Annotated in this window: 207 protein-coding genes, 1 tRNA gene and 1 pseudogene (1 of these 209 running past the window's edge); 87 read left to right on the forward strand and 122 right to left on the reverse strand. The window is 64.1% G+C overall.

What is annotated here, in order from left to right:
• The first annotated feature begins 26 nt into the window (after window positions 1-26).
• From JG746_RS10425 to JG746_RS10455, 7 genes are all read left to right on the forward strand, one after another.
• Window positions 27-686 (forward strand): helix-turn-helix domain-containing protein, encoded by a 660-nt coding sequence (locus JG746_RS10425; RefSeq protein WP_202358053.1) that lies wholly within the window; start codon window positions 27-29, stop codon window positions 684-686.
• 40 nt (window positions 687-726) lie between these two features.
• Entirely contained in the window at window positions 727-1803 is a 1077-nt protein-coding gene (locus tag JG746_RS10430) for an extracellular solute-binding protein (RefSeq protein ID WP_202358054.1), read from the forward strand.
• Window positions 1804-1825: 22 nt separating this feature from the next.
• Window positions 1826-2698 carry an ABC transporter permease gene (locus JG746_RS10435; RefSeq protein ID WP_202358055.1) on the forward strand — a complete coding sequence of 291 codons (873 nt, stop codon included), beginning with the start codon at window positions 1826-1828 and terminating at the stop codon, window positions 2696-2698.
• Window positions 2698-3495 (forward strand): ABC transporter permease, encoded by a 798-nt coding sequence (locus tag JG746_RS10440; RefSeq protein ID WP_202358056.1) that lies wholly within the window; start codon window positions 2698-2700, stop codon window positions 3493-3495. The genes JG746_RS10435 and JG746_RS10440 overlap by 1 nt, the downstream gene beginning before the upstream one ends.
• Window positions 3492-4607, forward strand: coding sequence for an ABC transporter ATP-binding protein (locus JG746_RS10445; RefSeq protein WP_202358057.1), 1116 nt, complete (start codon window positions 3492-3494; stop codon window positions 4605-4607). Before JG746_RS10440 ends, JG746_RS10445 begins: the two co-directional genes overlap by 4 nt.
• A gap of 80 nt (window positions 4608-4687) precedes the next feature.
• Window positions 4688-6073 carry an NAD(P)/FAD-dependent oxidoreductase gene (locus JG746_RS10450; RefSeq protein ID WP_202358058.1) on the forward strand — a complete coding sequence of 462 codons (1386 nt, stop codon included), beginning with the start codon at window positions 4688-4690 and terminating at the stop codon, window positions 6071-6073.
• A 95-nt stretch (window positions 6074-6168) separates the two neighbouring features.
• Window positions 6169-6537, forward strand: a complete 369-nt coding sequence (locus JG746_RS10455; protein WP_202358059.1) for a cupin domain-containing protein — start codon at window positions 6169-6171, stop codon at window positions 6535-6537.
• Window positions 6538-6561: 24 nt separating this feature from the next.
• On the opposite strand, the gene JG746_RS10460 is transcribed toward JG746_RS10455, so the two are convergent.
• From JG746_RS10460 to JG746_RS10610, 31 genes are all read right to left on the reverse strand, one after another.
• A complete protein-coding gene (locus tag JG746_RS10460) occupies window positions 6562-8205 on the reverse strand; it encodes an MFS transporter (RefSeq protein WP_202358060.1) in 1644 nt (547 codons plus the stop codon).
• 276 nt (window positions 8206-8481) lie between these two features.
• Window positions 8482-8748, reverse strand: coding sequence for a flagellar biosynthesis protein FliQ (gene fliQ, locus JG746_RS10465; RefSeq protein ID WP_023770466.1), 267 nt, complete (start codon window positions 8746-8748; stop codon window positions 8482-8484).
• Window positions 8749-8761: 13 nt separating this feature from the next.
• The gene (flgD, locus tag JG746_RS10470) at window positions 8762-9169 is read right to left on the reverse strand and encodes a flagellar hook assembly protein FlgD (protein ID WP_202358061.1); all 408 of its coding nucleotides are present in this window, start codon (window positions 9167-9169) and stop codon (window positions 8762-8764) included.
• Window positions 9169-9612, reverse strand: a complete 444-nt coding sequence (gene flbT / locus JG746_RS10475; RefSeq protein WP_202358062.1) for a flagellar biosynthesis repressor FlbT — start codon at window positions 9610-9612, stop codon at window positions 9169-9171. Before flbT ends, flgD begins: the two co-directional genes overlap by 1 nt.
• Complete coding sequence (gene flaF, locus JG746_RS10480; RefSeq protein WP_010911295.1) at window positions 9609-9956, reverse strand: flagellar biosynthesis regulator FlaF; 348 nt, start codon at window positions 9954-9956, stop codon at window positions 9609-9611. The genes flbT and flaF overlap by 4 nt, the downstream gene beginning before the upstream one ends.
• A gap of 29 nt (window positions 9957-9985) precedes the next feature.
• Complete coding sequence (locus JG746_RS10485; RefSeq protein WP_202358063.1) at window positions 9986-11029, reverse strand: flagellar hook-associated family protein; 1044 nt, start codon at window positions 11027-11029, stop codon at window positions 9986-9988.
• Between the two features lie 3 nt (window positions 11030-11032).
• On the reverse strand, window positions 11033-12487 hold the full coding sequence (gene flgK / locus JG746_RS10490; protein WP_202358064.1) for a flagellar hook-associated protein FlgK: 1455 nt from the start codon (window positions 12485-12487) through the stop codon (window positions 11033-11035).
• Between the two features lie 27 nt (window positions 12488-12514).
• On the reverse strand, window positions 12515-13771 hold the full coding sequence (locus JG746_RS10495; RefSeq protein WP_202358065.1) for a flagellar hook protein FlgE: 1257 nt from the start codon (window positions 13769-13771) through the stop codon (window positions 12515-12517).
• A gap of 79 nt (window positions 13772-13850) precedes the next feature.
• Window positions 13851-14519 (reverse strand): response regulator transcription factor, encoded by a 669-nt coding sequence (locus JG746_RS10500; protein WP_010911291.1) that lies wholly within the window; start codon window positions 14517-14519, stop codon window positions 13851-13853.
• A gap of 223 nt (window positions 14520-14742) precedes the next feature.
• Window positions 14743-15330, reverse strand: coding sequence for a transglycosylase SLT domain-containing protein (locus JG746_RS10505; protein WP_202358066.1), 588 nt, complete (start codon window positions 15328-15330; stop codon window positions 14743-14745).
• Entirely contained in the window at window positions 15260-16633 is a 1374-nt protein-coding gene (gene fliK / locus JG746_RS10510; RefSeq protein ID WP_202358067.1) for a flagellar hook-length control protein FliK, read from the reverse strand. The genes JG746_RS10505 and fliK overlap by 71 nt, the downstream gene beginning before the upstream one ends.
• The gene (locus tag JG746_RS10515) at window positions 16630-18000 is read right to left on the reverse strand and encodes a chemotaxis protein MotC (RefSeq protein WP_202358068.1); all 1371 of its coding nucleotides are present in this window, start codon (window positions 17998-18000) and stop codon (window positions 16630-16632) included. Before JG746_RS10515 ends, fliK begins: the two co-directional genes overlap by 4 nt.
• Window positions 17997-19403, reverse strand: coding sequence for a MotB family protein (locus JG746_RS10520; protein ID WP_202358069.1), 1407 nt, complete (start codon window positions 19401-19403; stop codon window positions 17997-17999). Before JG746_RS10520 ends, JG746_RS10515 begins: the two co-directional genes overlap by 4 nt.
• Window positions 19400-20020, reverse strand: a complete 621-nt coding sequence (locus JG746_RS10525) for a hypothetical protein (protein ID WP_202358070.1) — start codon at window positions 20018-20020, stop codon at window positions 19400-19402. Before JG746_RS10525 ends, JG746_RS10520 begins: the two co-directional genes overlap by 4 nt.
• A 3-nt stretch (window positions 20021-20023) precedes the next feature.
• On the reverse strand, window positions 20024-21673 hold the full coding sequence (gene fliF, locus JG746_RS10530; protein ID WP_202358071.1) for a flagellar basal-body MS-ring/collar protein FliF: 1650 nt from the start codon (window positions 21671-21673) through the stop codon (window positions 20024-20026).
• Between the two features lie 131 nt (window positions 21674-21804).
• A complete protein-coding gene (locus tag JG746_RS10535) occupies window positions 21805-22875 on the reverse strand; it encodes a flagellin N-terminal helical domain-containing protein (RefSeq protein WP_202358072.1) in 1071 nt (356 codons plus the stop codon).
• A gap of 276 nt (window positions 22876-23151) precedes the next feature.
• Window positions 23152-24144, reverse strand: a complete 993-nt coding sequence (locus tag JG746_RS10540) for a flagellin N-terminal helical domain-containing protein (RefSeq protein ID WP_202358073.1) — start codon at window positions 24142-24144, stop codon at window positions 23152-23154.
• A 245-nt stretch (window positions 24145-24389) separates the two neighbouring features.
• A complete protein-coding gene (fliP, locus tag JG746_RS10545; protein WP_202358074.1) occupies window positions 24390-25121 on the reverse strand; it encodes a flagellar type III secretion system pore protein FliP in 732 nt (243 codons plus the stop codon).
• A complete protein-coding gene (locus tag JG746_RS10550; RefSeq protein ID WP_202358075.1) occupies window positions 25118-25612 on the reverse strand; it encodes a flagellar basal body-associated FliL family protein in 495 nt (164 codons plus the stop codon). The genes fliP and JG746_RS10550 overlap by 4 nt, the downstream gene beginning before the upstream one ends.
• Before the next feature lie 20 nt (window positions 25613-25632).
• Window positions 25633-26340, reverse strand: coding sequence for a flagellar basal body L-ring protein FlgH (gene flgH / locus JG746_RS10555; protein WP_202358076.1), 708 nt, complete (start codon window positions 26338-26340; stop codon window positions 25633-25635).
• Complete coding sequence (locus JG746_RS10560) at window positions 26337-26924, reverse strand: MotE family protein (RefSeq protein WP_202358077.1); 588 nt, start codon at window positions 26922-26924, stop codon at window positions 26337-26339. The genes flgH and JG746_RS10560 overlap by 4 nt, the downstream gene beginning before the upstream one ends.
• Window positions 26925-26927: 3 nt before the next feature.
• Window positions 26928-28169 (reverse strand): flagellar basal body P-ring protein FlgI, encoded by a 1242-nt coding sequence (locus JG746_RS10565; protein WP_202358078.1) that lies wholly within the window; start codon window positions 28167-28169, stop codon window positions 26928-26930.
• On the reverse strand, window positions 28166-28690 hold the full coding sequence (gene flgA, locus JG746_RS10570; protein WP_202358079.1) for a flagellar basal body P-ring formation chaperone FlgA: 525 nt from the start codon (window positions 28688-28690) through the stop codon (window positions 28166-28168). Before flgA ends, JG746_RS10565 begins: the two co-directional genes overlap by 4 nt.
• Before the next feature lie 6 nt (window positions 28691-28696).
• The gene (gene flgG, locus JG746_RS10575) at window positions 28697-29485 is read right to left on the reverse strand and encodes a flagellar basal-body rod protein FlgG (protein WP_202358080.1); all 789 of its coding nucleotides are present in this window, start codon (window positions 29483-29485) and stop codon (window positions 28697-28699) included.
• 11 nt (window positions 29486-29496) lie between these two features.
• Window positions 29497-29820, reverse strand: a complete 324-nt coding sequence (locus JG746_RS10580; protein ID WP_202358081.1) for a flagellar hook-basal body complex protein FliE — start codon at window positions 29818-29820, stop codon at window positions 29497-29499.
• Complete coding sequence (flgC, locus tag JG746_RS10585) at window positions 29817-30233, reverse strand: flagellar basal body rod protein FlgC (RefSeq protein WP_027060084.1); 417 nt, start codon at window positions 30231-30233, stop codon at window positions 29817-29819. The genes JG746_RS10580 and flgC overlap by 4 nt, the downstream gene beginning before the upstream one ends.
• Before the next feature lie 2 nt (window positions 30234-30235).
• Window positions 30236-30616 (reverse strand): flagellar basal body rod protein FlgB, encoded by a 381-nt coding sequence (gene flgB / locus JG746_RS10590; protein WP_202358082.1) that lies wholly within the window; start codon window positions 30614-30616, stop codon window positions 30236-30238.
• 65 nt (window positions 30617-30681) lie between these two features.
• On the reverse strand, window positions 30682-31515 hold the full coding sequence (locus tag JG746_RS10595; RefSeq protein WP_202358083.1) for a hypothetical protein: 834 nt from the start codon (window positions 31513-31515) through the stop codon (window positions 30682-30684).
• Entirely contained in the window at window positions 31496-32896 is a 1401-nt protein-coding gene (gene fliI / locus JG746_RS10600; RefSeq protein WP_202358084.1) for a flagellar protein export ATPase FliI, read from the reverse strand. Before fliI ends, JG746_RS10595 begins: the two co-directional genes overlap by 20 nt.
• A gap of 1 nt (window position 32897) precedes the next feature.
• Window positions 32898-33623 carry a flagellar basal-body rod protein FlgF gene (gene flgF / locus JG746_RS10605; protein ID WP_202358085.1) on the reverse strand — a complete coding sequence of 242 codons (726 nt, stop codon included), beginning with the start codon at window positions 33621-33623 and terminating at the stop codon, window positions 32898-32900.
• A gap of 2 nt (window positions 33624-33625) precedes the next feature.
• A complete protein-coding gene (locus JG746_RS10610; protein ID WP_202359312.1) occupies window positions 33626-34747 on the reverse strand; it encodes a DUF1217 domain-containing protein in 1122 nt (373 codons plus the stop codon).
• 162 nt (window positions 34748-34909) lie between these two features.
• Here JG746_RS10610 and motA point away from each other — a divergent pair, with 162 nt between their 5' ends.
• The 6 genes from motA to JG746_RS10640 are packed head-to-tail and all read left to right on the forward strand — an operon-like array spanning window position 34910 to window position 39746.
• On the forward strand, window positions 34910-35785 hold the full coding sequence (gene motA / locus JG746_RS10615; RefSeq protein ID WP_202358086.1) for a flagellar motor stator protein MotA: 876 nt from the start codon (window positions 34910-34912) through the stop codon (window positions 35783-35785).
• A 32-nt stretch (window positions 35786-35817) separates the two neighbouring features.
• A complete protein-coding gene (locus JG746_RS10620) occupies window positions 35818-36765 on the forward strand; it encodes a FliM/FliN family flagellar motor switch protein (protein WP_202359313.1) in 948 nt (315 codons plus the stop codon).
• 17 nt (window positions 36766-36782) lie between these two features.
• Window positions 36783-37172 (forward strand): flagellar motor switch protein FliN, encoded by a 390-nt coding sequence (gene fliN / locus JG746_RS10625; protein WP_202358087.1) that lies wholly within the window; start codon window positions 36783-36785, stop codon window positions 37170-37172.
• A gap of 46 nt (window positions 37173-37218) precedes the next feature.
• Window positions 37219-38229, forward strand: coding sequence for a flagellar motor switch protein FliG (locus JG746_RS10630; protein ID WP_202358088.1), 1011 nt, complete (start codon window positions 37219-37221; stop codon window positions 38227-38229).
• Window positions 38230-38232: 3 nt separating this feature from the next.
• Window positions 38233-39315 carry a flagellar biosynthesis protein FlhB gene (flhB, locus tag JG746_RS10635; protein ID WP_202358089.1) on the forward strand — a complete coding sequence of 361 codons (1083 nt, stop codon included), beginning with the start codon at window positions 38233-38235 and terminating at the stop codon, window positions 39313-39315.
• A complete protein-coding gene (locus JG746_RS10640) occupies window positions 39312-39746 on the forward strand; it encodes a hypothetical protein (protein ID WP_032931512.1) in 435 nt (144 codons plus the stop codon). The genes flhB and JG746_RS10640 overlap by 4 nt, the downstream gene beginning before the upstream one ends.
• Before the next feature lie 23 nt (window positions 39747-39769).
• On the opposite strand, the gene JG746_RS10645 is transcribed toward JG746_RS10640, so the two are convergent.
• Both JG746_RS10645 and JG746_RS10650 read right to left on the reverse strand, forming a co-directional pair.
• A complete protein-coding gene (locus JG746_RS10645) occupies window positions 39770-40540 on the reverse strand; it encodes a helix-turn-helix transcriptional regulator (RefSeq protein WP_202358090.1) in 771 nt (256 codons plus the stop codon).
• Window positions 40537-41247, reverse strand: coding sequence for a helix-turn-helix transcriptional regulator (locus JG746_RS10650; RefSeq protein WP_202358091.1), 711 nt, complete (start codon window positions 41245-41247; stop codon window positions 40537-40539). The genes JG746_RS10645 and JG746_RS10650 overlap by 4 nt, the downstream gene beginning before the upstream one ends.
• Before the next feature lie 505 nt (window positions 41248-41752).
• Between JG746_RS10650 and JG746_RS10655 the strand changes: the two genes are divergently transcribed.
• Window positions 41753-42946, forward strand: a complete 1194-nt coding sequence (locus tag JG746_RS10655) for a TMEM43 family protein (protein WP_244730731.1) — start codon at window positions 41753-41755, stop codon at window positions 42944-42946.
• Window positions 42947-43019: 73 nt separating this feature from the next.
• Here JG746_RS10655 and JG746_RS10660 read toward each other — a convergent pair whose 3' ends face one another.
• Window positions 43020-44051: a histone deacetylase family protein gene (locus JG746_RS10660; RefSeq protein ID WP_202358093.1), complete on the reverse strand. Its 1032-nt coding sequence runs from the start codon at window positions 44049-44051 to the stop codon at window positions 43020-43022.
• A 23-nt stretch (window positions 44052-44074) separates the two neighbouring features.
• A complete protein-coding gene (locus tag JG746_RS10665; RefSeq protein WP_202358094.1) occupies window positions 44075-44728 on the reverse strand; it encodes a TetR/AcrR family transcriptional regulator in 654 nt (217 codons plus the stop codon).
• Between the two features lie 259 nt (window positions 44729-44987).
• Between JG746_RS10665 and JG746_RS10670 the strand changes: the two genes are divergently transcribed.
• The 8 genes from JG746_RS10670 (at window position 44988) to JG746_RS10705 (ending at window position 55601) form a co-directional block, all read left to right on the forward strand.
• On the forward strand, window positions 44988-46667 hold the full coding sequence (locus JG746_RS10670; RefSeq protein WP_202358095.1) for an amidohydrolase: 1680 nt from the start codon (window positions 44988-44990) through the stop codon (window positions 46665-46667).
• Window positions 46668-46806: 139 nt separating this feature from the next.
• Window positions 46807-47901, forward strand: coding sequence for an ABC transporter ATP-binding protein (locus JG746_RS10675; protein WP_202358096.1), 1095 nt, complete (start codon window positions 46807-46809; stop codon window positions 47899-47901).
• Window positions 47901-48821 (forward strand): ABC transporter permease, encoded by a 921-nt coding sequence (locus JG746_RS10680; protein WP_202358097.1) that lies wholly within the window; start codon window positions 47901-47903, stop codon window positions 48819-48821. Before JG746_RS10675 ends, JG746_RS10680 begins: the two co-directional genes overlap by 1 nt.
• Complete coding sequence (locus tag JG746_RS10685; RefSeq protein ID WP_202358098.1) at window positions 48814-49614, forward strand: ABC transporter permease; 801 nt, start codon at window positions 48814-48816, stop codon at window positions 49612-49614. The genes JG746_RS10680 and JG746_RS10685 overlap by 8 nt, the downstream gene beginning before the upstream one ends.
• Window positions 49615-49637: 23 nt before the next feature.
• Window positions 49638-50672, forward strand: a complete 1035-nt coding sequence (locus JG746_RS10690; protein WP_202358099.1) for an ABC transporter substrate-binding protein — start codon at window positions 49638-49640, stop codon at window positions 50670-50672.
• A 64-nt stretch (window positions 50673-50736) separates the two neighbouring features.
• Window positions 50737-51933 (forward strand): serine hydrolase domain-containing protein, encoded by a 1197-nt coding sequence (locus JG746_RS10695; protein ID WP_202358100.1) that lies wholly within the window; start codon window positions 50737-50739, stop codon window positions 51931-51933.
• 33 nt (window positions 51934-51966) lie between these two features.
• Window positions 51967-53148, forward strand: a complete 1182-nt coding sequence (locus tag JG746_RS10700; protein ID WP_202358101.1) for a serine hydrolase domain-containing protein — start codon at window positions 51967-51969, stop codon at window positions 53146-53148.
• Window positions 53149-53276: 128 nt separating this feature from the next.
• Window positions 53277-55601: a Tex family protein gene (locus JG746_RS10705; RefSeq protein WP_202358102.1), complete on the forward strand. Its 2325-nt coding sequence runs from the start codon at window positions 53277-53279 to the stop codon at window positions 55599-55601.
• Here the strand turns inward: JG746_RS10705 and JG746_RS10710 are convergent, their stop codons facing one another.
• Window positions 55602-56513, reverse strand: coding sequence for a LysR family transcriptional regulator (locus JG746_RS10710; RefSeq protein ID WP_202358103.1), 912 nt, complete (start codon window positions 56511-56513; stop codon window positions 55602-55604).
• Between the two features lie 102 nt (window positions 56514-56615).
• Between JG746_RS10710 and JG746_RS10715 the strand changes: the two genes are divergently transcribed.
• The 9 genes from JG746_RS10715 to amaB all read left to right on the forward strand — a co-directional run bounded on the left by JG746_RS10715 (window position 56616) and on the right by amaB (window position 70581).
• Window positions 56616-57812, forward strand: coding sequence for an acyl-CoA dehydrogenase (locus tag JG746_RS10715; protein WP_202358104.1), 1197 nt, complete (start codon window positions 56616-56618; stop codon window positions 57810-57812).
• A gap of 255 nt (window positions 57813-58067) precedes the next feature.
• Complete coding sequence (locus JG746_RS10720) at window positions 58068-61427, forward strand: transglutaminase family protein (protein WP_202358105.1); 3360 nt, start codon at window positions 58068-58070, stop codon at window positions 61425-61427.
• A 6-nt stretch (window positions 61428-61433) separates the two neighbouring features.
• Window positions 61434-63845: a circularly permuted type 2 ATP-grasp protein gene (locus JG746_RS10725; protein ID WP_202358106.1), complete on the forward strand. Its 2412-nt coding sequence runs from the start codon at window positions 61434-61436 to the stop codon at window positions 63843-63845.
• Between the two features lie 130 nt (window positions 63846-63975).
• A complete protein-coding gene (locus JG746_RS10730) occupies window positions 63976-64860 on the forward strand; it encodes a transglutaminase family protein (protein WP_202358107.1) in 885 nt (294 codons plus the stop codon).
• 146 nt (window positions 64861-65006) lie between these two features.
• On the forward strand, window positions 65007-65945 hold the full coding sequence (locus JG746_RS10735) for a glycosyltransferase family 2 protein (RefSeq protein WP_202358108.1): 939 nt from the start codon (window positions 65007-65009) through the stop codon (window positions 65943-65945).
• A 105-nt stretch (window positions 65946-66050) separates the two neighbouring features.
• A complete protein-coding gene (locus JG746_RS10740) occupies window positions 66051-67142 on the forward strand; it encodes a DNA topoisomerase IB (protein ID WP_202358109.1) in 1092 nt (363 codons plus the stop codon).
• A 98-nt stretch (window positions 67143-67240) separates the two neighbouring features.
• The gene (locus JG746_RS10745; protein WP_127275602.1) at window positions 67241-67615 is read left to right on the forward strand and encodes a YciI family protein; all 375 of its coding nucleotides are present in this window, start codon (window positions 67241-67243) and stop codon (window positions 67613-67615) included.
• A complete protein-coding gene (locus JG746_RS10750; protein WP_202358110.1) occupies window positions 67612-68886 on the forward strand; it encodes an RNA polymerase sigma factor in 1275 nt (424 codons plus the stop codon). The genes JG746_RS10745 and JG746_RS10750 overlap by 4 nt, the downstream gene beginning before the upstream one ends.
• 180 nt (window positions 68887-69066) lie before the next feature.
• A complete protein-coding gene (amaB, locus tag JG746_RS10755; RefSeq protein WP_446721195.1) occupies window positions 69067-70581 on the forward strand; it encodes an L-piperidine-6-carboxylate dehydrogenase in 1515 nt (504 codons plus the stop codon).
• 91 nt (window positions 70582-70672) lie between these two features.
• On the opposite strand, the gene JG746_RS10760 is transcribed toward amaB, so the two are convergent.
• Both JG746_RS10760 and JG746_RS10765 read right to left on the reverse strand, forming a co-directional pair.
• The gene (locus tag JG746_RS10760) at window positions 70673-71539 is read right to left on the reverse strand and encodes a hypothetical protein (RefSeq protein ID WP_202358111.1); all 867 of its coding nucleotides are present in this window, start codon (window positions 71537-71539) and stop codon (window positions 70673-70675) included.
• Window positions 71540-71774: 235 nt separating this feature from the next.
• Window positions 71775-72602, reverse strand: coding sequence for a hypothetical protein (locus JG746_RS10765; RefSeq protein ID WP_244730732.1), 828 nt, complete (start codon window positions 72600-72602; stop codon window positions 71775-71777).
• 409 nt (window positions 72603-73011) lie between these two features.
• On the opposite strand from JG746_RS10765, the gene JG746_RS10770 reads away from it, so the two are divergent.
• Genes JG746_RS10770 through JG746_RS10780 form a run of 3 tightly spaced genes read left to right on the forward strand, consistent with a single transcriptional unit; the run spans window position 73012 to window position 87896 of the window.
• Window positions 73012-74802, forward strand: a complete 1791-nt coding sequence (locus JG746_RS10770; RefSeq protein WP_244730733.1) for a ShlB/FhaC/HecB family hemolysin secretion/activation protein — start codon at window positions 73012-73014, stop codon at window positions 74800-74802.
• Window positions 74803-74811: 9 nt separating this feature from the next.
• Window positions 74812-82197 carry an MBG domain-containing protein gene (locus JG746_RS10775; protein ID WP_202358113.1) on the forward strand — a complete coding sequence of 2462 codons (7386 nt, stop codon included), beginning with the start codon at window positions 74812-74814 and terminating at the stop codon, window positions 82195-82197.
• 17 nt (window positions 82198-82214) lie between these two features.
• Window positions 82215-87896 (forward strand): MBG domain-containing protein, encoded by a 5682-nt coding sequence (locus JG746_RS10780; RefSeq protein ID WP_202358114.1) that lies wholly within the window; start codon window positions 82215-82217, stop codon window positions 87894-87896.
• A gap of 18 nt (window positions 87897-87914) precedes the next feature.
• Here JG746_RS10780 and JG746_RS10785 read toward each other — a convergent pair whose 3' ends face one another.
• From JG746_RS10785 to JG746_RS10850, 14 genes are all read right to left on the reverse strand, one after another.
• Window positions 87915-91199: an efflux RND transporter permease subunit gene (locus JG746_RS10785; protein ID WP_202358115.1), complete on the reverse strand. Its 3285-nt coding sequence runs from the start codon at window positions 91197-91199 to the stop codon at window positions 87915-87917.
• Window positions 91196-94330 (reverse strand): MdtB/MuxB family multidrug efflux RND transporter permease subunit, encoded by a 3135-nt coding sequence (locus tag JG746_RS10790; protein ID WP_202358116.1) that lies wholly within the window; start codon window positions 94328-94330, stop codon window positions 91196-91198. The genes JG746_RS10785 and JG746_RS10790 overlap by 4 nt, the downstream gene beginning before the upstream one ends.
• Window positions 94327-95739, reverse strand: coding sequence for an efflux RND transporter periplasmic adaptor subunit (locus JG746_RS10795; RefSeq protein WP_202358117.1), 1413 nt, complete (start codon window positions 95737-95739; stop codon window positions 94327-94329). Before JG746_RS10795 ends, JG746_RS10790 begins: the two co-directional genes overlap by 4 nt.
• Window positions 95740-95855: 116 nt before the next feature.
• On the reverse strand, window positions 95856-98534 hold the full coding sequence (locus JG746_RS10800) for a nitrate reductase (protein WP_202358118.1): 2679 nt from the start codon (window positions 98532-98534) through the stop codon (window positions 95856-95858).
• A 2-nt stretch (window positions 98535-98536) separates the two neighbouring features.
• The gene (nirD, locus tag JG746_RS10805) at window positions 98537-98866 is read right to left on the reverse strand and encodes a nitrite reductase small subunit NirD (protein WP_096449738.1); all 330 of its coding nucleotides are present in this window, start codon (window positions 98864-98866) and stop codon (window positions 98537-98539) included.
• A 5-nt stretch (window positions 98867-98871) separates the two neighbouring features.
• Complete coding sequence (gene nirB / locus JG746_RS10810) at window positions 98872-101322, reverse strand: nitrite reductase large subunit NirB (protein ID WP_202358119.1); 2451 nt, start codon at window positions 101320-101322, stop codon at window positions 98872-98874.
• Between the two features lie 4 nt (window positions 101323-101326).
• A complete protein-coding gene (locus tag JG746_RS10815) occupies window positions 101327-102124 on the reverse strand; it encodes an ABC transporter ATP-binding protein (protein WP_202358120.1) in 798 nt (265 codons plus the stop codon).
• A gap of 10 nt (window positions 102125-102134) precedes the next feature.
• Window positions 102135-103025 carry a nitrate ABC transporter permease gene (ntrB, locus tag JG746_RS10820; RefSeq protein WP_202358121.1) on the reverse strand — a complete coding sequence of 297 codons (891 nt, stop codon included), beginning with the start codon at window positions 103023-103025 and terminating at the stop codon, window positions 102135-102137.
• Window positions 103026-103132: 107 nt separating this feature from the next.
• Window positions 103133-104461 (reverse strand): CmpA/NrtA family ABC transporter substrate-binding protein, encoded by a 1329-nt coding sequence (locus JG746_RS10825; protein WP_244730734.1) that lies wholly within the window; start codon window positions 104459-104461, stop codon window positions 103133-103135.
• A gap of 327 nt (window positions 104462-104788) precedes the next feature.
• A complete protein-coding gene (locus JG746_RS10830) occupies window positions 104789-106027 on the reverse strand; it encodes a CmpA/NrtA family ABC transporter substrate-binding protein (protein WP_202358122.1) in 1239 nt (412 codons plus the stop codon).
• On the reverse strand, window positions 106024-106626 hold the full coding sequence (locus JG746_RS10835; RefSeq protein WP_027045429.1) for an ANTAR domain-containing response regulator: 603 nt from the start codon (window positions 106624-106626) through the stop codon (window positions 106024-106026). Before JG746_RS10835 ends, JG746_RS10830 begins: the two co-directional genes overlap by 4 nt.
• 153 nt (window positions 106627-106779) lie before the next feature.
• Window positions 106780-107109, reverse strand: a complete 330-nt coding sequence (locus tag JG746_RS10840; RefSeq protein ID WP_202358123.1) for a hypothetical protein — start codon at window positions 107107-107109, stop codon at window positions 106780-106782.
• 101 nt (window positions 107110-107210) lie between these two features.
• The gene (locus JG746_RS10845) at window positions 107211-107951 is read right to left on the reverse strand and encodes an endonuclease/exonuclease/phosphatase family protein (RefSeq protein WP_244730735.1); all 741 of its coding nucleotides are present in this window, start codon (window positions 107949-107951) and stop codon (window positions 107211-107213) included.
• A 174-nt stretch (window positions 107952-108125) separates the two neighbouring features.
• A complete protein-coding gene (locus JG746_RS10850) occupies window positions 108126-109589 on the reverse strand; it encodes a phospholipase D-like domain-containing protein (protein ID WP_202358125.1) in 1464 nt (487 codons plus the stop codon).
• Between the two features lie 315 nt (window positions 109590-109904).
• On the opposite strand from JG746_RS10850, the gene JG746_RS10855 reads away from it, so the two are divergent.
• The 8 genes from JG746_RS10855 (at window position 109905) to JG746_RS10890 (ending at window position 120114) form a co-directional block, all read left to right on the forward strand.
• Complete coding sequence (locus tag JG746_RS10855; RefSeq protein WP_202358126.1) at window positions 109905-110099, forward strand: hypothetical protein; 195 nt, start codon at window positions 109905-109907, stop codon at window positions 110097-110099.
• A 313-nt stretch (window positions 110100-110412) separates the two neighbouring features.
• Window positions 110413-111324, forward strand: a complete 912-nt coding sequence (locus JG746_RS10860) for an AraC family transcriptional regulator (RefSeq protein ID WP_202358127.1) — start codon at window positions 110413-110415, stop codon at window positions 111322-111324.
• 175 nt (window positions 111325-111499) lie between these two features.
• Window positions 111500-111937: a helix-turn-helix domain-containing protein gene (locus JG746_RS10865; RefSeq protein ID WP_244730737.1), complete on the forward strand. Its 438-nt coding sequence runs from the start codon at window positions 111500-111502 to the stop codon at window positions 111935-111937.
• A 199-nt stretch (window positions 111938-112136) separates the two neighbouring features.
• Window positions 112137-117833, forward strand: coding sequence for a calcium-binding protein (locus JG746_RS10870; protein WP_202358128.1), 5697 nt, complete (start codon window positions 112137-112139; stop codon window positions 117831-117833).
• A 7-nt stretch (window positions 117834-117840) separates the two neighbouring features.
• Window positions 117841-118401, forward strand: coding sequence for an invasion associated locus B family protein (locus tag JG746_RS10875; RefSeq protein WP_202358129.1), 561 nt, complete (start codon window positions 117841-117843; stop codon window positions 118399-118401).
• Between the two features lie 13 nt (window positions 118402-118414).
• On the forward strand, window positions 118415-119083 hold the full coding sequence (locus tag JG746_RS10880; RefSeq protein WP_202358130.1) for a hypothetical protein: 669 nt from the start codon (window positions 118415-118417) through the stop codon (window positions 119081-119083).
• A 36-nt stretch (window positions 119084-119119) separates the two neighbouring features.
• Window positions 119120-119581, forward strand: a complete 462-nt coding sequence (locus JG746_RS10885; protein WP_202358131.1) for a DUF4189 domain-containing protein — start codon at window positions 119120-119122, stop codon at window positions 119579-119581.
• A complete protein-coding gene (locus JG746_RS10890; RefSeq protein WP_202358132.1) occupies window positions 119566-120114 on the forward strand; it encodes an invasion associated locus B family protein in 549 nt (182 codons plus the stop codon). Before JG746_RS10885 ends, JG746_RS10890 begins: the two co-directional genes overlap by 16 nt.
• Before the next feature lie 145 nt (window positions 120115-120259).
• Here JG746_RS10890 and JG746_RS10895 read toward each other — a convergent pair.
• Window positions 120260-120433: pseudogene (locus JG746_RS10895) on the reverse strand (HlyD family type I secretion periplasmic adaptor subunit); the annotation flags it as partial.
• A 439-nt stretch (window positions 120434-120872) separates the two neighbouring features.
• Between JG746_RS10895 and JG746_RS10900 the strand changes: the two are divergent.
• Entirely contained in the window at window positions 120873-121220 is a 348-nt protein-coding gene (locus JG746_RS10900; RefSeq protein ID WP_244730739.1) for a hypothetical protein, read from the forward strand.
• Between the two features lie 214 nt (window positions 121221-121434).
• Here the strand turns inward: JG746_RS10900 and JG746_RS10905 are convergent.
• A tRNA-Met gene (locus tag JG746_RS10905) sits at window positions 121435-121511 on the reverse strand.
• 241 nt (window positions 121512-121752) lie between these two features.
• On the opposite strand from JG746_RS10905, the gene JG746_RS10910 reads away from it, so the two are divergent.
• Window positions 121753-122718 carry a Gfo/Idh/MocA family protein gene (locus JG746_RS10910; protein ID WP_202358133.1) on the forward strand — a complete coding sequence of 322 codons (966 nt, stop codon included), beginning with the start codon at window positions 121753-121755 and terminating at the stop codon, window positions 122716-122718.
• 15 nt (window positions 122719-122733) lie between these two features.
• Here the strand turns inward: JG746_RS10910 and mnmA are convergent, their stop codons facing one another.
• On the reverse strand, window positions 122734-123924 hold the full coding sequence (mnmA, locus tag JG746_RS10915; protein WP_202358134.1) for a tRNA 2-thiouridine(34) synthase MnmA: 1191 nt from the start codon (window positions 123922-123924) through the stop codon (window positions 122734-122736).
• A 287-nt stretch (window positions 123925-124211) separates the two neighbouring features.
• Here mnmA and sciP point away from each other — a divergent pair, with 287 nt between their 5' ends.
• Window positions 124212-124487 carry a CtrA inhibitor SciP gene (gene sciP / locus JG746_RS10920; RefSeq protein ID WP_006203587.1) on the forward strand — a complete coding sequence of 92 codons (276 nt, stop codon included), beginning with the start codon at window positions 124212-124214 and terminating at the stop codon, window positions 124485-124487.
• Window positions 124488-124556: 69 nt separating this feature from the next.
• On the opposite strand, the gene JG746_RS10925 is transcribed toward sciP, so the two are convergent.
• Window positions 124557-125483 (reverse strand): NADP-dependent oxidoreductase, encoded by a 927-nt coding sequence (locus JG746_RS10925; protein WP_202358135.1) that lies wholly within the window; start codon window positions 125481-125483, stop codon window positions 124557-124559.
• Window positions 125484-125572: 89 nt separating this feature from the next.
• Between JG746_RS10925 and JG746_RS10930 the strand changes: the two genes are divergently transcribed.
• Entirely contained in the window at window positions 125573-125971 is a 399-nt protein-coding gene (locus JG746_RS10930) for a winged helix-turn-helix transcriptional regulator (protein WP_202358136.1), read from the forward strand.
• 86 nt (window positions 125972-126057) lie between these two features.
• On the opposite strand, the gene JG746_RS10935 is transcribed toward JG746_RS10930, so the two are convergent.
• On the reverse strand, window positions 126058-126435 hold the full coding sequence (locus JG746_RS10935; protein ID WP_202358137.1) for a flagellar export protein FliJ: 378 nt from the start codon (window positions 126433-126435) through the stop codon (window positions 126058-126060).
• A 451-nt stretch (window positions 126436-126886) separates the two neighbouring features.
• On the opposite strand from JG746_RS10935, the gene ctrA reads away from it, so the two are divergent.
• Complete coding sequence (ctrA, locus tag JG746_RS10940; protein WP_006203583.1) at window positions 126887-127582, forward strand: response regulator transcription factor CtrA; 696 nt, start codon at window positions 126887-126889, stop codon at window positions 127580-127582.
• A 99-nt stretch (window positions 127583-127681) separates the two neighbouring features.
• On the opposite strand, the gene JG746_RS10945 is transcribed toward ctrA, so the two are convergent.
• The gene (locus JG746_RS10945) at window positions 127682-128050 is read right to left on the reverse strand and encodes a response regulator (protein WP_019860755.1); all 369 of its coding nucleotides are present in this window, start codon (window positions 128048-128050) and stop codon (window positions 127682-127684) included.
• A 225-nt stretch (window positions 128051-128275) separates the two neighbouring features.
• Entirely contained in the window at window positions 128276-128905 is a 630-nt protein-coding gene (chpT, locus tag JG746_RS10950) for a histidine phosphotransferase ChpT (RefSeq protein ID WP_019860754.1), read from the reverse strand.
• Between the two features lie 389 nt (window positions 128906-129294).
• Here chpT and JG746_RS10955 point away from each other — a divergent pair, with 389 nt between their 5' ends.
• Together JG746_RS10955 and JG746_RS10960 are read left to right on the forward strand one after the other, a co-directional pair.
• Entirely contained in the window at window positions 129295-129831 is a 537-nt protein-coding gene (locus JG746_RS10955) for a DUF1134 domain-containing protein (protein WP_244277619.1), read from the forward strand.
• Between the two features lie 160 nt (window positions 129832-129991).
• Window positions 129992-131143 (forward strand): hypothetical protein, encoded by a 1152-nt coding sequence (locus tag JG746_RS10960; RefSeq protein WP_202358139.1) that lies wholly within the window; start codon window positions 129992-129994, stop codon window positions 131141-131143.
• Between the two features lie 22 nt (window positions 131144-131165).
• On the opposite strand, the gene JG746_RS10965 is transcribed toward JG746_RS10960, so the two are convergent.
• The 5 genes from JG746_RS10965 to JG746_RS10985 form a co-directional block, all read right to left on the reverse strand.
• A complete protein-coding gene (locus JG746_RS10965; protein WP_202358140.1) occupies window positions 131166-131963 on the reverse strand; it encodes a TrmH family RNA methyltransferase in 798 nt (265 codons plus the stop codon).
• 103 nt (window positions 131964-132066) lie between these two features.
• Complete coding sequence (locus JG746_RS10970; RefSeq protein WP_027047319.1) at window positions 132067-132411, reverse strand: ArsR/SmtB family transcription factor; 345 nt, start codon at window positions 132409-132411, stop codon at window positions 132067-132069.
• Between the two features lie 155 nt (window positions 132412-132566).
• Entirely contained in the window at window positions 132567-133346 is a 780-nt protein-coding gene (locus tag JG746_RS10975) for a HugZ family pyridoxamine 5'-phosphate oxidase (RefSeq protein ID WP_202358141.1), read from the reverse strand.
• 116 nt (window positions 133347-133462) lie between these two features.
• A complete protein-coding gene (locus JG746_RS10980) occupies window positions 133463-134224 on the reverse strand; it encodes a 3-hydroxyacyl-CoA dehydrogenase (protein WP_202358142.1) in 762 nt (253 codons plus the stop codon).
• Window positions 134225-134353: 129 nt separating this feature from the next.
• Window positions 134354-134878, reverse strand: coding sequence for a GNAT family N-acetyltransferase (locus JG746_RS10985; RefSeq protein ID WP_202358143.1), 525 nt, complete (start codon window positions 134876-134878; stop codon window positions 134354-134356).
• A gap of 272 nt (window positions 134879-135150) precedes the next feature.
• Between JG746_RS10985 and JG746_RS10990 the strand changes: the two genes are divergently transcribed.
• Window positions 135151-136134, forward strand: a complete 984-nt coding sequence (locus JG746_RS10990; protein ID WP_202358144.1) for a glutathione S-transferase family protein — start codon at window positions 135151-135153, stop codon at window positions 136132-136134.
• Window positions 136135-136147: 13 nt separating this feature from the next.
• On the opposite strand, the gene JG746_RS10995 is transcribed toward JG746_RS10990, so the two are convergent.
• Together JG746_RS10995 and JG746_RS11000 are read right to left on the reverse strand one after the other, a co-directional pair.
• The gene (locus tag JG746_RS10995; RefSeq protein WP_202358145.1) at window positions 136148-136627 is read right to left on the reverse strand and encodes an ABZJ_00895 family protein; all 480 of its coding nucleotides are present in this window, start codon (window positions 136625-136627) and stop codon (window positions 136148-136150) included.
• Window positions 136628-136693: 66 nt separating this feature from the next.
• Window positions 136694-137188, reverse strand: coding sequence for an NUDIX domain-containing protein (locus JG746_RS11000; protein WP_202358146.1), 495 nt, complete (start codon window positions 137186-137188; stop codon window positions 136694-136696).
• A gap of 65 nt (window positions 137189-137253) precedes the next feature.
• On the opposite strand from JG746_RS11000, the gene JG746_RS11005 reads away from it, so the two are divergent.
• The gene (locus JG746_RS11005) at window positions 137254-138183 is read left to right on the forward strand and encodes a metallophosphoesterase family protein (protein ID WP_202359319.1); all 930 of its coding nucleotides are present in this window, start codon (window positions 137254-137256) and stop codon (window positions 138181-138183) included.
• Here the strand turns inward: JG746_RS11005 and JG746_RS11010 are convergent.
• The 4 genes from JG746_RS11010 to leuA form a co-directional block, all read right to left on the reverse strand.
• Complete coding sequence (locus JG746_RS11010) at window positions 138167-138781, reverse strand: hypothetical protein (protein ID WP_202358147.1); 615 nt, start codon at window positions 138779-138781, stop codon at window positions 138167-138169. The two genes, JG746_RS11005 and JG746_RS11010, sit on opposite strands and share 17 nt — an antisense overlap.
• A gap of 194 nt (window positions 138782-138975) precedes the next feature.
• The gene (locus JG746_RS11015; protein WP_202358148.1) at window positions 138976-139779 is read right to left on the reverse strand and encodes an alpha/beta fold hydrolase; all 804 of its coding nucleotides are present in this window, start codon (window positions 139777-139779) and stop codon (window positions 138976-138978) included.
• 222 nt (window positions 139780-140001) lie between these two features.
• Window positions 140002-141777: a tetratricopeptide repeat protein gene (locus JG746_RS11020; RefSeq protein ID WP_202358149.1), complete on the reverse strand. Its 1776-nt coding sequence runs from the start codon at window positions 141775-141777 to the stop codon at window positions 140002-140004.
• Between the two features lie 251 nt (window positions 141778-142028).
• Window positions 142029-143774, reverse strand: coding sequence for a 2-isopropylmalate synthase (gene leuA, locus JG746_RS11025; RefSeq protein ID WP_202358150.1), 1746 nt, complete (start codon window positions 143772-143774; stop codon window positions 142029-142031).
• A 428-nt stretch (window positions 143775-144202) separates the two neighbouring features.
• Between leuA and JG746_RS11030 the strand changes: the two genes are divergently transcribed.
• Genes JG746_RS11030 through JG746_RS11040 form a run of 3 tightly spaced genes read left to right on the forward strand, consistent with a single transcriptional unit; the run spans window position 144203 to window position 146464 of the window.
• The gene (locus tag JG746_RS11030) at window positions 144203-145369 is read left to right on the forward strand and encodes an ATP-grasp domain-containing protein (protein ID WP_202358151.1); all 1167 of its coding nucleotides are present in this window, start codon (window positions 144203-144205) and stop codon (window positions 145367-145369) included.
• Window positions 145370-145373: 4 nt separating this feature from the next.
• Window positions 145374-146150 (forward strand): esterase family protein, encoded by a 777-nt coding sequence (locus tag JG746_RS11035; RefSeq protein WP_202358152.1) that lies wholly within the window; start codon window positions 145374-145376, stop codon window positions 146148-146150.
• Window positions 146150-146464, forward strand: coding sequence for a nuclear transport factor 2 family protein (locus JG746_RS11040; RefSeq protein ID WP_202358153.1), 315 nt, complete (start codon window positions 146150-146152; stop codon window positions 146462-146464). The genes JG746_RS11035 and JG746_RS11040 overlap by 1 nt, the downstream gene beginning before the upstream one ends.
• Window positions 146465-146474: 10 nt before the next feature.
• Here the strand turns inward: JG746_RS11040 and JG746_RS11045 are convergent, their stop codons facing one another.
• Window positions 146475-148007, reverse strand: a complete 1533-nt coding sequence (locus tag JG746_RS11045) for an MFS transporter (protein WP_202358154.1) — start codon at window positions 148005-148007, stop codon at window positions 146475-146477.
• A 146-nt stretch (window positions 148008-148153) separates the two neighbouring features.
• On the opposite strand from JG746_RS11045, the gene JG746_RS11050 reads away from it, so the two are divergent.
• Window positions 148154-149095 (forward strand): LysR family transcriptional regulator, encoded by a 942-nt coding sequence (locus tag JG746_RS11050; RefSeq protein ID WP_244730742.1) that lies wholly within the window; start codon window positions 148154-148156, stop codon window positions 149093-149095.
• On the opposite strand, the gene JG746_RS11055 is transcribed toward JG746_RS11050, so the two are convergent.
• Window positions 149085-150182: an AbrB family transcriptional regulator gene (locus JG746_RS11055; RefSeq protein ID WP_202358156.1), complete on the reverse strand. Its 1098-nt coding sequence runs from the start codon at window positions 150180-150182 to the stop codon at window positions 149085-149087. The genes JG746_RS11050 and JG746_RS11055 overlap by 11 nt on opposite strands.
• A 180-nt stretch (window positions 150183-150362) precedes the next feature.
• Here JG746_RS11055 and JG746_RS11060 point away from each other — a divergent pair, with 180 nt between their 5' ends.
• Entirely contained in the window at window positions 150363-150608 is a 246-nt protein-coding gene (locus JG746_RS11060) for a type II toxin-antitoxin system ParD family antitoxin (RefSeq protein ID WP_202358157.1), read from the forward strand.
• 17 nt (window positions 150609-150625) lie between these two features.
• Window positions 150626-150943, forward strand: coding sequence for a type II toxin-antitoxin system RelE/ParE family toxin (locus JG746_RS11065; protein ID WP_244730744.1), 318 nt, complete (start codon window positions 150626-150628; stop codon window positions 150941-150943).
• Window positions 150944-151025: 82 nt separating this feature from the next.
• Here the strand turns inward: JG746_RS11065 and JG746_RS11070 are convergent, their stop codons facing one another.
• The 3 genes from JG746_RS11070 to JG746_RS11080 all read right to left on the reverse strand — a co-directional run bounded on the left by JG746_RS11070 (window position 151026) and on the right by JG746_RS11080 (window position 152681).
• Window positions 151026-151334, reverse strand: coding sequence for a putative quinol monooxygenase (locus tag JG746_RS11070; protein WP_202358158.1), 309 nt, complete (start codon window positions 151332-151334; stop codon window positions 151026-151028).
• Window positions 151335-151398: 64 nt separating this feature from the next.
• A complete protein-coding gene (locus tag JG746_RS11075) occupies window positions 151399-152181 on the reverse strand; it encodes an SDR family NAD(P)-dependent oxidoreductase (RefSeq protein ID WP_202358159.1) in 783 nt (260 codons plus the stop codon).
• A gap of 62 nt (window positions 152182-152243) precedes the next feature.
• Window positions 152244-152681, reverse strand: a complete 438-nt coding sequence (locus tag JG746_RS11080) for a DsrE family protein (RefSeq protein ID WP_202358160.1) — start codon at window positions 152679-152681, stop codon at window positions 152244-152246.
• Between the two features lie 96 nt (window positions 152682-152777).
• On the opposite strand from JG746_RS11080, the gene JG746_RS11085 reads away from it, so the two are divergent.
• Entirely contained in the window at window positions 152778-153881 is a 1104-nt protein-coding gene (locus JG746_RS11085; protein ID WP_202358161.1) for a hypothetical protein, read from the forward strand.
• 157 nt (window positions 153882-154038) lie between these two features.
• Here the strand turns inward: JG746_RS11085 and JG746_RS11090 are convergent, their stop codons facing one another.
• The 3 genes from JG746_RS11090 to JG746_RS11100 all read right to left on the reverse strand — a co-directional run bounded on the left by JG746_RS11090 (window position 154039) and on the right by JG746_RS11100 (window position 157433).
• Complete coding sequence (locus JG746_RS11090; RefSeq protein WP_274609325.1) at window positions 154039-154986, reverse strand: cation diffusion facilitator family transporter; 948 nt, start codon at window positions 154984-154986, stop codon at window positions 154039-154041.
• 5 nt (window positions 154987-154991) lie between these two features.
• Complete coding sequence (locus JG746_RS11095) at window positions 154992-157181, reverse strand: anthranilate synthase (RefSeq protein ID WP_202358162.1); 2190 nt, start codon at window positions 157179-157181, stop codon at window positions 154992-154994.
• Between the two features lie 96 nt (window positions 157182-157277).
• The gene (locus JG746_RS11100; protein WP_202358163.1) at window positions 157278-157433 is read right to left on the reverse strand and encodes a hypothetical protein; all 156 of its coding nucleotides are present in this window, start codon (window positions 157431-157433) and stop codon (window positions 157278-157280) included.
• Between the two features lie 69 nt (window positions 157434-157502).
• Between JG746_RS11100 and JG746_RS11105 the strand changes: the two genes are divergently transcribed.
• Window positions 157503-158273 carry an isocitrate lyase/PEP mutase family protein gene (locus JG746_RS11105; protein ID WP_202358164.1) on the forward strand — a complete coding sequence of 257 codons (771 nt, stop codon included), beginning with the start codon at window positions 157503-157505 and terminating at the stop codon, window positions 158271-158273.
• Between the two features lies 1 nt (window position 158274).
• On the opposite strand, the gene JG746_RS11110 is transcribed toward JG746_RS11105, so the two are convergent.
• The 3 genes from JG746_RS11110 to JG746_RS11120 form a co-directional block, all read right to left on the reverse strand.
• Window positions 158275-159330 (reverse strand): succinylglutamate desuccinylase/aspartoacylase family protein, encoded by a 1056-nt coding sequence (locus tag JG746_RS11110; RefSeq protein ID WP_202358165.1) that lies wholly within the window; start codon window positions 159328-159330, stop codon window positions 158275-158277.
• Between the two features lie 109 nt (window positions 159331-159439).
• Window positions 159440-160615, reverse strand: a complete 1176-nt coding sequence (locus tag JG746_RS11115) for an MFS transporter (RefSeq protein ID WP_202358166.1) — start codon at window positions 160613-160615, stop codon at window positions 159440-159442.
• Between the two features lie 163 nt (window positions 160616-160778).
• A complete protein-coding gene (locus tag JG746_RS11120; protein WP_202358167.1) occupies window positions 160779-163145 on the reverse strand; it encodes a membrane-bound PQQ-dependent dehydrogenase, glucose/quinate/shikimate family in 2367 nt (788 codons plus the stop codon).
• A 173-nt stretch (window positions 163146-163318) separates the two neighbouring features.
• Between JG746_RS11120 and JG746_RS11125 the strand changes: the two genes are divergently transcribed.
• On the forward strand, window positions 163319-163771 hold the full coding sequence (locus JG746_RS11125) for a MarR family winged helix-turn-helix transcriptional regulator (RefSeq protein WP_202358168.1): 453 nt from the start codon (window positions 163319-163321) through the stop codon (window positions 163769-163771).
• Between the two features lie 3 nt (window positions 163772-163774).
• Here the strand turns inward: JG746_RS11125 and JG746_RS11130 are convergent, their stop codons facing one another.
• The gene (locus JG746_RS11130; protein ID WP_202358169.1) at window positions 163775-165151 is read right to left on the reverse strand and encodes an FAD-containing oxidoreductase; all 1377 of its coding nucleotides are present in this window, start codon (window positions 165149-165151) and stop codon (window positions 163775-163777) included.
• The gene (locus JG746_RS11135) at window positions 165148-165609 is read right to left on the reverse strand and encodes a DUF4126 domain-containing protein (protein ID WP_202358170.1); all 462 of its coding nucleotides are present in this window, start codon (window positions 165607-165609) and stop codon (window positions 165148-165150) included. The genes JG746_RS11130 and JG746_RS11135 overlap by 4 nt, the downstream gene beginning before the upstream one ends.
• A 139-nt stretch (window positions 165610-165748) precedes the next feature.
• Here JG746_RS11135 and JG746_RS11140 point away from each other — a divergent pair, with 139 nt between their 5' ends.
• Window positions 165749-166306: a sugar O-acetyltransferase gene (locus JG746_RS11140; protein ID WP_202358171.1), complete on the forward strand. Its 558-nt coding sequence runs from the start codon at window positions 165749-165751 to the stop codon at window positions 166304-166306.
• Window positions 166307-166322: 16 nt separating this feature from the next.
• Here JG746_RS11140 and JG746_RS11145 read toward each other — a convergent pair whose 3' ends face one another.
• Window positions 166323-167309: a GlxA family transcriptional regulator gene (locus JG746_RS11145; protein WP_202358172.1), complete on the reverse strand. Its 987-nt coding sequence runs from the start codon at window positions 167307-167309 to the stop codon at window positions 166323-166325.
• 127 nt (window positions 167310-167436) lie between these two features.
• Here JG746_RS11145 and JG746_RS11150 point away from each other — a divergent pair, with 127 nt between their 5' ends.
• Entirely contained in the window at window positions 167437-168081 is a 645-nt protein-coding gene (locus JG746_RS11150; protein WP_202358173.1) for a cysteine hydrolase family protein, read from the forward strand.
• A gap of 70 nt (window positions 168082-168151) precedes the next feature.
• Here JG746_RS11150 and JG746_RS11155 read toward each other — a convergent pair whose 3' ends face one another.
• The 9 genes from JG746_RS11155 to JG746_RS11195 all read right to left on the reverse strand — a co-directional run bounded on the left by JG746_RS11155 (window position 168152) and on the right by JG746_RS11195 (window position 179342).
• A complete protein-coding gene (locus JG746_RS11155; protein WP_202358174.1) occupies window positions 168152-169831 on the reverse strand; it encodes a formate--tetrahydrofolate ligase in 1680 nt (559 codons plus the stop codon).
• A gap of 394 nt (window positions 169832-170225) precedes the next feature.
• The gene (locus JG746_RS11160) at window positions 170226-171350 is read right to left on the reverse strand and encodes a DUF2333 family protein (RefSeq protein ID WP_202358175.1); all 1125 of its coding nucleotides are present in this window, start codon (window positions 171348-171350) and stop codon (window positions 170226-170228) included.
• 162 nt (window positions 171351-171512) lie between these two features.
• Window positions 171513-172814 (reverse strand): DUF6638 family protein, encoded by a 1302-nt coding sequence (locus JG746_RS11165; protein ID WP_202358176.1) that lies wholly within the window; start codon window positions 172812-172814, stop codon window positions 171513-171515.
• A 109-nt stretch (window positions 172815-172923) separates the two neighbouring features.
• Entirely contained in the window at window positions 172924-173340 is a 417-nt protein-coding gene (locus JG746_RS11170) for an endonuclease domain-containing protein (RefSeq protein ID WP_202358177.1), read from the reverse strand.
• 116 nt (window positions 173341-173456) lie between these two features.
• A complete protein-coding gene (locus JG746_RS11175; protein ID WP_202358178.1) occupies window positions 173457-175367 on the reverse strand; it encodes an AAA family ATPase in 1911 nt (636 codons plus the stop codon).
• A 24-nt stretch (window positions 175368-175391) separates the two neighbouring features.
• On the reverse strand, window positions 175392-176537 hold the full coding sequence (locus JG746_RS11180; RefSeq protein ID WP_202358179.1) for a hypothetical protein: 1146 nt from the start codon (window positions 176535-176537) through the stop codon (window positions 175392-175394).
• Window positions 176538-176577: 40 nt separating this feature from the next.
• A complete protein-coding gene (locus JG746_RS11185; protein WP_202358180.1) occupies window positions 176578-177666 on the reverse strand; it encodes a hypothetical protein in 1089 nt (362 codons plus the stop codon).
• 308 nt (window positions 177667-177974) lie between these two features.
• Complete coding sequence (locus JG746_RS11190) at window positions 177975-178364, reverse strand: c-type cytochrome (protein ID WP_202358181.1); 390 nt, start codon at window positions 178362-178364, stop codon at window positions 177975-177977.
• A gap of 120 nt (window positions 178365-178484) precedes the next feature.
• On the reverse strand, window positions 178485-179342 hold the full coding sequence (locus JG746_RS11195) for a LysR substrate-binding domain-containing protein (protein WP_202358182.1): 858 nt from the start codon (window positions 179340-179342) through the stop codon (window positions 178485-178487).
• A gap of 99 nt (window positions 179343-179441) precedes the next feature.
• Here JG746_RS11195 and JG746_RS11200 point away from each other — a divergent pair, with 99 nt between their 5' ends.
• Window positions 179442-180338, forward strand: coding sequence for a DMT family transporter (locus JG746_RS11200; protein WP_202358183.1), 897 nt, complete (start codon window positions 179442-179444; stop codon window positions 180336-180338).
• 22 nt (window positions 180339-180360) lie between these two features.
• Here the strand turns inward: JG746_RS11200 and JG746_RS11205 are convergent, their stop codons facing one another.
• A complete protein-coding gene (locus JG746_RS11205; protein ID WP_202358184.1) occupies window positions 180361-180972 on the reverse strand; it encodes a thymidine kinase in 612 nt (203 codons plus the stop codon).
• A 9-nt stretch (window positions 180973-180981) separates the two neighbouring features.
• Entirely contained in the window at window positions 180982-181206 is a 225-nt protein-coding gene (locus tag JG746_RS11210) for a hypothetical protein (protein WP_202358185.1), read from the reverse strand.
• Here JG746_RS11210 and JG746_RS11215 point away from each other — a divergent pair.
• From JG746_RS11215 to choV, 3 genes are all read left to right on the forward strand, one after another.
• Complete coding sequence (locus JG746_RS11215; RefSeq protein ID WP_202358186.1) at window positions 181205-182140, forward strand: choline ABC transporter substrate-binding protein; 936 nt, start codon at window positions 181205-181207, stop codon at window positions 182138-182140. The two genes, JG746_RS11210 and JG746_RS11215, sit on opposite strands and share 2 nt — an antisense overlap.
• 133 nt (window positions 182141-182273) lie before the next feature.
• Window positions 182274-183128 carry a choline ABC transporter permease subunit gene (gene choW / locus JG746_RS11220; protein WP_202358187.1) on the forward strand — a complete coding sequence of 285 codons (855 nt, stop codon included), beginning with the start codon at window positions 182274-182276 and terminating at the stop codon, window positions 183126-183128.
• A complete protein-coding gene (gene choV, locus JG746_RS11225; RefSeq protein ID WP_202358188.1) occupies window positions 183125-184306 on the forward strand; it encodes a choline ABC transporter ATP-binding protein in 1182 nt (393 codons plus the stop codon). Before choW ends, choV begins: the two co-directional genes overlap by 4 nt.
• 3 nt (window positions 184307-184309) lie before the next feature.
• Here the strand turns inward: choV and JG746_RS11230 are convergent, their stop codons facing one another.
• Window positions 184310-185716, reverse strand: a complete 1407-nt coding sequence (locus JG746_RS11230; RefSeq protein ID WP_202358189.1) for an ATP-binding protein — start codon at window positions 185714-185716, stop codon at window positions 184310-184312.
• Window positions 185713-186429 (reverse strand): response regulator, encoded by a 717-nt coding sequence (locus tag JG746_RS11235; protein ID WP_202358190.1) that lies wholly within the window; start codon window positions 186427-186429, stop codon window positions 185713-185715. Before JG746_RS11235 ends, JG746_RS11230 begins: the two co-directional genes overlap by 4 nt.
• Before the next feature lie 346 nt (window positions 186430-186775).
• Between JG746_RS11235 and JG746_RS11240 the strand changes: the two genes are divergently transcribed.
• From JG746_RS11240 to clpS, 4 genes are all read left to right on the forward strand, one after another.
• Window positions 186776-187075: a hypothetical protein gene (locus JG746_RS11240; protein ID WP_019860700.1), complete on the forward strand. Its 300-nt coding sequence runs from the start codon at window positions 186776-186778 to the stop codon at window positions 187073-187075.
• Between the two features lie 37 nt (window positions 187076-187112).
• On the forward strand, window positions 187113-187367 hold the full coding sequence (locus JG746_RS11245; RefSeq protein WP_202358191.1) for a hypothetical protein: 255 nt from the start codon (window positions 187113-187115) through the stop codon (window positions 187365-187367).
• Between the two features lie 162 nt (window positions 187368-187529).
• The gene (locus JG746_RS11250) at window positions 187530-187844 is read left to right on the forward strand and encodes a hypothetical protein (protein ID WP_202358192.1); all 315 of its coding nucleotides are present in this window, start codon (window positions 187530-187532) and stop codon (window positions 187842-187844) included.
• Window positions 187845-187982: 138 nt separating this feature from the next.
• A complete protein-coding gene (gene clpS, locus JG746_RS11255; RefSeq protein WP_010911143.1) occupies window positions 187983-188288 on the forward strand; it encodes an ATP-dependent Clp protease adapter ClpS in 306 nt (101 codons plus the stop codon).
• A 237-nt stretch (window positions 188289-188525) separates the two neighbouring features.
• Here the strand turns inward: clpS and JG746_RS11260 are convergent, their stop codons facing one another.
• Genes JG746_RS11260 through JG746_RS11275 form a run of 4 tightly spaced genes read right to left on the reverse strand, consistent with a single transcriptional unit; the run spans window position 188526 to window position 195480 of the window.
• Entirely contained in the window at window positions 188526-190604 is a 2079-nt protein-coding gene (locus JG746_RS11260) for a hypothetical protein (protein ID WP_202358193.1), read from the reverse strand.
• A gap of 60 nt (window positions 190605-190664) precedes the next feature.
• A complete protein-coding gene (locus JG746_RS11265) occupies window positions 190665-193484 on the reverse strand; it encodes a DUF4159 domain-containing protein (RefSeq protein WP_202358194.1) in 2820 nt (939 codons plus the stop codon).
• On the reverse strand, window positions 193481-194476 hold the full coding sequence (locus JG746_RS11270; protein WP_202358195.1) for a DUF58 domain-containing protein: 996 nt from the start codon (window positions 194474-194476) through the stop codon (window positions 193481-193483). The genes JG746_RS11265 and JG746_RS11270 overlap by 4 nt, the downstream gene beginning before the upstream one ends.
• Window positions 194476-195480 (reverse strand): AAA family ATPase, encoded by a 1005-nt coding sequence (locus JG746_RS11275; RefSeq protein ID WP_202358196.1) that lies wholly within the window; start codon window positions 195478-195480, stop codon window positions 194476-194478. Before JG746_RS11275 ends, JG746_RS11270 begins: the two co-directional genes overlap by 1 nt.
• 141 nt (window positions 195481-195621) lie before the next feature.
• Here JG746_RS11275 and JG746_RS11280 point away from each other — a divergent pair, with 141 nt between their 5' ends.
• Genes JG746_RS11280 through JG746_RS11290 form a run of 3 tightly spaced genes read left to right on the forward strand, consistent with a single transcriptional unit; the run spans window position 195622 to window position 198142 of the window.
• The gene (locus JG746_RS11280) at window positions 195622-196251 is read left to right on the forward strand and encodes a DUF1285 domain-containing protein (protein ID WP_202359321.1); all 630 of its coding nucleotides are present in this window, start codon (window positions 195622-195624) and stop codon (window positions 196249-196251) included.
• The gene (locus JG746_RS11285; protein ID WP_202358197.1) at window positions 196251-196883 is read left to right on the forward strand and encodes a CoA pyrophosphatase; all 633 of its coding nucleotides are present in this window, start codon (window positions 196251-196253) and stop codon (window positions 196881-196883) included. Before JG746_RS11280 ends, JG746_RS11285 begins: the two co-directional genes overlap by 1 nt.
• A complete protein-coding gene (locus JG746_RS11290) occupies window positions 196880-198142 on the forward strand; it encodes a CCA tRNA nucleotidyltransferase (RefSeq protein WP_202358198.1) in 1263 nt (420 codons plus the stop codon). Before JG746_RS11285 ends, JG746_RS11290 begins: the two co-directional genes overlap by 4 nt.
• 67 nt (window positions 198143-198209) lie before the next feature.
• On the opposite strand, the gene JG746_RS11295 is transcribed toward JG746_RS11290, so the two are convergent.
• From JG746_RS11295 to hemF, 4 genes are all read right to left on the reverse strand, one after another.
• Window positions 198210-199190, reverse strand: coding sequence for a S8 family serine peptidase (locus tag JG746_RS11295; protein ID WP_202358199.1), 981 nt, complete (start codon window positions 199188-199190; stop codon window positions 198210-198212).
• Window positions 199191-199277: 87 nt separating this feature from the next.
• On the reverse strand, window positions 199278-199856 hold the full coding sequence (locus tag JG746_RS11300; protein WP_202358200.1) for a hypothetical protein: 579 nt from the start codon (window positions 199854-199856) through the stop codon (window positions 199278-199280).
• A gap of 259 nt (window positions 199857-200115) precedes the next feature.
• Window positions 200116-200301 (reverse strand): DUF1059 domain-containing protein, encoded by a 186-nt coding sequence (locus JG746_RS11305; RefSeq protein WP_027047304.1) that lies wholly within the window; start codon window positions 200299-200301, stop codon window positions 200116-200118.
• Between the two features lie 192 nt (window positions 200302-200493).
• Window positions 200494-201408, reverse strand: coding sequence for an oxygen-dependent coproporphyrinogen oxidase (gene hemF, locus JG746_RS11310; RefSeq protein ID WP_202358201.1), 915 nt, complete (start codon window positions 201406-201408; stop codon window positions 200494-200496).
• A 164-nt stretch (window positions 201409-201572) separates the two neighbouring features.
• Here hemF and JG746_RS11315 point away from each other — a divergent pair, with 164 nt between their 5' ends.
• Entirely contained in the window at window positions 201573-201830 is a 258-nt protein-coding gene (locus JG746_RS11315) for a hypothetical protein (RefSeq protein WP_027030665.1), read from the forward strand.
• A gap of 93 nt (window positions 201831-201923) precedes the next feature.
• Here JG746_RS11315 and soxR read toward each other — a convergent pair whose 3' ends face one another.
• Complete coding sequence (gene soxR / locus JG746_RS11320; RefSeq protein ID WP_202358202.1) at window positions 201924-202394, reverse strand: redox-sensitive transcriptional activator SoxR; 471 nt, start codon at window positions 202392-202394, stop codon at window positions 201924-201926.
• Between the two features lie 155 nt (window positions 202395-202549).
• Complete coding sequence (locus JG746_RS11325) at window positions 202550-203008, reverse strand: tRNA (cytidine(34)-2'-O)-methyltransferase (RefSeq protein ID WP_202358203.1); 459 nt, start codon at window positions 203006-203008, stop codon at window positions 202550-202552.
• Window positions 203009-203292: 284 nt separating this feature from the next.
• Between JG746_RS11325 and JG746_RS11330 the strand changes: the two genes are divergently transcribed.
• The 5 genes from JG746_RS11330 to JG746_RS11350 are packed head-to-tail and all read left to right on the forward strand — an operon-like array spanning window position 203293 to window position 208438.
• On the forward strand, window positions 203293-203844 hold the full coding sequence (locus tag JG746_RS11330; RefSeq protein WP_202358204.1) for a hypothetical protein: 552 nt from the start codon (window positions 203293-203295) through the stop codon (window positions 203842-203844).
• 28 nt (window positions 203845-203872) lie between these two features.
• Window positions 203873-205759 carry an ABC transporter ATP-binding protein gene (locus tag JG746_RS11335; protein WP_202358205.1) on the forward strand — a complete coding sequence of 629 codons (1887 nt, stop codon included), beginning with the start codon at window positions 203873-203875 and terminating at the stop codon, window positions 205757-205759.
• 10 nt (window positions 205760-205769) lie between these two features.
• Complete coding sequence (locus tag JG746_RS11340) at window positions 205770-207653, forward strand: ABC transporter ATP-binding protein (protein WP_202358206.1); 1884 nt, start codon at window positions 205770-205772, stop codon at window positions 207651-207653.
• Between the two features lie 4 nt (window positions 207654-207657).
• The gene (locus JG746_RS11345; RefSeq protein WP_202358207.1) at window positions 207658-208125 is read left to right on the forward strand and encodes a GNAT family N-acetyltransferase; all 468 of its coding nucleotides are present in this window, start codon (window positions 207658-207660) and stop codon (window positions 208123-208125) included.
• A gap of 1 nt (window position 208126) precedes the next feature.
• On the forward strand, window positions 208127-208438 hold the full coding sequence (locus JG746_RS11350) for a DUF6665 family protein (protein ID WP_202358208.1): 312 nt from the start codon (window positions 208127-208129) through the stop codon (window positions 208436-208438).
• Between the two features lie 81 nt (window positions 208439-208519).
• Here the strand turns inward: JG746_RS11350 and JG746_RS11355 are convergent, their stop codons facing one another.
• Window positions 208520-208864, reverse strand: coding sequence for a cupin domain-containing protein (locus JG746_RS11355; RefSeq protein ID WP_202358209.1), 345 nt, complete (start codon window positions 208862-208864; stop codon window positions 208520-208522).
• A 315-nt stretch (window positions 208865-209179) separates the two neighbouring features.
• Between JG746_RS11355 and petA the strand changes: the two genes are divergently transcribed.
• The 6 genes from petA (at window position 209180) to JG746_RS11385 (ending at window position 214798) form a co-directional block, all read left to right on the forward strand.
• Window positions 209180-209740: a ubiquinol-cytochrome c reductase iron-sulfur subunit gene (gene petA, locus JG746_RS11360; RefSeq protein WP_010911121.1), complete on the forward strand. Its 561-nt coding sequence runs from the start codon at window positions 209180-209182 to the stop codon at window positions 209738-209740.
• Window positions 209741-209756: 16 nt separating this feature from the next.
• Entirely contained in the window at window positions 209757-211058 is a 1302-nt protein-coding gene (locus JG746_RS11365) for a cytochrome b (RefSeq protein WP_202358210.1), read from the forward strand.
• Between the two features lie 27 nt (window positions 211059-211085).
• A complete protein-coding gene (locus JG746_RS11370) occupies window positions 211086-211943 on the forward strand; it encodes a cytochrome c1 (RefSeq protein WP_202358211.1) in 858 nt (285 codons plus the stop codon).
• A 127-nt stretch (window positions 211944-212070) separates the two neighbouring features.
• Complete coding sequence (locus JG746_RS11375; RefSeq protein ID WP_202358212.1) at window positions 212071-212766, forward strand: acid phosphatase; 696 nt, start codon at window positions 212071-212073, stop codon at window positions 212764-212766.
• Between the two features lie 173 nt (window positions 212767-212939).
• Window positions 212940-214085, forward strand: a complete 1146-nt coding sequence (locus tag JG746_RS11380) for an alpha-hydroxy acid oxidase (protein ID WP_202358213.1) — start codon at window positions 212940-212942, stop codon at window positions 214083-214085.
• Window positions 214086-214252: 167 nt separating this feature from the next.
• Window positions 214253-214798, forward strand: a complete 546-nt coding sequence (locus JG746_RS11385) for an adenine phosphoribosyltransferase (RefSeq protein ID WP_202358214.1) — start codon at window positions 214253-214255, stop codon at window positions 214796-214798.
• A gap of 111 nt (window positions 214799-214909) precedes the next feature.
• Here JG746_RS11385 and JG746_RS11390 read toward each other — a convergent pair whose 3' ends face one another.
• The 9 genes from JG746_RS11390 to JG746_RS11430 all read right to left on the reverse strand — a co-directional run bounded on the left by JG746_RS11390 (window position 214910) and on the right by JG746_RS11430 (window position 222295).
• Window positions 214910-215383, reverse strand: a complete 474-nt coding sequence (locus JG746_RS11390; RefSeq protein ID WP_202358215.1) for a MaoC family dehydratase — start codon at window positions 215381-215383, stop codon at window positions 214910-214912.
• Window positions 215380-215850 carry a MaoC family dehydratase gene (locus JG746_RS11395; protein ID WP_202358216.1) on the reverse strand — a complete coding sequence of 157 codons (471 nt, stop codon included), beginning with the start codon at window positions 215848-215850 and terminating at the stop codon, window positions 215380-215382. Before JG746_RS11395 ends, JG746_RS11390 begins: the two co-directional genes overlap by 4 nt.
• A 102-nt stretch (window positions 215851-215952) precedes the next feature.
• Window positions 215953-216927 carry a magnesium/cobalt transporter CorA gene (corA, locus tag JG746_RS11400; protein WP_202358217.1) on the reverse strand — a complete coding sequence of 325 codons (975 nt, stop codon included), beginning with the start codon at window positions 216925-216927 and terminating at the stop codon, window positions 215953-215955.
• 153 nt (window positions 216928-217080) lie between these two features.
• Entirely contained in the window at window positions 217081-217872 is a 792-nt protein-coding gene (locus tag JG746_RS11405) for an APH(3')-II family aminoglycoside O-phosphotransferase (RefSeq protein WP_202358218.1), read from the reverse strand.
• Window positions 217873-217890: 18 nt separating this feature from the next.
• Window positions 217891-218994, reverse strand: a complete 1104-nt coding sequence (ychF, locus tag JG746_RS11410) for a redox-regulated ATPase YchF (protein ID WP_202358219.1) — start codon at window positions 218992-218994, stop codon at window positions 217891-217893.
• A 95-nt stretch (window positions 218995-219089) separates the two neighbouring features.
• Window positions 219090-219812 (reverse strand): aminoacyl-tRNA hydrolase, encoded by a 723-nt coding sequence (pth, locus tag JG746_RS11415; protein ID WP_202358220.1) that lies wholly within the window; start codon window positions 219810-219812, stop codon window positions 219090-219092.
• A gap of 23 nt (window positions 219813-219835) precedes the next feature.
• Window positions 219836-220477: a 50S ribosomal protein L25/general stress protein Ctc gene (locus tag JG746_RS11420; protein ID WP_096449327.1), complete on the reverse strand. Its 642-nt coding sequence runs from the start codon at window positions 220475-220477 to the stop codon at window positions 219836-219838.
• A gap of 260 nt (window positions 220478-220737) precedes the next feature.
• Window positions 220738-221688 carry a hypothetical protein gene (locus JG746_RS11425; RefSeq protein WP_244730746.1) on the reverse strand — a complete coding sequence of 317 codons (951 nt, stop codon included), beginning with the start codon at window positions 221686-221688 and terminating at the stop codon, window positions 220738-220740.
• Between the two features lie 178 nt (window positions 221689-221866).
• A complete protein-coding gene (locus tag JG746_RS11430) occupies window positions 221867-222295 on the reverse strand; it encodes a MarR family winged helix-turn-helix transcriptional regulator (protein ID WP_202358221.1) in 429 nt (142 codons plus the stop codon).
• A 148-nt stretch (window positions 222296-222443) separates the two neighbouring features.
• On the opposite strand from JG746_RS11430, the gene JG746_RS11435 reads away from it, so the two are divergent.
• Window positions 222444-223301 carry an alpha/beta fold hydrolase gene (locus JG746_RS11435; RefSeq protein ID WP_202358222.1) on the forward strand — a complete coding sequence of 286 codons (858 nt, stop codon included), beginning with the start codon at window positions 222444-222446 and terminating at the stop codon, window positions 223299-223301.
• A gap of 72 nt (window positions 223302-223373) precedes the next feature.
• On the opposite strand, the gene JG746_RS11440 is transcribed toward JG746_RS11435, so the two are convergent.
• Window positions 223374-224615, reverse strand: a complete 1242-nt coding sequence (locus JG746_RS11440; protein ID WP_202358223.1) for an MFS transporter — start codon at window positions 224613-224615, stop codon at window positions 223374-223376.
• A gap of 151 nt (window positions 224616-224766) precedes the next feature.
• On the opposite strand from JG746_RS11440, the gene JG746_RS11445 reads away from it, so the two are divergent.
• Window positions 224767-225648, forward strand: coding sequence for an AraC family transcriptional regulator (locus JG746_RS11445; protein WP_202358224.1), 882 nt, complete (start codon window positions 224767-224769; stop codon window positions 225646-225648).
• Between the two features lie 124 nt (window positions 225649-225772).
• Here JG746_RS11445 and JG746_RS11450 read toward each other — a convergent pair whose 3' ends face one another.
• The 4 genes from JG746_RS11450 to JG746_RS11465 all read right to left on the reverse strand — a co-directional run.
• Complete coding sequence (locus JG746_RS11450; RefSeq protein ID WP_202358225.1) at window positions 225773-226750, reverse strand: Bug family tripartite tricarboxylate transporter substrate binding protein; 978 nt, start codon at window positions 226748-226750, stop codon at window positions 225773-225775.
• A 107-nt stretch (window positions 226751-226857) separates the two neighbouring features.
• Entirely contained in the window at window positions 226858-227793 is a 936-nt protein-coding gene (locus JG746_RS11455) for a ribose-phosphate pyrophosphokinase (protein WP_019860650.1), read from the reverse strand.
• 168 nt (window positions 227794-227961) lie between these two features.
• Window positions 227962-228573 carry a hypothetical protein gene (locus tag JG746_RS11460; RefSeq protein WP_202358226.1) on the reverse strand — a complete coding sequence of 204 codons (612 nt, stop codon included), beginning with the start codon at window positions 228571-228573 and terminating at the stop codon, window positions 227962-227964.
• Between the two features lie 43 nt (window positions 228574-228616).
• A protein-coding gene (locus tag JG746_RS11465) for a M24 family metallopeptidase (protein ID WP_202358227.1) crosses the window boundary here: on the reverse strand, window positions 228617-228731 show its final stretch. Its footprint extends 1037 nt past the window's final position; only the last 115 of its 1152 coding nucleotides appear in the window; the start codon falls outside the window, past its right edge; its stop codon occupies window positions 228617-228619.

Consider the following 228731-nt stretch of genomic DNA (forward strand, 5'->3'; position numbering starts at 1 on the left):
AGCGTTAAGTGCGGTGAGGAGACGGCATGAGCAAGGGGTCGGACAAGGCTTCGGTGAAGACGGGCGACGCACCGGCCGCGACGCATGCTCATCAGGTGCTCGGCATGCGCCTCAAGAGCCTTCGCCTTGCCCGCAGGCTGTCGTTACGGGAGCTGGCGGAGGCGACCGGGACGAGCGCCAGTTTTATCAGCCAGCTTGAACGCGGCCTGACCGGGGCCAGCACCGCCTCGCTCAACCAGATGGCTTCGGCGCTCGGCGTCAGCGTCGCCATGCTGTTCGAGGAAAGCACAGCGCAAGACCATGGCGTTCTGAGGCGAAGCGAGCGGCCGAGCCTGCCGCCCAGCGACGGCTGCCGCAAGATGCTTCTGTCGCGCCCGCCGCTGAGCGACATGGAAGTCTATGTCGGGGAATTCGACATTGGCGGTTCGACCGGACCCGATCGCTACACCCATGGCGACGCGCACGAGATGCTCGTCGTGCTGCGCGGGGTCGTTGAGGTCTCGCTCGGCGAGGCGCGCCACGTGCTCGAGGAGGGTGACAGCATCGAATACACGACCTCGACGCCGCATCGCTCAGAAAACATCGGCAGTGGCCGAGCCGAAGTGATGTGGATCATCGCGCCGCCGACCTCGGTGCGCGCCGAACTCGATCAATACACGGCCTGGAAACCGCTCGCTGCCAGGTAGGTCCTATCCAAACGCGGGCATGAATGGGAGAGTTGGTGTGATGTTTAAGTCGAGATTTGCAGGCCTTGGCGCCATTCTGGCGCTTGGCGTTGTGGCTGGCGCGGCCTTCGCGCAGGAGAAGCCGGTGGCGGGCGATGTCAAGGAAGGCTCGCTCAAGGGCAAGACCCTGACGCTCGTCTCCTATGGCGGCATCTACCAGGACGGCCAGGCGGCGGCGCTGAAGGAATTCGTCGACAAGTCCGGCGTCAAGTTGCTCAATGACGGCCCGACCGAGATCGCCAAGCTGCAGGCGCAGGTCGAGTCCGGCAATGTCACCTGGGACGTCGTCGACACCGACGACCTGCCGCCATACGTCTATTGCGGCAAGCTGTTCCAGAAGCTCGATCTGACGAAGCTCGACGTCTCGAAAATCCCGGAAGGCCAGGTCGGCGAATGCTCGGTGCCGGCGATGAACTACGGCGTCGTGCTGATGTACAACAAGGAGAAATACAAGGACAATCCGCCCAAGAGCTGGGCCGACTTCTTCGATACGGCTAAATTCCCGGGTGTGCGCGGCATCGACGGCTCCGGCAGCCCGACGGGCGGTCTGCTCGAGCAGGCGTTCAAGGTTGCCGGCGGCGACCCGAAGGCGATGACGGTGGCCGATATCGACAAGGCCATCGATGTGGTCCGCAAGCTCGGCCCCGATACCATCTTCTGGAAGACCGGTGCTGAATCGCAGCAGCTCGCCGAATCCGGCGAGGCCGACATGCTGATGATGTGGACCGGCCGCGCCATGACCGCGGTCAAGAACGGCGCCAAATATGCGCCCGCCTGGCAGGATTGGCTGGTGGTGATGGACCAGATGACGATCCCCGTCGGCGTCAAGGATACGGACGCATCCTACGCGCTGCTCAACGCCTATCTCGGCAAGCAGTCGCAGGAAATCCTGGCGGAGAAGACCTCCTACACGCCGATCAACAGCGACGCGAAGCCCAAGGTCGACGATTCCGTCGCCGCCTTCCTGACCAACACGCCGGATCGCCAGAAACAGGGCTACAAGCAGAACTTCAAGTTCTGGGTCCCGAACTTCGCGGTGGCGCAGGAGAAGTGGTCGGCGCTGATGGCCGGCAACTGAACTGGCGAACGAGAGGTAGATCGTGAGCGCGTCCGAGCTTCCGACCCAACCCGCCGCCGATGTGCGGCCGGGACGGGCATGGCGGCCGTTCGCGCTCACGGCGCCGGCGCTGATCCTGCTCGTCGCGGTGATCGGCTATCCGCTGTTCACCATCGTGGTGCGCAGCCTGTCGGAGCCGGAATGGGGCGTGCAGAACTATGTCTGGTTCTTCGGCGCGCCCATCAATCTCACGGTGCTGCAGCGCACTTTCACCATCTCGGCCTGGGTGACGATCGTCTGCGTGATCTGCGCATATCCTTACGCCTATCTGATGACCGCCGTCGGGCCCCGCGTGCGGCTCGCCCTGGTGCTGTGCGTGCTTATCCCGTTCTGGGTGAGCGGGGTGGTGCGCACGCTCTCCTGGGTGATCCTGCTGCAGGATTCAGGCGTCATCAATTCGCTGCTGAGGTCGGCCGGCTTTGACGGCATAAGGCTGATCCGTACCCAGACCGGCGTGGTGATCGGCATGGCGCAGGTGCTTCTGCCCTTCATGATCCTGCCGCTCTATTCGGTGATGAAGGGCATCGACCTCAGGCTGATGCGGGCCGCGCAAAGCCTGGGCGCACGACCTTCACGCGCGTTCTTTACCGTCTACCTGCCGCTGTCGCTGCCCGGCGTCTATGCCGGCGCGATCATCGTGTTCATTCTGGCGCTGGGCTTCTACATCACGCCGGCTTTGCTTGGCGGGCCGCGCTCGACCATGCTGTCGACGCTGGTGCAGACGCAGGTGCTCAGCCTGCTGCAATGGGGCCGCGGCGGCGCCATGGGCGTGGTGCTGCTCGTCACCACGTTCGTGCTTCTGGCGCTCGCGGCACCCGTGATGCGCTCGCGGTACCGGGAAGCGGGGAGACGCTGATGGAGATCAAGCCGCTCACCCGCGTGATCCTCGGCCTCGTCTGCCTGCTGGTGGCGATATGGCTGGTGGCGCCGACGCTGGTCGTCGTGCCGATGTCGTTCAACGAGAACAAGTCGCTGGCCTTTCCGCCGCAAGGTGTCTCCTGGCAGTGGTACCAGAACTTCTTCACCAATCCGGACTGGTCATCGAGCTTCCTCAACTCGCTCAAGGTCGCCTCGGTGGTGGCGGTGCTGGCGACGGTGCTCGGCACGCTCGCGGCCTTCGGCCTCGACCGCATGAAGGCCGGGCCGGCCAATCTGCTGCGCATGCTGATGCTGACGCCGATGGTGGTGCCGGGTGTGGTGCTGGCCATCGGCATCTACGCCGTCTATCTCGACACCCATCTCGTCGGCACGCTGCTGGGCTTCGTGCTTGCCCACACCATCCTGGCACTTCCCTTCGTGCTGATCGCGGTCTCGGCCAGCCTCGAAGTGTTCGACAGGCGCCTCGAGACGGCGGCGGCGAGCCTCGGCGCCGGAGCGCTGACAGCGTTCCGCACGGTGACGCTGCCGCTGATCCTGCCTGGCATCCTGTCCGGCCTGCTCTTCGCCTTCGCCACCTCCTTCGACGAGATCGTCGTGTCGCTGTTCATCACCAACCCCTATCTCAAGACCTTGCCCGTGCAGATATTCTCCTCCATCACCCGCGACGCCGACCCGACCGTTGCCGCCGTCGGCACGATCCTGCTTTTGGCCACAACGATCCTGATCGGCGGCGGCATGCTTCTTCTTGGTCGCGAGCGGAAAGGACGCCAATGAAGCAGGCACAGGAGAGCAAGGGCGCGGCGATCGATCTCGAATCGATCAGCAAGGCCTATGGCGGCTTCAAGGCGCTGGACGGCGTGTCGTTGCGCATCGAGCCCGGCGAGTTCATGACGCTGCTCGGCCCGAGCGGCTCCGGCAAGACCACGACGCTGAATGTCGTGGCCGGCTTCACCGACGTGACCAGCGGCAAGCTGCTGGTCGGCGGCAAGAACGTCGTCGGCGTGCCGGCGCACAAGCGTAACATCGGCGTCGTCTTCCAGCATTACGCGCTGTTCCCGCATATGAGCGTCGGCCGCAACGTCGCCTATCCGCTGACGCTTCGCGGCGTCGACCAGGCAGAGCGAAAGGCGCGCGTGGCAAGGGCGCTCGACATGGTCAAGATGGGCGACTTCGCGCATCGCTATCCCAGCGAACTGTCGGGCGGCCAGCAGCAGCGCGTGGCGCTGGCCCGCGCCATCGTCTTCGACCCGCCTCTGTTGCTGATGGACGAGCCGCTCGGCGCGCTCGACAAGAAGCTGCGCGAATGGCTGCAGCTCGAGATCAAGCGCATCCATCGCGAGCTCGGCACCACCTTCGTCTATGTGACGCACGACCAGGAAGAGGCGCTGGTTCTGTCGGATCGCATCGCCGTGTTCAATCACGGGCGGATCGAGCAGGTCGGCACCGGCCGCGAGCTCTACGATGAACCGGCGACGCTGTTTGTCGGCCGCTTCATCGGCGATTCCACCGTGCTGCGCGGAGAGGCGCGAAGCGACGGCGCGAGCACGGCGCTGACGATCGCCGGCGAGACGGTGACGGCGCCGCGGCGGATCGTCGGCGAAGCCAGCCCGGTCATGCTGCTGCGTCCCGAAAAGCTCGCCATCCGCCGTCCTGGCCAGAGCGCTGCAGGCACCACCAACCGGTTGCCGGGGACGATCGCGGAAGCCATCTATCTCGGCTCGGGATCGAAATATGAGGTCCGGCTCGCCGACGGCTCCACGGCGATCGTGCGCTCGCCCCTGACCGGCGAGAGCTTTGGCCTTGGCGACAAGGTGGAGCTTTGCTTCGACGGTACCGATGCCAAGCTTCTGGCCGATGACAGCTCGGCCGACGCGACGCTGACCTGATCATCTTTTTGTTTTAACGCAATTCCGGACGGAAAACCGCTCCACACTTTTCCTGGAATTGCTCTACCGGAAGTCATTCCATGCAAGCCAAGCGCAACGGCGACATATCGTTCTGGTATGCGGATCTGGGAGGGGTGCCCGCGCCACGGCCACCCTTGCCCGGCGATATCGAGGCCGATGTCGCGATCGTCGGCGCCGGCTATACCGGCCTGTGGACCGCCTATTATCTGAAGAAGGCCAGGCCCTCGCTGCGCGTCGCGCTGATCGAGCGTGAGTTTGCCGGTTTCGGCGCTTCGGGCCGCAATGGCGGCTGGCTGTCGGGGGGGTTCTCCTGGTCGCGCGAAAAATATCTCAAGACCTCGACCCGGCAAGGTGTCAGCGCCATGCAGGCGGCGATGGCGGGCTGCGTCGACGAGGTGATCCGGGTGGCGGGCGCGGAGGGCATCGATGCCGATATCCGCCGCGTCGACAATCTGACGGTGGCCACCAACCCAGCGCAGCTCGAACGCGCGCGTGAGGAGTGCGAAACGATCCGCGCCTGGGACGTCGATCCGGGCCGCGTCGAGATGCTGGATCAGGCGGCGACGCGGGCACGCATCAACATCCGCAATGTCATGGGCGGCTTCGTCGTCCACGGCCAGGCGCGGGTGCAGCCGGCCAAGCTGGTGCGCGGGCTTGCCGCCGCCGTCGAGCGGCTGGGCGTGCCGATCTACGAACAGACGACGGTGACGGCCATCGCCAAGGGCAGCGTGACCACCGACCGCGGCACGGTGCGGGCTGAAACCATCATCCGTGCGACGGAGGGTTTCACGGCCGGCATTCCGGGCGAGGAGCGGACCTGGCTGGCGCTCAACAGCGCGCAGATCGTCACCGAGCCGCTGTCGGAGGCGCTCTGGCGCCAGATCGGGTGGGAAGGGCATGAACTTCTCGGCAACGCCGCCCACGCCTATTGCTATGCCCAGCGCACGCGCGAGGGGCGCATCACCATGGGTGGGCGCGGCGTGCCCTATCGCTACGGCTCGCGCACCGACGTCAACGGCCAGACACAGCAGGCCACGATCGACCAGCTGCATCAAATCCTGACGACGCTGCTACCGCAGACGGCGAACTGCCGCATCGAGCATGCCTGGTGCGGGGTGCTCGGCGTGCCGCGCGACTGGTGCACGACCGTCGGCCTCGATCCCGCGACCCGTATCGGCTGGGCTGGCGGCTATGTCGGGCTTGGCGTGTCGAGCTCCAACCTTTCCGGGCGCACGCTGGCCGACCTGATCCTCGGCCAGGAGACAGAGCTGACGAAGCTGCCCTGGGTCAACCGCAAGGTCAGGCCGTGGGAGCCGGAACCGTTCCGCTGGCTCGGCGTGCATTCGATGTACCAGCTTTATCGCATCGCCGACGGGCGCGAGGCGGCTGGGCTTGCGCATACGTCCAAACTGGCCGCGCTCGCCGACAGCATTACCGGCCACTGAAGCGGTTCAGCGTTCGCTGAGCCGCTCCAGCAATTTGTCTTTACGCAATTCCGGACGGAAAACCGCTGGACACTTTTCCTGGAATTGCTTTGTTCATGGAGACCAGTTTGATCGACCTTTCGACCTTCCACGATCTCGCCAAGGCTGACATCGGCGCGTTCTCACCCAAACCCACTTCCGTCGAGGGAGATCAGGTCGAGGCCGTGCGCTCGCTTTTCCAGTCGCCGGACGGGACCGTCGATATCGGCATATGGGAATGCACGCCCGGCCGCTTCACCGCCGACCGCACGGGTTCGTCGGAGATATGCCATATCATTTCGGGGCGGGTGGAGGTGAGCCGCGCCGATGGAGAGGCGCGCGAACTGGGGCCTGGCGACCTTCTCGTGCTGCCGCAGGGATGGAAGGGCGAATGGCGCATCCGGGAGACCACGCGCAAGCTCTACATGATCCAATCGGCCGGCTGATCGACTGATATCAGCCAGACATGGTCAGTGCTCGATCGGCCCCTTGGCCATCACCAGCGCTGTGCCGGCGGTGGTTGGACGCTCGATGACGCGACGCACGCGCGGCGGCTCGTCGCCGCTGTGCAGCGCGCGAAGGCGCTCGCCGACCATGGCGTCGGCATGGGTGATGCGGCCATTGTGCCTGACATATTCGAGCCAGGTCGGCGTGTGGTAGTGCTCGATCCATATCATGGGATTTTCGAGATCGCGCGCCAGCGTCCAGTTGCGGGCGCCGTCGCGGCGGCGGATGCGGCCGCGTTCGGCCATGGTGGCGAGGAATTCCGCCTCGTCCTCGTGGCGGATGATGTATTCGATCATGATGGCGATCGGACCGCTGCGCGGCTTCAAGTCGAGCGCGAGATGCGGTTCCTTGAAGCGGTTGAGCGGGTCGAGGTTCAGCACCTGCTGCTGTGGCAGCGGCAGCACAAGGCCGATCGCGCCCCCGGCCAGCATGGCGATGGCGGCGGCGATCAGCGCGGTCTCGGCGCCGCGCGCATCGGCGACGACGCCCCAGATCCAGCTGCCCAGCGCGATGCCGCCGAAGGTCGCGGTCTGGTAGACCGACAGCACCCGGCCGACCACCCAGCGCGGCGTCGCCATCTGCACGGTGACGTTGAAGTGCGAGAGCGCGATCACCCAGCAGGCGCCGCCGACCAGCAGGCCGAGCGATGTCTGCCAGGCTTGATGGCTGAGCGCCGCATTGAAGGCGCAGACAGCGAAGCCGGCGAAGGCACAGCGCACCATCGTCTCGCTGGAGAGCAACTGCCGCAGCCGCACGCTGATCAGCGCGCCGCCGACGGCGCCGATGCCGAAGGAGCCGAGCATGATGCCGTAGGTCAAGGCATCGCCCTTGACGACGTCGCGCGCGACCAGCGGCAAGAGCGCCAGGACGGCGCCGGCGCTGAAACCGAAGGCCGCGCCCCTGACCAGCACCTTGCCGATATTGGGCGACATGGCGACATAGCGCAGGCCGGCGCCCATGGCCGCCCCCAGCGACTCGCGCGGCAAGGTCGACACAGGCACGTCAGGCTTCCAGCGCGCCATCACGATGATGAGGCCGATATAGCTCACGGCGTTCGCCGCGAAGGCGGCCGCGGCGCCGGCGGCCGCAACGATGATGCCGCCGATCGCCGGACCGACGCTGCGTGTCAGGTTGAAGCCCATGGAGTTCAGCGCAACGGCGGCGGGCACCTTGTTGCGCGGAACCATGTCGCCGACGGACGCCTGCCAGGACGGGCTGTTGAGCGCCGTGCCGCTGTCGATCAGGAAGGTGAAGGCAAGCAGTGTCCAGGGGGTGATCAGGCCATACCAGGTGAACAGGGTCAGAAGCAGCGAAACGACCAGCATGAAGGTCTGCGCGACCAGCATCACCTTGCGCCGGTCGAAGCTGTCGGCGATGGCCCCGGCGACAAGCGCGAACAGCATGATCGGCAGAGTGGTCGAGGCCTGGACCAGGGCGACCTGGTAGGGCGAGGTGGCGATTGTCGTCATCATCCAGGCGGCGCCGACGCCCTGGATCAGGCCACCGAAATTGGAAACCAGACTTGCGGCCCAGACGGCCCGGAAAATACCATGCCGGAATGGCGCCAGCGCCGAAACGCCCTCGCTATCCGGTTTCTCGTCAATCATGGATGGGTTCCTGCCACGACGTGCTGATCCTTGCGGCGATCGGTTTCCCCGCATCGTTTGCCGAAACTATGGCATCGCGCCGCAAAGGGCGAACCTGATGCGCGCAAGATCATGGTCCAACAAGGGGATAGAGGAGGGCCAGCTTTTGCTTGCGAGAGGGCCGGGCTCCTCCGCACGCAGCATGGCTTGCATGATCGCGGTGAAATTGGCCGATAGCTGCAGCCGTTCTGGCGAGCCGTGTCGTTCTGAAGCGGAATGTGCCTTTCCGCGACTTTCTCAGAACCCGTTCTGGATGCGCTCGAAGATCACGTTGGTGAAGGCCGATATCTGGCCGCCGATGAACGGACCCGTGAGCGCCACCACCAGCATGATGGCGACGATCTTCGGCACGAAGGTCAGGGTGATTTCCTGGATCTGCGTCAGCGCCTGAATGAGGGCGATGCCGATGCCGACCGCCATGGCGACCAGCACCACCGGAGCGGACGCTGTCAGCACCGTCCACACCGCGTACTGGACGATGTCGAGGGCGTCGGCCTCATTCATGCGCGCGGTTGGCCTAGCTTGCCGGCTTGATCGACACGCCTGGGCCGACGGGGACTTTGGTGCCGTCCTGCAGCACCGCGATCAGTCCGCTGCTGGCGAGCGTCACCGAAGCCACTATTCCGGTGGTCTTGCCGTCGGCCGACGTGATCGAGCGGCCGATGATCGCATCGGCCTGCGACAGCGCCGAGGACTGCATGATCTGGTCGAGCTTGGTGTTGCTCTGCACCGATTGCTCGACCTGCGAGAAGGTGGCGAGCTGGGCGACGTATTGCGTCGAATCCATCGGCTTGGTCGGATCCTGGTTCTTCATCTCGGCGATCAGAAGCTTCAGGAAGGACTGGTAGTCGACCGCTGTCTTGGAGGTCGGCTTGGTGGTCGAATTGGCGCCAACCGGTATCGTCGTCGTCATGTCCACGGTCATCAGCAGCGTGCTCCCACAGCCAGCGGGCGCGAGGCGCCCGGAACATCGTCATTGCCGCCAAGCGCGCGGCGTTCGAGAGGATAAAGCGAACGGATCGCCTTCAGGGCTTCGTAGATGTGATCCTCGCCGACCATGCGGTCGATCTGCTTCAGCGCGCTGCAGATCTCGGCATCCTCGAAACTGGCGATGAGCAACGGCAGCGAGCGGCGGAACATCTCGCGGGCGTCATCGGCGCCAGCCGGGTTGATCAGCATGACCTGCACGATGAAATAGAGCTGCCTGAGCGGCGTCGATGCCTGGTCTGCCTGGATCACATGGCTTTCGAGCAGGAACTGCACGTCGTTCATCAGTTCGATGGTGACCTTGCGGTCGACGCGGATGACGGCGCCGTTGATGTAGATCTTCTCGTTGGGCTTCAGCGATATCTTCAGCGTGTTGGTCATTGAATGCCGTCGCGGATGATCTGGGACACTTCGATCAGCCCTTCGAAATTGTTGGTGCGGCCCTGGCGGATGTCCTCCGCCTCGCGCAGCAGCCACAGGCCGATGGAAATCAGGTTGGCACGCAATTCCTTGGGAAGCGCGTTGTCGCTGGAGCCAAGATCCTCGACGAAGATTGTCCAGACGCGGTTGGTGAAATTCAGCGCCTCGATCGCCTCCATCGAATCCTGGCCGGCCGCGGCCGCCGCCGACAGCATGTCGATCGAGCGGGTCAGGAGTTCGCGCTCACGGTCCTTGGCGTCCGAGACGGAGGTGCTTTGGACGTCGGCGTAGGAGAATTGATACATCGTCGGCTCTACCGTTCCGCTGGAAGTTGTCAGGTCAGGTACTTCAACAGGCTGAGCTGCTGCAGGCGCGCTGTCAGAGCAAAGGATGTCTCGATATGCTGTGTCAAATCCGCGACTTTGGTCGCGGCCGTGGCCGGGTCGACGGCTTCGAGATCGAGGATATGGCGTTCGAACAGATCGATCTGCGTCTTCATGCGGTCGCTGGCATCGGAGACGCGCTTCTGCACGATGCCGGTCTCCGACTGGACCTGGGCGATGCCGCTCAGCGCCTCGCCGACCAGCGTCTGCGAGTGGCTGACGATGCTGTCCTTGGCCGCCCGGCTGATGTTGGTGGACATCAGGCTGGAGACCATTGCCGCGGCCATGGCGAGCTTCCTGATGCCGTCGCTATTGGCGCTGGTCGAGGTCTCGGTGGTTTCGTTGAGCGCGATGCGGCTGACGATCTGCTGGTCGGTGGCGTTGGACATGTTGGTCTGCCAGCCGGTGCCGAGGAATTGCGGCGCAACGTAGTTGTTGATGAAATCGTCCATCTGGGCGCCGGTGATGTTCGCCGCGGCCGGATCGCTGGGCGTGAAGCCGAATTTGGCGACGAAGGAGGCGTCGAAGGCGGCCTTGGCCGGTGAACCGGCGGCCGTGAAATCGTTGATCGGCTTAACGTCGGTGTTGGTGCCGGCAAACAGATATTCGCCGTTGACGCTGGTGTTGAGAATCGAAGTAAGCTGCTGGATGGTCGTCTGGCCGGTCGACTGGGTCAGGCTGTTGGAGTTGTCGCCCGACGACGCGGTGGTCAGGGCGGACAGGAAGGTCTGCGCCACGCCGGAGAGCTGGCCGAGCGACGTCTGCGTCGACGCAAGCCTTGCGGTGACCAGCCCGTTCGAATCGACGATCACGTTCAGCCGGTCGAGGTCGCGCGAGAAGGTGACGGACTGGGCGGCGCGTCCGCCCAGTGCCAGGCCGACATCGGCGACCCTGCCGGTCGAGGATTCTTTCGTGGCTTTGACGAGTTCGGCCTGCATGCGCATCTGTTGATAGCGCATGGCGTTGGTGAGGGCGGCCGAAGAGACTGAAGTCATGGATTATCCCACCGCGTTCAAAAGGGCCGCCAGCATGTCGTCGACGGTCTTCATCATCCTGGCTGATGCCTGATAGGTATGTTCGAGGTCGAGCATCAGCGACATTTCCTGGTCGACATTGACGCCGGTCGCGTTGGATAGCGCTTCGGAGCTGCGCTGTGCCAGCGCTTCCTTTGCGTCGGCGGCGGTCGAAGCCTGCTGGCGCATGCCCTGGAGCCAGCCGATCGAATTGGCGGCGTAGTTGGAAACGCTGGACGTTGCCGAAATGCCGGCGGCGGGGTCGAAGGTCATCGGCTGGTCGAGCCGGTCGCCATAGGCAACCAGGAGGCTGGAATAGGAAGCGCCGCCTGTGGTGTTGGCGACATAGGCCGCACCGTTGGCGCCGCCGTCGCGCAGCAATGTCGGATTGCCGCCGGTGCTCGGATTCATCGCCGCATTGATGCTGATCGTGCCGGCCAGGCCATTGATCAGCGTGCCCGCGGCCGGTACCGCCGGCGCGCCGGACCAGGTGAACAGGCCAGCGGCGTTGGGCATCGAGGGCGCGGTCTCGGCAAAGGCCGTGATCAGCCCGCGCGCGGTCTCGTCGAGCTGGCTCTGCATGGTCGAGGCGACGCCGTCACGCAGCTGCAGCAGGCCGGCAAGCTTGCCGCTGGCGGTGGTGTTGCCGCCGCTTCCCGCCGAGACCGGCACATTGTCGATATAGATGGTGTTGCCGGGGGCTCCGGCTGCATAGCCGGCCGATGGCGTGAAGCTCACCGTGCGCGGTATGGTCTCGAACAGCGTGGTGCCGTCACCCGTGGTGATGACCATGTCGTTGTCGCCGCGTGTGAAGGTCGATATCGGAACATAGTCCGCGATCTTCTTCAGCAGCGCGTCGCGCTGGTCGAGCGCGTCGGAAACATCGGTGCCGGAACGGGTTCCGGAAATGACCGCCTGATTGGCGTCCTGGAACTGGCCGAGCAGCGAGTTGAGGTCCTTGACCGCCGTGTCGATCTGGCCGTCGGTCTGGGTACGGAAATCCTGAATGGCCTTGGAGCCTTCATTCAGCGAGCGCACGACCTGCTTGGCCGCGTCGATGACGCTGGAGCCAAGGTTCTGGTTGGACGGCGAGGTGGCGTAGAGCTGCAGCGCCTGCTGCAGATTGGCGATTGCCGTCGAGGGCGAGGAGGCGTTGTCGACGCCATTGACCGAAACGTCCAGCTGATCCATGCCGCTGTAGAGCGCGTTCTGGCCGCTATAGGCCGACAAGGCACTGAGATTCTGCCTGAAGAGCAGGTCGTTGGTGACGCGCTGGATATCAACCGAACGCGCGCCGGGCGCCGTGCTGGTGACGACGGCGATGCGGCGCGTGTAGTCCGGATTGGAGGCGTCCGAGACGTTGCGCGTGACAACGCTGGTCTGACGCGCGGTACTCATAAGCGCCGATTGGGCGATGCTCAATGCGGAAGATAACGACATGCTGGTCTTTCACGGGCCTTGCCCGGTTTATCTCTTCAGGTTGACAAGGACGTCCATCAGATCGGAACCGGTCTGGAAGACTTTCGAGTTGGCGGTGTAGCTGCGCTGCGCCGCGATCATGTCGGTCAATTCCTCGGCGATATCGACGTTGGAATTTTCGAGTGCGCCGGAGATGATCGAGCCGGCCTTGCCTTCATTGGCAAAGCCGACACGGATCGCGCCAGACTCGGTGCCTTGCGCGTAGACGTTGCCGGGCAGGGCCTTGAGCTGGTCCGGACTTTGCACATCGGCCAGTGGAATCTTGTAGAGCGCCTTGGTGGAGCCGTCCTTGTACTGGGCGTAGATGGTGCCGTCCTTGCTGATCTGAATCTTGTCGATGGTGCTGGGCGCGTTGCCGTTGACCTGGGCGTCGGAAACCGTGAAGCCCGTGCCGAGCTGCGTCAGCTTCGATAGATCGAGATTGAGGCTCGCGCCGCCCGGCACGGTAAATGAAACGCTGGTGGGCGTACCGGTGAGCTTGCCGGTCGTGGTGTCGAAGGTCAGGTTGGCCGTGCCGAGTGCGCCGCCGGTGTAGGGGAACGATGTTCCCGGCGTCGCCTTCGACTGATCGAAAACCGCCACCTGCCAGGTGCCGGCACCGGTGTTGGTGAAATAGACGTCGAGCAGTTTCTTGTTGCCGAGGTTGTCATAGGCGACCATCGACGACTTCGAGGTGTACTGCGCGGTGGCGGCGTTGGCGCCGGGCAGGTTGGCGGCGACGACGGGCGTCGCACCTGCCGGCAGATTACCGCTGAAACTGCCCAGGGTGCTTGGGGTCGCGGTCAATCCCTGGTCGGAAATGACGACCGGCTCCAGGCCTTCGAAGCCGTTCACTGTCGCCGCCGGAGTACCATTGGCGTAGCTGTAGGCCATCAGCTGGAAGCCGGCCGCGTTGACCAGCCTGCCCTGTGCATCGGGAACGAAGGCGCCGGCGCGGGTCAGGAAAGGCGTGCCGCTCGGATCCTGGACGACGAAGAAGCCATCGCCGCTGACAGCAAGGTCGGAGACAGAGGTCGTGTATTGCAGCACGCCCGGATCGCTGACAGCCTGCCGGATCGTGGTGGTGACGCCGCCGGAGTTATAGGCGCCGCCCGTCGAGGGCATGATCAGGGTCGAGAACTCGGCCGAGGACCGCTTGTAGCCGGTGGTGTCGGAGTTCGCGATGTTGTCGGCGGTTGTCGACAGGCGGTTGGCCTGGGCGTTCATGCCGGAAACGCCGGTCCGCATCATTCCGTAGAGGCTCATCGAGATGTCTCCGCAATATCCATGCCACTGGCGGCGAGGCTAAGCGTCCTGTCTTGCGCGAGGCTGGCGCGGCGCGGCATCAGAAGACGAGCCGGTAGCCGAGGAAGCGTTTGGAATCGATCGGGTCGGTGCCCAGCTTCTCGCGCAGCTTCTTGCGCAATTTGCTGATGTGGCTCTCCACCACGTTCTCCTCGACCTCTTCGTCGAAGATGCCGTAGATGGCGTTGAAGACCTGGGTCTTGGTGACGCGCCGGCCACGGTTGCTCGCCAGATATTCGAGGATGCGGCGTTCGCGGCGCGGCAAGGGCAGCGGCTGCCCGTCGATCTCAGGGTCGCGGCCGTCCATGAAGATGCGCATGGCGCCGATCTCGGTGTAGGCGACATCCTCATGGGCGCGACGGCGGATGGCGGTGATGCGGGCCAGGATCTCTCTGATGTGGACGGGCTTGCGGATGACATCGTCAACGCCGCTCTCGAACAACCGCAGCGTGTTTTCCAGGGAATGTTGCTCGCTGAGCGCAATGACCGGAGCGCCGGTGCGGTCGCGGATCTGGCGCGGAGAGATGGCGCCGTCGCGGCAGTCGCCGATCAGGAAGGCCCGCACCGACCGCAGGTCGGTGTCGGCGGCCGAGTTGACCCACTCGCCGAATTCACCCGGCGCGAAGCCCGCGCAGGCAACGCCCTCGCGATCAAAAAGTGAATTGTATCCCTCAGTTACGAGCTCTCGCTCGTCAACGATCACGATCATCGGCCCCGCCTCCGAATCAGCACATCTGCCCCGTGGGGAAAGGCGTAACCGTTGGCGGGAATCATGAACAACCGTCATTTCTTGTAACTAGTTTCTTGGGAGTCTGGAATCGCACCGGTTGCATTAGCGTGCAGCCAGATATGCTTGCGGCGGGAAGTTCTGAGCAAGTTCAAAACGGCAACCCGAAGCAGCGCGGTCGGCGTATTAGAAGCAGAAAATACGCTTACGGGTTGCAGAAGGCGCGGGCGTTGGTTGTCCATTTGCCGAAACCGGTGGCAACCATGTTGGCGATCACCCTGCACACATAGACCTTCTGCGCCGGGTCGTTGTCGGGGCCGGCATGGTAGCGGGCGACGGCCATCGACCAGGTCTCGTGGCGGGCATGGAGACTGGCCAGGAAACGCGCCGCGTAGTCGACGTTCTGGCGCGGGTCGAGCATGTCCTCGACGCTGCGGAAATGCGAGGAATGATAGTGGTGGTTGATCTGCATGCAGCCGAGATCGATCAGCGTCTTGCCCTCGCGCTGCGCGTTGGCGAAGGTGGCAAGAGCTTCGGCACGGCTCCTTGGGAAGATTGCTTTTCCTTCTATATTCAATGCGTTAGGCTGAAGGCTGCCTTTCTTGCCCGTCTCGGTCAGGCCGACGGCATAGAGGATGCCGGCGGGCACGCCGTAGCGGTCGGCGGCGCGCAGGATCTCGGGCTCGCAGGGATTGGTGGCGGCGAGGGCGGCGTTGGCGAGGCTAGATAAACATATCGCCGCCAGCGCGCTCGCGAGATGGCGAAGCGGCGCGGCCGTGGGCTTGCGCGTCATCATGATTACCCCTTGCGGACTGCTGGCCTGGTTGCTGGCCGCCGGCTCCATTGTTGCCGCCGCCGGAGTTTCCGGGCTGAAAGGCGGACTGGTCGCGGCCAGGCGCGGCAGTGAGCGAGGCGGTTGCATCCGTCCGGGTTGCAGCCGGAACGGCCACTGACGGTTGCATGATGGTGACCTTATCAACCTCGAAACCCAGCCCGCGCAGCGACTTGACGATAGCCTCGCTGTCGCTGGAAAGCCGGCGGTAGGCGTCGTGTGTTTCAGGCTTCAATTCAATCGAGAGTTGTTCTCCCGAGAGGCGAAGATGGGCGGTGACCATGCCCAGTTCGGCCGGGTGAAGTTCGATCTTCAACACATGTGTCGGAACGGCAACAGAGCCGGCCATCTGGCTGGTCGCGGAGGCTGTCGAAAACGCCGGCTGTGGGCCAACATCGGCCGCTACGGCGTTGATTACGTTGAGTGCTGCCTGGCTCATCGGCGCCTGCGGCGGGGCAGGGAAGCTGCGCTCGGAAACGACGTCGACGCGCGCCTGCGCCGAGAGCTGTTTTCCCGGCTCCGACCGCAACGAGGACTGGACGTCGGCGATGGACTTCAGCTGCGGCGCTGCCTGCTTCGGCTCGACGCCGGGCACATCGGCGGTTGTCGTCTCGGGCAGCGGGCCGGCGGCGATCGCATTGTCATGCCGTGGTGCGCCAGTGCCGGCGCTTGCGTCGCGGGCGGACTCGAGCTTCGTCAGCGGCCCGTCGACGAGCGAGACCCGCTCAGGCTTCGGCATCGGTTCGAGATCGTCGTGCCCGGCGGCGGATGCCGACCGATAGGCTTTCGACAGGAGCTGCCCGTCGAGCGCCGGTTCCTGTGCGGCCTCGCCCGCGTCGGCTGACTTGGCCGATGTCGAGAAATGGCGCAGATCATGAAACGCCATCAGCAAAGGCAGATGATCGTCGAGCGGCGTTGCGCCGGCGTCGGTCGTCGGCGTTTCGCTATCGGCGTCCTTGTCCGCTTCGACGTTCTTGCCGTCCTTCATGGATTTCGCCGCCGTCGATCCGGTGGGCATGGTCCGAGCCTTGCCGGACGGCATTGGCTCGCCCTCGCCCGCCTGCGCCGCGAGGCCGGCGGCAAGCTTGCTCCAGCGCGGATCGCGCGCGCCGTGTTCGGTGGTCGGCTGCTTTTCCGCCTGGCCCGCGCCGCCATGAACCATCTTGCCGAAACCAGCATCATCCTTCTTGCCGGACGCGGCCGGCTGCTCCGCGGTGCGGGCGGCGGTGAATCCTGGCAGGGCCGGGCCGAGGCTAGGGGTCATTTGGGGGCGGCTCCGAGCATCTGGTCGATCAGGTCGAGCTGTCGACGGGTTTTCATCATGGCGGCGTCGGTTGGATCGGTCGTGTCGGGACCGGCAGAATTTGCCGACGCCGATGCCGGCAGGACCGTCGCCGAATCGGCTGAAGGCGCCGGCGCGCTCGGTGCGGCGGCCACGGTCCCGCCGGATGGCGGAGCGGCGGGCCGTTCGGAGACGGCACCCTCGACGGGTGGCAATCCGGCCTCGTCGGCTGCCTGCGTGGCGGCGACCTCAGATTTAGGCGGTGGCGCAAGGGGTGCGGACACCGGACCTGCGGCCGGAATGGAAGCAGGCGGCGCCACCACTTCACCGGCGATCGCCTGAGCGGCGTCGAGCAGCGCGCGGTCACCGTCCGACAGTTTGCTGCGGTCGATCTTGCCGAGTTTGGTGCGCACATCCTCGATCGTATCGGAAGTCACGGTGGACAGGCTGGAGTAGAGAAGTGCGCGCGGATCGCTCTGATTGGTGTTGCCGTCACGGCCCTGCTCGGCCTTTGCCGAGGCGAAGGCCGACAATTCACTGAGGCCGTCGATCGCGGCGCGGCGGGCGATGCGCAGATAAATCACCTTCTCGCGCTCGGGATCCATCATCGAGGTGATGTCGGCGAGCTTGTCCTGGCTGATCGACATATGCAGCGTGATGACGCCGGAGACGAAGGAATCGGCGAACTGGCTGGCATAGGGCGAATAGAGATAGCGCTCGACATACTGGGTGGAGACAAGCGCGAACCGAGCCGCGTCACCTTGCGCGGTGGCGATACCAACCGAGCGCCGCAAGGCCGCTTCCTCGACCAGTGTGCCGGGGCTGAGCAGCTTGGCCTCTTCGAGCAGCGTCAGCGCCGCTGCCGGCTGATCGCCGGCAAGCAGCGATCCTTTGACCAGCGCGAGGAAGGCGCCGAGATCGCCGGGCAGTGTCATCGGATCGATAGGCCTCAGGGCTTCGATCGCGGCGCCGGGCCGGCCGTTCAGATAGTCGATCACACCCTTGGCTAGGGCAAGGCTGCCCGGGTCCGTGGCGGCACGCGACACGGCCGCCTCGACGGTCACCGGATTGCCGCCGCTCATGCCGTAGACCAGCAGCGCGCGAAAATTCTTGGGATCCTTGAAGTCCTCCGCATCCGCCTGGCGCAGGCGCGCATCGGTCATCTCGAGCAGCTTGGCCTGCATCGGCATCGCTGCGTGATCGCCGGCCGCGATGCGGTCCTGGACAAGCTGCAGCGAACGCACCAACTGGTAGGGCTGCAGCGTGTCCTGGGCGAGGGCGACCGACGGATATCCGGCTGCCAGCAGCAACAGGCCCATCAGCCGGCTGGTGACGGCGGCCCGCTTCATCCGCCGGTCGCCATCAGGATCTCGATGCGGCGGTTGGCCGCCGACATGGGGTCGGCCGGGTCTTTCGGCTGGCGATCGGCGAAGCCGGCGACCTCGGTGATACGGCGTTCGTCGACGCCGCCGCGCACCAGCATGTAGTAGGCGGAATGCGCGCGCGCCGTCGACAGCCGCCAATTGTCGTAGCTGGCGCTGCGGAAGGGGCGCGCATCGGTGTGGCCGTTGATGCTGATGGTGCCCTTCTGGCTGTTGATGATGCGGCCGATCTTTTCCATCGCCAGCACCAGTTCGCGGCTCGGCACCGCCGATCCGACTTCGAACATGCCGAAGTCGAGCTGGTCGGTGATCGAGATGACGACGCCCTTGTCGGTGGCTTCGACCGAAACGCCGTCGTGTAGCTTGTCGCCGGGCTTGAAGGCATCGGCCAGCTGCCGCTTGACGTCGGCCGCGGCCTTTACGGCAGCGGCGGTCGGCGGCTTCTCCCCGGCTTCAGGCGCGGTCGTCTCTTGCGCGGCGGCCGCGGTATCCGCCTTGGCGGCGGCCACAGCCTTGCTGTCCGTCTTGGCATCACCAGCCTTGGCATCGCCGGCCTTGGCACTGCTAGCCTTGGTTTCGCCGGGGTTGGTTTCGCCGGTTTTGGCCATCGCTGCTGCGGTGTCTTTGCCGTCTGCGGCCAAGGGCTCGAGCGGTGCGTCCTTGACGGCCGGCGCCGGCGGCACGGCCTTGACCTTGGCGACCTGCGTCTCCGCGGCCCTGTCACCTGATTTGAGCGGATCGCCTTCGATCTTGGGCCGCTGGGCACTCGCCTCGGCGGCGGGCGCGGCCACCTGCTGCGACCAGAAATCCGGTTCGAAGGGATCGCGGTAGGATGCGCCGCCCGAGGCGCCGGTGGCGGGACCGGCGTTCTGCGCGCCACCATCGCCCTTCTGGCTGACGTTCTGCATGACGCCGGTGTCGGTGGCGATTTCGGAGAGCACGGCGTAGGGATCGGCGAACAGATGATCGTCGGACTGCTCGGCCTTGTTCGGCTCCTGCTTGTCCTGCTTGCGGTTGGATGAGCCCGCCGCACCGATGCCGTCCTGTCCGGATTTGGTCGTCGCCTCCTGCGGGTCGTCGGTCGTCATCCCCACCGCGCGCGGCCCATTGCCGAGATCCTCCAGGCCCTTGCGGCTCGACTCGCGGTCGACGAGCTTGACGGGGTTGAAGTAGCTGGCGACGGCCGCCTTGGTCTGTTCGTTGGCGGCGTTGATCAGCCACATGACCAGGAAGAAGCACATCATGGCCGTCATGAAGTCGGCGAAGGCGATCTTCCAGACGCCACCATGATGGCCCTCGTCGTGATCGTCATGTGCCCGCCGCACGATGATGATCTCGTGCCTGCCGTGATCGGCGTCGACAGCACTCATGACAGGACCTCGGAAAGGGTCGCCGACCATTCGGCGATGCGTGTCTCGAACACGGCCTCGTCGATGTTCACGGTCAGGTCGAAGCCCGGCGCCTCGATGAAGTCGAGATTTGCAACGCGTGGTCCAAGCGACGCCTTCAGCGATTCGAACAGCGACAGTGGCCCTCGGACGGCGATGCGCACCGCTTCGCCGTCGCCGACGGCTTCGCGAATCGCGCCGGCAAGCGCTTCAAGCGAGCGCTTCTGCAGATCGTCGCTGACAACGCCGCCGATGATGCGGGCGACCGTGGCGGTGACAAGGTCCGTCACGCGCGCCTCCATGGCGTCGATGCGTAGCGAGACCGCCTTGCCGATATCGCCGCCGAAGCTTTCCAGGAAAACCCTCGCTTCCTCGGCATTCGCCTGGCGCTCCGCTTCCAGCGCCGCGTCATGGGCCGCGACGAGCCGTTCCGCCAGCGCTGCCTCCGCCTGGGCAACCGCCTCGGCGATCAGCGTGCCGATATCAGCCTCCGGTGCGGATATCTCCGGTCTGTGCTCGGACGCGGCCTGCGGCTGGCCGGCACGCGGCGCGCGCGTACCGAAATCAGGGAGAAGATCGAAAAGCGCTGCGGAGGCCATGGTTTACGCCGCGACTTCCTGGGCCGCCCATTTGCGCAGGATCTGCGCTGTGCGCTCCTCGTTGAGGTCGACCATGCGGGCAAGCCGCTCCTGTGGCGCCGGTCTGATCTTCTGGCGAAGATCATCGAGCGGATTGACGCTCGGCCGCGAACCCGGCAAGGCGCCGATGGCGGCACCCGCATCGGCGGACGCGACCGCTTCAGGCGTCGGCAGCGAACGCTGCACTTCATCGAAGTTCGGGCCCGACAAAGCGGGCGTCGCTTTTGCCGTCAGCGCGGCCGCCATCGGCCGCAGGCCGAAGAAGGCCACCAGGAACACCACGACGATGAAAGCGGCGGCGTTGATCAGCGTGCCGGCGTGCTGGCCGACGGAATCCAGCATTCCAGCCTGCGGGATCGCTTCGCCGTCCAGCCCGTCGATGAATTCGACCGCCGAGACGTCGATGACGTCGCCGCGCTTGTCGTCGAGGCCGGTGGCCGACGTCACCATCTTCTGGATCTCGGCGACGCGCTTGGCGATCTGCTCCGGTGTCGCGTCCTTGCCCAGGATCGCCTTCAGCCGGTCCTGGTTGACGACGACGGCGATCGACATCTTGGTCACGGTGTACCCGTTGGAGACGGTGGCGATCTTCTTGGAATTGATCTCGTAATTGGTGATCTCTTCCTTGCGGTCGTTCGCCGAAGAGGTCTGCGGACCCTCGGTGCTGGTCGCCTGGGTCTCCGGCAGGTTCTGTTCGACGCTGGCCGGGGTCGAGGCCTGCTTCTGGTTGCTGTTCTCGTTGGCGCGCACCGACTGCACCGAGCGCTCGACACGTGAATTCGGATCGAAGATCGTCTCTTCGGTCTGGCGGGTGTCGGTGTTGACCTCGGCCTTGACGCTGGCGCGGAAATTGTCGGGTCCGAGATAGGGGGTGAGCGCGCGGCGGATGTTGTCGCTGATCTGCGCCTCGACGGTCTGCTCGACGCCGAGCGTGCGGGCCGCGCTGGTGTTGGAGGGATCATCGCCGGCGGCGAGCAGGTTGCCGTTGGAATCGAGCACCGTCACCTTGTCGGCCGACAGGCCAGGCACGGCCGCGGCGACGAGATGGCGGATCGACTGGGCGCTTTTCTCGGCGTCGATGCCGGCATAGCGGATGACCACCGATGCCGAGGGCTGCTGTTCGTCGCGGCGGAAATTGGCGCGCTCGGACATGACGATGTGGACGCGCGCTGCCTTGATGCCCGATATGGACTGGATGGTGCGGGCGATCTCGCCTTCCAGCGCGCGCACGCGGGTGATCTGCTGCATGAACGAGGTCAGGCCCATCGCGCCGACATTGTCGAACAGCTCGTAGCCGGCATTGGCGCTGGTCGGCAGACCCTTTTCGGCAAGCAGCATGCGCGCCTGCGCCGTGGTGCCGGCCGGCACCAGAACCGAGGTTCCGTCGGCGCCGACGTCGAAGCCGATACCGGCCTCGCCCAGCACCAGGCCGATCTGGTTCACGTCGGAGCGGTCGAGCCCGACATAGAGCGTGTCGTAGGCTGGACGGTTGAGGTAGACCGAGGCGATGCCGATGACGCCCATCACCAGAACGGCGATGCCCGCCAGCATGGCGAGGCGCTTCACACCAAAACCGCGGAGATTCGAGATGATGCTCTGGATCTGTTCCGGCACGATAGAGCGACTCCCAGCATGATTGTCCGCCGGAACACTAGCCCTCGAAGCTTGTGCGAAAATGAAATCGGGCCGCGCTTGCGGCGCGGCCCGTGAATTGGAGGGAGCAGTGTCTGGCTGCTATGGCCGGATCAGCCGTTCTTGAACAGTGACAGGATCGACTGCGAGGAGCTGTTGGCGATCGACAGCGACTGGATGCCGAGCTGCTGCTGCACCTGCAATGCCTGCAGGCGGGTCGATTCCTTGTTCATGTCGGCATCGACGAGCTGACCGACGCCGCGGTCGATGGAGTCCATCAGGCTCTGCGTGAAGGTCTTCTGCAGGTCGATGGAGCTCTTGGCAGCGCCCAGGATGGTGGCCTGGTCGGTCAGCTGGCTCATGACCTTGTCGATCTTGCCGATCATCTGGGTGATGATGTCGTCGGTTACACCCGCTGCCGTGATGTCGAGATTGAAGGCGGAAACGTTGTCGATCCTGGGGACCACCGCGCCCGCAGCCGTCTGGCCGGCGGTGTTGGCAGCGATGTCGGTCTGTCCACCAGCGATCGCAGCCGCATAGGCGGTGTCGTAAAGGTTCTGGGCGGCCGCCGTCGCGTATACGGACGTCTTGCGGTCGAGCGTGCCCTGGTTCTTGACGGCGGTGGCAAGACCGTTGTCGAACAGTTTCGTGCTCTCGACATCGATGTCGATCGTTCCGAGCGAGATGGCGCCGGAGGAGGAGCGATTGAAGGCCGCGACGATCTTGGCGTCGGGCTGGACGCCGTCATTGGGGGCAGAGACCTGCGTTGACGTCACCGAGAGATAATTCGAGCCCGAGAAGGTGGCGGCATCGGCAAAGGACTTCATCTGCGCCTGAAGCGTGGTGATTTCCGTCTGCGTCTTTGCCTTGGCCGCGGCCGTCTGGCCGATGGTGGAGAGCAGCTTGGTCTTGAGCTGACCGATCGACGTCAGAACATTGTTCATGCCGGTATAGGCGGTGTCGACTTTCGAGGCGCCGAGGCCGAGCGCGTCCTGCACCGTCGACAAGGCTGCGTTGTCGGAGCGCATCGTGGTGGCGATCGACCAGTAGGCGGCGTTGTCGGAGGCCTCGGAGACCCTGTAGCCCGTCGAGATTCGCGCCTGTGTCTGCTCGAGCGATTTGTTGGTGGCGTTAAGGCTTTGAAGTGCCGTCAACGCCGCAGCGTTTGTCATGATGCTCGCCAAGAAACTCGCTCCTTTTTCCCAGGCCGGTCTTTGTCAAAGCCGGCATTGCCCTCGCGAGCCGCTGGCCCGCCCATCGATTGCGGTCGCCCGACCGGGCCGATTCGCCAATCCGTTGTAAGCTATTGGTTAACCATGACTAGCGCGTTATGGTTAACGGCCTGTTAAAGGCTCGCTTTCGAGGGGGTAAGAAACGAGGGTTGCGCGGGGCTGGAGCAAACGCAAAACGGGCCGCGCTTTTGGCGCGGCCCGTTTCCTTGATTGGTCGGTCTAGGGCGATCAGCCGCGGAAGAGCGACAGGATCGACTGCGACGAGCCGTTGGCGATCGACAGCGCCTGGACGCCGAGCTGCTGCTGGACCTGCAATGCCTGGAGGCGGGTCGATTCCTTGTTCATGTCGGCATCGACGAGCTGGCCAACGCCGCGATCGATGGAGTCCATCAGGCTCTGCGTGAAGGTCTTCTGCAGGTCGATGGAGCTCTTGGCGGCGCCGAGCTTGGTGGCGGCGGTCGTCATGTCCTTGAGCGCGGCATCGACGACGGTCATCATCTGCGAGATCTGGCTGTCGCTGGCGGCAGTGGTGCCCGAGAAGATCGACAGGCTGGCGACCGAATAGGTATCGGTGGCCGCAGCCGCAGCACCCAGGGTCGGAGCCGAAGCCGTGGCAGTCTCGGCGCCGGAGACGCCGAGCCGGTTGGCGTCGAGGATGCCCTTCGACGTTGCGGCCGTGCCGGCTTCATACAGCTTGATGCTTTCCACGTTGACGTCGATCGTCGAGATCGAAACCGCGCCGGCGGAGGTGCGGTTGAAGGCCGAAACAACCTTGACATCCGCAGCGGTGGTGGCCGTCGCGCCGCTGTTTACTGACAGCATGTTGGTGCCGGAGAAGGTGGCGGAGTCGGCGTAACCCTTCAGCTGTGCCTGAAGGGCGGCGATTTCCACCTGGGTCTTTTCCTTGGCGGCGTCGGTCTGGCCGTAGGACGCGGTCAGCTTCTGCTGGATCGAGTTGATGGTGGTGATCGCGCTGTTCATGCCGGTGTAGGCGGTGTCGACCTTTGAAGCGCCGAGGCCGAGCGAGTCCGAAACGGTGGACATGGCCTGGTTGTCGGAGCGCATCGTGGTGGCAATCGACCAGTAGGCGGCGTTGTCCGAAGCCTGGGAAACGCGATAGCCCGTCGAGATGCGGGACTGGGTGGTGTCGAGGCTCTTCTGGGTGGCGTTAAGGCTCTGCAGCGCCGTCAAAGCGGCGGCGTTCGTCATGATACTGGCCATGGCTACTCGTACCTTGTTTTTACAGGTGTTTTTTTGACATACCGGTTTGTCCGGTATGACGGAGCGGCATCATGCCAATGACCGTTGCGTTTGGGTCACCCGCCATCTGCGAGCGACTATGGCGGCGAGTTCCTACCAAAGGCCTAAACCGGACGGTTAAGCAAAAATAATTGGAGAAAAAATCGACGCCTCGCGCACTGCGCGATCTTTGCGGGCAGTCGTCGCTTCGGGCCGAGACGGTGAGGTCAGTTGAAGGATCGCACCAGGCTGCCGACGAGCAGATTCCAGCCGTCGATCAGGACGAAGAACAGGATCTTGAACGGCAGCGACACCACGGTGGGCGGCAGCATCATCATGCCCATCGCCATGGTGATGGTGGCGACGATCAGGTCGATGACCAGGAATGGCAGCACGATCAGGAAGCCGATCTCGAAGCCGCGGCGGATCTCGGAGATCATGAAGGCGGGCACCAGGATGCGCAGGTCGACCGTCTCTTTGGCAACGACCTGGCCGCGCTCGCGGGCGAGGTCGGCGAACAGGTCGAAATCCTTGTCGCGCACATTGTGCAGCATGAAGGTGCGGAACGGATCAGAGATCTTCTCGAAGGCTTCGGTCTGGCTGATCTGGTTGTCCATCAGCGGCTTGACGCCGGTGTTCCAGGCCTGATCGAAGGTCGGCGCCATGACGTAGAAGGTCATGAACAGCGACAGCGAAATGAGGATGAGGTTCGCCGGCGTCGACTGCAGGCCGATGCCGGCGCGCAGGATCGAGAAGGCGATGACGAAACGGGTGAAGCTCGTCACCATGATCAGCAGCCCGGGCGCCACCGAAAGCACGGTCAGCAGGCCGAACATCTGGATGATGTAGCCGACGGTGGCGCCGTCGGCCTTGCCGATGCCGCCCAGGTCCAGCTGCTGCGCCGCCGCGACGGAGGTGGCGGCGCCGATCAGCGCCGCGGCGAGAAGGAACTTCTTCATTCGAGCAGCAATGTCCTGATGAGAACCTGTTTGGCGTGCCCCTGGCTGCGGATCGAGGCGCGTTCCTCGATATCGGCTTTCAGGTGCTGGTAACCGCTGGCGCCCTCGATCTGATGCATCTTCAGCGTACGCACGAAGGCCAGAAGGTCCTGATGGATGTCCTCCGTCATCGCCGGCGGCTGCGGCGTGTCGTAGACGACGGATACTTCCATCCTGATCCAGGTGTCGGCGGGTGAGGCGATGTTGGTGGTGATCGGCGCCAGCGCGACAAGCGTCGGCCCCGCCCCTGGCTGTTGCGCGGCAGCGGGTTCGGCGACCTTGCCCTCATTTTCAGGCGCAGCCGGGACCGATGACGGTGCGCCGGCACCCTTGAGATAGCCGCCGGACATCCAGCCCATGCCGATGGCAGCGGCCGTCACCACCAGCAGCATGGCGCCCTGGACCACAAGGGACGGACCCTTGCGCGGCTGAAGCTGTTCGACATTGGCCACGGCGCTTTGTTCTCCAATCCCTAGAACGGAAGAACCTGGTCGAGAACCTGCTGGCCGTAGGCCGGCTGCTGGATCTCGGTGATGCGGCCGCGGCCGCCATAGGAAATGCGCGCCTCGGCGATGCGTTCGTAGGGGATCGTGTTCTCGGCGCCGATATCGGCCGGCCGCACGATGCCGGCGATGGTCAGCACCCTCAGTTCGGCGTTGACGCGCACTTCCTGCGAGCCGGTGATCATCAGATTGCCGTTCGGCAAGACATCAGTGACGATCGCCGCCACATTGAGTTCAAGCGTTTCCGATCGTTTGATCTCGCCATCGGCCGTCGTGTCCGTGGCGGAGTTGAGCGTGCCCGCACCTTTGCCGGCGGTGCTCCATTTGTCCCACTGCGCGCTGAGGTCGAAGCCGAGCTTGCGGTTGGCGGTGCGACTCCTGTCGTTCTGGTTCTTGAAATTGGCGCGGTCGTTGATCTTGATCCTGACGGTCAGGATGTCGCCCTGCGAGAGCGCCCGGGGATCGGTGAAGAGGCGGCTCTGGCGATCGTCCCACAGCGAGAACTTCTTTACCGGCGCCCGAGGCGGCTCGGGGTATCTGTACAGGGAAGACGTGTTGCCGCCGTCGATGCCTGAGCCGACCGGCGACAGCGACGGTTCCTTGCCGACTTCCCTGAGGTTGGTGCCGCAGCCGGACAGCGTGGCGACCGCGCACAGGATGAGCATTCTGCGGATCATGACGGATCTACCCTTCGGGCTGCGCTGGCCATGATGCCGGTGAGCGTTGCCGCCGCCTTCTGGTCCATTTCGTTGAGAATGACGCTGGCCTTGCGCGAATCGAGCTTCATCAGGATGGCCGCGGCCAGGTCGGCGTTGACGATTGCCAGGCGTTCGGCCGCCGCGTCGGGCTTCATGCCGGCATAGATCTTGACGACGCCGTCCTCGGCCCGAGCCAGGAACACCTCGCGCCGCTTCAGCCAGGTCTCGTATTCGGCTTTCTTCGCGTCCAGCGCTTTCATGCGCTCGTCGATGCCGGCCTGCAGTTGCTTCAGCTCTTCCGCCTGCAAGGCATAGCGGCGGTCGCGGGCGGCATCGGCGATGTTGGAGCAGAAGCGCTCGATCTCGCTCTGGTCAGGCGCCTTTTCCCGCGTCAATTGCTGCGGCGCCGCCGCGGGTTGCGCTCCGGGCAGAACCTGGCGAACGACATCCTCGCCATGTGCGCCGCCACTGGCAATGGCCATGGCCGCCAGAACCACGGCCGCCAACAGGATTGCGCGGGAGGAGCGTCTTTCGTGGGATGAGGGGGAAGAGATCATCGGCATCGCCTATTGGAGAACCAGATCGGCTTGCAGGGCGCCGGCCGACTTGATGCCTTGCAGGATGGCAATGATGCCGTCGGGCTTGACGCCGAGACGGTTCAGGCCGGAGACCAGAGTTTGCAGGTCGGGTCCGTCCAGCACGGCGACGCGCGCGTCGGGCCGGGTGGCGTCGATGGCGGTGAAGGGTTCGACGGCAGTTTCGCCCTTGGAGAAGGGTTCGGGCTGCACGACGCGCGGCGCTTCGGTGATGCGCACCGTCAGCGTGCCATGGCTGATGGCGACGCGCGAGATCTTGACGTCGTTGCCGATGACGATGGTGCCGGTGCGCTCGTCGATGACGACGCGGGCCGGGGTGTCGGATTCGACCACCAGGTTTTCGATCTCGGCATAGAAGCGCGCGGCCGAAACGCTCTTCGGCCTTCTGATCTGCACGGTGCGGGAATCGCGCTCGCCCGCCACGCGCATGCCGAAGCGCTGGCTGGTGTAGTCGTTGATCGCGTCGGCGATGCGGATCGCGGTCGAAAAATCGGGATTGCGCAATTGCAGCGTCAGTGTCGACTGGTCGTCGAACTCGGCCTTCACCGAACGCTCGATGATGGCACCGTTCGGCACCCGGCCGGCGGTCGGCACGCCTTGCGTCAATTGCTCGGCCTGACCCTTGGCGGTGAAGCCGGAAACGATGACCGCGCCCTGGCCCACGGCGTAGATCTCGCCGTCCGCCGCCTTCAGCGGCGTCATGATCAGCGTGCCGCCGGCAAGCGAGGTGGCGTCGCCCATCGAGGAGACGTCGATGTCGATGCGCGCGCCCGATTGCACATAGGGCGGCATGTTGGCGGTGACGATGACGGCGGCAACGTTCTTGGCGCGCGCGCTGCCACCTTCGGTGGCGATGCCGAGATTTTCCAGCATCGCGCGGATCGACTGTTCGGTGAACGGCGAATTGCGCAGGCTGTCGCCTGAGCCGGCAAGACCGATGACCAGGCCGTAGCCGACCAGCTGGTTGTCGCGCGAACTTTGCAGCTGAGCGATATCCTTGATGCGCGAGGCGACCTGGCCGGGCGGCAGCGAGCTTGGCCCGGGCGAAACGCGGAACATGCGGGTCGTGGTGGCCGGATCATATTCCGGATCATTGTCGACGCCGCCGTTCCTGGCGGCGAGTTCACGCTTGGCCTTGGGCGTCAGGCCGTCCGCCAAGGCCGGCTGCAGGCCGAGCGTGGCCGCGAGCAGAAGGGCAAGCAGGCGCATCATGAAGCGCTGACCTGGATGGTCCCGTCGGCCATCACCGTGCCGGAGAGGATCTTGCCGCTGTCGCTGTTGCGAACCTTGATGAAGTCGCCGGCCGAACCTGGCTGCAAGGTCACCGCGGTAGCTGTTATCGTCAGTCCGCCGGCGATGAAGAACACCTGCACGGCGGCACCCTGTTCGACCAGCCAGGCTTCGCGGATGGCGGCGGTCGGGATGTAGCGTCCAGGCAGCAGCGTGCGCTTGGCGATCTTGCCCTGAAGTTCCTCGGCGCGGGTCGCCATCGCATCGGGCTTGTGCTTGCCAGGGATGAGGGTCACCTGTTTCAGGGCGGCGAGCTCGATGGTCTCGCCGGGATAGATGACGCGGTTGGGGATCAGCACGACCTCGCCGGCAGGCTGATTGCTGGCGATCTGCGTTGCCGACTGATTTGCCGATTCCTGGGCGAAAGCCGGCAGGCCGCCGGACACCAGCGCGAGGATCAGCGCGGTGCGGTGGAATGCGGAGCAGGAGATCGGCATGGCCATCATCCCTTACCTGATGTTCTTGGAGACGACCGAGGCCATGTCGTCGGCGGCCTGGATCACCTTGGAATTCATCTCATAAGCGCGCTGCGCCGAGATCAGCTCGGTGATTTCCTTGACCGGATCGACGTTGGAAGCCTCGAGATAGCCTTGCTGGACGGTGGCGAAGCCGGGGTCGCCGGGCACACCGACGTTGGCCGGGCCGGATGCCGCCGTTTCCTGGAAGAGGTTGTCGCCGAGCGGTGCGAGTCCCGCCTCGTTGGCGAAGTTGACGATCTGGAGCTGGCCGAGAGTCTGCAGATTGGTCTGGCCGTCGATGCGGGCAAAGACCTGACCGGTCTTGTTGACGATCACCTCGACCGCATCGGTCGGCACGGTGATGGCCGGAATGACATTGGCGCCATCCACCGTCACCAGCTGGCCGGTGGCGTTGGTGTTGAAGGCGCCGGCCCGGGTGTAGAGCGTGCCGCCGTCGGCGCCCTCGATCTGGAACCAGCCCCGGCCGGTCAGGGCCATGTCGAAACTGTTGCCGGTGCTCGTCAGCTCGCCCTGGGTGTGCACGTTGCGCACGGCCGTCGTCTTGACGCCGAGACCGATCGAAACGCCTTCCGGCACCAGCGAGGCGTTGGAGCGGTTGGGCACGCCTTGCGTGCGGTCGACCTGGTAGAGCAGGTCGGAGAATTCGGCGCGCGCCCGCTTGTAGCCGGTGGTGTTGATGTTGGCGATGTTGTTGGCGATGACTTCCAGATTTGTCTGCTGGGCATTCATGCCGGTGGCGGCAATGGCAAGTGCTTTCATGCCCTAACTCCTCAAATGCCCATTCGACTGACTTCGAGATAGGCCGAAACGACCTTGTCGCGGATGGCGACGGCGGTCTGAAGCGCCTGCTGGGCGCTCATCACGGCATCGACGACCTGGCGGGTGTCGGCATCGCCCTTGAGCGCCTGGAGCGACACCTGTTCGGCATTCTGCAGCGTGTTGACGGTCTTGGAGGCTGCCTGGCTCACCGCTTCGGCGAAGGAGGTGCCAAGGTTGCCTGATATCGCCGGCGCGACACCGCCCTGAAGCAGGTCGGTCGCCGTATCGCCCAGCCCGGGCTTCAGGTTAAGCGCGCCGATGCCGTTCACGATCATTGGTTCCTCATCAGGTCGATGGTCATTGAAATGAGGTCGCGCGCCTGCTTCACGACTTGCAGGTTGGCCTCGTAGGAGCGGTTGGCCTCGGTCATGTCGGCCATTTCGATCAGCACGTTGACATTGGGCATCTTGACGTAGCCCTTCTCGTCGGCGGCCTCGTTGCCGGGCTGGAATTCGACGGGAAAGTCACTCGGATCGCGATCGATCGAGTTCACTTCAACCGTCGAGCTGCCCGAGGCCCGGTCGAGCTCCGAGACGAAGCTGATGGTCTTGCGCCGATACGGGTCGGCGCCGGGCGTGGTGCCGGTCGACTGGGCATTGGCGAGGTTTTCCGAAACCACGCGCAGGCGCTCGGACTGGGCGCCGAGGCCGGATGCTGCGACTTTCAGGGCTGCGGTCAGTGCGTCCATGGTCAGCTCTTCACCGCCATCATCATCATCGAGTGGAAGGCCTTGACGATCGCCGTGTTGAGCTCGAAGGAGCGGCGCACCTCGCCTGCCTTGAGAAGCTGGTCCTCAAGCACGACCGAGTTCTTGGACGGGAGGACCACGCCGTCATCTTCCTGCGGCTTGATGGTGAAGCCGGCATTGGTCGCCGCGCTGCCGAGATGGCCGGCCTCGGTGGTCCGCAGCGACACAGCCGTGCGGTCGAGCACCTTTTCGAAGGGCTCGACATCGTTTGCCGTGTAGCCGGGCGTGTTGGCGTTGGCGATGTTGCCGGCGATCGCCGACTGGCGCACGGAAAGCCATTGCGCTTGCTTGGCGGCGAGATCGAAAAGGGAAACGGGCTCCATGGGAATCTCCGGGCATGTGCCCAAAGACTAGGCCGCCAGTCTTGCGCGGACCTTGCGGGCAGCCGCTACCTGGAAAGCTGGATCACCTGGTTGGTGCTGGTCAGCATGACCCACTTGCCGTTGCGCTGCTCGATCGACGAGACCGTGCTCGAATCCGGCAGTACCGAGCCGCGCTGGACGATCCACAGGCCGGTATCGTCCTCGATCATGGCGCGGCCATTGGCGACGTGGACCATGCGGAATTTCGCGACATCGGCCGGGAAGGGCTGATCGCCGGGCGGCTGCATCGGAGTGGCGTCATCCTGCACCGTTCCGGTGGCGAGCAGGTCGATGCTGGTGTTGGGAAGGTCCTTGGCCGTCAGCGGCGCGCTGCGCGAGGTCACCACGCCGCCACCCGCGCGTCCCGAATTGGTGCCGGTGCCGCCAAACTTGATCGCCTGAACGCCGAACTGCTCCTGGTTGAAGAAGATATACCAGGGAAACAGGGCGCAGATCAGACCGAGCGTGACGCCGAGCGCGGCGATGACGAAGTCGCTTCGCCGGTCCGCTTTCTTGCTCAACTTTGGAAATTGCGCCTTTGGTGGTTGCGGCCATTCGGTGACGGGAAACAAGCCGTCGATCAGCGATTCGCGGCTTTCCTCGGTCATCTCGGCAGCCTCGACACGGGGAACCACGGGCATGGCGGACACGGCAGCCCGAGCCATGGGTTCGGATCGCGGCAGGGCCGGCTTGACGGCCCTGGCCAGAACAGCCGCGGTCTTGGCTGCGATGGCGCTGGCGGCCTTTGCCCTGGCACTTCTCTCTTCCTCGGCCCGAGCCGCCTCGGCGGCGTTTGCCTCGGCGATCATCTCGTTCAGGATGCGCTCGGTGTACTGGCGTTCAGTCTCCTGATTCGGCATTCAGCTTTCCCTTGAGATGGCGGGCGAGATCGGAGAACGGATCGGCCGACGGGCGGTCCCTGGGCGATTGCGTCAGCGCCTCGTAGATCAGCGGCACCTGGCGCACGGCGATGTCGAGTTCGGCGTCGGCGCCGCCCTGATAGGCGCCGAGCAGGCGGATGTCGCGCGTGTCCTCGAAGCGCGAGATCATGGACTTCAGCCGCGTCACCAAAGCGCGCTGTTCGACGCTCCAGGCCTTGCCGGCAAGGCGCGATATGGATGACAGCGGATTGACTGGCGGATAGCGGCCCTGTTCGGCGATCGCGCGGTCGAGCACGACATGGCCATCGAGGATGCCGCGCACGGAATCGGCGACCGGATCATTGTGGTCGTCACCGTCGACCAGCACGGAAATGATGGCGGTGATCGACCCCTTGCCTTCAGCCCCCGGTCCGGCGCGCTCGAGCAATTTGGGGAGTTCGGTGAAAACCGAGGCGGGATAGCCGCGGGCGACCGGCGGCTCGCCGGTTCCCGTCGCCACCTCGCGCAATGCGTGGGCGAAGCGGGTGATCGAATCCAGCACCAGGAGCACACGCTGGCCCTGGTCGCGAAAGTGCTCGGCGACCCGCATGGCGGTATCGGGCGCGCGCCTGCGCATCATGGCGCTCTCGTCGCTGGTGGCGACGACGGCCACGGTCTTGGCCATGCTGTCGCCGATCGTGTCCTCGAGGAATTCACGGACCTCGCGGCCGCGTTCGCCGATGAGCGCCACGACGACGGTGTCGAACGCATCGGCGCCGGCGAGCATGGCGAGCAACGTCGACTTGCCAACGCCCGAACCCGCAAAGACGCCCATGCGCTGGCCGAAGCACAGCGGCGTGAAGATGTCGATGACCTTGACGCCGGTCATGAAGGCGGTGCCGACACGCTGCCGCGCCATGGCGCCGGGCGTCGTGGTGCCACCCGACAGGTCTTCGCCCCTGATCAGCGGCGGACCGCCATCGATCGCCCGGGTGAGCGCGTCGATGGCGCGGCCGCGCCATGAATCGTGCGGCGCCACCGCGAGCGGACCCCGGCGGAACACGGCATCGCCGATACCGGCATCGGCTGAGCGTTCGAAGGGAGCGACGACGACCTCGTCGCGGCTGATCTTGACGATCTCGCCGCGGCGCGCGCCGGACTGGCCGTGCTGCTCGACGATGTCGCCCAGCCTGGCGAAATCGGAAAGGCCGCGCACCTTGTAGTGCGTGGACGTGACTTCGGTTACGAGTCCGCCACGCTTGACCAGCCCGTCGGTGTTGCCGAAACGCCTGATAACGCGTTCCAGCGCGGCGAGCCGATCCTCGGGCGCCGGCTGGAGTTGCCTTTCGGGTGCACGGATGGAGGACCGGTCGAGCGGCATGCTAGGACTTCGAGCCGAGCGTCTTGATCGCCTCGTCGGTTGAGGAATCCGTCTGCCGCATCAGGGCCGCGGTGTTCTCGAAGGCGCGCTGGACCATGATCAGCCGGGTCATCTCCAGCACTGGATTGACGTTGGATTCCTCGACGAAACCCTGGGCGATACCGACATCGGAACGGTCGGTGACCGGCTCGGGGGTGCGCGCCGGCACGATGCCGGAATTGCCGTAGCGCACGAAATTCTCGCCGGGGTCGAAATTGTAGAGGCCGATCGAGCCGACAAGCTGGTCGTTCTGGCGCAGCGAGCCATCGGCGCCGGCCTTGGGCGGGCCGTTGCGGGGGTCGAGCTGGATCGGCGCGCCGCCGGCGTCGAGCACCGGATGGCCTTCGATCGACATCAGCTCGCCATTCTCGTTCATCGAGAAGCGGCCGTCGCGGGTCATGACGGTGCCGGCCGGTGTGTCGATGGCGAACCAGGCGTCGCCCTGGATGGCGAAATCGAACGGATTGCCGGTCTCGGCGAGGGAACCGTGGGCACCCGAAAGATAGGTCTTGCCCGACGAGGCGAACGACACCGATTTCTGGCCGGCGCCCGACACCACATCCTCGAATTTCACGCCGGTGGCGCGAAAGCCGACGGTGTTGGCGTTGGCGACATTGTCGGCGATCGTGTCGAGCCGGCGCTCGAGCGCCATCTGCGCGGAAAGGGCGACGTATAGACTGTCCCGCATGATCAGAACTTCAACTTTTGCATGGCCATCATCAGGTCGGTGGAGATGCCCGCCGCGACCGGCTGGGCGAAAAGCACGCTGACCGACGAAACGGCCGTCGAGGTCGGATTGTTGATCTCGTACATGCTGGTGAAGCGGGTCAGGAATTTTGTGAGCTTCGCGGGATCGGTGAAGTCCGTGAGGTCGAGCTTCTGCTCGAACAACTGCGCCTGCTTGTCGATGTTGGCGGTGGCGAAGGAATCGGGAAGCCCCAGCGCCGTGCGCACGACGCTGGCAAGAGCCGTATCGGCCAGCACATCGTACCAGCTGGTGATGTCGGGCGCCTTGCGTTGGAAGTAAAGCGCCAGCCGCACGCCCTCATTGGTCTTGCCGGCATCCTCCTCAAGCGTCTGGCGCATGTACTTGTCGACGGTCGGCTGCTGCGCCGGATTGATGGTGGTGGCGTTCGAGCCGTACTGCTCGAAGTTGAGGGCCGAGGCCAGTCCCGCGTAGGCCGGGTTCTTCTGCTTGTTGGCGACGCTGTTTGGGTCGCGCACGCCACCCTGCAGGACCTGCTTGATCAGGGTCTTGTCCTCGGTCGCCGAGTCGAGACCGTATGCGGCCAGCGCGTAGGTGTAGAGCCGGCTGTTCGACATCAGGTCGTCGACGGACTTCACCTTGGTGATGTTGGCCAGGTAGTAGGCCGTTTCGCCCTTCACATAATCGGATTTCGGATCGAGGCCGGCGATCTGTGCCTGGATGGCGTAGTTCTTCGTCACCAGCTGCTGCGCCTTGTTGTAGATCGTCGCGTCGGCGCCATTGGCGGCGAAGTTGAAGGCGCTGACGAACTGGGCATAGCGCTTGTCGGTCAGCTTGTTGGCGAAACTGTTGGGGCTGGAAACGCCTTCCTTGAGCGCCTTGACCATGAAGGCCTTGGCGTAATCCATGTCCGCCAGCCCGTAGGCTTTCATGGCATATTTGAACAGCCGGTCATTGTTGACGAAATCGTCGATCGATTTCACCTTGGTGATGTTGGCCAGGTAATATTTGGTATCGCGATCGACCGTCGGCTGCTGCTCGATGCGGTCGATCGACTTGTTGATGTCTTTGGTGATCAACTGGTAGCTGGTAAAGGTATTGAGCAACGTCATGCCTCCGGCCGAAGCTTAATGTCGCGACAATAACCTCACTTCCTTGCGCGAAACTGAATCGCCTGACATTCGGTCCCGTGGCAGCCCGGATTCAAGCCTCACACAAGGCACGGGGACTATCCGTTGCATCTGATGTGAAATGCGGAAGGACCTGTCGTGGGCATTCTGATTGGACTTGTGGTGACGCTCGGCTGCGTCCTTGGCGGCTTCATGGCCATGGGCGGGCATCTGCACGTGCTGGTCCAACCGTGGGAAGCCGTGGTGATCTGCGGCGCTGCACTGGGCACCTTCCTGGTCGCCAACCCGATGAAGACGGTCAAGGATACCGGCAGGGGCATTCTCGAGGCCTTCAAGCAGGCGGTGCCGAAGGAACAGGATTATCTGGAAACGCTCGGCGTCCTCCACAGCCTGATGCGCGAGCTGCGCTCGAAATCGCGCAGCGAGGTCGAGGCGCATATCGACAATCCGGAAGAATCAGCCATCTTCCAGGCCTTTCCGACAGTGCTCAAGAACCACGATCTGATGAATTTCATCTGCGACTACTGCCGCATCATCATCATCGGCAATGCCCGCTCGCACGAGATCGAGGCGCTGATGGACGAGGAAATCCAGACCATCAAGAGCGACAAGATGAAAGCCTATCACGCGCTGGTCGCGGTCGGCGACGGCCTGCCGGCGCTGGGTATTGTCGCCGCCGTGCTTGGCGTGGTCAAGGCGATGGGCGCACTCGACCAGTCGCCCGAAATCCTAGGCGGCCTGATCGGCGCCGCGCTTGTCGGCACCTTCCTCGGCATCTTCCTGTCCTACGCCGTGGTCGGCCCCGTCGCCACCAAGATCAAGACGGTGCGCGAGAAGAAGAACCGTCTCTACATCATCGTCAAGCAGACGCTGCTCGCCTACATGAACGGCGCGCTGCCGCAGGTGGCGATTGAATTCGGCCGCAAGACCATCTCGTCCTATGAGCGGCCGACCATCGACGCCGTCGAGCAGAGCACGATGAACACCGGCAGCGCCGAGAAGAAGGCCGCTTGAGCGATGCACGTCAGATCGGTGCCGATACGGCCATGACCAGCCCAGGCAGCCCCGCGCAAGCGCGCTCGCTGATCATCGAGCGCCTGGTCGGCGACAGCGGCGAGGCTGATCAGGTCATCGACGCCGGCCGCGCCATGGCCGAACGCGCCGTGCCGCTGCTGCAGAAGGGTCTTTCGGGCGAGCTCGGCGTTCCCGTCATCGTCGACCTCAAGGCCGTCGAGGTCAGCCGCGTCCCCGAGGCGCGCTCGCGCGCCGGCGACAATTTCGCCATGACCATCGTCGGCTCGCCGGCATCCTCGGATGCGATGACGCTCGTTATCGACGCCGCCGCGATCGCGATCATGGTCTCGACGCTGTTTGGCGGCGATCCGGATATGCCGGCATCGCCGATCGAGCGCGACCTGTCGCCGATCGAGGCCGATGTTTCGACCATGGTGTTCCAGGAGGTGGCGCAGGCGTTCAACGGATCGGGGCGGCGCTCGCTCGACCTGCGGCTGCCCGCGCCGCGAGCGATGTCGGGCGCCGAGGCGAAGCGGCATGTGCTGCGCGACGGCGCCGCCATCCGCATCGTGCTTGGCATCTCGACGCCGGTCGACAGCGGCTTCATCACCGTGACGCTGCCGCAGCGTGTCGTCCTTGTCGGCCGCGACGGCACCGCCGGCGTCGTCGAGGACGATCATGGCACCAGTTGGCGCGCACGTTTTTCGGAAGAGGTGATGCGTTCGACGGTGGCGCTCGAAGCCACCATGCCGCTGACGCGGCTGACGCTTGGCGACCTTGCCAATCTCGAAGTGGGCCAGGTCATCGACTTCGACGAAACGGCGCAATCACGGGCCCGCCTCAGCGCGCGCGGCCAGACGCTGTTCGTATGCGAGTTCGGCAAACTGGGGCAGAATTACACCGTCCGAATCAGGCATCCTTTCGATGCCGGGCAGGATTTCATCGATGGGCTCATGCCGGCCGGTGCCGGGCGCGCCTGAGCTTTTGGAGACGATTCATGGCCAAGACCAAAGTGGAAGCAGCAGAACTCGACCAGCCGGATGAGCAGCTCGACCGCGCCATCGAGGAATTGCGCGGGGTCCTGCATGAGGAGGAGCAACGCCCGGACGCGGCGTTCAAGGCCGCCGCGGGCGCCAATTCCAATGTCATCATGAACATCCCCGTCGATGTCCAGATCATCCTCGGCAGCACCGAGATGGCGGTGGCCGATCTGATGGCGCTGCAGAAGGGCTCGACGGTGGCGCTCAACCGCCGCATCGGCGAACCGGTCGACGTCGTGGTCAACGGCCGCAAGATCGCCCGCGGCGAGATCACGGTGCTCGAAAGCGATCCCTCGCGTTTCGGCATCAGGTTGACCGAGATCATCGCCGGCACGAAGGGCGCCTAGATATGGCTGGCGGGGCTTGCCGGTTGCAGCGGAGGCGAGAGGCAGCATGACGCCGCTGACGACCCTGACGCGCGCGCAAAAGGCGGCCGCCATATTGGTGGCGATGGGCAAGCCGTCCGCCAGCCGCCTGTTGAAATTCTTCAAGCAGGAAGAGCTGAAGGCGCTGATCGAGGGCGCCCGGCTGCTCAGGACCATTCCGCAGAGCGATCTCGAGCGCATCGTCGCCGAGTTCGAGGCCGAGTTCACCGAGGGGGCCGGCCTGCTCGATTCCGCCGACAGGATGGACACCATCCTCAACGAATCGCTGTCGCCCGAAGAGATGAACGCCATCATGGGCAACAAGAAGCCGGAGGCGGCGCCTGAAGGGCCGCCACCGATCTGGCCCGATCTCGAAAAACTCGAACCTTCGCGGCTGGGCACCTTCCTGGCTGGCGAACATCCACAGACGGCTGCCATGGTGCTGTCGAAGCTGGGCCCGCAGGCGGCGGCGAGCGTGCTTTTGACGCTCACGAAACCGATGCGCGGAGAAATCATCAAGCGCATGGTCACGATGGCCAATGTTCCGGCCGCCGCCACCAGGATCGTCGAGAACCGGTTGCGCACCAGCGTGCTGTCGGAAATCTCGACCAAGGACACGTCGGCCGGGCAGGCGCGTGTCGCCAGCGTGCTCAACGAGCTGGACAAGCCGCTGCTCGAGGAGGTCATGCAGGACCTGGAAGCCGCCGGCACGCCCGACCTCGACGGTGTGCGGGCAAGGCTTTTTGCTTTCGACGACCTGCCGCTGCTCACCCAGAAGGCGCGCGTGCTCCTGTTCGACGGACTGTCGACCGAGCTTGTCACGCTGGCGCTGCGCGGCACGTCGGCGGCACTCGCCGAAGCGGTGCTGTCGGCGATCGGCGCGCGGTCGCGGCGCATGATCGAAGCTGAACTCGGCCAGGGCTCGGAGGGCGTGCCTGCCGCCGACATACTGGCGGCACGCAAGACCATCGTGACGACGACAATCCGGCTGTCGCGCGAGGGCGCATTCGAACTTCCCGCGACGCAGAACGCCGCTTAAGGCATGTCCGACGCCGCCGACAAGGACTCCAAAACCGAAGAGGCGACGGAAAAGAAGGTCCGCGACACGATCGAACAGGGCAAGCTGCCCCATTCGAGGGAAACCGCGATCCTCGCCTCCTTCGTCGCCATACTGGTGTTCACCGTCTTCTATGCAAAGGACGCGGTCATGAACCTCGGCATGTTCCTGTCGATGTTCCTCGAGAAGCCCGAGGCCTGGCCGATGAACACCGAGACCGATGTCATCGATCTCTACAAGATCGTCATGCTGGAAGTGGGCCGCGCCGTCGTCAGCCTGCTGGTGCTTTTGACCGTCGCCGGCATCGGCGCCTCGGTGCTCCAGAACATGCCGCAATTCGTCGGCGAGCGGATCAGGCCGCAGCTTTCGCGCATTTCGATCACCAAGGGCTGGAACCGGATGTTCGGCGCCCAGGGCTGGGTCGAGTTCCTGAAATCCCTGGCAAAGGTCGGCTTCGCCATTGCCGTGCTTACCTTCACGCTGTCGGAGGATCACCGCAAGCTGCTTGCCGGGATGATCACCAATCCGATCGCTTTCGGCCTCGTTATCCGTGGCATCGCGGTCGACATATTGGTGGCGATCGTCTTCGTCATGGGGCTGATCGCGGCGATCGACATCGTCTGGTCGCGCTTCCACTGGAAGCAGGACCTGCGCATGACCAAGCAGGAGGTGAAGGACGAGTTCAAGCAGTCCGAAGGCGATCCGATCGTCAAGTCGCGGCTGCGCTCGCTGGCACGCGACCGCGCGCGCAAGCGGATGATGACGGCGGTGCCGCGCGCGACTCTGATCATCGCCAACCCGACCCACTTCTCGATCGCGTTGAAATATGTGCGCGACGAGGATTCGGCGCCGCTCGTGGTGGCCAAGGGGCAGGATCTGGTGGCGTTGAAAATCCGCGAGATCGCCAAGGAGCACAACATTCCGATCTTCGAGGACGTGGAGCTCGCGCGCTCCATGTACAAGCAAGTTTCGGTTGATAATGTGATCCCGTCGCAATTCTACCAGGCCGTCGCCGAACTGGTGCGGATCGTCTACTCGAAAAAGGCTGAGCGCAGACAGATTTCATGAACCGCCAACCGCACGCAAAATCCCGCGAGATCATCGTCGCCAGCGCCATCGAGCAGGTGGTCGGCGAACTGAGATTGATCGATGTCGCCGACTACATCGCCTTCATCCGGCTGGAGCATTTCGCCTGCCTTTCGGATCTGGTCGATTCAGCGGTGGAGCTGTTCTTCATGCCGGGCACGCTCAAACTCGGCCATGGCGGCGAGGCGCATGTCGACTGGAGCGGCAGTCCGCGCATCGTGCTCGACCTGGAACTCAGGCCACCAGGGGTGACCGTCTATTTCCAGCTGACGCTGAGCGAGGCCGGCAATTCGGTCGCGGTCAATTACGTGTCATTCGAAAAGCCCGGCGAAGACCCCGAGCACAATACGGCGCTGCTGGAAGCAGTGATCGAACAGGCCCGGATCCGCAAAGTCGAGCCCATGGCGTTCTAGAGCGCCTTGTCAGGCGACAGCAATCATTCGATCAGGCCCAGCCGCAGCGCCTTGGCGACCGCCTGGTTGCGGTTGACGGCGTTGAGCTTCTGCGTCGACTGGGTCAGGTACTGGTTGGCGGTGTGGACCGAAAGCTTCAGGAGCCGCGCGATTTCCTCGCTTGTATTGCCGTTGGCTGTCAGCTTCAGGCATTCCAATTCGCGTTTGGAGATGGCGCGCATCCTGCCGGCATCGCCGGGACGGATACGGGCGACAGCGGCGAACAGGGAAAAGCAGCGGGCGTGGATTTCGTAGAGCGTATCCTGTGGCAGCGCGATCTCCGATCCCAGGAAGACGACAAGGCCGCACTGACCGCGATCGGCGTGGACGGGAAAGGCAATGCCACTGGTGCCGGGCGCCAGGGGGGATATCTGCGCGGTCCAGGCAAGGTTGCCGAACATCTCGGCCATGGCCGCGACGCCGTCATCCGTCCACCAGCGTGGCTCCGTCGAATTGTGGGTGTGGCGCACGATCTCCTCGCCATTGGCGCCCGAGATGAACTTCGTCGCCACGGCAATGCCGGGATAGTCGGAATCAAAACACGGCACCAGCCGCGCCCGTTCCGGCGACGGGCTGACGAAGTACAGGCCGAAGGCCGAGGCGTTGATGTCGACCGATATCCAGCGGCAGCGGCGCACGGCATCGGGAACGGTGACGGCGTGATGTGTTTCGGAGCTGAGCGAGAAGGCGCCGAAGGGGCTGCGCTGCTCGTTGAAGAGGGCTTCCGCGGCGTCCTTGATGTCAGCGTGTTTCAAATGATGCCACTCCTGATCGCCGTGGCGATGGCCATCGCACGGTTGGAGGCCGCGAATTTCTGGATGGCGTGGGTGATGTAGCTGTTGACGGTGTTGGAGGAGACGCCAAGGATGACCGCCACCTCGTCGGTGGTCTTGCCTTCCGAGACCCAGAACAGGCATTCGCGCTCGCGATCGGACAGCGGATCCTGCATGGCGGCGGCGGCGATCAGCTGCGGGATATGCGAGAGCGCGTAGCAGCATTTCAACTGCGCCTTCATCAGCGCCGGCTGGTCGATGTGGCCTGGCGTCGCCGCCGAGAACAGGGCGAACAGCCGCTGGCGGCCGACATTCAGCCGCAGCGAATAGATCTCGGCATGGCCGAGCACGTCGAGCAGGCGGGCCTCGTCGCCGGAGACCAGCCCGTCCGCATCGGGCGCCGCCGCGGCCACCAGCGGCCTTGGACGGATGCCGGGCGCGACGGTGAGGGCTCCCTGGGCAAGGCTGGCGATCAGCCGCTTGCCGATCAGTTCGATGGCGTCGAAAATCCAGTTCGACGAGACAATGCGCGCGTCGTTGCGGTCCTGGTCGTGGACGATGGCAACCAGCATGTAGCTGTCGGCGCCGATCTCGGCGGTCAGTTCCATGAAAAAGCTGGTCAGATCACCGCGCGACGCCAGGCGCGAGCCCAATGTGTCGGATTGAAGAAGCGCGGCGGGACTGCTCATTTGCTGCTTTTGGCCGGAATCGTTTCTGCTGTCCGGATGCTGGGGGCCAGCCGCCGAACCCTAAAAACGCGTTACTTTCACGAGACGCACACGAGGCGCGGTGCCGCGCCAATCAGACGGAATCCATCAGGGAACGCGAAGACATCCGCGTCTGGCGCCGGAGAAATTCCGGAACGTGAGACTTTGGGTGGTCGCCGCGCCCCCCGAGGACCGGCTGATTCGGGTCTAATCTACCCGCAGATGAATCCGACATCAAACGCGATTTGACAAAATCGAATCCGGTGGACTCGCGTGCGACTCATAGGCCGATTTTCACGGCCTCCGCGCGTGTGAAAATGCCGGGACTGCGCAAGCCGGCCATATCCGTGTGCTGCCCGATGCGATAGATTCGCGAGCGCCGGAGGGGTGGGCACCGCCGGCGATGGAGTTCGTAGCTGCATTACGGCCGCGGTCGTTCGCGGTGGTGTCATGCGGGCTCCTGGCATCTTTTGTTTCGGGGGAAACGATGAGCGATTCATTTCGGGAAGTTACTTCCGTCTCGTGGTTCGGACGGATCAAGCGCGCGGTCGGCGGGGTCATCTTCGGCCTGTTCTTGATCGTGCTGATGGTGATCGGGCTGTTCTGGAACGAGGGCCGCGCGGTGCAGACGGCGCGGTCGCTGGCCGAAGGGTCGGGCGCCGTGGTCTCGATCAATGCCGACAGCGTCGATGCCGGCAATGACGGAAAGCTGGTGCATGTCAGCGGGCCGGTGACGGCCGACAGCGGCCTGTCGGATCCGGATTTCGGCATCGCCGCGCAAGGGCTGCGCCTGTCGCGCAGTGTCGAGATGTACCAGTGGAAGGAAGAGTCCAAATCCGAGACCACCAAGAAGCTTGGCGGCGGCGAGGAGACGGTGACCACCTACAGCTATGCGAAGGTTTGGGACGACAGCCAGATAGACTCGTCGGATTTCAAGAAGCCGGACGGCCATCAGAACCCGCCAATGGCGATCCACAGCCGCGCCTTCCAGATTCCGCAGGGCAAGCTCGTTGCCTTCGATCTGGATAGCCCGGTGATCGACCGCATCGACGGGGACAAGGATTATTCGCTGTCGTCCAGCCAGTCGGCGGCGATCAAGGCAGCCTATACCGGAACGAAGCCGCTCAGCATCGTCGACGGCAAGATCTATCTAGGCAGCGACAACACGACGCCCGCGCTGGGCGACTATCGGATCGGCTACGAACTGGCGCCGCTCGGCGTGGTCAGCATCGTCGCGCGCCAGGCCGGCAGCCGGTTCGAACCCTACCAGACGCAAGCGGGCGATGCGCTGCTGATGGTCGACACCGGCAACGTGCCGGCCGACAAGATGTTCGCCGAGGCGGTGAGCGCCAACACGCTGATCACCTGGCTGCTGCGCGCCGGTGGCCTTTTGCTGCTGACGATCGGCTTTGCCCTGTTCCTCAGCCCGATCGGCGTGATCCTCGACGTCATCCCGTTCCTCGGCAGCATGGCCCGGATGGGAACCGGCATCATCGCCTTCTTCCTGGCGATCCTGGTCGGCACGACGACGATCGCGATCGCCTGGTTCTGGTATCGGCCGGTTCTGGCCGCCGGCATACTGGCCGCCGGCGTCATCGCGGCGGCTGCGGTGTACTATCTCGGCCGCTCACGCAAGGCTGCCGCACCAATGGCGACGCCCAGCGCTGGCGCCGCGGCGTAGCTCGCAAAAAGGGCGGCCAAGCCGCCCTTTTTCTCTCGTGCCCGTCGTTGTCGGCCGCGTGCCGGCAGCAGCCTTACCGGTCCTCGAAGCCGGTCAGCACGCCGACGGCGTTGATGCCGATCTCCTCGACGGCATAGCCGCCTTCCATGACGAACAACGTCGGCAGGTTAAGTTTGGCGATGCGGTGGCCGATCTTGGGATAGTCAGGGCTTTTCAGCTTGAACTGGCTGATCGGGTCCTTCTCGAAGGTGTCGACGCCGAGCGAGACGATGACGATGTCGGGCGCGTAGGCGGCGAGCCTGGCGCAGGCATCCTCCAGCGAGGCGTTCCAGGCGTCCCAGTCGGTGCCGAAGGGCATGGGATAGTTGATGTTGAAACCTTCGCCGGCGCCCGCGCCGCGCTCGTCGGCATGGCCGAGGAAGAACGGATATTCGACCATCGGGTCGCCATGCAGGTTAAGCACCTGCACGTCGGCGCGGTCGTAGAAGATTTCCTGCGTGCCGTTGCCATGGTGGTAGTCGACATCGAGGATGGAGATGCGCTTGGCGCCCTGGTCGAGGAACCATTGCGCGGCGACGGCGGCGTTGTTGATGTAGCAATAGCCGCCCATGAAGCCGGCGCCGGCATGGTGGCCCGGCGGACGGCAGAGCGCGAAGGCCGACCGTTCGCCGCCCTTGACCAGCCCGGCCGCGGTCAGCGCGACGTCATAGGACGACTTGATCGCGGCCCAGGTGCCTTCGACGAAGGTGGCGCCGGCGTCGAAGGAATAGTAGCCGAGCAGCGCGTCGACGCGCTTTGGCGGCACGTCGCCGCGCAGGCCGCGCGTCGGCCAGGTGAAGGGCATGGCCGTGCCCTCGTGACCCGACGCCACCCATTGCGGCCAGACCGTCGGCAGGAAGTCGATATAGTCTGATCTATGGATGCGCTTGGCTGCGGCAAGATCGTGCTCGAGCGGCAGGACGATCGGACCGAGCTTCTCGCTTTCGACCCGCGCCTTGATGAACTCGGCACGCGAGGGTTTTTCAAAACCCGGCACGATGGCCGATGTGACCAGTTCCATCTGGCCGGCATGGCCAGCATGAAGCGGCGAATAGACAGTCTTCATGAAATTCCTCTCGAAATGCGCAATCAGTCCAGGTTGAGATAGGGGCTCACCAGAGCGAGCCACATGGCTTCGACATCGTCCTCGATGAGGTCGAATGTCCTGCGATCTCTCTTCAGTCCGACCAGCCGGCAGGCGTGCCCGACCTCCATCATCACAAGGCCGAGCCGTTTGGCGATCTTGTCTTCGAGAGCAGGATTCACATGCCGCAGCCAGGCGGCGTAGAGCGCGATGATCTGTTCGTCATATTCGTCCTGGATAGGCCTGAGATCGGCGTTGCCTGAAATCGCCTCGATCACCGGCATCAGGGTCGCGTTCTCGATATAGATACTGGATGTGTCGATGAAGAGTTTGCGCACTTCGCGCCAGAATTCTTCGCGGTTGGTGGGTCGGGGAACCTTGATGCGCTTCTCGATCACCTCGGGAAAGGAGGACAGCCAGCGCCGGGCGAGGTCCAGAAGAATGGCTTCCTTGTTGGGAAAGTACTGGTAGACCGAACCGACCGACAGGCCGGCGCGCTGCGCGATGGCGAGCGTCGTCGGTGTCCTGGTCCCTTGCTCCCGCGTCAGGATCAGCGCCGCGTCGAGGATCCGGTCGACCACCTTGCTCGACCGTTGCTGCCGAGGCTGCTTGCGCGGCTCGAGCGCTATCCTGGTTTTGCGGTCGAGACTGCGCTTCACTACTCGATGCCCTCGTTCCCCGCTTGCTCCCAGCACAGGCGCAGGGTGCTGTCCACAATACATTCTAAATTCCGCATGTTGACAAACGCGAATAATCAGTCGCATTCTTTATCCACGCTGTCCCTAGGGATAACAAGGGGAATTTCGAAGGCAGCGGACTGGCATCGTTTTTTGTTCCGTGGCGCCGCTCCGGTGGAGTGGCAGGTCGTTGAGCGCAGGGCTGTCGGTCTCAATCGGTCATCAAAAGCGCGGAGTCGCGATGTCTGTTACGGGTACGGATCACAATGCGGATCTGATCGTCATCAATGGTTGCGTGCTGACCATGGACGGTGGCAATCCCGTGGCCGAGGCCGTAGCCGTCAAGGACGGCGCCATCATCGCCGTCGGCAGCCGCGCCGCAATCGAAGAGCTCAAGGGATCGGCCACACAGGTGATCGACGCCGAGGGCGGCTCGGTCCTGCCCGGTTTCATCGAAGCCCATATGCATCTGTTCTCGGGAGGGGCCGAGCTCGCGCATCTTCAGCTTGGCGGCGTCCATGGCTTCGAGGCGTTGCAAAAGGCGATCCGCGACTACGCATCGACCAAGCCCGAGGCAAAAATGCTGGTTGGGCAGGGCGTCGACTACACCGTGCTTGGCAGCGAGCGGGTGACGCGTCACCATCTCGACCAGATCCTGCCGGATCGCCCCTTCTGCATGGCCGCGCCCGACCACCACACGATGTGGGCCAACACCAAGGCGCTTGAAATGGCGGGCATCCTGCAGGGCCGTGCGCTTGGTCCGGGCAACGAGATCGTCATGGGCGAGGATGGCCTGGCAGCGGGCGAACTGCGCGAGGGCGAGGCCTTCGGTCCGGTCCTCGATCTTGCCGGCGAGGGCCGGGTGCGGCTGGGGCTGGCGACCGGCGGCGAGCCGGATCCAATGCCGTCCGCCGCCGAACGCGCCGCCGACCGCGACATCATGCGGCGAGGCCTCGCCTGGTGCGCGCGCCACGGCATCACCTCCATCCAGAACATGGACGGCAACCTCTACCAGCTCGAACTGCTGGCCGAAATCGAGGCCGAAGAGGGCTTGCCCTGCCGCGTGCAGATCCCGTTCCACTACAAGAATTTCATGACGCTCGACGTGCTCGAGAAGGCGTCCCTGATGGCCGAGCGCTACAACAGCGAATGGCTGTCTTCAGGCATGGTCAAGGTGTTTTACGATGGCGTGCTCGATTCCTGGACGGCGGTGATGGTCGAGCCCTATGCCGATCGTTCCGACTGGGTCGGCGAGCCGCTGTTCACGCCGCAGCAATTCATTGACCTGGCCGTTGCCGTCGACAGGCGCGGCCTGCAGATCGCGGTTCACTCGATCGGCGACGGCGCGGTGCGTGCGGTGCTCGACGGCTATGAGGCGGCGCAAAAGGCCAATGGCAAGCGCGACAGCCGCCACCGCGTCGAACATATCGAGGTCACCACCACGTCGGACGTGCCGCGCTTCGCCGAACTCGGCGTCATCGCCTCGATGCAGCCGCCGCATCCGCCCGGCGCCATGGATTTCCCGCTGGAGCCGACCGTGTCGCGCATCGGGCCGGCCCGCTGGCCGCTGAGCTATGCCTGGCGGACCCTGAAGGATGCCGGCGCGCATGTCGTCTTCGCCTCGGATTGGCCGGTGTCGCCGATCGACCCGATCCTGGGCATTCAGGCGGCAGTGATGCGCAAACCATGGGCAGACAGCGACCCTGACCAGAGCTTCTCGCTGCAGGAATCGATCGCCGCCTACACGGTCGAGGGCGCCTATGCCGAATTCGCCGAACACCGCAAAGGCACACTGAAATCAGGCTACATGGCCGATCTTGTGGTTCTGTCGGCCGATATCGAGAAGACGGCGCCGGCCGACCTGCACAAGGTGCGCCCGGTGACGACGATTTGCGGCGGCAAGGTCACCTATCAGGCCTGACAATGGCATGAGGCTTGCTGGTTAAAGACGGACTGAACTGTGATTCAATGCCGGGCTTGCCAACCTACCGGGCGTGTGGTCACATCGAACAGGGGAACAGCTCCGCCAGCAAGAGCGGGGTCAACAGTGAGGCGTAATCGTGCCGGACAAACCGGATCGGAATGCGATTGAAGTTGTAAACGTCAGTAAAATTTTCGGATCGGGTGAGGGGCAGGTCGCGGCCCTCGACAAGGTCTCGGTATCCATTCGCGAGAACGAGTTCTTCACGCTGCTGGGACCGTCCGGTTGCGGCAAGACCACCCTTCTGCGGCTGATCGCCGGTTTCGACTTTCCAACCGCCGGTGAAATCCTGCTCTACGGCCAGGATATCGCGCCGCTGCCGCCCTTCAAGCGGCCGGTCAACACCGTCTTCCAGTCCTATGCGCTGTTCCCGCACATGACGGTGGCCGACAATATCGGCTTCGGCCTGGAGATGCTGGGCAAGCCCAGGGCCGAGATCAAGGCGCGCGTCGCCGAGATGCTCAAGCTGGTCAAGATGGAGGCGCTGGCCGGCCGCCGCACCGCCCAGATTTCCGGCGGCCAGCAACAGCGCGTGGCGCTGGCCCGGGCGCTGGCGCCGCAGCCGAAAGTGCTGTTGCTCGACGAGCCGCTCTCGGCACTCGACTACAAGCTGCGCAAGGAGATGCAGATCGAGCTGAAGCGGCTGCAGCATGAGACCGGCATCACCTTTATCTTCGTCACCCATGATCAGGAAGAAGCGCTGACCATGTCGGATCGCATCGCGGTGATGTCGTCGGGCAAGATCCTGCAGGTCGGCTCGCCCTGGGACATCTACGACAAGCCGGCGGAGCGCTTCGTCGCCGACTTCATCGGTGAGACCAACTTCCTCACCGCCGCCATATCGGGCACCGGCAACGGCAAGACGCGCGCGACCCTCAAATCCGGCACGACCATCGAGGCAACCGTTGCCGAAGGGTTCCAGCCGAAGGATAACGCCACCGTGGTGGTGCGGCCCGAGCATGCCAAGCTGACCAAGGACAAGGGCGACCTGTCGGGCACGGTCGAGAACATCGTCTATTTCGGCACCGACACGCATATCCATGTCCAGCTCGACAGCGGCGAGGCCTTCACCGTGCGCCAGCAGAACACGCGCAGCGCAGGCTGCGGTTTCGAGCGTGGCGACAAGGTCGGCATCCTGATCGGCAACGACGCCGCGCAAGTGCTGAGGGACTGATGGCCACCGCGGAGGAAATCGCCAAGGCAGCGGAACGGCGCGATGTCCGTGACCGCTGGCTTTTGTCGGCGCCGGCGCTGCTGGTCATCCTGCTCGCCGCGACCGGCCCGTTGCTGATCGTGCTCGTCTACTCGTTCCTGACGCCCGGCGCCTATGGCGACGTGAAGTGGCAGTTCTCGCCCGATGCCTGGATATCGGTGTTCATGGAACGCGACATTTTCGACGACACGCTTTCGCTCGCGGCGGCGCATGTCACGATCTTCTGGCGCTCGATCAAGCTTGCGGTGGTGACCACGCTCGCCACTTTGGCGCTCGGTTTCCCGACCGCCTATTTCATGGCAACGCGCAGCGAGAAGACCAGGGATCTCTGGCTGTTCCTGATCACCATCCCGTTCTGGACCAACCTGCTGATCCGCACCTTCGCCGTGCTGCAGATCATCCGCAACGAAGGCATCATCAACACGATCCTGCTCAAGCTCGGCATCATCTCGGCACCGATCCAGATCCTCTACACCGACACCGCGATCCTGATCGGCATGGCCTATGTCTACCTGCCGCTGATGGTGCTGCCGATCTACGCCAGCATGGAGAAGCTCGATTTCCGCCTGGTCGAGGCGGGCTACGATCTCTACGCGACACGCTTCAAGGTGCTGCGCAAGATCATTTTCCCGCTGGTCAAGCCCGGCGTCATCGCCGGCTCCATCCTGGTCTTCATTCCGGCGCTCGGCGCCTATGTGACGCCGGTCGTGCTTGGCGGCGGCAAGAACATGATGCTGTCCAACCTGATCGAATTGCAGTTCGGACAAGGCCGCAACTGGCCGCTTGGCTCGGCGCTGTCGATCACGGTGATGGTCATCGTCATGCTGGCGCTGCTTGCCTATGTGCGCAACGCCGGCAAGTCAGGGGTGCGTCATGGCTAGCAACTTCTCCATCAAGCATCAGCCGGGCTTCACCGCGATCGCGGCGACCTGCTTCGTCGTGCTCTATCTGCCGATCATCGTGCTGGTCGCCTACGCCTTCAACGCGGCGAGCTCGACATCCGAATGGGGTGGCTTTTCGCTGCGATGGTTCCAGTCGGCATACCAGAACACGCAGGTCATCGACGCAACGCTGCGCTCGTTTCAGATCGGTGCGATCGCGGCGGTGCTGTCGACCACCTTCGCCACCATGGCGGCACTCGCCACCACGCGCACGGCCGCCTATCCCGGCCTCACCTTCAAATATGCGGCGATCAACCAGCCGCTGATGGTGCCCGAGATCGTCACCGGTGTGGCGCTGCTGATCTTCTTCTCGCGCATCAAGATATTCACCGGCTATTCCGGCCTCGGCTATTTGATCGCCGCGCATACGGCGTTCTGCATTCCGTTCGCCTATCTGCCGATCCGGGCGCGGCTGGAGAATATGGACCTGACGCTCGAGCGCGCCGCGGCCGATCTCTACGCGACGCCGTGGAAGACCTTCCGCCGCATCACGCTGCCGCTATTGTGGCCCGGTATCCTTGCTGGCCTGATGCTGGCCTTCGTCATCTCGCTTGATGACGTCGTCATCACCGAGTTCGTCAAGTCGGGCGGCCAGGACACGCTGCCCACCTACATGCTCGGCCAGATCCGCCGCGGCGTCACACCCGAGATCAACGCGATATCGACCGCTTTCCTGCTGCTTTCGGTCGCGATCGTCACGTTGTTTTTCTTCGTCAGCAGGAAACGAGACTGAAACCGACAATGGGAGTTAGAACGATGAACTGGAAGACAACAGCGACCGCCATGGGGTTGGCGCTGCTCGCTTCGACGGGCCTGGCCCGCGCCGAGGGCGTGCTGAACATCTACAATTGGGGCAACTACACCAGCCCCGACGTGATCAAGAAGTTCGAGGACAAATACAAAATCAAGGTGTCGATCACCGACTACGATTCCAATGACACCGCGCTCGCCAAGGTTCGCCAGGGCGGGACCGGCTTCGACATCGCCGTGCCGTCGCAGACCTACGTGCCGATCTGGATCAAGGAAGGCCTCCTGCTCGAGACCGATCCCGGCAAGATGGAGAATTTCAAGAACGTCGCACCGGAGTGGGCGAATCCTGAATTCGATCCGGGCCGCAAATATTCGGTGCCGTGGGCCTGGGGCACGATCGGCGTCGTCGTCAACACCGACGCCTACAAGGGGCCGGCCGATACGTGGGGCATCGTCTTCAACACGCCCGACGAGCTGAAGGGCAAGGTCAACGTCGTTCCCGAGATGAATGACGTCATCTTCGCGGCGATCAAATATGTCGGCGGCCAGCAATGCACCGACGACAAGGCGGTGCTGAAGAAGGTGCGCGACCTGCTGGTGGCGGCCAAGCCGAACTGGATCGCGATGGAATACAACACCATCGAAAAGATGGGCGCCGGCGACTTCAAGGCAACCAGCGACTGGAACGGCTCGGCGCTGCGCCAGCGCCTGGCCAATGCGGCCATCCATTACAACTATCCGAAGGAAGGCTTTGGTCTTTGGAGCGACAACGTCGTCGTCCTGAAGGAGGCCAAGAACGTCGAGAACGCCAAGCTGTTCCAGAACTTCATCATGGATCCGGAAAACGCGGCTGGTCTCTCGGCCTTCCACCGTTACGCCAACGCCATCACCGGCTCGGAAAAATACATGCCGGCCGACATGAAGGATGCGCCGGAAGTCGTCATTCCGGCCGACGCCAAGCCGAAGGGCGAATTCCAGAAGATGTGCGCGCCGGAAACGCAGGAACTCTACACCAAGATCTGGACCGAACTGCAGAAGTAATCGCTGCATGCCAGACCCGGCGGCATACGCCGCCGGGTCTTTTCTTTTCCGGGAATGGCCTTTCATGGACTCCTATCGCAACAGCGATCCGCGGCCGCCGATCATGCAGGGCTCGCCGCCCGCCATGGTGCCGCCAAGGCTCGACTGGGACCGGCCGCCATGGAACCGCTGGGCGTTCCAGCACATCAGGGAAATTCTGCCGACCGCCGAAGTCTGGCGCGGTAACGGCCACCGCCATCGTCTCGAACGCGCCGAGGTCGATCTCGACGGGCTGCCGGTCGAGGACAGCCAAGGCAGGCCTTCGACGCTCGCCGGGCTGCTCGACGAGACCTATACGGATGGGTTCCTCGTGGTCAGGCACGGCAAGGTTGCCTATGAGCGCTATTTCAACGGCATGGACGAGCGCACGCTGCATCTGTCGCAGTCGATGGCCAAGTCCATCACCGGCTCGGTGTTCGGCATATTGGCCGGACGCGGCCTGATCAATCCGGCCAGGCCGGTCACGGATTACCTGCCGGAACTCGGCGCCACCGGCTGGGCCGGCGCCAGCGTCCAGCATGTGCTCGACATGACGACGGGCGTGCGTTTCTCCGAAGAATACACAGACCGCTATTCCGACATCGGCCAGGTCGATGTCGCCACCGGCTGGAAGCCGGTGCCGCCAGGCAGCGATCCGAACTTCCGCTGGCCCTCGCATATGTTCGAGCTGATCCTCGGCTTGAAGGACACTGTCCGCCCGCATGGTGCTCAGTTTCAATACCGCTCGATCGAGACCGACGTGCTCGCCTTCCTCATGGAGCGGGTGACGGGCAAGCGGCTGGCACAACTGGTGTCGGAAGAACTGTGGCAAAAGCTCGGCGCCGACGAAAGCGCCTGTTTCACCGTCGACAGCGCCGGCTATGCGCTGGCCGATGGTGGCTTCAACGCGACGCTGCGCGACTATGGCCGCTTCGGCCAGATGATCCTCGACAATGGCGGCGGCATCGTGCCGGCCGACTGGATCGAGGCGACACGCAATGGCAGGCACGGGCCGGACTTCTCCCCAAGCCTGCCCGAAGGCAGCTACCGCAACCAGTTCTGGATCGAGAATCCCGCCTCGCGCGCACTGATGTGCCGGGGCGTGTTCGGGCAGATGATCCATATCGACTGGAACACAGGAATGGTCGTGGTGAAGCTTTCGACCTGGCCGGATTTCAGCAATCTCGCCTATTCCACGGCGACGCTGAAGGCCGTGCACGCCATCGCCGCCGCACTGCCCTGAGCCCCCATAAGAAACGACCCGGAAGGAAACGCCATGACCGGCAAGACCGCGTTCGAGATCCGCTACGGCTTCGCCCGCAACGAGGTGCTGCTTTCCAACTGGCGCGAAAACCCGTTCAACCGATGGTCGTTCCAGAACCTCGGCGAACTGGTGCCGACGGCACGCGTGGATGCGGCATCGGCTGGTGTCGAGGCCCCGGCGAAGGATTTCGCTGGTCTGCTCGGCGAAACGGTTTCGGTGGCCGGCGCGCCGGAGACGGTGGCCGAATTCCTGGCGCGCTCCAGCACCGACGCGCTGACGGTGATGAAAGGCGGCAAGGTGATCGGCGACTGGTTCGCGCCACACATGGATTTCGGCGCCCGCCACATCATCTTCTCGATCAGCAAGTCGGTGACTGCGATCATCGCCGGCATATTGGAAGGCGAGGGGTTGTTCGATCCGGAAGCGCCGGTGACGCAGTATGTTCCGGAAGCCGCCGGCTCGGCCTATGGCGATGCAAGCGCTCGGCATGTGCTCGACATGAGCGTAAGCCTCGATTTCGAGGAGGCCTATCTCGATCCGGAAAGCGCCTTTGCCCGCTATCGCCGTGCCACGCTGTGGAACCCGGGCGGCGGCACGGAAAGCCTGCGCGAATTCATCCTGTCGCTGCAGCGGCTTGCCGAGCCGCATGGCCAGACCTTCCGCTACAGGTCGCCCAATTCCGACCTGCTCGGCCTGCTGCTGGAGCGCGCGTCCGGCCAGCGCTTCAGCGACTTGATGCGCGAAAAGCTGTGGCATCCGCTCGGTGCCGTGAGCGAAGCCTCAATCGGCGTCGACATGGAAGGCACGGCACGGACCGCCGGCGGCATTTCGGTGACGCCGCGCGACCTGGCGCGCATCGGCGAGATGATGCGTCAAGGCGGCACCGCCAATGGCCGCCGCATCGTGCCTGAGGCCTGGGTGCGCGACACGGTCAGCACCGGCGGCAGTGCGGAAGCTTGGCAGCGCGGCGCCATGCTGCCGCTCTTCCCGCAAGGCCGCTATCGCAACAAATGGTACCAGTCGGGCAAGCCGAGTGGCGCCTATTGCGGCATAGGCATTCATGGCCAGTGGCTCTATGTCGATCCGAAGGCCGAAGTGGTCATCGCCAAGATGTCGTCGCAGCCGGAACCCGTCGACGATCCGCTGGACCTCGAAATCGTCGCTTTCTTCGAGGCGCTGACCCAGCTGGTCTGACCGGGCGGGCACGGTTTCGTTGCCGCATGCTTTCCTGTGGACCGGCCGCGGCGGTTGAAAACGTCGCGGTTGGCGAAGCTGGCATCTGCGCCTATGGTCGCCGCTCTTTTGAGGAGAGCAGGAACGACATGGCATCCGATATCAAGCGCATCGCAGCCATCATCGCGGCAGAGATCAAGGCGCGGCCCGAACAGGCGGCGGCGGCGATCGAATTGCTCGACGAGGGCGCGACGGTGCCGTTCGTGGCGCGCTACCGCAAGGAGGTGACCGGCGGGCTTGATGACACGCAGCTGCGCGACCTTGCCGAGCGGCTCGCCTATCTGCGCGAGCTTGACGCCCGCCGCGACACCATCCTCGGCTCGATCCGTGAGCAGGGCAAGCTGACGGATGAACTGGAGACCAAGATCGCGGCCGCCGCCACCAAGGCGGAACTCGAAGACATCTACCTGCCCTACAAGCCGAAGCGCCGCACCAAAGCCCAGATCGCCCGTGAGCGTGGATTGGGGCCGCTGGCGGAGGCCATCCTTGCCAACCGTTCACTGGTGCCCACCGAGGCGGCTCTGGCCTACGTCACCGAGGAGGTGGCCGAGGTCAAAGCCGCACTTGAAGGCGCGCGCGACATCCTGTCGGAACAGTTCGCCGAGAATGCCGATCTGGTCGGCAAGCTGCGGACCTATATGAAGGACCGCGCCTTCATGCGCGCACGGGTGGTCGACGGCAAGCAGGAGGCCGGCGCGAAATTCTCCGACTATTTCGACCATGTCGAACGCTGGGCCAACGTGCCGAGCCATCGTGCGCTGGCCATGCTGCGCGGCCGCAACGAAGAGGTGCTGTCGCTCGACATCGAGGTCGATGCCGACGATGCGTCGCCGGTGAAGCCGGTCGAACGGATGATCGCCAATTCCTATGCCATCGGCGGCAGCCTGCCCGGCGACCACTGGCTGATGGAGGTCGCCGGCTGGACCTGGCGCATCAAGCTGTCGCTGCACCTGACGCTCGACCTGATGCGCGATCTGCGCGAGCGGGCCGAGGAAGAGGCGATCCATGTCTTCGCCCGCAATCTCAAGGATTTGCTGCTCGCGGCGCCCGCCGGTTCGCGGCCGACGATGGGGCTCGACCCCGGCATCCGCACCGGCGTCAAGGTCGCGGTGGTCGACGGCACCGGCAAGCTGGTGGCGACGACGACGGTCTATCCGTTCCCGCCGAAGAACGATGTGCGCGGCACGCAAGCCGAACTCGCCAAGCTCATCCGCCTGCACAAGGTCGAGCTGATTTCGATCGGCAACGGCACCGGCAGCCGCGAGACGGAGAAGCTGGTGGCGGACATGTTGTCCGACATGCCTTCCGACGGCGGGCCGAAGCCGCTCAAGGTGATCGTCAGCGAGGCCGGCGCCTCGGTCTATTCGGCATCGGCGACGGCCGCGGCCGAATTCCCCGGGCTCGACGTGTCGCTGCGCGGCGCGGTGTCGATCGCGCGGCGCCTGCAGGATCCGCTGGCCGAACTGGTCAAGATCGAACCCAAATCGATCGGCGTCGGCCAGTACCAGCACGATGTCGACCAGTATCGGCTCGGCCGCTCTCTGGAGGCGGTGGTCGAGGACGCGGTCAATGCGGTGGGCGTCGATCTCAACACCGCTTCGGCGCCGCTCCTGGCGCGCGTTTCCGGCCTCGGCGCATCGCTCGCCGACGCCATCGTCGCGCATCGCGATGCGACCGGCCCCTTCGCCAGCCGCAAGGATCTGCTCAAGGTGCCGCGGCTGGGGCCGCGCGCGTTCGAACAATCCGCCGGCTTCCTGCGCATCGCCAATGGCAGCGAGCCACTCGATGCCTCGTCGGTGCATCCGGAAGCCTATGGCGTGGCCAAGAAGATCGTCGCCGCCTGCGGCCGCGATGTACGCTCGCTGATGGGCGACAGCGCCGCGCTCAAGGCGCTCGATCCGCGCGTCTTCGTCGATGAGCGTTTCGGCCTGCCGACGGTGCGCGACATTCTGGCGGAGCTGGAAAAGCCCGGCCGCGATCCGCGTCCCGGCTTCAAGACGGCGACCTTCGCCGACGGTGTCGACGACATCAAGGATCTGAAGCCCGGCATGCTGCTCGAAGGCACCGTCACCAATGTCGCGGCCTTTGGCGCCTTCGTCGATATCGGCGTCCACCAGGATGGGCTGGTGCATGTCTCGCAGCTGGCCGACCGTTTCATCAAGGACGCGCATGAGGTGGTCAAGGCCGGTGACGTGGTCAAGGTGCGCGTCGTCGACGTCGACATCAAGCGCAAGCGCATCGCGCTCTCAATGCGCAAGGACGGTGGCGAGGGCGGCGCATCCAGGGGCGGGCCGCGCGACAATGGCGGCGGCAGGCCGGCGCCCCGCTCGCCAGCGCCGCAACGCCAGCCGGAACGACCGGCCCAGCAAGGGGCCTTCGGTGCCGCGCTGGCGGATGCGCTGAAGCGGAAGTAGCTACCACGCCAGAACAGCCGGCTCCTTCTCAAGCTGGCCGAGCAGCCAGTCGCGGAAACTGGCGACCGGGGGATGGCCGCGCTTGTCGTGCGGGACGACGAAATAATAGGCGCTGCGGCTTTGCATGGGCTGGCCGGGCGCCGTCACCAACTGGCCGCGTTGCAATTCGCCCGCGATGAGGAGCAGCGGCAGCAGCGCCACGCCAAGCCCCGCCATGCAGGCCTGGGCGGCGGTGCCGAACTGTTCGAACTGCATGCCTGGTCCGGTCGGTGCGCTCAGACCCTGATGCTCGAACCATTCGGTCCAGGCGCCGGGTCGCGTTGCCATGTGCAGCAGCGGCAGGCGGCCGATATCGGCCGCTGAGGCGATGGCGCGGCCGGCGAGGAATCCGGGCGATACAACCGGCGCCACCGTCTCGCGCACCAGAAGTGTGGAGTCCGCCTCCGGCCAGTCTGGCAGGCCGTAGTGGATGGCTGCGTCCAGCCTTTCCCTGGCGAAGTCGAAGCGGCCGACGCGGGTGACGAAGTTGATGGTGATGTCGGGGTTGTTCTCGACGAAATCGGGGATCATCGGCATCAGCCAGCGTGTGCCGAAGGTCGGCAAGATGGCCAGGTTCAGGATGCCACTATGCCGATTGCTCATCAATCCAAGTGCTGCACCGCGCAACTGGCCAAGTGCTGAACGCACCGCTTCGGCATAGATTTCCCCTGCTGTCGACAGCCGGACATTGCGGCTGTCGCGCTCGAACAATCGGCGGCCGAACTGATCTTCCAACAGCCTGATCTGCCGACTGACCGCGCCCTGGGTCAGATCCAACTCCTGTGCGGCGGCGGTGAAACTGCCAAGCCGGGCCACCGCTTCGAAGGCGGCAAGGGCACTGATGTTGGGCAAAAGGCGGCGCTGGACACTCATGATCCATTCCTAACGCTCATTGATCTGTGACGCAATTTCGTTTGATTTTTTGAGGCCACGGGCCGATAAGCCGGGCTTCACCGGTTTGAGGATCGAGAAGCCATGGCCGCCGACAAGAATGCATTCGTCTGGGAAGACCCGTTCCTGATCGAGGACCAGCTTTCGGAAGAAGAGCGCATGGTGCGCGACGGTGCGGCCGCCTTCGCCGCCGACAAGCTCGCGCCGCGCATCGAGGATGCCTACCTCAATGAAAAGACTGACGCCGGCATCTTTCGTGAGATGGGTGAGGCCGGCCTGCTCGGCATCACCATTCCGGAAGAATATGGCGGGCTCGGCGCCAACTATGTGACCTACGGGTTGGTCGCGCGGGAAGTCGAACGCGTCGATTCCGGCTATCGCTCGATGATGTCGGTGCAGTCGTCGCTGGTGATGTATCCGATCTACGCCTATGGCTCGGACGAACAGCGCAAGAAGTACCTGCCCAAGCTCGCCAGCGGCGAGTGGATCGGCTGTTTCGGCCTGACCGAGCCGGATGCCGGCTCCGACCCGGGCGGCATGAAGACGCGCGCCGAGAAGACCGCCAACGGTTACAAGCTCTCCGGCTCGAAGATGTGGATTTCCAACGCGCCGATCGCCGACGTGTTCGTCGTCTGGGCGAAGCTGAAGGGCGAGAACGGCAAGGATGAAATCCGCGGTTTCGTGCTGGAAAAGGGCATGAAAGGGCTGTCGGCGCCGAAGATCGGCGGCAAGCTGTCGCTGCGCGCCTCGATCACCGGCGAGGTGGTGATGGAAGGCGTCGAGGTCGGCGAGGACGCGCTGCTGCCCAACGCCAAGGGCCTTGGCGGCCCGTTCGGCTGCCTCAACCGGGCCCGCTACGGCATCTCCTGGGGTTCGATGGGTGCAGCGGAAGATTGCTGGCACCGCGCTCGCCAGTATGGGCTCGACCGCAAGCAATTCGGCAAGCCGCTGGCCGGCACGCAGCTTTACCAGAAGAAGCTCGCCGACATGCAGACCGAGATCGCGCTCGGCCTGCAGGCATCCTTGCGCGTCGGGCGGCTGCTCGATGCAGGCAAGATGGCGCCGGAGATGATCTCGATCGTCAAGCGCAACAATTGCGGCAAGGCGCTCGACATCGCCCGCCAGGCGCGTGACATGCATGGCGGCAACGGCATCCAGATCGGCTACCGCGTCATGCGCCACGCGCAGAATCTGGAGACCGTCAACACCTATGAGGGCACGCATGACGTGCATGCGCTGATTCTTGGAAGGGCGCAGACGGGTATCCAGGCGTTCTTCTAGGCTGTGCCGATATTCAGGTGAGGCCGGTCTGCAAACGGCAAATACCTCCGCTTCCGGTGCTCACGTACCCAAAAGTACGCTCCGCTCCGGTTCTCGGTATCAGCCGTTTTCGACTCGGCCTGACCTGAATCTCGACACAGCTTAGCCGGCAACGCTGCTTAAATTAGGTGCACCGCAACATCTGTGCTTGGAGAATGGCCAGCAGATGTGTCAGGGTTCGGCGAATTCGTTTGAAACGCCGATCTCCGGGGCCCCATGGCAATTCTGGCAGCCGTCTACCATCTGACCCACTACAAATACGACCGGCCGGTGGTTCTCGGTCCCCAGATCGTCAGGCTGCAGCCGGCGCCGCATTCCCGGACAAAGGTGTTGAGCCATTCGCTCAAGGTCGAGCCGGCGAACCACTTCGTCAATCTGCAGCAGGACCCTTACGGCAACTTCCTTGCCCGCTTCGTCTTCCCCGAGCCGGTGACGGAGTTGAAGATCGAGGTCGACCTCGTTGCCGACATGACGGTCTACAATCCGTTCGATTTCTTCGTCGAGCCGTCGGCCGAGACATTCCCGTTCGAATATCCGGAAGAGATCAGGGATGATCTCGCCATCTATCGGACGCCTGAGCCGGCAGGGCCGCTGCTCTCGGCCTTCCTCAAAACCATCGACACCAGCGCGAAGAACACCGTCAATTTCCTCGTCGACCTCAATGCGCGGCTGCAGCGCGAGATCGCCTATATCGTGCGCATGGAGACTGGCGTGTTCTCGCCGGAGGAAACGCTGGCCGCCGGCAAGGGATCGTGCCGGGATTCGAGTTGGCTGCTGGTGCAGATCCTGCGCAATCTCGGCATCGCCGCGCGTTTCGTCTCCGGCTACCTGATCCAGCTCAAGCCTGATCTCGTTGCGCTGGATGGGCCGGCCGGCACATCGGTCGATTTCACCGATCTTCATGCCTGGTGCGAGGTCTACCTGCCGGGCGCCGGCTGGATCGGCTTCGACCCGACGTCGGGCCTGCTCACCGGTGAAAGCCATGTGCCGCTTGCCGCCACGCCGCATTTCCGCAATGCGGCGCCGATTTCCGGCATGGCGAGCTTCGCCAATGTCGAATTCGGCTTCGACATGCGGGTCGACCGCATCGCCGAGCACCCGCGCATCACCAAGCCATTCTCCGACGAAAGCTGGCAGGCGCTCGATGCACTCGGCAACAAAGTCGATGCGGCACTTGGCGAAGGCGACGTGCGGCTGACGATGGGTGGCGAGCCGACCTTCGTCTCGATCGACGATTTCGAATCCGCCGAATGGAACACCGCCGCCGTCGGGCCGACCAAGCGCGAAAAGGCCGATGCGATGATCCGCAGGCTGCGCGAGCGTTTCGCGCCGGGCGGTTTCCTCCACTACGGCCAGGGCAAATGGTATCCGGGCGAGAGCCTGCCGCGCTGGACCTTCTCGCTCTACTGGCGCGCCGACGGCCAGCCGGTGTGGAGCGACCCGTCGCTGATCGCGCGCGAAAAGAGTTCGGCCGATGTCGGTCCGCAGCAGGCCGAAAGCCTGCTCACCGCGATCGCCGGTGAACTCGGCATCGAGAAAACCATGGTCAGCGAAGCCTATGAGGATCCGGCCGAATGGCTGCTCAAGGAAGGCAAGCTGCCGGAAAATGTCGATCCGTCCAATTCCAAGCTGGAAGACCCGGAAGAACGCAGCCGCATGGCGAAAGTGTTCGAGCGCGGGCTGACCAAGCCGTCCGGCTACGTTTTGCCCGTGCAGCGCTGGAACAGCCAGGCGTCCGGCCCGCGCTGGCGCTCGGAGAAATGGAAGACGCGGCGCGGACGGCTGTTCCTAGTGCCCGGCGATTCCCCGGTCGGTTATCGCTTGCCCTTGGGTACGCTGCCCTATGTGCCGCCGGCACAGTTCCCCTACATCGTGCCGGTCGACCCGTCGCTGCCGCGCGGCCCGTTGCCGGCACGCGAAGCGATCCTGCCCAGCGCGGCGCCGGCCGAACTGGAAGGCGCCGACGAAATGGCGCGCCGCCAGCAGGCGGCGTCGTTCACCGCCGCGACCGGTCAGCAGGACCGGGTCGAACAGGAGATCACCGAGATCGGTGGTGCGGTGCGCACCGCGCTTTCGGTCGAGCCCCGCGATGGAAGGCTTTGCGTGTTCATGCCGCCGGTCGAGGCGCTGGAGGACTATCTGGAACTGGTCGCGGCCGCCGAGAATGCGGCAAGGGCGATCGGTCTGCCGGTCCATATCGAGGGTTATGGGCCGCCGCATGATCCGCGCCTCAACGTCATCCGCGTCGCGCCCGACCCCGGTGTCATCGAGGTCAACATCCATCCGGCTTCCAACTGGCAGGATTGCGTGGCGACGACCACGGCGATCTATGAGGAGGCGCGGCTGACGCGGCTTGGCGCCGACAAATTCATGATCGACGGCCGCCACACCGGCACCGGCGGCGGCAATCATGTCGTGGTCGGCGGCGCGACGCCCAATGACAGCCCGTTCCTGCGCCGGCCCGATCTGTTGAAGAGCCTGGTGCTGCAATGGCAGCGGCATCCATCGCTATCCTACCTGTTCTCCGGCCTGTTCATCGGTCCGACCAGCCAGGCGCCGCGCTTCGACGAGGCGCGCCACGATTCGCTCTACGAGCTCGAAATCGCCATGGCGCAGGTGCCGCATCCGGATCAGGGCGCGGCACCCTTGCCGTGGCTGGTCGACCGGCTGTTCCGCAACCTTTTGACCGACGTCACCGGCAACACGCATCGCTCGGAAATCTGCATCGACAAGCTGTTCTCGCCGGATGGACCGACAGGCCGGCTGGGCCTGGTCGAGTTCCGCGGCTTCGAGATGCCGCCCAATGCGCGCATGAGCCTGGCGCAGCAACTGCTTGTCAGGGCGATCATTGCTCGTGCGTGGAAGAACCCGCTCGACGGCCGCTTCGTGCGCTGGGGCACCTCGCTGCACGACCGTTTCATGCTGCCGCATCATGTCTGGGCTGACTTCCTCGACGTGCTCGACGACCTCAAGCTCAACGGCTTCGAGTTCCGTCCCGAATGGTTCGACGCGCAGCTCGAATTCCGTTTCCCGTTCTGCGGCGAAGTCCAGCACGCCGGCATCAAGCTGGAACTGCGGCAGGCGCTGGAGCCATGGCATGTCATGGGCGAGCAGGGCGCCATCGGAGGCACCGTTCGCTTCGTCGACTCCTCGGTCGAGCGGCTGCAGGTCAAGACCGAAGGCCTCAACCCGGAACGCCATGCCATCGTCTGCAACGGCCGCATCGTGCCGATGAAGGTGACGGACAATCGCGAAGTCGCGGTGGCGGGCGTGCGCTTCAAGGCCTGGCAGCCGGCTTCGGGGCTGCATCCGGCGCTGCCGGTCAACACGCCGCTGGTGTTCGACATCTATGACCGCTGGTCGGGAAGGGCGATCGGCGGCTGCGTCTACCATGTCGCGCATCCCGGCGGCCGCAATTACGACACCTTCCCGGTCAACGGCAACGAGGCGGAAGCGCGGCGGCTCGCCCGCTTCGAACCGCGCGGCCATACACCATCGGCCTATGTGCTGCGCGAGGAACAACCGGCGGAAGATTTCCCGATGACCCTTGACCTCAGGCGGCCGGCAAGACTCTGATCAGCGATGGCAAAGGGGAATCACAAAAGGATACGCGGCAAGCCGCAGATCCACAGCCTGCTGGAGCACTACCAGCCGATCGACGGCGTCGTCGACGAGATGGTCGACGCCGCAGGCAATCCCCGTCCGGTCTGGAAGCATTTCATCGAGGCGCTCGACGATCTCGGCGCCGAAAAGCTCGGCCAGCGCTTTGCCCGCGCCGACCAGTATCTGCGCGATGCCGGCGTTTACTACCGTGTCTATGACAAGGCCGGCGCCAATGAGCGCGAATGGCCGCTGGCGCACGTGCCGCTGCTTATCGAAGACGCCGAATGGGCGGCGATCAGCGCCGGGCTCGTGCAGCGCGCCGAGCTGTTCGAGGAAACCATCGCCGATATCTATGGGCGCAACCGGCTGATCGAAAAAGGCATCCTGCCGGCCGGATTGATCGCGGCCAGCCCCGAATATTTGCGGCCTGTCGTGGGTACCACGCCGGCCGGCGGCCACTACCTGCATTTCTGTGCCTTCGAGCTTGGCCGCGGGCCTGACGGCCAGTGGTGGGTGCTGGGCGACCGCACACAGGCCCCGTCCGGCGCCGGCTTTGCGCTCGAGAACCGCGTCGCCACGACGCGCGCGCTCTCCGATATCTATGGCGAGATGCATGTGCACCGGCTTGCCGGCTTCTTCCGTCGCTTCCGCGATGCGCTGATCGGCATGGCCAGGGAAAGCGAAGGCCGCGTCGCCATATTGACGCCAGGGCCGCTCAACGAAACCTACTACGAACACGCCTACATCGCCCGCTATCTCGGCATCATGCTGCTTGAAGGGGAGGACCTGACCGTTTCCGGCGGCAGGCTGATGGTGCGCACCGTTTCCGGGCTGATGCCGATCAGCGTGCTCTGGCGGCGCCTCGACGCCGCCTTCGCCGATCCGCTCGAATTGCGCCCGGATTCGCAGATTGGCACGCCGGGGCTGGTCGAGGCGATCCGCCAGGGGGCGGTGGCGACAGTCAATGCGCTGGGCTCGGGCCTGATGGAAACGCGTGCACTGCTCGCCTTCCTGCCCAAGATCGCGCGCGAATTGCGCGGCGAGGAGCTGCTGCTGCCGAGTGTCGCGACATGGTGGTGCGGGCAGGCGACCGAACGCGCCCATGTGCTTGCCAATATCGACCGCATGGTGGTCGGCCCGGCGCTCTCGACGAGACTTGCCTTCGAGGATGACGGCCAGACCACGCTCGGCTCGACGCTGTCGGCCGGCGAGCGGGCCGAACTGGTGGCGCGCATCGAACGCGATGGCGGCGCCTTCGTCGGCCAGGAAGCGGTGACGCTGTCGACGACGCCGGTCTTTGTCGGCGGCTGGCTGGAGCCGCGGCCGGCGAGCCTGCGCGTTTATCTGGCGCGCACGCCCGATGGCTGGACGGTGATGCCGGGCGGGTTCGCCCGCGTCGGCCTGTCGCTCGACCCGACGGCGATCGCCATGCAGCGCGGCGGCCAGGCGGCCGATGTCTGGGTGGTCAGCGACAGGCCCGTCGAGCGCGAGACGCTGCTGCCGCAAGAGGGCGACAGCTTCACCCGCACCAGGCCGGGCAGCCTGCCCAGCCGCGCGGCGGAGAACCTGACCTGGCTCGGCCGCTATATAGAGCGCTCGGAAGACACGGTGCGCATCCTGCGCGCCTACCATGTGCGGCTGGCCGAGACGTCCGATCCGGACATGCCGCTGCTGGCCGACATCAGGGACTATCTCGAACCGTTCGGCATCGACGTCTCGACGGCGATCCCGTTGGGGCTGATCGGCACACTCGACAGCGCCGTCTACAGCGCCGGACAGATTCGCGACCGCTTCTCGCCCGACGGCTGGCTGGCGCTGAAGGACCTGTCGAAGACCATCCATCAGTTCGCCAAGACGGTGGCGCCGGGCGACGACGCGACACGGGCCATGACCGTTATCCTGCGCAAGCTTGCGGGTTTCTCCGGCCTTCTGCACGAGAACATGTACCGCTTCGCCGGCTGGCGCTTCCTCGAGATCGGCCGGCGGCTGGAGCGCGGCATTCAGATCGCCCGCACGCTGTCCCGGCTGACCCGCGCCAAGGCGCCGGACGGCGCGCTCGACATGATGCTGGAGATCGGCGACAGCGTCATGACCCATCGCCGGCAATATCCGGTGCAGGCCGGCCGGCGCACGGTGATCGATCTTCTGGCGCTCGATCCGCTCAATCCGCGCTCGATCCTGTTCCAGTTGGAAAGGCTGAAGGCCGAGATCGGCCTGTTGCCGTCGGTCGGCGGCGAGGGTCACATGTCGCCGGCGGCCAAGGAGATCCTGCAGCTCAACACGGCCATCGCCATCAAGGAGCCTTCGGACATGACGGCAAAGGCGCTGGATGAACTCGCCTATGAAATCGGCGGTCTCTACAACAGCCTCGCCAAGGCCTATTTCGGCTAGAGCAACTCCAGGAAAAGTGTGAAACGGTTTTCCGTCCGGAATTGCGTCAAAACAAAGAGTTAGGCAGGTTGCGCAAAAAGTGTCGCGCGGTTTTGCGACAGGAACCTGCGCCAGGACAGAAAAGTTTCGCATGCTTTACGACATCAGGCTTCATCTCCATTACGATTATGCCGCGGCGGCGGGCGGCGGACGCCACCAGATCCGCGTGCTGCCATCGACGATACCAGGCGTGCAGCGCGTCATTGCCGCATCGCTGTCCTTTGCCCCGGCGCCCAACGAGCGTTCGGATTTCTCCGATTTTTTCGGTAACAACGTCACCTCCATCGCCTTTCGCGACGCGCATGACGCGCTCGACATCAGGATGAGCGCTCGCGTTTCGGTGTCGCGGCCGGAACCCGGGCTCGACGTGTCGCCCGATATCGGGCGGCTGCGGCAGGAACTGGCCGCGGTGCGGTCGCTGGCGTCTGCCTCGCCGCACCATTTCCTGGCGGGAAGCGCTCACTCCGGCATCGATGCGGCGATCACCTCCTATGCGCGGGACAGCGTCGGCACCTCGGCCGCGGGAACGGCAATGGACCTGTGCAATCGCATCCATCGCGACTTCACCTATGACGGCGAGGCGACCACCGTGCGGACCCGGGCCAGCGATGCCTTCAAGCTGAAGCGCGGCGTTTGCCAGGACTTTTCGCACATCATGATCGCCGGCTTGCGCGGGCTCGGCATTCCGGCCGGCTATGTCAGCGGCTTCCTGCGCACCATACCGCCCAAGGGCAAGCCGCGGCTGGAAGGCGCCGATGCCATGCATGCCTGGGTCAAGGTCTGGTGCGGGCGTGACGCCGGCTGGCAGGAGTTCGACCCGACCAATGGCATGCGGGCCAGCAACGACCATATCACCGTCGGCTATGGCCGCGACTATTCCGACGTCGCGCCGATCGTCGGCGTGCTGAAAACCACCGGCGGACAGGTCGGCGAGCAGGCTGTCGACGTCATTCCGGTTGCGCTCGAGAAGGTATGAAGCGGCTGAAAAGCGCGAAGCGTTCCGCCATTGCAATTCTGGGTGGACGAAGCGACTTCTCAAACATAGAAGGGGCCGCTAATCTCCATTCGTTTCGAGGGACAGCCATTGTTGCTGCCAATGGGCGCGGGCGCGGGGTCTTGTAATTGAAAGCGGTCAGCGTCGTCATCCCTGCCTACAATGCGGCGGCCACTATCGCGACGACGCTGGCGTCGCTTAGCAGTGAGGCCGAGGTTATCGGCGAAGTCCTGCTGGTCGACGATGCGTCGACTGACAACACGGCCGATGTCGCACGGCAGGCGGCGGCGCAATTGGCTTTGCCGCTGCGTGTGCTGCCGGCCGAATGCCGCGACGCCGGCGCCGCCCGCAACGTGGCGCTGGCGCAGGCGCTCCATCCCTGGGTGTATCTGATCGACGCCGACGATCTGCATCTTCAGGGCGGATTGCGCGCGCTGCTGCGGCAAGCGGAGAACCAGCCGAAAGCTGGCATGATCGTTGGCGCCTACCGGCGGCGGGTGAATGGCCAGGATCGGCAGATCAAGGTTCCGAACGGCTATCAGGCTGCGTGCCTGGCAAATGCTTCGGCCTATGTGAAAGGCGACATACGCTCCGTCGCCGTGGGCAGCGTGCTGGCATCCCGGCAACTGATCGGCGATACGCGGTTTCCGGTGGGCCTTGCCTATGACGAGGACACGCTGTTCTGGGCACGGCTGATGAGCAAGGCTTCGCTGGCCATGACTCCGCAACCCGTGATGGTTTATGAGGTTTCGCCGGCCCGCTCCGACGACCGCTTTGCAATCAACCCGGTGCGGCGCTTCCTGGAATGGCGAAGGGAATTGCGCACGCTCACCGATTGCGGCATCCCGGTTTCGGCGCTCAAGACCAGGGAAGGGCTCGTCGCCCTCAAGATTGCCCGCGTCCATTATGCGCGCGGCGACCTCGACATCGCGGCGCGCTTCCTGGCAGTGGCCGCGGCTGCGCCAAAGCGGCGCTCAGAAGCCTGGCGCTGCCTGCGCTACAGGCTCAAGCTCGCGGTGCGACGGCGGCTGTCGGCGCCACGGGTAGAACTGCAAGGCGTCTTGTAGTCGTAAGGTTCCGCCATTCGCGTATCGCGGCCAGCCGACTTTCGAGCGGGCGTGGAACCAGCAGTCGGCCAGCAGCTTATCTACGCATATTTGCGTGGAGCTTACATGCTGCAGAGATCCGGATTGTCGCTCAGCCGGTCGGCTGACGGGGATGTTGTGCCGAGGAATGGGGCGCAAAGCGCGGCCGAGCGCGCCGCGCTGACCTATGTCAGCGATGCCGAGCCTGGTATCCGCCGGCTGAAGACCAGCAAAGGATTTTCCTACAAGGGACCGGACGGGAAAGTGGTCTCGGATGCCGTCCGGGCGCGCATTGAGGCGATCGTCATCCCGCCGGCCTGGACGGATGTGTGGATCTCGCCTGATGCCGACGGGCATATCCAGGCGACCGGAAGGGATTTGCGGGGGCGCAAGCAGTATCGCTATCATCCGCAATGGGCCGAAGAACGCGACGGCGCCAAATATTCCAGCCTCGTTGCCTTCGCCGAGAGCCTGGCCGAGCTGAGGCGCACGATAGACAGCGATCTGCGCCGCCACGGCCTGCCGTTCGAACGTGTCGTCGCCGCCGTCGTCTGGCTGCTCGACAACACGATGATCCGCGTCGGCAATGCCGCCTATGCGCGCGACAACAAAAGCTTCGGCCTGACGACGTTGCGCGACCGCCATGTCGATATCAAGGGATCGAGCCTGCGCTTCGCCTTCAAGGGCAAGTCCGGCAAGGAATGGAAACTGAAACTGGTTGATCGCCGCATCGCCGGCATCGTGCGGGGTGCGCAGGATCTGCCCGGCCAGAAACTGTTCCAGTATCTTGACGGGGACGGCAACAGGCGCCCGGTCCGCTCCGACGACGTCAACCGCTATATCAGGGACGCCGCCGGCGATGCGTTCAGCTCCAAGCATTTCCGCACCTGGGGCGGCACCATCCACGCCGCGTCGCTGTTTGCACAGACGGAACTGCCCGAAAGCCAGACACAGCAAAAGCGGGTGATGAACAGCGTCATCGACAAAGTGGCCGAGCGGCTGGGCAACACCCGTGCGGTCTGCCGCAAATGCTATATCCACCCGCAGGTTTTCGAGGCCTGGTCGCAGGGACGGTTGCTGGCCGAAATGGCGGAGGCCAACAAGCGCAAGCGGTCCATGGAAGGTCTCGATGACGAGGAAGCGCTCGTGTTGAGATGGCTGAAAAGGCACGAAGGGTGACGCGCAACAATTGGCGGTCGCCATGTCAGATTTTTTTATCGACGCCGTGTCGGGATCGGTCATACTGTTTCGTCCTTTGATACAGAAAAGGACCAGCCATGCTCTACGCCATACTCTGCTATGCCTCCGAAGACGTCGTCAGCTCCTGGAGCAAGGCGCAGGACGACGAAGTCATGGCCAATCTCCTCAACGTTCAGGACAAGTACGCAAAGGCCGGCCGGCTTGGCCCGGTGGCGCGGCTTTTGCCGACGACGGCGGCGACGACGCTGAGGAAAGTGAAAGGCGAATCGGTCGTCATCGACGGGCCATTCGCCGAGACCAAGGAGCAGTTCCTCGGTTTCTACACGCTCGAATGCGCCGATCTCGACGAGGCTGTCGAATTCGCCCGTGAGCTCTCCGAGGTCAATCCGAGCGGCGGCTCCTACGAAATCCGGCCGGTCTCGGTGTTCAATCCCACCGGTGTTGCCGTATGACCGAACTTGCCTGGATCAGCTCCGCGATCAGCGCCGCCCGCCCGCAGGCAATGGGCGCGCTGCTGCGCTATTTCCGCGATCTCGATACGGCGGAGGAAGCTTTCCAGGATGCTTGTCTCAGGGCGTTGAAGAACTGGCCGCAGAACGGGCCGCCGCGCGATCCGGCGGCCTGGCTGATCTTTGTCGGCCGCAACAGCGGCATCGACGCGGTGCGCAAGCGCGCCAAGCAGGCACCGATGCCGGAAGAGGACCAGATCTCCGATCTGGAGGATGCCGAGAGCGACATCGCCGAGCGGCTGGACGGCGCGCATTACCGTGACGACATATTGCGGCTCTTGTTCATCTGCTGCCATCCCGATTTGCCGGCGACGCAGCAGATCGCGGTCGCGCTGCGCATCGTCTCCGGTCTCACCGTCAAGCAGATCGCGCGTGCCTTCCTGGTCGGCGAAAGCGCCATGGAGCAGCGTATCACCCGCGCCAAGGCACGCATCGCCGAAGCCGGTGTGCCGTTCGAGACGCCGGGCGCTGTCGAGCGCTCCGAGCGTCTCGCCGCGGTGGCGGCAATGGTCTACCTGATCTTCAACGAAGGCTATTCGACCAACAGCGGCGAGGCACCCGCCCGCGCGCCGCTATGCGAGGAGGCGATCCGGCTCGCCCGGCTGCTGCTGCGGCTGTTCCAGACCGAGCCGGAGATCATGGGGCTGACGGCGCTGCTTTTGCTGCAGCATGCACGCGCGCCGGCCCGCTTCGACGAAGACGGCGAGATCGTGCTGCTCGAGGACCAGGATCGCGGCTTGTGGAGCCGCAAGATGATCGACGAGGGGCTGGCGCTGGTCGACAAGGCATTGCGCCATCGCAAGCCGGGTCCCTATCAAGTGCAGGCTGCTATCGCCGCTTTGCATGCCCGGGCAGAGAAGGCCGAGGACACCGACTGGGTGGAGATCGACCTGCTCTACGGGCTGCTCGAACAGATGCAGCCGTCGCCCGTCATCACGCTCAACCGCGCGGTGGCGGTCTCCAAGGTGCGCGGCCCGGAAGCCGCCCTTGCCATGATCGAGCCGCTGGAGCCGAGGCTTTCCGGCTATTTCCACTTCTTCGGCCTCAAGGGCGGGCTTTTGATGCAGCTCGACCGGGGCGAGGAGGCGCGTGTCGCCTTCGACCGGGCCATCGCGCTCGCCAACACGGCGGCGGAAGCGGCCCATATCCGCATGCATATCGATCGTCTGATGAAAGACGGCGCCGTGCGCGTGCCGGCGAAAAAGGCCAACTGAGCCGCATTTGCCCATCTGGCTCAACGGTGTCACCAGGGCTTAGACCATGCCGGGGTGGCGATTTTCCCTCGAAACGAGTAAGGCCACGCCATGACTGTGCCTGAGGTGCCTTGTCGGCGCGCGGGCGAATGGCGCGAGGCGTTGACCCGACGCCATATGATGACTCTGAAAGGGACAAAAATGACCATAGCGAAGGAAACGACCGAGCTTCTGGCGAAACTGGGTGTGGCCAAGGACACGCTTGTCGGCGGCGACCTGATCGTGCGCAGCCCGGTGACCGGTGAGCAGATCGCGGCGCTGAAGACGATTTCGCCCGCCGATGCGGCCAAGACCATCGATGCCGCGCACAAGGCATTCCAGTCCTGGCGGCTGGTGCCCGGCCCGAAGCGCGGCGAACTGGTGCGGCTGCTCGGCGAGGAATTGCGTGCGCACAAGGCCGAGCTTGGCCGGCTGGTTTCGATCGAGGTCGGCAAGATCCCGTCCGAGGGGCTCGGCGAAGTGCAGGAGATGATCGACATCTGCGATTTCGCTGTCGGTCTGTCCCGGCAATTGTACGGCTTGACCATCGCCACCGAGCGTCCTGGCCATCGCATGATGGAAACCTGGCATCCGCTGGGCGTGGTCGGCGTCATTTCCGCCTTCAACTTCCCGGTCGCGGTGTGGTCGTGGAATGCGGCTCTCGCTCTGGTCTGCGGTGACGCGGTGGTGTGGAAGCCGTCGGAAAAGACGCCGCTGACGGCGCTTGCCTGCGAGGCGATCTTCAAGCGCGCGGTCAAGCGTTTCGGCACTGATGCGCCGCAGGGACTGGCGCCGGTGCTGATCGGCGACCGCGCCGTCGGCGAGATCCTGGTCGACCATCCCAAGGTGCCGCTGGTTTCGGCCACCGGCTCGACCCGCATGGGCCGCGACGTCGGCCCGCGCCTGGCCAAGCGCTTTGCGCGTGCCGTGCTGGAGCTCGGCGGCAACAATGCCGGCATCGTCTGCCCGACCGCCGATCTCGACATGGCGCTGCGCGCCATCGCTTTCGGCGCCATGGGCACGGCCGGCCAGCGCTGCACGACGCTGCGGCGCCTGTTCGTGCATGAGAGCGTCTACGATGCCCTCGTGCCGCGCCTGAAGAAGGCCTATCAGAGCGTCTCGGTCGGCAATCCGCTGGAGACCTCTTCGCTGGTCGGGCCGCTGATCGACAAGGCGGCCTTCGACGCCATGCAGAAGGCGTTGAAGGAAGCCGCCGCCCATGGCGGCAAGGTGACCGGCGGTACGCGCGTCGAGAACGGCCACCCGGATGCCTATTATGTGCATCCGGCTCTGGTCGAGATGCAAAGCCAAGTCTCGCCGGTGACCGAAGAGACGTTCGCGCCGATCCTCTATGTGATGAAATATTCGGATTTCGACGCCGTGCTCGACGAGCACAATGCCGTGGGCGCCGGCCTGTCGTCGTCGATCTTCACCCGCGACCTGCAGGAATCCGAGCGTTTCCTTGGGGTCGACGGTTCGGATTGCGGCATCGCCAACGTCAATATCGGCACGTCGGGCGCGGAGATCGGCGGTGCCTTCGGCGGCGAAAAGGAAACCGGCGGTGGGCGCGAGAGCGGCTCCGATGCGTGGAAGGCCTATATGCGCCGCGCCACCAACACGGTGAACTATTCCAAGGCACTGCCGCTCGCTCAGGGCGTCTCCTTCGACATCGACTGAGGACGCCGAAATCTGCCCGAGGTCAGCGTCGGTGATGCTCGGCGGGCATGACGGATTCGGGCATCCCCCCGAGCGGGGGATGCCGCACCGGTCAGCGGCCGGCGGTCGGACCAAAGGCTTCGGCGAAAGCGGTATCGATGATAGCCAGCTTCACCGCCTGGGCGGTCATGTATTCCTGACAGAAATCGCGCGACACCCACATCACCGAATTGCCGCGCTGGCCGAGCCAGCCGATGCTGCCGAGGTCCTCGGCGGCGCGCAGCTTGCGTGCAAGGTGCGTTCGCGACAATTTCAGCCACTCGGCGAAATCGCCGATCGAGACAATGCCGGTTGGGATCCGATCGAGGCCGGTGTGGTCGGGATCGACGCCTGAGAACAGCCAGTCCATGACGACGCCGCCATTGTTGAGCCAGGTGAAGAGGGAAAAGGTCTGCTTGGGCTCCCGCACCGGGTTGGACGAGAGCAAGCCATCGGCAATCCCTGGCTGCACCATGGCGAGTGCGTCCGGCCGGGCCAGGAACAGGGCCAGCCGGCTCGCACCGTCGAGACTGTCGAGCGTGTGCAGATGCGCCATCAACCAGCCTATGACGGGCCCCAGCGAGGCCGGCGCCGGCTGCAGGGGGCGGATGCGGCCGTCCTGTGTCGCGGGCAAATACTCGATGAAGCCGTAGTGCAGCATCTCCTTGATGAAGGCGTCGGCGGTGTTGCGGCTGGCCACGGAATTCTGGCGGATCACATCGATGAAACGCGCCGTCGTCAGCTCCTTGCGATAGTCGCCGGGCTCCCGCCGGAAATGCAGGGCAAGGCCGATATGGGCCATCAGCCAGCGTTGCTGGGTGGCGAACACCGAGGAAAGCCGCGGGTTCGTCTCATAGATCTGGTTCATCGCCTGCGCTTGAGCGCGGACACAGCGATGCAATGCCGGATGACCGGCAATGTCTTCCGATGATAGCGTCATTCTCCCCCGCTGCGATAAGCCCCCTTGTCGCGACGCGAAAGTACATTTTCAGCCTTCGGGGCTCGTGTCCAGACGCCGGCCATCAATAGTGGTTGAATGCGTACGGTGGCACAGTCAAGGACGCAGCCTCAGCGCTGCGCGGAAGCGCAAATCGGTATCTCTTCTTGTGCGGCCTGATTGCGGACGGAAATCCGCCTCACGCTTCCCCACAATCGGCCCTTGCGCGGGGCGCTGCTCAGTCACCGCCTTGCGATGACGGAAAACAAGCCTTGAAGGCGCTGTCGACGACCGCAAGCTTCGCGGCTTGCACGGTCATGTATTCCTCGTAGAATCCATGCGACACCCACATCACCGAATGGCCGCGTTGGCCGAGCCAGCCGATGCTGCCGAGTTCCTCGGCGGTGCGCAGTTTGCGGCCGAGATGGGTCCGCGACAGCTTGAGCCATTTGGCGAAATCGCCGATCGAAACGACGCTGGTCGGAATCTGCTCCAGCCCGGCATGGTCCGGATCGATGCCGGACATCAGCCAATCCATGACGATGCCGCCATTGTTGAGCCAGATGAACAGGGAAAAGGTCTGGTTGGGTTCACGCACCGGCTTTGAAGCCAGCAGGCCGTCAGCGATCAGCGGCTGCAGCGTGGCAAGCATGTCGGGCTGGTCCAGATATCTGGCCAGCCGGTCACCGCCATCGATATGGTCAAGCGTGCGCAGATGGGCGGTTACCCAGCCGGTGAACCGCTCGATGGTGGCCGCTGTCGGTTGCAGGGGATGCGTGCGGCCGTCCCCGCCCGCCACATACTCGGCGATGTTGTAGTGCAGCATCTCCTTGATGAAAGCATCCGCCGTGTTGCGGCTGGCCACGGCGTTCTTGTGCACGACCTCGATGAAACGCGATACGGTCAGCTCCGTGCGGCGGTCGTTGGGGTCGCGCCGGAAATGCATGGAAAGGCCGACATGGGCCATCAGCCAGCGCTGTTGCGTGGCAAAGATGGAAGCCAGTCGCGGCGTCTCCTCATAGATGCGGATCAGGGACTGAGACTGTTCCTGAACGTAGCGGTGCAAGGCCGGGTGGGCCGCTATGTCTTCCAGATTCAGCGCGGATCTCCTGATCTCTTGAATCAACTCGGATAGCGAAATTGCGTTCCCTATTTTTCAGCCTTCAACACTTGTGTCCAGACGTACCATTTGCGGAGGACAGGGCCAGCCGAGGCTCGGATCGACAGCGACGGGTTCATGGTTCAGTCCGCTAACTGATTGCTATGGCTTGGAAAACCCCGCCCAATAATAGTCAGCCGAACCGCCGCCCGTTGAATTGACCTTGCTTGGGGCCAGGCATAGTTTCCGCCTCATCCGAGCGGCGGGGGCACGCCTTTCGGACATGAGTGCAGACCAGACGTGGTTTTGACGAGCGATAAGACATCGCGCGCCGGCGAAGCTTTGCCGCGTTCTACTTCGAAATGCGAGTGACTGCGTGGATTATCGAAAAAAAATCGCGATTGGCAATAATGCCGACGGCCTGCCCGTCCTGGGCGGGCCGTTGGCGCGTGGAATATTGCCGATCCTGCTGGCCGCCTCGGCATGCCTGTCGGTTCAGACCAGTGCGTTCGCCGAGACCGCCAGCCAGATCACGCCGCCAAGCTTCCGGCCGCCGCCGCAAACCAACACGGTTGGCGTCTCCATCCCGGAAGGTTCGGGCCTCCAGGCGCCGGCAGGCGCCGAAAGGCTCAAGGTCAAGCTCGGGGATGTCAGCGTCGAAGGCGGCCTGCCCGCCATGGCCGAGGCGACGCGCAAGATCGTTTCGGGCCTAGCCCATCGTACGGTGACGGCAGCGGGGATCTTTGCCGCGGCCCGCGCGCTGGAGACCGAATACGGCCGCGCCGGCTATGCGCTGGTCCGGGTCGTGCTGCCGGCGCAGAAACTCAACGACGGTGCAAGGCTCAGGCTCGTCATTATCGACGGATATCTCGAACGGATCGACACCAGCGACCTGCCCGAGCGCATACGCGGGCGGGTCGAGGCAACGCTGGCGCCGCTGGTCGGGCAGAAAAGCATCAAGCTGTCGGCGATCGAGCGCAAGCTGCTTCTGGCCGGCGACACGCCGGGCGCCAGGCTGCGCTCGACCTTGCAGGCCGGCACGGCGAAGGGCGCCAGCGTGCTGGTCATCGACGGCAAGTACCGCCCGCTTGGCGGCCAGGTCACCGTGGACAACTCGCTTTCGCCGTCACTGCAGCGCTGGTCGACAGGCGTCGGCGTCGATTTCAACTCGCTGCTTGGGCTCGGCGAACTCGTCTATGTGCGCGTTGGCGGTTATCCCGAGGGCGGCGAGAGTGGCCTGTTCACGGATGCGCCGCGCAACCGCAACTATGCCGCCGGCATCGTCGTACCGATCGGCTATGACGGGCTGACGCTCAACCTGGAAGCCACCCGCACGCGCGCCAACCCGACCGCCGAGCCCGGCACGCTCGGCTTCGGCAGTGAATTCGAGCGCTATTCGGCCAGGCTTCGCTATCCCTGGATACGCAGCCGCGAGCTGACCGTCAGCAGCGAACTTTCCTTCGACGCGCAGAACGATTTTCTCAATGCGGTGACACCGATCTCGTTGCCGATCGCCGAGGACCGGCTGCGCATCGTCAGGTTCGGCACGGACGCCACCTGGTTCACACCGCTCGGCGGGGTCTTCACCGGCAATGTCGTGGCCTCGTTCGGCATTGACGGGCTCGGCGCGCGCTCGGCCGCCGACGCCACGCCGCTGCTGCCGCTGTCGCGCCAGGGGGCCGATGCCGACTTCCAGAAGCTCGAGGTATCGGCCAGCTACAGCCAGCCGCTGGCCACCCATCTCGGCCTCGATCTCTATGCCCGTGCACAGACCTCGTTCGGCAAGCCGCTGCTGCAGTCGGAGCAGATCGGGCTCACCGGCCCCAACGGCCTGTCGACATTCGACGCCGGCGCGATGCAGGGCGATTCCGGCTATGTGCTGCGCGGCGAGGTGTCCTCGCCTTGGTATGTGCCGTTCACCGGCGGCATCGTTTCGCTGTCGCCCTATGTCTTCGGCGCTGTCGGCCAGGTCCATCTCGAAATGCCGACCGTGCTGGAGACGGCCGACATCGTCGGCGCGTCCTACGGGCTCGGCCTGAAGGTCGGCACGGCGCTAGCGGGCGATGTGACCAACGCCAGCCTGACGCTGGAATGGGGCCGCCAGCACCGCGACGACCATCTGCCGACCAGCGATCGCTTTTCGCTCGCCGGCGCCATCCAGTTCTGAGGCGTGAGCATGCGAAGCCAAGACTTTTCAACGCATCGCCGCCGCACCAGCGCGCCGCTGATGGCGCTGCTGCTGACGTCGACGGCACTCGTTGGCTTCACCTCGGCGCGGGCGCAGGAACTGCCGACGGGCGGCAGTGTCGCCTCGGGCGGCGTCACCATTTCCAATCCGTCATCCTCGCAGCTCAGCATCAAGCAGTCGACCAATTCGGCCATCGTCAACTGGCAGAGCTTTTCGATCGGTGCGGGGGCAACCGTCAACATCGACCAGCCGACATCGTCCTCGACGATGCTCAACCGCGTCACCGGCGGCACCAGATCGACCATAGCGGGCCAGCTCAACGCCAATGGCCAGGTGTTTCTCGTCAACCCCAACGGCATCGCCATCTCCAAGACCGGCAAGGTCAGTGCCGCCGGCTTCGTCGGCTCCTCGCTCGACATCAGCGATAACGACTTCAAGGCAGGCAAGCTGTCGTTCCAGGGCAAGGGCGCCTCGGCTCCTGTTTCAAACGAAGGCTCCGTCTCGATCGGCCGCGGCGGCTATGCCGCGCTGATCGGCGGCAGCGTCGACAATGCCGGCTCGATCAGCGTGCCATTGGGCAAGGTCGGGCTGGGTTCGGGCGAGAAGGCGACGCTCGATCTCTCCGGCGACGGCTTCCTGCAAGTCTCGGTACCGACCAAGGCGGATGGCAACAACGCGCTGGTCAGCAATTCCGGTACGATCAGCGCCGATGGCGGGACGGTCGAGCTCAAGGCCGCGGCGGTGCGCGATGCCGCCCGCCAGGCGGTCAACATGTCCGGTGTCATCGAGGCGCGCACGGTGTCCGGTCAATCCGGCGCCATCGTGCTCGGCGGCGGCGATGGCTCGGTCGAAGTCTCCGGCACGCTCGATGCTTCGGCCAACGCCGGCGGCAAGGGCGGCAAGGTCACGGTGACCGGCCGCAAGCTGAAGCTCAAGGCAGCCAAGGTCGATGCCTCGGGCAAGGACGGCGGCGGCACGGTCAAGATCGGCGGTGACAAGCAGGGCAAGGGCACGCTGCAGCGAGCCCAGACGACCGAGGTTGATGCCAATACGACGATCAATGCCGATGCTACCGGCACCGGCGATGGCGGCACGGTGATCGTCTGGTCGGACGAACAGACGAAGTTCGCCGGCAAGATTTCCGCGCGCGGTGGCGAGGACAACGGCAATGGCGGCTTCACGGAAGTGTCGGGCAAGCAGCGCCTCGACTTCACCGGCTCGGTCGACCTTCGCGCCCGCTTCGGCGACACCGGCGATCTTCTGCTCGACCCCTACAACGTGACGATCTCGAATGGCGCCGATACCGGTGGGTTCACCGCCAGCTCCAATGACAGCGTCATCAATGTCACCACGCTGCAGAACCAACTGGCGCTGGCCAACGTCACCATCTCCACCGGCAGCGGCGGTTCGCAGGCCGGCGACATCACCATCGCCGCGCCGATCAGCTGGAGCGCCAACACGCTGACGCTCAGCGCCTATCATTCGATCGTCTTCAACGCGAACGCCACGATCGGCGGCGTCGGCGGTCTGTCGCTGGTCACCAACAATGGCGGCACCGGCGGCACGATCTCCTACGCGCTCGGCGCCTCGGCCACTTTCACCGGCACCCAAGGGGCGCAGGCACTGTCGGTCAACGGGCAGGGCTACACGCTGATCTACGATGTCAACGGCTTGCAGGCGATCAACAGTGGCCTGACCGGGCGCTACGCGCTGGCGAAGAACATCGATGCCAGCGCTACGTCCAGTTGGAACAGCGGTCTCGGCTTCATATCGCTCGGCACCGACGGCAACAGCAATATTCAGAACAGCGGCAACGGCTTCACCGGAACCTTCGACGGGCTTGGCCACGCCGTCGATGGACTGTCGGTGACGCAGTCCGCCGCCCAATATGTCGGCCTGTTCGGCTTTGTCGGCGCGGGCGGGCTTGTCCAGAATGTCGGCGTCACCAATGCGACGATCCGAGGATTTAAGACACTTGGTGGGATCGTGGGCTTCAATGCCGGCACGGTGACCCAAAGCTATTCGACCGGCCAGCTCTTCACGACGCAGTATGGATCCGTCTCGGGCGGCCTGATCGGCGAAAATGATGGAGCGCTCTCCGACAGCTTCTCCTCCGTCATCATCAACGCGCGCGATACCAACACCGCGGGCGGCGCGGTGGGTTTCAACAATTTCGGCACCATCGATCGTGTCTACGCCATGGGTGCCGTCGATATCGGCAGCGGCGGCGCCGCCGTCGGCGGTCTCGTCGGATCGAATTATGGCTATTCGTTTGTCGGTAATGGCGGCAGGATAACCGACAGCTATTCGACCGGAGCGGTCAGCGGCGGGTGGAATGTCGGGGCGTTCATCGGCAACAACCTCTATGACGGTACGGTCACGGGCGCGTACGACACGTCGACATCCGGTCCCTATAACACCACATCCTCCGCAAAGCCCGCGATCGGCGGCGGCACCACCGGCCCCAATGTCAATGTCGTCGGCCTGTCGACCTCCAGCTTCCAGAACGGCGGCGCGAGCGGCCTCAGCGCCGCCTACGGCGGTGGGACCGGAGGCCTTAATCCCTATCTGAAGAGCTTCTATCCGAATGGCGCCCAGGCGATTTCCGGAATTGCCTATAAGGATAGCGGCAACACGCCCCTGATTTCCGGCACCGGCCAGCCCTATTACACAAAGAATCCCGGTCTTGTGTCCGTCGTTTCCGGCGGCGTCAAACTCGGTACTGTCTCAACCGGCGTCAACGGCTACTACTATCTCGTTCTGCCGGCCGGCACCGTCTCGAACGCGGTGCTTGCCTACACCGTTGCCGACGCGGACTCGGGCGCCAGGAACGGCGTGACGTTCCGGACCGGTCTGCCCGGAGGCAACATCTCGAACCTGAACATCTATGGCGACTGGCGCCTCGACGAGGCGGATGGCTCGATCGCTTCGCTGTCGGCACTGAACAGCGCATACGCGTCCACGGCAGGTTCGACCTCGGTCGGCAGCCTGTCCTTCGCCAACCGCCAGATCGAAACCGCGGTGACCACCTTCGCCCTCGATCAGGCGCTCTCGGCCGGCACCGGCACCCTGGCGCTGTCGTCGAACGGCACGGTGACACAAGGGGCGACCGGCAATGCCATCACCGCAGGCTCCCTATGGTTCGGCGGCAGCGGCTCGTTCGCGCTCAATGGCGCCGGCAACCAGATCACCAATGTCGCCGGCAGTGCCGGCTCCGTCGATCTGCGCGACGACGCAAGCCTGACGGTCGCAAGTGCCTCCAATGCCCGCGGCGCCAGTACAAGCGGGGTCAACGCCACCGGTTCCGTCAAGCTGCGGACAACGGGCGACCTGACCATCTCGGCCAGCGCGCCGGTCAGCGGAGCGAACCCCGTGCTTGCCGCCTCCGGCAAGTTCATCAATAACCGGGGCAGCGATGCCGTCACCGCTAGCAGCGGGCGCTGGCTGGTCTATGCGGCGAACCCCACCGGCAACACATTCGGCAATCTGGACAGCGGCAACACGGCGATCTGGAACACGGCGGCGGGCGGAGCGGTGAGCGCGGCCGGCAATCGCTATGTCTTTGCCTATCAGCCGACGCTGACCTTCACGTCCAACAACGCGACGAAGACCTATGGCGATACCGTCCTGCCGCCGCTGACCTATTCGGTGGCAGGCTACCAGACCGGCGTGATCGGCGCCTATCTCGGCGATACCGCCGCGACGACCTTCAGCGGCGGCCCAAGCGTGACCTCCGTCAACCCGCCGAGCAACACGCAGGTAGGCGCTGGATCCTACGCGATCACCGTCAGCGCCGGCAATCTCGCGGCGTTGAGCGGCTATGGCTTCGCCTACAACAGCGCGGGCCTTCTCTCCATCGGCAAACGCGCGGTGACGGTGACGGTCACGCCGGGCCAGGGGAAGATCTATGGGGATGCCAATCCCTCCTCCTATGGGTACACCGTCTCCGATCTCGGCGCCGGTGTGGCTTTGGCCGGCAGCCTCACTCGTACGGCCGGGAACAATGCCGGGACATATGCCATCAACCAGGGCAGCGTCACCAACGCCAACAATTCTAACTACGACATCACCTATGTCGGGGGCAATTTCACCATAGCCCAGCGGGCGATCACCGTGACTGCCGTCGCCAAGAGCCGCACATACGGAAGCAGCAATCCGGCGCTCACCTATCAGCTCACATCAGGCAGTCTTGTCGGCAGCGACAGCCTGACAGGCGCGCTGGCGACATCGGCGACAACAACGTCCAACGTTGGCAGCTACGCCATCACGCAAGGCACACTCAACAACAATAACTATGCGATCACCTATGTGGGCGCCAACTTGTCGGTGACGCCACGCGCCATCACGGTGACAGCCGATGCCAAAACCCGCATCTATGGCGATGCCAACCCCGCGCTGACCTATCACCTCACGTCAGGCAGTTACGTCAATGGCGACAGCCTGAGCGGTGCTCTGGCGACGACGGCGACGACGGCATCATCCGTCGGCAGCTACGCCATCACGCAGGGCACACTCGCCAACAGCAACTATGCGATCACCTATGTGGGCGCCAATCTGTCGGTGACGAAACGCGCCATCACGGTGACGGCCGATGCCGGGACCCGTGTCTATGGCGACGCCAACCCGGCACTGACCTATCAGCTGACTTCGGGCAATTTCGTCAATGGCGACAGCCTCGGTGGATCGCTTGCGACAACAGCGACGACGGCATCCGGTGTCGGCAGTTATGCCATCACGCAGGGCACGCTTGCCAACAGCAACTACGCGATCACCTATGTCGGCAGCAATCTGTCGGTGACGCCGCGCGCCATCACGGTGACGGCCGATGCCAAGAGCCGTGCGTATGGCGACGGCAATCCGTCACTGACCTACCAGCTGACCTCGGGCAATTTCGTCAATGGCGACAGCCTCGGTGGATCGCTTGCGACAACGGCGACGACGGTATCCGGTGTCGGCAGTTATGCCATCACGCAGGGCACGCTCGCCAACAGCAACTATGCGATCACTTATGTCGGCGGCAATCTGGCGGTGACACCGCGCGCCATTACGGTGACGGCCGATGCCAAGAGCCGTGCGTATGGCGACGGCAATCCGTTACTGACCTACCAACTGACCTCGGGCAATTTGGTCAATGGCGACAGCCTGAGCGGTTCGCTCGCAACAACGGCGACGACGGCATCCGGTGTCGGCAGCTACGGCATCACGCAGGGCACGCTCGCCAACAGCAATTACGCGATCAACTATGTCAGCGCGAACCTTTCCGTGACGCCGCGCGCGGTCACGGTCACGGCCAATGCGGGGCAGAGCAAGATCTATGGGGACAGCGATCCACTGTCTTACGGCTATACCGTATCCGATCTCGGCGGTGGCACAGCGCTGGTCGGCGTTCTCGACCGGGCAGCCGGCGAGAATGTCGGCACCTACGCGATAGGGCAGGGAACGCTGACCAATGTCTTGAACTCGAACTACGACATCACCTATGTCGGCGCCGATTTCAGCATCGGCAAGCGGTCAATCACCGTCACGGCCAATGCCGGCCAAGGCAAGACCTATGGCGATGCGGACCCGACCCTTGGCTACACGGTTTCCGATCTTGGCAGCGGTGCGGCACTGGTCGGTGCACTCGATCGGGCGGCGGGCGAGGATGTCGGCACCTACGCCATTGGGCAAGGGACGCTGACCGGTGCGAACAATGCGAATTACGACATCAGCTATGTCGGTAGCGATTTCAGCATCGGCAAGCGGGCGATCACGGTCACCACCACTGCCGGACAGCACAAGGCCTACGGCAATGCCGATCCGTCATCCTACCTCTATACCACATCCGATCTCGGCAGCGGCACGGCCCTCGTCGGCACGCTCGATCGCATGGCGGGCGAAAGCGTCGGCGCCTATGCGATCGGGCAAGGCACGCTGACCAACGCCAACAACTCCAACTACGACATCAGCTATGTCGGCTCGGATTTCACCATCGGCAAACGCGCCATCACGGTGACGGCCAATGCGGGCCAAGGCAAGACCTATGGCGACAGCGATCCGCTCTACTATGGTTACACCGTCTCGGATCTCGGCACCGGCGTCGACCTGGTTGGTTCTCTCGAGCGTGTCGCCGGCGAAAACGCCGGAACCTACGCCATAGGCCAAGGCACGCTCGCGAGTTCGAATGTCGACTACGACATCACCTATGTAGGCGCCGACTTCACCATCGCCAAGCGGGCCGTCACCGTCACCGCCAATGCCGGCCAAGGCAAGATCTATGGCGACGCCGACCCGTCGGCCTATGGCTACACCCATTCGGATCTCGGCAATGGCGTCGATCTGGTCGGCGCGCTTGGCCGCGCTGCCGGCGAGAACGTTGGCGGCTATGCAATCGGGCAGGGCACGCTGACCAACGCGCACAATTCGAATTACGACATCACCTATGTCGGCGCGGACTTCACCATCGGCAAACGATCGGTGACGGTCACGGCGAGCGCCGGCCAGGGCAAGACCTATGGCAACGCCGATCCGTCGTCCTATGGCTACAGTCATTCCGATCTCGGCAATGGCGCGGCTTTGGTTGGTGCTCTCGACCGCGCCGCCGGGGAGAATGTCGGCAATTATGCGATCGGGCGAGGCACGCTGACCGACGCCGCCAATTCGAACTACGACATCACCTATGTCGATGCCGGTTTCAGCATCGGCAAGCGGGCGGTGACGGTCACGGCGAGCGCCGGCCAGGGCAAGATCTATGGCAACGCCGATCCGTCGTCCTATGGCTACAGTCATTCCGATCTCGGCAGTGGCATTGCCCTGGTCGGCGCGCTGGACAGGGCCGCCGGCGAGAATGCTGGCGCTTATACGATCGGCCAGGGTACGCTGACCAATGCGGCCAACGCGAACTACGACATCACCTATGTCGGCGCGGATTTCACCATTGGCAAACGCGCCATCACGGTCGTGGCGGACGCGCAAAGCCGGCCGCAAGGCATGCCCAATCCGCCGCTCACCTATACGATCGGCGGGCTGGGGCTGGTCGGCGGCGATACGCTTGCCGGCGCGCTCTCGACCGCCGCGACGCCGGCCAGCATACCGGGCAGCTACGCGATCGAGCAGGGAAGCCTCACCGCTTCGGCCAATTACGAGCTGACCTATGTCGGCGCCAACCTGCTTGTCTCGGCGCCCAACACGATCCCGACATCGCAAGCCGCCACCATGGTTGCCTACAACGCTGATGCATTTGGCGCCGGCGCGCCGGTGCCGGTGTTCTTCACCGGCCAGCCTGTGGGTGGAGACACACAGACGCTGGTCGAGGATCCCCGACTTGCAGGCTTCGCCTTCTGCCAAGGCATCGCGCAGACCGCTTCCGTCTGCTCGGTCGCGGCGGTCCAGTAGCGATCGAGGGCGGAGCCATGCAGACCCTTTTCCCGTATCACCGCAACCGCACCAGCGCGCCGCTGATGGCGCTGCTGCTGACCTCGACGGCACTCGTCGGCTTCACCTCGGCGCCAGCGCAGGAACTGCCGACGGGCGGCAGTGTCGCCTCGGGCGGCGTCACCATTTCCAGCCCGTCATCCTCGCAGCTCAGCATCAAGCAGTCGACCAATTCGGCCATCGTCAACTGGCAGAGCTTTTCGATCGGTGCGGGAGCGACGGTCAACATCGACCAGCCGTCATCGTCCTCGACGATGCTCAACCGCGTCACCGGCGGCACCAGATCGACCATAGCGGGCCAGCTCAACGCCAATGGCCAGGTGTTTCTCGTCAACCCCAACGGCATCGCCATCTCCAAGACCGGCAAGGTCAGTGCCGCCGGCTTCGTCGGCTCCTCGCTTGACATCAGTGATGACGACTTCAAGGCGGGCAAGCTGACGTTCCAGGGCAAGGGCGCCTCGGCTTCTGTTTCAAACGAAGGCTCCGTCTCGATCGGCCGCGGCGGCTATGCCGCGCTGATCGGCGGCAGCGTCGACAATGCCGGCTCGATCAGCGTGCCATTGGGCAAGGTCGGGCTGGGTTCGGGCGAGAAGGCAACGCTCGACCTTTCCGGCGACGGCTTCTTGCAGGTCTCGGTACCGACCAAGGCGGATGGCAGCAACGCGCTGGTCAGCAATTCCGGTACCATCAGCGCCGATGGCGGGACGGTCGAGCTCAAGGCCGCGGCGGTGCGCGATGCCGCCCGCCAGGCGGTCAACATGTCCGGTGTCATCGAGGCGCGCACGGTGTCCGGTCAATCCGGCGCCATCGTGCTCGGCGGCGGCGATGGCTCGGTCGAAGTCTCCGGCACGCTCGATGCTTCGGCCAAGGCCGGCGGCAAGGGCGGCAAGGTCACGGTGACCGGCCGCAAGCTGAAGCTCAAGGCAGCCAAGGTCGATGCCTCGGGCAAGGACGGCGGCGGCACGGTCAAGATCGGCGGTGACAAGCAGGGCAAGGGCACGCTGCAGCGAGCCCAGACGACCGAGGTTGATGCCAATACAACGATCAATGCCGATGCTACCGGCACTGGCGATGGCGGCACGGTGATCGTCTGGTCGGACGAACAGACGAAGTTCGCCGGCAAGATTTCCGCGCGCGGCGGCGGGGACAACGGCAATGGCGGCTTCACGGAAGTGTCGGGCAAGCAGCGCCTCGACTTCACCGGCTCGGTCGACCTTCGCGCCCGCTTCGGCGACACTGGCGATCTTCTGCTCGATCCCTACAACGTCACCATTTCCAACGCCGCCGGCAACACCGGCGGCAGCATGACAGCCAACACCAATGACAGCGTCATCAACGTCACGACGCTGCAGAACCTGCTCGCAACAGCCAACGTCACCATCTCCACCGGCAGCGGCGGTTCGCAGCAAGGGGACATCACCATCGCCGCGCCGATCAGTTGGAGCGCCAACACGCTGACGCTCAGCGCCTATCATTCGATCGTCTTCAACGCGAACGCCACGATCGGCGGCGTCGGCGGTCTGTCGCTGGTCACCAACAATGGCGGCACCGGCGGCACGATCTCCTACGCGCTCGGCGCCTCGGCCACTTTCACCGGCACGCAAGGGGCGCAGGCACTGTCGGTCAACGGGCAGGGCTACACACTGATCTACGATATCAACCAGCTGCAGGCGATCAACAGCGGGCTGAACGGTCGCTACGCGCTCGCCAACGACATCGAGGCCAGTTCCACCTATTCCTGGAACAATTTGATGGGGTTCACGGCCCTCGGCACTGACGGCAACACAAATATCCAGAACGGCGGCAACGGCTTCAACGGCACGTTCGACGGTCTTGGCCACATCATCAACCAGATCTGGGTCAGGCAGATCCCGGCCAATTATGTCGGCCTGTTCGGCTATATCGGCGGCTCGGGCGTGGTGCGCAATGTCGGCCTGGTCGACAGCTATACAAGCGGCTCGTATGACACCGGCGCTATAGCCGGCTTGAACAAGGGCATGATCTCCGGCGTCTGGGCCAGCGGTTACCTCGAAGGCGTTAGCGGCTCCGGCGGCCTGGTCGGGACCAACTACGGCACGATCACCCGGTCGTTCTCGACGGTGGCGGTGCAATCGCGCGATTCCAACAACGTCGGTGGCATTGCAGGCTACAACAGCGGCACGATCAGCCAGGTCTATGCCAGCGGCTCGGTTCTCGGCGGCGACAAGACCGGTGGCCTGGTCGGATTGAATCTGGGCTCGCTCAGCGACGGTTATTCGACCGGGGCCGTGAACGGAACGATGGGGGCCACCGGCATCGGCGGCAGCGTTGGCTTTTCCTGGGGGACCGTTACCAATGTCTATTTCGACACCACCACCTCGGGAACGACCACGGGCGTGGGCAGCGGCGGCACGCCCGGTGTCACCAGCACAGGCCTGACCACGGCGCAGTTGCAAGGGGGCGGCGCCACCGCGCTCAGCGCGGCTTTCGGCGGTGGAACCGGCGGTCTTTATCCCTATCTGAACAGCTTTTATCCGAACGGCGTGCAGGCCATCTCCGGCATCGCCTACAAGGACAATGGTGTCACCCCGCTATCATCGGGCACGCGCCAGCCTGTCTATGTGAAGAATCCCGGCTTCGTGACGGGTGTCTCGAATGGCGTCGACATCGGCACGGTCACCACAGGCGTCAACGGCTACTATTACATCGCCGTGCCGACCGGCTGGATCACGGACAGTGTGCTCGCCTACACGGTCCTTGATCCGCATCCGGACAACAGTTCGGGGGCTCAGAACGGCGTGACGTTCCGCACCGGGCTAGCAGCGGGCGGCAACGTCTCCAACCTCAACGTCTACGGCAACTGGCGTCTCGATGAAGCAGACAGCTCGATCACATCCCTCTCGGCGCTGCAAGATGCTGCCGCGGCGACGGTCGGCTCGACCTATGTCGGCAGCCTGACCTTTGCCAACTGGCAGATCGAGACGGCGGCGACGACCTTTGCGCTCGACCAGGCGATATCGATCGGCAGCGGCACACTGGCGCTGTCGTCGAACGGCACCGTCACGCAGACAAACGGTCTGACGGCGGGCACGCTGTGGCTTGGCGGCACGGGCAATTTCAACCTGACCAATGCCGGCAACCAGGTCGGCACGGTCGCCGCCAACGCCGGATCGGTCAACCTGGTCGATCTGGGCGCTCTCGTCATCGGCAGCGTCACCAATGCGCGCGGCGTGGTCACGACCGGCGCCAATACGACCGGGCAGGTGCAACTGCGGACATCAGGCGACCTGACGATCGCAGCAAGCGCCAAGGTGAGTGGAACCAATCCGGTGCTGGCGGCAGGCGGCAAGTTCATCAACGGCCGCGGCAGCGATGCCGTCACCGCCACCGGCGGGCGCTGGCTGGTCTATGCGGCAGCACCCACCGCCAACATTTTCGGCAATCTCGACAGCGGCAACACAGCGGTGTGGAACACGGCGGCCGGCGCAACGGTGAGTGTGAGCGGCAACCGCTATGTCTTTGCCTACCAGCCGACGCTGACCTTCACCTCCCAAAATGCTTCGAAGGTCTACGGCGACACCGCCATGCCGACATTGACCTACACGGTATCGGGTTATCAGGCGGGCGTGGCCAACGCCTATCTCGGCGACAGCGCCGCAACTGCCTTCAGCGGCGCGCCGTCTCTCTCACCCCCACTCACGCTTGCCACTCAGCAACTCGGAGCCGGGACTTATACGATTACGATCGATGCCGGCGATCTCGTCGCCTCGACCGGCTACGGACTCGCTTTCGACAGCGCCGGATTGTTCACCGTTGCCAAGCGGGCAATCATGGTCACGGCCGATCCCGGTCAGCACAAGACCTATGGCGATGACGATCCGGCTTCCTACACCTATACGGTTTCGGATCTCGGCACTGGCGTCGCACTGGCGGGCTCACTCAACCGTGACGCCGGCGAGAACGCCGGCGCCTATGCGATCGGCCAGGGTTCGCTGACCAACGCCAACAACAAAAACTACGACATCACCTATGTCGGCGCCAACTTCACGATCGACAAAAGGGCGATCACCGTCACCGTCGATCAGGGGCAGGGCAAGGTCTATGGCGATGCCGACCCGGCCGCCTACACCTACTCGGTTTCCAATCTCGGCGGTCTGACGCTGACGGGCAACCTTGACCGCGTCTCGGGCGAAGATGTCGGTACTTACGCCATTGGGCAAGGCACGCTGGATGTCTCCAATGCCAACTACGACATCACTTTCGTCGGCGCCGATTTCACCATCGCCAAGCGGTCGGTCACCGTCACGGCCAATTCGGGCCTGGGCAAGATTTACGGCGATGCCGATCCGTCGTCCTATGGCTACACCTACTCGGATCTCGGCACCGGCGTGGCGCTGGTCGGGGCGCTAGACCGCGCTTCTGGAGAGAATGTCGGCGCTTACGCCATTGGCCAGGGCACACTGACGAATGCCGCCAATTCGAACTACGACATCACCTACGTCAGCAAGGATTTCAGCATAGGCAAGCGGGCCGTCACCGTCACGGCGAACTCCGGGCAAGGCAAGACCTATGGCGATGCCGATCCGTCGTCCTATGGCTACACCAACTCGGATCTCGGCACGGGCGCGGCGCTGGTCGGTGCGCTCGACCGCGCGGCGGGCGAGAATGCTGGCACTTATGCGATCGGGCAGGGCACGCTGACGAATGCCGACAACGCGAACTATGACATCACCTTCGTCAGCAAGGATTTCAGCATCGGCAAGCGCACGGTCACCGTCACGGCCAGTTCCGGCCAGGGCAAGACCTATGGCGATGCCGATCCGGCGCTCGGCTACAGCTTCTCCGACCTTGGCAGCGGCGCCGCCCTGGTCGGCGGGCTCGACCGCGGCGCGGGCGAGACTGTCGGCACCTATGCGATCGGGCAAGGCACGATCACCAATGCCGCCAACACGAATTACGACATCACCTATGTCGGCGGCAATTTCACCATCGGCAAACGGGCGATCACCGTGACCGCAAATGCCGGTCAGGGCAAGATCTACGGCAATGCCGAACCGACGCTTGGCTATACCGTCTCCGATCTTGGCAGCGGCACGGCTCTTGTCGGCGCGCTCGACCGCGCTTCGGGTGAGGATGTCGGCACCTACGGGATCGGCCAGGGCACCATCACCAACGCCGCCAACGCGAACTACGACATCACCTATGCCGGCGCGGATTTCACCATCGGCAAGCGGGCGATCACCGTTATCGCCGATGCGCAAAGCCGGGCGCAGGGCGCGGCCAATCCGCCGCTCACCTATACGATCGGCGGGCTGGGACTGGTTGGCAGCGACACGCTGACCGGATCGCTCTCGACCGACGCGACCACTGCAAGCGCGCCGGGCCGCTATGCCATCGGGCAGGGCAGCCTTGCCGCCTCGGCCAATTACGACCTGACCTATATCGGCGCCGATCTGGTGGTGCGGAGTTCTGATGTGGTGCAATCAGCCGACACCGCCAGCATTGTCGCCTACAACGCCACCACCCATGGCGGGGGGCAGCCTGCGCAGGTCTTCTTCACCGGCCAGCCAGCCGCTGGCGGGACGCAGGCGCTGGTCGAAGATCCGCGCCTTAGCGGTCCCGCCATCTGCCAGAATATCGGCGAGATCGCGGCTGTCTGTAGCGCCGGTTCGGTGCAATAGGAGGCTGTTCGGCGGCGTTCATTCGCCCGGTTGCGGGCGCAGCGTCCGCAAGCGCGGCATCGCCGGGCGCAATTGCCGGCACCAGCGGCCGAAGCGGTCGATATAGATGTAGATGACCGGCGTCGTGTAAAGGGTCAGGATCTGGCTCAGGATGAGGCCGCCGACGATGGCGATGCCGAGCGGCTGGCGCAGTTCCGCGCCCTCGCCAAGGCCGATCGCCAGCGGCACGGCGCCGAACAATGCCGCCATGGTCGTCATCATGATCGGGCGGAAGCGCAGCAGGCATGCCTGGTAGATGGCGTCATGCGCGGATCTGCCCTCAGTGCGCTCCGCGGCGAGCGCGAAGTCGATCATCATGATCGCGTTCTTCTTGACAATGCCGATCAGCAGGACGATGCCGATCAGCGCCATGATCGAGAACTCGATGTTGAAAAGGGTCAGCGCCAGCAAGGCGCCGACGCCGGCCGACGGCAAGGTCGACAGAATGGTCAGCGGATGCGCGTAGCTTTCGTAGAGAATGCCGAGCACGACATAGACGGCGATCAGTGCGGCAAGGATCAGCAGCGGCTGGTCGGAGAGCGAGTCCTGGAAGACGCGCGCCGTGCCCTGGAAACTGCCATGGATGGTGGCCGGCATGCCGATGCGGTCCGCCGCCGCGTTGATGGCCGCGACGCCATCGCTGAGGGCGACGCCGGGCGCCAGGTTGAATGACAGCGTCGTGGCGACGAACAGGCCCTGGTGGTTGACCGACAGCGGCGTACTGCCGGGGCCGTAATGCGCGACGGCCGACAGCGGCACCATCGTCTCGGCTCCGGTGCTGACCGCCGAACCGGTCGAGGCCGCCGTCCTGCCGGTGCTGGTGATGGAATTGTTGGCCTGGTTGCGCGCGGCGTCGGCGGCGACCGACTGGGCGCTGGTGGATCGACCCGGTGCGACGAATGTGCCGGCAACCGCATTGCTCGACTGCGATCCACCAACCGAGCCGCCCGATGTGCTGACATAGACTTTTTTCAGCGCATCCGGGTTCTGCCAGTATTGCGGCGCCACCTCCATGATCACGTGGTACTGGTTGCGCTGGACATAGATGGTCGACACCTGGCGCTGGCCGAAGGCGTCGTAGAGCGTGTTGTCGATCTCGCTGGCTGATATGCCGAGGCGCGTTGCCGTGTCGCGATCGATGGTGACGTCGGCTTCCAGGCCCTTGTTCTGCTGGTCGGAGTTGACGTCGGTGAGCCTGGGTTCCGTTTGCAATGCCGCCGCCAGCCTTGGCGCCCATTCGGCCAGCTCGTCGAAACTGTCGCCTTGCAAAGTGTACTGATACTGCGCGTTCGATTGCCGCCCGCCGACGCGTATATCCTGCACCGCCTGCAGGAAGAGCGTGGCGCCCGGCACCACGGCCAGTTTGGGCCGTAGCCTGGCGATGACCTGGTCGGCGGAGATCTTGCGCTCGGCCAGCGGCTTCAGCGACACGAACATGAAGCCGGAATTGGTCTGGCCGCCGCCGGTGAAGCCGACCGCGGTGTCGACGGCCGGATCCTTGCTGACGATGCCGGCGAACTGGCTGAGCTTCTGCGACATCGACTGGAAGGAGGTCGCCTGGTCGGCCTGGATCGAGCCGGTCAGCCGTCCGGTGTCCTGCTGCGGGAAGAAGCCTTTTGGGATGGTGGCATAAAGGTAGCCATTGAGGCAGAGCGTGGCCGCCAGCACCGCCATGATCAGCAGGGGATTGTCGAGCGCCCAGGACAGCGACCGGCGATAGAAGCCCAGCATGGACTCGAAGATGCGCTCGCTGAAGCGGTAGAGCCGGCCGTGCTCGCGCCGTCCCCCGGGGCGCAGCAGGATCGAGCACATCATCGGCGTGGTGGTCAGCGAGATGGCGAGCGAGACCAGGATCGCCGCCGACAGCGTGACGGCGAATTCGCGGAACAGCCGGCCGACAATGCCGCCCATCAGCAGGATGGGGATGAAGACGGCGATCAGCGACAGGCTCATCGACAGCACGGTGAAGCCGACTTCCTGGGAGCCCTTGATGGCGGCTTCCATGCGGCCCATGCCGGACGCGGTGTGGCGGGCGATGTTTTCGAGCACGACGATGGCGTCGTCGACGACGAAGCCGGTGGCCACCGTCATCGCCATCAGCGACAGATTGTCGATGCTGAAGCCCATCAGGTACATGGCGCCCAAAGTGCCGACCAGGGATACCGGCACGGCCACGATAGGCACCAGCGCCGAACGCACGTCGCGCAGGAAGGCGAAGACCACCAGGATCACCAGGCCGATGGCGATCATCAGGGTCTGCGCGACCTCGCTCAGCGAGGCGCGGATGGTGGTCGAGCGGTCAACCGCCAGCGACAGGTCGATGGCCGGAGAGATCGAGGCTCGCAGCGTCGGCAGCAGCGCCTTCACGCGGTCCACCGTCGCGATGATGTTGGCGTTGGGCGAGCGGTTGAGGATGATCAGCACGCCCGGCTTGCCGTTGGCGAGACCGGCATTGCGGATGTTCTCGACGGAATCATTGACCTGACCGACGTCGGAAAGCCGGACCGGCGCGCCGTTGCGGTAGGCGACGATCAGCGAGCGGTAGGCGTCCGCCTGGTTGGCCTGGTCGTTGGCGTAGATCTGGTAGCGCTGGTCGCCGACGTCGATGGCGCCCTTGGGGCTGTGGGCGTTGGCCGATGCGAGCGCGGCGCGTACATCCTCCAGCCCGATGCCGTAGTCATAGAGCACCTGCGGGTTGAGTTCGACGCGTACCGCCGGCAGCGAGCTGCCGCCGACCGACACCTCGCCGACGCCGTCGACCTGCGAGAGTTTCTGCGCCAGCACGGTGCTGGCGGCATCGAAGAGCTGGCCCTTGGACAAGGTGTCCGATGTCATCGACAGGATGAGGATCGGGGCGTCGGCGGGATTGACCTTGCGATAGGTCGGGTTGGAGCGCAGGCTGGACGGCAGGTCGGCGCGCGCGGCGTTGATCGCCGCCTGGACGTCACGCGCGGCGCCGTCAATGTCGCGGTCCAGCCCGAACTGCAAGGTGATGCGCGCGCTGCCGACGCTGCTCGACGAGGTCATCTCGTTGACGTCGGCGATCTCGCCGAGATGCCGCTCGAGCGGGCTGGCGACGGTGTTGGCCACCACTTGCGGGCTGGCGCCGGGCAGCGAGGCCGATACCGAGATGACGGGGTAGTCGACCGCCGGCAGCGGCGCCACCGGCAATTGCGGAAACGCCACCAGCCCGGCCGCCAGCAGGCCGAAGGTCAACAGCGTCGTCGCCACCGGCCGCCGGATGAAGGGAACCGACAGGTTCATGGCCTGGCGTCCGCGCCATGTCCGCGGGGAAGATCGGGGGCACGGGGCAGATTGGGTTCGATACCTCGCAGGCGGGCGGCGAGGCGGTCGAACCAGAGATAGATCACCGGCGTGGTGAACAGGGTCAGCAACTGGCTGAGCAGCAGGCCGCCGACGATGGAGACGCCCAGGGGATGGCGCAGTTCCGAGCCGACGCCGGTGCCGAGCATCAGCGGCAGTGCGCCGAGCATCGCCGCCAGCGTCGTCATCAGGATCGGGCGGAAGCGCAGCAGGCAGGCCTGGTAGATCGCCTCGCGCGGCGTCTTGCCCTCATGGCGCTGCGCGTCCAGCGCGAAGTCGATCATCATGATGGCGTTCTTCTTGACCACGCCGATCAGCAGGATGATGCCGATGATCGAGATGATGGTCAGGTCCTGTCCGGCGATCATCAGCGCCAGCAGCGCGCCGATGCCGGCCGAAGGCAGCGTCGACAAGATGGTGATGGGGTGGATGAAGCTCTCATAGAGCACGCCGAGCACGATGTAGACCGTGACCACCGCCGCCAGGATCAGGAACAGCGTGTTGTCGAGGGAAGCCTGGAAGGCGCGCGCCGCGCCCTGGAAGCTGGTGATGATGCTGAGCGGCATGCCGATGTCGGCCTGCGCCTGCTGGATCGCTGTGACCGCCTCGCCGAGCGACGCGCCTGGCGCCAGGTTGAACGAGACGGTGGTAGCGGGGAATTGTCCCATATGGGTGATCTGCAGCGGCGTGGTGGCGACATGGGTGGTCGCCACCACCGACAGCGGCACGGGGGCGCCACCCGTCGACGAGGGCAGGTAGACGGAAGAGAGCGCCTTGAGCGAATCCTGTTCGGACGGGGCGGCCTCGAGAATGACGCGGGACTGGCTCGACGTGGTGTAGATGGTCGAGACCATGCGCTGGCCGAAAGCGTCGTAGAGCGCGTTGTCGACGGTCGCCGGCGTGATGCCGAAACGGGCGGCCTGGTCACGGTCAATGTCGACAAAGACGGCAAGGCCGCTGTTCGACAGGTCGCTGGCGACATCGGCGAGCTGCGGCAGCGTGTTCAGCCTGGCGAGCAGCTTCGGCGTCCATTCTCCCAGCTCGTCGGCATTGGCGTCCTGGAGCACGAATTGATACTGGGTGCGGCTGACCTGGCCGTCGATGGTCAGGTCCTGCACCGGCTGCATGTAGAGCGTCACACCAGCCACCGAAGCAGCTTCCTGTTTCAGGCGTGTGATAACCTCGGTGATGTCGGCACTGCGCTCCTCATGCGGCTTGAGGTTGATCAGGATGCGGCCGACATTCATCGTGGTGTTGGTGCCGTCGACGCCGATGAAGGACGACAGGCTGCCGACATCGGGATCCCTAAGGATGATGGCGGCAAGCTGCTGCTGGCGCTCGGCCATGGCGGCATAGGAGATCGATTGCGGCGCCTCTGATATGGCCTGGATGACGCCGGTGTCCTGCACCGGGAAAAAACCCTTGGGGATGACCACATAGAGCGCCGCCGTCAGCACCAGGGTTGCCGCCGCTACTATCAGCATCAACGTCTGTCGGTCGAGCACCCAGGTCAAAGCCCGGCCGTAGCCGCGGATCACCCAGTCGAAGAAGTCGCGGCTGGCGCGCTGCAGGGCGTTCTCGCGCACCGCCGCCACCGGTTTGAGCAGCTTGGCGCAGGCCATCGGCACCAGCGTCAGCGACACCACGGCCGAGATCAGGATGGTGGTGGCGAGCGTGATGGAGAATTCGCGGAACAGCCGGCCGACGACATCGCCCATGAACAGAAGCGGGATCAGCACCGCGATCAGCGACACGGTCAGCGAGATGATGGTGAAGCCGATCTGTTGCGACCCTTTCAGCGCCGCCTGCAGCGGCGTCGCGCCCTCCTCGACATAGCGCGCGACGTTCTCGATGACGACGATGGCGTCGTCGACGACGAAGCCGGTGGCGATGGTCAGCGCCATCAGCGACAGATTGTCGAGGCTGAAGCCGAACAGGTACATGACGCCAAGCGTGCCGACGAGCGAAAGCGGAACCGAAAGGCTCGGGATGAGCGTGGCGCGCGCGCTGCGCAGGAAGACGAAAATGACCAGCACGACCAGGATGATCGATAGCGTCAGCTCGTATTCGACGTCGCGCACGGAGGCGCGGATGGTGGTGGTGCGGTCGGTCAGCACCTTGACGTCGACGGCGTTCGGCAGCGAGGCCTGGAGCTGCGGCAGCAGCGCCTTGATGCGGTCGACCACGTCGATGACATTGGCGCCGGGCTGGCGCTGGATGTTGAGGATGATCGCCGGCGTGCTGTTCATCCAGGCCGCCAGCCGGTTGTTCTCGGTGGCGTCGACCACGTCGGCCACATCGCTCAGCCGCACCGGCGCGCCGTCCTTGTAGGCGACGATCAGCGAGCGGTATTCGTCGGCGCTCTTCAGCTGGTCGTTGGCGTTGATGGTGTAGGCGCGCGACGGTCCGTCAAAATTGCCCTTCGGCGTGTTGACGTTGGCGCTGCCCAAAGTGGTGCGCAGATCGTCGAGATTGAGCCCATAGGCGGCGAGCTTGCGCGGATCGGCCTGGACGCGCACGGCGGGGCGCTGGCCGCCGCTGAGGCTGACCAGGCCGACGCCGGGCAGCTGCGATATCTTCTGCGCCAGCCTGGTGTCGGCAAGCTGCTGCACATCGCGTAGCGGCATGGTGGCCGAGGTCAAGCCCAGCGTCAGCACCGGCGCGTCGGCCGGATTGACCTTGGCATAGATCGGCGGCGCCGGCAGGTCGGCCGGCAAAAGATTGCCGGCGGCGTTGATGGCGGCCTGCACCTCCTGCTCGGCGACGTCGAGCGAGATCGCCAGGCTGAACTGCAGCGTGATGACCGAGGAGCCGGCCGAACTGACGGAGTTCATCTGGTTGAGGTTGGCGATCTGGCCGAGCTGAACCTCCAGCGGGGCTGTGACCGAGGATGTCATGACGTCGGGGCTGGCGCCGGGATAGAAGGTCTGCACCTGGATGGTTGGATAGTCGACCTCGGGCAGGGCCGAGACGGGCAGATAGCGATAGGCCAAGAGGCCGGACAGCATGATGGCGACCATGAACAGCGATGTCGCCACCGGCCGCAGGATGAAGGCGCGCGACGGGCTCATTGCTGCTGCCCGGACTCCGCGTGACGGTGCTTGCGGCCCTGATGCTTGTGCGCCGTGCCATCCGGCGCCTGTCCGTTCGTTGTCTCCCCATTCGGCGTCTGCCCATTTGGCGTCTGTCCATCCGACGTCTGTCCGTCCGACGCCGCTGCTGCTGGTGGGGTCTGGGCTGATGTCTGCGCCGGCGTCTGGCCCGCCGGGGTTGGCACCGTCGCCCGAGGCTGTGCCGGGGCCTGGCCGTCCTGCTGAAGGTTGACATGGGCGCCGTCGCGGAGCTTGTCGGCACCGTCGACGACGACGCGGTCGCCGGGATTGAGGCCGGCGAGAATCTCGACGCGCTCGCCATTGGTGACACCGAGCGTAACCTTGCGCACGGCAACGGTGCTGTCAGGGTTGACCAGATAGACGAAGGTGCCGGGCAGGCCGCGCTGGATCGCCGCGATCGGCGCGATCGCCACGTCCTTGTGCTCGTCGACCAGAAGCGCGACGTTGACGAACTGGTTCGGATAGAGGAGGCGCGTCTCATTGGCGAAGCCCGCCCGCAGCTTGATGGTGCCGGTGCTCGGGTCGATCTGGCTGTCGAAGGTTTCTAGCTGGCCGTCGGCGAGCTTCTTGGCTCCGGCGCGGTCGAAGGCCGACGTGGGCAGCGTGGCGCCCTGCTGCATGCGCTGCGCGATCGCGGGCAGTTCATCCTCGGGCACGGTGAACAGCACGCTGATCGGCTGCACCTGGGTGATGATGACGATGCCGTTGGCATCGCCGGGGGTGACATAGTTGCCCTGATCGACCTGGCGCAGGCCGGCCCGTCCGTCGACGGGAGCCAGGATGCGGCAATAATCGAGATTGAGCGTGGCGGTCTGTATCATCGCCTGGTCGACCTGGACGGAGCCCTGGTCCTGCGCGACAAGGGCAACCTGGGCGTCGAGGGTCTGCGGCGTCGCCGCCCCCTGCGCCACCAGCTTCTGGTCGCGAACGAGGTCGAGGCCAGCATCCCTGAGCATGGCCTGGTCGCGCACCAGCTGGCCCTGCGCCTGTGCGAGCGCCGCCTGGAAGGGGCGGGGGTCGATCTCGGCCAGCAGGTCGCCCTTCCTGACGTCCTGGCCTTCCTTGAAATTCACCTGGATGAGCGGGCCGGTGACCTGCGGCTTGACGGTGACGGTGGAGAGCGAGGCCACCGTGCCGAGCGCGTTGAGGGTGACGTCTATCGTGCCCTTTTCGACGGCGGCGGCGCCGATCGTCGTCGGCTGCGCCCCGCGCCTGCCGCCGGGTTGCCTCGCCTCGACATGCGGACGCTGATAGAGATAGGCGCCGGTCGCGGCGACAATGGCAATGAAGATCAGCCAGGGAATCCAGCGACGCGAACGGCGTGGCGCGACGGTCGTCTGCAGGGGCATTTCCAATTGCTGGTCCATGGCGGCATCTTTCACCCCCATCAACCAATATGGCCGAAACGACCCCAAGTCGAATTAACAGTTGGACAGGTTTGGCGCGGCCCTGCCGGCCGCTCAAACGCCCCGGGGAGCGCTGCTCACTCGGCCGCCTGAACGCGGTTGGCCTGGATGATGGCGCGGATCTCGGACCGGCAGGAGCCGCAATTGGTGCCGGCCTTCAGGGCGCCTCCGATGGCTTCGACAGTGGTGCAGCCGGCAGCCACGGCGGCCATGATCTGGTTGGCCCCGATGCCAAAACAGGAGCAGACGGTCGCGCCGGCGTCAGGCCGATCGGCACCGGCGCGGCCGGCGACGATCCTAAAGCGTTCGCGTTGGCTGGCATGAGGCGTTTCCAACTGTTCAGCCGCCCAGCCGCGCGACACCGCGACCGGGTCAGGCGCAACGAACAAGGCACCCACGAGGTGCTCGCCGTCGAAGGCGGCGATGCGGTGCTGGCCGGCGTCGCGGTCGTGATAGGCGAGCATTTCGGCTGAGAAGGCATTGAAGAGCGAGTTGGCGAAGGCTGTCCAGTCGACAGTGTCGTCGGCAAAGGCCAGCTCGACCCGCCAGCCGCCTTTGCAGCGGGCTGCTGCCCAATAGTCGGCGTTGATCGCTTCCGGACGTTGCCGCGTCACGGCAAAACCAAAGACCTTGGCGGCAAATTTCTCGATGCGGGCCGCGACATGTTTTAGCGCCGGTTGGCCGGAAACAGGATCAGTCAGCGGCGCGGTGAGCGCGTCGAGCCGGCCTTTTGCCGCGAACTGATCGGTCCAGTGCATCGGCGCGAAGACGCTGCCCTGGCGCTGGCGAGATGTGATCAGGGCGCGGACCAGCACGTCGCCGCGCGGGCTGGATATGCGCACGATGTCGGCGTCGCCAATGCCGTGATGCTGCGCGTCCACGGGGTGGATTTCGACGAAGGGTTCGGCGATGTGCTGGGACAGACGCGGGCTTTTGCCGGTGCGCGTCATGGTGTGCCAGTGGTCGCGGATCCGGCCGGTGTTGAGGATGAGCGGGAAATCAGGGGTGGTGCGGATTTCGGTGGTGGGACGGATGGCGATGAAGCGGGCTTTGCGGTCGAGCGTGTAGAAATTGCCGTTGGCGAAGAAGCGGGTGGGTTGGTGCTCCGTCGTGCCGCCTCGTGGGCTGGGGGCTGGCCATTGGAATGGCTCAAGTGATGCATAACTTTCAGCATCGGCCCCGGCATACGCACCGATATCGAAATCTCGCACGCCATCATTCTCGAACCCGGACAGCGCGGCGTGCTCGCCAAAAATCTCTGCCGGGGTCTCATGCGCGAACGCCTCGCCAAACCCCATCCGCCGCGCCACTTCGGCGATGATCCACCAGTCGGGCCGCGCTTCGCCGGGCGCCGCCAGAAACGACCGCTGGCGCGAGATACGGCGCTCGGAGTTGGTGACGGTGCCGTCCTTCTCGCCCCAGGCGGTGGCGGGCAGCCGGACATGGGCGTGACGCACCGTGTCGGCGCTCGCCAGAACGTCCGATACCACGACGAACGAGCAAGCCTTGATCGCCGCTTCGACGGCATCGGCGTCAGGCATCGAATCGACCGGGTTTGTGGCCATGATCCACAGCGCCTTGATGCGCCCGTCGGCCACGCCTTGAAACATTTCGACGGCCTTCAGGCCGGGCTTCTGCGCGATGCCAGGCGCATTCCAGAAGCGGCACACGCGGTCGCGGTGCTCGGCGTTCTCGATCTCCATATGGGCGGCCAGCATGTTGGCCATGCCGCCGACCTCGCGGCCACCCATGGCGTTGGGCTGACCGGTCACCGAGAACGGGCCCGCTCCCGGTTTGCCGATCCGGCCGGTGGCGAGATGGCAGTTGATGATGGCGTTGACCTTGTCGGTGCCGGACGACGACTGGTTCACGCCCTGGCTGTAGACGGTCACCGTCTTCGCGGTGGCAGCAAACAGGCTGTAGAAGCGGACAAGTTCGTCTTCGCTGAGGCCGGTGGCAGCGGCGACACCGGCAAGATCGAGCGCGGAGGCAGCAAAGAGCGCTTGCCCGAAGCCGGTCGTGTGCGCGGTGATATAGGCGCGGTCGAGCGCATTGTGCTGGCCGAGCCAGGCGAGCAGGCCGGTGAACAGAGCGACGTCGCCATCCGGTGCGATCGCCAGATGCATGTCGGCGATATCGGATGTCATGGTGCGGCGCGGATCGATCAGCACGATCTTCATCTCCGGCCGCTTTTCCCGGGCCGCCGCGATGCGCTGGAAGAGCACAGGGTGGCACCAGGCGAGGTTGGAGCCGACCAGCACGATGAGGTCGGCAAGTTCCAGGTCCTCGTAGCTTCCAGGCACCGTGTCGGAGCCGAAGGCGCGGCGGTGGCCGGCGACGGACGAGGCCATGCAGAGGCGAGAGTTGGTGTCGATATTGGCCGAGCCGACAAAACCCTTCATCAGCTTGTTGGCGAGGTAATAGTCCTCGGTCAGCAACTGGCCGGAGACATAGAAGGCGACCGCATCCGGCCCATGCTCGGCGATGGTCTGCGAGAAGGTCGAGGCGACATGGTCGAGCGCCTCGTTCCAGCCTGTCCGGCGGCCGTGGATTTCGGGGTGGAGCAGCCTGCCCTCGAGATCGATGGTCTCGGCCAGCGCCGACCCTTTGGAGCAGAGCCGGCCGAAATTCGCGGAATGGTCGGGGTCGCCGCGGACGGACACTTGCCCATCCGCGGCGACCTTCGCCAGCACGCCGCAGCCCACCCCGCAATAGGGGCAGGTGGTCCTCACCTCGCGTGCTGCGTCGATCTCCATGGTCAGGCGGCGCGGCTGGCCAGCGCTTCCAGCGCCAGGAACAGGTGCTCGCCCTCGACCTTGACCGGAATGGTGCGCACCACGCCTTCGTCGGCGCCGAGCGCCTTGCCTGTCTCCAGCGAGATGACCCAATTGTGCAGGGGACAGGTCACCGCCGCGCCATGGACGATGCCCTGGCTCAGCGGCCCGCCCTTGTGCGGGCAGTGGTCGTCGATGGCATAGACCTGATCGTCCTGTGTGCGGAAGACGGCGACCTTGCCTTGCGGGGTGGCGACACAGCGCGCGCCACGGCGCGGGATGTCGGAGATGGTGCCGATGGCGATCCAGTTCATACTAATCACTCCGCCGCCTGCGCAAACCCGACAGAGGCCATCGGCCGGAACTCGTGCTTGTCCTTGCCGGAGACACGTTCCGACCACGGGTCGACCTGGGCGAATTTTTGGCTGAACACGAAGCGCTCGTAGTAGGCCTTGCGCTTGCTCGCATCGTCCATGATCTGACGCTTGATCTCGGGGATGCCGATGCGCTTGGCCCATTTGTAGATACGCTCGAGATAGCGGCCTTGCTCGCGGTACATCTGCGTCAGCGCCACGATATGCTCCAGCGCCTCGTCCTCGGTCTTCACCAGGCCCAACACCTCCGTGCCCTTGATGTCGAGGCCGGCGGCGCCGGCGAAATGAATCTCGTAGCCCGAGTCGACGCAGATGACGCCGACATCCTTGCAGGTCGCCTCGGCGCAGTTGCGAGGACAACCCGACACCGCCATCTTGACCTTGGCCGGGGTCCACGAGCCCCACATGAATTTCTCGATACGGATGCCGAGCCCCGTCGAATCCTGCGTGCCGAAGCGGCACCAGTCGGAACCGACACAGGTCTTCACGGTGCGCAGGCCCTTGGCGTAGGCGTGGCCGGAGACGAAGCCGGCCTGGCCAAGATCGGCCCACACCGCCGGCAGGTCTTCCTTGCGGATGCCGAGCATATCGATGCGCTGGCCACCGGTAACCTTGACCATCGGAATCTCGAACTTGTCGACGACATCGGCGATGGCGCGCAGTTCGGCGGCATTGGTGACGCCACCCCACATGCGCGGCACCACCGAATAGGTACCGTCCTTCTGGATGTTGGCGTGCACGCGCTCGTTGATGAAACGCGACTGGTAGTCGTCGGCGTAGTCGTCCGGCCAGTCGCAGACGAGATAGTAATTGAGCGCCGGCCGGCATTTGGCGCAGCCGCAGGAGGTCTTCCACTCCAGTTCCTGCATGACGGCGGGAATGGTCTTCAGGTGCTTGGCCTTGATCAGCCGGCGCACCTCGTCATGGCCGAGCGTGGTGCAGGAGCACATGGGTTGCACGGCCGCCGGGTTGTAGGTGTCGCCGAGGGTCAGCACCATCAGCTTCTCGACCAGCCCGGTGCAGGAGCCGCACGAGGCCGACGCCTTGGTGTGGGCGCGCACGTCGTCGAGCGAGGTCAGGCCCTTGGCCGTGATCGCGCCGGTGATCTTTCCCTTGCAAACGCCGTTGCAGCCGCAGATTTCCGCATCATCCGGCAAGGCTGCAACGGCCGCCATAGGGTCCAGCGGGGCACCCCCCTGGTAGGACTGGCCGAAGATCAACGTGTCGCGCATTTGCGAAATGTCGGTCTGCTTCTTCTTGAGATCGTTGAACCAGGCGCCGTCCGCCGTCTCGCCGTAAAGCACGGTGCCGATGATGCGGTCGTCCTTGAGCACCAGCCGCTTGTAGACACCGGCGGCGGCGTCGCGCAGCACGATCTCCTGGCGGTCCTCGCCCTCGGCGAAGTCGCCTAGCGAGAACAGGTCGATGCCGGTGACCTTGAGCTTGGTCGGCGTGTCCATATGGACGAAAGCGGCCGCTTCGTTGCCGGCAAGCTGACTGGCGGCGACACGCGCCATCTCGTAGAGTGGCGCGACCAGCCCGTAGACCATGCCGTTGACCTCGGCGCATTCGCCGAGCGCGTAGATGTCGGGGTCGTTGCTGCGCATGCCGGCATCGACGACGATGCCTCTGTTGACGGCGATGCCGGCTTCTTTCGCCAGCGCCGCGTTCGGCCTTATGCCGACGGCCATGACCACCAGCGTCGCCCGAATGATCGTGCCGTCGGCGAGTTCCACCTGCTCGACCTTGCCGTTGCCCGTGATTGCCTGGGTGTTGGCCTTGGTGATGACCTTGATGCCGCGTTGCTCCACGGCGCGCTGCAGGAGATAGCCGGCGGCCGGATCGAGCTGGCGCTCCATCAGCGTCGGCATGACATGCAGCACGGTGACGTCCATGCCTTGCGCGTTGAGGCCGGCCGCCGCCTCCAGCCCGAGCAGGCCGCCGCCGATGACCACGGCCTTGGCCCGCGACTGGGCGGCGAGCATCATCGCCTGGACGTCGTCGAGATCGCGATAGGTCAGCACGCCGGGCAGATTGTGGCCCGGCACCGGAATGATGAAAGGCACCGAGCCGGTGGCGATGATCAGCTTGTCGTAGGGTTCGGTCACGCCATGGTCGGAGGTGACGGTCTTCGCCTGCCGGTCGATGGCAACGATCTTGTGGCCCTTGTAGAGGGTGATGTTGTTGGCGATGTACCAGCCGTCGCCATGGATGATGATTTCCTCATAGGCCTTCTCGCCGGAGAGGACCGGCGACAGCATGATGCGGTCGTAATTGACGCGCGGCTCGGCGTTGAAGATGGTGACGCTGTAACGGCCCGGCGCTTGTTCCAGGAGATGCTCCAGCATGCGCCCGGGGGCCATGCCGTTGCCGATGATGACGAGTTTTTCGCTCATTGGTCTACTCCGCGGCTTCGACGAAGCGGTGGCGTTCGTAGAGGAACTTCAACACCGCCTCGCGGCAGCGCAGGAAGGTGCGGTCGGAAGAGACTTCGACGCGCCGGCGAGGCCGCGCCAGCGACACGGGCAGCACCTCGCCGATGGTTGCCGCCGGACCGTTGGTCATCATGACGATGCGGTCGGACAAGAGCACCGCCTCGTCGACATCATGGGTGATCATGATCGTCGTCGAGCCGAGCCTGGAATGGATGTCCATTACCGCGTCCTGCAGATGCGCGCGCGTCAGCGCGTCGAGCGCGCCGAACGGCTCGTCGAGCAGCAGAATCTTCGGCTCCATGGCGAGCGCGCGGGCGATGCCGACGCGCTGCTTCATACCGCCGGAGATCTCGGCAGGCCGCTTGTCCCTGGCATGCGCCATCTGCACGAGGTCGAGATTGCGCATGATCCAGTCATGCCGCTCGGCCTTGCTCTTCGAACGACCGAAGACTTTCGAGACCGCCAGGTTGATGTTCTCGTAGACGGTCAGCCAGGGCAGCAGCGAATGGTTCTGGAACACCACGGCGCGTTCGGGTCCGGGGCTGTCGACTTCCTTGTTTTCGAGCAGCACGGCGCCGGCGGAGACCTTGGTCAGGCCGGCGATCAGGTTGAGCAAGGTCGACTTGCCGCAGCCGGAATGGCCGATGATGGAGACGAATTCGCCCTTGTCGATGGTCAGCCTGATATCCCTCAGAACCTCGCTGACCTGGCCGCCGCGGGCGAAGGATTTGTCGATATGGTCGAGTTTCAGATAGGCGGTCATGGCGCTGTCCTCACTTTGCCGTTGTGCCGCGGGTGACGAAGGCGCCGACGCCAGCGACCAGCCGGTCGAGGCAGAAGCCGGTGACGCCGATATAGGCGAGCGCGACGATGATGTCGGGCAGCCGCGACGAGTTCCACGCGTCCCAGATGAAGAAGCCGATGCCGACGCCGCCGGTCAGCATTTCGGCGGCGACAATGGCGAGCCAGGACAGGCCGATGCCGATGCGCAGGCCGGTGAAGATGTAGGGCGCGGCGGCCGGCACCATGATCTTGACGAAGAATTCGAACTGGTTAAGCCGCAGGATGCGCGAGACGTTGCGGTAGTCCTCGGGAATGTTGCGCACACCAACGGCGGTGTTGATGATGATCGGCCAGATCGAGGTGATGAAGATGACGAACAGCGCCGACGGGCTGGAATCGCGGAATGCCGCCAGCGACAGCGGCAGCCAGGCCAGCGGCGGCACGGTGCGCAGGATCTGGAAGACCGGATCGAGGCCGCGCATCGCCCAGATCGACTGGCCGACCAGCGCGCCGAGCGCGACGCCGACGATCGCCGCCAGGCCAAAGCCGATGGCGACGCGCTGCAGCGAGATCAGCACCCGCCAGGCGAGGCCAATATCCTGCGGGCCAATGTCGAAGAACGGATGCGCGATCAGATCGTAGGCGTCGTTCCACACCTGGCTCGGCGGCGGCAGGCTCGATGTCGGCGACGAGCAGGCGACCTGCCAGACGACGAGCATCAGGGCGATGACGACGATCGGCGGCACCAGCGTGCTTGCCAGCTTGCCGGCGATGGCGAGCGGGTCGAAGCGGCGCCGCGCCCTGGCGGTGAAGGCAATCACCTCAGCCGGTTTGGCGGGGAACGCCTTCACCTTGATATCCTCGATAGTCTGGATCGACATGTCTGGGAAAAACTCCGTGGGGGCACTGGCGAAAGGCGCTGGGGGACAAACGGCGCAGTGCGCCGTTTGTGTGCGACAACGGCGCAAGAGGCACCGTTGCGCTTGGATTAAGCCGACGCCTTGATCTTAAGGCTGTCGAGATAGGCGGACGGGTTGGCCGGATCGAAGATCTTGCCGTCGAAGAAGGTTTCCGTGCCGCGCGACGAGGAGGCCGGAATGTCGGCCGCCGCCACACCGAGATCCCTGGCCGCCTCGCGCCACAGATCCTCGCGGTTGACCTGGTCGACCAGCGCCTTGATGTCGGTGGTCGGCGCGAATTTACCCCAGCGGATGTTCTCGGCGAGGAACCAGGAATCATGGCTCTTGTAGGGGTAGGAAACGCCGCCCTTCCAGAACTTCATGGAGAGATCGGTGCCGTTGGCGACGCGGCCATTGCCGTAATTGATGTCGCCCTTGAGGCGGCCGATGATGTCGGCGACCGGCACGTTCATCCATTGCCGCTTGCCGATGATGGCGGCCATCTCGTTCTTGTTCTCCTTGGCCTCGCACCATTGCTGGGCTTCCATGACGGCCATCAGGATCGCCTTGGTGGCGTTCGGGTTCTTCTCGATGAATTCGGCGCGCAGGCCGAGCGCCTTTTCCGGATGGCCCTTCCACAATTCGCCCGTGGTGGCGGCGGTGAAGCCGACGCCCTGGTGGACGAGCTGCTCGTTCCATGGTTCTCCGACGCAGAAGACGTCCATGTTGCCGACCTTCATGTTGGCCACCATCTGCGGCGGCGGGACGACGATGGTCGAGACGTCCTTGTCGGGATCGATGCCGCCGGCGGCCAGCCAGTAGCGCAGCCACAGATCGTGCGTGCCGCCCGGGAAGGTCATGGCGGCCTTGATTTCCTTGCCGGCCGCCTTCTTGGCCGCGAAGGCATCCTTCAGCTTGGAGGCGTCGAGGCCGACACCGGTGCCGGTATATTCCTGCGCGACCGAAATGCCCTGGCAGTCGTAGTTGAGCCGCGCCACGATCGCCATCGGCATGGGCTGGTTGTTCTGCGTCACCTTGCCGGTGTGCATGAGGTACGGCAGCGGCGTCAGTATGTGGGCGCCGTCTATGCCGTTGGCGGCACCGCCGAGCATCAGATTGTCGCGCGTCGCCCCCCACGACGCCTGCTTCAGCACCTCGACATCGGGCATACCGAATTTGGCGAACAGGCCCTTCTCCTTGGCGATCATCAGCGGTGCGGCATCGGTCAGCGCGATGAAGCCGAGCTTGGCGCCGGTAACTTCCGGCGCGGCGGTGGCGGCATAGGCGCCGGATGGAAACAGCTTGCGGGCCGCCATGAACAGGCCGGCCGTCATGGCGCTGCTGACCAGAAAATCGCGACGCGTCACATCCTTGGGCGATGTTCCCGTCCCGATCCAGTTCTTCATCGTCTTCTTCATCGTCGTCTCCGGTTGAACGCGATTCCAAAACAAAAAAGCCGCCGGCCAGGTCCTCGCGCCCGAGAGACCGGGAGCGCGTTTTGACCTGAGCGGCAGCTTTGCCTGTAGCGCCCGCCATTGGACGCCTGTTCCGTGACCCGCGAAGGGTCTGATTATTTCAAAGCAGGAACCGTGCCAGTTTCCGGTGAAAGGAAAAACATCAATGAAATCAGCGACGCGCGGCGGTCGCTGGCCTGTCAGGCGAAATAGCGAGCAGGCCAAAGATTGTTCATTAGAGTTGCCGCACGCACAATTTTTGTGCAATGCACAAGAGTGGCGCGAAAGTGATCAGGCTTCCGCGCGGGCCGATTTCTGGCGCTCGATATACGCCTCGATCTGGTCGGGATCGAAAATCTGGCCGTCGAAGAAGCCGTCCGGGCCGAGCACGAGACCAGCCCCGGTCGCGCCGACCGCAGTGGCGACCTTGAGCGCGCCTTCGACCTTCGCATTGGCGCCAGGCAGCGCGACGCCAAGCGGCTTCAGCGCCGAGCGGTAGAGGTCGGGCCGGTAGCAATCCCGGGCGATGGCGAGATTGTCGGGCGTGTGCGACACATGCCCCCAACGCACCATCTGCGTGTAGAACCAAAGCGCATGGCTCTTCCACGGAAAGTTTGCCGCCTTGTCGAAGGGCAGGAAGAAGTCGTCGATATCCAGTTGCGCTCCGCCGCCCAATTGCAGATGGCCGGTCAGGATCGGCATCTGCACGGCCGGCGGCAGGCCGAGGAAGCCTGGCTGCGCCATCACATTGGCCAATTCGGCGTGGTTGGCCGGGTCCTGGCACCAGCGTGCGGAGTGATGCAGCGCGCGCAGCAGTGCCGCCAGCGCCTCGGGATTCTCGTCCGCCCAGGCCTTGCGCACGCCGATCACCTTCTCCGGGCTGTTGCGCCATATCCGCGCCTTGACGGTGACGATATGGCCGGTGCCGGCCGCGACCGCGGCGCTGTTCCAGGGCTCGCCGACACAGTAGCCGTCGATGCGCCCGGTGGCGAGCGCGTCGGCCATGAAGGGCGGCGGCACTATGACGATCTCGATTTCGCGGTCCGGGTCGATGCCGCAAGCGGCGAGCCAGTAGCGCAGTTCGTAGTTGTGCCCGGAATGCGGATGCACGACGGCAAAGCGCAGCGGCTCGCGGCCTGCCACCGCCCGTTCACGGATGAACGCATTAAGGGCCGCGCCCGCGCGTGCCGGATCGAGATCGGCTTCGGCGCCATGCGCCGCCATGCCGGCCCAGACGGCGTTGGAGATGGTGACGCAATTGCCGCCGAGCCCGAGCGAGAATGGCACGATGGTCTCGGAAGCGAGCGGCGTCAGCCCGAGATTGCAGGCGAGCGGCATGGGTCCCAGCATATGGGCGAGATCGAAATGGCCGATGGCGATACGGTCACGGATGTTGGCCCAGGAGGTCTCGCGGTGCAGCGTAAGGTCGATGCCTTCGCGGGCGGCGAAGCCAAGCGCGCTCGCGGCGACCAGCACTGCGCTGTCGAAGAGCGGCATGAAGCCGGCGGTGATCTGGTGCCTCATGCTCATTCGTCCTCCGCCGGCCCCAGCAGCCCGGCCGCGGTCACCAGGCTCTGCGCGATGTCGCTGATCTTGCGGTTCTGGTTCATCGCCGTCTTGCGCAGCAGCGTATAGGCGGCCTCTTCGGAGAGGCCGCGCGACTTCATCAGGATGCCCTTGGCGCGATCGATCACCTTGCGGCTCTCGAGCTCGCTGCGCGCCTCTTCCAGTTCACGCGCCATGCGCGAAAAAGCATTGAAGCGGCTCACCGCCATGTCGAGGATCGGCTTGACGCGCTCTTGCCGCAGGCCGTCGACGACATAGGCGGATACGCCGGCATCGACCGCGGCCTCGATCGAGGCCTGGTCGGATCGGTCGACGAACATGGCGATGGGGCGCTTCACGGCGCGCGACAGCTGGAACATGTTTTCGAGCATGTCGCGGTTGGGGTTCTCGAGATCGATGACGATGACGTCGGGTTCGATTTCGGCGATCCGCCGCGCAATGCCGGTCACGTCGTGGATGACGGTGACACGCTGATGGCCGGCCTCGCGCAGGCCGGCCTCGATGATTGAGGCGCGGATGCGATTTTCATCAATCACCAGGACGGCTAGGGAGGATCGGACCATGCCTGCATTGTGGGCAAGGCCGCGAAATTGTGCAATGCGGCATAGCCACGTCCTCTTGAAGGGCGTGCCTATGCCGCATTATCACTAACCGCTGTGGATTGCTTCCTGCTCGCAAGCACATCACGTCGTCTTGCTGCAAAGGCAGGGGGCGGGTTAACCGCAGACGCGAACCTGCTCGATCACCCTGTGGTGGTGGCGCCAATGCTTGATCAGTTCGATATGGCAGCGGTGATGGCGGTGGTGGCGTCGATAATCGCCATTATAGTTGTCATCATACTGCACGTTCTGGTCGTTGCCATACTGGTTGTCGTAATTCTGCCGGTGATGGCGGCGAATGACAATCTGGCCGCTATCGGACTGATCGTCCGGTGAATATTGGTTGTTGTCGTCGGATTGGATAATCACGCTTGCGGCCTGCGTCGGCGCAATGACAGCGGCTGTCGCGGCCAATGCCACCATGGAAGCCAGAAATAGCTTTTTCACGTCTCGTCCTCCTGCGGGTTCAATGCGTATCAACTCGCGGAGAGAATTAGCGTTCCAAAATGAATCGCGGCGCTCTTCGAAGACGTGCACGCAAGCCAGGCTTACAGGCGAACGAATGCAGTGAGAGGCAGATGGTCGGAGGCGACGCGCGAAAGCGGCGTGTCATGGGCTTCGACCGCTGCGATCATGCCGCGCCGATTGGTCATGATCCGATCGAGTGCCAGCAACGGCAGGTTCGAGGGGAAGGTGGGGACCGCCGGCGGCTGAGGCCCGAACGTCGCGTGCAGCGTGTTGAGGGCCGAGCGGTTGCCGAGCCGCCATTCGTTGAGGTCGCCAAGCAGCAAGGTCGGCTTTTCGTCCGGGCTGCTCATGAGATCGAGCACGACACGGGCCTGCTGAGAGCGCGAGTGGCGCAGCAGGCCGAGATGGGCGGCGATAATACGCAGCGTCTCGCTTCCGTTCAATTCGATCTCCGCCACCACGGCACCGCGCGGTTCCAGGCCGGGAAGCCTGATCTGATGCACGTCACGGACGACGCCCTTCTTGAACAGCAGCACATTGCCGTGCCAGCCATGGCCCTTGCCGGTGGCCGAAATCGGCACCGGCACCAGGCCGGTTTCCCGCTCGAGGCGAGGCAGGTCGAGAAGCCCGTCACGGTCGCCGAAACGGTTGTCCGCTTCCTGCAGTGCGATGACGTCAGGGTCGATCTCGCGGATGACGCGGCTGGTACGCTCGGGATCGAACTTGCGATCGACGCCGATGCATTTGTGGACGTTGTAGGAGGCGACCAGCGTGCCTGTGGTGGCGGTCGCCTTGTGCGCAGCCGCGTTTGCCTTCTGCATCCGCCTGTCGCGAATGGACAAAAGCATGTTTGCCGGGAGGCTGCGTCCGTTCATCCGCACCTTGTGCCTGCCATGCCTGCTGGTCTCACCATGCACCTCAAATAGAGTCTTTGCGCTTATGTTCCATGGCCGACACCAAACTATCCGTCAAACACGTCGTTTTGTTAAAGCCTTCTAGAGGTAGGGCGATCCCAGCCACAGGATGCGGTCGAAGAGCCGGATGATGAAGGGGCGGGCCCGCAAGGCGTCCAGCGTGACCGGAATGGCCGTTTCGATCGCCGATCCGATCCGGGCTTCGATCTCGCGGGCAAAGCCTGCATCGAGGACCTCCAGATCGATTTCAAAGTTCAACCGCAGCGACCGGGCGTCGAGGTTGGACGAGCCGACATAGGCCCACACGCCGTCGATCGACAGCAGCTTGGAATGGTCGAATGGGCCTTCCGTGCGCCATATGCGGCAATAGTTCTTCAGAATCTGGTCGAATTGCGCCGTCATGGCGCGGTCGACGAGGAAGAGATTGTTGACCGCCGGCACCACGACATCGATCTCGACGCCACGCCGGGCGGCGGTGATCAAGGCGCTGATCAGTTCGCGGTCCGGCAGGAAATAGGGCGACATCAGGCGGATCGATTTGCGCGCGACCGAGAAGGCGCCGATCAGCAGCTTGTGGTTGGTCTCGTTGCTGGCATCCGGCCCGGATGCGACCGCCCGCACCAGCATAGGCTGGCCGGGGGCCGGCGCCAGCGGGGCAATTCGCCAGGCGTCACCCTTCAGCCCTTCGTTGGTGGCGAAGCGCCAGTCTTCGGCGGCGACCGAGAACAGGTCGGCGACAACAGGCCCGGTGACCTTGAAATGCGTGTCCCTTGCGCTGTTGGAGCCGGCGAACTCGGCCGAAAAACCCTTGCGGATGTTCATGCCGCCGGTGAAGGCAAGCGTGCCGTCGACCACAAGGATCTTCCGGTGGGTCCTGAGGTTGGCGTAGGGCAGGCGCAGGCCCATGACGATGTTGCCGTTGAAGACATCGGCGGGGATGTTGGCGCGGCGCAGATGGCCCAGAATGCTGGGAACGGAGTAACGGGCGCCGACCGCGTCGATCAGCACCCGAACGGTGACGCCGCGCTGAACGGCGCCGGCCAGCGCCTCGACGAAGAGCAGGCCGACGGCGTCATTGTCGAAAATATAGGTCTCGAGCAGGACGCTGCGCTCGGCACCGTCGATTGCCGCGCACATGGCGGCATAGGCCTCGTCACCGGTCTCCAGCACGTCGATGGCATTGCCCGGGTTGAGCGCGCGCCGCGCCACCCTGTCGCCCAGCGTCCGCAGGCCGGTGAAGCGCTGACCATAGCGCTCGACGATCAGCGCCTCCTCGGCGGCGATGTCGCGCTCATGCTTGGTGGCGGCCGCGTCGCCGGCAAGCGGGCGCTGCGCGGTGATCGTGGCGCGGCGGATGCGGTTGATGCCGGCCACGGCATAGATCAGCACACCGAGGATCGGCGACAGCACCATCACGCCGACCCATCCGGTGGCGGCGCGCACGTCCTCCTTGGTCATGACAGCGTGGGCGATGCCGACGGTCGCCATGACCACCGAGATGATCGCCAGGATTTGGGTCCAGTGAGTCGCAATGGTCTCGAACATTGCCGGGACTATCCAGCGAGCGGTTGCAGAAGGCAATGCGGTCGGTCCGTGCCCCCCATGCGGCGGATAATGGTCGCGACCCGACTGAGAAAATCTATTGGCAGCCAGAGTTTGAGCCGATGAAGTTTCCCTGACCTTCCGCTTGGGAAAACCAACTTGACGCCAGGGAAAGCATAGAGGCCGCGTGGTCTGGAATCGTTCTGTGCTGCCTTGGTAGTCCAAACCTCCCTGTACTTTGGTACCACATCCATTGTATATCAGGTGAAACGAAATTAATGGTGCAACACTTTGATTGGAGGGCGAGGGGAGCGCCGAATGATGAGATTCAACTTCGAGGGGCCTCCCGTGGGAGATGGCGACATGTCGGCCCAGTGCCAGCGCCAGTTGCAGCCTCTCGTCCATGAAATCGTCCAGGCGGCGGTCGCGGCCGGCTGGAACCGGGACGATGTCCTCCTGGCCTTTGTCGAACTCACCTGGGATCTGTACGAGAAACGTCGCGCTGATCCGTAGCCGCCGGCCGTAACCTGTCGGTTCGACGCGCCCGTCTTGCCCGGTCGCCGATTCTGGTGCCAAAACGAAGCAATCGATTCGCGCAAGCCGCGCCACGGCTGACAAGCGAAACTCGGGCATGGCGAAGACCCCATCCCCATGGAATAGAATGCTCGTCAACTTCCTCGGTCGGTCATTTTTTCTGTCTTTTCGCGAATAAGAATTTTTCTTTGCGCATGGGAGTTCTTCCCTAGCAGAGACGCCTGCGTTACGTTGGTTCCGGGTTCGGGCAAAGGGGATTTCAAGCAGCGGCAAGGCGGCTGAGGCGACGCGAATGAACAATGCGGACGAAGCTCGGGAAAGCGGCGTTTCCCGAGGCGTCGATCGGGTAGCCCGATATGTGCTGGACATCATTCCAGAAAGTGCCGGTCCCAGAAGAGCCACCGCGCGCGGCAGCGTCATCCATTCCGTCCGCGGTCCCGGGTCGCAGACGTTCCTGGCCATGGAACATTCCACGGGAATTGTGCTGAGGCCGACACGCAAATTGAGAGCCTCGCTCGGCAGCGACAGGATCACGCAATACGACGCGCCGGTTGGGTGCCTCGTCATCAATCCCGCGGGTGTCGACAGCAGCCTCACCTGGTCGCAGACCAGGGAAAACGCCGTCATTTCCATCTCTCCCGAAGCACTGTCGGACTTGGCCGCGCACGAGGTCGACCGCTCCGACGTGGAGCTCGAGCCACCTGCGTTCGGCACGGTCGACCTGAGGGCGCTCAACATAGCTCAGATGATCACCGCCGAGCTGACCGGCAAGCTGCCGCCGAACGAGCTCTATCTCGACTCGCTGCTCACCGTGTTTGGCGTGCATCTCCTGCGCACGTACACCGGCCGTAGCAGGCAGGCCGCATCGCCCAGGGGCGGGCTGTCCGCCGTTGGCGCCCGACGCGTGCGCGAATATCTCGACGAGAATTTCGTGCGAAAGGTCATGGTCGCCGAGCTGGCGTCCGTCGCGGGGGTTTCCCCCAATCATTTCATAGCAAGGTTCGCCAGCACGTTCGGCATGCCGCCGCATCGCTACCTGATCAACCTGCGCCTGGACTTCGCGGAAAAGTTACTCGTTGACGGCGAACTCGCAATCGCCGAAGTCGCCTTCCTCGCCGGGTTTTCGGATCAGAGTCATCTGGCCGCAACCATGAAGAAGTACCGGGGAAGGACGCCGACCTTCCATGCTTCGGTCAAGACCTGAAAAGCGCTGATATGACAAGATGGCCACAGCTGCAGACCAGAGATCAAAAGGCCGGAATTTCCTACAAAGGTTTCGGAGTTTTGCAAAATACGTCGATCGCGACTGAGCCCATCTTGCGCGCGAGTCACCATCAGGTGCGCTTTGGCGCTTTCGAGCCAGCATTTGGAAGCGGGATGTGGAATCGTCCACGGGCATGCAGTGCGCGGCAATCAACAGCTTTGCTCCGAAAGCCGAAGCGGCGATGCGACAGCCGGCGCTGAACGTAAAAGGCGGGCTCTCCCCCAGCAGCGCCCGCAAAGTGCAGGACTTCCTCGATCAGAACTTCACGCGCAAGATAGCGCTCGCGGAGATGGCGGCGGTTTGCGGGCTTTCATCCTACCACTTCGTGCGGGCATTCTCGCGGACGTTCGGGGTGCCGCCGCATCAATATGTCCTGGATTTACGGCTGGACTTCGCCGAGAAGCTGCTTGCCGAAAGCCGCATGACGATCGCTGACATCGCCCATTTGAGCGGCTTTTCGAGCCAGAGCCATTTTACTACCGTGATGAAGAAATACCGGCGATTGACGCCATTGCAGGCTCGCTTCGGCAAGCTTAATTCGAAGCTTAGGTGATATATCGATCGCGTCATTGTTTTACTTCGCCTTATCAAAGCGCTAACTAAAGTAACTATCCGTTAACTCCGGCGAAGTTGCCGCGTTTTTTTCTGACAAAACAGCAATTTCCTGAAATACGGCAAACCAGAATCATGGCTTTCTGCGAGTGCTGGAATTTGTCAGACATTTCCTGACGGCTGGCGAACGGAGAGGGACCATGACCGACAATCACATTTCGAGTGGCTCGTTTGTTCAGCTTCGCACGGCGCATTTCGCCAGGCATTGGATTGCCGGGGCCGAGCACGGTTCCCGCGCGCTCCGCCGCCGCCTGATGGCGGTGCTGCGCATGGCGCACCGCGTGCTCGGCATGCGCCGCAAGGGATCTGGACTCGGCATGCTCGGCATCGGCAGGGCGCTGGCAGGCGCACTGGCTGTGATTGCATTGGGCGGCATCGCCACGCCGGCATCAGCACAGGTTTTCGGCGGCGGCGGCACGGCGAACGGGATACGCGGTATCGCGTTTGGGTCCGGAGCCGTGCAAAACGGAGCCGACTCGATCGCCGAGGGCACCAATGCCAGCGCGGGCGCCCAGAATGCCGTCGCGATCGGCTTCGGCTCGATCGCCTCCCAGATCAACTCCATCTATCTTGGCTCGCGCACCGTCGCCGGAACAGGCGCCAACGCCACGAGCGCCATCGGCATCGGGACGGATGTCACGGCATCCCAGGCGGACGCGATCGCGGTAGGACGTTCGTCCGTTGCGTCGGCGCAATATGCGGTGGCTCTCGGCCTGAACGCAAAGGCCACAGGCGCAGGCGGCGCAATGGCTCTCGGCCAAGGTACGATCGCAAGCAATATTAATTCGGTCGCGCTCGGCGTCCAGGCTAGCGCCACCGGGGGCGGCGCCAACGCCTTGGGCACCTTCTCTGTTGCTTCGGGAGGGAATTCTACCGCTGTCGGTACCAGTTCGTCCGCCACTGGTGGCTTGTCATTCGCCGGAGGCTGGTCGGCCGTCGCCAGCGGGGACAGTGCCGTCGCCTTAGGCAAGTCGGCCAACGCGGCAGGGCTGAACTCGACCGCGCTCGGCTCGAGCACCAATGCCTCGGCCGATTTCTCATTGGCGCTGGGTAACCAGGCCGTGTCGAGCGGTATCGGCTCGGTCGCGGCCGGCTCGGGATCCCAGGCCACTGGCGTGTCCGCCACCGCAGTCGGCAACAACGCCGCGGCGACCGCCGCCAGCGCAACCGCGCTGGGACTGGGCGCCACCGCGAGCGGTGTGAACGCCAGCGCGATCGGCAAGCAGGCCAATGCGAGCGCGCAGAGCGCCATCGCCATGGGCGATACATCAGTTGCGAGTGGCACCGCCAGCACGGCGGTTGGCAACACGGCCGCTGCCAGCGGCGCAAACGCCTCCTCGTTCGGGTCCGGCGCGAAAGCGACAGGAGACAATTCCCTTGCCGCCGGCGTCAGCGCCAATGCCGGCGGAATTGGCAGTACGGCACTCGGTATCGGGGCCAATGCGTCGGCGACGAGCGCCATCGCCGTCGGCAACAATGCCAAGGCCAGTTCCGCGGAAGCAGTCGCCATGGGCACCAATGCGGTGGCGACCGGCGGCAAGGCCGTCTCCATCGGTTCCGGCAACACCGCCTATGGCGACGGCGCGGTCTCGATCGGCGATCCGAGCTTTGCCAGCGGCACCGGCGCCTTCACCGGCGGCGCCAACAACATCGCCAACAGCGACGGTACGGCAACCGCCACCGCCGCCAACCAGGCGGCGGGCGCCGTCGCCATCGGCAACAACAACAAGGCCATCGGACAGGGCTCCGTGGCGCTGGGCAATGGCACCACGGCAGGTGCCGCCGGCCTTGCGGGCAATGTCGCGCTCGGCGATGGCGCCACCGCGGCGGCGAGTTCCGGCGACGTGGCGCTTGGCTCTGGCTCGGTGACCACGGCGGCGGTCGGCACCAGCGGCACGACCATCGGCGGCACGGCCTACAGCTTCGCCGGCACGACGCCGACCAGCACCGTCAGCGTCGGTAGCGGGACCAATCAGCGCACCATCACCAATGTTGCGGCAGGACGAATCGCGGGCAATTCGACCGATGCGATCAACGGCTCACAGCTGTTTGCGACCAATCAGGCATTGCAGTCGGCCATCGCCGGGGCGGCGTCGCATTATGTCAGCATCAATGATGGCGGCACGGCGACCGGGAACTATGGCAACAATGGCGCGACGGGCGCCCAGTCTGTGGCCATTGGCACCAATGCCGGCGCGACGGGCGGCCGCGCGATTGCGTCCGGCAGCGGCGCGAAAGCCCTGGGCGACTTCGCGTCGGCTTATGGCGATAATGCCAGCGCGACCACTGCGGGTACCGCCATCGGCGGAGGCACCAACGCCTCCAACCAGTTCGCCTTCGCCGGGGGGTTCCAATCCACGGCGTCCGGGGTTTCGTCCGCGGCATTGGGCCTGCACGCTAATGCGACCGCCGACAACGCGATCGCCATAGGCACGAGCACGACTGCCAACGCCGTCGATGCCGTCGCCATTGGCGATAGCTCGACCGCGACCGGCGCCACCTCGACGGCTCTCGGCAGCGGTGCCAGCGCGTCGGGTGGACGGGCGATTGCGTCCGGCAGCGGGGCAAAAGCGCTGGGCAACTTCGCGTCGGCTTTTGGCGATAATGCCAGCGCGACCATCGGGGGTACCGCCATAGGTGGAGGCACCAACGCCTCCAACCAGTTCGCCTTCGCCGGGGGGTTCCAATCCACGGCATCCGGGGTGTCATCCACGGCATTGGGTCTGCACGCCAATGCCAGCGCCGACAACGCGATCGCCATGGGCACGGACACGATCGCCAATTCCGCCGATGCCATTGCCATCGGCCATGGCTCGACCGCGGCCGGCGGCAAGGCAACCGCGATCGGCGCCGGCAACACCGCTTTCGGGGACGGCGCCGTCTCGATCGGCGATCCCAGCTACGCCAGCGGCACCGGCGCCTTCACCGGCGGCGCCAACAACATCGCCAACAGCGACGGCACGGCGACCGCCACCGCCGCCAACCAGGCCGCAGGCGCCGTCGCCATCGGCAACAACAACAAGGCGATCGGGCAAGGTTCCGTGGCGCTGGGCAACGGCACCACGGCGGGCGCCGCCGGCCTCGCGGGCAATGTCGCGCTGGGCAATGGCGCCACCGCGGCGGCGAGCTCCGGCGACGTGGCGCTCGGCTCGGGCTCGGTGACCACTGCGGCCGTCGGCACGGCCAATGCCGTCATCAACGGCACAACCTACGCCTTCCAAGGCACCACGCCGACCTCGACGGTCAGCATCGGCGCCCCCGGCGCGGAACGCACGCTCACCAATCTGGCGGCGGGGCGGATCAGCTTGACGTCGACGGACGCGGTCAACGGCTCGCAGCTCTTCGCCACCAACCAGGCGGTCGACGCCATCGGCGCCGTCGTCAACAACATCAATGTCGGCGGCGGCATCAAGTATTTCCATGCCAACTCGGCCTTGCCGGATTCCCAGGCGCTTGGAACGAATTCCGTCGCGGTCGGACCCAACGCCGTGGCCAACAATGCCGGCGATGTAGCGATCGGCCTGAATTCCGCATCAGGGACCACCACGGCGGTTGGCGGCGCGACGATCGGCGGCGTGAACTACACCTTCGCCGGCACCACGCCGGCCGGCGCGTTCTCGGTCGGGTCGGCTGGCGCCGAGCGCCAGATCCAGAACGTCGCGGCCGGACAGTTGAATGGCGGCTCGACCGACGCGGTCAACGGCTCGCAGCTGTTCGCCACCAACCAGCAGGTGACGCAGAACACGACCGATATTGCCAACATCGGCAGTGGCGTCACCAATCTTGGCAACACCATCAACAACATCGCCGGCGACACCTCGACCGCCTATACCGACGCCAACGGCATAGGCATCCGCTACGCCCGCACCAACGAGGCCGGGCTGGCGCAAACCGATTCCTTCGCGCAAGGGGTAGGCTCCACTGCCGTCGGCTACCAGGCGACCGCGACCGGCGTCAGCGGGCTGGCGCTCGGCCGCGGCACACTGGCCAGCGTCGACGGCAGTGTGGCGCTTGGTTCGGGTTCCGTGTCCGACCGGGCCGTGGCGCCGGCCACCGGCCAGATCGCGGCCGGTCCTTCCAACTTCATCCAGTACAACACCACCGACAAGACGCTGCTCGGCGCGGTGTCGGTCGGCACCGCCACGTCCTACAGGCAGATCACCAATGTCGCCGACGGCACGCAGGCGCAGGACGCGGTGACGGTTCGCCAGCTGCAGGGAGCGATCGCCTCGGTCTCGGTGACGTCGACCAAATATTTCCATGCCAATTCGGCGGCCGGCGACTCGCTCGCGGTGGGCGCCGAGTCGGTCGCGGTCGGCCCGACGACGGTCGTCAACGGTGACAATGGCATCGGCATCGGCAACGGCGCCATTGTCGACCAGACCGCGCCCGGCGGAACGGCCATCGGCCAGAACGCCCACGTCATGCTGGCCGACGGCCTGGCGCTCGGCACCAATTCGCTGGCGTCCGGCATCCAGTCGGTGGCGCTCGGCGCCGGCGCCCAAAGCACCTTCATCAACAGCGTGGCGCTGGGCGCTCAGTCCATCACCTCGGTCGGCGCCCAGGCCGGCTACACGGCCTTTGGCCTGACGGGCCCACAGACCTCGGTCGGCGAGGTGTCGATCGGCGGCGCAGGAGCCGAACGCAAGCTCACCAACGTCGCGGCCGGCTCGGCCAATACCGACGCCGTCAACGTCTCGCAGCTCAAGGGCGTGTCGCAAAACGTCGCCAACCTGTTCGGCGGCGGCACCACGGTCAATCCCGATGGGTCGATCACCGGCCCGACCTACACCATCCAGGGCAACAACTATTCGACCGTCTATGACGGGTTCACGGCCGTCAACAACGCGCTGACCAACATCAGCAATGGCGGCGGCATCAAGTATTTCCACGCCAATTCGACGCTGGCCGACTCCACCGCCAGCGGCACCGACAGCGTGGCGATCGGGCCGGCCAGCGTGGCCAGCGGCACCAACAGCCTTGCCGCCGGCAATGGCTCGACAGCCACGGGCCAAGGCGCGGTGGCGCTTGGCCAGGGCGCCAAGGCCAACAACGCCAATGATGTGGCGCTGGGTTCGGGCGCGTCGACGCAGGCCGCGGTCGGCACCTCCAGCACCGTCATCAACGGCAAGACCTACACCTTCGCCGGCACCACCCCGATCGGCACCGTCAGCGTCGGCAGTGCCGGCGCCGAGCGCACAATCACCAATGTCGCCGCCGGACAGATCAACGCCGGCAGCACCGATGCGATAAACGGCTCGCAGCTCTACGCCACCAACACGGCGATCCAGGATTTGAAATCGGGCCTCGGATCGCTCACCCAGAATGCCGTCGTCTATGACACCAATCCGGACGGCAGCAAGAAGAACAGCATCACGCTGCAGGGCGGCGACGTCAACGCGCCGGTGGTCATCTCCAATGTCGGCCCCGGTGTTGCCGGCACCGACGCGGTCAACGTCAACCAGCTGAACCAGGGCCTGACCAACGCCATCAGCACGTCCAACACCTACACCGACAAGGTGGCGGCCACGACGTTGCAGCAGGCCAACAACTATACCGACCAGAAGCTCAGCCAGCTCAATAGCGACATCGACGGCATACGCGACGAAGCCCGCCAGGCGGCGGCGATCGGCCTGGCCGCAGCCTCGCTGCGCTATGACGACCGTCCCGGCAAGCTGAGCGTCGCGGCGGGCGGCGGCTTCTGGCGGGATTCGAGCGCCTTGGCCTTCGGCGCGGGCTACACGAGCGAGGACGGCCGCATCCGCGGCAACGTGTCGGGCACGGCCGCCGGCGGTCATGTCGGCGTCGGCGCCGGTATCAGCTTCACCTTGAACTGAGGCTGGAATGAAAGGACTTGCCGCACTGACTTGCCTGGTGCTCTGCGGCGGCCTCGTGCCGGCCGCGGGGCAGGTGGCGTCGCCGTATCGGATCAAGCCTTCGGATGTGGTGCTGCCGCCCGACGTGAAGCTGGGAACCTATCAGCGCACGATCCGTCCGTTCGAAAACTGGACGCTGATCTGCGACGAGAACCTCAAGGCCCGCAAGAAAGTCTGCAATGTCTCGCAGGTGATCGAGGATACCTCGGGCAAGATGGCATTCAGCTGGTCGCTCGCCGCCACGCAGGACGGCAAGCCCTACATGATCGTCCGCACCGCGCCGAACGCCAGGAGCGACGGCCTGGTGTCGCTGAAGTTCGACGGGCGGGACCAGGCGATCGACGTCCACCTGAACGGCTGCAATGACGTGGTCTGCGTCGGCATGCTGCCGGTCGGCCCCGTCATGCGCCAGCAGATCGCGCAGAACGCGACGCCGGCGATTTCCTATCCGACCGTCGACGGCCAGACGATCACCGTGACAGCAGCAACACTCAAGGGGCTGACGGCAGCCCTTTCGCCACTCAAATGACCGGGGCAGCACAATGAGCCAACAGGACCAGTTCACGTCCGTAAAACGCAGCAGCCCGGCCGTCGAGGCGGATCGGCAGAGGCTTGTCGAACCGCCACGGCGGCGATGGCCGCGCGTCGTCGGATTTTCCCTGTTGGGGCTCGTCGTGGCGGGCCTTGGCTTCGCGGCCGGGAACTATGCCGCGATCGCCAATCTGGTCGGCAGCGCGACGGCCGCACAGGCCGAGACCGCCAACCCGGCGCTTCCGGACACACCCTTCCTCGAGCATGTCAAACAGGCCGGGGTGCAGGCCTGTTCGACCATCTATCCGGTGCTCGGGCAGATTTTGACGACAGGCACGAAATACAGCGTCAAATCGCTGTGGAACGACCAGGCGGCCGACAAGCATGCCGTCCAGGCCTTCGTCGGCATGGACTATGCGACGGAACGCTATAGCGGGCCTGCCGCCGGTGTCGTTTTCGCATCGCCCACCGCATCGGGTTGCGAGGGGACGATGGTGCGGGTGGCGCCATTCGCCAGCCCGTGCGCCGACCTCCCGTCCATTCTGCCTCAGGGCAGCAAGATCACTGATCATCTCGGGCAGGTCGAAGTGTACGAGCTCGGTGGCAATGCCGGGGAAGCCCTCCTGCTGCCGACGGGCAAAAGCTGCGTGGTGATCTCCGTCGCTTCAGCGGCGAAGTAGGCGAAGCGACCAGGATCAAGGAAAGGGGTGCCGACCATGAGATTGCGGGCTTTGGCCGTTTTGGGCTTGACCTTGTTGTGGAGCGGGCACGTCGTCTCGGCCGACCTTGTGGCGCCGCCGGAGCCGCAGCATGAAGAAAAAGGCATCTGGGCGGCCATCGCCTATTCGCAGTCCGACAGCAAATACGGCTTCTTCTGGGGCGCCGACAAGCGGCAGGAGGCGAAGGACATCGCGCAGAAACATTGCGAGAATGCCGGCGGCAAGGCCTGCAACGTCGTCTCCGTCTTCCGCAACCATCGCCATTGGACCGATGACGACGAGACCGGCTTTCCCTACAAGCACTGCGGCGCGCTCGCCATGGCCGACAAGGTCGAGAACCGTTTCACGCCCTGGGGCGTGAACTCGGCCGAGACCCGCCGCGAGGCCGAAGACCTCGCCTTGCAGGCCTGCGAGGCCTCAGGGGCCAAATGCAAGATCCGTGAATGGGTCTGCACATGAAGCGTGGCCTCAAGGCCGCCTGCGCATACGGGGCAATCGCATTCTCGTTGATGTCGCCGGCGTTGGCTCAACAACAGGCGGCTGCTGCTCCAGACGGACCGTCATCGCTACGCGAAGTCTATCAGGACTGGAGCGTGTCCTGCTCTGTCCAGGAGAACGCCAGGGTCTGCTCGCTTTCGCAGGACCAGGTCCAGAAGAACGGCCAAAGGCTGCTTGCCATGGAGATACAGAAACGCGCGGACGGGTCGACGATGGCCACCTTGCTTCTACCCTTCGGCATCCTGCTCGATCCGGGCGTGACGCCGCAGATCGACGATCAGCCGCCCTTATCCCCGCAGCGCTTCAGGACCTGCCTGCCGACAGGCTGTATCGCGGTGTTTTCCATTGACCGATCGGTGCTCGGAAAGCTGAGGGTAGGCACGGTGCTGAAGCTCAACGTCACGACCGATGCAGAGACTCCGCTGACGTTCCCGGTGTCGCTGCACGGCCTGACCGCGGCGCTCGACCGCATGGTCGCGTTGAGCGCACGGTAAGGACAAGGACGGCGGCCCGCGATGATGAAAAAGGCCTATGTCAAACCCACGCTTGTGAAACGCGGAAAGCTGACCGAGCGCACGGCACAAATCGTGGCATCCGGGATGATATTGGGCGAGTAATCGTATCTCCTGACGCCGACGGCTATTTTTCCCGCATCGCCCGGAGGAAGTTCTGCGTGATCGGCTCGGCGAGGTAGGAAAGCACGGTGCGGGCGCCAGTGCGGATCATTGCCTCGCTCGTCATGCCGGGCAGCAGCTTGCGGCCCTCCAGCTTGGTGAGTTCGCCCTTGTCGATCAACACGGTCGCGGCGAAAAACGCAACGAACTTGCCTAAAACCCGTCAAATAAGGAAACCAGAGCTTAGGCAGTTTGTCAAGAAATGGCTAATATATATTAAGCTATAAAAGAAAGCTTAGACTGTCGCGACGATCGGCGCCGACGTTTCGCAGGGCAGCGGGGTATTCGGTAAAACACGAGGAAAAGCGCCGCCCATTCGTACGGGGTTCCCGGCAAAATCGTGCTGATGACCTGCACGAAGCAGAATAATGTGCAATTCGGCGGCCTGTTGCCGACCGACCGCTTATGATGGGGAGAACTTGATGCGGAACACTATGCTGGGCTTCGCGGCACTTGCCCTGGTTGCATGCCAATCGGCTCCTGTGGAGCCGCAACCCGCCGCTGTCGAACCTCCGTCAGCTCCGGTTGTCGCTCCCCCTGCATTGGCTCCCGCGACCGCTCCTGCAGGTTCGACCATCATGGATCCATCCGTGACGATTACGCCGCCAGCGAAGGGCGTTCCAACAAAATACGCCGCTTTTTCGGGCATGTGGGCCGGGCGATTGGAGGGCACGTATGAAGCCAAAGTAGCCGTGCAGACGATTTCGCCAAACGGCAAGGTGACGGTCACCTTCGCGTGGGGCAATCTGGGCGACAACAATCCGGGAGAGGCCGCCGGTGAAGGAAGAATTGTCGGGACCACATTGAAGCTCGGGCGCCTGCCGAATGGCGCCGACATCAGTTTGACGATGTTGCCTGATGGCACGCTGGCCGGAACCTATGCGCTCGCCGGCCAAACCTACACGGGCGCGTTCACCAAGCAATGATCAGGGAAGCGTCCGCATGTTCGCCGGGGACGGGCGGCTTGGCGAGCGACTGAGGGACGCTGACGCCGCTCGATGCAGGCTCTCGCGTAGCGCCGCGCCGATGACATTGGTGATCCACTGCGGCTCGCTCGCCGATAAACCGGCCAACCTCGTCGTCAACGCAAGTAGCTGGCCGCGATTGATCGCACCTGCCGCAAGCTCTGTCGTCGAGAAGTGGTAGCGGGAGAGGGACTTGAACCCCCGACCCCAGGATTATGATTCCCGTGCTCTAACCAACTGAGCTACCCCGCCAGGGCGGCGAAAGGCCCGAAATCCGCCTCAAATCAAAAGGCATTTCGAGGCGTTCGCCAAGGTCGCGCGGATATAAGGTTGGGAGGGCGAGCCTGTCAAGCTTCGAAGCATTCCATATCGCCGCATATCCTCATTGCCGAAAAAAGCTTTGCCGTCTGGACATTTGGTTGCAAGCGCCGGGGTTGAGTTCGAAGGGGCACGTCGCTATGTCTCGGCCACGAGTTTTTAGAGTTTGAAACAGATGAAGCCGCGCATTGCAGTCCTCGGTTGCGGATACTGGGGCAGCAACCATATCCGCACCCTCAAGGCGCTTGGCGCGCTGTACGCGGTTTCCGACGCCAACAAGGCGCGAGCCGAAGGCTTTGCCAGCGAACAGGATTGCCTGGCGATCGAGCCGGACCAGCTGTTCGGCCGGGACGAAATCGACGCCATCGTCATGGCCTTGCCGCCACAATACCATGCCGACCTTTCCGTGCGCGCCGCTGAAAGCGGCAAGGACCTGCTGGTGGAAAAGCCGATCGCGCTGACGGTGCCGGATGCCGAGCGCGCGGTGCAGGCGGCCAAGGACAATGGCCGCGTCTTCATGGTCGGCCATGTCCTGCGCTTTCATCCCGCCTTCGAGACGCTGAAGGGGCTGATCGACAAGGGCGAGCTCGGCGAAGTCCGCTACATCCACTCGCACCGGCTCGGCCTCGGCAAGTTCCACACCGAGAACGATGCGCTATGGGACCTGGCGCCGCACGATCTGTCGATGATCCTGGCCATCACCGGCACCGAGCCGATCGAGGTGCGCGGCGAGGGCGCGGCACTCCTCGACAACCTCAGCGACTTCGCACATCTGCACATGCGCTTTCCCAACGGCCTGCGCAGCCATCTTTTCACCTCGCGGCTCAATCCCTATCGCGAGCGGCGGCTGACCGTGGTCGGCACCAAGGCGATGGCGGTGTTCGACGATGTCGAGCCATGGGAACGCAAGCTGGCCGTCTACCGCCACGCGGTCTGGCAGGACAGCGGCCAATGGGCCTTCACCACCAACGAGCCGTCCTATGTCGCGGTCGCGCAAGGCATGCCGTTGACGCGCGAACTCGAGCATTTCATCCACTGCATCGAGACGCGGGCCGAGCCGCGCACCAGCGGCGAGGAAGCAATCAGGGTGCTGCGCATCCTGACGGCGGGTACCGTCACCCACACCAAGTCGAAAGACTGAGAAGGCGCCGACTGCTTATTCGGCGGGAATTTGCGCCGGCCTGGCCGCCAGCTTCGTCAGCATGGCCTCTGCCTCGGCGCCGCGCTCGGAGCGCTCGATAAAGCCGCCGCCGAAGACGCGCGCTTCGTTGCCGTCGTCGGAATAGAGCACGCAGGCCTGGCCGGGCGCGATCCCGGACTCGCCGTCGGCCAGTTCGACCGACGTCACGCCCGCGATGTGGCGCAGCACCGCCGGGCGCGGCGGCCTGGTCGAGCGCACCTTGGCGAACAGTTCGAGGCCGCCTTGCGGAATATCGCCAAGCGGCCCGTCGCCGAGCCAGTTCATGTTGCGCAGGTAGATCTTGTGCGTCTCCAGCGCCTCGCGCGGGCCGACCACGACGCGGGCCCGTTCGGCATCGAGATGGACGACATAGAGCGGCTCGCCCGACGCGATGCCGATGCCGCGGCGCTGGCCGATCGTGTAGCGCAATATGCCCTCATGGCGGCCGAGCACGCGGCCGTCGATATGGACGATGTCGCCTGGATTGGCGGCAGCCGGCTTCAGCTTGGCGATGATGTCGGAATACTTGCCTTGCGGCACGAAGCAGATGTCCTGGCTGTCCTGCTTGGCGGCCACCGTCAGCCCCATCTCCTCGGCTATGGCGCGAACCTGCGGCTTCGACAGGCCGCCCAGGGGAAAGCGCAGATAGTCGATCTGCGCCTGCGTGGTGGCAAACAGGAAATAGCTCTGGTCGCGGTCGGCATCGACCGGCCGGTAGAGCGCGCGGTGGGTGCCGTTGGCGCCGGAGCGGATGTAGTGCCCGGTGGCGAGCGCGTCGGCGCCGAGTTCCTTGGCGGTGGCCAGGAGGTCGGCGAACTTCACCGTCTGATTGCAGGAGACGCAAGGGATCGGGGTCTCGCCGGCGACATAGCTTTCGGCGAAGGGGTCGATGACCGCCTTGCGGAAGCGCTCCTCGTAATCGAGCACATAGTGGGGAATGCCAAGCGTTTCGGAAACGCGGCGGGCATCGTCGATGTCCTGTCCGGCGCAGCATGAGCCGGCCCGGTGCGTGGCCGCGCCGTGGTCGTAGAGCTGCAACGTGACGCCGACGACATCATAGCCTTCGCGTTTCAACAGGCCGGCGACCACGGACGAGTCCACGCCGCCCGACATGGCGACGACAATGCGGGTGTTTTCGGGACGTCCGGGAAGGTCGAGACTGTTCATGATGCTTTCATTCTGCGCGGCGTCTGAATGCCAATGTCGAGAATATAGGTCAAGCTTTCCGGCAGCGCCAGCTTGCAAGGCGATCGACGAATTGCGGGCGATCCGCCATCGGCCGGATTTTTCCCAACCAATTCAACGCTTCCAGCCGGATGTTTCAAATGCCTGCGAAAAGACTAACGCGGCGTTCACGATCCTTACCTAGTCATTAGGGTCTGCTTAGGCAATTTTTAAAGCTGTGGCGGTAACGTGGCGGGGATTGGGTCTTTGAGTTTTTTGTAGAGAGTACGATGACCGATCTGGTTAGACCTAGAGTTAAGTATGTTATCGGGCCTGACGGCAGCCCTCTCACGATTGCCGATCTGCCGCCGACCAACACGCGTCGCTGGGTTATCCGGCGCAAGGCGGAAGTGGTCGCGGCGGTGCGCGGCGGGCTTTTGAGCCTTGAGGAGGCATGCCAGCGCTACAAGCTCACCACCGAGGAATTCCTGTCCTGGCAGGCGTCGATCGACGAATATGGCCTTGCCGGGCTGCGCACCACGCGCATCCAGCAATACCGGCACTAGGGCCGGGCCGAAGATACAAAAGGGCGCGGCATTCCGCGCCCTTTTGCTTTTGGGGCGTGTCTTTGTTGGTCAGACCGTCAGCGCCACCTTGCCGATCGGTTTGGTGGCGAGGAAGGCGTGGGCAGCACCCGCTTCTTCGAGCGGGAAGCTTTTGGCCACATGGACGGTGAGCTTGTTCGCGTCGATCAACCGGCCAAGCTCCACCAGGCCTTCGCGGTCAGGCACGACGGACATGCGCTCGACGCGGATGTCGCGCGCGCTGGCCAGCGCCCTGGTGGCGTCGCTGAGGTTCAGCAAGGACACCAGCACGCCGCCGTTCCTGATGACCTTCAGCGAGCGTTCGGCATGCTCCCCGCCTATCGGGTCCAGTACCAGATCGATGTCGCTGATGCGGCTGGTAAAATCACCCTTGGTGTAGTCGATGATCTCATCGGCGCCGAGCTTGCGGACGAAATCGAGCTTGTTGGGGCTGGCGGTGGCGATGACATAAGCGCCGCGCGCCTTGGCGATCTGCACCGCCAGATGGCCGACGCCGCCGGCCGCCGCATGCACCAGCACGCGCTGGCCCGATTTCAGTCCGCCATGGCGGACAAGGCCCTGCCAGGCGGTCAGGCCGGCCAGCGGCAGGGCGCCTGTCTGGATGTGGTCGGCTCGCTTTGGTTTCAGTGCGATCTCGTCGGCGGGCACCGCGGCGAGCTCCGCATAGGCCGCCGCCTGCTTGGGGAAATGCGGCATGCCGAACACCTCGTCGCCGACCTTGAGGCCGGTGACGCCGGCGCCCAGCGCCTCGACCGTTCCCGAAATATCCCAGCCGAGGATGAAGGGCGGCTCGCCAAGCAGCGGATAGTAGCCGCCGCGCACGGCGCCATCGACCGGATTGATGCCGGCCGCCTTGACGCGGACCAGCACTTCGCCGGCCTTGGGTGCGGGGTCGGGCTTGTTGGCAATGACAAGGACATCGGGTCCGCCGACGGAATTCTGGGTAACGGCACGCATGGAACCTCTCCTGCTTGGTTGGTGCCGCTATCATTTGGATAGTAATAGTCACTTGTCCAGTATGTACCTTCGTGATATATAGGTACCTCATGGATAGTGAAGACGCTTCTCCCTTTGGCTATGACGCATACCGGCGGACCTGCCCTTCGCACACGGTGCTGGAGATGCTGGCCAGCAAATGGGTCTACCTGGTGGTCTGCGCACTGCGCAAAGGCCGGCTGCGCAATGGCGAGCTTGCCCGAAAGCTCGAAGGCATCACGCCCAAGATGCTGACGCAGACATTGCGGGTACTGGAGCGCGACGGCCTGGTGCGGCGCGAGATCTTCCCGGTCATTCCGCCGCGCGTCGAATATGAATTGACCGAGCTTGGCCAGAACCTTGGGGCCCTTCTTACCCAGATCAGGGCATGGGCGGAGCAGCACGCGCCTGACATCAAGGATGCCCGCGCCAAGGCGATTGCCGCACATGAAGGTGATTGGGCCGCCTAGATCGGGGATCTCGCGGCAATTGCCGGGTTCGGCGCGATCGCTCGATGAGCCACGCGCCCGCGTCGATTATGCGGATATCGGCCGGCTCAGCCGATCATGGCGCTGCGGCCGCCGGTTTCGGCGTCGCGAACCTTGGTGTCTCGCGATTCCAGCATTTCGGCCTTGGAAAGCTCCGCTTCAGCTTCGCCGAGTAATGATTCGGCAGCGCTTCGCTGCTGGGCGAGGTCGCTTTGCGAATTTCTGAGGTTGTCGCGGCGCAAGCGCGCCGCCTTGGCGAAGGTCGGATAGGCGAAATGATTGATGTCGGTGATGCCGGCTTTCTTTTCCTCGGCGGTGATCTGAAGCTCCAGTTCGACGGCCATGCGTTCGAACTCGGCGATCATCATGTCGAGCTGCAGCAGCTGCCGCCGCTTCTCATTCACCTGAAACTGTTTCAGCCGAACGAGGTTTTCACGTGACTTCATGATTCGGTACTCCCGGAAACGCACACCCGCACATATCGTCCAAACCACCTGGAAAGGCCCAGGCGTTGCCCATGTCCACCGGCATCTCCCGAACTATGGGAAACAAAACCCTAAAGTTTTTTGCCGGCGGTAACCATTCGTTTACGGGCATTGTTAATCATACGGCTCAGGACTTAAGGCCGGGTAAAAATTCCGGCCGCCGAAGCGAAGGCGCGTCGATGAGTCCCTGGAGTCGCTTAGTCCAGGTTGTTAATGTGTTGCATTAGGAATTTGGGTATGAGATTCGTTATTAGATTCAAGAGGGTGTAGAAAGGGGTTAAAAAATCTGATACCGTCATGGACGGGAAATTAGGTTTTGTTAACCATTCAATGGCAGCCTCTGCACAAGGCAACCACTGCTCCGGGGCAGGACGGGTCGTGAAATGGTCCGGCAGCAGAAAAGGGGAATGAAATGCGTGTTCTGCTGATAGAAGATGACAGTGCAACCGCACAAAGCATCGAACTGATGCTGAAATCGGAAAGTTTCAATGTCTATACGACGGACCTCGGCGAAGAGGGTGTCGATCTGGGCAAGCTCTACGACTACGACATCATCCTTCTCGATCTCAACCTGCCAGACATGTCCGGCTACGAGGTCCTGAGAACGCTTCGCCTCTCCAAGGTGAAGACGCCGATCCTGATCCTCTCCGGCATGGCCGGCATCGAGGATAAGGTGCGCGGCCTCGGCTTCGGCGCTGACGACTACATGACCAAGCCGTTCCACAAGGACGAGCTGGTGGCGCGCATCCATGCCATCGTGCGGCGCTCCAAGGGGCATGCCCAGTCGGTCATCACCACCGGTGACCTGGTGGTCAACCTCGACGCCAAGACCGTCGAAGTCGGCGGCCAGCGCGTGCACCTCACCGGCAAGGAATACCAGATGCTGGAGCTGCTCTCGCTGCGCAAGGGCACCACGCTCACCAAGGAAATGTTCCTCAACCACCTCTATGGCGGCATGGACGAGCCGGAATTGAAGATCATCGACGTCTTCATCTGCAAGCTGCGCAAGAAGCTCGACGCCGCATCCGGTGGCCAGAACTACATCGAAACGGTCTGGGGCCGCGGCTACGTGCTGCGCGAACCCGAAGATATCCGCGTCAGCGCCTGAGCGGCGGGCATCGCCCGAATCATTGCCTTGTCAGACAAAAAACCCGGCTTCGGCCGGGTTTTTGCCGTCATGGATCGGCAATGCGAGGGCCTTGCCGCCTCAGGCGGCGATTTTCAGGTTGCGAAAGCGCTCGAGCAGTTGCGGGCGATTGAACGGCTTCAGGAGATAGCCCTGGGCGCCGGCGCGTTTGGCTCGCATTATCGAGGCGATGTCGAGCTCGACCAGCGAGATCAGGATCTGCGGCCGTATCGGGCTTTCCATGGCGCGCACGCGGCGGATGAGGTCAACCGCCTGCACGTCCGGCAGGGCACCGTCGACGACGATGATGTCGGGCATGTCGGCGGCGCACATCTCCAGTGCGTCAAGCCCGCTGGCTGCTTCGATGACCACCATGTCGGAACCGCCCAGGATGCGTTTTGCAACCTTCCTGATGACGCTTGAATCGTCGACGAACATGCAGCGTTTCATTTCCGGGTCCTCTTTGCCTCAGGGCAATCCGGTCGTGCGGGGCATCTGCCGATCACCCTAGGCCGATCTGGTAAAGAACCCGAAAAGCCTTTAGGTAAAATTTTTGGAAAGATGCCGCTGGAGAGGCTTTTCTTCGCGAATGCTTCGCTGCCGCTGCCGATTGAGCCGTCACGGCAATATTACGCCGTTGAAATACTTTGTTCTTCCGGCAAGCCGGCCGGACGCTCAGGCTGCCGAAAGCACGATTTCTTCCGCGGTCGCGTGGATCGATATCGTCATGCCGGCCTCGCGGGCCAGCAGCAGCGTGTAGTAGGGCTGCACCGAATGCGCGTCGATCGGCTCTTCCGGCTTGTGGCCGGAATGCAGTTCGAGGAATTTCGGCGGCACGCGCAGCATCGGGCCGCTTGCCGAAAGGGAAATGCGCGGCTCGGTTTCGAGATTCTCGAGGGTGACGACCAGCTTGCCGCCGCGCGGAATGGCGGCGTTGGCGACCAGGATCAGGTTGAGCAGCAGCTTGACCTTGTTCTTGGGCAGCAGCGCGCGTGCCCCGTTCCAGGTCAGTTCCGGCTTCTCGTTCTTGAGGAAGGCGATTGCCACCGCTTCGGCGTCGCCGGTGTCGATCAGCATGCCGGCGGAGCCTGCCGCGCCGAAGGCGATGCGGGCGAACTGCAACCGGGCCGAGGCGTTCTTGGCGCTCTGGCGGATGAGGCGCATGGCATCCTCGTCGGCGCCGCCCTCGTCAAGCAGTTCAAGCCCGTTGTTGATCGCGCCGACCGGCGAGATGATGTCGTGGCAGACGCGGCTGCACAGAAGCGCCGCGAGGTCAGGCGCGGAAAGGGTGAACAGATCGGCCATCGGTGAAAATCCCTGCAAAATTCCACAATTCATGGCCGAGCGATTGATTGTCGCGCCTGCCCACACGAATCACGCTTCAACCCGAGGCTCTCTGAATACACAGCACTCGTATGTACAGCAACAAATCCGAAACTGTCGTCGGGGCAAATGGCGCGTTTGCGCGGGCTTTCAGCGCCGCGCGACCCCAAAAGCCAGCCTTCGAACCGCCATCTTCCTGTGGGAGTTAATGGTTGAAAAAGAATTACGGCATAGTTTGCCCCTAACAGTCATCCTTAACGGCCGCCTAAAGAGCCGGACCGGATGCGAGGCGTCGGCGAAAGTGCTCCATGACGGAGATTGGAAGCATGTTTTCCCGATTCTACGACCGGAGTTTCCTCCGCGTCATCTCAATGGCGATCACGCTCATGGGCGTCCTCGTCTTCTCGACCTCAGCCCTGCGGGCCCAGGAATACACCGCTCAGGAGATTATCGATTCCGGTCACAAGTTCTTCGGCGCGACATCGGGTGGGCTCGCCACCGTCGTCGAGAAGATCTTCGCCTCTTACGGCCTGCCCAATGGCTATCTACTGGGTGAGGAGGGTTCGGGCGCGCTGATCGGCGGCCTGACCTACGGCGAAGGCACGCTCTACACCAAGAATGCCGGCGACCACAAAGTGTTCTGGCAAGGCCCGTCGCTGGGCTGGGATTTCGGCGGCGAGGGGTCCCGGGTGATGATGCTGGTCTACAATCTCGACGATGTCAGCAACCTCTACAACCGCTATGGCGGCGTCGCCGGTTCGGCCTATGTGGTGGCGGGTGTCGGTTTCAATGTGCTGAAGAACAACAATGTGCTTCTGGTGCCGATCCGCACCGGCGTCGGCGCCCGGCTCGGCGTCAATCTCGGCTATCTGAAACTGACCGAGCGGGCGACCTGGAATCCGTTCTAAAGTTCGACCCTTCGTGACCGCAATGCCAAGTTTTCGATGGGAATTGTAGGCCTGTGACCCTCCTCGCGCCGCGGCAAGCTCTTGCCGCAGCGCCGGATTTCCGCCATGCCAGTATGATGCGGTCCAGTTCCGGCGGTTGCCGCCGATAGCGGGTAGTCCTTTGGTTCAGTCGGTCCTGTTCTTTGCCCTCGGCTTTCTCTGTGCCGGCTTCCTGGCGCTGATGGTGGCGCCGGCCGTCTGGCGGCGTGCCGTCGCGTTGACCCGCAGGCGCATCGAGGCCTCCATCCCGCTGACGCAGAGCGAAATCCAGGCAGACAAGGACAGCATCCGGGCCGAGTACGCCATGACGACGCGCCGCCTCGAGATGAACGTCAAGGCGCTGCGCGAGAAAGCGGCCGAACAGCTCGTCGAGATCAATCGTGGCCGCGAGGCGTTGAAGGGGTTGGCGATCGAACGCACGGACAAGAACCACGCGCTCGCCGAACTCGGCGCCAAGAACGAAGCGCTGCGGCAGCGCGAAGAGGAACTGCATCAACTTTCGGAGCGTCACAAGGAAACCGAACGCAAGCTGGAGAAGCGGGCATTGGAGCTCGAAAAGCTGGAGCACATGTACGACGATGCAAGTTTTTCTTCTTCCAACCGGCAGATCGAGCTCGTGGCGCGGGAGTCCGAATTGCAGAAGCTGGCCAGCGATATCGCGCTGCTGCGCGGCCAGCGCAAGGAAGCAGACCGGCGCCATCAGGAGATCGCGGCCGAAAGCAAGGCCGCGCGCGATGCGCTGAAGGCGGAGAAGAAAAGGGCGGCCGAACTCGACAAGAAGGTGGAGCGGCTGCTGGCGACGCTCGCCGATCGCGAGGACAAGCTCGACCGCCGCGAAAAGGAATTGGCGCGGCTGCGCGAAAAGGCGAAGGCCGAGGATGGCGGACCGGCCTTGCGGCTGGTCGGCAAGCCCGATGAAGCGGGCAGGCATGACGAAGCCAGGCAGCGCGATGATCTGGACCAGGCGATCGCCAAGCTCGACAGCGACCGCGAGCGGCTGGAGGCCAGGCTGACGGCGCTGGCGCGCGAGAACAAGCGGCTCAAGGCGGATCTCGGCGCCATGGCATCGTCGGATACGGCCAATGGCAGCGCCGCGCTGCGCGAGCAGATGAACGAGCTGGCGGCTGAGGTCGTCCATCTGACGGCCAAGCTCGAGGGACCCGATTCCCCGATCGCCAAGGCGCTGGCGGCACCGCAGGACAGCCGATCCAATGGCGGCGATCGCAGCCTCGCCGACCGTGTGCGGGCCTTGCAGAAGGCGGACGCGAACTGAGGCGGGCGCGCCGCCGTCGCCCTTAACGATGCGAGAAGTGGTGCAGCGCGATGGCTGACGCTGCGGCGACGTTCAGGCTGTCGAAGCCTTTCGACATGGTGATCCGCACGGTTTGCAGGCGCGCAAGCAGGCTTTCGGGCAGGCCTTCGCCCTCGGTGCCGAGATAGAGCGCCAGGCGCTCGGCGGGCCTTGCATCGCGGATGTCGATGCGTCCGCGCGGCGACAGGGCGAATTGTTCAAAGCGCCGTTCGGCGAGCATCGCGGTAAAGTCTGACGTGTCGGCGAAGGACGCAAACGGGATCTTGAGCGCGGCGCCGACCGAAACGCGGATCGCCTTGCGGTACAGCGGATCGCAGCATGTCGCGTCCATCAGCACCGCATCGGCGCCGAAGGCGGCGGCATTGCGGAAGATCGCGCCCATATTGTCGTGGTTGGCGATGCCGACGAGCACCACCACCAGAGCCTGGTCGGGCAAGGCATCCAGCAACGGCGCGGCCGCTTGCGGCGTCTCCTTACGGCCGATGGCCAGGATGCCGCGATGCATGTGGAAGCCGGCGATCGCGTCCATCACCGCTGAGGCGACGACGTAGACCGGCAGGTCCGCCGGCGCCTTGTGCAGGATGTCGTTCAGGCCGCCGAGCCGGTTTTCCAGGACAAGGACGGATTCGGCGCCGAAGCGGCCGGACGATAGAAGCAGGTCGAGAACCACTTTGCCTTCGGCGACGAAACGGCCTTGCCGGCCGGCAAGATCGCGTTCGCGGATATCGAGATAGGCGGCGACGCGCGAATCCCGTGGGTCGTCGATGCGAATTGGGTCCATGTCCCGCGCTCAAATAGCGAGAGCGTGGTTCGTGCGTCGGGAGAGACGCACGACCCACGCTCTGGAAATCGTCAGCGAGGTAAACGGCCGCAGGAGCGTCCGGTCAAGTCCCGGCGCGGCGCAACCTCTGCGCCATCTGGGACAGATCCTCCTTGCCGGTGCCGAAAATACCATCCAGCACGACAAGCAGTTCGCGCACTGCGTCGGACTTGCAGGAGTAGTAGATCATCTGGCGGTCGCGGCGGGTTTCCACGAGGTCAAGCGCCCTCAGCTTGGCCAGATGCTGCGAGAGCGCGGACTGGCTGAGCATCACCTTGTCGGCGATGGCGCCGACCGACATTTCACCGTCGATCAGATAGCTCATAATCAGAAGCCGCTTTTCGTTGCCCATGAGCATCAAAAATTCGGCAGCAGATTCGGCGTTGGCGATTAGCTTTGTCGAGACCATGAATGCCCCATGCTGTTTGCTCATCGAGGCGCCATGGGGGCAATGGTGCCTGAATCCATAAATTCACTTGCGAAAGGCCACTGACGAGTCAGCGCCATCTCTGAAGGGTAGAACATTTCTTTCAAATCTCAAGTGTTGCTTTTGATCAAATGCAATTAAGTTTCATTATTTGTCTGCCCAGCGGCTCGGCCGGCCCTAGCCATTTCGACCAGAACGGGCCGCAATTCCCGTGCCGCTACCAGAGGTTGTGGAAAGAATACCCGGCAAACATTGTCTCCCGACAGCAGATCCATGCCGTCGGCGTCCAACCCGGCGATGCTCCAGCCATCACCATATGCCCCAGCGTAATAATGCGCGTAAACGGCGATCGCGTCCAGATGGTTCGCGTTCATGTGCTCGACGGCGGGTTGTTCGCTCGCCGCAAGCTCTTCCACGATGGGGCCGACGGAGACGAGATCGGAGCGATCGAGCAGATAGGCCTTGCCGAAGCCGCCATTGAGGCTGGCGCGCTGTGGCTCGAGGCGAAAGATCGAGAAGTCGCCGAGCCCGGCATAGAGGCTCGCCTTCGGATTGCGGTTGAGATAGCGGCGCTGGGCACGAGCATGCGCCTCAGAGCCACGCTCGAGCCGCGATGCCTGGCAGATCAGCGACAGGCGCGGATGCGCCAGCGGGTCGCCCTTGCCGGGCTCGCCGAGCAGGAGGGAACAGCGTGGATCGGCAAGCATGGCGGGCGTGTGCGCCGAGAGCATCGAAACCAGGATCAGCGGCGCGCCGTCGATGTCGGTGGCGACACCAACCCGGCTCGCCAGCGGTGACCCGGTCTGCGGTTCCAGCACCGCCAGGGCGCCGAAGCGAGCGCTGCGCAGAAGCGTCTTCGCCAACCGGATCGCCTCGGCGTCGGTCTGGCGGATCACGTCCTTCTTTCGATCGTCCAAGGGTCCCGTCCTGCTAAGTTGATTTTTCTATTCCACTTATCAGGCGATGATGCCGGTCTTGGCAAGCACTCTATGCAAATCACCCGGAGCCGCATCGCACTTCCAAGGTGACTGTACTACTTCGGCGCCATGCGGATGGCGCCGTCGAGGCGGATGGTTTCGCCGTTCAGCATCTGGTTTTCGATGATGTGCAGGGCAAGTGCCGCATATTCGGATGGTTCACCGAGGCGGGACGGGAAGGGAACGGCGGCGCCCAGCGAATCCTGCACCTCCTGCGGCATGCCGGCCATCATCGGTGTCTTGAAGATGCCGGGTGCGATGGTGCAGACGCGGATGCCGGAACGGGCAAGGTCGCGCGCCACCGGCAGCGTCATGCCGACCACGCCCCCCTTCGAGGCGGAATAGGCGGCCTGGCCGATCTGGCCGTCATAGGCGGCGACCGAAGCGGTGTTGACGATGACGCCACGCTCGCCGCCCAACAGCGGCTCGAGCCTGGCGGCGCGGTCGGCGACCAGGCGGATCATGTTGAAGGTGCCGATCAGATTGACTTCGATCACCTTGCGGTATTGATCGAGCGGATGCGGCCCGTCCTTGCCGACCGTCTTCACGCCAATGGCGATGCCGGCGCAATTGACCAGCAGGCGCGGCTCGCCCAGCCTGCTCGCCGTCTCGGCGAGGGCCGCGGTGCCGCTGTCGGCGCTACTGACGTCGCATTGGACGGCAATGCCGCCGATTTCGGCCGCGACCTTGGCGGCGCGGTCGATGCCGACATCGAAGATGGCGACGCGGGCGCCCTTGGCGGCAAGCGCACGCGCCGTTGCCTCGCCAAGGCCGGAGCCGCCGCCGGTGACGATCGCGATCTGGCCGTTGGGGTTCATGGCGTCATCCTCTCCCGGAGCAATTCATCATTTCACGAAAGCGCCGAACAGTTTCACATCTTCCTGGAATTGCTCCAAGGAAGCAGGGACGGATCAGGCCCGGATCGGCGGTCAAGGTCAAGCCATCGGCTAGACGTGCTCGGCGATCCTGGCCTGGCTGGCATGGCCAACCTCGCCCGTGAGCCTGGCGACCGCGCCCGGCGTGATCTCGTGCGACAAAAGGCGGTCTAGATCGACAGGGCGCGGCATCGAGATCTGGCCGCGCGGGATGCGCTTGAAACCGAGCGGCCCGTAATAGGGCTCGTCGCCGACCAGTATGACGGCCGGCGCGCCGACCTTTGCCGCCGCTTCGAGCGCGATCGCCACCAGCCGGCGGCCGATGCCGAGATTCTTGAAGGCCGGCCGCACGGCGAGCGGTCCGAGCATCAACGCGCGGCCGGCGCCGGCGGCGATGCGGGTCATGCGCACCGAGGCGACGACGAGATCGCCGTCGACCGCTACATAGGACAGCGCGCGCTCGTGGCCGCCGGCTTCGCGGATCTTGTAGGCGGCCAGCACGAAGCGGCCGGGCCCGAAGGCCTCGTCATTGATGGCTTCGATTTCAGGGTCGTGCGCCGGAGTTTCCGGCAGGTATTTCACGTCGGCAAGGCTCATGGTCTTTGCGTTCCGGTCAGGAGGAAAGGTTGCTGCAAACGGCAGCATTCGCCAGTCAGCGCTTCATCAAGCGCGGGCGCCCTTTCGTCGTCGGTCAAACCGGATCAAAGCAAAGTCGAACATGCGGAGTGTCCGCTAGCATCAATTTTCGGCCGCCGCAATTGGCCGTTTTAATCCGCCGTCTCTGTCAAGTGACGGTCTGTTCAGCACCTGACGTCTTCGGCAGGGCGAGCTTGCGCCTAAATTGGAAGAAAGGACGCAAGGAGATTTGCATGGGATTGCTGGTCGAAGGCCGATGGCAGGATCGCTGGTATGATACGGCGGACAATGGCGGCAGGTTCGTGCGGACGCAGTCGCAGTGGCGCGACTGGGTCACCGTTGATGGAGCACCGGCCGAAGGCCGGACGCGCGGCTTCAAGGCCGAGCCCGGGCGCTACCATCTCTATGTCTCGCTCGCCTGTCCCTGGGCGCACCGGACGCTGATCTTTCGCGCGCTGAAGGGGCTGGAAGACATCATCTCCGTCTCGGTCGTGCATCATTTCATGGGCGCCAACGGCTGGACGTTCCTGGCCGAGGACGGCGCCACGGGCGACACGCTTTACGGGCTGGATTTCCTGCATCAGATCTATGCCAAGGCCGATCCCGGCTATTCCGGCCGGGTGACGGTGCCGGTGCTTTGGGACAAGAAGGAGCAGACCATCGTCTCCAACGAGTCTTCCGAGATCATCCGGATGCTCAATTCGGCGTTCGACGCATGGGGCGATGCAAGCCTCGACTTCTATCCCGAGCACCTGCGCAGCCAGATCGATCGTATCAACGCGCTGGTCTATCCCGCGGTCAACAACGGCGTCTACCGCGCCGGCTTCGCCACCACGCAGCGTGCCTATGAGGAGGCGTTCGGCGAATTGTTCTCGGCGCTGGACAGGCTGGAGGAGCGGCTGTCAAAACAGCGCTATCTCGTCGGCGACCGCATCACCGAGGCCGACTGGCGGCTGTTCACCACGCTGGTGCGCTTCGATCCGGTCTATGTGGGCCATTTCAAGTGCAATCTGCGGCGCATCGCCGACTATCCGAACCTGTCGAACTATCTGCGCGACCTCTATCAGGTGCCTGGTGTCGCCGCGACCGTGAACCTGCATCACATCAAGGCGCATTATTACGGCAGCCACGAGACGATCAATCCGACGCGGATCGTGCCGGTCGGGCCGGAACTGGACTATGGCGCGCCGCATGACCGGGAGCAGTTCGCGATCTGAAATCGCCGAGACTTTACCGGAAGGTCTCGGCATTCACGCGAGCCTGTCTGGCAAGCTCCGCTTTCAGGAAATTCTTGCCCATGCGGCTCGAGTAGCCCAGGGCGTTGAGAGCGAAAACCATGAGCCCGGCAAACAGCAGGACGAAAACCCAGACGAGAGCAGGCATGGTATTGCTTCCCGGCATGGCGCCGCCCGCAACAGCAAGGCCGACGAGCATCAGTGAAAGCAGGCACGAGACCAGAGACGAAAACAGCGTTATCTTCCAATATTCGTCTCGATTGAAAAGCCGAAGGTTCCTGTTGATGAATTTGTAGGAGGCGAAAGAGGTCGAACCAAACGTGATGGCGAAGCCGCTTGCATGGCCGAAACTGTCCGGCAGCGAAGGAAAGACCATCGCCACGCCGATAAACACAACGGTCAAGCCCACCATCATAAGACTATAAAAGCCGACATAGGGCCAGACGCTCACTGATTTTACTTGTTCGACATCCATGGAATCGCCCCCCGTATATTTTCCTGATCAATATAGCTCGGAACTTTTTTAACAGCCAAGACGAGCTTACCAATAGGGCGACGGGGGTTCCTCGCCAAAAACCTCGGCGATGCGCCGCAGCGTTGCCGGCGTCGTGTCCCTGGGCAAGCGATCCAGCGGGAAGAAGCCGGCCTCGGCGATCTCGTGGTCGGGCAGCTTCGGCGTGGTCTGACTGAACTGCTCGATGAGATAGAAGCCGACATGGTCGCGTCGGCTGGAGCGACGGTTGAAGTGCATCGACTTCAGCGCCGCGGGGGCGGTCAGCGCGATGTTGCCTTCCTCGGCGAGTTCGCGCGCCAGCGCCTCGGCCAGCGTTTCTCCGACCTCGACGCCGCCGCCGGGAAGCTGCCAGCCGGGCACATAGGTGTGGCGGATGAGGAAGACGGAATTCGTCGCGGTGTCATGGACGAGGCCGCGCACGCCGAGGGTCATTGGCCGCCGCAGCACGAAATAAAGATGGAACAGCCGGGCCCGCAAACCCGGCCAGCCGGTCTGGCGGAAGGTGTCTTCCGGGTTTGCCATCAGGTGCGAAACCGGTAAGGAAACCTTGAGTGGAAAGCCGGGCGCTGGTCGCCTATGAGGGATGGATGTTCAGGCTCGCGCATATTTCCGATGTCCATCTGGGGCCGCTCCCCGATGTATCCTATCGCGATCTCGCCTCCAAGCGCGTGCTCGGCTACGTCAACTGGCAACGCAATCGCCGGCGTCACATGCATGACGCGGTCATCGACGCCATCACCGCCGACATCAAGGCGCAGAACCCGGACCACCTCGCCGTCACCGGCGACCTCGTCAATCTGGCGCTCGACGGCGAGATCGAGATGGCCAAGCACTGGCTGGAGACGCTGGGATCGCCGCATGATGTTTCCGTGGTTCCGGGAAACCACGATGCCTACGTGCCAGGCGCGTTCGACAAGGTCTGCCGCTCATGGGCGGCCTGGATGAGCGGCGACGGCGTCAACACGCCGGTCGACCGCAACGCGTTTCCCTATCTGCGCGTGCGCGGCGATGTCGCGCTGATCGGCGTCTCGACGGCGCGCGCCACGGCGCCCTTCATGGCCAATGGTTTTTTCATGGAAGGGCAGGCGGAGCGGCTCGGCAAGATCCTGCGAGACACAGGCGGGCAGGGCCTGTTTCGCGCTATCATGATCCACCATCCGCCGGTGCGCGGCGCCGTCTCGCAGCACAAGCGGCTGTTCGGCATCGCCCGCTTCCATAAGGTCATTCGCAAGAACGGTGCGGAACTCATCCTGCACGGTCATTCGCATCTGCCGTCGCTGTTCCAGATCGGGCCGCGCGGCACCAAGGTTCCGGTGGTCGGCGTCGCCGCCGCCGGCCAGGCGCCGGGCGGCAAGCATCCGGCGGCCCAGTACAATCTGTTCGATATCGATGGCGAAAAGGGCAATTGGCGCATCCGCCTGACGCGGCGCGGCCTGACCGGGCCGGCTATACCGCCAGCCGATCTGCAGACGATGGAACTGGGTGTGGAGGCCAGCGCTGCTATGGCCGCAGGCTGAACACCATCGCCACGAGGCGGTCCCAGAACAGGGCGACCGACACCGCCAGGCCGACCAGCGCGCCGGCGGCGACCAGGCCAAGGCCTGACAGGAAGGCCGACCAGCCGTTGCCGCGTTGCGGCGATCGCAGCGGCGGCTCGGCCTCCGCCACCTCGGCACGCCTCATCCCCGCGACAGCCGGCTCGACCCCACCCTCCATCATCCTCTGGCGCTCGACGATGCGCTCGGCGACATAGCGCGTCACGGAATCGACAACCGGCTTCATCTCGGTCGATTCGGCAAGCACCACGCGGCCGATGCGGGTGTCCTTGAGGAATCGGTAGGTGCGGCGGTCGCGCCCCATGGCGACATGGCTGACGGCATCGATCCAGAGGCGCGGTTGCAGCCCCGCCGAAACGACGAAGTCGAAATTGTCCATGTCGGCAGGCACGTCGGCAAAAACGGGTGCAAGTTCGGCGGCCAGCAGATCGAGACGCATGCGATGCGCCTCGCGCATGTCGACGACGACGTCGTCGCGGTCGGCGAAGGCGTTCTTCACATCACGGATGGCATCGGACAGTTTTCTTGACGGATCGATCTTTTCGCCTGCGTCCTTCATCGGCGTCAGCCTCGCGGGTTTGGTTAACACGGGGTTAACACAGGCGACGGCAAAATGCACTGGCGAGATCAAGGGGACCAACGAGTTCCAGGCATGTTGCGCTGAAGCGCGTCGCGTAATGCGCTTCAGGTCTTTGTTCATGCATGTCGTTCTCCCGAACCGAGGTCCCTTTTGGGCGACACGCATTAGGCAACTCAACTGGCCGCGGCGGCGAGGTTGGGGCGAACGGGTCTGGCGCGGCGGTTCATATTGCGCCGGATGATGCTGGCGATCAGGTCGGGTGCTTCCTCGATCAGCATATGGCCGGCCTCCAGCACATGATGCACATGAAAGCGCGCCGGCAGGTCATCCGCATGGGTGAAGGGCAGCACCGCGTCATCACTGCCCCACACCACCATCACCGGCATGGTCAGCCTGTCCAACTGCTCGCGCGGGATAACACCTTGCCGGTCGTCCCTGGTCATGACGGCGGCGATCTCGACGAGTTTTTCCGATTGTCCGGGCCGCTGGCGCATTTGGAACAGCATTTCGGCGATGTGTGGCGAAGGCGCGCTGGCAGGCCCTGACATCGCGCCAAGGCAGGCGCGGATCTCGGCAAGATCCCGCGCCCCGGCATAGCGGCGCAGCAAGGGGCCGTTGATCTCCGGGCCAAAACCGCCGGGCGCCAGAAGCGTCAGCGAGGCCACTTTCTCCGGCGCGGCCATAGCCATCAAGGCCGCCACCGCTCCACCCATCGAATGGCCAACGAGATGGATCCGCTTGACCGCGCGGGTCGCGAGGTCAGCAAGCACAGCTCTTGCCGCGACCTTTGCAGGCCCGGCCTCGGGAAAGTCGAGCGACAGGCCATGCCCCGGCAGATCATAGGCAAGGGTGCGCGCGGCAGCAGAGAGCGGGGCGATCACGTCGCGCCAGACGTCGGAGCAACCGCCAAAACCGTGCAGCAGGACGATTGTCTTCGAGCCGGCACCCTGTTCGGCAGCATGGAGCGATGAGATCATGAAAGCGGAAGGTATCAAATTGCGGGAACGCGTGAAATGTGACTGGATTGCGCTTCGTCCAGAGCCATGGCCAGTAAAATCTTCGCGATTTTCGCGAGCGCTGGCATGTCATACGACGGGTTCGCCCGGCAAAAGCCGGCAGATCAGTCCGTTCGGCTCTTCGTCCGTGCGCGCGAACGCCCAACAATTCCATTGGTCCAACCCGTCCCGGCCTGCCGAAGGTCAGCTGGCGTTGCCGAGCCCGGCGGCGCGCAAGGCGCCGATCAGCTTCTCGGTCAGATCGGCCGGATATTTTCGGTCGATGAAAGTCGCGCGCGGATTGGCGGCGAATTTCGGGAATTTGGTGGTGAGTTCATCGAGCAGCTTGCCTGCCAGACTGTCCTGGCCGGAGATCCTGGCGCCGATCAGCCGCGCGGCAAGATAGTGCGATTTCGTCGCGGTGGTTCTCAGGGCGGAGCTGGCGATCGCGGCCTTGTCGGTGTCGCCGAGCATGAATTCGCCTGCGAAAAGCCCGAAATCCCACCATGTCGGATGGCCGCTGGAGGCATCCACCGCATGGGCCAGAAGGGGTGTTCCCTCGGCGTAACGGCCGGCGAAGACCAGCCCATAACCATAGGCGGCCGCCATGGCGACGTCATAGGGGTTGAGGTCATAGGCCTTGCGCATCCAGCGCAGCGCTTCGTCGGCATTGCCAAGACGCGAATTGATGTAGCCGTAGGAACGATGCGCGTAGGGACTGGTCGGGCCCATCTGCACGGCGCGATGGGCGAATGTGATCGCCTTTTCGATCGTCGCATCCGGCGGATAGGCGTAGTGGTCGTTCACGGCTTCAAGGTGCAACGAGGCGAGTTCGGAATAAACAAGCGACGATTTTGCGCCGTTCTCGGCCAGGGTTTCCAGGCAGCGATAGGCGGCCTCATGGGTTCTGGCGTTCTGGTCGAGATAGTATTTGCCGTTGAGCAGCAGGCACTGCGTCAGGCCGTTCTGAATGCCGCTCTGCTCGATATAGTTGTAGATCGTGCCGGACGCGGGCAGCGCGGAACTCAGGATGCCCGCGATACGGTCTTCGACGGCCGATGGCGCGCTGTCGGCAGCGGTCAGGTTGCGCGACAAAAGCACACGTCCGGTCGCCACGCTCTGCAGTTCGACGGTGATCTCGCCCGCGCCCGGTCCAGGCAGGACATCGAACATGAAGCTCGTCGCACTTGTGACCGGATCGGTCTTGTCGACGGTGTCGCGACCGATGAAGTCGATCGTGTCGAAGCCACTCAGCCCGGCGCGCAACGACGCGGCGACGCGGCTGGCGTCGGCGCCGCTGGCCTTGACGGCGATGTAGACAAGCGGCAAGGCCTCGCTGACAGGGGACGGCGCAATGCCGCTGGTCAGACCGGCGCTCTCGAACGTGGCCGGCAGATCGCCGCCGGCCAGCAATGCGCCGCTGCCCTGGCGCAGGATCAGGACGCCGAGCATGGCGATGACTACGGCGATCGCCATCCAGAAGAACCTGAGATGGCGCGCCACCGAGGGCACGGGGGTTGCCGCCTGCGCCGGCGATGCAGCGGGCGCAACAGCATCCTCGGCAGCGGCAGGGTGCTCGGCCGGAGCCGATGCCGCTGGCGGCTGCTCGGCGGGTTTGGCCGCTTCCGGCAGACGGATCGCGTTGAGTTCATAGGCCGGCACGTAGCCGCCGCGTGGAATGGCGATGCGGACAGGCTCGGCGATGCCTTCATTGGCGAAATACTGCTGCAGCAATTCGCGCAGCCTGCCTGCCTGCACCCGCACGACGGCATCGGTCGACGGATCGAAATCGCCGTCCTTGCCGAAGACGTCCATGGCGATGGAAAAGCCCTTGAGCCTGTCGGCTTCGCCGGCCTGCTCGCGCTCGACGAGATAACGGATCAGTTTGCGCGCGCGCTCGGATCTTCCGAACGTTTCGCTGGCAAGCAGTCGCTCCAGTGTCTCGCGCACTGCGGGGGCGGCAGGCGTGGCATGCTGCAAGTGTCGATCCTCTCGAAGTCGGCACAGGTTGAGGCGCGATCATATAGGGCTCGCACCACCACACAAGTATACACCCGTTATGCGATCGCGTACCTAACCGGATAATTTTCCGGTGGTTAATGACGCGACCGATGCCGGCTACCAAACAAGCACGCCGCCAGCGTCGGCCGTTTGAGGCCAAGGCCTTGTTCGGGCTCGAAAAATTGGCTGGCGCGAGAGCCGTTCAGCTCTCTCGCGCCAATCAGCAAATGCTACCGCGTCTTGCGGCCGACGATGCGGTTGGCTGCCGAAGTCACCGCTTCCAGCGAGGCGGCGACGATGTTGGTGTTGATGCCGGCACCGAACAGCTTGCCGCCGGGATATTCCATTTCGACATAGGAAATGGCGGACGCATTGGAGCCACGCTGCATCGAGTGTTCGGAATAATCGAGCACCGACATCTCGACGCCGACATGGCGCGACAGCGCATCGACGAAACCGTCGATCGGGCCTGTGCCGGTGCCGGATATGGTCACTTCCTTGCCCTTGTCGAGGATCACTGCCTCGACCACGCGCCGCCCCTTGACCACCGTGTCTGGATAGGTGTGGTGGTCGAGGAATTTCAGGCGCGCGCCCGGCTGGTCGACATAGGTTTCGAGGAAGCGCTCATAGATGCGCTTGGCCGGCACTTCCTTGCCTTCGGCGTCGGTGATCGCCTGGATCGCCTGGCTGAACTCTATCTGCAGGTTGCGCGGCAGATTGAGGCCATAATCAGCCTGCAGCACATAGGCGATGCCGCCCTTGCCCGACTGCGAGTTGATGCGGATGATCGCCTCGTAGCTGCGGCCGACATCGGCCGGATCGATCGGCAGGTAGGGCACTTCCCACAGGCCGGTGTTGGCCTTCTTCAGCGCCTTCATGCCCTTGTTGATGGCGTCCTGGTGCGAGCCGGAAAAGGCGGTGTAGACGAGTTCGCCGACATAGGGATGGCGCTCTGGGATCTTCAACTGATTCGAATATTCGTAGACGTCCTTCATCCGGTTGATGTCGGAGCAATCGATGCCCGGGTCGACGCCTTGCGTGTACATGTTGAGCGCCAGGGTGACGATGTCGACATTGCCGGTGCGCTCGCCATTGCCGAACAGCGTGCCTTCGACGCGGTCCGCACCCGCCATCAGACCGAGTTCGGTGGTGGCAATGCCGGTGCCGCGGTCATTGTGCGGATGCAGTGAGATGATCAGGTTCTCGCGGTTGTCGAGATTGCGGCACATCCATTCGATGCGGTCGGCATAGATGTTGGGCGTCGACATCTCGACCGTCGACGGCAGGTTGATGATCAGCTTGTTGTCTGAAGTCGGCCTGACGATCTCGGTGACGGCGTTGCAGATCTCCAGCGCGACTTCGAGCTCGGTGCCGGTAAAGCTTTCCGGCGAATATTCGAAGCGATAGCCGCCGCCAGCCTTGGCCGCCATGTCGGTGATCATCTTGGCCGCGTCGGTGGCGATGCGCTTGATGCCGCCGACATCCTTTTCGAAGACGACGCGGCGCTGCAATTCGCTGGTCGAATTGTAGAAATGCACGATCGGGTTGGTGGCGCCCTTCAGCGCCTCGAAGGTGCGGGTGATCAGTTCGGGCCGGCATTGCACCAGCACCTGCAGCGACACGTCGGCGGGGACGTTGCCTTCCTCGATGCACCAGCGGGCGAAGTCGAAATCGGTCTGCGAGGCCGAGGGGAAGCCGATCTCGATCTCCTTGAAGCCCATGTCGAGCAGCAGGCCGAACATGCGCGCCTTGCGCTCGTGGCCCATCGGGTCGATCAGCGCCTGGTTGCCGTCGCGCAGGTCGACCGAACACCAGATCGGCGCCTTGTCGATGACCTTGTTGGGCCAGGTGCGGTCGGTGAGGCCGACGGTCGGATAGGGTTGATATTTGCGGGCTGCCTCACGCATGCCGCGGGCCGGTTCCACGCCCCTGCCGGTGACCTCGGCATCAGGGCGGATTTGTTCTCGTGCGTTCATCGTCTTGTTCTCCCGGCGGCCCTCGGATCCGTCTTTAGACGGATTGTTGGCGAGTGGCGCCTTTACCAGATTTTCGTTCGCTTGATGTGACTGCCAATTTTGAGACTGGCCAAGGAGCATGCGCTTGCGCGGCGGTTCGACCGCCGGGCGCTCCTTCAGCGAACCCGGCGATCGCCGATAAGGCCGAGAAGAAGCAGGGTCGAGGCAAGCGCGCGCACGGTCTCGCCGGCAAAGCCGGTCTGACGGGAAGCGGTGGTGGCGCGCGTGTTCATGCCGGTTCTCATACAGGAGCGGCCTGTGGGAGGCAAGCAGGGGCTGAATCCGTTGAACATTATCCCTAATTCAGGTGCTCTTCCCCAGGCGCTGCAAATGCGCCAGACTTGGGTGCCGGCGGGGCTGGGGTGCGTCGCCGCCATGAGGGGGTGTCGATGAATTTCGTGTTCTTCTCGCCGCATTTTCCCACCAACGGCGCCGATTTCTGCGACCGGCTGAAGAAGGCCGGCGCCACCGTGCTCGGCATTGGCGACGAGCCCTATGACGCGCTGAACAGCAAGCTGAAGAGCGCGCTTTCGGAATATTACCGCGTCGCCGACATGGAGGACTATGATCCGGTATTCCGGGCGATGGGGCATTTCATCCACAAATGGGGCCGCATCGACCGTTTCGAATCGCTCAACGAGCATTGGCTGGAGCTGGAAGCCAACATCCGCACGGACTTCAACATCTACGGCACCAAGCTCGATTTCGTGAAGAACCTGAAGCGCAAGAGCCGCATGCGCGCCTTCTTCCGCAAGAGCGGCGTCGAGACGATCGCGCAGCGCAAGTGTTCCGACCGTGCCGGCGCCATGACCTTCATCCGCCGCGTCGGCTATCCCGTGGTGGTGAAGCCGGATTCGGGCTCAGGCGCTTCCAACACCTTCAAGATCTCAAACACGGGGGAACTCGACCAGTTCTTCCGCGACAAGCCCGAGGACGTGACCTTCGTCATGGAGCAGTTCATCGAGGGGCTGGTGGTGACCTATGACGGGCTGGTCAACCGCGACGGCGAAGTGGTGCTGGCAGCCAGCCACCGCTACGACCAGAGCGTCATGGAGGTGGTCAACAAGGACCGCCACATGAGCTACACCTGTTTTCCCCATATCAGGCCAGCGGTCGAGGAGGCCGGCCGCAAGATCCTGAAGGCGTTCGACGTGCGAGAGCGCTTCTTTCATATCGAACTGTTCGAGACCAGGGACGACCGGATCATCGCGCTGGAGGTCAATATGCGCCCGCCTGGCGCCTGGATGACCGACGCCATCAACTACACGTTCGACATCGACGTCTACGCCGCATGGGCCGACATGGTGGTCAAGGACGCCGCCGGCGGACCCTATGAGGGCAAGTATTTCACCGCCTATGCCAGCCGCAAGCGGCACCTCCACTATTTGCACAGCCATGAGGACGTGTTAGCGGCGCACGGCGACAAGATCGTCCACCATCAGCCGATAGAAGAGGTTTTCAGCCGCGCCATGGGAAATTACGCCTATCAGATGCGCTCGAAGGATCAGGTGGAGCTGCGCGAGGCGGTCGCCTATATCCACGCGGAAAAGGCCTGAGGCCATGGACATCTCCTATCACAAGCATTTCTCCGGCAAGCTCGGCCGCGACATGGAGTACAAGCGTTACGGCCATGCCGGCAGGCCGGTGGTGGTGTTCCCGACTTCGCAGGGGCGGTTCTACCAGTTCGAGGATTCCGGCGGGGTGGGCGCATTGGCCGAGTTCATCGACACCGGCCGCATCCAGCTGTTCACCGTCGACGGCATCGATTCGGAATCCTTCTTCGACAAGCATGCCGACGCCGCGCATCGCATCGGCCGCCACGAGGCCTATTTCCGCTATGTGCGCGAGGAGGCGCTGCCGGAAATCCTGTCCACGGCATCGGCCGCCAATGGCGGACGCAAGCTGAAGCCGCTGTTCTCAGGCTGTTCGATGGGTGGCTACCATTCCTCGAACTTCGTCTTCCGCTTCCCGGAACTCGCCAGCGGCGTCATCTCGCTGTCGGGCGTCTATTCGGCCCGCGATTTCTTCGGCAAGGCGCTGGAAGGCGATATCTTCTACAACTCGCCGCTCGACTATCTGCCGGGCATCGTCGACCCGAAGCTTTTGGCCCGGCTCAAGGCGCTGCGGCTGATCTTCTGCTGCGGGCAGGGCGCCTGGGAAGAGCGCATGTTGGTCGAGACGCGCCAGCTGGAACAGATCCTGCGTGACAAATCCATTCCGGCCTGGGTCGACTATTGGGGCGGCGACGTCAGCCATGACTGGCCATGGTGGCACAAGCAGCTGGTCTATTTCTTCGGCCGCTGGCTGGATGATGATCTGATGCATAGATTGGACTGATGACCACGCCAGAATCCATTCGCCGCTTTGTCGAGGCCACAAACGCAGGCGACACGGAAGCCTTTCTCGACACCTTTGCCGACGACGCGTTCTTGAGCGACTGGGGACGATCCTTCCAGGGCCGCGAGCAGATCGCGCGCTGGAACCAGTCGGACAATATCGGCGTGAAATCGCATCTGCGTATCGTCAACATCACCCCTGCGGAAGGCACCTATCGCGTCCGCATCGCCGTCAAGGGCAAGGGCTTCAACGGCGAGGGCGACATGACCTTCACGCTGGATGGCGATCGCATCACGAGCCTCGTCATCACCTGACACCCGTAGCCTATCCTTCCTGGCATGCCGGCACAGGCACGGTCTCGCGTTCCGCCGCCGATCCGCGACGCAGGCCGAGGAAGACGACAAGGGCGGTGACGATGGTGATTGCCGCCAGCACGATCAGCAGCCTGTCGAACGCCGTCTCGTAGGCCTGGACCAGAGCCACGGCGCTGGCCGCCGGCAGATGCCGGGCCGTTTCACCGAGATTGCCGGTCACCAGCATCTGCGCCGCGGCGGCCGCATCCCTGGAAGACGCACCTTGAGTGCCTAGCTGTGCGGCGGTGAAACCCGACAGGGTCGCCATGACGATCGCCACCGCCACGCCCTCGCAAGCAACGCGCGTGGTGTTGAAGATGCCGACCGCCATGCCGGCGCGCTCCCTGGGCACGACGCTGACGGCAAGCCCGTCCATCAGCCCCCAGGGCAAGGCGATGCCGACGCCGATCAGCACCAGCGGCGCCACCAGGGCGACGGCGATCGGCGGCGTCAGGCTCAGCCAGACGAGGCCGGCGGCGGTGATGAGCAGGCCCGCGCCGCAGATCGTGGCCGGCGCGATCCAGCGTGCCAGCTGGCCGGCAAGCAAGGGCAGGATCAGCAGCGGCCCCGACAGACAGATCATCAATTGCCCGGCCTTGATCTCGCTCATCCCTTCAATGCCGATGAAGCGGATCGGCAACAGCACCAGCAGGACGACGAAGCCATAGGCGGGCGCCGCCGCCAGGAACTGGACGCCGACGAAGCGGGGGAAGCGAAACAGCGTGAGATCGAGCATCGGCCGGCGCAAGCGCCGTTCAACGACAACGAAGGCGGCGAAGAAGAGGGCGGCCGCGGCCAGCAGAGCGATGACGAGGGGATCGGCCCAACCGCTCTGCGGCGCCTGCAGGACGCCATAGGTCAGCGAGGCCAGCGCTGTGGTGAAGGTGCCGGCGCCCGCCCAGTCGAGACCGGTCGCATCCGGGTCGCGCGATTCCCTGATGGTGCGCAGGCCAAGCATCGCCGAGGCGATCGCCAGCACCGCCACCAGAACAAAGATCGACCGCCAGCCGAATGCGGAGATGAGCAGGGCCGAGGCGATGGGGCCGAAGGCCAGGCCAATGCCGAAACTGGTGCCGAGGAAGCTGAAAGCACGCAGCCGTAGCGGCCCTTCGAATTCCTGCGCAAGCGCCGAAGCGCCGCCGGCGAAGGCCAGGGCGCTGCCGATGCCTTGCGCGGCCCTGAACATGTCAAACCAGACGATGCCGGGCGCCAGCATCGCACCCAGTGACGCCAGGACATAGAGGCAGAGGCCACCGAGGAAGATGCGCTTGCGGCCCAGATTGTCGGCCAGCGCGCCTGCCGCCATCAGGCTGGCGCCGAAGGTCAGCATGAAGGCGTTCGTCACCCAGTTGAGCGCGATCGGGCTGCCGCCGAGATCGGCCGCGATGCGGGAAAGCGCGACGGCCGGGCCGGTGAAGGTCAAGGGCATGGTCATCGCGGCAAGGCATACCGACAAGAGCACGAGCCATCGCACGGCGGGGCCGGTTGGGGTCTTCGGGGTCATGGATTTTCCTATCTGAAGCAGCATCCTCCGGCATGTGCGTGGCTCGCGGCGCCGGTTTTAACGACAAGATAGGTCGACGAGCTTTCAGGAAAAATAGTATTATATCTCCTGATATACCGGACTGAAACGCTCGAATGGGAATGACGATGGATCGTCTCAATGGCCTTTTGGCCTTCGCCCGTACTGCAGAGCTCGGCAGTTTCATTGCCGCCGGCCGGGCGCTCGGCATTTCGGCTTCCGCCGTCGGCAAGAGCGTGGCCAGGCTCGAACAGGAACTCGGCGTGCGGCTCCTGCAGCGCAGCACGCGGCGGGTCGGCCTGACGGAAGAGGGCAGGCTGTTCAACGAGCGGGTGCGGCGCATCCTCGACGACATCGACGATGCCGAGGCGATGCTGTCACGAACGCGGGAGACGCCGCACGGGCGGCTGCGTATCTCGACCCCGATCGTCACCTATCATCTGCTGCTGCCGGTGCTGTCGGAGTTCATGGCTCGCTATCCCGAGATCGAACTCGACATCGATTTCAACGACCGCATCGTCGATGTCATCGAGGAAGGCATCGACGTCGCGATCAGAAGCGGCGAGCTGCCGGATTCACGATTGGTGTCGAGGCCTGTTGGGCCTTTTCGCATGCTTCTGTGCGCGGCGCCCTCCTACCTCGAGCGCCATGGCACACCCGGCGAACCGGCGGATCTCATCCGGCATTTCGGCATAAACTTTCGCTTTCTCAACAGCGGCAGGCTGCTGGAGTGGCCCTTCATCACCGGAAGCGCTGAACCGCAGATCCGCTCGAAGCTGACCTGCAACAACATGGAGGCTTTGAAGGGGGCCACGATCGCGGGGCTCGGTATTGCCTGCATGCCCGATTTCCTGGTCCGCGAGGCGCTGCTGGACGGAAGGCTGCGCACCGTGCTCGACGATCATATCGACGGCCGCGGCCAGTTCCGCATGCTGTGGCCCTCCAACCGCCATCTGTCGCCCAAGGTACGCGTCTTCGTCGATTTCCTTCCCGAGCGCCTTGCGGTGGCGGCGAATATGACTGGGGCGAAAAGTAGGGCACCAAAGGCGCTGAAGCCTGTCAGTCCCTGATGCTTCTGGCCACCAGCCGCGCAACGCTCGGGCCGACGAGCAGCACGATCAGGAAGCGGGCCGATTGCAACGCCATGACGAAGGAGATGTCGACGTTCCGCGCCGCGGCGGCGATGATGGCGACGCTGTCCATGCCGCCGGGGCTGGTCGCCAGATAGGCGGTCAGCGGATCGATGCCGAGGAGATGGCTGATCAGGAAGGCGAGCCCGCCGCAAAAGGCGATCAGCGCCACGATCGAGGCGATGATCTGCGGCAAAGCGCGCGTCGCATGCCGCAGGATCGGCCTGGTGAAGTTCAGCCCGATCGACCAGCCGACCATGGCGTAGCTGATCGCCAGCAGCCAGGGCGGCAGCTGCATCTCGACGCCGAGGCCGAGATGGACGACGGCGCCGAAGATGAAGGTGCCGAGGAAGAAGGGTGAGGGCAACCGGCACAGCTTTCCCGCCAGGCCACCTATGACTGCGATGCCGATGGTCGCGGCCAAGGCCTGGGCATCGACCGGCGGAAACCAGATGATCGGTGGGATTTCGATGCCCGATGTGTCGACCCACATCTTGGCTACCACAGCCGCCGTCATCGATACGAAGATGACGCGCAGATACTGCATGAAGGCGACAAGCCGCTGGTCGGCGCCGAAAGCGCCGGCCATCAGCACCATGGCGGTGGCTGCCCCAGGCGAGGAACCCCAGACGGCGGTGGTGCCGGGCAGGATGCGCCAGCGGCTGATCAGCCAGCCAAGCAGGCTGGAGGCCGCGACGGTGGCAATCACCACGCCCAGGAACAGCGGCCATTCCTGGTAGAAGACCGGAAAGATGTCGGCCGAGATCGACGCGGCGACGAGGCAGCCGACAATGGCCTGGGCGGAGCCGAACAGCAGGCGCGGCACCCGCACCGTGGCGCCATTGGTGCCGGCGACGATCGCCGCCAGCATCGGCCCGATCAGCAGCGCCGCCGGCAGGGCGGCAAGTTCGAGCACGCCGGCAAACAGGGCCGAGATGGTGAGCAGGACCAGCCATTGCGCAAACTTGTGCAAGTGCGCCATACGTTCGATGGCCGGCGTATCCGGCTGCTCGGGCGAGGTCTCCATATTTCGGTCTTAGACCCAGCCGCGAAAAATACGAACCCTTGCGGCGAAAATGGGCACGATTTCTCCAACTGGCGACGCTGGCGTGGAGCCTACGTTGGTGCGGGCATTTTTCACGCCGATGTCAGTAATTGCGCAAATTTTGTTATTTGCGTATAGTCAAAGGGACAAGGAGGTACACCTATGAACGTATCATTGGGAGATCGTTGGGAAAATTTTGTCTCGGACATCGTCAAGCTTGGCCGCTACGGCTCGGCCAGTGAAGTCGTGCGCGAGGGGCTGCGCCTAGTCGAAGAACGCGAGGAAAAGCTGAAGGCTTTACGCGCCATGCTCGACAAATCGTTTGCTGAGGGCGGTGAAGCCACCGAACAGGACATTGATGCATCTTTAGACGCCAAGGCCACACAACTCGCAAAGGAAGGCCTCTAGGAGTGCCACGCCTTCGCATGCTCTCTTCAGCCCAAGCAGACTTGGTCAGTCTTCTTGAGCATATCGCCCGAGAAAGCGGCGACCTCAAAGTCGCGAGACGGTTTGTAGAGGTCTTGCGTCAAAAATGTCGCGACCTCGCGACATTGCCAGCCACTATCGGGCGTGCGCGGCACGAGCTCAGACCTGACGTGCGAAGCTACGCATTTCGCGGGTATGTGATCTTCTTCCGTTATCGGGACGATTTCTTCGAAGTCGCCACCATAATCGAGGGGGGCATCGCGATATTGACGCTCTGTTTTCCGAAGCAGAGGGTGACTGAGGAGTATTCCGTATGAATGCCATATCCTCGGCACCGTGCCGACGCGCGCTAGCGCCCGGCCATGGGCCGCATTCGAGAAGCGCTTGCTTCGTTGGGGTTCAGCCGGTCTTGCCGTCAGGCAATCCGAAACCGCCGACCGGGTGGGTCTCCACCTGGAACTCGAAGCCGGCGATGAAGGGGCGCGCCTTGGCGATGGCCGCCTGGACTTCGGGAAGCTGCAGCGAGGCCTTGTGGCTTGCCTGGTCCGTCCACACTTCGGTCACCCAGATCGCATCGGCGTCGGCCGGGTCGGTGGCGACGATATAGCTCAGGCAGCCCGGCAGGGCGCCGGTGCTGGCGCGCAGGACGTCCATGACCGCGTCGCGCTGGCCGCGCGCCGCCCGCATCTTGCCGATCAGTCCGTACATTCAGTTGTCTCCCCTTCAAAGTCTCCGACAAGAGTGTGCGGGCCTTCAGTATGCAGATAGCCGGTCACGGCATCAACTGGCCGCCATTCACCTCGATCACCTGGCCGGTGATGTAGCCGCTCAACAGGTCCGACGAGAGGAACAGATAGGCGCCGACGCAGTCTTCCGCCGTGCCGGCCCGGCCCTGCGGAATGGTGGCGACCATGCCCTTGATCTGCTCCTCGGTCGAATAGCGCTCGTGGAACGGGGTGAGAATGGTGCCGGGCGCCACAGCGTTGACGCGGATGCCGAAGCCGATCAGTTCCTTGGCCATGCCGCGCGTGACATTGGAGACGAAGGCCTTCGCAGAGCCGTAGAGGCCGGCGCCGCCGCCCGCACCATTGCGCGCGGCGATCGAGGAGGTGTTGACGATGAAGCCGCCCTGTTTCTTCAGCCACGGCATCGCCTTGCGCGAAGCGGTCAGCACCGAACGCGCGTTGAGGTCCATCACCGCGTCGTAATGCGCTTCGGTCTGTTCGGCATAGGGGATGCGGCCGAGCATGCCGCCGGCGTTGTTGACCAGCCCGTCGAGGCGGCCGAAATGCTGGGCGCTGTCCTCGACGACGCGCTCGACATCGGTGGCAACGGAAAAATCGCCCTGGACGAGGAACACCTCACCGCCGCCGTCGCGCATGGTCTTGGCGAGTTTCTCGGCAGCCTCTTTACTCGAATTGTAATGCAGCGCCACCTTGGATTTCTGCGCGGCGTAGGCCAGCGCGAGGGCCGCGCCGATGCCGGTCGAGGCGCCGGTGATCAGCACCGCCTTGCCGGCGAGATCGGGGATGGTGAGTGTATTGTTGGCTGGCACTGTTGTTTCCTCCGGGATGTCCGCCGCCCTTCGTAGGCCTTTGCCGCGGCAGTGTTCAAGCCTCAGGGGCGCAGATAGACATAGCCCTGGCTTTGCAGTTCCGCGAGCTTGACGACGCCGCCCTTGTCGGCGGCATGAAAGCCGTCCAGCAGGTCGGTGAGCGAAATATCCATGCCCCGCATGGTGTTGCCGCAGGCCTGCGGCTCGAGCCCCTGCTGCACCAGCCCGGAGAAGCGGCCGGAGATCGCGGCCGATATGCCCTTCGACTTGAAGCTGGCCAGGGCCGGGCCATGCACGACCAGCACGATGTCGACATTGCCGCCGGTGCCTTCATAGTGGTTCTTGATGTTGCCGAGCACGAAGTTGACCTTGTCCACATCGCTTAAGTGATAGGCGACCTTCAGCCTGGCGGGTTCCGTGGCCGCGGCCTGCACCGCCCGCAGACCAAGAAACGTTCCGGTCCCGGCAAGAACCGCGCGGAACATGTCGCGTCTGCGCATGGGCACTCTCCTCAGATTTCACCGCCATTTGCGTGGCTGCGGCCGCAATACTAGCATAGGTTGATGCTACGTCCTGTCGATGCGAGGAGAGGTCACATGACGTTCGGGGCAAGGGAATGGAAGACAATTGCGGGCGCCGGGCTTGGCGTTGCGCTGCTCGGTTTGCTGGCCGGCACAGCGGTCGCCGACGAGGCGCTCAAACTTAGGGAACTCAGCCCGAACGGGGCGGACGCCTGTTTCGGCCGGGTCTATGACGCGGGCCATCTCAAGGCACATCCGAAGCAGAAAGTGGCGCGGATATTCTTCTACTACGGCCATGATCCGGTCAGCCGGCCGAACGAGGAACCCACGGCCAATGCCGACACATCCTACAACGGTTTTCTCACCACCACGGTGCGTGGCGCCAAGGCGCCGGAATGGGCTGGCGGCTGGTGCAATCACGAATCAGAGGACGGCACTTCAGGCCCGATCCGTTGCGGCATGGATTGCGACCGCACGCTGGCCTCGCTGAAGGTCGACGACAAGGGCCGCTTGCTCCTCTCCGACCTGTCTTCCGACATCTATCTCGATCCGGACTCTGAGGAGCAACTCGGCAAGGCGGAATACAACAGGCAAGCGCTCGGCTCGGAGGACGACAATTTCCGCCTCGATCCGATGCCGGCGGCGACCTGCAAGGCGGAATTCGCGCGCATCGATCCCATCGATCCGGCGCTCGGAGACCCGTTGCGCGTGCGGCTGAAGCCCGACCAGCCGTTCTGCTACGGCCGCGATTACGATGCGGCGCATATGAGTTCGCATCCCGACCAGCTGACGCAGTCGATCCGGGTTTTTCGCGGGCCGGTCGAACTGGCGTCCTTCGCATCTGGCGGGGACGCCGCCAACTGGCCCGATGGTGCCGACATTGCCGTTTCGGTGACGACCAGAAAAAATGGGACCAAGGTCACGCAGACCTATTCCTGCCAGGGCGAGGCCGACCAGTGGCGTTGCGCGGCAAGCTCGAAGATGAGCGATTTTGCCTGCGACATCGCGCAAAAGGAAATCTTCCTCAAGCGCGGCGCAAACGGCATGATGATGCTGGCCAATCCCAACAGCAGCCTGGCAATCGTCGATCTCTGCTCGAAGGCGGCCGACGGCAAGACGAAGTCGGACGACAAGGTCTACCGGCTGGAGCCGATGCCGCAATCGGGCTGCGCACCTTGAGGCCTGCCGATATTCAGGTGATGCCGGCCTGCGAACGGCGACTTCCTGCGCTTCCGGTGCTCACGTACTTTAAAGTACGCTCCGCTCCGGTTCTCGGAAGTCACCATTCTCAACTCGGCCTGACCTGAATCTCGACAGGCCTCAGGCTAGCGCAAGGCTAAGCAAACGGAACGGCCGTCGTGCCCTTCGGCAGCTTGGCCTCATCATCTGGCTCGACATGGATGGTGACGCGCACCGAGGGGATTTCGGCTTTCAGTGCGTCTTCGATGCGGTCGCAGATGACGTGGCTGGCGCCGACCGACATATCGGCGTCGACAACCAGATGGAACTCGATGAAGGTGGCGCGGCCGGCGATGCGGGTCTTCAGGTCGTGCACCTCCAGCGCGCCCTTGCAGTTGGCCGAGATGACGTCGCGGATGCGCATATGTTCGGTGGTGTCGACGGCGCGGTCCATCAGCCCGTTCATCGATGAGCCGATGACGTGCCAGCCCTGCCACAGAATGTTGAGCGCGACGATGACGGCGAGTGCCGGATCAAGGATCTGCCAGCCGGTCAGGATTGCCCCGACCAGGCCGCCGAAGACGCCGACCGAGGTGACGACGTCGGTCATGATGTGATTGCCGTCGGCGACCAGCGCGGGCGATTTCTCCGCCCGGCCGACGCGGATCAGCATCCAGGCCCAGAAGGCATTGATGAGGGTGGCGACGCCGTTGACGGCGAGGCCGTTCCAGGGCCTTTCCAGAGGCGCCGGGGCTTGCCAGGAGCGCCAGACCTCGTTGAGGATCAACAGCGCGGCGACGACGATCAGCACGCCTTCGAGCACCGCCGAGAAGTATTCCGCCTTGTGATGGCCGAACGGATGATCCTGGTCGGCCGGCTTGTAGCTGACCTGGATCGCCCAGAAGGCGGCGACCGAGGCAATGACATTGACGATCGATTCCAGCGCATCCGAATAAAGCGCGACGGAGCCGGTGACGTACCAGGCGGCCAGCTTCAGCGCGAGCACGACAATGGCGACCACGATCGACCAGAAGGCAAGGTTGGCAACCTTGCGCTTCGCGGCCGCCTTGGCTGCGATCGCCATCGTGTTCTCGGCTTCGGCCATCGCGGTCAGGCTGCCTTTTCCTTGGCCTTGCGCGGCAAGTGAGCGACGATGTTCTCGATGATGCGCATGCCGGCATTGTGGCCGAGCGTCATGATCGATTCCGGATGGAATTGCACGGCCGCGATAGGCTCCTTGCGGTGCTCGAAGGCCATGATGATGCCGTCCTCCGTCTCTGCCGTGACGATGAAATCATCGGGAAGGCGCACCGGATCGGCGAAGATCGAGTGGTAGCGGCCGACGGTGACTTCCTTGGGCAGGCCGGAAAAGATGATGCCCGGCTTGGAGACGCGGATGCGCGAGGGCTTGCCATGCATGGGAATATGCAGCTGACGCAATTCCCCGCCATACGCCTCCGCCAACGCCTGCAGGCCAAGGCAGACGCCGAAGATCGGCAGGTCGCGGGCGCGCGCCCGTCTGATGGTGGCGGCGCAATCGAAATCCTTCGGCGTGCCCGGTCCGGGCGACAGCACGACGAGGTCCGGCTTCAGCCGCTCGAACACTTCCTCCGGCACCGGCGTGCGCACGGTCGAGACATTGGCGCCGGTCTGGCGGAAGTAATTGGCCAGCGTGTGGACGAAGGAGTCCTCGTGGTCGACGAGCAGGATGTTGACGCCGTCGCCGACGCGCGCGGTGGTGCGTTCGGTGCTGGCGGAATTTCCCGTCTTGGCGTCGCGGATGGCGGAGAGCATGGCAGATGCCTTCAGTTCGGTTTCGGCTTCTTCTTCCTCGGGAATGCTGTCGAAGAGCAATGTGGCGCCGGCGCGCACTTCGGCGATGCCGTCCTTGATGCGGATGGTGCGCAGCGTCAGGCCGGTGTTCATGTCGCCGTTGAAATTGACCATGCCGATCGCCCCGCCATACCAGGCGCGCGGGCTCTTCTCGTTCTGCTCGATGAAGCGCATGGCCCATAGTTTCGGCGCGCCGGTGACGGTGACAGCCCAGGCGTGCGAGAGAAACGCGTCGAAAGCATCCATGCCTTCGCGTAGCCGGCCCTCGATGTGGTCGACGGTGTGGATCAGGCGCGAATACATCTCGATCTGGCGGCGGCCGATGACGCGGACCGAGCCCGGCTCGCAGACCCGCGACTTGTCGTTGCGGTCGACGTCCGAGCACATTGTGAGCTCGGATTCGTCCTTCTTCGAATTGAGCAGTTTCAGGATCTGCTCTGAGTCGGAAATGGCGTCGTCGCCGCGCTTGATAGTGCCCGAGATCGGGCAGGTCTCGACCCGGCGGCCGTTGACGCGCACGAACATCTCCGGCGAGGCGCCGATCAGATATTCGTTTTCTCCGAGATTGATGAAGAACGAGTAGGGCGAGGGATTGATCGACTTCAGCTTGCGCGAAATCTCGGAGGGCTGGGTCTCGCAGCGCTCGTAAAACATCTGGCCGGGCACGACCTCGAACAGGTCGCCGCGCTTGAACGAGTCCATGGCCCGCCGCACAAGGTTGGCGTATTCGCCGGGTTCATGGTCGCCTCGCGGCGGGATGCGGTCGGCGGTCTTGAACGGCTCGGCGATCTCGTCGCGGGGCAGGCCTTCGGTCGAAAAACCCTCGCCCGAATAGTCGTAGCGGTCGGTCCAGGCCTTGGCCGAATAGTGGTCGACCACCAGGATCTCGTCGGGCAGGAACAGCACGAGGTCGCGCTGGCTCGGCTTGCGCTCGAGCTTGTAGTCGACCGGATCGAACTGGAAAGCGAGGTCGTAGCCGAAGGCGCCATAGAGGCCGAGATTGGCGTCTTCAGCGGTCCTGAACAAAGCGGTGATGGCGCGCAGCACGGTAAAGACCGAAGGCACGCGGCTGCGCTCCTCCTCGGTGAAGATACGGCCGGGCTTGGCGACGTCGAGGCGGATCAGCGTCTTCGTCGTCTCGGCGATGGTGATGTCGGCAAGGTCAGCCAGTGTCTTGCCGATGACTGGCAACAGCGCTTCGCCGCGACGGTTCAGCGCTTCGATGCGCATGGCGCGTCCGCGCGCCGAGATGACCAGCGGCGGATCGATGATGGCGGTATCCCAACGCGTGTAGCGGCCGGGATATTCGTAATTGGAGGAAAACACCGCGCCCCGGCGCGAGTTCAAGCCATCGACATAGGCGTCGATCGCACCCGCATAGGGCCGGTCGTGGCGCTCGCGCGTAATGGTGATGCCACCCGCGGTCACGAAGCTTTCAGCGCCGTTTTCCAGAACCTTCATCGTCATTGCCGTCTCCATCAGCTTGTTGGGGCAACGGACCCGGGACTGGCTTTGGAAAAACAAATGGCCGCCCGGACTTTCCGTTGCGGCCACCCTCTCTTTTCACGCACGCGCGTTCGAACAGGCCGCTGTCAGCAGGCCCACCACCAAACGGTCTTGGTCGAACGCATGTTCATGGGCGAAATCCATAGCGGCGAAAAACCGGATGCGCAACAGGTTTGAAACGTCTGCCCGGTGGCTGCCGCTTCCCGGGCTCATGGCACATCGCCAGCGCCGGTGGCGTTGCCTAGACTGCACATCCGACATCCAGAGAACGGGAAGACACCAATGACCGATCAGGCCGAGCGCGCGCGGACGTTCCATTCCCTTCACGTCAAGGGCAATCCGATCGTTCTCTACAATGCCTGGGATCCAGGCTCGGCCAAGATCGTCGAGAAAGCCGGCGCCAAGGCGATCGCCACCGGGAGTTGGCCGGTCGCGGCCGCCTTCGGCTATGCCGACGGCGAGAAAATCCCGCTGGACCTGGCGCTCGACAACATCAAGCGAATCGTCGCGGCGGTCGACCTGCCGGTGACCATGGATCTTGAAGGCGGCTACGGCATCGAGCCGGAAGTCGTCGCCCAGACCGTGACACGCGCATTGCAGGCCGGCGCCATCGGCTTCAATTTCGAGGACCAGATCGTCGGTGGCACCGGCCTGCACGACATCGCCGTTCAGGTGAAGCGGGTCGAAGCCGCCGCGGCGGCCGTCAAGGCGTCGGGCATACCGGCCTTCCTCAACGCTCGCACCGACATTTTCCTCAAGGCGAAGCCCGATGCGCATGACAGGGGACTGCTCGACCAGGCGATCGAGCGGGCGCATGCCTATGAAAAGGCCGGAGCAAGCGGCTTCTTTGCGGCAGGCCTGGGTGACGAGGGCCTCATCGAGGCGCTGTGCAAGGCCACGGCGCTGCCGGTCAACATCATCGCATTGGCGCATGTGCCGCCGCGCCAGCGGCTGGCCGAACTCGGCGTCGCCCGCATCAGCCACGGCCCGGTGCCTTACCGGCAGATGGCGGAGTGGCTGGAGGCCAAGGCGCGGCAAGCGATCTCGGGTTAAGTCAATCCTCCAGCGTACCTGACCTGGCGTCGGCGCTCTTCCTGTCGCCGACCAGCTTCAGCAGGTCCTCGCCGGCGCGGATGATGCGGCGCGAGCGGCGGGTCAGGATGATGCCGTCCTGCGGCGCGAACACTTCCGCGCGGCCATCGGCCTCGCCCGGGGCATGGACAATGGTGGCAAGGCGATCGCCCCTGGCGACGCGGTCGCCGGGCTTCACGTCATAGAGCACAGCGCCAGCCCGGGGAGCGGGCATCATGTCGATGTTTTCCAACGGGGCGACAACGCCCTTGAAAGGGCCGGGTTCGGAAAGCGCGCCGTCGGTGATCACGCCGCGCGCCACCAGCAGCCGGTAGAGGCCTTCGGCGTCGGCTTTGGCGAGGGCGCCATCGACGTCGAGGATGCCGCGATATTCGACCGTGGTGGCGACACGGCGGTCGAACTTCGCCACGTCGGCGGGAACGTTCTGGTAGGGCATGATCGAGGCGCCCTCGAAGGTGCCGTCGGTGTCCTCGCTCCACAACACGACCGCATCGACGCCCATGGCGGCGGCGCAATCGGCCATGGCAGGCCACAGGCTGGTGTGGATGTAGAGATAGGCAAGGCCCTCGTCGTCGCAGTGCAGGTCGAGCACGATGTCATGGCCGAGCGACAACTGCACCAGGCGTGACTTCAGCCGCTGGTCGGCGCCGCCAAAGGAGGTGTCGGGCAACAGCCTGGCGTCGGGCGCGGCAAGCAGCGGGAAGGCGCGGTTGAAATTGGTGCGGGTGCCCAGGTGAAAGCGGCCCTGGTGCTCGCCGAAATGATACTGCGCGCGGCCGATCGGGTTGGCCCAGGGCACGATGGTGATGTCGCCCTTGATACGGCCTTCGGCCTCGGCCTTGCTCAGCGCCGGCATCAGCGCGTCGATGGCGACGACCCCTGGCAGTTCGCCGGCATGGAGGGCGGCCTGCAGATAGGCCGAGGGCGCCGCCTTGTCGGCGCCCGTGAAGCGGAACACGGGAAATTCGTAGGAAACGCCTTCGCTGTCACCGGCGATGCGTTCGATCGATTTCTGCATGGCTTCCTCCATTAGAGCGATGAGACATGCCCATTTGAGGTATCGCTGTCGATTGGTCCAGCCTGCCGCGCTATGGGCGCAAGATTTCCGTCCCTCTGGCGATGGACGTCTATTCCGCGGCAGCCTGGAGCGGGACGGGCGCGCGCCGGTCCAGTGCTTGCGACAGCACCGCGACGGTGACCGCCAGCAGCGCGAGCACCGCGCCGACCAATGGCAGGTGGGCGTAGGAAACGCCGGCGGACAGGGCCACGCCGCCGATCCAGGCGCCGCCGGCATTGCCGACATTGAACGCGCCCTGGTTCAGCGTGGCGGCAAGGTTGGGCCCTTCGGAAGCCGCCTCGACGACGCGGATCTGCAGCGGCGGCACCACGACGAAGATGAGCAGGCCCCAGAGGAAGACAATGCCGATGGCGACGCTTGCAATGGCGCCGAACTGCATGAAGCCGACGAACAGCACCGCCATCAGAAGCAGCGTACCGATCACCGTCGGCATCAGCTTCCAGTCCGCCAGCCGCCCACCAATGATGTTGCCGATCGTCATGCCGGCGCCGAACAGCAGGAGCACCCAGGTGACTGCCGATGTGGACAGGCCGGACACGTCGGTCAGATATGGCTTGATGTAGGTGAACACGGCAAACAGGCTGGCCGAGGCCAGCGAGGCGATCAGCATCGCCAGCCAGACCTGCAGCCTGCCCAGCACCCGCAACTCGCCACGCAGGCCGCCGCCGCTCGGCTCCGTGACATCCGACGGCACCAGCCAGGCGATCGCCGCGACCGAGATCAGGCCGATGCCGACCACGGCGATGAATGTGGAGCGCCAGCCGAAGGCTTCGCCAAGGGCCGTGCCGGCGGGAACGCCGAGGATGTTGGACAGCGTGAGGCCGGCAAACATCAGCGCCATGGCGCTGGCGCGCTTGTTGCGCGGCACCAGGCTGGCGGCGACGACCGAGCCGATGCCGAAGAAGGCACCGTGGCCAAAAGCGGTGAAGACACGCGCCGCCATCAGCGTCCAATAGTCGGGCGCGATGGCGCAGAACAGATTGCCGATGACAAATGAAGCCGTCAGCCCGACCAGCACCGGCTTGCGCGGCAAATGCGCGGTGGCCATCGCCACGATCGGCGCGCCGAAGACGACGCCGAGCGCATAGCCGGTGACCAGCAGCCCGGCCGAAGGGATCGACACGCGAAGGTCGGCGGCGACCTCCGGCAGCAGGCCCATGATGACGAATTCGGTGGTGCCGATGCAGAAGGACGCAATGGCAAGCGCAAGGATCGGCAAAGGCATGGGGCGTCCAGACTGAATCGGTTCAATTTCCAGACTGCGCGAGTATCCATATCAGACGCAATGTCTATCGCTGCAATGGAGCAATGCAGAAAGCGGGGGGCAGATCGACAAACGGGGCGCCGAGGCGTCCCGTTTGTCGATCATCCGTGGAGGAACTTGCGGATCATTGCGCCTTCGGCAAGGCATAGGCGATGATGTAGTCGCCACGGTCGGGCGACTGTCGTGCGCCGCCCGCCGAGACGACGACGAACTGGCGGCCGCTTTCGGGCGAGGTGTAGGTCATCGGTGTCGCCTGCGCGCCGACCGGCAGGCGGCCTTTCCAAAGCTCCTCGCCGGTGGCGACATCGATGGCACGCAGATAGTAGTCCTGCGTGCCGGCATAGAAGACGAGGCCGCCCGCCGTCGTCACCGGGCCGCCGAGCGACGGCATGCCAATCGGGATCTGCAGGCCGGTCTTCATGCCGAGCGGGCCGGTGTCCTGCAGCGTGCCGGCCGGCACCTGCCAGACGAGTTTTCGCGTGTTCAGGTCGATGGCGCTGATCGTGCCGTAGGGCGGCTGATGGCAAGGCACGCCGAGCGGCGACATGAAGCCGTTCTTCAGCGCGCCATAAGGCGTGCCAAGCTGGGTGCCGAGGCCGTCATGCGCCGCCGAGGGACCATAATTGTCGGCCACGGCGCGCGGCAGCAACTCGACGAATTGCGGCATTCGGATATCGTTGACGATGAGATAGCCATTGGCCTCGTCGATCGAGGCGCTGCCCCAGTTCATGCCGCCATAATAGCCGGGAAACTGCAGCGAGCGTGTCGGGCCGGGCGGCGTGAACTCGCCCTCATAGCGCAGCCTCTTGAAGCCGATGCGGCAGTAGAGCTGGTCGAACGGCGTGGCGCCCCACATGCTGGCTTCGGTGAACGGCTGATCGCCGATCGAAGGCATGCCGACCGAATAGGGCTGGGTCGGCGACAGGAAATCCTCCTTGGCGCCGCCATCCTGAGGCACCGGCTTTTCCTGCACCTCGGCGATCGGCTTGCCGTCGCGGCGGTCGAGCATGAAGATCTGGCCGCGCTTGGTCACCTGGATCAGCGCCGGCACCTTGCCGCCCTTGCCGTCGGGCACATCATAGAGCGCCGGCTGAGAGGGAAGGTCATAGTCCCACAGATCGTGATGCACGGTCTGGAATTTCCATCGCTCGCGGCCGGTGGCGATATCGAGCGCGACGACCGAAGCGGTGTAATCCTCCGCCGCCTTGCTGCGCTCGGCGCCGAAGAAGTCTGGGGTGGCGTTGCCGGTCGGCAGATAGACGAGGCCGAGCGCATCGTCATAGCTCGGCGTCGACCAGACATTGGGCGTGCCGCGCGTGTAGCTCTCGCCTTCCGGCGGCATTTTGGTGATGGCGGGGTTGCCGAGGTCCCAGGCCCAGACCAGTTCGCCTGTCCTGGCGCTGAAGGCACGGATGGCGCCGGAGGGCTCGCCGGTCTCGACATTGTCCCAGACCCAGCCGCCGACCATGATCAGGTCGCGCATGACTGTCGGTGCCGAGGTCTGGAAATAGAAACCGGCCTTGACCTCGCCCATGCCTTGCTTGAGGTCGACAGTGCCGCCCTGGCCGAAATCCGCGCAGGGCTGGCCGGTCCTGGCATCGATCTCGATCAGCCGCGCGTCGATGGTGGTCATGACGATGCGGCCGGCACAGGCGGCTGGAGCGCCGCTGGCCACCGCATCGGCTGTGGGCTGGTAGTAGCTGACACCGCGGCAGCGCTGCCATAGTGGCGCCGAGGCCTTCGGGTCGAATTTCCAGCGCGGCTCGCCGGTCTCGGCGTTGAGTGCATTGACGATGTTTGTCGAAGAGCAGGTGTAGACGGTGTCGCCGATCTGCAGCGGCGTGTTCTGGTCCTCGGCGCCCTTGGCCGGGACGTCGCCGGTGCGGAAGGTCCAGGCGACCTTGAGGCCCTTCACATTGTCCTTGTTGATCTGGCCGATCGGCGCATAGCGGGTGCCGGCGGGCGTGCGGCCGTAGTGGCGCCAGTCGGTGCTGGAGGCCATCGCGGCGGCAGGCGCCGGCGCTTCGCTGGCGGGAGCGATGTTGCGGATGACGCCATGCGGCTGGAAGGCGTAGGCGGCGGTGGCGACCAGGCCGAGCACGAGGATGCCGGCAAGGGTGAAGGGTTCACGCTTGCCGCCACTGGAGGACGGGAACAGCGGCGCCAGCAGGAGGGCGATCACCGCAAGCACTGCCGGCGCGACCAGTCGCGGCACCAGCGGCCAGAAATTCAGCCCGGTCTCCCATAGAGCCCAGGCAATGGTGGCGAGGAAAATGAGGATGTACAGCCAGAAGCCGGCGCGACGGCGCAAGGCAAAGAGGAAACCGGAGACAATGATGCCGGCGCCGGCCAGCGCGTAATACCAGGAGCCGCCAAGCCCGATGAGCTGGACGCCGCCATAGAGCAGCGGCAGGCCGATGATCATCTGCACCAGGCCGAAAAGGACAAGCAGCCAGATGCCGCCGGAGCTGTTGGAATCTTGGTTCGCCATGTCGGTCCTCACGCTTTTCCGGTCGCGGTGCCTCGCGGTCGCGGCGGCCGAAAAGGGCCGTCAGGGCGATCTTTGGAGCTCGGTCGTCGGCTTCCGGTTTTTTGGCGACGGGGGCTTCGCCAGGGAAAAGAATTTTATCGCAACCTAATAGATAGCATGTTATCTTTTTCGCCATGCCCAAGCAAGACCTGGATCGAGCCAGATTTGGCCAACTCGTTATATCAGTCGCCAGGTTGTGGCGGCGCGCGGCCGACAAGGCACTCGACGATTGCGGGCTGTCGCATGCCACCGCCATGCCATTGGTGATGCTGTCGCGGTTGGGCGACAATCAGCGCCAGGGTGTGCTCGCCGATCATCTCGGCTTCGAGGGGCCGTCGCTGGTGCGCATCGTCGATCTGCTGGTCGAGGAAGGGCTGGTGACGCGCGCGGAGGACGCGGCCGACAGACGCGCCAAAATCCTGTCGCTCACCGATGCCGGGCGCAGCCGCGTGACCGAGATCGAGCGGTTGCTGGCGGTGCTGCGCGCCGATCTGTTGAGCGATGTAGGCGACGCCGAACTGAGCGGCGCCATGCTTCTGCTCGGCCGACTGGAAGCGAAGCTGACCGGACCGGATGCGGGGGACTAGACTTCAGGCCAGCGGCTTCAGCTCCTGGGCGATGGTGGGCAGCAGTTCCGAGACTGTGGGGTGGATGTGCGTCGCGCGCGCCAGCGTGTCGACCGGCGCCTTGGCGTACATCAAATCGAGCACGCAATGCACCGCCTCGTCGCCGCCGGGACCAAGCACGGAACAGCCGAGGATTTCCCTGGTGTCGGCATCGACGAGAATCTTCATGAAGCCTTGCGTCTCGCCTTTTTCGACGGCGCGGCCGACGCGGGTCATCGGCCGCTGGCCGACCAGCGCGCGGCGTCCGGATTTCCTCACCGCCGCCTCGGTCATGCCGCAGCGGCCGAGCGGCGGGTCGATATAGAGCGCATAGGCCTCGATGCGGTCGCTGACCTTGCGCGGATCATTGTCGAGCAGATTGGCGGCGACGATCTCGTAGTCATTGTAGGAGGTGTGGGTGAAGGCTCCCTTGCCGTTGCAGTCGCCCATCGCCCAGATGCCCGGCACGCTGGTGCGCAGCTGGTCGTCGACCGCGACGAAGCCGCGCTTGTCGACTTCGACGCCGGCTTTGTCGAGGCCGAGATCGTCGGTGTTTGGGGTGCGTCCCAGCGCCAGCAGCACGTGAGAACCGACAGCTGGCGGCTTGCCGGCAGAGAAGGTCACGGCGATATCGTTGCCCTGTTTGGCGAAGCCGATGTCGTCGGCGCCGACATGGACCGCGATGCCTTCGTTTTCGAGGATGGACAGGATGGTGGCCGAGACGTCCTCGTCCTCGCGGCCGGTCAGGCGCGGGCTCTTCTCGACGACGGTGACTTCCGAGCCGAAACGGCGGAACATCTGCGCGAATTCGAGCGAGATATAGCTGCCGCCGACGACGATCAGATGGCGCGGCAGGACCTCGAGATCCATCATCGAGGAATTGGTCAAATAGTCGATGTCGTGGATGCCGGGCAAATCAGGCACTGAGGCACGGCCGCCGGTGTTGAGGAAGATCTTGCCGGCGGTCAGAAGGTCGTCGCCGACGCGCACCGTATTGGCGGATTCGAAGCGCGCATGGCCGCGATAGAGCGTGCATTTGTCCATGCTGGCGATCCAGCTTTCCAGCCCGGTGCGGGAGGCGCCGGAAACCTTGTCCTTGCGCGCCTTGATCTTGGCATAGTCGACGCCGACAGGGCCACTGATCGTGACGCCATAATCGGCCGCGCGCCGCGCCAGATGCGCGGCATAGGCGCTCGCCACCATCGTCTTGGTCGGGATGCAGCCGGTGTTGACGCAGGTGCCGCCGACCAGCTTGCGCTCGATCAGCGCCACGCTCATGCCGGCTGCGTTCAGCCTGCCGGCGAGCGGTGTGCCGGCCTGGCCGGCGCCAATGATGATGGCGTCGAAATTTTTTGCCGTCATGCCACCGCCGCCACGATCAGCAGGCCGCCGATGATCGCGACCGCGTCCTCGATGAAGGCGGCGGGCGGATCCTTGCCGAAAGCGGCTGCCAGCCGGCCGCGCGCTTCGGCGCCGCCCAGCGTGCCGATGACCGCGCCGATGGCGCCGGCGATCAGGCAGACGATGGTGGCGCCACCGGTCGCGCCGATCACTGCGCCGGTGAAGGCGCCCATGATAATGCGGGCGCCGAACTGTTGCGGCACTTTACGGCTTGGCGTCGACGGCAGCTGGTCGGTGACGAGTTCGACGATGGCCAGGATCGTGAAGATGCCGACAGCGGCCCAATGGCTCATGAAGCTTGCCCAGGTGCCGGCAACCGGCAGCCAGCCCAGATACGCGCCCCAGGCGACCGCGGCCGGCGCGGTCATGGCGCGCAGACCGGCAATGACGCCGATCAGAAGTGCAAGAAGATAGAGCATGTTGATCCCCTCGATCACCGGGCCAGGACGGCCTTGAGACGGCAGGCTACCATAGGTCCAATATTTGACCAGTACTTGGATTGGCGCTTTTCTGCGGGACGCTACTATGCTCTGCAAAGACACCAATCGGAGATCCGCCATGGCTGGAAGCGAGCGCGCGAAGATGGCGGCCGGCGAGTGGTACACTTGCCTCGATGACGAGCTGGAGGCGCTGCGTGTTGCCGCGCGCGACGCGGTGTTCGAGCACAATTCGCTTCCGCCGCGGCAGCGCGGCAATCTCGGGCCGGGCCTGAAGGCATTGCTTGGCGGCGTCGGCGAGGGCGCCCGCATCGAGGCGCCGTTCCACTGCGCCTACGGCTTCAACATCTTTCTCGGCGACGGCGTCTTCCTCAACGCCGGCTGCACAATCCTCGACACGGCAAGGGTACGCATCGGCAAGGGAACGCTGCTCGGCCCCAATGTGCAGATCTACTGCGCCGAGCACCATAAGGAAGCTGCGGGTCGACAGGCGGGACTGGAGATCGCCAGGCCGGTCGAGATCGGCGCCCATGCCTGGATGGGCGGCAGCGCAGTCATCCTTGGCGGCGTCAGCATCGGCGAGGGCGCCATCGTCGGCGCCGGCGCGGTGGTGACGCGCGACGTGCCGGCAAACACGACGGTGGTCGGCAATCCGGCGCGGGCGGTCAAGCGCGGCTGAGTCCCGTTGCAAGCAATCAGGCACGCGCCATGCGTTCGCCCTGGTCTGCCTGTCTTGAGAATTCCCGCCGATACTGCGCCGGCGATGTCCGGAGCCTTGCGGCGAAATGCTGGCGCAGCGAGGTGGCGCTGCCGAAGCCGGCCTCGAAGGCGACGATGTCCATCGATTTCTCCGTGGCTTCCAGCAGGCGCTGCGCCAGTTCGATGCGCTGGCTGGTCAGCCAGTCGCCAAAACTGGTGCCGATCGATTTCTGGAAGCGGCGGGTGAAGGTGCGCCGGGTCAGGCCGGCGGTTTCGGCGACGCTGTCGAGGCTGTGCGTTTCGCCGAGCGTCGCGCGCACTGCGTCGAGCGCCTGGGTGAAGCGGTCGGCGTCAGCGCTCTTTGCAACGGGACGTTCGATGAACTGCGCCTGCCCGCCCTGACGGTGGGGTGAGAGCACGATGTGGCGGGCGAGCCGCAGTGCCACTTCCGCGCCATAGCGGGCGCGCACAATGTGCAGGCAGCAATCCAGCCCGGCGGCGACGCCGGCCGAGGTGACGATGTCGCCGTCATCGACATAGAGCACATCCGCATCGATCGAAATGTCGGGGTGCAGGGCGCGCAGCTGGTCTGTATAGGCCCAGTGCGTGGTCGCGTTGCGGCCCGAAAGCAGGCCGGCGGCGGCGATGGCAAAGGTGCCGAGGCACAGGCCGACGATGAGTGCGCCGCGCCTATGCGCGCGGCCGAGCGCCTCGTGGAGCGGCCTGGCGAGAGGGGCTTCGAGATCCTTCCAACTCGGGATGATGACAATGTCGGCATCGTCGAGCGCTGACAGACCGTGCGGGACAAGGATGCTCAGCCCGGCATCCGTCCGGATCATGCCTTGCTCGACCCCGCAGACGCGAAAGTCGAAGCGCGGCAGGCCGAGCCTCGTGCGGTCGGCGCCGAACACCAGGCAAGGCACGGAGAGATGGAACGGGCTGATGCCGTCAAAGGCGAGCACGGCAATGATCGGGGCGGTCATGGGCAGCTTCCAGTTGGGAAAGATCATTGTCCCAATTCTTTCGAATGATGTCAATCGGGCCACTTTTGACTGATCACGAAGCCGCCTATTTTCCGCCCATCGCAGTCAAGCCGGAAAGGAAAACACCATGTCTGTCTCAGCCAACACCACGCCGCGCCGCGCGCTCATCGTCGTCGACGTTCAGAACGATTATGACGGCGGCAATCTGGCCATCCAGCATCCGCCGTTCCGCGACAGCGTCGTCAATGTGGCGCGCGCCATGGATGCGGCTGCCGCTGCGGGCATCAAGGTGGTTGTCGTCAAGCAGATGGCGCCTGAGACCTCGCCGATCTTCGCCCGGGGCAGCCATGGCGGCGAACTGCATCCCGAAATCGCTCGGCGTGGCCGCGACCACTATGTCGAGAAAAATCTGCCCTCGGCCTTCACCGGTACCGACCTTGAGGCTTGGCTGCGCGCCAACGCCATCGATACGATCACGGTGGTCGGCTACATGACGCATAATTGCGACCTGTCGACCATCATCCACGCCGTGCATACGGGTTTTGCCGTGGAGTTCCTGTCGGACGCGACCGGCTCGGTGCCTTACGCCAACAGCGCCGGCTATGCCTCGGCAGAGGAGATCCACCGCGTGGTCACTGTTATCCTGCAGTCGCGCTTCGCCGCGGTGCTGAAGACCGCCGAATGGGTCGAGTGCCTGAAGACCGGCGCCTTGCCGGAGCGCGACACGATCTACGCCTCCAACCAGCGGGCGCTGGCGCGCAGCGCGGCTTAGGACCACTCCGCAAACACAAAGGGCGCCGCATCGCTGCGGCGCCCTTTGCCGTTTGGGATTTTGAAGGATTCTAGAACAGGCCTTCGATCTGGCCGGCCTCGTTGAGGAAGATCTTTTCCGAGGACGGCGCCTTGGGCAGGCCGGGCATGGTCATGACCTCACCGCAGATGATGACGACGAAGCCGGCGCCCGCCGAAAGCCTGACCTCGCGCACCGGCACGGTGTGGCCGGTCGGCGCGCCGCGCAGGTTCGGGTCGGTCGAGAAGGAGTACTGGGTCTTGGCCATGCAGACCGGCAGATTGCCGTAGCCGGCGTCTTCCCAGGCCTTGAGCTGGTCGCGCACCGACTTGTCGGCGATCGCTTCCGAGCCGCGATAGATGCGCTGGACGATGGTGTTGATCTTCTCGAACAGCGGCATGGCGTCGGGATAGAGCGGCGCGAACTGCGAGGCGCCGGATTCGGCCAGCGCCACCACCTTGTTGGCGAGATCCTCGATGCCGGCCGAGCCCTTGGCCCAGTGCTTGCACAAGACCGCCTCTTCGCCCATCGAGGCGACATAGTCCTTCATCGCCTGGATTTCGGCGTCGGTGTCGGAATAGAAGTGGTTGATGGCAACCACCGCCGGCACGCCGAACTGGCGGATGTTCTCGATGTGGCGGCCAAGGTTGGCGCAGCCCTTCTTCACCGCTTCGACGTTTTCCTTGCCGAGGTCTTCCTTCTTGACGCCGCCGTTCATCTTCATGGCGCGCACGGTGGCGACGATGACGGCGGCCGCCGGCTTGAGGCCCGCCTTGCGGCACTTAATGTCGAAGAACTTTTCAGCACCGAGATCGGCGCCGAAGCCGGCTTCGGTGACGACATAGTCGGCGAGCTTCAACGCGGTGGTGGTGGCGACGACCGAGTTGCAGCCATGCGCGATGTTGGCGAACGGGCCGCCATGGACGAAGGCCGGGTTGTTCTCCAGCGTCTGCACCAGGTTCGGCTGCATGGCGTCCTTCAGGAGCACGGCCATGGCGCCGTCGGCCTTGAGGTCGCGGGCATAGACCGGCGACTTGTCGCGGCGATAGGCGACGATGATGTCGCCGAGGCGCTTTTCCAGGTCCTTGAGGTCGGTCGACAGGCACAGGATGGCCATGACTTCCGAGGCGACGGTGATGTCGAAACCGGCTTCACGCGGAAAGCCGTTGGCGACGCCGCCGAGCGAGCAGATGATTTCGCGCAGTGCCCGGTCGTTCATGTCCATGACGCGGCGCCACACCACGCGGCGTGTGTCGATGCCGAGCTCATTGCCCCAGTAGATGTGGTTGTCGATCAGTGCCGAAAGCAGATTGTGCGCCGTGGTGATGGCGTGGAAGTCGCCGGTGAAGTGGAGGTTCATGTCCTCCATCGGCACGACCTGCGCGTAACCGCCGCCGGCGGCACCGCCCTTGACGCCGAAATTCGGGCCGAGCGAAGCTTCGCGGATGCAGACGATCGCCTTCTTGCCGATGCGGTTGAGGCCGTCGCCGAGGCCGACCGTGGTGGTGGTCTTGCCTTCGCCGGCAGGCGTCGGGTTGATGGCGGTGACCAGGATCAGCTTGCCGTCCTTGTTGCCCTTCACCGATTTGATGAACTCGGCCGAGATCTTGGCCTTGTCGTGGCCATAGGGCAGCAGATGCTCGGTCGGGATGCCGATCTTCTGGCCGATCTCCTGGATCTGCTTTTTCTTGGCGGCGCGCGCGATCTCGATGTCGGACTTCACTTCGGCCATGACGGCTTTCCTCTGGATTGAACGGTGGAGGGGACGGGGTTGATCTCACTCGCAAGCAGGTTGGAACCGGGCGCGCGGGCATGTTCTAACCCTGTCGCAGCCGTGGCGTCAACTTCCATGCAACTATGTTTCCTATAGAGAAAATTCTTCTGCGGCCGGCCGACCTGTCTTCGGTTCTTTCTGGCTCCGCTTGCCGTGCCGTATAGAAGCCAGAGCAGGGGCGCTTCCGCCGTCTCAAAACAGCCGCACAATGCACGGAATGCGACAGAGGCGACGGCGCAAATTCGCCATCGGTCGGCTAAAGCGCATCGCGCTTTAGCCTTTTGTTTTCATGCATGTCGTTTTCCCAAAACCGGGACCACTTTTGGGCGACATGCATTGCGGGTAAGCAGCCTTACTGCGTCAGCACGTTGCTGATTTCGACCATGTTGGAACGCACGCGCAGGATGTAGAAGCCCATCGTCGTCAGATGCGTCGGCAGCAGCCAGCCATCCTCACGGCCATTGGCGATGATGAAGGGCTGGATGCGCAGGGCCGAGACGAACTGCGCGTCCATCGTGTCCCACAGGCTCTGCAGGTGCTTTTCCTTGATGACGTCCTCGAAGTCGGCCTGGGCGCCCTTCATCAGGCCGTAATAGGCATAGAGCTGGCCATAGGCGAACCAGTAGCGGTCGTCGGCGCGGGTGTCGAACCAGCCATTGTTATGGTTCTCGGCACGCTCCTTGAGGATGGCGGAGGTCGAGCCGATGTCCGATGCGATGCGGTCGATATACTGCTTCAGATTGTCGGCGCGGGCATCGAACGTGGCCTGGCAAGTGGCAAGGCGGGCATTGAACGAGCGCAGCTTGCGCACGGCGTCGCGATAATAGCTCGGGGTCGGCGTCTTCGGGCCGAACGGGCTCACGCCGAAATACCAGGTGTATTCGTCGAACTGCAGATTGCCGCGCGCATCCTGCAGATCGGCATCGATCTGCGAGGTCGTGCGCACGCGGCCGAGATTGTCGGCGAGCTCGGTTGCCGTGCGCCGCACCGCCTGGTTGATGCCGCGCTGGAAGGACGCCTTGTTGTCCATCCACGGCGTGTTGTCCCAGTCGATGCCGAACAGGCCGAGCTTGTAGAGGATCATCGACGAGATCCAGGCATTCTGATTGACGTTGAAGTCGGTCAGGTCCGCCGCGATCTGGGCAATGCCGGAATTGCCGCAGGTCTTTGCCGTGTCGGTACCGGTGCCGGCGGCCACCTGCTCGCCGGCGGAAACATTGCGCTTCTCGAACGTGTAGCCGTCTGGATAGTTCGGGTTGAAATTGTTCCACCACTGGGTGGCGTAGAAGAAGTTGGCGTAAAGGCCGATCAGCACCAGTAGCGCCAGGCCGAGCACGGCCTTGAGGATCCAGCCGCGCTGCGTGTACCAGCGGCCCGCCCACAGGAACGGCCACAGGACGGCGCCGATCAAGAGGCCGATGCCGCGGCCGATCCACTGAAAGATCCGGGTGAAGAAATTGACGATCGGATCGAGCATGGCAGTGTCACCCCCTCAAAGCATGATGCCAAAAAGTTGCAGACTTTTTGGATAACATCATGCGCCAAAACAACTCAGCATGATGCCAAAAAGTTGCAGGCTTTTTGGATAACATCATGCGCCAAAACAACAAGTTAGAACGAAATGGCGGCTCATTTCGTTCTAGTCAGTCAGGCCGTAGAGGCGTGTGCGAAACGCCACCTTGTCCTTCAAATATGTGGTTTTCAGAACGTCCACAACATGCGACCGCCAGGCGTCGCTGAAGCCGTCATAGTCCTTGTAGAAGCCCTGCTTGTTGAAGATGTAGCGCGAGACGAAGTCGGTCGGCACGAAATCCGAGATCAGCCGGTTGGTCAGCCAGGCGTCGGGATGGTCCGGCTTGGCGCGGATCACCAGGAAGCGTTGCTGGGGGAAGACATCCTCGATCTTGAGATGGCCAAGCTGGGCGATCTCGCGCTTGGCGGCGTTGAGGAAGGGGAAATTGCCGTCCTTGGTGATCAGGTCGGCATGGCTCTGGATCCAGGTCTGCAGCCAGACCTTGTCGACATCGGTCAGATTGCGGTTCGGCTCGGCGTCGCGGATCAGCGCGCGCACCACCATCTCGGCCCGGTGCTCGAGATAGCCGGACGCTTCGATCCAGGAGGCACGGGGCAGTTCGATGCGGCCGGTGCTGGCCAGGAACTTGAACACCTTGTCGGCGTCGTTGATCGAGAGATAGCTGACCTGCCACGGCCGCGAGCGGCGAAAGCCAGGCGCGGCCGGATCGCTGATCACCGTCGTCATGTCGGGATCGACGAACACGTAGAGCCCGCCGAAATGGCTGGTCCAGTAGGCGTTGTGGCGGAAGATCACCTGGTCGGGGACCAGCGCGTTCTCTCTGATGTCGCCGCAGATCTTCGCCAGCTCCACCATGCGCGTCAGCATGGCGTTGTCGCGCCAGGCATCGGGCTCCTGCTTCAGCCGGTCGACCAGCTTGCCGAGTTCGGCGGCCTTGCCCAGAACGTCCTCGGCCGACAGCACCTTGAACTCGACCTGGTTGATCGACAGCAAGTCCTCGATGTCGTTGACCTTGGGAACGGAATCCTCGATCTCGCCGTAGATGACGTCCTTGATGGTCAGCGCGTCGATGGCGCGCTGGTTCTTGGACATGAACTCGAACATCAGCTGCGAGGTGTTGGAGAAGGCGGTGTGCACCACCGGCAGGTCGATCTGCGACGGCGTCAGGATGATGAAACGGCGGTTGACCTCGTTGGGATCGAGATAGTCAGGGTCGCCGCATTCGTCGGCGATCTCGGGCGAAAACCCGGTGCGGTCGATCTGGAAGCTTTTCAGCTTGGTCGGCGCGAGACCGAAGGCGGCCAGCGCCTTGTTGTAGCGCTGGATGAGGTGTGGCTCGTCGACGGGGAGCAAACGACCGTAGATGAGTTCGTTGTCGCGCAGGAGGTCGGGTTTTTTGGCGTTCATCTCGAAGAGTCCGAGAGGTCTTGCCTGACAGGTTGAAGCGCCAACGCTGACGTCCCCCTCTCCCCGTTCTTCACGGGGAGAGGGTAAGGGTGAGGGGCGGCACCGACAGTCAAGGATATGTCTCCCCATAGCTTTTTGCGGCGATGAATCGAAGCTCACTCGTCTCAATATGACGATCGAGGCGCTGTTCTATTGCCGCCAATATCGTCTCAAGCACCGCGTCTCGCTCCTTTAATACGTCGACGTTCCAAAAGCGGAGTACAGACCAATCACTTGAGACCATGAGGCGATCTCTCGTTTGGTCGTACTTGCTGTCGACATGCTGACTGCCGTCGACCTCGACAACCAACTGGCAGTCCCTGCAAGCGAAATCTGCAAAGTAGCGGCCTATTGGAAACTGTCTCACAAATTTGTGGCCGTTTAGTCTGCGGTCCCGCAACTCCATCCACAGTGCGTTCTCGGCGTCATTGTCTGACTGACGTAGACGTCGTGCTCGCCCTGTTGTTTCGATTTCTGGTCCACGCATGCGCTGCCCCTCACCCGTACCCTCTCCCCGTGAAGAACGGGGAGAGGGGGGCGTCAGCGCTGGCTCCTTGTCCTTCTACGGCGCGAAGGATTGTCCATTGACGTGGCGACGGAACCTTACGCATTCCAATTGCCCTTCTTCTTCATGTCCTCCATCTCGCGCGCCGCCCGCTCGCGAAGCCGCGCGTCGCGCAGCAGCTTTTCCACCGCGGCGTCGTCCGACTTGTCGGAATAGCGGAACTCGGAATCGGCGTAGCGGTTGATCTCCTGCATGACCATGTCCATCGAGAACGGACCGCGCAGATCCTCGATCATGGCTTTCTTCTCGTCATAGGTCTTGTGCATGAAGGCCTCCGGCTTCTCGAACCAGTCGTCGGGGAGTTCGATGTCCATGGCGCGCATCTTGATGGCGTCGGTGACGTTCTTGATGGCGCGGCCGGTGAAGCGCGGTTCGGCGTCCTTGATCAGGTGCAGGTAGGTGCCGATGTCGGCCATGGTCTTGGGCGCGCCGTTCTCCTTCATGTAGCGTTCATAGACCTTCATCAGCCCGTCCTCTTGCGGCTTCTCATGCTCCTCATAGGCCTCGGTCACGGCGCGCTGGATTTCCTGCGCGGCGTAGAGCTCGTGCTTGCCCAGAGGGATCTCGTGGTTCTTGCCGGCAAGCAGCACGAAGATGTCGATATAGTCGTCGCGGGTCTGCGGGCCGTCGACCAGCCAGCGGGCGCCGGCGCGCTGGCGCAGCGCGTCGTCGACATTTTCGGGATAGTTGGAGAACATGCCGAACGAGCAGTTGCCGCGCACGACGGTTGAAGCGCCGGCGAAGGCATCCATCAAGACGCCGGTGATTTCCTGCTGGCCGGCCGAGGCGCGGTCGTCGGAACGTCTGGCGGCCACCTGGTCGATGTCGTCGATGGTGCCGAAGCCGATGACGCGGGGATTGAGCACATTGTTGATGAACTGGCGGCAGTTCTGGCCCGACTTGCCCTGGTAGGACGAGATCTGGTCGACGCCGAAATTCTCGTAGGCGAAGGGATAGCCGGCGACCTGGCAGTAGCCGTTGACGAGGCCGGCGATCATCTGGATCAAAGTCGTCTTGCCGGTGCCGGGCGCGCCGTCGCCGATGAAGGTGAACAGGAAGCCGCCGAGCTCGACGAAGGGGTTCAGTTCGCGCTCGAAATCATAGGCCATCAGCATCTTGGCAAGCTTGACCGACTGGTATTTGGCGATGTGGTTGCCGACAACCTCTTCCGGCTTCTTGAAGGTCATCACCAGCGGCTTGGATCGCTTGCCCGGCGCGACGTCGAAGCCGTCGAGGGTGAAATCATCGGCATCGATGCGGATATGGGCGTTCTCGAACGGGCCGATGCCGTCGAAGCGGCCTTTTCTGGCCAGCAGCCCGTCGATGGCGACACGGGCAAAGGCGCGTGCCCGGATCATCAGGTCGGCGTCGTCCTTCGAGCCCGCTATCGCCTTGTCGAGGCCGGCGAGGATCGACTTCACCGCATCCTGCGGCGTGTCGAACAGGAAATCCGGCTCTGGCGTGTCGTTGGGCGCCTCGCCATCGCTGTCGATCAGCTGGAACAGATAGGAGGCGAGGCTGAAAGCCGAGGTGTAGGCGGAAGCGGAGAGAAGCCTCTTGAAGGCCGAGGCCTCGTCGCCCTCGAGCGGCGCGCGGGTGTTTTTCGCCTGCAGGCTTTCGAGGTCGGAGCCTTCGGCGAAGACATCCGATACTGCGAGCGCGATCGCCGTGCCGCGCCGGGCGCGAAACAGAAGCGTGTGCTGCGGGATGGTGAGCAACTGGTCGTCGGGATGGACGGCGCCGACGGTTTTCGTGAGCTCGACCTCGCGGGTGCGGCGCACCGAGCCGACCGAAACTGTCGAGACGAAGCGGCGGTTGGTGCCGGCCAAGGCCGTGCCGGATTCGCGTGAGGGATCCTCCAGCACGACGATGCGGGTGATGAAGCTCTGCGCGGTGGCGCGGTGCTTCTCGATCGCCGCTTCCGGGATGGTGGTCAGGCCGGTGTCCATGAAGGATGCTCCGTGGTGTTACGGTCAGACGTCCGAGATGACCTGTCCGTTGGACAGGATATGAACCTTGTAGCCGCCAAAGATCTTCTGTGCTTCGCCGGCGGCGTAGAGCGCCTGGTAGGCCTCGTGCGGGATCAGCGCGTGGTTTTCATAGCTCGACACGCCCTGGCGCGCGGCTTCCAGGTCGTCGGTGTTGATGAAGAATTCCTGCGTCGTCTTCTCGCTGGAAAACAACCCCTTGCGGCCGGGCTTCTCGCCCTTGGAATAGACCTCCTGGATGGTCCAGGTCAGGAGCCAGGCGTTTTCCGGCTTGCGCACCTTGGCCAGCACTTCTGTCACCGTCGAATTGTTGTCGGTAATGCCGGCCGAATAAAAGGGACCGAGCACGACACGGCGCAACTGCTTGGGGTGCAGCGGCTCGAAATCCTTGTCGAGGTTGACGGCAATGGTCGCCGGCGACAGCGTGTAGGCGGAATTCTTTTCGGTGAAATCGTCGAAACGGTGCGCAAGCTCGGGATTGAGCAGGCCGTCGACGGGCAGCGGGATGTCGACCTTGTCGTTGAGCTTGCCGTTCCGGTCGACGAGCTGGCGGACCATGTTCTCGGAGGAATCCTCCACGGTCACCATGTAGACCAAAGGCAGGTTGGCGCTGCCGTCGAAACTCGCCCAATGGACGAGATAGTAGGGGAGTGCCGTCTTCGGATTAACCGAGACCTTGGCCGTCTGCGCCAGCGTGAACGGCCCGAAGGTCTGCTCGCTCTTGACGTCCTCGAGATAGAGCCGCTCGGCCATCGACTTCTGCAGCGCTTCGGGGAATTCCTTGTGGCGCAGGATGAAGTCGGCCATCTCCTCGCGCAGCTCGCCGGCCAGCGGGATGTTGGCGAGCCGGCTGTCGGCCTGGCGGCGGTCGTTTTCCAGTTCGAGCAGGTTCTGGAACACCGGAAAACCGCTTTCGGCGCGCGAAATGCGGAACGTATCCATGAAGCCCAGCCGGTTGCGCCAGCAGCCAAAGGACTTGTCGAGCCGGGCGATGTATTCGGCAACGATCTTGGCGACGATGCCGTGCCGGTAAAGCGGCGAGCGGTCGTCGCGCATGAACACTTCAAGGCCGCTGAGCGCGGCCGTGATTGCCGAGAAATACCGCGCCGCCGCGTCGTTTTCGGGGGTCATTCTGTCAGTCCTGGGATTGTCGCACCGGTGCGCGCGGCAATTATGACTGCACGTAGTTGGCCGAATTGTGCTTCTTCAGCACCTCGTCGAAGCGGCGGGCAAAGGCGTCGTCGGCCAGCTTCTTGCGGCGCTGGATATCGGCGCTGGCGACCATGTTCTTCTCGTGCATTTCGAGCAGGTCGCCAATGTGCTTCTGCGAGGCGGCGCCGATGCCGGCCATGGTTTCTTCCGCCGTGTTGTCGACCTGGCTGCCCAGCGTGTTGATCTTGTGGGCGACGTCCTGCTGCGCGGCGGTCTTCAGCGAATCTTCCAGCGCCTTGTAGAGCACGATGCGCTGCTCGGTATCGATGGTCAGCTTGTTGATCAGCGTCGACTGCGCGGCGATCTGGTTGTTGAGCGAATCGACGAAAGTCTGGAACATCGAGGTGTAGCGCTCCAGCGTCTGGCTTTCGGCCAGCAATTCCTGCTCCTTGGCCTGCTTTTCGTTGTATTCGGTGGCCAGTTTCGAGCGCTCGCCTTCGAGCTGCGTGCGGTCCTTCTGGCTGGTCGAGGCGGCGATCTTGTTTTCGATGTCGAGCAGCATCGGATTGAGCTCCTCGATGCGCTTCTGCACGGCTTCGAGGTTCGACATGGTGGTCTTGCGGCGCTCGATCACCTGCGACAGGCTGGTCTCGGAAGTCTTGTAGCGCTGGTCGAGCACCTCCTTCTGCGCCTTCAGGATGCCGACGATGGTGTCGGACTTGGCCAGAAGTTCCTGCAGATTGCCGGCCAGCGACATGTTGCGGACGCGGTCGGTGCGCATGCGCTGTTTGCTCTGGCTGGAGAAGATGCCGACGAAGTTTTCCCAGCCGGTGTAGTTCTTCATGCTCTCGAACTCGGCGCCGAAGACGTTGGTGGCGTCCTCCAGCCCGATGATCAGGTCGGCAATGTTGCCTTCCATCACCTTCTGCTGCTTCAGCACATCCTCGATGCGGGCGTTCTCGATGTCGAAATTGGCGTCGCCGATCTTCTTGTCGGCGGTGGCGAGCGTGTCGAGCACGGTGCCGGACTGCTCGATCTTGGTGCGCATGTCCTGGACGACCTGCTTGGTCTTGGCAATTTCGGCATCGAAATTCTGCAATGTCGCCATAGGGGCCTCCCGCTTCGGCTTCCGGTCGCTGGCTGCGAACAGCGGCGAATATATGTGGGGCTTCCGGCGATTGAAAGACGTGAAGACAAGGGCGGCGTGAAAACAAAAGAATCCGCCAAGGCCTTGAAAGACAATCAAGGTGGGGTCATGGCGTGATTAGCCGGTCAGTCGGGACTAGTTCAACTGTCATTGAACTTTCATGCCGGCAAAACAGTCCGCTCCCGCCGACGCGGAAATGCTGAATTCGAGAGGGAGTTGAACCGGTTGCAGGCGAGCATATCGATGCGGCGTGCCGCACCGGCGCGCCGTCAAGGCTTCGGATCGGCCTTCAGATAGGCAATGACATTGGCGATGTCGTCATCATTGGTCAGGCCGCCAAAAGCCATTTTGTTGCCAGGAACCTTGAGCTTGGGGGCCCTGAGATATTCGGCAAGATTTGCCTCGTCCCAGACAAGACCGCCAGCGCCAGCGCCCTTCATTGCCTCCGAATAATGGCCAAGGAAGCTTTTTGCGGTGCCCGCGGTGCGGCCGACCACACCCATGAGATGCGGGCCGACCTTGTCGCGGTCGCTGGCCGCCTCATGGCAGGCGATGCAGCGGTTGAAGACTTTCTTTCCCAGCGCCGGATCGCCGCCGGCATGGGCGGCGATCGAGGTGGCCAAGAGAAGAAGACTGGCTGAGGAAATGGCGCGAAGCATGGCTGACCCCGGAGAGCTCTGGCTGACGGCCTTGTAGGACCGAGGCCTTAACAAACGCTGCATCATGGCGGATTGGCAAGGGCGGACCTTCGCCCAATCGCCCGCGGCCGGAAGTGGATCTCAGGCCTGCTGCGCGAGGTCGCGGCGCAGGAAATCATGCAGCCGATCGACCGCCGGTGTCGTCGACATCGGGTTGCGCAGGATGCCGACTTCGAGATCCGGCAGCGCGGGAAGCCCTTCATTGGCGCCAATGATGCGCAGCGACTGAGGCACGCTGCGCTGGGCGAGACCGGCGACGGCAAGCCCGGCCTGCACGACCGCGATCAGGCCAAGCAGGGAGGCGCTGGAATAAGTGCAGCGGTAGGAGCGGTCGGCATCGCCAAGCGCTTGCAGGACATTCATCCTGGCGGCGCAGCCGGGCTCGAACAGGGCTACTGGCAAGGGATCGGCCTGCCAGGCGACATGGTTTGATGAAGCGACCCAGACGAAACGCTCCAGCCTGATCACGTCGAGCGGCTGGTCCGGCAGGCGGGTAACGATCGCCAGGTCGAGCCGCCCTTCCGCCAGGGTTTTCACCAGCGCGGTCGACTGTTCGCAAATCAATTCCACCGTCACCAGCGGGTGGTCCTCGGCAAAGCGCGACAGAACCGGAGGCAGCAGGAAGGCGGCATAGTCGTCCGGCACGCCAAGGCGCACACTGCCCGTCTCCTTCGGCCGCGTGACGCTCGCCCAGGCCTCATCCGACAGCTTCAGCAGCCGGCGCGCGTAGACGAGAAAGTCCTCGCCGATGGCGTTGGGGGTGACCGTTCTTGGTCCGCGCACAAGAAGCTGGTTGCCCACCATCTCCTCCAGCCGCTGCATCTGCATGCTGACCGCCGACTGGCTGCGGCCGACCCGGGGCGCGGCATTGGACAGGCTGCCGCTTTCGACGACGGCGACGAAGGTTTTCAGGAGGTTGAGGTCAAGCGGAGCAGCCATGGTGCTATCAGCATATCGAATAGATCGCTCCAAATCTATTCGCTTGTTTGAAAGCTGTCCTCCTGGCCAGATGGGTCTTGTCCGTTTGAGGAGCCTTCGATGAAGGAGCTGCCAACCTCCCGTTTTCCGGCCGCGAGCCTGGCCTTTGCGATGACGATTGCCGGCACGGTTGGCGCCTTCGTGACGGAAGCGGGGCTCCATCCCGTGACGATCGTGTTCTGGCGCTGCGTCTTCGGCGCCATGTTCCTCGGCGCATGGTGCCTGCTGCGCGGCTATCCGCCGGACAGGACGCTGTCGCCGTCCCGCCTCGCGCTGGCAGCACTTGCCGGCGCCTGCATGGTGCTGAGCTGGACCGCCTTCTTCGCCGGCTTCGCCATGACGTCGATCGCCACGACAACGATCGTCTATCACGTGCAACCCTTCTTCGTGGTCATCATCGGCGTGGTCTTCCTCAAGGAGCGTATCTCGCTCGACCAGATCCTGTGGATGCTTGGCGCGTTCCTCGGCGTCGTGCTGGCCAGCGGGCTGGTGGTTTCACATGCGCAAGCCAGCGCGGCATGGGCGCTGGGCATCGCGCTGACGCTGGTCGCCGCGCTGCTCTATGCGGTGGCGACGATCCTGGCCAAGGGGCTCGGTCAGCAGCGCGCGGAGGTCACCGTGCTTTGCCAGACGATCGTCGGCATCGTCATGCTCGCGCCTTTCGCCGGCATCGGCCAGCCTATTCCCGCGCATTCATGGGGTTGGCTGGTCAGCATCGGCGTGCTGCACACCGGCATTGCCTATGTGCTGATGAACTCGGCCTTTCCGCGCCTGACGACGCCGGTGATCGGCATCATCACCTTCATCTATCCGGTCGTCGCCATCGTCATCGACTGGGCTCTCTACGGGCATCCGCTCGGGCCGGCGCAGGCCGCCGGCATGGCGCTGATCGCCATGGCGACGCTCGGTGTCCGGCTGGGCTGGCGGTTTCCGCTGAGGCGTGTCTTAGCGGCCTGACGCGGATCGCCGCGCAAGAGGGTCAGGATTTCATGAAGCCGATGAAATCGTCGGGCGCGGCGCGGCCCATTTCCTCTTCCCAGTGACGGCGGCAGAGCGAGACATAGACATCCTTGCCGATCGCCACCTGCTCGCCCTGGCGGGCCACCTTGCCGTCCGGGCCGAGGCGCACGACCATCGTGGCCTTCCGGCCGCAGCGGCAGATGGTGCGCACTTCGCGCAAATCGTCGGCGATCGCCAACAGAGCGCGCGAGCCGGAAAACAGCTTGCCCTGGAAATCGGTGCGCAGGCCGTAGCACATGACCGGTATGTTCAGCCGGTCGGCGATGCGGGCCAATTGCCAGACCTGCTCCTCCTCGAGGAACTGCGCCTCGTCGACGAAGACGCAATGCACCGTCGTGTGGTCGTGGTGCTCGGCGACGCGGGCGTAAAGGTCGTCGCCGTCGCGGAACATCTCGGCCTCGGTCTCCAGTCCGATGCGCGACGAGATCAGGCCGCTGTCGCCCTTGCGGTAATGGCCGGCGACGAACAGCATCGTCGTCATGCCGCGCTCGCGGTAATTGTAAGAGGCCTGCAAGAGCATCGTCGTCTTGCCGGCATTCATCGTCGCATAGTGGAAGTAGAGTTTGGCCATGGCTGCCTTTTAAGCCGACTTGCCGCCGCGCGGGGAGTGGGCGCAGGCTTCGTCCACCAAAAACTCCATGTCGTTCAAAAACCTGTCATGTCGCGTAATGGCCAGCGCGCGCCGTTCATCGTGATGTTGCGCCGCTTGAAACAACATCAAAATGGTGTTTGGCTGACGAAACAAGGCGGGCGCAAGAACCGTGACTTCGCTTTGCCGCAAAATTTGCAATGGGAGAAAGTTCATGTCGCGTATGAAATCTATCGTCGTCGGCCTCGGCCTGGCGGCCCTGCTGTCCACGACCGCCGCTTACGCCGGCGATCCGGCAAGCTGCAAGGCGGTGCGTCTCTCCGATGTCGGCTGGACCGATATTCAGGCTACGACCGGCGTCGCCTCCGTTCTGCTCACCGCGCTCGGCTATGAGCCGCAGACGATCCAGCTGTCGGTGCCGGTCACCATGGCTTCGCTCAAGAACAAGGACCTTGATGTCTTCCTCGGCAACTGGATGCCGTCGATGACCAACGACATCAAGGACTACACCGCCGACGGTTCGGTCGAGACGATCAGCACCAACCTGACCGGCGCGGGCTATGGCATCGTCGTGCCGACCTATGTCGCGGACGCCGGCGTCAAGTCGCTGACCGACATCGGCAAGTTCAAGGACAAGTTCGGCGGCAAGATTTACGGCATCGAAGCCGGCAATGACGGCAACCGCATCATCCTCGACATGATCAAGAACCCGAAGGACAATCTCGAGGGCTTCGAGCTGGTCGAATCCTCGGAGGCCGGCATGCTGACGCAGGCCGAGCAGTCGATGAAGAACAATGAGTGGATCGCCTTCCTTGGCTGGACGCCGCATCCGGTGATGGGCGCCATGAAGATCACCTATCTCGACGGCATGGGCGACAGCGGCTTCGGGGCCGCCACCGTGTTCACCAACGTGCGCAAGGGCTACACCACCGAATGCCCGAACGCCGGCAAGTTCATCGCCAATTTGAAGTTCAATCTGGACATGGAAGGCCAGATGATGGACGCGATCCTGAAGGGCGGCGACGCCAACACGGTGGCGAAAGATTGGCTGAAGAAGAACCCCGACGCGGTCAAGCCATGGATCGCCGGCGTGACCACCTTCGACGGCGGCGATGCCGCAGCGGCGATCAAGACCGCGCTCGGAAGCTGAGCCGACTGTGATTTCGGCGTGACCGAAATAAAAGGGCAGCCATTCTGGAAAAGGCTGCCCTTTTTCATATCGTGTGACAAGATGACGTTGCGCGAGCCGGGAGCGGGACGGCTCATGGACGAAGAGGGGTAAGATGGATCCGATTTCGCAATTCATGGTCGATCACAAGATCCCGATAGGGGCCTGGGGAAAGGCGTTTTTCGGCTTTCTTACCGATAATTTCGACACCATCTTCAGGGCCTTCTCCAATGGCCTCAATTTCATCCTCAACGGGCTGGTCGACCTGCTGCTGATGGTGCCGCCGGTGCTGCTGGCGCTGGTCATCGCGATAATCGCCTGGCTGTTGCAGCGCTCGCGGCCGCTCGCCATCGGCGTCTTCCTCGGCCTGATCTTCATCATCAACCAGAACCTGTGGAAGCAGACCGTACAGACGCTGGTTCTGGTCGTCGCCGCTGCCGCCATGGCCATGGCCATCGGCGTGCCGCTCGGCATCTGGGCGGCGCACAAGCCGAAGGTCTACCGCATCATGTTGCCGGTGCTCGACCTGATGCAGACGCTGCCGACCTTCGTCTACCTGATCCCGGTGCTGACACTGTTCGGCCTCGGCAACGCGCCCGGCCTCATCGTCACCATCATCTTCGTCATCCCGACGGCCGTGCGGCTCACCCATCTTGGCGTCGTCTCGGTACCGAAGTCGATCATCGAGGCCGGCGAGGCGTTCGGCGCCACCAAGAGCCAGCTTCTGTGGAAGGTGGAACTGCCTTCGGCGCTGCCCACCATCATGGCCGGCCTGACGCAATCGATCATGCTGTCGCTGTCGATGGTGGTGTTCGCCGCTCTCATCGGCGCCGGCGGGTTGGGTACCGAGATCAACCGCGCGCTTGGCTCGCGCCGCATCGATCTCGGGCTTGAGGCGGGCCTTGCCATCGTCGTGCTGGCCATTGTGCTCGACCGAATGACCCGCATTGGCGTTGGAGGCAAGAAATGACCGTCGCCGTCGATTTCAAGAACGTCGATATCGTCTTCGGCGCCGACCAGGCCGGCTCGCTGGCCATGATCGATAAGGGCGCGACGCGCGCCGAAATCCTGGAGAAGACCGGCAATGTGCTGGGCTGCGCCGGCGCCAGCCTCACCGTGCATGAGGGCGAGATCTCGGTGCTGATGGGTCTGTCGGGCTCCGGCAAGTCGACGCTGCTTCGAGCCGTCAACCGGCTCAACGTGGTGTCGCGCGGCCAGGTGCTGGTCAAGGACGGCGACAGAACCGTCGACGTCGTCACCTGCGACGAGCCGACCTTGCGGCGGCTGCGCCAGAAGCAGGTGGCGATGGTGTTCCAGCAGTTCGGCCTGCTGCCGTGGCGCACGGTGGAGGAAAATGTCGGGCTTGGCCTCGAACTCGCCGGCGTGCCGGACGCCGAGCGCAAGGAGCGCGTGCACAGGCAGCTCAAGCTGGTCAATCTCGACCAGTGGTCGAAAAAATACGCGCATGAGCTGTCGGGCGGCATGCAGCAGCGCGTCGGCCTGGCGCGGGCCTTCGCCACCGAGGCGCCGATCCTGTTGATGGACGAGCCGTTCTCGGCGCTTGACCCGCTGATCCGCACCAAGCTGCAGGACGAATTACTGCAGCTGCAGGCCGAGCTGAAGAAGACCATCATCTTCGTCAGCCACGATCTGGAAGAGGCGCTGAAGATCGGCAGCCACATCACCATCATGGAGGGCGGACGCATCGTGCAGACCGGCGCGCCGGAAGACATCGTGCTGCGCCCCGCCAACGATTATGTCCGCGACTTCATCGCCAATGTGAACCCGCTCTCGGTGCTCACCGCCTGGAACGTGATGCGCGACCGCCGCGACCTCGAAGAGGGCAAGGACGGCTGGGTGTGGCTCGACCGCCGCAAGACGACGCGCTTCAAGATCGACGAGCACGGCCTGGTGGCGGCGGCCGAACGCGACGGCAAGCCGGCGGTGTGGGTGTCCTGCGCCGATGTCGAGGCCCAGTCGGAGGAGGCAGCGCAAGTGTTCTGGGCCAATCCCGGCACGTCGCTGAAAACGGTGATGCTGGCCATGCACCGTTCGCAGACCGCACCCGTGGCGCTGTTCGATGACCAGTCCCGCTTTGTCGGCGCCATCGGCATCCGCGATGTGCTGAGCGCGGTGTTGCGAAGGTAGAGCTCAGGCTGCCAGCGGCAGCCGCAGCTCCGTCAGCAGCCCACCATCCGGATGGTTGGACAGGTGGATTTCGCCGCCGGCGGCGCGCGCGATGTTGCGGGCGATGGTGAGGCCGAGGCCAAGGCCGCCGGTCTGGCGGTTGCGCGACTGTTCCAGGCGCACGAAGGAGCCGAACACGGCATCGATCTGGGCCTGCGGTATACCTGGCCCTTCGTCGCGGATGGCGAGCGTGATCGTGCCGTCCGAGCGATAAAGGCTGAGATGCGCCTTCTTGCCGTAAGTGACGGCGTTCTGCACCAGATTGGTGACGCAGCGTTTGAGCGCCACGGGCCGCGCCATGCAGATCAGGCCGCGCGAACGGGTGTCGTCATTGTCGAAGGAGACCTCCGGATAGGGGTCGGCGATCGATTCCACGAGCGACCAGAAGTCGATGCGCTCGGTCTTTTCCTCGTTCACCTCGAAAGTGGCGAAGTCGATCACTGAACTGGCGATGCTCTCGACATCGGCCAGATCATGCGCCAGCGCCTCGCGGACCGCCGATTTGCGCAACAGTTCGAGCCGCAGCCGCATGCGCGTCATCGGCGTGCGCAAATCGTGCGCGAGTGCCGCGGCCAGATGTTCGCGGTCCTCGACATATTCGCGCAGTCTCGTCTGCATGGCGTTGATCGCCCTGGCGGCGGCCCGGACCTCGCGGCTGCCCGATTCGGCGATCGGCGGGCTCTTCAAATCCTTGCCGATCCGGTTCACGGCGGTTTCCATCATCCGGTATGGTGCGGTCAGCCGGCGCAGCGACCAGATCGACATGATCACCACCAGGCCGGCGATCAGCGAATAGAGCGGCAGGCTGTCGAAACTCAGGATCGGGCCGACGGGCGTGATCGGCTCGGTGAAGTTCAGCCACTGGCCGTCGGCGAAGCGCAAGGAGGCCGTCAGCTTGTCGCTCTGGGCGAAGTCGGCGGCAAGTACCAGAAGGTCGCGCTCGACCTGGCCGATATCGGGGCCGGATACCGTGCTGGCGTCGTCGGCCTCGCGTGTCGCGGGATCGCGCCGGACGCGCGCGTCGGTGACGCCGAACTTCGTCAGCCGGCCAACGAGGATGTCCTCGAGTTCGGCCAGCTCGTCGTCGCCGGCGATCGAGGAGGTGACGGCGGGCGTGTCGGAGACGGTAAGGGCGTAAGTCGAATTGAAGAGGCCTGCCGCCGTTGCCTTGCGCTCCTCAGGCGTGGCGCCGCTCATCAGCTGCACCAAAGAGAAGGCGCGGTCGTTGAGACGGTAGAGGTCGACCACGTCGTTGGCCGCGGCGCGGTCGCGCGAGACGATGTAGAGGGTCGCGACCTGGCTGATCAAAAGGCCGGCAATGACGATCAGCAGCACCCAGGCAGGCAAGGTCTGCGGCAGGAGACGTTTCATTCGGAGGTCGTCTCGGGCAGGAACTGGTAGCCGCCGCTGCGCACCGTCAGGATCAGTTTCGGTGTTTTCGGATCATCTTCCATCTTGCGCCGCAGCCGGCTGACGAGGATGTCGATGCTGCGGTCGAAGGAATAGTCGCTGTCGCCGCCGGAGAGTTCGATGAGCTGGTCGCGGGTGAGTACGCGCTGGGCGCTCTTGACGAAGGTCTGCAGCAGGTTGAACTCGGCCATGGTCAGCTCGACCCTGACATCGTCGGGCGCCGTCAGCCGGCGCCGCGAACAGTCCATCGTCCAGCCGGCGAAACGGTAGATCTGCTTGGTGGCGGCGCGCTTCGGCTCGGCGGCGCCGTTGCGCCGCAGCACGGCGCGGATGCGCGCCAGGAGTTCGCGCGGGTCGAAGGGTTTGGGCACATAGTCGTCGGCGCCCATCTCCAGGCCGACGACGCGGTCGGTGGTTTCGGTGACGGCGGTCAGCATGATGATCGGCGTCGAATACTGGGCGCGCAAGTCACGGCACAGTTCCAGCCCGCTCTTGCCGGGCAGCATCACGTCGAGCACGATGAGGTCCACCTGCGAGCGGCGCAGGACGGCCTCCATCTCGGTACCGTCGGCGGCAACCGACGTGTGCAGGCCCCGCTTCTGGAAGAACTCCTGGAGGAGGTCGCGGATGCCCTTGTCGTCGTCGACGATCAGTATGTGTGCGTCGGATTTCACGAGGTGCCCTGTTTCGATTGCCAGCCAAGTCATTCCTGGCTGGTGAGCCACACGATAGAATTCGGGCCATATGTTGGCCAGTGCCTTGGATTTCAAGGGAGAACGAATTCAGTCTTCTCCACATGGAAAGCCACGGTCGTGCTGAAGCTGTTTGTTTCCATGCGTGTCGTTTTCCCAAAGCCGGGACCACTTTTGGGCGACACCCATCGCCCGGGCGGGCCAGACACAATCCAGAAACAAAATTCTACAATCGGGAAAAACTCCTGAAAAGGTAGGGCGGCATAACGGTGCCGTGGCGGTCAGATTACCGGCTGCGACGCAAAATCTCCGGGTTCACGGAAAAACCATGCCAAGCTTGTCGATCAGTTTGTTGGGTGCGTTGCTGGGCCTTGGCCTGGTCACTGCCGCTGTTGGACAATCGGATGCAAAGGCGCCGCTCACCCGGAGCGAACGGTGCGCCAATCTCAGCCACCAATTTGATGAAGCCCTCGAAACCCATGCCACGGCAACGCAGGTCACCGCGGCAAAGGCACTTCAGAGAAAGGGCAACCGGTACTGCGCCGCCAAGAAACAGGCGCAGGGCATCCGGATGCTCGCCAACGCTCTGAAGCTGCTTGGAGTGACACCGAACGACCCGGTCCAGTGACACTCAACTTGACCAGCATAAAAAGGAAATGAAAGCCATGAAAAAGTCCATCCTCTCCACCACCGGTCTGGCCGTCGCTCTCGCTTTCGCGATGCCGGCTCTCGGCAACGCCGCTGCCACCACGACCGCTGCTCCGGCTGCTGCCGCCACCACGACCACCCCGGCTCCGGCTGCTGACGCCACCGCCAAGCCCCCGGTGAAGAAGGTCGTCAAGAAGGTCAAGCACAAGAAGGCTCCGGCCAAGAAGGTCGTGAAGAAGGCGACGGACAAGGTTGCTCCGAAGAAGCCCTGATCGGCTCTGAAGCCAGTTTCTATCGAGGCCGTTCCAGCCCTAGCCGGCTGGGGCGGCCTTCTGCCAGGCACCCGATCGAGCGGCTGAACGCCGGCGGCCCACAGCCAGCCACCTCGATCCGACTTAACCCGTTTTCAACGCCGGCCGTGTAGGACAATCCGCATGAAGAAGCGGCTTTCGTCCATTTTGCGTTCCATGGTGATTGGCGGCCTGGTTGCCACCGGTGTCGCCAGGGTGCTGATTCTGCTCACCGCCAGCCCCGTGCCCGACCCTGCCAGCGGCCGCACCGAGCCCTCGCTGTTCGCGCCGATAGTTTCCAGCAACTGGGACTACATCACGCCTGTCCAGGCATGGCTGCTGATCGTGCTTCTTGCCGTGACGCTGGTCTGCATTGCCGGATGGCCGATCGCGGCCTGGATGGAACGCCGGGCCGATGCCGATGCCAACCGCCGCATCTTCGGCCGCCAGGGCCGTTGAACCGCGCCCGACAATTTCCCACATGGTTGTGAATGACCGGGCCGGCCCGCCGGCGGTCCGCATGCCAATCAAAATGGACGATCGCTGCCGCCCGTGGCAAAATACCGGGGCAGCCCGATCGCGAAACTGTCGGTTCCGATGCCTGAAATCACCACAAAACCGCGAACCAAGGTCAAGCCGCAGACCGAGCGGCCGAAGCTCTACAAGGTCATTCTCATCAATGACGACTTCACACCGCGCGAATTCGTGGTGACGGTGCTGAAGGGCGAGTTCAAGCTCAGCGAGGACCAGGCGCACCGCATCATGATTACCGCGCACCGGCGCGGCGTCTGCGTCGTCGCGGTCTTCACCAAGGACGTCGCCGAGACCAAGGCGACGCGCGCCACCGATGCCGGCAAGGCCAAGGGCTACCCGCTGCTGTTCACGACCGAGCCGGAAGAGTGAGTGGCCGGTTCGCCGCAGGCGAATTCATCGTGCCAGTGGCACGATGAAAGGTCACGAACGCTGGGGAGTTGCCGCAGGCAACGGGGCCCCGGCAGACGCCGTTTGACGTGGAGGGCCGACGGCTATGGTGCCAACGGCTGATTAGTATCGAATCTCAGATCAATACTTCGGAGGCCAGCGCTGCCCCTCATCCGTCTGCTGGCACCTTCTCCTCGCATAGGGACGGGGAGAAGGGAACTACCGCCCCTCGCGGTACCACATCGAGCCCATCGCCAGGAGCAGCAGGCCGAGGCCGAGGAAGCCGCCGAACAGCGGTACGCGCGAGACGGCCTTGAGCACGCTGTCGTCCGTGGTGCGCAGGCCGATCCAGTCGCTGCCGGAGGCCTCGCCGCTCGAGCGCACCGGCACGATGGACGGCAAGGTCACGTCGCTGCCAAGGGCAGAGGACGAGGCCAGCCGGCGCACGCTGCCGCCGGTGGCTTCCGCCGGCGCACTCAGCAGGTTTTCGGTGGAGATGACGTCGGCGAATTCCGGCGCATTGACCGGTCCGACATGGGCGAGCGCGGTGAGATCGCCATTGGCGACCTGGAAGAGGCCGATCTCGTTGGTCTGGACGCTGCCGAGGAAGACGCCGGGCTCGGATTTGTCGAGCTTGACGGTCACCGTCTTGCCGGAGGGCGTGATGATCTGCGCGGGGCCCGGGTCGTCGGCCATGGTCTGGCGGCGGATCTCCAGCACCATGCCGCGCCCCTCGGCGGTCAGCCGCTCTTCCTCGAGTTCGGGTTCCTTCATCAGCCAGTGGGCGATGCGCCGATAGAGCTGGACATGCGGGCCGCCGCCCTCGAAGCCGCGCGCCCACAGCCAGCCCTGGTCGGACAGAAGCATGCCGACGCGGCCTTCGCCCTTGCGGTCGAGCAGCAGCAGCGGCCGGTTATCGGCGCCCTTCATCACCACTTCGCCTTGCGGATTCTGCACGCCGATGGTGCGGAACCAGCGGCTCCAGTGCGGCGGCTCGGTGGCCGAACCGTCGAGGCCGCGCGTCACCGGATGACGCTGGCCGAGGTCGGTGAGCCGCGGATAGAAGGCCTTTTCGACCACTTCGCCGGTCGGCATGGCCGGCAAGGCCGACATCAGCGGCGTGCGTGCGATCGAAGCCTCGCCGGCATATTCGGGGCCGGCGGCGATCAGCAGCGCGCCGCCCTTTTCGACATATTCGGAGATGTAGTCGTAATAGAGGATCGGCAGCACGTCACGGTGCTGGTAGCGGTCGAAGATGATGAGGTCGAAATCCTTGATCTTCTCGACGAACAGTTCGCGCGTCGGGAAGGCGATCAGCGACAATTCGTTGATCGGCGTGCCGTCCTGCTTTTCGGGCGGCCGCAGAATGGTGAAGTGGACGAGATCGACCGAGGCGTCGGACTTCAGCAGATTGCGCCAGGTACGCTCGCCCGCATGCGGTTCGCCCGAAACGAGCAGCACGCGCAAATTCTCGCGGATGCCGTCGACCAGCGCGATGGCGCGGTTGTTGGTGTCGGTCAGCTCGCCCGGTTCGCGATCGATGGCGAGTTCGATGATGTTGCGCCCGGCGCCCGGAATGGTCACCTGCAGCGGCATGGCTTGGCCGACCGTGGCGTGCTCGACCGAGACCTGCTCGCCATTGACCGAGACGCGCACATCGACCGGGCCGGTTTCGTTTTCCGTCGAGATGACACGGTAGGTCATGTCGAGCGGCTTGCCGACGATGCCGAAACGCGGCGCATTCTCGAAGCGGATGCGGCGGTCCTTTTCGTGGTCGTTGCCGGTGATCAAGGCATGCAGCGGGGCGTTGAAGTCGGGCGCGCCGGGGGGCGCGTCATGCACCTCGCCGTCGGTGATCATGATGGCGCCGCCGATGCGCGAGGGCGGCACGTCGCGGAAGGCGCCTTCCAGCGCACCGAACAGCCGTGTTTCGGTACGCTCCTCGGCGGCATCGGACTTGCCGGCCTCGACGACGCGGACGTCGAACTGCTTGAAGCGGCCAAGACGCTGCTGCAGCCCGGCCAGCGCCTCGTCGGTCTGTTTGGTGCGGTCGCCAATGTCCTGGCTCTGGCTGCGGTCGACGATCAGCGCGACGACACTCTTCAGCGGCTCGCGCTCCTCGTTGAGGAACACCGGATTGAACAAAGCGGCGGCGAGCGCCAGCAGGGCGACGAAGCGCAGGACACCGCCGCGCTGGCGATACCACAGGCCGACGAGTGCCAGCAGCGCCAGCGGCACCAGCACCAAGGCCAGCAGAGGCCAGGCGATCAGCGGTTCGAAAGAGATCGACCAGTTCATGGCTTATCCTCCCGTTGTTGGGGAGGGTCGATCTGCGGAGGTGCAATAAAGAACCTCATCCTACTGCCCCAGCCGTTCGAGCAGGATGGGGACATGCACCTGGTCGGATTTGTAGTTGCCGGTCAGCATGTACATCATGATGTTGACGCCGGCGCGCAGCGCGTAGACCCGCTGCATCGGGTCGGCCGGCACGGTCGGCAGCAACGGGTCGCCATTCTCGTCGACCGCCCAGGCGCCGGCGAAATCATTGGCGGTGATCATGATCGGCGAGACGCCGTCGCCTGTGCGCACCGGCCGGTTGTCGGCATTGCTGGCGTCGAGCGAGGCCTCGACCCAGAGCGGGCTGCCACTGAAGCGGCCGGGGAATTCCGGCAGGATGAAGAAGGATTTGGTCAGCACGTGGTCCGACGGCACCGGCTCCAGCGGCGGTACGTTGAGGTTGCCGAGGATGTCGCGCAGCCGCTCGGTCGCCGGGCTGGTGGAATCGGCGCCGATGCCGTTGGCGAACTGGTCGCGCGTGTCGAACAGCACCGTGCCGCCCTGCTGCATATAGGCGTCGATGCGGGCGATGGCGGCCTGGCTCGGCATGGGGGCGGCCGGATCGATCGGCCAGTAGATCAGCGGATAGAAGGACAACTCGTCCTTGGCAATGTCGACGCCGGCCGGTGCGCCGGGTTCGAGCGCGGTCTTCTCGATCAGGAAGCGGGTCAGGCCCTCGAGCCCGGCGCGGCTGATCGAATCGTCGCCCGGCACGCCGGTCAGCACATAGGCGATGCGGGTCTTCGAAATCGCCGTGACGGCCGCTTCGTCGCCTGGCTTGGCATCGTCGGCGCGGGCGAAATCGGCGTGCCCGAAAAGCGCGCCAAGCGCGATCAGGACGGCCGCGGTGGTGGCCGCCGCGCCGGCACGGCGCCGCCGGCGCGAGAACAGCCCGCCCATCCAGAACACCGCCAGCGTGTCGAGCAGCATCAGCACCAGCGCGGCCGTGACCAGCGAACCCTTCAGATTTCGGGATTCATCGAAGGCGTACTGGATTGATGTCACCGGAACGGTCAGTTGCGGGCGGGCCAGCGGCACGAACGTGCTTGCGGCATCGAGCAGATTGTGGGCGAAGACGCCGGTCTCCGAGCCGTAAAGGCCAGGCGGGTTCTCGAAGGTCACCGGTACGCCGGCGCCCGGTACCAGTGGCCGCGCATCCGGCGTCGGCGGCACCAGCGAGCCGTCGGCGGCGATCATGCGATAGGGCGCCAGCGACGTGGCGGCGGCTTCGGCATTGGCGATCGCCGCGCCCTGGTTGCGCGACAGCTGCACGATACGGCGCAGCATCTCGACGAAGCTGCCCGAGATCGGCAGGTTCGACCAGGTTGCCTCCGGCGTGACATGGAACAGCACCAGCGTGCCCTTGCCTTTCTTCAGCCCGGTGACCAGCGGCGTGCCGTCGGCAAGAGCGGCCCAGGTGCGTTCGACGATGTCGGGTGTCGGTTCGGCCAGCACCTGCCTGCTCACGGTGACTTCCGTAGGCGGCGCCAGATCGGCGAAGGGACCGGCCTTGGGAAATTCGGTGACCGGCTGCGGCGATGTCCAGGACAGCGCGCCGCCGAGCGAACGCTCGCCTGTGCGCAGGCGGACCGGCAGCAGATCGTCGTCATTGCCGGCGGCGGCCAGCCGCGAGCCGGCAAAACGCACCAGCGTCCCGCCATTGTCGACCCAGTCGACCAGCCTTTGCCGGACCTGTGCGGGAATGGTGCCGATATCGGCCATGATGATCATAGCCGGCTTCTGGTCGAGGATCTGCGGGATGGCGTCGGCGAGATCGGCGCTGGAGGGTTCAACCAGGTCGGCGAAGGGCTGCAGCGCGCGCCTGATGTAGTAGAGCGGCGACAGAAGCGGCTGCGCCTGGTCGGCCTCGGCCTGCGACAAGAGCCCGACGCGGCGGCGCTTGGAGCTTTCGTCGAGCACGCGCACCGCACCCGCCTGGCGCTCGCCGTCGAGCGCGATCGAGGCGAAGTCGTTGCGCAGCTCGAACGGCACCCCCATGGTGCCGGTGGCGGTGGCTTCGCCGGGCGCGAAGGTCAGCGTCGCATCGGCGATACGGCGGCCCTTGTCGTCGAAGGCGCCGGCGGTGACCTGTGCGGGCGCCGGATCGCCCGGTGCGCGGATGGCGGTGAGCGCGAAACCGTCGACCTGGTTGTCGGCGGCGGTAAGCCCGGTCAGCGAAAGGCGGTCGGCCGTTGCCCACACCACGCGCGCGGCATTCTTCGACAAGAGCGTGTTGAAGGCGGCTTCGTCGCCTTTGGCCGCCAGGCCGTCGGCCAGCACGGCGACGCTGGCGCCGGGCAAATTCTCCAGCACGCCGGCGACGCGGGCATAGACGGCGGGCCGGTCGGTCGGGATCGGCCGCGGCTTGGCGGCGCGCAGCCGGTCGAGCGCGGCGGCGGCATCGAAGGGGCCGATCTCGGCGTTGGGTTTTTCGGCGGTGAAGGCGATGATGACGGGGACGCCGTTCGAGCCGGCGTCCTTGATCAGCCGCTCGGCGGTGGCGACGCGCTTGTTCCAGTCGGCCGCACTTGCCCAGTCATTGTCGATGACCAGCGCAAGGGCCGCACCCTCGGCCGGCAGTTTTTCGCGCGGGTTGAAGACCGGTTCGGCCAAAGCGGCGACGATGAGGCCGGCCATCAGCAGTCTGAGCAGCGTCAGCCACCAGGGGCTTTGATGCGGCGTCTCCTCGCGCTTCAGGACGCGCGCCAGGATCTTCAGCGGCGGGAAGATCTCGGCCTGCGGCTTGGGCGGCGTCAGCCTGAGCAGCCACCAGATCACCGGCAGCGCCAGCAGGCCCCACAGCACCATGGGAGCGCCAAAGGAGAGCGGCAGCCAGTTCATGCGCCAACCACCTTTCCTGGCTGATCGCCAGTGGCGATCATGCCGGCACGAGCGCCAGCACCGGTCGGCCCGAATTGACCAGCACGACCGCTACCGGCATAGCCGCCATCGGCGGTCATCGCCATGTGGAGGCGCACCAGCGCGTCGGACGCCAGCCGATCGGTGTGGTTGACGGTAAAACTCCAGCCGAGCCGCTTGCACCATGCGGCCAGCTCCTGGCGGCGGGCGGCGTAGAGCAGGCGGTATTCGTCGCCCAGCATTTCGGCGCGTCCGGCGGTCAGCTTGTCTCCGGTCTCGGGATCGGTGAACTCGGTGCGGCCGGCATAAGGGAAGGTCTCCTCGGCCGGGTCGGCGACCTCGATCAGATGGGCGCGCACGCCGTGGCGGGCGAGCACGTCGAGCCATTCCATCGTTTCCTCGACCGGATCGAGGAAATCGCTGGCAATGACGATGTCGCAGAAGCGCCTGATGTCGGAGAGGTCGGGCTTTGCCGGCAGGTCGCCGGCATGCATGAGCTGGGCGGCGATGCGCTCGGCGCCATTGCGGGCGGTGAAGGGGTCGGTCAGATCAGGCCAGGCGATGCGCTCGCCGCTGCGCGACAACAATTCGGCCATGGCCAGCGCCAGCACCAGCGCACGCGATTGCTTGGAGACGCTGGCGCCGGTCGATTTGTAAAGCATGGACGGCGAGGGGTCGGCCCACAGCCATACCGTATGGGCGGCCTCCCATTCGCGGTCGCGCACATAAGTGTGGTCGTCGCGGGCCGAGCGGCGCCAATCGATGCGCGAGGAATCGCCTTCGACATAGGGCCGAAACTGCCAGAAATTCTCACCGATGCCGCGCTTGCGGCGGCCATGCCAGCCGGCGATCACGGTGTTGACGATGCGCCGTGCCTCGACCAGCAGGTCGGGCACAAGCGAAGCCCGCAACCGGCCACGGGCGAGCGCGTCGCGCGTCGCTGCCGGAGCCTGGACCTCGCCGATACGCGCCATCAAATCCCTTTCACGAGTTTCGCCACCACGTCGCGCACGCTCGTGCCTTCGGCGCGGGCCGCGAAGGTCAGCGCCATGCGATGCTGCAGCACCGGCTCGGCCAGAGCCCGCACATCGTCGACCGAAGGCGCCAGCCGTCCGTCGTAGAGCGCGCGGGCGCGTGTGCACAGCATCAGCGCCTGGCTGGCGCGCGGGCCGGGGCCCCAGGCGACATGTTTGTCGGTCTCGGCATTGCCCTGCCCGGGACGCGCCGAGCGCACCAGGGTGAGGATCGCCTCGACGACGCTTTCGGGCACCGGCATGCGGCGGATCAGCGTCTGGATCTCCTTCAGCCGGGCCGGCTGCAGCACGTTCTGCGCCTTGGCATCCTCGATGCCGGTGGTTTCGAGCAGGATGCGGCGCTCGGCCTCGATTTCGGGATAGAGGATATCGACCTGCATCAGGAAGCGGTCGAGCTGGGCTTCGGGCAGCGGATAGGTGCCTTCCTGCTCCAGCGGGTTCTGCGTTGCCAGCACATGGAAAGGTGCGGGCAGGTCATAGCGGGCGCCGGCGATGGTGACGTGATACTCCTGCATGGCCTGCAGCAGCGCCGACTGGGTACGCGGCGAGGCGCGGTTGATCTCGTCGGCCATCAGCAGCTGGGCGAAGATCGGCCCGGAGATGAAGCGGAAGGAACGCTTGCCGGTCTCGTCCTGCTCCATCACCTCGGAGCCGAGAATGTCCGACGGCATCAGGTCGGGGGTGAACTGGATGCGGCGCGAATCGAGGCCAAGCACGACGCCCAGCGTTTCGACCAGCTTGGTCTTGGCAAGGCCGGGAACGCCGACCAGCAGCGCATGGCCGCCGGCCAGCAGCGCCACCAAAGTGCGCTCGACGACAGCCTCCTGGCCGAAGATTACCCGGCCGACCCCGTCGCGGATCCTGGAAATGTCGGCCAGCGCCTTTTCGGCCTCGGCGATCATGTCCGTTTCGCTGATCGGGCTTTCCTTGACCATCACGCTCATTCGGCTCGATCCCTTTGGTTGGAAATACCGGCCCGCACCATATCATATGTCGCCGCGATTCGGCCTCGCGTAGCGCCTATGGTCGAACTTAAATCACAGACTTAGGCTGACAAGCGGAACAACAGTGACTATTTCGTGACGATGACGGAACACGACGAACATCGCCAACAAAGCCTTACGCAGGCAACCGAGGCGCGCGGCCTGGAGGCGTTGATCTCGCGCGCGGCGCGTGCCGGCAAGGGCGCGGCGCCCGTCGAGCGCTGGAATCCCGACTTCTGCGGCGATCTCGACATGGAGATCAAGGCCGACGGCACCTGGTTTTATCTCGGCACCCCGATCGGCCGCATGCCGCTGGTGCAGCTTTTCTCCTCCGTGCTGCGCAAGGACGCCGACGGCAGGACCTATCTGGTGACGCCTGTGGAAAAGGTCGGCATCCGCGTCGCCGATGCGCCGTTCATCGCCGTCGAAATGGACGTTTCGGGCAGTGGCGACGAACAGATCATCACCTTCCGCACCAATGTCGGCGATGTGGTCGAGGCCGGGCCGGAACGGCCGCTGCGCTTCGTCGACGAGAACGAGACAGGCGGCCTGAAGCCCTATGTGCTGGTGCGCGGCCGGCTGGAAGCGCTGGTGGGGCGGCCTGTCATGTATGAACTGGTCGGGCATGGCGAGGAGATCGAGATCGGCGGCAAGACCATGTTTGCCGTGCGCTCCAAAGGCGCGGTGTTTCCGATCATGCCGGCGGACCAGTTGAAACGGCTGAGCGCATGATGGACCAGCTGTCACGGGTGCCGTTCTCATCGGCTGATTTTCGCGCGCGCTTCGCCGCGCAGCCGGATGCGCATGCCGGCGACGACTATGGCGACCATCGCTTCAATCCGGGTCATCCGCGGCTGAACCAGGGCAAGCCGCTGCGCAATGCGGCGGTGCTGATCCCGGTGGTCGATCATGACGGCGAGGCGACGGTTCTGTTGACCAAACGGGCCGAAAAGCTGCGCAGCCATTCGGGGCAGGTGGCCTTTCCCGGGGGCACCATCGATGCCACCGATGCCAGCCCGGAGGCGGCGGCGCTGCGTGAAACCTTCGAGGAGATCGGCCTCGACCAGGACCGCATCGAGATCATCGGCCGCATGCCCGACTACGTCGCCGGCAGCGGCTACCGCATAGCGCCTGTCCTGGGCATCGTGCGGCCCGGCTTCGGGTTGACCTTGAACATCGACGAGGTCGATGCCGCGTTCGAAGTGCCGCTGCGCTTCCTGATGGACCCTGCGAACCATATCAGGGACAGCCGCATGTGGAACGATCTCGAATGGTTCTTTTACGACATGCCCTATGGCGACCGGCGTATCTGGGGCGTCACCGCCGGCATCATCCGCACGCTCTATGAAAGGCTCTATGCGTGAGTGTTTCGATCGCTGGCAGGGCCAACTGGCTTGCCGACAAGCATTTGCAGCGCCTGCTTTCCGCCCTTTCGCAAGGCAGTGAAGAGGCGCGTATCGCCGGCGGCGCGGTGCGCAACACGCTGATGGGCCAGCCGGTCGCTGATGTCGACATCGCCACGACCTGTTTGCCCGACGAAACCATCCGCCGCGCCGAGGCGGAAGGTTTCAAGCCGGTGCCGACCGGCATCGAGCACGGCACCATCACTGTGGTCGCCGGCGGCAAGCCCTATGAAATCACCACCTTGCGCGCCGATGTCGAGACCGACGGCCGCCGCGCCAAAGTGTCGTTCGGGCGCGACTGGAAGCTGGATGCCGAGCGGCGCGACTTCACCATCAACGCGCTCTATGCCGAGGCCGACGGCAGCATCGTCGACCTGGTCGGCGGTATCGCCGATATCGAGGCGCGGCGGCTGCGCTTCATCGGTGATGCGGAAGCACGCATCCGCGAGGATTATCTGCGCATCCTGCGCTTCTTCCGCTTCTTCGCCTGGTATGGCGAAGGCCGGCCGGATGCCGAGGGGCTGAAAGCCTGCGCCCGGCTAAAGGAGGGCCTGGCGCAACTTTCGGCGGAGCGCATCTGGTCCGAACTGAAGAAACTGCTTTCGGCGCCTGACCCCTCGCGGGCGCTGCTGTGGATGCGCCAGGCTGGTGTCCTGACCGCCGCGCTGCCGGAAAGCGAGAAATGGGGCATCGACGCCATCCACGGGCTGACCAAGGCCGAGAAAGATCTGGGCTGGCCGGCGGACCCGATGCTGCGGCTTGAGGCGATCGTGCCGCCGGATGCAGCGCGCATGAAGACGCTCGCCGAGCGGCTCCGGTTTTCGACCGCGGAATCCGACCGCTTGCGCCACTGGGCAGTGGCCACCGCCGTCGAGCCGAAGACGACCGAGGGCGAACTGGCGAAAAGGCTTTATCGCGGCGAGCGGCAAGGGTTTGTTGACCGCCTGCGGCTGTCGCTTGCCGGGGCCAGGGTGCGCGCTGTCGAGAACACTGACGCGCTGCTCGAAGCCGGCGGCTTTTCGCGCCTGCTGGCCTTCGCGCTCAAATGGGAAAAACCGGTGTTTCCGCTGAAAGGCGCCGATCTGACGGCGCTCGGCGCAACGCCTGGGCCAAAGCTCGGCGAAATCCTCAAGAACCTCGAGGCGGAATGGATCGAGGCCGGATTTGCCCCTGATCGCGGCGCGCTGCTCGACCGCGCCGCGAAGGCGCTCGAAACTTAGACTGGAGCCTGGCCGGACGGCCGCGCCTGCGGTTTGACGTCGCCGATCAAAAACCGATGTCGCTCTCCTACTTGATCGCCACGGGGGCCAGGGCGCGCGAAAGGCTTGCCTCGCCCTTGCCGTAGACGGAGGGGTTATAGTTGACCAGCGTGTCGGTACGTGCCGTGTTGAGCAGGTCGTTGGTGATCTGGGTCGCCGTGGCCTTGGTGAATTTGCTGCCGATGATCGCCGCGTATCCTGAAATGATCGGCGCGGCGAAGGAGGTGCCATAAAGGCCCGTCTTGCTGCCATCGACACCAACCACCAGGAAGTGGCTTTGCACCGCCGCATTGGAGCCGGCGGTGTTGGAATACCAGGCAAGCTGGGCCTTGCTGGACGTCGTGCCGTTGGTGGACAGTGCGCCGACGAAGATCGCGGATGGTTTTCCGATCAGGGCAAGGTCGAGATAGTCCTGCTGGCCGTTCGTGATCCCGCCCACGGCAACCGAATCGTTGCCCGCGGCTTTCGAAACGACTGCCGTTCCGTTGGTGGCATAAGAGATGATGGAGGCTTCCTCCTGGGCCCACCCGATCTGGTTCGAGCGGTAGCCCGCCTTGGCGTACATGCCGTAGCTCAGATTGAGCACATTCAGGCCGGGCGCCAGGCCGACGGCCGAGCCGGTTGAGAAATCCTTCGACCGGATGGTCGCCAAGGGCGCGATCATGGCGGTTTCCTCACGCGTCCATTCGCCGTGGCGCTGGGTTTGAGCCCCAACACCGAAATTGCCGGAAAAGCGCGACGTACTGGAGAAATCGTCGACGATCGTAATCGTGACGCCCTTGCCCTTGTATCCCGCGGCCCAGGCGGCGCCGACATCGGGGCTCATCCACCCCTGTACCACTTGCGTGCCCGCGGCCGGGATCGTTGCGCTGACGCAGGTGGACAGACCGCCGCCGTGGCACAACGCGGCCATCTCGTCCGCGTTGACCGCCTCCTGCGCCGACGCCATCGGTGCCGACAGGATGGCGAGAGCCGTGGCGACGCCGAATTTCAAGCAACTCCGTGACATGATCTTACTCCGTTCAAACAAGAACCACGACGGGTGATCGCGCATTTCGGGGCGGGATGATCTTCTCATTTTTCATCCTCCCGGCGATCAGAAAGTTACACGGTAATTCAGCCAGATGTGCTGGCTCTCCGGTTTAGCGTTAACCAGATATTTCAAGGTTTCCTCAGGCGCCAACTGGCTCGCCGCAAGCCGGCAATTGACGCTGTAGGTGCCAAAATCACCGTAGTCGGCTTCGCAGGCTTTTTCGGTAAGCTTGCCGCCGATGGTGGTGGTGAGCGAAAGGGAAAGCGTGCTGTTCGGGTTCGGATGCATCTGGGTGACGAACCCGAGCTTGAGGCTGGGCTCGATCCGATACTTCTCGCCCTCTTCGCCGGTTCCAAAGCCCCAAAGGATGCCGGTATCTTCGGTGATCTGGGTGAGCAGGTCCACATGCATGTCGACCCAGCGCGCGCGGTACCATTGGTTGAACGAAACAAAGGTCCCGTTCTGCAGTTCGTAGCCGCCATTGCCGAGGCTTCTCGCGCGATCGCTGAGTGGCGAGCCCTGATGTATGTCGACCAGCGATGTCGTCATTTCCTGTGCTGCAGCCGGGAACGCCCCGATGAGCGCGCACAGCAGGAGCGCCACCGTGCGGAACCTCCTTCGACTGCCGGACTTTTCGCGCATGCGCGAAACACCTCGCCCCACCGGTCCGGATCAGTGCCCTGGTGGCGACGGGCTTCTCTGGCAGCCCACTGTAGCCGGATTATCCGCGCGACAGTGGCACGGGTTCGGTTACCGTGCGGTTTACTTTAGCTGAGGCAAATATAATTTTTTGACCCTGCGGGGTCCGGCTCGCCCGGCGTTCGCGATGGCGCTTCCAGCCAATCTTGAAGCGCCAACGCGGCTGGTTTTCCGTTGCCGATGGCTCCTGTCAGGGCAAAGCCTACGCGGCGTCGCGAACCTTCTCGATGCGCGAGCGGATCGCCTCGATCATGGTTTCGCGGATGGTCGTCTCGCCATGCGTCTCGCGCATATGTTCGACGGCACGGCGCATCACTTCGGCTTCCTCGTCGGCACGGGTGTGCCACTCACAGCCGGGAACAAGCGAGCCGCAGTGAAACTGCTTCATCGGATTTCTCCTTTTCCTCCAGGGAGCCGGTCGGGGCTCCGCCACATTTTTGGCCCACGGTCCATTCCCGGACGCGGGCAGGGCGAGGACTATAACACGGGAGGGGCGGTCTGGTTGCATCAAAGCATCGTGCACCGCCCTCCCTGCCTCGCTGGCTTGACGCAATTCCAGACGGAATTGCTCCGGCTGACCTTACGGCCAGCGCACCTCGGGCGGCAGGCTGGAGAGGATCGAGGCGACATTGCCGCCGGTCTTCAGGCCGAAGATGGTGCCGCGGTCGTGAAGCAGGTTGAACTCGACATAGCGGCCACGGCGGATGAGCTGTTCATCGCGGTCGCCGTCCGTCCAGTTCTCGTTGAAATTGGCGCGCACGAGGTGGCCGTAGACGACGAGGAAGGAGCGTCCGACGTCCTGGACGAAGTTGAAGTCGGCGTTCCAGCCGCCCTTGTCTTCTGCGGAATGCAGCCAGTCGAAAAAGATGCCGCCAACGCCGCGCGGCTCGTTGCGGTGGGGCAGGAAGAAGTACTCGTCGCACCATGCCTTGAATTTCGGGTGGTCGGCGACGGCGGCGTTCTTTTCGCAAGCGAACTGCATGGCGCGGTGGAAGGCGACAGTGTCGGGGTCGTCCTGGGTGCGGCGGCGGTCGAGCACCGGCGTCAGATCGGCGCCGCCACCGAACCATTGCCTCGAGGTGACCACCATGCGCGTGTTCATGTGCACGGCCGGAACGTTGGGGTTCCAGGGGTGCGCGATCAGCGAGATGCCGGAGGCCCAGAAACGCGGGTCTTCCTCGGCGCCGGGCATCTGCTTCCTGAATTCGGGCGAGAACTCGCCGTAAACGGTCGAGGTGTGGACGCCGATCTTCTCGAAGACGCGGCCATGCATCATCGACATGGTGCCGCCGCCACCCTTGCCGGCATCGCGTTCCCAAGGCGTCTTTTCGAAACGGCCCGGCGACCATGAGGCCAGCGGCCCCTGGAGATCCTGCTCGATCTGCTCGAAGGCACCGCAGATGCGTTCGCGCAGCGCCTCGAACCACAGGCGCGCCTTCATCTTCTTCTCTTCGATGTCGGCGGGCAGGCCAGCTGGTATTTCAGGTCGTTCCAAAGCGCCTTCTCCGGTTGCTGGGCGGTGAGTCGACAAAAGACTCGTCTTTTCCGGGCGCGATCCCTAATCTCTTAAAGGACAGGGTCAAGTCACTTTGGTTTTGCGCATGATCCTTTCCGAAATCCGGTTTCGGGGTCATGCGCTGCTGTGCAAGGAGTTGTTTCGTGCGCACGCCGGCAAGACCGCCGCTGGATGGCCTGAAGAAGAGGCTCGACCAAAGCCGGGCTGAACGCGCCCGCATGCCGCGCGACGGTTTTCTGCGCGAGACCTTCGTCCTGCCGCGCTCCGATGCCCGCCTCAAGGCCAAGGAATGGTTCGAGCGCTTTCCCAAGCAGGCCTACTGGACCGAGATCGAAAGCTGGTTCGAGCGGCCGGGTGATTTGATCGAATTCACCATCAGGCGGTTGCCGGTGGCGGACTAGGATTTCCTCGCGCCGCTTGCGGGAGAGGATACCGGCAGGCAGGTGAGGGCAGCGCGAATTTTTCAATGCTGGGGCTGGCCCGTCATCCGCCTTTCAGGCACCTTCTTCCCGTGAACGGGAAGAAGGAAGAACCAGCCTGCGCGCCCCAGTTCCTTCCCTGGCCAGCCGGTCGCCCTTGTTCCTGAGCGGGCATTTGTCGATCGACATGCAGCCGCAGCCGATGCAGTCGGACAGCCCGTCGCGCAGTTTCTTCAGCTGGTCGATCTTGTGGTCGAGCGCGTCGCGCCAGGCGGTCGACAAGAGGCCCCAGTCGTCGCGGGTCGGCGTGCGGCCTTCGGGCAGGGAGGCCAGTGCCTCGCCGATCTCGGCCAGCGAGATGCCGACTTCCTGCGCGACCTTGATGATCGCCACCCGCCGCAGCACGTCGCGGCCATAGCGGCGCTGGTTGCCGGACGTGCGGTGGCTGCGGATCAGCCCGCGCGCTTCATAGAAATGCAGTGCCGACACCGCGACGCCGCTGCGCATGGCCACCTGGCCGACCGTCAATTCCGTTACTGGAGCCATTTCCGATTTTCCGCTTGACCTCAAGTTAAGTTGAGCTTGTAGCGAAGAAACATCGATTGGGCAAATGACAGGAGAAGGCGATGTGCGCCTGGGTGAGAATGGCCGGAGAAACCGCTGCCGTCGGCGACGGCAGGGCCGTCGACGGGCCGCGGATCCTATCCGAGCTGCCGAACGGCTTCGCCCGCCACCATGGCGACGGAGAGCGCGACATTGATGCTGCGCGCGCTGCCCTGCATGGGGATGGTCAGCCGCGCATCCGCGGCCTGATGGACAAGATCCGGCACGCCTGCGGATTCGCGGCCGAACAGGAGGATGTCGCCGTCCGCAAAGCTGAAGTTGGTGTAGGGGGCCGCAGCTTTGGTCGACAGAAGCACCAGCCGGTGCCTGTCCTTCCTGCGCCAGTCCTCGAAGGCGTTCCAGTCAATGTGCCGGGTCAGGGCAGCCATTTCGAGGTAGTCCATGCCGGCGCGCTTGAGCGCCTTGTCGGAAAGCGGAAAGCCGGCCGGTTCGATGATATCGACGCCGAGGCCGAGGCACGCGGCGAAGCGCAGGATTGTCCCGGTATTGCCGGCAATGTCCGGCTGGTAGAGCGCGATGCGGAGACGACGGTTCATTTCCGCGTCCTTCTAATAAGTGGCAGATCGGCCACAGGAGCTTCCCGGTTTTGGAAATTGCTGGACCTGCGGGTGGCCATTTTCTGCGAAGTCGGGTATGTCAGTCGCATTGTCAACCCGAACCGATGGAGGGGACACTCATGATGACCATGCACATCCAGCGCCCCTCTCGTGGGCTTGTACGCCTGCCGGCGGCTTCGGTTCGACAATTCTCCTGAATCTCTAAGACTTGATCGCACCGATTCCCGCCGAAACACCTTTTCGGTTGTCGAAGGAATCCTGCGATGTTTTTCAAAAAGCCAAAAGGGCTGAACGCCCCAGCTGAACACGTCCAGACCGGCGCCGAGCGTCGGTTGCGGACCGACGCAATCCGTGCCTCCGGCCGAATGCCGGCGGACGATGTTGCTTCGCCTTTCCATCTCTATTTTCATACGGAGGACGGACCGATGTTCGATCCCTACAGAATACCGGGCTCGAGGAGCCTGCATATCCACCGGCTGCCGACCTGGGCGCTGCTGATCGGCGAGACCTATTCGTCGGCGGTCCACGCCGAAGTCCGGCGCCGGCCGCATCGCGGCATGCTGCCGGATGTAGATTTCTCGCACGCTGTTCCGGACCCCAGCCGGCCTTCGCTGGTGCGCCGGATCATCCGGCTGATCCGGCCGGGCGCGAAAATCAGGCTTGTCGACACCGCCCCGTCAGGATCGTCAAGCGAGCCTGTCGGCGAAAAGCCCGCGAGCCCCTATATTGCGCGAAGCGGGGCCGACGGTCCGGATGATTCCGGACCGTCGGCCTTCGGCGCCGCCGGGGACTTCGTACGTCGCCAAGCCGCGTGAGCGGAAAACAGATTTAAGAGCATGACCCATGTTGTTGTTTAACTGGTTTGAAAGAAGGCTCGATCCGTTCCCGGCAGCGGAACCGGTAGAGCCGCCCAAGACGCTGGTCGCCTTCTGCCTGCATTATACGCGCGGTGCATGGCCCTATATCCTCGTCGACGCGGTGCTGGTTGCGGCCATCGCCATAGCGGAAGTGTGGATGTTCGGCTTCCTCGGCAGCATCGTCGACTGGCTGTCGGGGCAGAATCGCGAAACCTTCCTGCAGACGGAGGGCTGGAAGCTCGCCGCAATGGCCTTCATCGTGCTGTTCGCGCTGCCGGGCACGGTATGGGTGCATTCGCTGCTCAACCAGCAGACGCTGATGGGCAATTATCCCATGCGCATCCGCTGGCAGGTGCACCGCTACCTGCTCAACCAGTCGATGAGCTTCTACCAGGACGAGTTCGCCGGCCGCATCGCCACCAAGCTGATGCAGACGGCGCTCGCCGTGCGCGAATGCGTCATCAAGGTGATCGACGTGCTCAACTACGTCATCGTCTATTTCCTGGGCATGCTGTTGATCGTCGGCTCGGCCGACTGGCGGCTGGCCGCGCCTCTCGCGGTCTGGCTGGTCGGCTACGTCCTCTTGCTGCGCTACTTCATCCCGCGCCTGGGCAAGGTCGGCGAGGAGCAGGCCAATGCGCGCTCGGTCATGACCGGCCGCGTCGTCGACAGCTACTCCAACATCCAGACGGTCAAGCTGTTCAGCCATGCCAAGCGCGAGGCGACTTTCGCCAGGGAAGGCATGATGGGCTTCCTCGACACGGTCTACCGGTCGATGCGGCTGGTGACGGTGCTTTTCGGCACGCTCTACATTCTGAACGCCCTGCTGCTGTTCTCCGTCACCGCCATCTCGCTGTGGCTGTGGATGGGGCAAGTGGTGACGATCGGTGCGGTTGCCGTGGTCATCGGCCTGGTGCTCAGGATGTGGGGCATGTCGCAGTGGATCATGTGGGAAATGTCGGGCCTGTTCGAGAATATCGGCACGGTGCAGGATGGAATCGCCTCGATCTCGCTGCCGCGGCTGGTCGAGGACAGGCCGGACGCGAGGGAGATCGCCGTTTCCAGGGGCGAGATCCGCTTCGAGGATATCCGCTTCCACTATGGCAAGCAGAAAGGCGTGATCGAAAACCTGTCGCTGACGGTGAAGCCGGGCGAGAAGGTCGGCATTGTCGGTCGATCGGGCGCCGGCAAGTCGACACTGGTCAATCTGCTGTTGCGCTTCTACGACCTGGAAAGCGGCAGGATCCTGATCGACGGCCAGGAGATTGCCGGCGTGAAGCAGGATTCGCTGCGCGCCCAGATCGGCATGGTCACGCAGGACACCTCGCTGCTGCATCGTTCGGTGCGCGAGAACATCCTCTACGGCCGGCCCGATGCATCGGACGAGATGCTTGTCGAGGCGGCGCGGCGGGCCGAAGCGCTGGACTTCATTGGCGGCCTCGCGGATCACAAGGGCCGCAAGGGGTTTGACGCCTATGTCGGCGACCGTGGCGTCAAATTGTCCGGCGGCCAGCGGCAACGCATCGCCATTGCTCGCGTTATGTTGAAGGATGCGCCGATACTTATCCTTGACGAGGCGACGTCGGCGCTGGATTCCGAGGCGGAGGCGGCCATCCAGGAGAACCTCTACAAGCTCATGCAGGGCAAGACCGTCATCGCCATCGCACACCGCCTGTCGACCATCGCGGCGATGGACAGGCTCGTGGTGATGGATCAGGGCCGTGTCATCGAGGAAGGTTCGCACGACGAACTGGTCGCCAGGGGCGGGCTCTACGCGCAGCTCTGGCAGCGCCAGTCGGGCGGGTTCCTGCTCGAGGACATACCGGCCGAGGTCGCCAACGACGTGATCGCGAAGGGGCAAGCCGCAGAATGATGGCCGCCGCATGATGACAGCCATCTATCGCTGGTTCGAGAACTGGGTCTACCCGTTCAGGGAGCCGGCCAATCTTCGGCCGCCATCGAGCGTCGGCGGTTTTCTCTGGCACTATGTCGGCCAGGCGAAGTTCGCCTTTTTTGCCATGCTGGTGATCGGCGGCATCGCGCCGCTGGTCGAGGCCGGTCTGTTCTACTTCGTCGGGCGGCTGGTCGATATCCTCGACCAGCTTCCCGGCGAACGCAGCTGGCATGCACTGTGGGCCGCCGCCGGCCCCGAACTGGTGTTCATGATCGCGGTCGTGCTGGTCATCCGCACCGTCGTCGTCGGCCTGTCGGCGCTGGTCGACGAGCAGACGATCACGCCCGGCTTCTACAATCTGGTGCGCTGGCAGGCGCATCGGCATGTCTCGCGCCAGTCCTACGCCTTCTTCCAGAACGATTTCGCCGGCCGCATCGCGACGAAAGTCTGGCAGGCGGGACAAGCCACCGGCGACCTGATGGAAAGCTTCATCGAGGTCGTCTGGTTCATGCTCGTCTATACGGTGACGACGCTGGCCCTGGTCGCAGGGTTGGATCTGCGGCTGGCGGCGTTGGTGGTGGTCTGGATCGTGGCCTTCGGCTTGCTGGCAAGACTCTATCTGCCGGCGATCCGCAAGAATGCCGAGGCCACGGCCGAGGCAGGCTCGATGATCAATGGCCGCATCGTCGATTCCTATTCCAACGTGCAGACGTTGAAACTGTTCTCGGCCGATGGCGACGACCGTTACATCAGGAACGGTTTCGACATCTATCTCGACGCGCTGCGCCCCTTCACCCGCCGGCTGACCGGCGTGCGCATGGCGCTGACGACGCTGTCGGGCATCATGATCACGGCGATCGGCTGCTTTGCCGTCTATCTCTGGGTCGAGGGCTCGATCACCGTCGGCGCGGTCGCCTTCACCCTGTCGCTGGTGCTGCGGCTTAACATGCTGCTCGGCCGGTTGATGATGCAGCTCAACGGCATTCTGCGGAATCTCGGCGTGCTGGAGAACTCCAAGGCACTGATCTCGCAGCCGCTGGGCCTCGTCGATGCACCCGACGCCAAGGAGCTTGTGGTGACCGGCGGACGCATCGAGGTGAAAAATGTCGAGTTCCACTACGGCAAGGGGTTCGGCGTGCTGAACGGCATCGACCTTGTCGTCAAGCCGGGCGAGAAGGTCGGGCTGGTCGGGCCATCGGGCGCCGGCAAGACCACGCTCGCCAATCTGATCCTGCGGCTCTACGACCTGGAAAGCGGGTCGATCGCCATTGATGGCCAGAGCGTTGCCGAGGTGACACAGAATTCGCTGCGCGCCAATATCGGCGTCGTCAGCCAGGATACGGCGCTCTTCCACCGTTCGCTGCGTGACAACATCAAGCTCGGCATGCCAGACGCCAGCGACGCCGAGGTGATCGCCGCGGCCAGGAAGGCCGAGGCGCATGACTTCATCCTGGGCCTGCGCGACAACCGGGATCGGGCCGGCTACGAGGCCTTTGTCGGCGAGCGCGGCGTGAAACTGTCAGGCGGCCAGCGCCAGCGCGTGGCAATCGCCCGTGTCTTCCTGAAGGACGCGCCGATCCTGATCCTCGACGAGGCGACGTCGGCGCTCGATTCCGACATCGAGGCGGCGATCCAGGAGAACCTCGCCCGGCTGATGGAGAACAAGACGGTTATCGCCATCGCCCACCGGCTGTCGACGATCGCCGCGCTCGACCGCCTGGTGGTGCTCGACGGCGGTCGCATCGTCGAGCAAGGCACGCATGACGAGCTGGTGGCGCTTGACGGGCTCTATGCAAGGCTGTGGAAGCGGCAATCCGGCGGCTTCCTCTATCACGAGGAAAGCGTGCTCGAAGAGACGCGGCCGGCGGAGTAGGCGCATGGGCGGGACGCCAGAAGTCGGCTACGTTCTCAAGCGGCTGCGGCCAACCACGCCGGCCTTCGACAGGCTGAAGGACGAGAGCCGGCTGGAAGGCTACTGGATGCTGGTGCGCCTGGCGGATGGCTGGGCAAGCGGCCGCAACAAGTTCCTGAAGCGCGGAGAGGCATTGTTCGGGGCGTGGCAGGGCGCCGACCTCGCCGGCATATGCGGGTTGAACATCGATCCTTACGCCGGGGGCAGGGACCAGGGCCGGGTCCGGCACCTGTTCGTCGGCGCGCCTCACCGCCGCGCCGGCCTCGGCCGCATGCTGGTCGAGACCGTCATCGATCGGGCACGCCGCTATTTCACCGTGTTGAACACCCGCGCGCCGCCTGAGTCCTTCGGCTTCTATGAAAGGCTTGGCTTTCAGCGCGTGGAAGGCGAAGAATTCGTCACCCACCGCATGCTGTTCGGGAAGGGGAGCTGAAATGTCCTTGCGTCCGCCATCTCATCTTGCCGGCTCTTCGGCCGCTGAAGCGGCCTTCGACGCGCTTGGCCACGAAATCCTGGCCGAGAAGGCGGCGGCGCTCGGCCGTGCCGGCCAAAAGGTCGAGGAAACGCTGACCAGGCTGCGCGGCAATGCCGACGAACAGTTGCGCCCCAGGCTTCTCAAGGAGGCCGCCGAGGCGGTGCACGGCTATTTCATCCAGCGCGAGTTGTGCGGGCTGCGCAAGCACGACGGCGTCATCCGCGAATACGACATCCCCAGGGCTGTGCTGGTCAGGCTCGGCGCCAAATAGGGCGCTTTGTTTGACCAGGATCCCTGGACGAACAGGCTCCGTTTGTCCGGGAAAACCGGTATCCGGTTTTCGGGATCCTGGTCACTCCAGCCACTTTGTGATGAACGTGGCGTTCTCGTGGATGTCGGTCGTTTCCAGCGGGCCCGGACCGAGATTGGTGAATTTGTGCGGCGTATGAGGTGGCACGATGACAATCTGGCCGGCGGATGCCTCGATTTCCTTGTCGCCCACGGTAAACAGGCCGGTGCCCTGGCGGATGATGAAGATCTCCGCATAGGGGTGGGAATGCAGCCGCGGGCCACCGCCTTCATCAGGCAGGTAGTTGAAGATCAGGCAGGAGATGGAGCCGTAGGCGCCGCATTGCAACTCGCCCTTCCAGTGGTCGGAGCGAACCGCCCATTCCTCACGGTCTATGACGTGTGCCATGCCTGGGAGGATAGATCACACCGGCGCCCTGTGTCGAGGCAGGCTGGAGCCTCGGATTTTGCTGATATTTCCCGGTTGTTTAGCCGCCTTTCGCGGCCATTCGCCGTCCCGCCGGGCAATAGGGGATTTTGTCCCCGCGACAATCTGCCCTTGTGCCTTGACCCGTCTGGACAAAAACGGGCTTCACGCATAAACCGAAGTCCAAATGCCGGAGGAATTCGCTAGCCTGTTCGCCATGCGCTGTCGGGTTGGCGTGATTGAGCGGGGAACAAGGCTCGGCCACCGGCGCGGAAGAGGCGAAAGGATCAGGCACCCGTGAGCGCAACCGACATCCACGATCCCAATCGTCGAGATTTTCTCTATGTCGCCACGGGCATGGCCGCGGTGGTCGGGGCCGGCGCCGTCGCCTGGCCGTTCATCGACCAGATGCGCCCCGATGCCTCGACGCTGGCGCTCGCCTCGGTGGAAGTCGATGTCGCCTCGCTGACGCCCGGCATGTCGCTGATCGTCAAGTGGCGCGGCAAGCCGGTCGTGGTGCGCAACCGCACCGAAAAGGAAATGAAGGACGGCGAGGCCGTCAACCTCTCCGATCTCAAGGATCCGATCGCCCGCAACGCCAATCTGCCGGCCGACGCGCCGGCGACCGACGCCAACCGCACCACGCCCGGCAAGGAAGCCTGGATGGTGATGGTTCAGGTCTGCACGCATCTGGGCTGCATCCCGCTCGGCCAGGAAGGCGATTTCGGCGGCTGGTTCTGCCCGTGCCATGGTTCGCAGTACGACACCGCCGGCCGCATCCGCAAAGGCCCGGCGCCCGAGAACATGGCTGTGCCGGTATTCAAATTCATTTCCGATACCAAGATCCTTATCGGTTGAGGCAGGGGATATTTCGATGAGCGAGGGACACTCGACCTATACGCCCAAGACCGGTATCGAACGCTGGTTCGACGCCCGCATGCCGCTGCCGCGGCTGGTTTACGACAGCTTCATCGCCTATCCGGTGCCGCGCAACCTCAACTATGCCTGGACCTTCGGCGGCATCCTGGCGATCATGCTGGTGGCGCAGATACTGACCGGCATCGTGCTGGCCATGCACTATACTGCCGACACCAATCTCGCCTTCGGCTCCGTCGAAAAGATCATGCGTGACGTCAATTCCGGCTGGCTGTTGCGCTACATGCACGCCAACGGCGCCTCGTTCTTCTTCGTCGCCGTCTACATCCACATCTTCCGTGGCCTCTACTACGGCTCCTACAAGGCGCCGCGCGAGCTGCTGTGGATCCTCGGCTGCATCATCTACCTGCTGATGATGGCGACCGGCTTCATGGGCTATGTGCTGCCGTGGGGGCAGATGAGCTTCTGGGGCGCCACCGTCATCACCGGCTTCTTCAGCGCCATCCCGCTGGTCGGCGACTGGATCCAGCAACTGCTGCTCGGCGGCTTCGCCGTCGATAATCCGACGCTGAACCGCTTCTTCGCGCTGCACTACCTCTTGCCGTTCATGATTGCCGGCGTCGTCGTGCTCCACGTCTGGGCGCTGCATGTGGTGGGCCAGTCGAACCCTACCGGCATCGAGGTCAAGTCGAAGACCGACACCGTCGCCTTCACGCCCTACGCGACCATCAAGGACGCGTTCGGCATGATCGTGTTCCTGTTCTTCTTCGCCTATTTCGTCTTCTACCTGCCGAACTATCTCGGCCATCCGGACAATTACACGGTCGCCAACCCGCTGAAGACCCCGGCCCATATCGTTCCGGAATGGTATTTCCTGCCGTTCTACGCGATCCTGCGCGCCATCACCTTCAACATCGGGCCGATCAATTCCAAGCTCGGCGGCGTGCTGTGCATGTTCGGCGCCATCGTCATGCTGTTCCTGGTGCCGTGGCTCGACACGTCCAAGGTGCGCTCGGCGGTCTACCGGCCCTGGTACAAGCTGTTCTTCTGGCTGTTCGTGGCCGACGCCATCCTGCTCGGCTGGCTGGGCTCGCAGCCGGCGGAAGGCAGCTATGTGTTCATGGCGCAGATGGCGACGCTGTTCTACTTCGCCTTCTTCCTGATCGCGCTGCCGGTGCTTGGCCTGATCGAGACACCGCGCAGGCTGCCGAACTCGATCACCGAAGCGGTGCTCGAAAAGAACAAGGGTGGCAGCGGGCATCCGGCGGGCGCCACGGCCGCGCCAGAGACCAAGGGCTGAGCGGTAGAGAATCTAAGGGGATTTGGCATGAAAAAGATTCTCACCTCGCTGGCGCTGGTCGGCCTCGTGGCCGCCGGCACCGCAGCGTTCGCGGCCGAAGAGGCGCACAACGCGGCGGCGCCCACGCATTTCCCGATCAACGAACCGAAGGAAATGAACTGGAGCTTCACCGGCCCGTTCGGCACTTATGACAAGGCGCAGCTGCAGCGTGGCCTGAAGGTCTACAAGGAAGTCTGCTCGGCCTGCCATTCGATGAACCTGGTGGCGTTCCGCACCCTGTCGGACCTCGGCTACAACGAAGCCCAGATCAAGACGCTGGCCGCCGAATACACCATCCATGACGGTCCCAACGACGCCGGCGACATGTTCGACCGTCCCGGCAAGCCGTCCGACCACTTCCCGGCGCCGTTCGCCAATGAGGAGGCCGCGGCCGCCTCCAATGGTGGCGCGGCTCCGCCCGACATGTCGCTGCTGGCCAAGGCGCGTGGCGTCGAGCGCGGCTTCCCGCAGTTCGTCTTCGATATCTTCACCCAGTATGACGCGGGCGGCCCCGACTACATCCATTCGCTGCTGACCGGCTACGACCAGACACCGCCGGCCGGAATGGTCATCCCGGAAGGCACACACTACAACCCGTACTTCATGTCCGGCGTGTCGCTGAAGATGCCCAAGCCCCTCTCCGACGGCCAGGTGACCTATGATGACGGTTCGCCGCAGACCGTCGACCAGTATTCCCGCGACGTGGCTGCCTTCCTGACCTGGGCCGCCGAGCCGCACATGGAAGACCGCAAGAAGATGGGCTTCCGCGTGCTGGTGTTCCTGCTGCTCTTCGGGGCGCTGGTCTACCTCACCAAGCGCAAGGTGTGGGAAGGCGTCGCGCACTAAGCAGCGCGCCCAACCGACCACAAAAGGCGCCGAAAGGCGCCTTTTTGCATTTCAGGCGACAGGCTGTGTCACATGGCCGTCACCGCCAACAGCGATCCTGCGTCATTCCCACCAAAGGATCGCACCCATGAAGAAATACGCATCGCTGACTGCTGGTCTGCTGTTGCTGGTCATCGGCTCGGCCGCCCAGGCCGAAGACGCAAAGCCCTTCGTCACCAACAAGGACATCGACCTGACGATGATCCTGCCGCCGCCGCCGGCAAACGATTCGGCGCAGACCAAGGCCGAACTCGGCGCGGTGCTGACGCTGCAGGTGACGCGCACGCCCGAGATGATTGCCAGCGCCGTTGCCGACTCCGAAGAGAATGTCTGGCGCTTTGCAAACGTCATGGGGCCGAATTTCACCAAGGACAAGCTGCCGAAGTTCAGCGCCTTCTTCGACCGCGTGGTCGAGACCGAAGGCGCTGTCGTCGATCCGGCCAAGGATGTCTGGAAGCGCCCGCGTCCGCATCAGCTCAGCGACCTCGTCAAGCCGGTGGTCAAGCTGTCGAGCTCCGGCTCCTGGCCGTCCGGCCACGCCACGGTCGGCACCATGATGGGCATCATCCTGGCCGACATGGTTCCGGAGAAGCGCGCCAAGATCATGGCGCGTGCGGCCGAATACGACCACAATCGTGAGGTTGGCGGCATCCACTATGCGTCCGATGTCGAGATGGGCAAGATTTCCGGCAGCGTCATTGCCGCTGTCCTGCTCAACCGGGACGACTTCAAGGCCGAATACGAAGTGGCCAGGGCCGAGCTTCGTTCCGATCTCGGCATGTAATCTTCGCCGGCAGCCGGCTTCGATGCGAGGGGCGCTCCAGGCGCCCCTTTTTCTTTTCACGGCCATGCCCGGCGGGGTTCAGCAATTAGTCCGTTGGCATGGCGGCATCGGATTGATATTCGACGCATCGAAGGGCGGCAAAGGCTGGCCCGCCATGGCCTGGGAAATCGATGATGCGGCTCAACGACTGTCATAACTTTTCCGATTTCCGCCGCATGGCGCGGCGAAGGCTGCCGGGGCCGATCTTCAACTACATCGACGGTGCGGCCGACGATGAGGTCACCTATCGCCGCAACACCGAAAGCTTCGAGACCTGCGATCTCGTTCCCAACGTGCTGCGTGGGGTAAGCGAGATCGACATGTCGGTGACGGTGATGGGGCAAAAGCTGGCCATGCCGTTCTACTGCTCGCCGACCGCCCTGCAGCGGCTTTTCCATCATCAGGGCGAGCGCGCCGTGGCGAAGGCCGCCGCCAAATACGGCACCATGTTCGGGGTCTCCTCGCTGGGCACCGTCAGCCTCGAGGAGGCGCGCGGGATCAGCAGCAGTCCACAGGTCTACCAGTTCTATTTCCACCGGGATCGCGGCCTCAACCGGGCGATGATGCAGCGGGCGAAGCAGGTTGGCGTCGAGGTGATGATGCTGACCGTCGACAGCATCACGGGGGGAAACCGCGAGCGCGACAAGCGCACCGGCTTTGCCATTCCCTTCAAGCTCAACCTTGCGGGAATGGCGCAGTTCGCGCTCAAGCCGGCCTGGGCGATCAATTATTTCACGCATGAGGGGTTCAAGCTGCCGCAGCTCGACGAGCATGTGGACATGGGCGGCGGCACGATGTCGATCAGCCGCTATTTCACCGAAATGCTCGATCCGTCGATGACCTGGGACGATGTCGCCGAGATGGTCAGGCAGTGGTCGGGGCCGTTCTGCCTCAAAGGCGTCATGTCGGTCGAGGACGCCAAACGCGCCGTCGAGATCGGCTGCAGCGGCATCGTGCTTTCCAACCATGGCGGGCGTCAGCTGGACGGTTCGCGGGCGGCATTCGACCAGTTGGCCGAGATCGTCGATGCCGTCGGCGACCGCATCGACGTCATCATGGACGGCGGCGTCCAGCGTGGCACCCATGTGTTGAAGGCGCTGTCGCTCGGTGCCAAGGCGGTGGGCCTTGGCCGCTACTATCTGTTCCCGCTGGCGGCGGCCGGCCAGCCGGGTGTCGAACGGGCGCTTGAACAGATGCGCGTCGAGATCGAACGCGGCATGAAGCTGATGGGCTGCAGTTCGATCGGACAATTGTCACGCGAGAACCTGCGCTTCCGGTAACCGGCACAGCATCGGCGCGGACGATCGTGGCGCCGGCCAGGCCAACCCTTTGCCGGATGCGCTTGTCTCGGCCGCCACATCGCGCTAGCCGTTGTCGGTCGCGCCGGGTTACGATCGGTCTCCCGCGCCGTTGCAAACCTGTCAGCTGGATCATCCGGAGCCACTTCATGAAACCTTCGCTCGAAGACACGCTGCTGGCGTCGATCCGCACCATCCCGGACTATCCCAGGCCCGGCATCCTGTTTCGCGACATCACCACGCTGCTCGGCAATGCGCGCGCCTTCCGCCGCGCCATCGACGAACTGGTTCATCCCTATGCCGGGCAGAAGATCGACAAGATCGCCGGCATCGAGGCGCGCGGCTTCATCCTGGGCGGCGCCGTAGCCCACCAGCTTTCGGCCGGCTTCGTGCCGATCCGCAAGAAGGGCAAGCTGCCCTATGAGACGGTGCGCGTCGCCTACAGCCTGGAATACGGGCTGGACGAGATGGAGATGCACAAGGACGGCGTTGCCCCTGGCGAGAAGGTGATCCTGGTTGACGACCTGATCGCCACCGGCGGCACGGCTGAGGCGGCGGTCAAGCTGCTGCGCCAGATCGGCGCCGATATCCTCGCCGCCTGCTTCGTCATCGACCTGCCGGACCTCGGCGGTCGTGCCAAGCTCGAGGCGCTTGGCGTGCCGGTCAGGACGCTGATCGGGTTCGAGGGGCATTGAGGGGCGATTGATCACAACCGCCCGGCCGGGTCCCCGCTGCTTCGCAGCGTCCCGGCATTCGTCGGCCTTTCATCGTGCCACTGGCACGATGAATTCGCTTACGCGAACCGGCTACTCACCCACCTTCACCAGCACGGCGCTTTCAAACTCCAGCACCTTGTCGCCGGTCGAATCGAAGGCCTCCGCGCGCAGCGACAGCATTCGCCAGCCGGGACGCGAGACGATGGGACGGTGGGATAGCGCGGTGCGGCTGAAGGTGACGGTTTCGCCGGCAAAGACCGGTTTCAGCCACTTCAGGTTCTTGAAACCGGGCGAGGGGCCGAATTCCGGGACCGGGCCGGGGCCGTTCCAGTTGGCGCCCTCGGCATCCATGCTCGCTTCGAGGTTGAGCTTCATCCAGGTGGCGGCGGTGTGCCAGCCGGAGGCGCATAGCCCGCCGAGCACGCTCTTCCTGGCGGCCTCTTCGTCGATGTGAAAGATCTGCGGGTCGTATTTGCGGGCGAACGCCTTGATCGCCTCGGGCTCGAATGTGTGCGAGCCCAGCGTCATCGTGGTGCCGATGCGGAAGAATTCATCCAGGGTCATGCCTGATACCCCGCCGCATCGCGCGTCAGGAACATGACGGAATTCTCGAGCTCGAAGACGCTTTCGCCGCGCTGGTTGACCAGCTCGCTGCGCATGGTGACGAAGCCGAGTTGCGGCTTCGATCGCGACAGGCGCTTGGCCAGCACGACCAGGTTGCCCCTGAGCGTATCGCCGGCCAGGACCGGTTTCTTCCACTTGACCTGATCGACGCCGGGCGAGCCCTGGCAGGTGGAGTCCAACAGGAAGGCATCGCACAGCATGCGCATGAACATGGCGCAGCTGTGCCAGCCGGAGGCCGAGAGGCCGCCCAGAATGCTGGCCTTGCCGGCGTCCTCGTCGAGATGCATCGGCTGGGCATCGAATTCGCTGGCGAACTCGATGATCTCGGCGGCGCTCACCTGTTTCGTGCCGAGGTCGAACGAGGCGCCCTCGACGAAATCCTCATAGGCCCATGTTTTTCGGGTCATGTCGGCAATCCGGTTAATTCCCAAGATCGGGCAACCCGGATGCAGGCCGGCAGCGATTTGGTCAAGTCCTTTCTGGTGAGCCAGCCTGCGGGGCGGCGGCGCTCAGAGCCAGCCGCGGCGGCGGAAGTACCAGAAGGGCAGGATTGCCGACAGGATCATCAGACCGATGGCGAAGGGATAACCGAAATGCCATTTCAGCTCGGGAATGACATCGAAATTCATGCCGTAGATCGAGGCGACCAGCGTCGGCGGCAGGAAGATGACGGCGGCGACCGAGAAGATCTTGATGATGGCGTTCTGCTCGATCGAGATCATGCCGAGCGTGGCGTCGAGCAGGAAGGAGATCTTCTGCGACAGGAAGGTGGCGTGGTCGGCGAGCGACAGCACGTCGCGCGACAAGGTCTTGATGCGGGCACGGACATCCTTGCTCATCTTGGTCTGGGTCGCGACATGGGCGAGGAAGCCGGCCAGGCGCTGCAGCGAGATCAGGCTGTCGCGTACGGACGAGGCGATGTCCTCCTTGCGGCCGATGGCTTTCAAGAGTTCCTGGAAGTCGCGGTTGCGCTTCGACACCTTGGTCGAGCGCGCTTCGAAGATATCGCGCGAAATCCCCTCGATGTCGCGGCCGGCGCGTTCGAGGATGTCGGCGAGACGGTCGACGATCGCTTCCAGCAGGCCGATCAGGATGGTGTCGCCGCTGGTACAGCCTGTCGCCACCTTCTCGGCGCGCAGCGGAAAGGTCTTGAAGGCCTTCGGTTCATGATAGCGGATGGTGATCAGCCTTTTGCCGGCAAGCGCGAAGGTGACCGGCGACATCAGGGGATCGTCGACCTCGGTCTGGGCGGGCAAGGTGGCGGTCATGAAGTAGGCGCCATCCTCGATGTAGAGACGGCTGGAAATCTCGATCTCCTCCATCTCCTCGCGGGTCGGGATGGCGACGCCAAGCCAGCTTTCGATGGCGGCTTCTTCTTCCTTGGTCGGACTGACCAGATCGGCCCAGACAACCCTGTCGCCCTCGGCCAGCAGGTCATCGACGACGCGCAGGCGATCATTGTCCACGACAAATGCCTTGATCATCGCCAGATCTCCCCTGCGAAGGTGCGTTCGGATGCGCGTCGTGTCGGATTTCACGGCACTTCGTCGTGTGCGCGACCGTGTGCAAGCCGCTTAGACCTGTGGCATGACGAAAGCAAGACAAGGCCGGATCGGGCGGGGTCGACCCTCGGTTACTCAGAAAAACTCGTCGAGCAGCCGGTACCAGGAACATTTCGCCGGCTCGGCTTCTGGCGGCCCGTAGCTTTCGAGAAAAGGCTCTACCCAGGCCGTGCCGATGTTGTAGCGGATGCTCCGGCAGGCGAGCGTCAGATCCTGGTGGCGATCCGCCACGCCCAGCCGGCCGCAATCGATGAACCCGCTGAAACGGCCTTCGGTCGCCATGACATTCGGCAGGCAGGCGTCGCCATGGGTGACGACAATATCCTCGGTCGCCGGCCGGAGCGCCTCAAGCTCGGCGAAGACCTCGGCGGCGGTCCGCCCTTGCCGTTCCTCGTCGAAATCACTCTCGTCGACTTCGCCGGCTTCCATGCGGGCCCGCGCCGCCGCGACCCGCCTGAAGAGGCGATGGTCGAAGGGGCAGGAGCGGATGTCGAGCGCATGCAGGCCGTGAAGCGCGCTGGCCATGATGGCGATGACATCGGCCGGATCGACGGCAGCCGACGCCAGATCCTCGCCGGCGACGGCCGACATCAGCAGCCAGTCGTGACCGGCATGGCTTTCCAGGGCGATCACATCGGGGCAAGCGATGCCTTGTCCGGCAAGCCAGCGCAGCCGCGCGGCCTCATCGGCGAGTTCGGCAAAGGGGCCGCTGCGCTCACATTTCAGAAACAGGGCCGGCTGGCCGTCAGCCGCCAGCCGGAACACGCCGGCCTGTGACTGGCCGATGGTCTGGGGGTGCCAGCGGTAGCCGGAAACCAGCTGGCGAAACCCGTTCGGCAGGTCGGTTTTCAGAGGACGGCTGGGCATCGTCTGCCGCCTGAGGCGTCAGGTGTTGAATTTGAACAGCATGATGTCGCCGTCCTGGACGACATATTCCTTGCCTTCGTCGCGCGCCTTGCCGGCTTCCTTGGCCGCCACTTCGCCGCCCAGCGTGACGAAGTCGTTATAGGCGATGGTCTGGGCGCGGATGAAGCCGCGTTCGAAGTCGGTGTGGATGACGCCGGCGGCCTGCGGGGCCTTGTCGCCCTTGTGGATGGTCCAGGCGCGCGTCTCCTTCGGACCGGCGGTGAAATAGGTGATGAGATGCAACAGATCGTAGCCGGCGCGGATGACCTTGTTCAGGCCCGGCTCGTCGAGGCCGAGCGAGGACAGGAATTCCATCTCTTCCTCGTCGGAAAGCTGGGCGACTTCGGCCTCGATCGCGGCCGAGATCACCACCGTGCCGGCGCCCTGTGCGGCGGCCATCTTTTCCACCGCCCTGGTGTGCTCGTTGCCGGTCGCGGCATCGGCCTCGGCGACGTTGCAGACATAGAGCACGGGGTGCGAGGTTAAAAGGTTCAGCCCCTGCAGGATGCGCAAATCCTCCGCCGAGATGCCCTTGAGCAGGACGCGGGTCGGCTTGCCGGCCTGCAGCAGTTCGAGCGCCGCCTCCATCATCGGCAGCACGGTGGTGGCTTCCTTGTCCTTGCTGCCGGCGCGCTTGCGGATCTGGACGATGCGGCGCTCCAGGCTGTCGAGGTCGGCGAGCATCAGCTCGGTCTCGACCGTCTCGGCGTCGGCGACGGGATCGATGCGGCCCTCGACATGGGTGATGTCGTCATCCTCGAAGCAGCGCAGCACATGCACGATGGCGTCGACCTCGCGGATGTTGGCGAGGAACTGGTTGCCCAGCCCTTCGCCTTTCGAGGCGCCGCGCACCAGGCCGGCAATGTCGACGAAGGAGATGCGGGTCGGGATGATCTCCTTCGACTTGGCGATCGAGGCGATCTTCTGCAGGCGCGGGTCGGGCACCGCCACCTCGCCAGTGTTCGGTTCGATGGTGCAGAACGGATAGTTGGCGGCCTGCGCCGCCGCCGTCCTGGTCAACGCGTTGAAGAGCGTCGACTTGCCGACGTTGGGCAAGCCAACGATGCCGCATTTGAAACCCATTGTGTCCAGTCCTATCGGAAAAGCGAAATTTGATGAGGGCTATGGGCGATAGGGGTGATCAACGTCAAGCCCTGTAAGGCCGCATGCGTGCCCGCTCAGTCCTTGTTGCCGAAGAGTTTCTTCAGCATGGCGGCCATCGGGCCGGTCTCCGGCAGTTTGGCGGGCGCCTGTTGCGACCGCGCCTGGCGGATGTGGCTCTGTTGTTTGGGCTGCTGCTTCTGCGCCGGCTTTTCCAGCTCGGCTATCGCCTTGCCCTGGACGGCAAGGGCGGCCTTGTTCATGAAGCCGGATTCGTCGCCCTTGACGATCATGGCGGCGTTGTCGGCGATCGCGTCGAGCAAGGGATCGAGCCATTCGCGATCGGCCTTGGCGAAATCGCCGAGCACATGGTGCTGGACCATTTCCTTGACGCCGGGATGGCCGACGCCGATGCGCACGCGGCGATAGGCGTTGCCGACATGGCCGTCGATCGAGCGGATGCCGTTATGGCCGCCGGCGCCGCCGCCTGTCTTGATGCGCAGCTTGCCTTCGGCGAGGTCGATCTCGTCATAGAAGACGGTGAGCGCGGAAAGCTCGAGCTTGTAGAAGCGCAGGGCCTCGCCGACCGACTGGCCGGACAGGTTCATGAAGGTCTGCGGCTTGATCAGGATGATCTTTTCGCCGGCAATCGTCCCCTCGGCGATCAGGCCCTGGAATTTCTTCGACCAGGGCGAAAAGGAATGGCGGCGGGCGATAGCGTCCGCCGCCATGAAGCCGACATTGTGCCGGTTATGAGCGTATTTCGCGCCCGGATTGCCGAGGCCTGCAAAGACAAGCATCGTCTGCTCCGGGCGGGAAAGAGTTACTTCTCTTCGGCGGCAGGAGCCGCTTCAGGGGCAGCCGCTTCGACCGTCTCTTCGGCCTCCGGCTTCATCGCCGACGAACCGGCAATGGTCGCGATGGTGAAGTCGCGGTCGGAGATGACCGGCTTGACGCCGGCCGGCAGCTTGACCGCCGAGATGTGGATCGAATCGCCGATATTGGTGCCAGTGAGATCGATGGTGATGAATTCCGGGATCGCATTGGCCGGGCAGTGGAACTCGACTTCGTGACGCACGATGTTGAGCACGCCGCCGCGCTTGATGCCGGGCGACTTGTCCTCATTGATGAAGTGGACAGGCACGTCGACATTGACTTCGGTGTCCTTGCCGATGCGCAGGAAGTCGACATGGACAGGGAAATCCTTGACCGGGTCGAGCTGGAAGTCCTTGGGCAGGACCTGGATCTTCTTGCCGTCGACATCGATCGTGGCGATCGTGGTCAAGAAACCACCGCCATGGATCTTGTAGTAGATGTCCTTGTAGGTGAGAGCGATAGCCAGGGGAGGCTGCTTGTCACCATAGATTACTGCAGGCACTTTACCGTTGCGGCGAACTGCACGGGCGGACCCCTTACCGACCTGTTCGCGCGCTTCGGCCTTGAGCTCGTAAGTATCGTGGCTCATGGCTTTTCCTTTCGCGTGTTATGGAGCGTTTGCGGGAAGGCAAATTGCCCAAGCCGTAAACGTCGAAAGCCGCCGGACCTCGATGTCCGAATGAGGGCGCCGCTTCGAGACGGAGCTTTGTTCGGGATCACAAGGGAAGGCAGCCTTCCGCCGCGTTGCCTCCAAGGGTGTCTACGCGGGTGGCGGCTCTATAGCGGAAGGCAGCGAGAGGCGCAAGCGGTTGGGCTGGAAGGGTGAAAGGCATCCAGGGGAGGCAGTCTTCATTGCCGCAACATATGTTTAGAGAACCAGCGGTGGAGCTTTTGGGTCCATGTGCGTTTGGGTCGCGCCCGAGAGCTGACTTGCACGCGCCAGTCCGGAATATCATTCTCGGATTCCGTGCTCGCCGCCCGAACCCTCTGCGCCAGCCATGTCATGTCGACAAGCGCGCATCCATTGGCCAGCAACCGGTTGGAGAGCATCAGCTCATTGAGAATAGCCCTGGCCTTCTTTTCGAAAAACGGCAGCGTTTCAGGCGTAAGATCGAACCTTGAATGCCAGATCACCTCCTTGCCAGCTCTGTCGCCGGTGAGCCAATGCCGCAAAAACTGCTGATATGCTTGCGAGATCGGTGCGTCATCACGGAAGGGCTGTCGAGGGTTGCCGCTGAAAATCGGCGCGTCCCTGCCAACGCTCACCAGGGATCCCAGGCTGCTGAGTTGCCGCGGATTCATCAGGATGAACGAACTGCGGAGCCAGGCCTGCGAACGGACTCCGAAAACCGAGAAGGCCTCGCGGCGAGCATCAATGCAACCTAGCGCTCCCTGCAAGCCGAGCAACGACCGCAACGAGCCATCATCGATCAATTTGAGATGGTCAGATTCGGATGCCGCGAAAGCCGAAGTGGCCAGGTGAACCAGATCATAGTGATGAAGCTTGGCGGCGGTATGCTTGATGCCGCAGTCCCAGGCGGAGAATTCCCAATCCTCGTTCGACGCGCCGATCAGTTCGACCCCGCTGTCTAAATCAGCGCCGTGACCGACCGGCAGCGAATTGTCGATCACCAGCATGCTATGCGCAACGTCCGGCATCTGGCGGGCGAACATGGCTCGCAAGTCCTGCCATGCGGTCGGATACTTCTCGGTGCCGTGACGCACCAGAAGGGTCAAGACACGAAGGGGTTGGGCGTGCATGGCGGACGCGCCATTTTCCGGCGCCAACGTCTTCTTCATCTCATCTTCGCCACAGCATTGCTCGCGCCGTACCCTATAGCAGAAGCAAGGGCCTGCAGGTCAATTCCCCGCAAACCCTCATGCTCGAATTCGTCTCGTGCCAGCCTGCATGCTCCCCACGAAAAGCGGCGCGATCGATCTTCGTGACGCGTCGAGGCACTCAAGCTCCAGCCGGTGGCTACCGATCGCCGTTCAGCGCAACGCGCAGCGCCTGGATTTGCCGGTTCAGGGCATCAAGCTCAGCCAGCGTCATGCCCGAGCGCTCGATCAAGGTCTCGTTGAGGCAATTGCACTGGATGAGCAGCGCGCGCCCGGCTGGTGTCAAGTCAACCTGCACCTGGCGCTCGTCGGCCTGGCTGCGCTGGCGGGTGACCAGCCCGGCCTGTTCCATGCGCTTCACCAGCGGGGTGACGGTGCTCGATTCCAGGGCGAGCCGATGGGCGACCCTGCCGACCGACATGCCGTCGGCCTCACCCAGCGCGTTGAGCACGAGATATTGCGGATAGGTGATCCCCATCTCGTCCAGCATAGGCTTGTAGGTGCGGTTGATCGCCATCGAGGTGGCGTAGAGCGTGAAGCAGAGCTGATTGTCCAACGGGAGAGGCACGACACATTCCTTTGCCGATTAATCACGAAATATGTACCACGAAAAATGATATCGCGATATACATTTTTGTAGACAAGGCTTCAAGGCTGCGCTAGCCATATAGATATCGCGATATTGTTTATCGCGAAAACAATCAAAGGAGATTGAGATGGCTTCGCAGACGAAATCCGGTTCCGGCAGCGGCACGATCACCACCAAGGACGGCACGCAGATTTTCTACAAGGATTGGGGAACCGGCCAGCCTATCGTCTTCCATCATGGCTGGCCGTTGAGCAGCGACGACTGGGACGCCCAGATGCTGTTCTTCCTGGCACAGGGCTACCGGGTCATCGCCCATGACCGGCGCGGCCATGGCCGCTCGACGCAGACCGATATCGGCAACGAGATGGACACCTACGCCGCCGATGTCGCTGAACTGGCGGCGCATCTCGACCTCAAGAATGCCATCCATGTCGGCCATTCGACAGGCGGCGGAGAGGTGGCGCGCTATGTCGCGCAATACGGCTCGGGCGGCCGCGTCGCCAAGGCGGTGCTGATCGGCGCGGTGCCGCCGATCATGCTCAAGACGGCTGCCAACCCCGGCGGCCTGCCGATCGAGGTCTTCGACGGCTTTCGCGCTGCCCAGGCGGCCAACCGCGCCCAGTTCTTCCGCGACGTTCCGGCCGGCCCCTTCTATGGCTTCAACCGCCCCGGCGCCGAGGTTTCGCAGGGCGTCGTCGACAATTGGTGGCGCCAAGGCATGATGGGCGGCACAAAGGCGCATTATGATTGCATCAAGGCCTTTTCGGAAACCGACTTCACCGAGGATCTGAAGGCGATCGACGTGCCGGTGCTGGTCATGCATGGTGACGACGACCAGATCGTCCCGATCGCCGACTCGGCGCTCTTGTCGATCAAGCTGCTCAAGAAGGGCGAACTCAAGATCTACAAGGGCTTCCCGCACGGCATGGCGACGACCCACGCCGATGTCATCAACGCCGACCTTCTGGCCTTCTTCAAGGCGTAGGGTCTCTGAGAACGCAAAAGGCACCCGCCATTTGGCGGGTGCCTTTCCGTATCAATTCAGGGGCAGGCAAAGCTAGGCTGCTGCCTGCGCCTTCCGGGCTTCCTTCATGTTCGGCAGGAACACGGTCAGCAGGCCCAGGAACGGCAGATACGAGCAGATCTGGAAGACGAAATCGATGCCTTTCATGTCGGCGACGACGCCGAGCACGGCGGCCGCGATACCGCCCATGCCGAAGGCGAAGCCGAAGAAGATGCCGGCGATCATGCCGACGCGGCCCGGCACCAGTTCCTGCGCGAAGACGACGATGTTGGAGAAGGCCGACGACAGGATCAGCCCGATCAGCACGGTGAGCACCATCGTCCATTCCAGGTTGGCGTAGGGCAGCGCCAGCGTGAAGGGCAGCACGCCGACGATCGAGAACCAGATCATCGCCTTCTGTCCGTAGCGGTCGCCGAACGGGCCGCCGAGCAGGATGCCCAGCGCCGAGGCGCCGAGGAACAGGAAGAGCATCACCTGGCTCATCTGCACCGACACCCCGAATTTATGGATGGAGTAGAAGGTGTAGTAGCTGGCGAGGCTGGCGATGTAGGCGTTCTTGCTCAGCACCAGCAGGGTCAGCACGATCAATGCCCACATCACCTTGCGGCGCGGGAAGGGCGAGACGAAGCTTGCCGCCTTGCGAGTGCCTTGCGCGGCGCGCAGCCGGCTGTACCAGCCGCCGACCTGCCACAGAACGACGATGCCGATCAGCGAGCCGACGGCGAACCAGGCGATGCTGGTCTGGCCGAACGGCACGACGATGAAGGCGGCCAGCAACGGCCCCATCGACTGGCCGAAATTGCCGCCGACCTGGAACAGCGACTGCGCCAGGCCGAAACGGCCGCCGGAAGCAAAGCGCGCGATGCGCGAGGATTCGGGATGGAAGATCGCCGAGCCGATGCCGATCAGCGAGGCGCCGATCAAGAGCAGATAGTAGTGCCCGGCATAGGCCAGCACGACCAGGCCGATCAGCGACGAGGCCATGCCGTAGGGCAGGGAATAGGGCATCGGCCGCTTGTCGGTGATCATGCCGATCACCGGCTGCAGCAAGGACGCCGTCACCTGGAAGGTGAAGGTCAGCAGGCCGATCTGCCAGAAATCGAGGCCGTAATTCTGTTTCAGAAGCGGATAAATGGCCGATAGCAGCGACTGCATGATGTCGTTGATGCAATGGCAGAAGCTCACCGCCAGGATGACGGTGAAGGCCGTCGCCTGGGCGGAAGTGTGACTGGCGGTCGCTGGTGACGCGACGCTGGCGGCTGTCGTATCGGTCAAGGCAGGCTCCGTGGTCTTTTTGGCGGGCACGCCCGCGGGCAATCTGGCGGACGCTCCTGCGGCCGCCCTAGGGACGGTTGCCTTATAAGCTGCTTGTCGCGCGACTTCTTTCGTGGTTTGGTCCAATAGTTTCGCAAGTGGGCCATACAAGATGCCGCATGGCAGGGAAATCTTCCGCGCCGGCAATGCCGATCTCGGCCAATTGCACCGGAGCCGCTGGCAATGGCTGGAGGAGGTCGCCGGCCCAGCGGTGGCGTTGCCGACCGAATATCCCGACGGCTACCACGTGCCGCAACATCGCCACAGGCGCAGCCAATTGCTGCACGCGCTGGTTGGTGTCGTGCTGGTGACGACACGGCACGGGCGCTGGATGGTGCCGCCGGACCACGCAATGTGGATTCCGGCCGGCATCGAGCATTCGGTCGAGATGCTGGGTGACGTCTCGATGCGCTCGGTCTATGTCATGCCGGGCGCGATTCCCGGCCTGCCGGAAGGCTTGCGCGTCGTCGGTGTCACCGAGCTGATGCACAGCCTGATCGTGGAATCGGAGAAACTGCCGCAAGGCGGCGAGCTGGAAGGGCGCGGCGGGCTGATCATGAAGCTGTTGCTGCATGAGATCCCGACCTTGCCGGAGCGGCCGCTCGGCCTGCCGTTCCCGTCCGATCCGAAGCTGGCGGCGCTGTGCCGCCGCTTTGTCGCTGCCCCTTCGCCGCATGCGACGATCGACGAATGGGCTGACGCCGCGGGCATGAGCCGGCGGTCCTTCACCCGCGCCTTCCAGCGCCAGACCGGCCTGTCGCTGTCGACTTGGCGCCAGCAGGCCTGCCTGTTCGCGGCGCTGCCGCGGCTCGCCGATGGCGAACCGATCACCCGGGTGGCGCTCGACCTGGGCTATGACAGCGTGCCGGCCTTCATCACCATGTTCAAGCGCATGCTGGGCTCGTCGCCGCGCGGCTATATGCGTGGCGCGCGAGACAATGGCGAAGGCATAAGGCGGGCCACGCCCCGCCTCGAGGCTCCGGCGCCAGAGTGAGCAGCGCCGGCGTGCATTGACGCCTAGAGCGGTTCACCGTTTCACGGAAACGGCGAACCGCTCTAGCTCTTTGTTTTGAAGCAATTCCGGACGGAAAACCGCTCACACTTTTCCTGGAATTGCTCTAATCCATCTGAACGCCGCTCGCCTTGACGATCGGCTCCCACTTGGCGAGCTCAGCCTTCACATGCGTTGCCAGTTCTTCCGGAGTGGAGGCCACGATCGAGGCGCTGAATTGGCCCATGCGCGCAATCACATCGGGATCCTGCAGCGCCTTGGCAGCCGCCTTCTGCAGAACCTCGATCACGTCCGGCGGGGTGCCCGCTGGCGCGAACAGGGCGTTCCAGCTGTAGGTTTCATAGCCGGGAATGGTCTCGGCAATTGCCGGGACGTCGGGGAAGGAGGGCACACGCTCCTTGGTGGTGACGCCTAGGGCCCTCAGCGTCCCGCCCTTGATATGCCCAGATGAAGACGGCAGGTTGTCGAACATCATCGGCACCTGATTGGCGATGACGTCGTTCAGGGCCGGCCCGGCGCCCTTGTAGGGTATGTGCTGCATGCTGACGCCGGCCATCGTCTTGAAAAGCTCGCCCGAGAGATGCAGCGGGGTGCCGTTGCCCGACGAAGCGTAGGCGTATTTGTCCGGCTCCTTCTTCAACAGGTCGATCAGTTCCTTGACGTCCTTGGCGGGAAACTGGGGGTTCACCACCAGGACGTTCGGCACCAGCACAAGCAGCGAAATCGGAGCAAAATCCTTCTCCGCATCGTAGGGCTTGGTCTTCAGGATGAGCGGGTTGAGCGCGTGTGTCGCGACCGTGCCCATCAAAATTGTGTAGCCGTCCGGGTCGGCCCGGGCGACCTGGGCCGCGCCGATGCTGCCGCCGGCGCCGCCGACATTTTCAACGACGATCTGCTGGCCGAGGCTTTCGGACATCTTGTTGGCGACGAGGCGCGCGACCAGGTCCGTGGAGCCGCCCGCGGAAAAGGGAACAACCATCGTGATGGTCCGGTCCGGAAAATCAGCGGCCCAGGCCGCCGGTGCCGAAAAGGCCGCCGCGATGGAAACTGCAAGCCCGAGCAAAGTCCTTCGCCGGATTGGCATATGCACCTCCTCCATTGTGTGGAGGGCCAGTATGCCATGGTGAGCGCGTAAGGAAACCTCTGCTCGCGATGCGATGCAGGCGATGGCGGATAAAGGGGGAGTCCGCTTTAGTCGAACAGGCTCGACACCGATTCCTCGGTTGCCGTGCGCGAGATGGCCTCGCCCATCAGGTCGGCGATCGAGATGACGCGGATGTTCGGCGCGTCGAGCACGCCTTGCGTCGGCTGGATGGAATCGGTGATCACCAGTTCCTGCAGCTTCGAGCCGCTGATGCGGGCCACGGCACCGCCCGACAGCACGCCATGGGTGATATAGGCGGTGACACTGGTGGCGCCATTGGCCAGGAGCGCGTCGGCGGCATTGCACAGCGTGCCGCCCGAATCGACGATGTCGTCGATCAGCAGGCAATCCTTGCCGGCGACCGCGCCGATGATGTTCATCACTTCCGATTCGCCCGGACGCTCGCGGCGCTTGTCGACGATGGCGAGCTGCGCGTCGAAGCGCTTGGCCAGCGCACGCGCCCGCACCACGCCGCCAATATCGGGCGACACCACCACGACATTGCCGAGCTGCTTGTATTTCGCCTTCACGTCGCGGGCCATCACCGGCACCGAGAACAAATTGTCGGTCGGGATGTCGAAGAAACCCTGGATCTGGCCGGCATGCAGGTCGAGTGTCAGAACGCGGTCGACACCGGCGCGGGTGATCATATTGGCGACCAGCTTGGCCGAGATCGGCGTGCGGCCGGAGGCGCGGCGGTCCTGCCTGGCATAGCCGAAATAGGGAATCACCGCCGTGATGCGCTTGGCCGAGGAGCGCATGAAAGCGTCGATCATGATGAGCAGTTCCATCAAATGATCGTTGGTCGGGAACGAGGTCGACTGCAGGATGAAGACATCCTCGCCGCGCACGTTTTCCTGGATTTCGACGAAGATTTCCTGGTCGGCGAAGCGCCTGACGCTGGCCTTGCCCAGCGGGATGTTGAGATAGCGGGCGACCGCTTCGGCCAGCACCCTGTTGGAATTGCCCGCGAAGAGTTTCATGCACCGTTCCTGGTGGGGGATGGGAAGGCCTGACAGACTCTCCCGCACCTTTTAGTCGGGCTTTTAGCGGCCCGCGCTGGTATTGCAAGCGCCGAGATCGGGAATCCGCCGGCTAAGCTGAAGAAAGCTTCGTGCCATCGCCGAGAGGCAACACTTGAGCATGCCTTGCTAGCCAGCCTTGCCGCCCAGAAATGCCGCGAACTGGTCGATGGTCTGGTCGGCGATCGCCTGCATGGTGGCCGGCGAGACGCCCTTCCAACTGTCGGCGCCCGCGCCGGAATTGACCGAAGGCGCCTTCATCTGGCCGTTGATGCGGTGCAGGCGGTTGCCTGAGGGGTCGTAGACGTCCCAGACATAGATGACGGTGGTGTCCTTGCCCTCCGAAATCGCCGAGAAATAGCCCTTCAGCACATGGGTCGCGGTCTGGTCGGCGCTGCCGGCAAGCGTGATGCCGCGCTGCCTGGCGCGCGTCTGCAGTTCCGCCGTCAGCGGGGTCGCGGCCTCCACCGAAGCGCCGACGATCGGCGCGATCTGCAGCCGTGTCTTGGCGAGGATGGCGGCACTTTGGGCCGAGGTGAGTGGCGGCGTGGTGGTTGCGGGCGCCCCCGCCGTGGTGGTCGCAGGCGCGGGAGCCGTGGCCGCCGTACTGCCCGGCGCTACCGGCCCCGAAGTCGCCGGCGGGGTGATGGCGGAAGGTTCGAGAACGTCCTTTGCGTTGGTGCAGGAGGCAACAGCCAATGCCACAAGCAATGACACGGTCGTCACATGCGATCGTCTCATTTGCCTTCTAACTCCTTGGCGAAGAACGCCTCCCATTATGGATTCACTGTACGATCAAGTCGAGATCATGGCGGGAAAGCGGCTTCGGCTGGGATTCGGTGGTCAGGTAGGTGCGGCCAAGCGTCATTGCCGTCTCGGTCTCGGAATCCATGATGATC

It is taken from the genome of Mesorhizobium sp. 113-3-3 (assembly GCF_016756495.1).
Lineage (GTDB): Bacteria > Pseudomonadota > Alphaproteobacteria > Rhizobiales > Rhizobiaceae > Mesorhizobium.

Excerpts from the sequence above, each read along its gene's own strand:
- JG746_RS10425 (WP_202358053.1), top strand. The coding sequence starts at position 27 with ATGAGCAAGGGGTCGGACAAGGCTTCGGTGAAGACGGGCGACGCACCG.
- JG746_RS10430 (WP_202358054.1), top strand. The coding sequence starts at position 727 with ATGTTTAAGTCGAGATTTGCAGGCCTTGGCGCCATTCTGGCGCTTGGC.
- JG746_RS10440 (WP_202358056.1), top strand. The coding sequence starts at position 2,698 with ATGGAGATCAAGCCGCTCACCCGCGTGATCCTCGGCCTCGTCTGCCTG.
- JG746_RS10445 (WP_202358057.1), top strand. The coding sequence starts at position 3,492 with ATGAAGCAGGCACAGGAGAGCAAGGGCGCGGCGATCGATCTCGAATCG.
- JG746_RS10450 (WP_202358058.1), top strand. The coding sequence starts at position 4,688 with ATGCAAGCCAAGCGCAACGGCGACATATCGTTCTGGTATGCGGATCTG.
- JG746_RS10455 (WP_202358059.1), top strand. The coding sequence starts at position 6,169 with ATGGAGACCAGTTTGATCGACCTTTCGACCTTCCACGATCTCGCCAAG.
- JG746_RS10460 (WP_202358060.1), bottom strand. The coding sequence starts at position 8,205 with ATGATTGACGAGAAACCGGATAGCGAGGGCGTTTCGGCGCTGGCGCCA.
- fliQ (WP_023770466.1), bottom strand. The coding sequence starts at position 8,748 with ATGAATGAGGCCGACGCCCTCGACATCGTCCAGTACGCGGTGTGGACG.
- flgD (WP_202358061.1), bottom strand. The coding sequence starts at position 9,169 with ATGACCGTGGACATGACGACGACGATACCGGTTGGCGCCAATTCGACC.
- flbT (WP_202358062.1), bottom strand. The coding sequence starts at position 9,612 with ATGACCAACACGCTGAAGATATCGCTGAAGCCCAACGAGAAGATCTAC.
- flaF (WP_010911295.1), bottom strand. The coding sequence starts at position 9,956 with ATGTATCAATTCTCCTACGCCGACGTCCAAAGCACCTCCGTCTCGGAC.
- JG746_RS10485 (WP_202358063.1), bottom strand. The coding sequence starts at position 11,029 with ATGACTTCAGTCTCTTCGGCCGCCCTCACCAACGCCATGCGCTATCAA.
- flgK (WP_202358064.1), bottom strand. The coding sequence starts at position 12,487 with ATGTCGTTATCTTCCGCATTGAGCATCGCCCAATCGGCGCTTATGAGT.
- JG746_RS10495 (WP_202358065.1), bottom strand. The coding sequence starts at position 13,771 with ATGAGCCTCTACGGAATGATGCGGACCGGCGTTTCCGGCATGAACGCC.
- JG746_RS10500 (WP_010911291.1), bottom strand. The coding sequence starts at position 14,519 with ATGATCGTGATCGTTGACGAGCGAGAGCTCGTAACTGAGGGATACAAT.
- JG746_RS10505 (WP_202358066.1), bottom strand. The coding sequence starts at position 15,330 with ATGACGCGCAAGCCCACGGCCGCGCCGCTTCGCCATCTCGCGAGCGCG.
- fliK (WP_202358067.1), bottom strand. The coding sequence starts at position 16,633 with ATGACCCCTAGCCTCGGCCCGGCCCTGCCAGGATTCACCGCCGCCCGC.
- JG746_RS10515 (WP_202358068.1), bottom strand. The coding sequence starts at position 18,000 with ATGAAGCGGGCCGCCGTCACCAGCCGGCTGATGGGCCTGTTGCTGCTG.
- JG746_RS10520 (WP_202358069.1), bottom strand. The coding sequence starts at position 19,403 with ATGAGTGCTGTCGACGCCGATCACGGCAGGCACGAGATCATCATCGTG.
- JG746_RS10525 (WP_202358070.1), bottom strand. The coding sequence starts at position 20,020 with ATGGCCTCCGCAGCGCTTTTCGATCTTCTCCCTGATTTCGGTACGCGC.
- JG746_RS10540 (WP_202358073.1), bottom strand. The coding sequence starts at position 24,144 with ATGGCCAGTATCATGACGAACGCCGCCGCTTTGACGGCGCTGCAGAGC.
- fliP (WP_202358074.1), bottom strand. The coding sequence starts at position 25,121 with ATGAAGAAGTTCCTTCTCGCCGCGGCGCTGATCGGCGCCGCCACCTCC.
- flgH (WP_202358076.1), bottom strand. The coding sequence starts at position 26,340 with ATGATCCGCAGAATGCTCATCCTGTGCGCGGTCGCCACGCTGTCCGGC.
- JG746_RS10560 (WP_202358077.1), bottom strand. The coding sequence starts at position 26,924 with ATGCCGATGATCTCTTCCCCCTCATCCCACGAAAGACGCTCCTCCCGC.
- JG746_RS10565 (WP_202358078.1), bottom strand. The coding sequence starts at position 28,169 with ATGATGCGCCTGCTTGCCCTTCTGCTCGCGGCCACGCTCGGCCTGCAG.
- flgA (WP_202358079.1), bottom strand. The coding sequence starts at position 28,690 with ATGGCCATGCCGATCTCCTGCTCCGCATTCCACCGCACCGCGCTGATC.
- flgG (WP_202358080.1), bottom strand. The coding sequence starts at position 29,485 with ATGAAAGCACTTGCCATTGCCGCCACCGGCATGAATGCCCAGCAGACA.
- JG746_RS10580 (WP_202358081.1), bottom strand. The coding sequence starts at position 29,820 with ATGATCGTGAACGGCATCGGCGCGCTTAACCTGAAGCCCGGGCTGGGC.
- flgC (WP_027060084.1), bottom strand. The coding sequence starts at position 30,233 with ATGGACGCACTGACCGCAGCCCTGAAAGTCGCAGCATCCGGCCTCGGC.
- flgB (WP_202358082.1), bottom strand. The coding sequence starts at position 30,616 with ATGGAGCCCGTTTCCCTTTTCGATCTCGCCGCCAAGCAAGCGCAATGG.
- JG746_RS10595 (WP_202358083.1), bottom strand. The coding sequence starts at position 31,515 with ATGCCGAATCAGGAGACTGAACGCCAGTACACCGAGCGCATCCTGAAC.
- fliI (WP_202358084.1), bottom strand. The coding sequence starts at position 32,896 with ATGCCGCTCGACCGGTCCTCCATCCGTGCACCCGAAAGGCAACTCCAG.
- flgF (WP_202358085.1), bottom strand. The coding sequence starts at position 33,623 with ATGCGGGACAGTCTATACGTCGCCCTTTCCGCGCAGATGGCGCTCGAG.
- JG746_RS10620 (WP_202359313.1), top strand. The coding sequence starts at position 35,818 with ATGACCAGCCCAGGCAGCCCCGCGCAAGCGCGCTCGCTGATCATCGAG.
- fliN (WP_202358087.1), top strand. The coding sequence starts at position 36,783 with ATGGCCAAGACCAAAGTGGAAGCAGCAGAACTCGACCAGCCGGATGAG.
- JG746_RS10630 (WP_202358088.1), top strand. The coding sequence starts at position 37,219 with ATGACGCCGCTGACGACCCTGACGCGCGCGCAAAAGGCGGCCGCCATA.
- flhB (WP_202358089.1), top strand. The coding sequence starts at position 38,233 with ATGTCCGACGCCGCCGACAAGGACTCCAAAACCGAAGAGGCGACGGAA.
- JG746_RS10640 (WP_032931512.1), top strand. The coding sequence starts at position 39,312 with ATGAACCGCCAACCGCACGCAAAATCCCGCGAGATCATCGTCGCCAGC.
- JG746_RS10650 (WP_202358091.1), bottom strand. The coding sequence starts at position 41,247 with ATGAGCAGTCCCGCCGCGCTTCTTCAATCCGACACATTGGGCTCGCGC.
- JG746_RS10655 (WP_244730731.1), top strand. The coding sequence starts at position 41,753 with ATGAGCGATTCATTTCGGGAAGTTACTTCCGTCTCGTGGTTCGGACGG.
- JG746_RS10660 (WP_202358093.1), bottom strand. The coding sequence starts at position 44,051 with ATGAAGACTGTCTATTCGCCGCTTCATGCTGGCCATGCCGGCCAGATG.
- JG746_RS10670 (WP_202358095.1), top strand. The coding sequence starts at position 44,988 with ATGTCTGTTACGGGTACGGATCACAATGCGGATCTGATCGTCATCAAT.
- JG746_RS10680 (WP_202358097.1), top strand. The coding sequence starts at position 47,901 with ATGGCCACCGCGGAGGAAATCGCCAAGGCAGCGGAACGGCGCGATGTC.
- JG746_RS10685 (WP_202358098.1), top strand. The coding sequence starts at position 48,814 with ATGGCTAGCAACTTCTCCATCAAGCATCAGCCGGGCTTCACCGCGATC.
- JG746_RS10690 (WP_202358099.1), top strand. The coding sequence starts at position 49,638 with ATGAACTGGAAGACAACAGCGACCGCCATGGGGTTGGCGCTGCTCGCT.
- JG746_RS10695 (WP_202358100.1), top strand. The coding sequence starts at position 50,737 with ATGGACTCCTATCGCAACAGCGATCCGCGGCCGCCGATCATGCAGGGC.
- JG746_RS10700 (WP_202358101.1), top strand. The coding sequence starts at position 51,967 with ATGACCGGCAAGACCGCGTTCGAGATCCGCTACGGCTTCGCCCGCAAC.
- JG746_RS10705 (WP_202358102.1), top strand. The coding sequence starts at position 53,277 with ATGGCATCCGATATCAAGCGCATCGCAGCCATCATCGCGGCAGAGATC.
- JG746_RS10710 (WP_202358103.1), bottom strand. The coding sequence starts at position 56,513 with ATGAGTGTCCAGCGCCGCCTTTTGCCCAACATCAGTGCCCTTGCCGCC.
- JG746_RS10715 (WP_202358104.1), top strand. The coding sequence starts at position 56,616 with ATGGCCGCCGACAAGAATGCATTCGTCTGGGAAGACCCGTTCCTGATC.
- JG746_RS10720 (WP_202358105.1), top strand. The coding sequence starts at position 58,068 with ATGGCAATTCTGGCAGCCGTCTACCATCTGACCCACTACAAATACGAC.
- JG746_RS10725 (WP_202358106.1), top strand. The coding sequence starts at position 61,434 with ATGGCAAAGGGGAATCACAAAAGGATACGCGGCAAGCCGCAGATCCAC.
- JG746_RS10730 (WP_202358107.1), top strand. The coding sequence starts at position 63,976 with ATGCTTTACGACATCAGGCTTCATCTCCATTACGATTATGCCGCGGCG.
- JG746_RS10740 (WP_202358109.1), top strand. The coding sequence starts at position 66,051 with ATGCTGCAGAGATCCGGATTGTCGCTCAGCCGGTCGGCTGACGGGGAT.
- JG746_RS10745 (WP_127275602.1), top strand. The coding sequence starts at position 67,241 with ATGCTCTACGCCATACTCTGCTATGCCTCCGAAGACGTCGTCAGCTCC.
- JG746_RS10750 (WP_202358110.1), top strand. The coding sequence starts at position 67,612 with ATGACCGAACTTGCCTGGATCAGCTCCGCGATCAGCGCCGCCCGCCCG.
- amaB (WP_446721195.1), top strand. The coding sequence starts at position 69,067 with ATGACCATAGCGAAGGAAACGACCGAGCTTCTGGCGAAACTGGGTGTG.
- JG746_RS10760 (WP_202358111.1), bottom strand. The coding sequence starts at position 71,539 with ATGACGCTATCATCGGAAGACATTGCCGGTCATCCGGCATTGCATCGC.
- JG746_RS10775 (WP_202358113.1), top strand. The coding sequence starts at position 74,812 with ATGCGAAGCCAAGACTTTTCAACGCATCGCCGCCGCACCAGCGCGCCG.
- JG746_RS10780 (WP_202358114.1), top strand. The coding sequence starts at position 82,215 with ATGCAGACCCTTTTCCCGTATCACCGCAACCGCACCAGCGCGCCGCTG.
- JG746_RS10785 (WP_202358115.1), bottom strand. The coding sequence starts at position 91,199 with ATGAACCTGTCGGTTCCCTTCATCCGGCGGCCGGTGGCGACGACGCTG.
- JG746_RS10790 (WP_202358116.1), bottom strand. The coding sequence starts at position 94,330 with ATGAGCCCGTCGCGCGCCTTCATCCTGCGGCCGGTGGCGACATCGCTG.
- JG746_RS10795 (WP_202358117.1), bottom strand. The coding sequence starts at position 95,739 with ATGGACCAGCAATTGGAAATGCCCCTGCAGACGACCGTCGCGCCACGC.
- JG746_RS10800 (WP_202358118.1), bottom strand. The coding sequence starts at position 98,534 with ATGGAGATCGACGCAGCACGCGAGGTGAGGACCACCTGCCCCTATTGC.
- nirD (WP_096449738.1), bottom strand. The coding sequence starts at position 98,866 with ATGAACTGGATCGCCATCGGCACCATCTCCGACATCCCGCGCCGTGGC.
- nirB (WP_202358119.1), bottom strand. The coding sequence starts at position 101,322 with ATGAGCGAAAAACTCGTCATCATCGGCAACGGCATGGCCCCCGGGCGC.
- JG746_RS10815 (WP_202358120.1), bottom strand. The coding sequence starts at position 102,124 with ATGACCGCCTATCTGAAACTCGACCATATCGACAAATCCTTCGCCCGC.
- ntrB (WP_202358121.1), bottom strand. The coding sequence starts at position 103,025 with ATGTCGATCCAGACTATCGAGGATATCAAGGTGAAGGCGTTCCCCGCC.
- JG746_RS10825 (WP_244730734.1), bottom strand. The coding sequence starts at position 104,461 with ATGAAGAAGACGATGAAGAACTGGATCGGGACGGGAACATCGCCCAAG.
- JG746_RS10830 (WP_202358122.1), bottom strand. The coding sequence starts at position 106,027 with ATGAGCATGAGGCACCAGATCACCGCCGGCTTCATGCCGCTCTTCGAC.
- JG746_RS10835 (WP_027045429.1), bottom strand. The coding sequence starts at position 106,626 with ATGGTCCGATCCTCCCTAGCCGTCCTGGTGATTGATGAAAATCGCATC.
- JG746_RS10845 (WP_244730735.1), bottom strand. The coding sequence starts at position 107,951 with ATGCAGAAGGCAAACGCGGCTGCGCACAAGGCGACCGCCACCACAGGC.
- JG746_RS10850 (WP_202358125.1), bottom strand. The coding sequence starts at position 109,589 with ATGTTCGAGACCATTGCGACTCACTGGACCCAAATCCTGGCGATCATC.
- JG746_RS10855 (WP_202358126.1), top strand. The coding sequence starts at position 109,905 with ATGATGAGATTCAACTTCGAGGGGCCTCCCGTGGGAGATGGCGACATG.
- JG746_RS10860 (WP_202358127.1), top strand. The coding sequence starts at position 110,413 with ATGAACAATGCGGACGAAGCTCGGGAAAGCGGCGTTTCCCGAGGCGTC.
- JG746_RS10870 (WP_202358128.1), top strand. The coding sequence starts at position 112,137 with ATGACCGACAATCACATTTCGAGTGGCTCGTTTGTTCAGCTTCGCACG.
- JG746_RS10875 (WP_202358129.1), top strand. The coding sequence starts at position 117,841 with ATGAAAGGACTTGCCGCACTGACTTGCCTGGTGCTCTGCGGCGGCCTC.
- JG746_RS10880 (WP_202358130.1), top strand. The coding sequence starts at position 118,415 with ATGAGCCAACAGGACCAGTTCACGTCCGTAAAACGCAGCAGCCCGGCC.
- JG746_RS10885 (WP_202358131.1), top strand. The coding sequence starts at position 119,120 with ATGAGATTGCGGGCTTTGGCCGTTTTGGGCTTGACCTTGTTGTGGAGC.
- JG746_RS10890 (WP_202358132.1), top strand. The coding sequence starts at position 119,566 with ATGGGTCTGCACATGAAGCGTGGCCTCAAGGCCGCCTGCGCATACGGG.
- JG746_RS10900 (WP_244730739.1), top strand. The coding sequence starts at position 120,873 with ATGGATCCATCCGTGACGATTACGCCGCCAGCGAAGGGCGTTCCAACA.
- JG746_RS10910 (WP_202358133.1), top strand. The coding sequence starts at position 121,753 with ATGAAGCCGCGCATTGCAGTCCTCGGTTGCGGATACTGGGGCAGCAAC.
- mnmA (WP_202358134.1), bottom strand. The coding sequence starts at position 123,924 with ATGAACAGTCTCGACCTTCCCGGACGTCCCGAAAACACCCGCATTGTC.
- sciP (WP_006203587.1), top strand. The coding sequence starts at position 124,212 with ATGACCGATCTGGTTAGACCTAGAGTTAAGTATGTTATCGGGCCTGAC.
- JG746_RS10925 (WP_202358135.1), bottom strand. The coding sequence starts at position 125,483 with ATGCGTGCCGTTACCCAGAATTCCGTCGGCGGACCCGATGTCCTTGTC.
- JG746_RS10930 (WP_202358136.1), top strand. The coding sequence starts at position 125,573 with ATGGATAGTGAAGACGCTTCTCCCTTTGGCTATGACGCATACCGGCGG.
- JG746_RS10935 (WP_202358137.1), bottom strand. The coding sequence starts at position 126,435 with ATGAAGTCACGTGAAAACCTCGTTCGGCTGAAACAGTTTCAGGTGAAT.
- ctrA (WP_006203583.1), top strand. The coding sequence starts at position 126,887 with ATGCGTGTTCTGCTGATAGAAGATGACAGTGCAACCGCACAAAGCATC.
- JG746_RS10945 (WP_019860755.1), bottom strand. The coding sequence starts at position 128,050 with ATGAAACGCTGCATGTTCGTCGACGATTCAAGCGTCATCAGGAAGGTT.
- chpT (WP_019860754.1), bottom strand. The coding sequence starts at position 128,905 with ATGGCCGATCTGTTCACCCTTTCCGCGCCTGACCTCGCGGCGCTTCTG.
- JG746_RS10955 (WP_244277619.1), top strand. The coding sequence starts at position 129,295 with ATGGCGATCACGCTCATGGGCGTCCTCGTCTTCTCGACCTCAGCCCTG.
- JG746_RS10965 (WP_202358140.1), bottom strand. The coding sequence starts at position 131,963 with ATGGACCCAATTCGCATCGACGACCCACGGGATTCGCGCGTCGCCGCC.
- JG746_RS10970 (WP_027047319.1), bottom strand. The coding sequence starts at position 132,411 with ATGGTCTCGACAAAGCTAATCGCCAACGCCGAATCTGCTGCCGAATTT.
- JG746_RS10980 (WP_202358142.1), bottom strand. The coding sequence starts at position 134,224 with ATGAACCCCAACGGCCAGATCGCGATCGTCACCGGCGGCGGCTCCGGC.
- JG746_RS10985 (WP_202358143.1), bottom strand. The coding sequence starts at position 134,878 with ATGAGCCTTGCCGACGTGAAATACCTGCCGGAAACTCCGGCGCACGAC.
- JG746_RS10990 (WP_202358144.1), top strand. The coding sequence starts at position 135,151 with ATGGGATTGCTGGTCGAAGGCCGATGGCAGGATCGCTGGTATGATACG.
- JG746_RS10995 (WP_202358145.1), bottom strand. The coding sequence starts at position 136,627 with ATGGATGTCGAACAAGTAAAATCAGTGAGCGTCTGGCCCTATGTCGGC.
- JG746_RS11000 (WP_202358146.1), bottom strand. The coding sequence starts at position 137,188 with ATGGCAAACCCGGAAGACACCTTCCGCCAGACCGGCTGGCCGGGTTTG.
- JG746_RS11005 (WP_202359319.1), top strand. The coding sequence starts at position 137,254 with ATGTTCAGGCTCGCGCATATTTCCGATGTCCATCTGGGGCCGCTCCCC.
- JG746_RS11010 (WP_202358147.1), bottom strand. The coding sequence starts at position 138,781 with ATGAAGGACGCAGGCGAAAAGATCGATCCGTCAAGAAAACTGTCCGAT.
- JG746_RS11015 (WP_202358148.1), bottom strand. The coding sequence starts at position 139,779 with ATGATCTCATCGCTCCATGCTGCCGAACAGGGTGCCGGCTCGAAGACA.
- leuA (WP_202358150.1), bottom strand. The coding sequence starts at position 143,774 with ATGAACGCACGAGAACAAATCCGCCCTGATGCCGAGGTCACCGGCAGG.
- JG746_RS11030 (WP_202358151.1), top strand. The coding sequence starts at position 144,203 with ATGAATTTCGTGTTCTTCTCGCCGCATTTTCCCACCAACGGCGCCGAT.
- JG746_RS11035 (WP_202358152.1), top strand. The coding sequence starts at position 145,374 with ATGGACATCTCCTATCACAAGCATTTCTCCGGCAAGCTCGGCCGCGAC.
- JG746_RS11040 (WP_202358153.1), top strand. The coding sequence starts at position 146,150 with ATGACCACGCCAGAATCCATTCGCCGCTTTGTCGAGGCCACAAACGCA.
- JG746_RS11045 (WP_202358154.1), bottom strand. The coding sequence starts at position 148,007 with ATGACCCCGAAGACCCCAACCGGCCCCGCCGTGCGATGGCTCGTGCTC.
- JG746_RS11050 (WP_244730742.1), top strand. The coding sequence starts at position 148,154 with ATGGATCGTCTCAATGGCCTTTTGGCCTTCGCCCGTACTGCAGAGCTC.
- JG746_RS11055 (WP_202358156.1), bottom strand. The coding sequence starts at position 150,182 with ATGGAGACCTCGCCCGAGCAGCCGGATACGCCGGCCATCGAACGTATG.
- JG746_RS11060 (WP_202358157.1), top strand. The coding sequence starts at position 150,363 with ATGAACGTATCATTGGGAGATCGTTGGGAAAATTTTGTCTCGGACATC.
- JG746_RS11065 (WP_244730744.1), top strand. The coding sequence starts at position 150,626 with ATGCTCTCTTCAGCCCAAGCAGACTTGGTCAGTCTTCTTGAGCATATC.
- JG746_RS11070 (WP_202358158.1), bottom strand. The coding sequence starts at position 151,334 with ATGTACGGACTGATCGGCAAGATGCGGGCGGCGCGCGGCCAGCGCGAC.
- JG746_RS11080 (WP_202358160.1), bottom strand. The coding sequence starts at position 152,681 with ATGCGCAGACGCGACATGTTCCGCGCGGTTCTTGCCGGGACCGGAACG.
- JG746_RS11085 (WP_202358161.1), top strand. The coding sequence starts at position 152,778 with ATGACGTTCGGGGCAAGGGAATGGAAGACAATTGCGGGCGCCGGGCTT.
- JG746_RS11090 (WP_274609325.1), bottom strand. The coding sequence starts at position 154,986 with ATGGCCGAAGCCGAGAACACGATGGCGATCGCAGCCAAGGCGGCCGCG.
- JG746_RS11095 (WP_202358162.1), bottom strand. The coding sequence starts at position 157,181 with ATGACGATGAAGGTTCTGGAAAACGGCGCTGAAAGCTTCGTGACCGCG.
- JG746_RS11100 (WP_202358163.1), bottom strand. The coding sequence starts at position 157,433 with ATGAGCCCGGGAAGCGGCAGCCACCGGGCAGACGTTTCAAACCTGTTG.
- JG746_RS11105 (WP_202358164.1), top strand. The coding sequence starts at position 157,503 with ATGACCGATCAGGCCGAGCGCGCGCGGACGTTCCATTCCCTTCACGTC.
- JG746_RS11110 (WP_202358165.1), bottom strand. The coding sequence starts at position 159,330 with ATGCAGAAATCGATCGAACGCATCGCCGGTGACAGCGAAGGCGTTTCC.
- JG746_RS11115 (WP_202358166.1), bottom strand. The coding sequence starts at position 160,615 with ATGCCTTTGCCGATCCTTGCGCTTGCCATTGCGTCCTTCTGCATCGGC.
- JG746_RS11120 (WP_202358167.1), bottom strand. The coding sequence starts at position 163,145 with ATGGCGAACCAAGATTCCAACAGCTCCGGCGGCATCTGGCTGCTTGTC.
- JG746_RS11125 (WP_202358168.1), top strand. The coding sequence starts at position 163,319 with ATGCCCAAGCAAGACCTGGATCGAGCCAGATTTGGCCAACTCGTTATA.
- JG746_RS11130 (WP_202358169.1), bottom strand. The coding sequence starts at position 165,151 with ATGACGGCAAAAAATTTCGACGCCATCATCATTGGCGCCGGCCAGGCC.
- JG746_RS11135 (WP_202358170.1), bottom strand. The coding sequence starts at position 165,609 with ATGCTCTATCTTCTTGCACTTCTGATCGGCGTCATTGCCGGTCTGCGC.
- JG746_RS11140 (WP_202358171.1), top strand. The coding sequence starts at position 165,749 with ATGGCTGGAAGCGAGCGCGCGAAGATGGCGGCCGGCGAGTGGTACACT.
- JG746_RS11145 (WP_202358172.1), bottom strand. The coding sequence starts at position 167,309 with ATGACCGCCCCGATCATTGCCGTGCTCGCCTTTGACGGCATCAGCCCG.
- JG746_RS11150 (WP_202358173.1), top strand. The coding sequence starts at position 167,437 with ATGTCTGTCTCAGCCAACACCACGCCGCGCCGCGCGCTCATCGTCGTC.
- JG746_RS11155 (WP_202358174.1), bottom strand. The coding sequence starts at position 169,831 with ATGGCCGAAGTGAAGTCCGACATCGAGATCGCGCGCGCCGCCAAGAAA.
- JG746_RS11160 (WP_202358175.1), bottom strand. The coding sequence starts at position 171,350 with ATGCTCGATCCGATCGTCAATTTCTTCACCCGGATCTTTCAGTGGATC.
- JG746_RS11165 (WP_202358176.1), bottom strand. The coding sequence starts at position 172,814 with ATGAACGCCAAAAAACCCGACCTCCTGCGCGACAACGAACTCATCTAC.
- JG746_RS11170 (WP_202358177.1), bottom strand. The coding sequence starts at position 173,340 with ATGCGTGGACCAGAAATCGAAACAACAGGGCGAGCACGACGTCTACGT.
- JG746_RS11175 (WP_202358178.1), bottom strand. The coding sequence starts at position 175,367 with ATGGACACCGGCCTGACCACCATCCCGGAAGCGGCGATCGAGAAGCAC.
- JG746_RS11180 (WP_202358179.1), bottom strand. The coding sequence starts at position 176,537 with ATGACCCCCGAAAACGACGCGGCGGCGCGGTATTTCTCGGCAATCACG.
- JG746_RS11185 (WP_202358180.1), bottom strand. The coding sequence starts at position 177,666 with ATGGCGACATTGCAGAATTTCGATGCCGAAATTGCCAAGACCAAGCAG.
- JG746_RS11190 (WP_202358181.1), bottom strand. The coding sequence starts at position 178,364 with ATGCTTCGCGCCATTTCCTCAGCCAGTCTTCTTCTCTTGGCCACCTCG.
- JG746_RS11195 (WP_202358182.1), bottom strand. The coding sequence starts at position 179,342 with ATGGCTGCTCCGCTTGACCTCAACCTCCTGAAAACCTTCGTCGCCGTC.
- JG746_RS11200 (WP_202358183.1), top strand. The coding sequence starts at position 179,442 with ATGAAGGAGCTGCCAACCTCCCGTTTTCCGGCCGCGAGCCTGGCCTTT.
- JG746_RS11205 (WP_202358184.1), bottom strand. The coding sequence starts at position 180,972 with ATGGCCAAACTCTACTTCCACTATGCGACGATGAATGCCGGCAAGACG.
- JG746_RS11215 (WP_202358186.1), top strand. The coding sequence starts at position 181,205 with ATGTCGCGTATGAAATCTATCGTCGTCGGCCTCGGCCTGGCGGCCCTG.
- JG746_RS11210 (WP_202358185.1), bottom strand. The coding sequence starts at position 181,206 with ATGAACTTTCTCCCATTGCAAATTTTGCGGCAAAGCGAAGTCACGGTT.
- choW (WP_202358187.1), top strand. The coding sequence starts at position 182,274 with ATGGATCCGATTTCGCAATTCATGGTCGATCACAAGATCCCGATAGGG.
- choV (WP_202358188.1), top strand. The coding sequence starts at position 183,125 with ATGACCGTCGCCGTCGATTTCAAGAACGTCGATATCGTCTTCGGCGCC.
- JG746_RS11230 (WP_202358189.1), bottom strand. The coding sequence starts at position 185,716 with ATGAAACGTCTCCTGCCGCAGACCTTGCCTGCCTGGGTGCTGCTGATC.
- JG746_RS11240 (WP_019860700.1), top strand. The coding sequence starts at position 186,776 with ATGCCAAGCTTGTCGATCAGTTTGTTGGGTGCGTTGCTGGGCCTTGGC.
- JG746_RS11245 (WP_202358191.1), top strand. The coding sequence starts at position 187,113 with ATGAAAAAGTCCATCCTCTCCACCACCGGTCTGGCCGTCGCTCTCGCT.
- JG746_RS11250 (WP_202358192.1), top strand. The coding sequence starts at position 187,530 with ATGAAGAAGCGGCTTTCGTCCATTTTGCGTTCCATGGTGATTGGCGGC.
- clpS (WP_010911143.1), top strand. The coding sequence starts at position 187,983 with ATGCCTGAAATCACCACAAAACCGCGAACCAAGGTCAAGCCGCAGACC.
- JG746_RS11260 (WP_202358193.1), bottom strand. The coding sequence starts at position 190,604 with ATGAACTGGTCGATCTCTTTCGAACCGCTGATCGCCTGGCCTCTGCTG.
- JG746_RS11265 (WP_202358194.1), bottom strand. The coding sequence starts at position 193,484 with ATGAACTGGCTGCCGCTCTCCTTTGGCGCTCCCATGGTGCTGTGGGGC.
- JG746_RS11270 (WP_202358195.1), bottom strand. The coding sequence starts at position 194,476 with ATGGCGCGTATCGGCGAGGTCCAGGCTCCGGCAGCGACGCGCGACGCG.
- JG746_RS11275 (WP_202358196.1), bottom strand. The coding sequence starts at position 195,480 with ATGAGCGTGATGGTCAAGGAAAGCCCGATCAGCGAAACGGACATGATC.
- JG746_RS11280 (WP_202359321.1), top strand. The coding sequence starts at position 195,622 with ATGACGGAACACGACGAACATCGCCAACAAAGCCTTACGCAGGCAACC.
- JG746_RS11285 (WP_202358197.1), top strand. The coding sequence starts at position 196,251 with ATGGACCAGCTGTCACGGGTGCCGTTCTCATCGGCTGATTTTCGCGCG.
- JG746_RS11295 (WP_202358199.1), bottom strand. The coding sequence starts at position 199,190 with ATGTCACGGAGTTGCTTGAAATTCGGCGTCGCCACGGCTCTCGCCATC.
- JG746_RS11300 (WP_202358200.1), bottom strand. The coding sequence starts at position 199,856 with ATGCGCGAAAAGTCCGGCAGTCGAAGGAGGTTCCGCACGGTGGCGCTC.
- JG746_RS11305 (WP_027047304.1), bottom strand. The coding sequence starts at position 200,301 with ATGAAGCAGTTTCACTGCGGCTCGCTTGTTCCCGGCTGTGAGTGGCAC.
- soxR (WP_202358202.1), bottom strand. The coding sequence starts at position 202,394 with ATGGCTCCAGTAACGGAATTGACGGTCGGCCAGGTGGCCATGCGCAGC.
- JG746_RS11325 (WP_202358203.1), bottom strand. The coding sequence starts at position 203,008 with ATGAACCGTCGTCTCCGCATCGCGCTCTACCAGCCGGACATTGCCGGC.
- JG746_RS11330 (WP_202358204.1), top strand. The coding sequence starts at position 203,293 with ATGTTTTTCAAAAAGCCAAAAGGGCTGAACGCCCCAGCTGAACACGTC.
- JG746_RS11335 (WP_202358205.1), top strand. The coding sequence starts at position 203,873 with ATGTTGTTGTTTAACTGGTTTGAAAGAAGGCTCGATCCGTTCCCGGCA.
- JG746_RS11340 (WP_202358206.1), top strand. The coding sequence starts at position 205,770 with ATGATGACAGCCATCTATCGCTGGTTCGAGAACTGGGTCTACCCGTTC.
- JG746_RS11345 (WP_202358207.1), top strand. The coding sequence starts at position 207,658 with ATGGGCGGGACGCCAGAAGTCGGCTACGTTCTCAAGCGGCTGCGGCCA.
- JG746_RS11350 (WP_202358208.1), top strand. The coding sequence starts at position 208,127 with ATGTCCTTGCGTCCGCCATCTCATCTTGCCGGCTCTTCGGCCGCTGAA.
- JG746_RS11355 (WP_202358209.1), bottom strand. The coding sequence starts at position 208,864 with ATGGCACACGTCATAGACCGTGAGGAATGGGCGGTTCGCTCCGACCAC.
- JG746_RS11365 (WP_202358210.1), top strand. The coding sequence starts at position 209,757 with ATGAGCGAGGGACACTCGACCTATACGCCCAAGACCGGTATCGAACGC.
- JG746_RS11370 (WP_202358211.1), top strand. The coding sequence starts at position 211,086 with ATGAAAAAGATTCTCACCTCGCTGGCGCTGGTCGGCCTCGTGGCCGCC.
- JG746_RS11375 (WP_202358212.1), top strand. The coding sequence starts at position 212,071 with ATGAAGAAATACGCATCGCTGACTGCTGGTCTGCTGTTGCTGGTCATC.
- JG746_RS11380 (WP_202358213.1), top strand. The coding sequence starts at position 212,940 with ATGCGGCTCAACGACTGTCATAACTTTTCCGATTTCCGCCGCATGGCG.
- JG746_RS11385 (WP_202358214.1), top strand. The coding sequence starts at position 214,253 with ATGAAACCTTCGCTCGAAGACACGCTGCTGGCGTCGATCCGCACCATC.
- JG746_RS11390 (WP_202358215.1), bottom strand. The coding sequence starts at position 215,383 with ATGACCCTGGATGAATTCTTCCGCATCGGCACCACGATGACGCTGGGC.
- JG746_RS11395 (WP_202358216.1), bottom strand. The coding sequence starts at position 215,850 with ATGACCCGAAAAACATGGGCCTATGAGGATTTCGTCGAGGGCGCCTCG.
- corA (WP_202358217.1), bottom strand. The coding sequence starts at position 216,927 with ATGATCAAGGCATTTGTCGTGGACAATGATCGCCTGCGCGTCGTCGAT.
- JG746_RS11405 (WP_202358218.1), bottom strand. The coding sequence starts at position 217,872 with ATGCCCAGCCGTCCTCTGAAAACCGACCTGCCGAACGGGTTTCGCCAG.
- ychF (WP_202358219.1), bottom strand. The coding sequence starts at position 218,994 with ATGGGTTTCAAATGCGGCATCGTTGGCTTGCCCAACGTCGGCAAGTCG.
- pth (WP_202358220.1), bottom strand. The coding sequence starts at position 219,812 with ATGCTTGTCTTTGCAGGCCTCGGCAATCCGGGCGCGAAATACGCTCAT.
- JG746_RS11420 (WP_096449327.1), bottom strand. The coding sequence starts at position 220,477 with ATGAGCCACGATACTTACGAGCTCAAGGCCGAAGCGCGCGAACAGGTC.
- JG746_RS11425 (WP_244730746.1), bottom strand. The coding sequence starts at position 221,688 with ATGAAGAAGACGTTGGCGCCGGAAAATGGCGCGTCCGCCATGCACGCC.
- JG746_RS11435 (WP_202358222.1), top strand. The coding sequence starts at position 222,444 with ATGGCTTCGCAGACGAAATCCGGTTCCGGCAGCGGCACGATCACCACC.
- JG746_RS11445 (WP_202358224.1), top strand. The coding sequence starts at position 224,767 with ATGCCGCATGGCAGGGAAATCTTCCGCGCCGGCAATGCCGATCTCGGC.
- JG746_RS11450 (WP_202358225.1), bottom strand. The coding sequence starts at position 226,750 with ATGCCAATCCGGCGAAGGACTTTGCTCGGGCTTGCAGTTTCCATCGCG.
- JG746_RS11455 (WP_019860650.1), bottom strand. The coding sequence starts at position 227,793 with ATGAAACTCTTCGCGGGCAATTCCAACAGGGTGCTGGCCGAAGCGGTC.
- JG746_RS11460 (WP_202358226.1), bottom strand. The coding sequence starts at position 228,573 with ATGAGACGATCGCATGTGACGACCGTGTCATTGCTTGTGGCATTGGCT.